The organism is Streptomyces yangpuensis (genome assembly GCF_024666385.1).
Taxonomy (GTDB): domain Bacteria; phylum Actinomycetota; class Actinomycetes; order Streptomycetales; family Streptomycetaceae; genus Streptomyces; species Streptomyces yangpuensis.
This window is the reverse complement of sequence record NZ_CP102514.1, coordinates 613,705-842,720: the sequence shown is the minus strand read 5'-3', so window position 1 is coordinate 842,720 and position 229,016 is coordinate 613,705. Positions and strand designations below refer to the sequence as shown.

187 protein-coding genes and 10 pseudogenes (1 of these 197 running past the window's edge) are annotated in these 229,016 nt (G+C 73.3%); 113 read left to right on the top strand and 84 right to left on the bottom strand.

All coding sequences use genetic code 11. The features are described from left to right. Positions 1–83: 83 nt before the first annotated feature. From NRK68_RS03955 to NRK68_RS03930, 6 genes are all read left to right on the top strand, one after another. Positions 84–1,103 carry an FAD-dependent oxidoreductase gene (locus tag NRK68_RS03955; protein ID WP_257854946.1) on the top strand — a complete coding sequence of 340 codons (1,020 nt, stop codon included), beginning with the start codon at positions 84–86 and terminating at the stop codon, positions 1,101–1,103. 90 nt (positions 1,104–1,193) lie between these two features. Beyond that, positions 1,194–1,763: a dihydrofolate reductase family protein gene (locus NRK68_RS03950; RefSeq protein WP_183065726.1), complete on the top strand. Its 570-nt coding sequence runs from the start codon at positions 1,194–1,196 to the stop codon at positions 1,761–1,763. Positions 1,764–1,830: 67 nt separating this feature from the next. Then, entirely contained in the window at positions 1,831–2,346 is a 516-nt protein-coding gene (locus NRK68_RS03945; protein ID WP_257854945.1) for a hypothetical protein, read from the top strand. A 73-nt stretch (positions 2,347–2,419) separates the two neighbouring features. Continuing rightward, positions 2,420–4,063 carry an apolipoprotein N-acyltransferase gene (gene lnt / locus NRK68_RS03940; RefSeq protein WP_183065728.1) on the top strand — a complete coding sequence of 548 codons (1,644 nt, stop codon included), beginning with the start codon at positions 2,420–2,422 and terminating at the stop codon, positions 4,061–4,063. Between the two features lie 34 nt (positions 4,064–4,097). Next, complete coding sequence (locus tag NRK68_RS03935; RefSeq protein ID WP_257854944.1) at positions 4,098–4,589, top strand: NUDIX hydrolase; 492 nt, start codon at positions 4,098–4,100, stop codon at positions 4,587–4,589. 145 nt (positions 4,590–4,734) lie between these two features. Beyond that, a complete protein-coding gene (locus tag NRK68_RS03930; protein ID WP_257854943.1) occupies positions 4,735–5,943 on the top strand; it encodes an acyltransferase family protein in 1,209 nt (402 codons plus the stop codon). Positions 5,944–6,055: 112 nt separating this feature from the next. On the opposite strand, the gene NRK68_RS03925 is transcribed toward NRK68_RS03930, so the two are convergent. Together NRK68_RS03925 and NRK68_RS03920 are read right to left on the bottom strand one after the other, a co-directional pair. Then, positions 6,056–6,832 (bottom strand): trypsin-like serine peptidase, encoded by a 777-nt coding sequence (locus tag NRK68_RS03925; protein WP_183065731.1) that lies wholly within the window; start codon positions 6,830–6,832, stop codon positions 6,056–6,058. A 176-nt stretch (positions 6,833–7,008) separates the two neighbouring features. Beyond that, positions 7,009–8,463 carry a glycosyltransferase family protein gene (locus NRK68_RS03920; protein WP_183066222.1) on the bottom strand — a complete coding sequence of 485 codons (1,455 nt, stop codon included), beginning with the start codon at positions 8,461–8,463 and terminating at the stop codon, positions 7,009–7,011. Between the two features lie 161 nt (positions 8,464–8,624). On the opposite strand from NRK68_RS03920, the gene NRK68_RS03915 reads away from it, so the two are divergent. Then, positions 8,625–9,914 (top strand): ATP-binding protein, encoded by a 1,290-nt coding sequence (locus tag NRK68_RS03915; RefSeq protein WP_257854941.1) that lies wholly within the window; start codon positions 8,625–8,627, stop codon positions 9,912–9,914. Between the two features lie 32 nt (positions 9,915–9,946). Here NRK68_RS03915 and NRK68_RS03910 read toward each other — a convergent pair whose 3' ends face one another. From NRK68_RS03910 to NRK68_RS03890, 5 genes are all read right to left on the bottom strand, one after another. Beyond that, the gene (locus NRK68_RS03910) at positions 9,947–10,528 is read right to left on the bottom strand and encodes a hypothetical protein (RefSeq protein ID WP_183065733.1); all 582 of its coding nucleotides are present in this window, start codon (positions 10,526–10,528) and stop codon (positions 9,947–9,949) included. Continuing rightward, a complete protein-coding gene (locus NRK68_RS03905; RefSeq protein WP_257854939.1) occupies positions 10,525–12,162 on the bottom strand; it encodes a serine/threonine-protein kinase in 1,638 nt (545 codons plus the stop codon). Before NRK68_RS03905 ends, NRK68_RS03910 begins: the two co-directional genes overlap by 4 nt. 121 nt (positions 12,163–12,283) lie before the next feature. Continuing rightward, positions 12,284–13,534: a Tm-1-like ATP-binding domain-containing protein gene (locus NRK68_RS03900; protein WP_257854938.1), complete on the bottom strand. Its 1,251-nt coding sequence runs from the start codon at positions 13,532–13,534 to the stop codon at positions 12,284–12,286. Between the two features lie 48 nt (positions 13,535–13,582). Further along, the gene (locus tag NRK68_RS03895) at positions 13,583–14,068 is read right to left on the bottom strand and encodes an NUDIX hydrolase (RefSeq protein WP_183065736.1); all 486 of its coding nucleotides are present in this window, start codon (positions 14,066–14,068) and stop codon (positions 13,583–13,585) included. An 83-nt stretch (positions 14,069–14,151) separates the two neighbouring features. Continuing rightward, complete coding sequence (locus NRK68_RS03890; protein WP_183065737.1) at positions 14,152–15,165, bottom strand: cation diffusion facilitator family transporter; 1,014 nt, start codon at positions 15,163–15,165, stop codon at positions 14,152–14,154. 179 nt (positions 15,166–15,344) lie between these two features. Here NRK68_RS03890 and NRK68_RS03885 point away from each other — a divergent pair, with 179 nt between their 5' ends. Together NRK68_RS03885 and NRK68_RS03880 are read left to right on the top strand one after the other, a co-directional pair. Beyond that, entirely contained in the window at positions 15,345–17,777 is a 2,433-nt protein-coding gene (locus tag NRK68_RS03885; RefSeq protein WP_183065738.1) for an FHA domain-containing protein, read from the top strand. A 5-nt stretch (positions 17,778–17,782) separates the two neighbouring features. Continuing rightward, entirely contained in the window at positions 17,783–18,448 is a 666-nt protein-coding gene (locus NRK68_RS03880; protein WP_257854936.1) for an SH3 domain-containing protein, read from the top strand. A gap of 90 nt (positions 18,449–18,538) precedes the next feature. Here the strand turns inward: NRK68_RS03880 and NRK68_RS03875 are convergent, their stop codons facing one another. Continuing rightward, the gene (locus NRK68_RS03875; protein ID WP_183065739.1) at positions 18,539–19,825 is read right to left on the bottom strand and encodes a streptophobe family protein; all 1,287 of its coding nucleotides are present in this window, start codon (positions 19,823–19,825) and stop codon (positions 18,539–18,541) included. A gap of 95 nt (positions 19,826–19,920) precedes the next feature. Here NRK68_RS03875 and NRK68_RS36910 point away from each other — a divergent pair. Further along, positions 19,921–21,186: pseudogene (locus NRK68_RS36910) on the top strand (DUF6777 domain-containing protein); the annotation flags it as partial. A gap of 457 nt (positions 21,187–21,643) precedes the next feature. Here the strand turns inward: NRK68_RS36910 and NRK68_RS03860 are convergent. Next, a pseudogene (locus NRK68_RS03860) lies at positions 21,644–21,835 on the bottom strand (DNA alkylation repair protein); the annotation flags it as partial. A 384-nt stretch (positions 21,836–22,219) separates the two neighbouring features. Here NRK68_RS03860 and NRK68_RS03855 point away from each other — a divergent pair. Together NRK68_RS03855 and NRK68_RS03850 are read left to right on the top strand one after the other, a co-directional pair. Next, entirely contained in the window at positions 22,220–22,447 is a 228-nt protein-coding gene (locus NRK68_RS03855; protein ID WP_183066291.1) for a hypothetical protein, read from the top strand. Between the two features lie 139 nt (positions 22,448–22,586). Then, positions 22,587–24,704, top strand: a complete 2,118-nt coding sequence (locus NRK68_RS03850) for a SpoIIE family protein phosphatase (RefSeq protein WP_257854934.1) — start codon at positions 22,587–22,589, stop codon at positions 24,702–24,704. Between the two features lie 784 nt (positions 24,705–25,488). On the opposite strand, the gene NRK68_RS03845 is transcribed toward NRK68_RS03850, so the two are convergent. From NRK68_RS03845 to NRK68_RS03835, 3 genes are all read right to left on the bottom strand, one after another. Next, positions 25,489–27,405, bottom strand: coding sequence for an ABC transporter permease (locus NRK68_RS03845; protein WP_183066224.1), 1,917 nt, complete (start codon positions 27,403–27,405; stop codon positions 25,489–25,491). A gap of 310 nt (positions 27,406–27,715) precedes the next feature. Beyond that, positions 27,716–28,540, bottom strand: a complete 825-nt coding sequence (gene modA, locus NRK68_RS03840) for a molybdate ABC transporter substrate-binding protein (RefSeq protein ID WP_257854933.1) — start codon at positions 28,538–28,540, stop codon at positions 27,716–27,718. A 221-nt stretch (positions 28,541–28,761) separates the two neighbouring features. Further along, positions 28,762–29,157: a TOBE domain-containing protein gene (locus NRK68_RS03835; protein WP_257854932.1), complete on the bottom strand. Its 396-nt coding sequence runs from the start codon at positions 29,155–29,157 to the stop codon at positions 28,762–28,764. A gap of 145 nt (positions 29,158–29,302) precedes the next feature. On the opposite strand from NRK68_RS03835, the gene NRK68_RS03830 reads away from it, so the two are divergent. Next, the gene (locus tag NRK68_RS03830) at positions 29,303–29,692 is read left to right on the top strand and encodes an RNA-binding S4 domain-containing protein (RefSeq protein ID WP_257854931.1); all 390 of its coding nucleotides are present in this window, start codon (positions 29,303–29,305) and stop codon (positions 29,690–29,692) included. Between the two features lie 754 nt (positions 29,693–30,446). Here the strand turns inward: NRK68_RS03830 and NRK68_RS03825 are convergent. Further along, entirely contained in the window at positions 30,447–30,854 is a 408-nt protein-coding gene (locus NRK68_RS03825; RefSeq protein WP_183065745.1) for a PTS-dependent dihydroxyacetone kinase phosphotransferase subunit DhaM, read from the bottom strand. Continuing rightward, positions 30,851–31,480, bottom strand: a complete 630-nt coding sequence (gene dhaL / locus NRK68_RS03820; RefSeq protein WP_183065746.1) for a dihydroxyacetone kinase subunit DhaL — start codon at positions 31,478–31,480, stop codon at positions 30,851–30,853. The genes NRK68_RS03825 and dhaL overlap by 4 nt, the downstream gene beginning before the upstream one ends. Before the next feature lie 148 nt (positions 31,481–31,628). Here dhaL and NRK68_RS03815 point away from each other — a divergent pair, with 148 nt between their 5' ends. After that, a complete protein-coding gene (locus tag NRK68_RS03815; protein ID WP_220818755.1) occupies positions 31,629–33,719 on the top strand; it encodes a PAS domain S-box protein in 2,091 nt (696 codons plus the stop codon). Between the two features lie 62 nt (positions 33,720–33,781). After that, entirely contained in the window at positions 33,782–34,939 is a 1,158-nt protein-coding gene (locus tag NRK68_RS03810; RefSeq protein ID WP_257854926.1) for a CPBP family intramembrane glutamic endopeptidase, read from the top strand. Between the two features lie 95 nt (positions 34,940–35,034). Here the strand turns inward: NRK68_RS03810 and NRK68_RS03805 are convergent, their stop codons facing one another. The 7 genes from NRK68_RS03805 to NRK68_RS03775 all read right to left on the bottom strand — a co-directional run bounded on the left by NRK68_RS03805 (position 35,035) and on the right by NRK68_RS03775 (position 42,353). Beyond that, entirely contained in the window at positions 35,035–36,336 is a 1,302-nt protein-coding gene (locus tag NRK68_RS03805) for a vWA domain-containing protein (RefSeq protein WP_373023463.1), read from the bottom strand. Next, the gene (locus NRK68_RS03800) at positions 36,333–37,562 is read right to left on the bottom strand and encodes an AAA family ATPase (protein ID WP_183066226.1); all 1,230 of its coding nucleotides are present in this window, start codon (positions 37,560–37,562) and stop codon (positions 36,333–36,335) included. Before NRK68_RS03800 ends, NRK68_RS03805 begins: the two co-directional genes overlap by 4 nt. 163 nt (positions 37,563–37,725) lie before the next feature. Continuing rightward, positions 37,726–39,165, bottom strand: coding sequence for a hypothetical protein (locus tag NRK68_RS03795; protein ID WP_257854925.1), 1,440 nt, complete (start codon positions 39,163–39,165; stop codon positions 37,726–37,728). A gap of 52 nt (positions 39,166–39,217) precedes the next feature. After that, a complete protein-coding gene (locus NRK68_RS03790; RefSeq protein WP_257854924.1) occupies positions 39,218–40,636 on the bottom strand; it encodes an MFS transporter in 1,419 nt (472 codons plus the stop codon). Between the two features lie 163 nt (positions 40,637–40,799). Beyond that, on the bottom strand, positions 40,800–41,150 hold the full coding sequence (locus tag NRK68_RS03785; protein WP_183065749.1) for an ArsR/SmtB family transcription factor: 351 nt from the start codon (positions 41,148–41,150) through the stop codon (positions 40,800–40,802). A gap of 135 nt (positions 41,151–41,285) precedes the next feature. Next, positions 41,286–42,113, bottom strand: coding sequence for a CbtA family protein (locus NRK68_RS03780; RefSeq protein ID WP_183065750.1), 828 nt, complete (start codon positions 42,111–42,113; stop codon positions 41,286–41,288). Between the two features lie 12 nt (positions 42,114–42,125). Continuing rightward, entirely contained in the window at positions 42,126–42,353 is a 228-nt protein-coding gene (locus tag NRK68_RS03775) for a CbtB domain-containing protein (protein WP_046778082.1), read from the bottom strand. A 375-nt stretch (positions 42,354–42,728) separates the two neighbouring features. Here NRK68_RS03775 and NRK68_RS03770 point away from each other — a divergent pair, with 375 nt between their 5' ends. The 3 genes from NRK68_RS03770 (at position 42,729) to NRK68_RS03760 (ending at position 45,087) form a co-directional block, all read left to right on the top strand. Continuing rightward, positions 42,729–43,937, top strand: coding sequence for an MFS transporter (locus NRK68_RS03770; protein ID WP_183065751.1), 1,209 nt, complete (start codon positions 42,729–42,731; stop codon positions 43,935–43,937). 74 nt (positions 43,938–44,011) lie between these two features. After that, a complete protein-coding gene (locus tag NRK68_RS03765) occupies positions 44,012–44,647 on the top strand; it encodes an alpha-ketoglutarate-dependent dioxygenase AlkB (protein ID WP_183065752.1) in 636 nt (211 codons plus the stop codon). Between the two features lie 68 nt (positions 44,648–44,715). Further along, positions 44,716–45,087, top strand: a complete 372-nt coding sequence (locus NRK68_RS03760) for a VOC family protein (protein ID WP_183065753.1) — start codon at positions 44,716–44,718, stop codon at positions 45,085–45,087. A 43-nt stretch (positions 45,088–45,130) separates the two neighbouring features. On the opposite strand, the gene NRK68_RS03755 is transcribed toward NRK68_RS03760, so the two are convergent. After that, positions 45,131–45,439 (bottom strand): YkvA family protein, encoded by a 309-nt coding sequence (locus NRK68_RS03755; RefSeq protein ID WP_183065754.1) that lies wholly within the window; start codon positions 45,437–45,439, stop codon positions 45,131–45,133. Between the two features lie 54 nt (positions 45,440–45,493). Continuing rightward, complete coding sequence (locus tag NRK68_RS03750) at positions 45,494–45,958, bottom strand: MarR family winged helix-turn-helix transcriptional regulator (protein WP_257854917.1); 465 nt, start codon at positions 45,956–45,958, stop codon at positions 45,494–45,496. A 119-nt stretch (positions 45,959–46,077) separates the two neighbouring features. Between NRK68_RS03750 and NRK68_RS03745 the strand changes: the two genes are divergently transcribed. The 3 genes from NRK68_RS03745 (at position 46,078) to NRK68_RS03735 (ending at position 49,427) form a co-directional block, all read left to right on the top strand. Next, positions 46,078–46,641: a DoxX family membrane protein gene (locus tag NRK68_RS03745; protein WP_257854916.1), complete on the top strand. Its 564-nt coding sequence runs from the start codon at positions 46,078–46,080 to the stop codon at positions 46,639–46,641. Positions 46,642–46,774: 133 nt separating this feature from the next. After that, positions 46,775–48,577, top strand: a complete 1,803-nt coding sequence (locus NRK68_RS03740; protein WP_183065757.1) for a glycoside hydrolase family 15 protein — start codon at positions 46,775–46,777, stop codon at positions 48,575–48,577. 4 nt (positions 48,578–48,581) lie between these two features. Next, positions 48,582–49,427, top strand: coding sequence for a hypothetical protein (locus NRK68_RS03735; protein WP_183065758.1), 846 nt, complete (start codon positions 48,582–48,584; stop codon positions 49,425–49,427). Positions 49,428–49,461: 34 nt separating this feature from the next. On the opposite strand, the gene NRK68_RS03730 is transcribed toward NRK68_RS03735, so the two are convergent. Further along, positions 49,462–51,651, bottom strand: a complete 2,190-nt coding sequence (locus NRK68_RS03730; protein ID WP_257854915.1) for a SpoIIE family protein phosphatase — start codon at positions 51,649–51,651, stop codon at positions 49,462–49,464. A gap of 319 nt (positions 51,652–51,970) precedes the next feature. Here NRK68_RS03730 and NRK68_RS03725 point away from each other — a divergent pair, with 319 nt between their 5' ends. Together NRK68_RS03725 and NRK68_RS03720 are read left to right on the top strand one after the other, a co-directional pair. After that, the gene (locus NRK68_RS03725) at positions 51,971–52,093 is read left to right on the top strand and encodes a hypothetical protein (protein ID WP_257857988.1); all 123 of its coding nucleotides are present in this window, start codon (positions 51,971–51,973) and stop codon (positions 52,091–52,093) included. 121 nt (positions 52,094–52,214) lie between these two features. Next, positions 52,215–52,952 carry a class I SAM-dependent methyltransferase gene (locus tag NRK68_RS03720; RefSeq protein WP_183065760.1) on the top strand — a complete coding sequence of 246 codons (738 nt, stop codon included), beginning with the start codon at positions 52,215–52,217 and terminating at the stop codon, positions 52,950–52,952. A gap of 189 nt (positions 52,953–53,141) precedes the next feature. Here the strand turns inward: NRK68_RS03720 and NRK68_RS03715 are convergent, their stop codons facing one another. After that, on the bottom strand, positions 53,142–54,050 hold the full coding sequence (locus NRK68_RS03715) for an alpha/beta hydrolase fold domain-containing protein (protein ID WP_257854914.1): 909 nt from the start codon (positions 54,048–54,050) through the stop codon (positions 53,142–53,144). A 198-nt stretch (positions 54,051–54,248) separates the two neighbouring features. Between NRK68_RS03715 and tdh the strand changes: the two genes are divergently transcribed. The 3 genes from tdh to NRK68_RS03700 all read left to right on the top strand — a co-directional run bounded on the left by tdh (position 54,249) and on the right by NRK68_RS03700 (position 57,548). Then, entirely contained in the window at positions 54,249–55,277 is a 1,029-nt protein-coding gene (gene tdh, locus NRK68_RS03710; protein ID WP_183065761.1) for an L-threonine 3-dehydrogenase, read from the top strand. Positions 55,278–55,394: 117 nt separating this feature from the next. After that, positions 55,395–56,603 carry a glycine C-acetyltransferase gene (locus NRK68_RS03705; protein ID WP_183065762.1) on the top strand — a complete coding sequence of 403 codons (1,209 nt, stop codon included), beginning with the start codon at positions 55,395–55,397 and terminating at the stop codon, positions 56,601–56,603. A gap of 30 nt (positions 56,604–56,633) precedes the next feature. Next, positions 56,634–57,548, top strand: coding sequence for a LysR family transcriptional regulator (locus NRK68_RS03700; protein ID WP_183065763.1), 915 nt, complete (start codon positions 56,634–56,636; stop codon positions 57,546–57,548). A gap of 111 nt (positions 57,549–57,659) precedes the next feature. On the opposite strand, the gene NRK68_RS03695 is transcribed toward NRK68_RS03700, so the two are convergent. Then, positions 57,660–58,439, bottom strand: a complete 780-nt coding sequence (locus NRK68_RS03695; RefSeq protein WP_183065764.1) for a DeoR/GlpR family DNA-binding transcription regulator — start codon at positions 58,437–58,439, stop codon at positions 57,660–57,662. A gap of 176 nt (positions 58,440–58,615) precedes the next feature. Between NRK68_RS03695 and NRK68_RS03690 the strand changes: the two genes are divergently transcribed. The 3 genes from NRK68_RS03690 to NRK68_RS03680 are packed head-to-tail and all read left to right on the top strand — an operon-like array spanning position 58,616 to position 60,985. Then, positions 58,616–59,518 (top strand): SIS domain-containing protein, encoded by a 903-nt coding sequence (locus NRK68_RS03690; protein ID WP_183065765.1) that lies wholly within the window; start codon positions 58,616–58,618, stop codon positions 59,516–59,518. Next, positions 59,515–60,351 carry a class II fructose-bisphosphate aldolase gene (locus NRK68_RS03685; RefSeq protein ID WP_183065766.1) on the top strand — a complete coding sequence of 279 codons (837 nt, stop codon included), beginning with the start codon at positions 59,515–59,517 and terminating at the stop codon, positions 60,349–60,351. Before NRK68_RS03690 ends, NRK68_RS03685 begins: the two co-directional genes overlap by 4 nt. A gap of 19 nt (positions 60,352–60,370) precedes the next feature. After that, positions 60,371–60,985, top strand: coding sequence for a hypothetical protein (locus tag NRK68_RS03680; protein ID WP_257854911.1), 615 nt, complete (start codon positions 60,371–60,373; stop codon positions 60,983–60,985). Between the two features lie 18 nt (positions 60,986–61,003). Here the strand turns inward: NRK68_RS03680 and NRK68_RS03675 are convergent, their stop codons facing one another. Beyond that, the gene (locus tag NRK68_RS03675; protein ID WP_183065768.1) at positions 61,004–61,558 is read right to left on the bottom strand and encodes a DinB family protein; all 555 of its coding nucleotides are present in this window, start codon (positions 61,556–61,558) and stop codon (positions 61,004–61,006) included. Between the two features lie 181 nt (positions 61,559–61,739). Here NRK68_RS03675 and NRK68_RS03670 point away from each other — a divergent pair, with 181 nt between their 5' ends. Together NRK68_RS03670 and NRK68_RS03665 are read left to right on the top strand one after the other, a co-directional pair. Beyond that, entirely contained in the window at positions 61,740–62,930 is a 1,191-nt protein-coding gene (locus NRK68_RS03670) for an acyl-CoA dehydrogenase family protein (RefSeq protein WP_257854909.1), read from the top strand. A gap of 166 nt (positions 62,931–63,096) precedes the next feature. Beyond that, the gene (locus tag NRK68_RS03665) at positions 63,097–63,810 is read left to right on the top strand and encodes a DUF6308 family protein (protein WP_220818758.1); all 714 of its coding nucleotides are present in this window, start codon (positions 63,097–63,099) and stop codon (positions 63,808–63,810) included. Between the two features lie 1,388 nt (positions 63,811–65,198). On the opposite strand, the gene NRK68_RS03660 is transcribed toward NRK68_RS03665, so the two are convergent. Continuing rightward, on the bottom strand, positions 65,199–66,557 hold the full coding sequence (locus tag NRK68_RS03660) for an MBL fold metallo-hydrolase RNA specificity domain-containing protein (protein ID WP_257854906.1): 1,359 nt from the start codon (positions 66,555–66,557) through the stop codon (positions 65,199–65,201). A gap of 358 nt (positions 66,558–66,915) precedes the next feature. Here NRK68_RS03660 and NRK68_RS03655 point away from each other — a divergent pair, with 358 nt between their 5' ends. Next, complete coding sequence (locus NRK68_RS03655) at positions 66,916–67,992, top strand: alcohol dehydrogenase catalytic domain-containing protein (RefSeq protein WP_257854904.1); 1,077 nt, start codon at positions 66,916–66,918, stop codon at positions 67,990–67,992. A gap of 172 nt (positions 67,993–68,164) precedes the next feature. Here NRK68_RS03655 and NRK68_RS03650 read toward each other — a convergent pair whose 3' ends face one another. Both NRK68_RS03650 and NRK68_RS03645 read right to left on the bottom strand, forming a co-directional pair. Continuing rightward, positions 68,165–69,169, bottom strand: coding sequence for an Acg family FMN-binding oxidoreductase (locus tag NRK68_RS03650; protein WP_257854903.1), 1,005 nt, complete (start codon positions 69,167–69,169; stop codon positions 68,165–68,167). Between the two features lie 52 nt (positions 69,170–69,221). Then, positions 69,222–69,887 carry a CBS domain-containing protein gene (locus NRK68_RS03645; protein WP_257854901.1) on the bottom strand — a complete coding sequence of 222 codons (666 nt, stop codon included), beginning with the start codon at positions 69,885–69,887 and terminating at the stop codon, positions 69,222–69,224. A gap of 377 nt (positions 69,888–70,264) precedes the next feature. Here NRK68_RS03645 and NRK68_RS03640 point away from each other — a divergent pair, with 377 nt between their 5' ends. Next, a complete protein-coding gene (locus NRK68_RS03640; RefSeq protein ID WP_257854897.1) occupies positions 70,265–71,191 on the top strand; it encodes a universal stress protein in 927 nt (308 codons plus the stop codon). Positions 71,192–71,281: 90 nt separating this feature from the next. Beyond that, positions 71,282–73,048 (top strand): sensor histidine kinase, encoded by a 1,767-nt coding sequence (locus NRK68_RS03635; RefSeq protein ID WP_183065775.1) that lies wholly within the window; start codon positions 71,282–71,284, stop codon positions 73,046–73,048. Between the two features lie 37 nt (positions 73,049–73,085). On the opposite strand, the gene NRK68_RS03630 is transcribed toward NRK68_RS03635, so the two are convergent. The 5 genes and pseudogenes from NRK68_RS03630 to NRK68_RS03610 form a co-directional block, all read right to left on the bottom strand. After that, positions 73,086–73,841, bottom strand: coding sequence for a response regulator (locus NRK68_RS03630; protein WP_183065776.1), 756 nt, complete (start codon positions 73,839–73,841; stop codon positions 73,086–73,088). A gap of 132 nt (positions 73,842–73,973) precedes the next feature. Continuing rightward, positions 73,974–74,879 carry an ADP-ribosylglycohydrolase family protein gene (locus tag NRK68_RS03625; RefSeq protein ID WP_183065777.1) on the bottom strand — a complete coding sequence of 302 codons (906 nt, stop codon included), beginning with the start codon at positions 74,877–74,879 and terminating at the stop codon, positions 73,974–73,976. Positions 74,880–74,955: 76 nt separating this feature from the next. After that, the gene (locus NRK68_RS03620; protein WP_183065778.1) at positions 74,956–75,702 is read right to left on the bottom strand and encodes a scabin-related ADP-ribosyltransferase; all 747 of its coding nucleotides are present in this window, start codon (positions 75,700–75,702) and stop codon (positions 74,956–74,958) included. A 199-nt stretch (positions 75,703–75,901) separates the two neighbouring features. Beyond that, a pseudogene (locus NRK68_RS03615) lies at positions 75,902–76,108 on the bottom strand (hypothetical protein); the annotation flags it as partial. Between the two features lie 7 nt (positions 76,109–76,115). Next, positions 76,116–76,865: an ABC transporter ATP-binding protein gene (locus NRK68_RS03610; protein WP_183065779.1), complete on the bottom strand. Its 750-nt coding sequence runs from the start codon at positions 76,863–76,865 to the stop codon at positions 76,116–76,118. A 202-nt stretch (positions 76,866–77,067) separates the two neighbouring features. On the opposite strand from NRK68_RS03610, the gene NRK68_RS03605 reads away from it, so the two are divergent. The 4 genes from NRK68_RS03605 to NRK68_RS03590 all read left to right on the top strand — a co-directional run bounded on the left by NRK68_RS03605 (position 77,068) and on the right by NRK68_RS03590 (position 85,980). Further along, entirely contained in the window at positions 77,068–80,391 is a 3,324-nt protein-coding gene (locus tag NRK68_RS03605) for an FtsX-like permease family protein (RefSeq protein WP_257854894.1), read from the top strand. Continuing rightward, complete coding sequence (locus NRK68_RS03600) at positions 80,388–83,363, top strand: hypothetical protein (protein ID WP_183065781.1); 2,976 nt, start codon at positions 80,388–80,390, stop codon at positions 83,361–83,363. Before NRK68_RS03605 ends, NRK68_RS03600 begins: the two co-directional genes overlap by 4 nt. Further along, on the top strand, positions 83,360–84,319 hold the full coding sequence (locus NRK68_RS03595; protein WP_257854893.1) for an ABC transporter ATP-binding protein: 960 nt from the start codon (positions 83,360–83,362) through the stop codon (positions 84,317–84,319). Before NRK68_RS03600 ends, NRK68_RS03595 begins: the two co-directional genes overlap by 4 nt. 251 nt (positions 84,320–84,570) lie before the next feature. Next, positions 84,571–85,980: a virginiamycin B lyase family protein gene (locus tag NRK68_RS03590; protein WP_257854891.1), complete on the top strand. Its 1,410-nt coding sequence runs from the start codon at positions 84,571–84,573 to the stop codon at positions 85,978–85,980. 17 nt (positions 85,981–85,997) lie between these two features. Here the strand turns inward: NRK68_RS03590 and NRK68_RS03585 are convergent, their stop codons facing one another. Continuing rightward, complete coding sequence (locus NRK68_RS03585; protein ID WP_257854890.1) at positions 85,998–86,390, bottom strand: TOBE domain-containing protein; 393 nt, start codon at positions 86,388–86,390, stop codon at positions 85,998–86,000. Between the two features lie 98 nt (positions 86,391–86,488). On the opposite strand from NRK68_RS03585, the gene NRK68_RS03580 reads away from it, so the two are divergent. From NRK68_RS03580 to NRK68_RS03565, 4 genes are all read left to right on the top strand, one after another. Then, the gene (locus NRK68_RS03580) at positions 86,489–87,466 is read left to right on the top strand and encodes an oxygenase MpaB family protein (RefSeq protein ID WP_257854889.1); all 978 of its coding nucleotides are present in this window, start codon (positions 86,489–86,491) and stop codon (positions 87,464–87,466) included. A 26-nt stretch (positions 87,467–87,492) separates the two neighbouring features. After that, entirely contained in the window at positions 87,493–89,586 is a 2,094-nt protein-coding gene (locus NRK68_RS03575; protein ID WP_257854886.1) for a serine/threonine-protein kinase, read from the top strand. Further along, positions 89,583–91,172 carry a phytoene desaturase family protein gene (locus NRK68_RS03570; RefSeq protein ID WP_257854885.1) on the top strand — a complete coding sequence of 530 codons (1,590 nt, stop codon included), beginning with the start codon at positions 89,583–89,585 and terminating at the stop codon, positions 91,170–91,172. The genes NRK68_RS03575 and NRK68_RS03570 overlap by 4 nt, the downstream gene beginning before the upstream one ends. 135 nt (positions 91,173–91,307) lie before the next feature. Beyond that, positions 91,308–92,321 (top strand): alpha/beta fold hydrolase, encoded by a 1,014-nt coding sequence (locus NRK68_RS03565; RefSeq protein WP_257854884.1) that lies wholly within the window; start codon positions 91,308–91,310, stop codon positions 92,319–92,321. A gap of 32 nt (positions 92,322–92,353) precedes the next feature. Here NRK68_RS03565 and NRK68_RS03560 read toward each other — a convergent pair whose 3' ends face one another. Together NRK68_RS03560 and NRK68_RS03555 are read right to left on the bottom strand one after the other, a co-directional pair. Beyond that, complete coding sequence (locus NRK68_RS03560; RefSeq protein WP_257854883.1) at positions 92,354–92,803, bottom strand: nitroreductase family deazaflavin-dependent oxidoreductase; 450 nt, start codon at positions 92,801–92,803, stop codon at positions 92,354–92,356. Positions 92,804–92,842: 39 nt separating this feature from the next. Continuing rightward, the gene (locus NRK68_RS03555) at positions 92,843–94,054 is read right to left on the bottom strand and encodes an FAD-dependent monooxygenase (RefSeq protein WP_183065790.1); all 1,212 of its coding nucleotides are present in this window, start codon (positions 94,052–94,054) and stop codon (positions 92,843–92,845) included. A 77-nt stretch (positions 94,055–94,131) separates the two neighbouring features. Between NRK68_RS03555 and NRK68_RS03550 the strand changes: the two genes are divergently transcribed. Further along, positions 94,132–94,782, top strand: coding sequence for a TetR/AcrR family transcriptional regulator (locus NRK68_RS03550; RefSeq protein ID WP_257854882.1), 651 nt, complete (start codon positions 94,132–94,134; stop codon positions 94,780–94,782). Between the two features lie 215 nt (positions 94,783–94,997). After that, the gene (locus tag NRK68_RS03545) at positions 94,998–95,372 is read left to right on the top strand and encodes a VOC family protein (RefSeq protein ID WP_183065792.1); all 375 of its coding nucleotides are present in this window, start codon (positions 94,998–95,000) and stop codon (positions 95,370–95,372) included. Between the two features lie 37 nt (positions 95,373–95,409). On the opposite strand, the gene NRK68_RS03540 is transcribed toward NRK68_RS03545, so the two are convergent. Beyond that, positions 95,410–97,176, bottom strand: a complete 1,767-nt coding sequence (locus NRK68_RS03540; RefSeq protein WP_183065793.1) for a serine hydrolase domain-containing protein — start codon at positions 97,174–97,176, stop codon at positions 95,410–95,412. A 671-nt stretch (positions 97,177–97,847) separates the two neighbouring features. On the opposite strand from NRK68_RS03540, the gene NRK68_RS03535 reads away from it, so the two are divergent. From NRK68_RS03535 to NRK68_RS03505, 7 genes and pseudogenes are all read left to right on the top strand, one after another. Further along, on the top strand, positions 97,848–98,963 hold the full coding sequence (locus NRK68_RS03535; RefSeq protein ID WP_183065794.1) for an NAD(P)H-dependent flavin oxidoreductase: 1,116 nt from the start codon (positions 97,848–97,850) through the stop codon (positions 98,961–98,963). Positions 98,964–98,968: 5 nt separating this feature from the next. Then, positions 98,969–100,555, top strand: a complete 1,587-nt coding sequence (locus NRK68_RS03530) for an acyl-CoA synthetase (protein WP_257854880.1) — start codon at positions 98,969–98,971, stop codon at positions 100,553–100,555. Positions 100,556–100,737: 182 nt separating this feature from the next. Continuing rightward, positions 100,738–101,865: a calcium:cation antiporter gene (locus tag NRK68_RS03525; RefSeq protein ID WP_257854879.1), complete on the top strand. Its 1,128-nt coding sequence runs from the start codon at positions 100,738–100,740 to the stop codon at positions 101,863–101,865. Between the two features lie 265 nt (positions 101,866–102,130). Next, a complete protein-coding gene (locus NRK68_RS36905) occupies positions 102,131–102,556 on the top strand; it encodes a hypothetical protein (RefSeq protein WP_373023459.1) in 426 nt (141 codons plus the stop codon). An 84-nt stretch (positions 102,557–102,640) separates the two neighbouring features. After that, positions 102,641–103,165: a hypothetical protein gene (locus NRK68_RS03515; RefSeq protein ID WP_183065798.1), complete on the top strand. Its 525-nt coding sequence runs from the start codon at positions 102,641–102,643 to the stop codon at positions 103,163–103,165. Next, the gene (locus tag NRK68_RS03510; protein ID WP_308296043.1) at positions 103,162–108,372 is read left to right on the top strand and encodes a tetratricopeptide repeat protein; all 5,211 of its coding nucleotides are present in this window, start codon (positions 103,162–103,164) and stop codon (positions 108,370–108,372) included. Before NRK68_RS03515 ends, NRK68_RS03510 begins: the two co-directional genes overlap by 4 nt. A gap of 98 nt (positions 108,373–108,470) precedes the next feature. Next, positions 108,471–108,736 (top strand): annotated as a pseudogene (locus tag NRK68_RS03505) (DDE-type integrase/transposase/recombinase); the annotation flags it as partial. Positions 108,737–108,920: 184 nt separating this feature from the next. Here NRK68_RS03505 and NRK68_RS03500 read toward each other — a convergent pair. The 4 genes and pseudogenes from NRK68_RS03500 to NRK68_RS03485 form a co-directional block, all read right to left on the bottom strand. Next, positions 108,921–109,652, bottom strand: coding sequence for a DUF4839 domain-containing protein (locus tag NRK68_RS03500; protein ID WP_257854878.1), 732 nt, complete (start codon positions 109,650–109,652; stop codon positions 108,921–108,923). Between the two features lie 142 nt (positions 109,653–109,794). Further along, a complete protein-coding gene (locus NRK68_RS03495; protein ID WP_257854877.1) occupies positions 109,795–112,623 on the bottom strand; it encodes a hypothetical protein in 2,829 nt (942 codons plus the stop codon). Between the two features lie 401 nt (positions 112,624–113,024). Continuing rightward, positions 113,025–113,219: pseudogene (locus NRK68_RS03490) on the bottom strand (IS5/IS1182 family transposase); the annotation flags it as partial. A gap of 3 nt (positions 113,220–113,222) precedes the next feature. Beyond that, positions 113,223–113,560, bottom strand: a pseudogene (locus NRK68_RS03485) (penicillin acylase family protein); the annotation flags it as partial. Between the two features lie 220 nt (positions 113,561–113,780). On the opposite strand from NRK68_RS03485, the gene NRK68_RS03480 reads away from it, so the two are divergent. Further along, complete coding sequence (locus NRK68_RS03480; protein WP_257854876.1) at positions 113,781–115,334, top strand: fatty acyl-CoA synthetase; 1,554 nt, start codon at positions 113,781–113,783, stop codon at positions 115,332–115,334. A gap of 65 nt (positions 115,335–115,399) precedes the next feature. Here NRK68_RS03480 and NRK68_RS03475 read toward each other — a convergent pair whose 3' ends face one another. Next, positions 115,400–116,254: a YhjD/YihY/BrkB family envelope integrity protein gene (locus tag NRK68_RS03475; protein WP_183065803.1), complete on the bottom strand. Its 855-nt coding sequence runs from the start codon at positions 116,252–116,254 to the stop codon at positions 115,400–115,402. A 187-nt stretch (positions 116,255–116,441) separates the two neighbouring features. Here NRK68_RS03475 and NRK68_RS03470 point away from each other — a divergent pair, with 187 nt between their 5' ends. Then, positions 116,442–116,999, top strand: coding sequence for a flavoprotein (locus NRK68_RS03470; protein ID WP_257854875.1), 558 nt, complete (start codon positions 116,442–116,444; stop codon positions 116,997–116,999). Positions 117,000–117,194: 195 nt separating this feature from the next. On the opposite strand, the gene NRK68_RS03465 is transcribed toward NRK68_RS03470, so the two are convergent. Both NRK68_RS03465 and NRK68_RS03460 read right to left on the bottom strand, forming a co-directional pair. Next, complete coding sequence (locus tag NRK68_RS03465) at positions 117,195–117,620, bottom strand: hypothetical protein (protein ID WP_183065805.1); 426 nt, start codon at positions 117,618–117,620, stop codon at positions 117,195–117,197. Positions 117,621–117,938: 318 nt separating this feature from the next. Continuing rightward, on the bottom strand, positions 117,939–118,067 hold the full coding sequence (locus NRK68_RS03460; RefSeq protein WP_257854874.1) for a hypothetical protein: 129 nt from the start codon (positions 118,065–118,067) through the stop codon (positions 117,939–117,941). Between the two features lie 469 nt (positions 118,068–118,536). On the opposite strand from NRK68_RS03460, the gene NRK68_RS03455 reads away from it, so the two are divergent. Continuing rightward, on the top strand, positions 118,537–122,151 hold the full coding sequence (locus NRK68_RS03455; RefSeq protein ID WP_257854873.1) for a glycosyl hydrolase family 28-related protein: 3,615 nt from the start codon (positions 118,537–118,539) through the stop codon (positions 122,149–122,151). A gap of 21 nt (positions 122,152–122,172) precedes the next feature. Here the strand turns inward: NRK68_RS03455 and NRK68_RS03450 are convergent. The 3 genes and pseudogenes from NRK68_RS03450 to paaK form a co-directional block, all read right to left on the bottom strand. Then, positions 122,173–122,967: pseudogene (locus tag NRK68_RS03450) on the bottom strand (IS5 family transposase). Positions 122,968–123,066: 99 nt separating this feature from the next. Next, a protein-coding gene (locus NRK68_RS37045) for an IS630 family transposase (RefSeq protein ID WP_444465696.1) occupies positions 123,067–124,148 on the bottom strand; the annotation gives its coding sequence in 2 pieces (ribosomal slippage) (positions 123,067–123,623 and positions 123,623–124,148; 1,083 coding nt in all). A gap of 147 nt (positions 124,149–124,295) precedes the next feature. Further along, positions 124,296–125,612 (bottom strand): phenylacetate--CoA ligase PaaK, encoded by a 1,317-nt coding sequence (gene paaK / locus NRK68_RS03435; RefSeq protein ID WP_183065806.1) that lies wholly within the window; start codon positions 125,610–125,612, stop codon positions 124,296–124,298. 118 nt (positions 125,613–125,730) lie between these two features. Here paaK and NRK68_RS03430 point away from each other — a divergent pair, with 118 nt between their 5' ends. Continuing rightward, positions 125,731–126,579 (top strand): alpha/beta fold hydrolase, encoded by an 849-nt coding sequence (locus NRK68_RS03430; RefSeq protein WP_257854871.1) that lies wholly within the window; start codon positions 125,731–125,733, stop codon positions 126,577–126,579. A 162-nt stretch (positions 126,580–126,741) separates the two neighbouring features. Here NRK68_RS03430 and NRK68_RS03425 read toward each other — a convergent pair whose 3' ends face one another. Beyond that, entirely contained in the window at positions 126,742–128,379 is a 1,638-nt protein-coding gene (locus NRK68_RS03425) for an acyl-CoA synthetase (RefSeq protein WP_183065808.1), read from the bottom strand. Positions 128,380–128,567: 188 nt separating this feature from the next. Between NRK68_RS03425 and NRK68_RS03420 the strand changes: the two genes are divergently transcribed. The 8 genes from NRK68_RS03420 (at position 128,568) to NRK68_RS03385 (ending at position 137,877) form a co-directional block, all read left to right on the top strand. Further along, the gene (locus NRK68_RS03420) at positions 128,568–129,368 is read left to right on the top strand and encodes a crotonase/enoyl-CoA hydratase family protein (RefSeq protein ID WP_183065809.1); all 801 of its coding nucleotides are present in this window, start codon (positions 128,568–128,570) and stop codon (positions 129,366–129,368) included. A gap of 336 nt (positions 129,369–129,704) precedes the next feature. Next, positions 129,705–130,667 (top strand): Zn-ribbon domain-containing OB-fold protein, encoded by a 963-nt coding sequence (locus NRK68_RS03415; protein WP_183065810.1) that lies wholly within the window; start codon positions 129,705–129,707, stop codon positions 130,665–130,667. Continuing rightward, complete coding sequence (locus NRK68_RS03410; RefSeq protein WP_183065811.1) at positions 130,667–131,824, top strand: thiolase family protein; 1,158 nt, start codon at positions 130,667–130,669, stop codon at positions 131,822–131,824. The genes NRK68_RS03415 and NRK68_RS03410 overlap by 1 nt, the downstream gene beginning before the upstream one ends. Then, on the top strand, positions 131,821–132,987 hold the full coding sequence (locus NRK68_RS03405; RefSeq protein ID WP_183065812.1) for a thiolase family protein: 1,167 nt from the start codon (positions 131,821–131,823) through the stop codon (positions 132,985–132,987). Before NRK68_RS03410 ends, NRK68_RS03405 begins: the two co-directional genes overlap by 4 nt. Before the next feature lie 132 nt (positions 132,988–133,119). Then, positions 133,120–133,347, top strand: a complete 228-nt coding sequence (locus NRK68_RS03400; protein ID WP_373024377.1) for a DUF397 domain-containing protein — start codon at positions 133,120–133,122, stop codon at positions 133,345–133,347. Positions 133,348–133,454: 107 nt separating this feature from the next. After that, on the top strand, positions 133,455–133,871 hold the full coding sequence (locus NRK68_RS03395; protein WP_257854870.1) for an ACT domain-containing protein: 417 nt from the start codon (positions 133,455–133,457) through the stop codon (positions 133,869–133,871). A gap of 215 nt (positions 133,872–134,086) precedes the next feature. Then, a complete protein-coding gene (locus NRK68_RS03390; protein ID WP_308296041.1) occupies positions 134,087–136,909 on the top strand; it encodes an ATP-binding protein in 2,823 nt (940 codons plus the stop codon). A 467-nt stretch (positions 136,910–137,376) separates the two neighbouring features. Further along, entirely contained in the window at positions 137,377–137,877 is a 501-nt protein-coding gene (locus NRK68_RS03385; protein WP_030960903.1) for a hypothetical protein, read from the top strand. A 65-nt stretch (positions 137,878–137,942) separates the two neighbouring features. Here NRK68_RS03385 and kstD read toward each other — a convergent pair whose 3' ends face one another. The 3 genes from kstD to NRK68_RS03370 all read right to left on the bottom strand — a co-directional run bounded on the left by kstD (position 137,943) and on the right by NRK68_RS03370 (position 141,569). Then, positions 137,943–139,736, bottom strand: coding sequence for a 3-oxosteroid 1-dehydrogenase (gene kstD / locus NRK68_RS03380; protein WP_183065815.1), 1,794 nt, complete (start codon positions 139,734–139,736; stop codon positions 137,943–137,945). 160 nt (positions 139,737–139,896) lie between these two features. Next, positions 139,897–140,289, bottom strand: coding sequence for an MmcQ/YjbR family DNA-binding protein (locus NRK68_RS03375; RefSeq protein WP_257854868.1), 393 nt, complete (start codon positions 140,287–140,289; stop codon positions 139,897–139,899). A 155-nt stretch (positions 140,290–140,444) separates the two neighbouring features. Beyond that, positions 140,445–141,569, bottom strand: a complete 1,125-nt coding sequence (locus NRK68_RS03370) for an aminoglycoside phosphotransferase family protein (RefSeq protein WP_046778129.1) — start codon at positions 141,567–141,569, stop codon at positions 140,445–140,447. A 229-nt stretch (positions 141,570–141,798) separates the two neighbouring features. On the opposite strand from NRK68_RS03370, the gene NRK68_RS03365 reads away from it, so the two are divergent. Then, positions 141,799–143,298, top strand: coding sequence for a DNA-binding protein NsdB (locus tag NRK68_RS03365; protein ID WP_183065817.1), 1,500 nt, complete (start codon positions 141,799–141,801; stop codon positions 143,296–143,298). Between the two features lie 218 nt (positions 143,299–143,516). Here NRK68_RS03365 and NRK68_RS03360 read toward each other — a convergent pair whose 3' ends face one another. Further along, positions 143,517–144,938 (bottom strand): PP2C family protein-serine/threonine phosphatase, encoded by a 1,422-nt coding sequence (locus tag NRK68_RS03360; RefSeq protein ID WP_257854867.1) that lies wholly within the window; start codon positions 144,936–144,938, stop codon positions 143,517–143,519. Positions 144,939–145,425: 487 nt separating this feature from the next. On the opposite strand from NRK68_RS03360, the gene NRK68_RS03355 reads away from it, so the two are divergent. The 13 genes from NRK68_RS03355 to NRK68_RS03295 all read left to right on the top strand — a co-directional run bounded on the left by NRK68_RS03355 (position 145,426) and on the right by NRK68_RS03295 (position 160,342). Further along, entirely contained in the window at positions 145,426–147,654 is a 2,229-nt protein-coding gene (locus tag NRK68_RS03355; RefSeq protein ID WP_257854866.1) for a xanthine dehydrogenase family protein molybdopterin-binding subunit, read from the top strand. 21 nt (positions 147,655–147,675) lie between these two features. Continuing rightward, a complete protein-coding gene (locus tag NRK68_RS03350) occupies positions 147,676–148,131 on the top strand; it encodes a (2Fe-2S)-binding protein (RefSeq protein ID WP_183065820.1) in 456 nt (151 codons plus the stop codon). Between the two features lie 169 nt (positions 148,132–148,300). After that, on the top strand, positions 148,301–149,767 hold the full coding sequence (locus NRK68_RS03345) for a helix-turn-helix domain-containing protein (protein ID WP_257854865.1): 1,467 nt from the start codon (positions 148,301–148,303) through the stop codon (positions 149,765–149,767). Positions 149,768–149,818: 51 nt separating this feature from the next. Further along, positions 149,819–151,774: an APC family permease gene (locus tag NRK68_RS03340; protein ID WP_257854864.1), complete on the top strand. Its 1,956-nt coding sequence runs from the start codon at positions 149,819–149,821 to the stop codon at positions 151,772–151,774. Positions 151,775–151,961: 187 nt separating this feature from the next. Continuing rightward, complete coding sequence (locus tag NRK68_RS03335; RefSeq protein ID WP_183065822.1) at positions 151,962–152,525, top strand: TetR/AcrR family transcriptional regulator; 564 nt, start codon at positions 151,962–151,964, stop codon at positions 152,523–152,525. Positions 152,526–152,582: 57 nt separating this feature from the next. Then, complete coding sequence (locus tag NRK68_RS03330) at positions 152,583–153,203, top strand: DUF6461 domain-containing protein (RefSeq protein WP_220818762.1); 621 nt, start codon at positions 152,583–152,585, stop codon at positions 153,201–153,203. Between the two features lie 127 nt (positions 153,204–153,330). After that, positions 153,331–153,573 carry a helix-turn-helix domain-containing protein gene (locus NRK68_RS03325; protein ID WP_030960886.1) on the top strand — a complete coding sequence of 81 codons (243 nt, stop codon included), beginning with the start codon at positions 153,331–153,333 and terminating at the stop codon, positions 153,571–153,573. Positions 153,574–153,733: 160 nt separating this feature from the next. Continuing rightward, entirely contained in the window at positions 153,734–154,147 is a 414-nt protein-coding gene (locus NRK68_RS03320) for a hypothetical protein (protein ID WP_183065823.1), read from the top strand. Continuing rightward, entirely contained in the window at positions 154,144–154,935 is a 792-nt protein-coding gene (locus NRK68_RS03315) for a transcriptional regulator (RefSeq protein ID WP_183065824.1), read from the top strand. Before NRK68_RS03320 ends, NRK68_RS03315 begins: the two co-directional genes overlap by 4 nt. A 71-nt stretch (positions 154,936–155,006) precedes the next feature. Further along, the gene (locus NRK68_RS03310) at positions 155,007–155,426 is read left to right on the top strand and encodes a roadblock/LC7 domain-containing protein (protein WP_183065825.1); all 420 of its coding nucleotides are present in this window, start codon (positions 155,007–155,009) and stop codon (positions 155,424–155,426) included. Between the two features lie 166 nt (positions 155,427–155,592). Next, a complete protein-coding gene (locus NRK68_RS03305) occupies positions 155,593–155,967 on the top strand; it encodes a hypothetical protein (RefSeq protein ID WP_030654066.1) in 375 nt (124 codons plus the stop codon). Positions 155,968–156,157: 190 nt separating this feature from the next. Then, positions 156,158–159,733, top strand: coding sequence for a bifunctional glycosyltransferase/CDP-glycerol:glycerophosphate glycerophosphotransferase (locus NRK68_RS03300; RefSeq protein WP_257854854.1), 3,576 nt, complete (start codon positions 156,158–156,160; stop codon positions 159,731–159,733). A gap of 126 nt (positions 159,734–159,859) precedes the next feature. Beyond that, the gene (locus NRK68_RS03295; protein ID WP_183065827.1) at positions 159,860–160,342 is read left to right on the top strand and encodes a VOC family protein; all 483 of its coding nucleotides are present in this window, start codon (positions 159,860–159,862) and stop codon (positions 160,340–160,342) included. Positions 160,343–160,391: 49 nt separating this feature from the next. Here the strand turns inward: NRK68_RS03295 and NRK68_RS03290 are convergent, their stop codons facing one another. Beyond that, a complete protein-coding gene (locus NRK68_RS03290) occupies positions 160,392–161,126 on the bottom strand; it encodes an SIR2 family NAD-dependent protein deacylase (protein WP_257854853.1) in 735 nt (244 codons plus the stop codon). 162 nt (positions 161,127–161,288) lie between these two features. Between NRK68_RS03290 and NRK68_RS03285 the strand changes: the two genes are divergently transcribed. The 3 genes from NRK68_RS03285 to NRK68_RS03275 are packed head-to-tail and all read left to right on the top strand — an operon-like array spanning position 161,289 to position 163,601. After that, on the top strand, positions 161,289–161,744 hold the full coding sequence (locus tag NRK68_RS03285) for a hypothetical protein (RefSeq protein WP_257854852.1): 456 nt from the start codon (positions 161,289–161,291) through the stop codon (positions 161,742–161,744). Between the two features lie 43 nt (positions 161,745–161,787). Further along, entirely contained in the window at positions 161,788–162,750 is a 963-nt protein-coding gene (locus NRK68_RS03280; protein WP_257854850.1) for an ATP-grasp domain-containing protein, read from the top strand. Continuing rightward, positions 162,747–163,601: a GNAT family N-acetyltransferase gene (locus NRK68_RS03275; protein ID WP_257854848.1), complete on the top strand. Its 855-nt coding sequence runs from the start codon at positions 162,747–162,749 to the stop codon at positions 163,599–163,601. Before NRK68_RS03280 ends, NRK68_RS03275 begins: the two co-directional genes overlap by 4 nt. Before the next feature lie 79 nt (positions 163,602–163,680). Here NRK68_RS03275 and NRK68_RS03270 read toward each other — a convergent pair whose 3' ends face one another. From NRK68_RS03270 to NRK68_RS03260, 3 genes are all read right to left on the bottom strand, one after another. Beyond that, the gene (locus NRK68_RS03270; protein WP_257854847.1) at positions 163,681–164,124 is read right to left on the bottom strand and encodes a subtilase-type protease inhibitor; all 444 of its coding nucleotides are present in this window, start codon (positions 164,122–164,124) and stop codon (positions 163,681–163,683) included. Between the two features lie 350 nt (positions 164,125–164,474). Beyond that, a complete protein-coding gene (locus NRK68_RS03265) occupies positions 164,475–164,936 on the bottom strand; it encodes a Crp/Fnr family transcriptional regulator (RefSeq protein ID WP_183065833.1) in 462 nt (153 codons plus the stop codon). A gap of 144 nt (positions 164,937–165,080) precedes the next feature. Beyond that, positions 165,081–165,389, bottom strand: a complete 309-nt coding sequence (locus tag NRK68_RS03260) for a hypothetical protein (protein WP_046778149.1) — start codon at positions 165,387–165,389, stop codon at positions 165,081–165,083. A 259-nt stretch (positions 165,390–165,648) separates the two neighbouring features. Between NRK68_RS03260 and NRK68_RS03255 the strand changes: the two genes are divergently transcribed. Further along, positions 165,649–167,583: a glycoside hydrolase family 5 protein gene (locus NRK68_RS03255; protein WP_257854845.1), complete on the top strand. Its 1,935-nt coding sequence runs from the start codon at positions 165,649–165,651 to the stop codon at positions 167,581–167,583. On the opposite strand, the gene NRK68_RS03250 is transcribed toward NRK68_RS03255, so the two are convergent. Beyond that, the gene (locus tag NRK68_RS03250; RefSeq protein ID WP_257854844.1) at positions 167,507–169,051 is read right to left on the bottom strand and encodes an MFS transporter; all 1,545 of its coding nucleotides are present in this window, start codon (positions 169,049–169,051) and stop codon (positions 167,507–167,509) included. The genes NRK68_RS03255 and NRK68_RS03250 overlap by 77 nt on opposite strands. Before the next feature lie 77 nt (positions 169,052–169,128). Between NRK68_RS03250 and NRK68_RS03245 the strand changes: the two genes are divergently transcribed. Both NRK68_RS03245 and NRK68_RS03240 read left to right on the top strand, forming a co-directional pair. Beyond that, positions 169,129–169,719: a helix-turn-helix domain-containing protein gene (locus NRK68_RS03245; protein ID WP_257854843.1), complete on the top strand. Its 591-nt coding sequence runs from the start codon at positions 169,129–169,131 to the stop codon at positions 169,717–169,719. A 190-nt stretch (positions 169,720–169,909) separates the two neighbouring features. Then, complete coding sequence (locus NRK68_RS03240) at positions 169,910–172,642, top strand: DNRLRE domain-containing protein (protein WP_257854842.1); 2,733 nt, start codon at positions 169,910–169,912, stop codon at positions 172,640–172,642. A gap of 111 nt (positions 172,643–172,753) precedes the next feature. Here NRK68_RS03240 and NRK68_RS03235 read toward each other — a convergent pair whose 3' ends face one another. Continuing rightward, on the bottom strand, positions 172,754–173,164 hold the full coding sequence (locus NRK68_RS03235; RefSeq protein WP_183065838.1) for a DUF3224 domain-containing protein: 411 nt from the start codon (positions 173,162–173,164) through the stop codon (positions 172,754–172,756). A 101-nt stretch (positions 173,165–173,265) separates the two neighbouring features. Between NRK68_RS03235 and NRK68_RS03230 the strand changes: the two are divergent. Next, a pseudogene (locus tag NRK68_RS03230) lies at positions 173,266–174,230 on the top strand (helix-turn-helix transcriptional regulator). Here the strand turns inward: NRK68_RS03230 and NRK68_RS36710 are convergent. Next, on the bottom strand, positions 174,221–175,087 hold the full coding sequence (locus NRK68_RS36710) for a GNAT family N-acetyltransferase (protein WP_308296037.1): 867 nt from the start codon (positions 175,085–175,087) through the stop codon (positions 174,221–174,223). The pseudogene NRK68_RS03230 and the gene NRK68_RS36710 sit on opposite strands and share 10 nt — an antisense overlap. A gap of 61 nt (positions 175,088–175,148) precedes the next feature. Next, a complete protein-coding gene (locus tag NRK68_RS03220) occupies positions 175,149–175,601 on the bottom strand; it encodes a hypothetical protein (protein WP_257857754.1) in 453 nt (150 codons plus the stop codon). Positions 175,602–175,703: 102 nt separating this feature from the next. On the opposite strand from NRK68_RS03220, the gene NRK68_RS03215 reads away from it, so the two are divergent. Beyond that, positions 175,704–176,000 carry a hypothetical protein gene (locus tag NRK68_RS03215; protein WP_257854840.1) on the top strand — a complete coding sequence of 99 codons (297 nt, stop codon included), beginning with the start codon at positions 175,704–175,706 and terminating at the stop codon, positions 175,998–176,000. A gap of 7 nt (positions 176,001–176,007) precedes the next feature. Here the strand turns inward: NRK68_RS03215 and NRK68_RS03210 are convergent, their stop codons facing one another. Beyond that, complete coding sequence (locus tag NRK68_RS03210; protein ID WP_257854839.1) at positions 176,008–176,451, bottom strand: hypothetical protein; 444 nt, start codon at positions 176,449–176,451, stop codon at positions 176,008–176,010. 194 nt (positions 176,452–176,645) lie between these two features. On the opposite strand from NRK68_RS03210, the gene NRK68_RS03205 reads away from it, so the two are divergent. Further along, on the top strand, positions 176,646–177,983 hold the full coding sequence (locus tag NRK68_RS03205; protein ID WP_308296036.1) for an MFS transporter: 1,338 nt from the start codon (positions 176,646–176,648) through the stop codon (positions 177,981–177,983). A 318-nt stretch (positions 177,984–178,301) separates the two neighbouring features. Further along, positions 178,302–179,108 (top strand): peptidoglycan-binding domain-containing protein, encoded by an 807-nt coding sequence (locus NRK68_RS03200; protein ID WP_257854838.1) that lies wholly within the window; start codon positions 178,302–178,304, stop codon positions 179,106–179,108. A 35-nt stretch (positions 179,109–179,143) separates the two neighbouring features. On the opposite strand, the gene NRK68_RS03195 is transcribed toward NRK68_RS03200, so the two are convergent. Then, positions 179,144–179,887 (bottom strand): SDR family NAD(P)-dependent oxidoreductase, encoded by a 744-nt coding sequence (locus NRK68_RS03195; protein WP_183065844.1) that lies wholly within the window; start codon positions 179,885–179,887, stop codon positions 179,144–179,146. A 203-nt stretch (positions 179,888–180,090) separates the two neighbouring features. Between NRK68_RS03195 and NRK68_RS03190 the strand changes: the two genes are divergently transcribed. The 3 genes from NRK68_RS03190 to NRK68_RS03180 all read left to right on the top strand — a co-directional run bounded on the left by NRK68_RS03190 (position 180,091) and on the right by NRK68_RS03180 (position 182,837). After that, positions 180,091–181,167, top strand: coding sequence for an RNA ligase (ATP) (locus NRK68_RS03190; RefSeq protein ID WP_257854836.1), 1,077 nt, complete (start codon positions 180,091–180,093; stop codon positions 181,165–181,167). A gap of 32 nt (positions 181,168–181,199) precedes the next feature. Then, complete coding sequence (locus NRK68_RS03185) at positions 181,200–181,796, top strand: HD domain-containing protein (RefSeq protein ID WP_257854835.1); 597 nt, start codon at positions 181,200–181,202, stop codon at positions 181,794–181,796. A gap of 123 nt (positions 181,797–181,919) precedes the next feature. Next, positions 181,920–182,837, top strand: a complete 918-nt coding sequence (locus NRK68_RS03180) for an NADP-dependent oxidoreductase (protein ID WP_183066237.1) — start codon at positions 181,920–181,922, stop codon at positions 182,835–182,837. A 24-nt stretch (positions 182,838–182,861) separates the two neighbouring features. On the opposite strand, the gene NRK68_RS03175 is transcribed toward NRK68_RS03180, so the two are convergent. From NRK68_RS03175 to NRK68_RS03165, 3 genes are all read right to left on the bottom strand, one after another. Then, the gene (locus tag NRK68_RS03175) at positions 182,862–185,741 is read right to left on the bottom strand and encodes a poly(A) polymerase (protein WP_257854834.1); all 2,880 of its coding nucleotides are present in this window, start codon (positions 185,739–185,741) and stop codon (positions 182,862–182,864) included. Next, on the bottom strand, positions 185,728–187,539 hold the full coding sequence (locus tag NRK68_RS03170) for an RNA ligase family protein (protein ID WP_257854832.1): 1,812 nt from the start codon (positions 187,537–187,539) through the stop codon (positions 185,728–185,730). The genes NRK68_RS03175 and NRK68_RS03170 overlap by 14 nt, the downstream gene beginning before the upstream one ends. 69 nt (positions 187,540–187,608) lie before the next feature. Continuing rightward, a complete protein-coding gene (locus NRK68_RS03165; RefSeq protein ID WP_257854830.1) occupies positions 187,609–188,133 on the bottom strand; it encodes a hypothetical protein in 525 nt (174 codons plus the stop codon). A gap of 238 nt (positions 188,134–188,371) precedes the next feature. On the opposite strand from NRK68_RS03165, the gene NRK68_RS03160 reads away from it, so the two are divergent. The 3 genes and pseudogenes from NRK68_RS03160 (at position 188,372) to NRK68_RS03150 (ending at position 192,003) form a co-directional block, all read left to right on the top strand. Then, positions 188,372–190,048, top strand: a complete 1,677-nt coding sequence (locus NRK68_RS03160) for an NAD(P)/FAD-dependent oxidoreductase (protein ID WP_257854829.1) — start codon at positions 188,372–188,374, stop codon at positions 190,046–190,048. Continuing rightward, positions 190,045–191,490 (top strand): annotated as a pseudogene (locus NRK68_RS03155) (ATP-binding protein); the annotation flags it as partial. The gene NRK68_RS03160 and the pseudogene NRK68_RS03155, both read left to right, overlap by 4 nt. A gap of 159 nt (positions 191,491–191,649) precedes the next feature. Further along, on the top strand, positions 191,650–192,003 hold the full coding sequence (locus NRK68_RS03150; protein ID WP_183065850.1) for a UBP-type zinc finger domain-containing protein: 354 nt from the start codon (positions 191,650–191,652) through the stop codon (positions 192,001–192,003). Positions 192,004–192,029: 26 nt separating this feature from the next. Here the strand turns inward: NRK68_RS03150 and NRK68_RS03145 are convergent, their stop codons facing one another. Both NRK68_RS03145 and NRK68_RS03140 read right to left on the bottom strand, forming a co-directional pair. Then, the gene (locus tag NRK68_RS03145) at positions 192,030–193,082 is read right to left on the bottom strand and encodes an AraC family transcriptional regulator (protein WP_257854827.1); all 1,053 of its coding nucleotides are present in this window, start codon (positions 193,080–193,082) and stop codon (positions 192,030–192,032) included. Between the two features lie 342 nt (positions 193,083–193,424). Next, the gene (locus NRK68_RS03140; protein ID WP_183065852.1) at positions 193,425–194,672 is read right to left on the bottom strand and encodes a DUF418 domain-containing protein; all 1,248 of its coding nucleotides are present in this window, start codon (positions 194,670–194,672) and stop codon (positions 193,425–193,427) included. A 238-nt stretch (positions 194,673–194,910) separates the two neighbouring features. On the opposite strand from NRK68_RS03140, the gene NRK68_RS03135 reads away from it, so the two are divergent. The 5 genes from NRK68_RS03135 to NRK68_RS03115 all read left to right on the top strand — a co-directional run bounded on the left by NRK68_RS03135 (position 194,911) and on the right by NRK68_RS03115 (position 199,079). Beyond that, positions 194,911–195,966, top strand: coding sequence for an NUDIX domain-containing protein (locus tag NRK68_RS03135; protein ID WP_257854826.1), 1,056 nt, complete (start codon positions 194,911–194,913; stop codon positions 195,964–195,966). 78 nt (positions 195,967–196,044) lie between these two features. Next, positions 196,045–196,530: an SRPBCC domain-containing protein gene (locus tag NRK68_RS03130; RefSeq protein WP_183065853.1), complete on the top strand. Its 486-nt coding sequence runs from the start codon at positions 196,045–196,047 to the stop codon at positions 196,528–196,530. 79 nt (positions 196,531–196,609) lie between these two features. Next, positions 196,610–197,344 carry an SDR family oxidoreductase gene (locus NRK68_RS03125; protein ID WP_183065854.1) on the top strand — a complete coding sequence of 245 codons (735 nt, stop codon included), beginning with the start codon at positions 196,610–196,612 and terminating at the stop codon, positions 197,342–197,344. Positions 197,345–197,571: 227 nt separating this feature from the next. Then, positions 197,572–198,060, top strand: a complete 489-nt coding sequence (locus NRK68_RS03120; RefSeq protein ID WP_183065855.1) for a hypothetical protein — start codon at positions 197,572–197,574, stop codon at positions 198,058–198,060. Positions 198,061–198,350: 290 nt separating this feature from the next. Further along, positions 198,351–199,079, top strand: coding sequence for a GNAT family N-acetyltransferase (locus NRK68_RS03115; RefSeq protein WP_183066239.1), 729 nt, complete (start codon positions 198,351–198,353; stop codon positions 199,077–199,079). Positions 199,080–199,124: 45 nt separating this feature from the next. Here the strand turns inward: NRK68_RS03115 and NRK68_RS03110 are convergent, their stop codons facing one another. Beyond that, complete coding sequence (locus NRK68_RS03110) at positions 199,125–200,612, bottom strand: DEAD/DEAH box helicase (protein ID WP_183065856.1); 1,488 nt, start codon at positions 200,610–200,612, stop codon at positions 199,125–199,127. 43 nt (positions 200,613–200,655) lie between these two features. Continuing rightward, complete coding sequence (locus NRK68_RS03105; RefSeq protein WP_257854823.1) at positions 200,656–201,177, bottom strand: MarR family winged helix-turn-helix transcriptional regulator; 522 nt, start codon at positions 201,175–201,177, stop codon at positions 200,656–200,658. 107 nt (positions 201,178–201,284) lie between these two features. On the opposite strand from NRK68_RS03105, the gene NRK68_RS03100 reads away from it, so the two are divergent. Both NRK68_RS03100 and NRK68_RS03095 read left to right on the top strand, forming a co-directional pair. Further along, positions 201,285–201,653, top strand: coding sequence for an HGxxPAAW family protein (locus NRK68_RS03100; protein WP_183065858.1), 369 nt, complete (start codon positions 201,285–201,287; stop codon positions 201,651–201,653). Positions 201,654–201,823: 170 nt separating this feature from the next. Continuing rightward, the gene (locus NRK68_RS03095) at positions 201,824–202,030 is read left to right on the top strand and encodes a cold-shock protein (RefSeq protein WP_030848526.1); all 207 of its coding nucleotides are present in this window, start codon (positions 201,824–201,826) and stop codon (positions 202,028–202,030) included. Positions 202,031–202,192: 162 nt separating this feature from the next. On the opposite strand, the gene NRK68_RS03090 is transcribed toward NRK68_RS03095, so the two are convergent. Both NRK68_RS03090 and NRK68_RS03085 read right to left on the bottom strand, forming a co-directional pair. After that, positions 202,193–202,795, bottom strand: a complete 603-nt coding sequence (locus tag NRK68_RS03090) for a TetR/AcrR family transcriptional regulator (protein ID WP_257854822.1) — start codon at positions 202,793–202,795, stop codon at positions 202,193–202,195. Then, positions 202,792–203,145, bottom strand: coding sequence for a DUF1304 domain-containing protein (locus NRK68_RS03085; protein ID WP_257854821.1), 354 nt, complete (start codon positions 203,143–203,145; stop codon positions 202,792–202,794). The genes NRK68_RS03090 and NRK68_RS03085 overlap by 4 nt, the downstream gene beginning before the upstream one ends. A 99-nt stretch (positions 203,146–203,244) precedes the next feature. Between NRK68_RS03085 and NRK68_RS03080 the strand changes: the two genes are divergently transcribed. Then, complete coding sequence (locus tag NRK68_RS03080; protein ID WP_183065861.1) at positions 203,245–204,270, top strand: BtrH N-terminal domain-containing protein; 1,026 nt, start codon at positions 203,245–203,247, stop codon at positions 204,268–204,270. 20 nt (positions 204,271–204,290) lie between these two features. Here NRK68_RS03080 and NRK68_RS03075 read toward each other — a convergent pair whose 3' ends face one another. Then, positions 204,291–204,629: a thioredoxin family protein gene (locus NRK68_RS03075; protein ID WP_183065862.1), complete on the bottom strand. Its 339-nt coding sequence runs from the start codon at positions 204,627–204,629 to the stop codon at positions 204,291–204,293. A 115-nt stretch (positions 204,630–204,744) separates the two neighbouring features. Here NRK68_RS03075 and NRK68_RS03070 point away from each other — a divergent pair, with 115 nt between their 5' ends. Beyond that, entirely contained in the window at positions 204,745–205,014 is a 270-nt protein-coding gene (locus NRK68_RS03070; RefSeq protein WP_183065863.1) for a hypothetical protein, read from the top strand. Positions 205,015–205,050: 36 nt separating this feature from the next. Here the strand turns inward: NRK68_RS03070 and NRK68_RS03065 are convergent, their stop codons facing one another. Continuing rightward, complete coding sequence (locus NRK68_RS03065) at positions 205,051–205,710, bottom strand: hypothetical protein (RefSeq protein ID WP_183065864.1); 660 nt, start codon at positions 205,708–205,710, stop codon at positions 205,051–205,053. A gap of 198 nt (positions 205,711–205,908) precedes the next feature. On the opposite strand from NRK68_RS03065, the gene NRK68_RS03060 reads away from it, so the two are divergent. Together NRK68_RS03060 and NRK68_RS03055 are read left to right on the top strand one after the other, a co-directional pair. After that, entirely contained in the window at positions 205,909–206,265 is a 357-nt protein-coding gene (locus tag NRK68_RS03060; RefSeq protein WP_257854817.1) for a YciI family protein, read from the top strand. Positions 206,266–206,362: 97 nt separating this feature from the next. After that, a pseudogene (locus NRK68_RS03055) lies at positions 206,363–207,582 on the top strand (RNA polymerase sigma factor). A 20-nt stretch (positions 207,583–207,602) separates the two neighbouring features. Here the strand turns inward: NRK68_RS03055 and NRK68_RS03050 are convergent. The 3 genes from NRK68_RS03050 to NRK68_RS03040 form a co-directional block, all read right to left on the bottom strand. After that, positions 207,603–209,084 carry a condensation domain-containing protein gene (locus tag NRK68_RS03050; RefSeq protein ID WP_257854816.1) on the bottom strand — a complete coding sequence of 494 codons (1,482 nt, stop codon included), beginning with the start codon at positions 209,082–209,084 and terminating at the stop codon, positions 207,603–207,605. A 258-nt stretch (positions 209,085–209,342) separates the two neighbouring features. After that, positions 209,343–211,652, bottom strand: coding sequence for an ABC transporter permease (locus NRK68_RS03045; protein ID WP_257854814.1), 2,310 nt, complete (start codon positions 211,650–211,652; stop codon positions 209,343–209,345). Continuing rightward, positions 211,649–212,359 carry an ABC transporter ATP-binding protein gene (locus tag NRK68_RS03040; RefSeq protein ID WP_183065867.1) on the bottom strand — a complete coding sequence of 237 codons (711 nt, stop codon included), beginning with the start codon at positions 212,357–212,359 and terminating at the stop codon, positions 211,649–211,651. Before NRK68_RS03040 ends, NRK68_RS03045 begins: the two co-directional genes overlap by 4 nt. Positions 212,360–212,490: 131 nt before the next feature. Here NRK68_RS03040 and NRK68_RS03035 point away from each other — a divergent pair, with 131 nt between their 5' ends. Continuing rightward, positions 212,491–213,351 (top strand): sensor histidine kinase, encoded by an 861-nt coding sequence (locus tag NRK68_RS03035; protein WP_257854812.1) that lies wholly within the window; start codon positions 212,491–212,493, stop codon positions 213,349–213,351. Further along, entirely contained in the window at positions 213,348–214,061 is a 714-nt protein-coding gene (locus NRK68_RS03030; RefSeq protein ID WP_183065868.1) for a response regulator, read from the top strand. The genes NRK68_RS03035 and NRK68_RS03030 overlap by 4 nt, the downstream gene beginning before the upstream one ends. On the opposite strand, the gene NRK68_RS03025 is transcribed toward NRK68_RS03030, so the two are convergent. Beyond that, the gene (locus NRK68_RS03025; RefSeq protein ID WP_257854811.1) at positions 214,022–215,053 is read right to left on the bottom strand and encodes a LysR family transcriptional regulator; all 1,032 of its coding nucleotides are present in this window, start codon (positions 215,051–215,053) and stop codon (positions 214,022–214,024) included. The genes NRK68_RS03030 and NRK68_RS03025 overlap by 40 nt on opposite strands. A gap of 71 nt (positions 215,054–215,124) precedes the next feature. On the opposite strand from NRK68_RS03025, the gene NRK68_RS03020 reads away from it, so the two are divergent. Continuing rightward, positions 215,125–216,156, top strand: a complete 1,032-nt coding sequence (locus NRK68_RS03020) for a Rossmann-fold NAD(P)-binding domain-containing protein (protein ID WP_257854810.1) — start codon at positions 215,125–215,127, stop codon at positions 216,154–216,156. 75 nt (positions 216,157–216,231) lie between these two features. Here NRK68_RS03020 and NRK68_RS03015 read toward each other — a convergent pair whose 3' ends face one another. Further along, on the bottom strand, positions 216,232–216,723 hold the full coding sequence (locus NRK68_RS03015) for a hypothetical protein (RefSeq protein ID WP_183065871.1): 492 nt from the start codon (positions 216,721–216,723) through the stop codon (positions 216,232–216,234). An 85-nt stretch (positions 216,724–216,808) separates the two neighbouring features. On the opposite strand from NRK68_RS03015, the gene NRK68_RS03010 reads away from it, so the two are divergent. Together NRK68_RS03010 and NRK68_RS03005 are read left to right on the top strand one after the other, a co-directional pair. Continuing rightward, complete coding sequence (locus NRK68_RS03010) at positions 216,809–217,894, top strand: DUF2330 domain-containing protein (protein WP_257854809.1); 1,086 nt, start codon at positions 216,809–216,811, stop codon at positions 217,892–217,894. A gap of 159 nt (positions 217,895–218,053) precedes the next feature. Then, positions 218,054–218,377: a hypothetical protein gene (locus tag NRK68_RS03005; RefSeq protein WP_257854808.1), complete on the top strand. Its 324-nt coding sequence runs from the start codon at positions 218,054–218,056 to the stop codon at positions 218,375–218,377. 125 nt (positions 218,378–218,502) lie between these two features. Here NRK68_RS03005 and NRK68_RS03000 read toward each other — a convergent pair whose 3' ends face one another. After that, complete coding sequence (locus NRK68_RS03000) at positions 218,503–220,461, bottom strand: APC family permease (protein ID WP_373024373.1); 1,959 nt, start codon at positions 220,459–220,461, stop codon at positions 218,503–218,505. Positions 220,462–221,118: 657 nt separating this feature from the next. On the opposite strand from NRK68_RS03000, the gene NRK68_RS36705 reads away from it, so the two are divergent. Beyond that, a complete protein-coding gene (locus NRK68_RS36705; RefSeq protein ID WP_308296034.1) occupies positions 221,119–221,661 on the top strand; it encodes a hypothetical protein in 543 nt (180 codons plus the stop codon). A gap of 59 nt (positions 221,662–221,720) precedes the next feature. Beyond that, the gene (locus tag NRK68_RS02990) at positions 221,721–224,180 is read left to right on the top strand and encodes a bifunctional polysaccharide deacetylase/glycosyltransferase family 2 protein (RefSeq protein WP_373023456.1); all 2,460 of its coding nucleotides are present in this window, start codon (positions 221,721–221,723) and stop codon (positions 224,178–224,180) included. Here the strand turns inward: NRK68_RS02990 and NRK68_RS02985 are convergent, their stop codons facing one another. The 3 genes from NRK68_RS02985 to NRK68_RS02975 all read right to left on the bottom strand — a co-directional run bounded on the left by NRK68_RS02985 (position 224,181) and on the right by NRK68_RS02975 (position 226,925). Continuing rightward, on the bottom strand, positions 224,181–225,035 hold the full coding sequence (locus NRK68_RS02985; protein WP_257854804.1) for a DMT family transporter: 855 nt from the start codon (positions 225,033–225,035) through the stop codon (positions 224,181–224,183). A 103-nt stretch (positions 225,036–225,138) separates the two neighbouring features. Next, a complete protein-coding gene (locus NRK68_RS02980) occupies positions 225,139–225,948 on the bottom strand; it encodes an ATP-grasp domain-containing protein (RefSeq protein WP_257854802.1) in 810 nt (269 codons plus the stop codon). Further along, positions 225,945–226,925, bottom strand: a complete 981-nt coding sequence (locus tag NRK68_RS02975; protein WP_257854801.1) for an ATP-grasp domain-containing protein — start codon at positions 226,923–226,925, stop codon at positions 225,945–225,947. Before NRK68_RS02975 ends, NRK68_RS02980 begins: the two co-directional genes overlap by 4 nt. 170 nt (positions 226,926–227,095) lie before the next feature. Between NRK68_RS02975 and NRK68_RS02970 the strand changes: the two genes are divergently transcribed. After that, positions 227,096–228,517: a hypothetical protein gene (locus tag NRK68_RS02970; protein WP_257854800.1), complete on the top strand. Its 1,422-nt coding sequence runs from the start codon at positions 227,096–227,098 to the stop codon at positions 228,515–228,517. 12 nt (positions 228,518–228,529) lie between these two features. Then, positions 228,530–229,016 carry the 5' portion of a DUF7873 family protein gene (locus NRK68_RS02965; RefSeq protein ID WP_030848455.1) on the top strand. Its footprint extends 245 nt past the window's final position, so the window shows 487 of its 732 coding nt (coding positions 1–487); it begins with the start codon at positions 228,530–228,532; its stop codon lies beyond the right edge, outside the window.

Below are 229,016 nucleotides of genomic sequence, written 5' to 3'. Positions count from 1 at the left end.
CCGGGGCCAGGACCGGGAGCGAGACCGGCACCAGGACCGGTGCTCCGCCCGGGCCCGCCCGGCCCGGCGTGGGCGCGGCCCTCGTGGCCGGAGCCGGGGTCGGCGGGCTCGCCACCGCCATCGGCCTGCGCCGTGCGGGCTGGACGGTGACCGTCCTGGAGCGGCGGGCCGCCCTCGAACGCTACGGAACCGCCTTCGGCCTCCACCCCACCGCCCAGACCGCACTCGACCGCCTCGGCCTCGGCGACGCCCTGCGGGCCCGCGCGGTCCCGTACCGCGACGCCCGCATCCGCCGCCCCGACGGCACGGTCCTGGCCGCCCTGCCGCTCGAACGGATCGAACGCAGGGCGGGCCGGCCGGAGCTGCTCATCTCCCGTCCGTATCTGATCGACGCCCTGCTCGCCGAGCTCGACCGCCTCGGCGGCGTGCGGATCGGGTACGGGCGGCCCCTGACCGACTCCCGTGCACTCGACGCAGACCTGGTCGTCGGCGCGGACGGCATCAACAGCGTGGTGCGGACGGCGTACTTCGGCACGCGCAGCGGGCCCCGCCCGGTCGGTACGGTCGCCTGGATCGGCACCGCCGGATTCGAGACCGCGGTCCACGGCGAGACCTGGGGCGACGGCCGCTTCTTCGGCATGACCCCCGTCGAGCCCGGCCGCACCAACTGGTACGCCACCGTGCCCGCGGCCACCACCGTACGAGAAGTACGGGAGGCCTTCGCCGGCTGGCACGACCCCGTCCCGCGGATCCTGGCCGAAACCGACCCCGCGACCTGGATCCGCTACGAGATCCGCCACCTCCACCCCGCACTCCCCTCCTTCGTCGCCGACGGCCGCGTCGCCCTCGTCGGTGACGCCGCCCACGCCATGACGCCCAACCTCGGCCAGGGCGCCTGCACCGCCCTGCTCGACGCCGAGGCCCTGACCCGCGCCGTCGCCGCCGCCGGGCCGGGCGGGCTGCCCGGCGCCCTGCGCGCGTACGACGCGGAGCGCCGCCGCAGCGCCCAGCGCGTCGCCCTCTGTTCCCGGACCCTGCACCGGTTCATGACCGGTCGCCGCCCCGCCCTGCGCGACGCGCTCGTGGCCCTCCTCCCGGGCTGAAACGCCCGGCGCGGAGGCTCGCGCGCGTCGCGACGAGTTCCGCCCCGTCCGGCAGCCGTACTGTCGGATCCTGACCGAGGAGGACTTCTTATGCGAAGCGTGACCTATGCGATGGGTGTCTCACTCGACGGCTACATCGTCGGGCCGGACGGCGACTTCGAGTGGACGGAACCCGACGACGAGATCTTCCGCTTCTGGATCGACGGGACCCGTGAACTCGGCGTCCACCTGTTGGGGCGGCGACTGTACGAGACGATGCTCTACTGGGAGACCGTCGACAAGGAGACACTCGACCCCGCATCACTCGAATGGGTCGAGGTCTGGAACCCGCTTCCGAAGGTGGTGTTCTCCAGCACCCTGTCGACGGTGCAGGGCAACGCCCGCCTGGCCTCGGCCGGCCTCGCCGAGGAGATCGAGCGGTTGCGGGCCGAGCCGGGGGACGGCGACATCGCCCTCGGCGGCGCGACGCTCGCCGCCGAGGCGGCCGAGATGGACCTGATCGACGAGTACCGGGTCATGGTCTACCCGGTGCTGGTCGGCGGCGGCATCCCCTTCTTCCCCCAGCACGGCCGCCGGGTGGATCTCCAACTCGTCGAGACCCGCACCTTCGGCTCGAAGGTCGTGCACCTCCGCTACCGCGTGGCCCGCCAGGCCACCTAGGAACGTCCACCGGGCGGCCGGACGCGCGACGGTGGTGTCCTTCCGGAACGTGGGTACGCTGCTACGTATGACGGGTCACCCCCCTGGTCCGCTCTGGACGGGCAGGGCCAACAACCCCCTGCAGTGGCTGCTCGCGGCGGCCGGTGCGGCCTGCGTGGCGCTCGGCATCGAGCTGGCCGTCGACAACGCGTGGACCTCCGGCTTCGTCCCGCTCCTCATGGCGGTGACCGGCTGCCTCGCCGCCGGGCTGCTCATGGTCTACGGCACGGTCGCCTTCGTGTACGTCGCCGTCACCATCGACACGCAGGCCCTCGTGGTGCGCTGCGGCCACATCGGCTTCCCGCGCCGCAGGATCGAGCTGGCCGACGTGGCCTCGGCCGAGTTCCTCCCCCGGATCACCCCGCAGCACTGGGGCGGCTGGGGCTGCCGCTGGCGCCCCGAGAAGGGCACCGCGGTGATCGTCCGGCGCGGCGAGGGCTTCGAGCTGACACTGGTCGACGGCAAACTCTTCACGGTGACCGTCGACGACGCCGAGAACGCCGTCCGCGTCATCCGCGCCCACCTGCGCAGCCTCGCCGGCTGAGGTCCCGCCGCGCACGCCGCACGCACCGAGGCGCTTACCGGATCCGACAGCCCGGGGACGTACACTCCGCCAGATGAGCAGCAGTGTGACGCGCGAGGCCGCCTCGAACGAGCCCTCGCGGCCCGCCGACGGACCGGCCGAGCCCAGGACGCCCTCCGTGACGCCCCCCGCCACCCCGGCCACCCCGGCCGGGCCGGTCCGCAGGGGGGCCCGGCTGGTCCGGCCCGTGCTCGCCGCACTGTCCGGCGTACTGCTCTACCTCAGCTTCCCGCCCCGCCCCCTGTGGTGGCTCGCCCCGCTGGCCCTCGCCCTGCTCGCCGGCTGCCTGTACCACCGCCGTCCACGGGCCGGCTTCGGGCTCGCCACCCTGGCCGGGCTCGGCTACCTGCTGCCGCTCCTCGTGTGGACCGGGGAGGAGGTCGGCCCCGTGCCCTGGCTGGCGCTGGCCACCCTCGAAGCCCTCTTCATCGGTCTCACCGGCCTCGGCATCGCCCTCGTCAGCCGGCTCCCGGCCTGGCCGCTGTTCGCCGCCGCCGTGTGGGTCGCGGGCGAGGCCCTGCGCGCCCGGGCACCCTTCGGCGGCTTCCCCTGGGGCAAGCTCGCCTTCGGACAGGCCGACGGCGTCTTCACCCCGCTCGTCGCGCTCGGCGGCACACCCCTGCTCTCCTTCGGCGTGGCCCTCTGCGGATTCGGCCTGTACGAGGCCCTGCGCATCGCCCGCCGCCACCCCGGCCGCACCACCGCCGCGCTGACCGCCCTCACCGTCGCCGCCCCGATCGGCGCCGGACTCGCCGCCCGCCCGCTGGTCTCCGACGCCGCCGAGGACGGCACCGTCGTGGCCGCCGTCATCCAGGGCAACGTGCCCCGCCTCGGCCTCGACTTCAACGCCCAGCGCCGGGCCGTCCTCGACAACCACGTCAAGCGGACCATCCAGCTCGCCGAGGAGGTCAAGGCCGGCCGGACCCCCAGGCCCGACTTCGTCGTCTGGCCCGAGAACTCCTCCGACCTCGACCCGTACGCCGAACCCGACGCCCACGCCGTCATCGACGAGGCGGTCAAGGCCATCGGCGTACCCGTGGCGATCGGCGCGGTCGTCGCCCCGGAGACGGGCCCGCTGCGCAACACGATGATCCTCTGGGACCCCGTCACCGGCCCCACCGAGACCTACGACAAGCGCAAGATCCAGCCCTTCGGCGAGCGCATCCCGATGCGCTCCTTCGTCCGGCTCTTCAGCTCCGACGTGGACCGGGTGCGCCGCGACTTCGGCCCCGGCAAGGACCCCGGCGTCTTCGACATGGCCGGCAGCGGTGTCGGCATGGTCACCTGCTTCGAGGCCGCCTTCGACGACGCCGTCCGCTCGACCGTCCAGGACGGCGCCCAGGTGATCGCCGTACCGAGCAACAACGCCACCTTCGGCCGCACACAGATGACCTACCAGCAGCTCGCCATGGACCGGATCCGCGCGGTCGAGCACAGCCGCACCGTCCTCGTCCCCGTCACCAGCGGCGTCAGCGCCGTCATCCGGCCCGACGGGCGGATCGTCGCCGAGACGAAGATGTTCACCGCGGACGCGCTCGTCGCCGAGATCCCGCTCCGCTCCGGCCGCACCCCGGCCACCGTCCTCGGACCGCTCCCCGAGTACGCCCTGCTGCTGCTCGCCGCCGGTGGCCTCGGCGTACTCGCCGCCCGCCGGATCCGCTCCCGCCGCGACGCCTGAGCCGGCAGCGGCTCCGGCCTCGTAGGGTCGGGGGATGACCACACCTGATTTCATCCGGCGGATCCGTGAGTCCGCCGGGCACCAACTGCTCCTGCTGCCCGGGGTCACGGCCATCGTCCTCGACGACCGGGGCAGGGTGCTGCTCGGCCGGCGCTCCGACACCGGGCGGTGGTCCGTGGTCGGCGGCATCGCCGAGCCGGGCGAGCAGCCCGCCGAGACCGTCGTGCGCGAGGTGTACGAGGAGACGGCCGTGCACTGCGTACCCGAACGCGTGGTCCTGGTCCAGATGCTGGAGCCGATCACCTACCCCAACGGCGACGTCTGCCAGTTCCAGGACATCACCTTCCGCTGCCGCGCCACCGGCGGCGAGGCCCGGGTCAACGACCACGAGTCCCTCGACGTGGACTGGTTCGACGTGGACGCGCTGCCGCCGCTGGAGTCCTTCGCCCTGGACCGGATCCACCGGGCCCTGCGGGACGAGCCCACCTGGTTCGAGATCCCGGCCCCGGTCGCGGACGCACCGTAGCGGGCCTCGCACCGGTCGTGCCGGGCCCGGGTACGCGCCGTCGGTCCTGGTGGGCGGCCGTCCGGACCTGCCGCGGGTGCGCTGTAGGGTTCCGCAGATCCGACCGGTCCGACGGGGACCGTCACCGACGCACGGGGGTCAGGCAATGAGCGCAGGCGGAACCGCCGGCATACCGAGGACGGGCGGGTGCCCGAGGGGCGGCGCGCCGGGCGGCGGGGCACCGGGCCCGCGCCTCGCGGCCCTCGACGGTGTCCGGGTCCTCGCCGCGTTCTCCGTGCTCTTCTACCACTACACGGCCCTCGACAGCGCCTGGGGCGAGCCGGCCGCGGGCGTCTTCCCGGCCGCGCACGCGCTGGCCGCCTACGGCTGGCTCGGCGTCGAGATCTTCTTCCTGGTCAGTGGTTTCGTCATCTGCATGAGCGCCTGGGGGCGCACCGTGGGTGACTTCGCGGTCTCCCGGATCTCCCGGCTCTTCCCCGCCTACTGGGCGGCCGTTGCCTTCACCTCGCTCGTGCTGTTCACCTGGCCCGAGGTGCGCAAGGTCGAGTCGTTCAGCGATGTCGTGGTGAACCTCTCGATGCTCCAGGCCGGGATCGGCGTCCCCCACGTGGACGACGCGTACTGGACGCTCTTCGTGGAGCTCAAGTTCTACGTACTGTTCGCGCTCGTCGTGATGCGCGGCCTGACCTACCGCAACTGTGTCCTCTTCTGCGGGATCTGGACCCTGGCCGGCGTCGTCGCCCCGACCGTGGACAACGACCTGCTGTCCTTCTTCGCGGTGTCGTCCGCCTCCCCGTACTTCATCGCGGGCATCGCCTTCCACCTGATGCGCCGCTTCCGGCCGAACGCCGTCCTGTGGGGCGTGGTCGGCGTGCAGTTCCTGCTCGCGCAGCACCACGTGCACGCCCGCATGATCTCCAGCCTTGGCCGGCGGGCGACCGAGCAGACACCGGCCTGGCCGGCGCATGCCGTCATCGTGCTCGGGTTCGCCGTCATGGCGGCCATAGCGCTCGGCGCCCTCGACCGCGTCCGGTGGCGCTGGCTCCCGCAGGCCGGAGCGGTCACCTACCCGCTCTATCTGATCCACATGATGGCCGGGCTGACCCTGATCCACCACTTCCGCGACGACGTCCCGCCCGTCCCGCTGGCCCTCGGCGTGACCGCGCTCATGGTGGCCCTGGCCTGGCTGATCCACCGGTTCGTCGAGCGCCCGCTGGGCCGTGTCCTGCGGGACGGCCTGCGGCGCGGGGTGCAGGACATCCGCTCGGGCACCCCGCGGCCGGCGGTGCTCGGCAGGGTTCCCGCGCAGCCCGCCGCGCCCGGCGCGGAACGGATCCCGGCCGCCCGCTCCTGAGAGCGTGCCCGCGCTGCCCGCTCCTGCCCGGCCTGTCGGCGCTGCCCGCGCCGCCCGCTCCCTCCCGTACCGCCGGTAGCGCCCGGCGGGCCGGTACCGCGCCTGCCGCCGGTCAGCCGTCGACCGCGGCCTCCCGGTACAGCTCGACCGCCTGATCACCCATCACCGCGCTGTACGAGATCTCCGGCACGGTCCCGCCGCCCTCGTGGCCCCCGAGCACCCCCGCCAGCGCCCCGTTCACCAGCCAGGGGCTGCCGCTGGTGCCGCCGCTGAGGTCCGGGCAGCCGATCCGGCGCTGGGTCGGGGAGAACAGGCCGGCGGTGTTGGCGCAGCGCAGCGGCGCCTCCAGCGTCCGCGGATAGCCGATGACCGTCACCCTGGCTCCGGCGGGCTGCTCGGCCGCGACCGGGAAGCCGCCCACGACGTCCTCGACGCGGCGGGTCTGTCCGCCGTCCACCGGCGCCACCGTCGCGAAGGCGATGTCGGCGTCCGGGTCCTGCCCGGCGGTCCACTCCGGCGCCACGTGCACGCCGGTGATCTTCCACAGACCGTACGGAGCCTCCCCGTCCCGGTATCCGGGCGCGAAGACGATGGTGCCGGTGGTCGCCAGGCAGTGCGCCGCGGTGGCGATCACGTCGCGGTCGTCGCTGCGCACCACCGCGGCGGTGCAGAAGTGCCCGCCTTCGAGGCCGTCTGCGAAGAGGGCGCCCACGCGGTCGGCGTCGGCGCCCGGCCGGGCCCACGCCGTGACGCCCAGCGGCGGTCCGGACGCCGCATCGGGCAGGTCCACGCCGATCAGCGCGGCCATCGCCGTCAGCGCGAGCAGGATCCGTGACGCCCGCCGCGCACGGGAGCGCCGGGCCGATCGGGGGAGCGTGTCCTGGATCATGTTTTCCACCCTGCCCCCCGAACCTATGACCGGAGGACGGTGTTCCGTATGAATCCCCTGTGAATCCTGTGAACACGACGTGAAGGCCGGGCCATGACCGGACGAGACGGTTCCGACCGGCACAGCCCCGGACGAGACACCCCGCCGGCGCCTCGCCCGGTCCGCCCCGCCACCGGTCAGTCGCGGCGCTCGTACACCGTCACCCGGCGCCCCCGCACCTGCCGGTCCGCCACCACCGTGAACCGCTCCCGCAGCACCGCGGTCTTCACCTTGTCCCGCTCCGCCGACGGTGCCTTCGCGACCTTCGCCGAGTCCGTCACCAGCAGCACCCGCCGCCGCTCCAGCAGGGCCTCCCGGATCCGCGCCGGCTGCGCCTCCTCACCCTTGAGGGTGGCCGACGCCACCGGGCTCTCGGCCAGCGCCAGGTCGGTCAGGCCCGTGAAGGCGCCGGGGGAGACCAGCGCGGTGTCCCGCCGCGCCGCCGGTACGAACAGCACCCCGTCCCCGTCCCGCTTCAGCAGGGCCACCTCGCCGGCCACCGCCAGCACATCGTCGACCCGGCTGGCCGGGACCCGCTTGCCCAGCTCCACCGGCAGCAGCGCCAGCACCGAGACCCCCACCACCCCCGGCACCAGCAGGGCCGACGCCCTCGGGAACCGGGGCGCGCAGGCCCGTACGGCAGCACCCAGGGCCGCGCCGATCAGCAGCGCCAGCCCCACCATGCTGAACAGCACGTACCGGTCCAGGAACAGCGGCTGGACCAGCGACAGCCCGATCAGCCCCAGCTGAGGCACCGCCAGCAGCGGCAGCCCCACCGCCGCCACCGACAGCCGAGACCGGTCCGGCCGGTCCGCCCACGCCCCCAGCGCGCCGATCGCCAGCAGGATCCCCGGGCCGATCAGCATGTGCCAGGTCAGCGGCGGTATCCAGGACACCTGATCGGACTGTCCGCGGCTGAACAGGACCAGCGGCAGCGCCCCCGCCACCGCCCCGGCGCCGTACGCCGCCCAGCGCAGCCACACGCCGCGTCCCGCCCGCACCCACCACAAGGTCGCCGCGTGCGCGGGAAGGACCAGCAGCGACAGCCAGTTCAGCAGCGCGCACACCAGCACGGCCGCCCCGTACGCCGTCCAGCGCGGCCATGTCCGCAGCCCGGGCCGGTCCTCCAGCAGCGACACCAGCAGCAGCGTCGACCACCCCGCCCCCGCCGCGACCAACGCGTACGGCCGGCCCTCCTGGAGGTAGAACTGCACGGCCGGGAGCAGCCCGAGCGCCAGCCCGCCTCCCAGCCCCGCCCGGAAACCGGCCAGGCGCCCGCCGATCGCGGCCACGCACGCGGCGGCACACGCGACCGCCAGCACGGACGGCAGCCGCAGGGTCGTCGTACTCGCCCCGAACACCTCGAAGAGGCCGTGCATCAGCAGGTAGTAGAGACCGTGCACGGCGTCGACGTTCCCGAGCATCCGCCAGATCTCGGCCGCCGGCCGCCCGGCCACCTGCCAGGTCGCTGCCTCGTCGCGCCACACGCTGTCCTGCCGGGAGAGCCCCCACAGGCCGAGGGCCAGGGTCCAGAGGAAGGGGACGAGGCAGAGGAGGCGCCCGCGCCGGGCCGCGGGTATGTGGCAAAGCATGAAGTCGGTGGGATCCTCGCTCTGGCGTTCGGGCGGAAGCCACCAGTCTATGGACGCCACGGACGGTTTCCCGACCGCCTGTTGTGCACCGCGGAGCGAGATCGCCGGGCCCACTCGCCCCTAGCCTCGCCGCAACGAGCACGAACGAGGGGCGGTACCCGGTGAACTGGCTCATCCACGACTACCGCGAGAGCGATCTCGCAGCGGTGGTCCACCTGATCGACACCACGGCCGAACTCGGCCAGGAGTCCGTCTTCTCACTCGCCGAGTGCATCAGCGCACTGACCGGCCGACAGCCCTGCGTCGTCGCCGTCCATCAGGGCGTCCCCATCGGCGCGGCCCTCGCCTGCGTCACCGGGGAGCGCGCCTGGGTCATGCGCATCGCGATCGCCGCCGGCTGGCGCGGCCGGGGCCTCGCCAGCGCCCTTCTCGTCGAGCTGGAACGACGGCTCATCGCCGCCCGCGTCGGCCGCATCGCCTACGTCCTGCCCGAGGAGGACCTGCTCGGCGAAGGCCTTCTCAACGCCGGCTACACCCGGCAGCCCGCCGTCGCCTACTTCGAGAAGACCGAGCCGCTCCACGGACCGGCCGCCGGCCTCCTCGACGACCTCGGCGGCCGGTTCCTGCCGAACGACCTGTGGTCCAAGGTCGCCGGCATGGAGAAGGAGAAGGACCTCATCGAGCGGCGCGTGGTGCTGCCGCTCGCCGAGCCCGAACGGGCCGCCGCGCACGGAGTGCGGCCACCGCGCGCCATCACCCTCTTCGGCCCGCCCGGCACCGGGAAGACCACCTTCGCGCGGGCCATCGCCTCCCGGCTCGGCTGGCCCTTCGTGGAACTGCTGCCCTCACGCCTCGCCGACGAGGGCAACCTGGCCGCGGCCCTGCGCGACGCCTTCGCCCGGATCGCGGAACTGGAGCGCGTACTCGTCTTCATCGACGAGGTGGAGGAGATCGCCCCGGTGCGCACCGAGCCCGCCCAGCCCGGCGGCATCCACGGCGTCACGAACGAACTGCTGAAGCTGATACCGGGCTTCCGGGAGGGCGACGAACGCCTCCTGGTGTGCGCCACCAACTCCATCCGCTCCCTCGACCCGGCCTTCCTGCGGCCCGGGCGCTTCGACTACCTGATCCCGATCGGCACTCCGGACGCCGGCGCCCGCGCCGCGATCTGGGGCCGCTACACCGCGGGGCGCGCCGATGTCGACGTCAGTGCCCTCGTGGAGGCGTCCGAACTCTTCACACCCGCCGACATCGAGCACGCGGCGCGGATCGCGGCACAGGTGTCCTTCGAACGGGACCTGGAGGCGGTGGGCGCGCGCGGTGCGGCGGCCGCGCAGCTCGGCGCGACCACGCGGGACTACCTGGAGGCCGTCCGGCAGTGCCGGCCGACGGTGACCCCGGCGATGACGGGCGAGTTCGAGGCGGACATCACCGCGCACGCGCGGTTCTGAACCTCGGCCGGGCGCCGCCATCCGGATGCCCGCTACGGGTTGCAGCGGTACGTGAAGTTCACCGCGGCCGTGCGCTGTCCGGGCGACAGCAGCTGGAGTTCGGCCTTCGCCTGGTAGCTGCCGGTGCCCTGGAACGTCCACAGCAGGTGCAGCCGGGCCTCGCGCTGGCCGCGCGGCACCCGTTCGGTCAGCGCCTCGGACGTGGTGCCGTCACTGCGGACCCAGCGGTAGGTGAGCGTCCCCGGCCGGCCGTTGGTGCCCACGACGGCCACCACGTCCGCGGCCGCGTCGCAGGCCGGGCCGGCCGGATCGGTGGTCACGGCCACGTCGCGGACCTCGATCCCGGGCCCGAACCGCTGCCATCCCAGGTACGCGAGGACCGCCGCCAGCACGACCGCGGCGAGCGTGTACCGGCGCAGCCCGGCGCCCCGCCGCCGCGGCGGCACGACCACGGGGACGACCACCGGGAACGGCGCGGGCATGGCGGCCGTCACGCCGGGCCCGAACCGCATGACCGACCCCTCGACACGGTCGGGCACGGCCTCCTGCGGCTGCGGTGGGCCACTGAACCAATGGCTGCCGAGGACGGTCGCGCTGTACTCTTCGTCGCTCATCGGATCATGCACCTCGTCAGCCAGACCTGGTCGGTCTGGGAACCGTTGCCCGCGGCGGGCTTCGTGGTGACCCGCACGCCCCAGTAGCAGCCCTGCCCGGAGAAGACGTGTCGCCGGACGACCGCGCCGCTGCCCGGCTGGTACGTCAGCGTCTCCGCCCGGCCGTCGGCGGTACCGAGGACACCGGACTGGTTGCTGTTGAACCACTCCACCGTGACGCTCACCGGGGCCGTGCCCTTCGCGTCGACGGAGATGGCGGCCTCACCCGTCGTGAAGTCCACCTGCCGCAGATCCACCCGGATCGCCCCGACCACCACCGTCGGCGGCGGCGGCGGCGGCGACGGCGGCCGGCTGGTCGTCGGTGCGGTGGTCGGCGTGGTCGTCGTCGTGGTGGGCGTCGCGGTCGGGCTCGCCGAGGCTCCGGGGCTCGCGGACGGCGACAGCGACGGCGACGCGGACGCGGACGGCGACGCGGACGCCGATGCCGACGCGGACGTGGACGCCGAGGCCGACGGCGAAGCCGACGCGGTGACCACCGGGGAGGGGAAGCCGCCGCCCGGCGCCGCGCTGGTCGTCGCGAACGCGCTCAGCGCCGATGCGCCGCCCCGCTGTTCACCCACCGCCTGCGCCGAGAACACGATCATCGCGCCGAGCACCAGGGCCACACCGGCCGCCACCGCTCCGCGCCGGTCGGGCAGCCAGCTGCGGGGCGGCGGTGCCAGGGTGGTCGTCGCCACCGCGGTGGTCCCGGCCGCCGACGCGCCCGCCGAGGGGAACAGCAGCGGCAGCAGCGCGGCCAACGCCGCCAGCTTGCGCTGTCCGCGCTCCTCCCACTCGGGCCCGTACGCGGCCAGTGCCACGTCCTCCAGTTCGGCCACGAACGCCTCGGCGTTCTCCGGCCGCTGTTCGGGCGCCTTGGCGAGGCCGCGCCGGATCAGCGGCCGTACGGTCTCGGGGGCCTCGGTCTCCGGAACCGGAGCCTCGATGTGCTGGACCGCGAGCTCCGCGAAGTTCTCCCCGGCGTACGGCTTGCGCCCGGTGAGGCACTCGAAGAAGGTCGCCGTCGCCGCGTACACGTCGGCGGCGGGTGACGCCGGCCGGCCCTGCCACTGCTCCGGCGCCATGTAGGCGGGGGTGCCGGCGACACCGGGGGTGGTGCCGCGGCGGGCGGCGATCCCGAAGTCCACCAGTCGCGAGGAGCCGTCCGCCGCCACCAGCACGTTCGCCGGCTTGTAGTCACGGTGGACGACACCCGCGCGGTGCGCGTGCGCCAGACCCAGCAGCGAGCCCTTCAGCACCACCAGCGCGGCCTCGGGGTCGGTCTGTCCGGCCTCCTTGAGCAGGGCCTGCAGGGAGATCCCGTCGATCAGCTCCATCACGATGGCGGCGCCGCCCGGGGCCTCCACGTACTCGTAGAGCCGCACGACGTAGGGGGACTCCAGCCCGCCGAGGAGCCGGGCCTCGGCCCGGAACTCCCCGATGAAGGCCGGGTCCTCGCGCAGCCGGTCGCTCAGGTACTTCACGGCGACCGCCGTGCCCGTCGCCTCGTGCACGGCGAGCACCACGCGTCCGCTGGCCCCCGAGCCCAGCTCGCGCACCTCCGCGTAGCCGGGCACCGCCCACGCGTTCTTCATCGTCTTCCCCCGTCCATGACGTCACCGTGCCCCTGGCTGTGCGGACCGGTCCTCCTGTCGGCCGGCCACCCTCAGGGACACGGTTTGCGCCGTGGCCGGTTCCCGGCGGTCCGGTTGTGTGTCAGGCGGCGGCGCGCTGCGCGCAGATCATCGCATGAAGCCGGTCCGCGGCCGAACGCCCGAAGGCCGGGTCGTTGATGTGCGTGTCGTAGTCGTAGAGCCGCGCGGCACTGCCCCGCAAGCCCTCGCGCAGCGCCGAGAACAGCGCCCGGTCCGCGCGGGGGTCATGGTACGGCCCGCCGGGCGCGCCGAGCGTGGACAGTCCGCGGAGCGGGACGCAGACGGCCGTGGGCCCGTTCGCCGCACGGAGTTTGGCGGCGACCCGCCGGCCGAGCTCCGCGCACTCCGCCTCGCTCGTGCGGATCACCGTGATCGACGGGTTGTGGACATGGACGCCCCGCTCCAGCACCCGCCGGGGCAGGGACTCCAGCGGCCCGAACTTCACCATGTCCAGCGCGCCCAGGCTCACCACCTGCGGGACGCCGGCCCGCCCGGCCGCGCTGAGCCGGTCGGGACCCGCGGTCAGGATCCCCCCGCACAGGTCGTCGGCGAGCTCGCTGAGGGTCAGGTCGAGGACCCCGGCGAAGACCCCCTGCCCGGCCAGGGTCTCCAGCGTGCGGCCGCCGGTGCCGCTGACGTGGAAGACCAGCACCTCGTAACCGAGCTCGGTCAGCCGTTCGCGCGCCGCGTCCACCCCGGACGTGGTCACGCCCGCCATGCTCGCCGCGACCAGCGGCCGGGGGCCCGCCCCCAGCCGGGGCGCGCGCTCACCCGAGGCGCGGGCGAAGGCCCCGGCCATCCCGGCGATCGCCGCCACCGCGTTCGACAGGATCGGCGCGGAGACGCTGTTGATCCCCGCGATGTCCACCACGCTGTACATCATCGTGATGTCAGAGGAGCCCACATACGGGGCGGTGTCCCCGGACGCCATGGACGAGACCATCAGCTTCGGCACGCCCAGCGGCAGGGCGCGCATCGCCCGGGTGGCCATCGAGGTGCCGCCGCTGCCGCCGATCGCGAGGACTCCGTGCAGCCGGCCCTCGGCGTGCAGGCGCAGCAGGGTCGCCTCGGCGCCCCGGGCCATCGTGGTCACGGCCGCGCCCCGGTCGGCGGCCGATCGAAGGAGGGACAGTTCGGTTCCGGCGGCCCGGGCCACCGCGGCGCGCGGCACGTCCGCGGCCACCCGGGGCTCACCCATGATTCCTGTGTCGACCAGTACCACTTCGACGCCGGTGCGCAGCAGCTTCTCGCGCAGCCAGCCGTACTCCACACCCTTGGTGTCCAGGGTTCCCACCAGCACGACGTTCGTCATGTGTGCAATGTCCAGGCAGGTGGGGAGGTTGGCAAGTACGCGCTCTGGTCAAGCCTTCAGGAGCCCCAACAGCCTCTCCACAAAAGGTAGTTGCCCGGGGATGAGCATGTTCTGGGCCATCTCGGGCGTGCACCAGGCCACCCGGTCCAGCTCCGGGAACTCCTGTACGTTCCCCGAGCGCGGGGGCCACTCCATGGTGAAGGTCCCCGGCACCATGAGCGCCGGATCGAGGTCCGCCTCCACCGCCCAGATGGTCACGAGCTTCCCGCTGGAGAGCCGTACCTCGCCCAGCGGCAGGTACTCGCCGTCCGGCGGGGGCAGCCCGATCTCCTCGGTGAACTCCCGCCGGGCGGCGTCGCGCGGAGTCTCCTCCGGCCCGTACTCGCCCTTGGGGATGGCCCAGTCCCCGGAGGTCCGCCCCGACCACAGGGGGCCGCCCATGTGCCCGAGCAGGATCTCGACCCCGGGCTCCGGACCCGTACCGGTGTCCGTCCGCCGGAAGAGGAGCAGTCCGGCGCTGCGCTTGTACGTCATGGGCCCATACATGCCCCGCACCGGCACCGGTCAGTGGTCCCGGCCGGTGGTCCGGTCAGGAGCCGGCGGTCAGGAGCCGGCGGTCAGTGGTCGTGCGGGCCCTCGCGGTGGACCGGTCCGTGCGCGTCCGCGCAGTGCGGGTCGTACGCGGCCTCGCCGCGCCGGCCGACCGAGAGGAGGGAGTCCTGGGCGTGGTCCACCTGGAGGGTGGTGTGGGTGATCCCGTACTCCTTCTCCAGCAGCCGCTCCAGCTCCCGCCGTACGGCGTGGCAGTCGCCCGCCGGCTCCACCAGCACGTGCGCGGAGAGCGCGGCCTGCCCCGAGGTGATCGTCCAGATGTGCAGGTCGTGCACCTCGGTGACCGGCGGGTGCCCCACGAGCCGGTCGCCGACCGCGTCCGGGTCCAGGTGCGCGGGGGCGGCCTCCAGGAAGATCCGTCCGGAGTCGCGGACCAGTCCGTAGCCCGCCTTGACCATCAGGACCACGACCACGAGCGTGGCGATCGCGTCGGCCTGCCGGAAGCCGGTCGTCATCACGACCAGGCCGGCGACGGCCGTCCCGATGAAGGCGTACAGGTCGTTCAGGACGTGCTGGTAGGCACCCTCGACCGCCAGCGAGGACCGGTTCGCCCGCGAGATGCACCAGGCCGCGGCCACATTGACGACGATGCCCGCGAGCGCCGTCACCAGGACCAGCCCGCCCTCCACCGGCGGCGGGTCCATCAGCCGGCGCACCGCCTCGTACGCCAGCCACGCGCCAAGCAGCAGCAGCGTCAGGCCGTTGGCCTGGGCGGACAGTATCTCCGCCCGCTTGAGGCCGTACGTGAAACCGCCACGGGCGGGGCGGGCCGCCAGCCGCATCGCGATCAGCGCGAGGACGATCGAGACGGCGTCCGTCAGCATGTGGGCCGCGTCGGAGATCAGGGCCAGGGAGTGGGCCATGATGCCGATGACCACTTCGACGGCCATGAACCCGCCGATCAGGGCGAGCGCGATGGCCAGCCAGCGGCGGTCCGCGTCGGCGGCCACGCCGTGGCTGTGGCCCCCGGGCCCGTGGTCGTGGCCGTGGTCGTCGTGCCCGTGGTCGTGCCCGCTCATGGCATCCCCCGTCTGGTCGCGGCAGCCGTTTGTTCGGTTCCGTCGCGTGAAGTGAAGCGCACCCCGGCGAGATCGGCAAAGGCTGCAACGGGGACCGTTGTCATTACCCATAAGAGGCCTCTGACCTGCGGTTTTGCCGGACCGCTGGCAGGCCGGTGTGATCGTGGGAAAATCTGTTCATGGTCCAGCGCCCCGGTGTGCCGACCGCGCCCGAGCTCGTCCTGGAGACCGACACGGGCTCCACACCGATGAGCCCGGGCCGGACGTACCACGTCGGCCGGGACCCGCTCTGCGAGATCTGCTTCGAGGACGCCCGCGTCTCCTGGCACCACGCGCTCCTGCGCCCCGACGGCGACCACTGGACGGTCGAGGACGAGGACAGCACCAACGGCACCTGGGCCGACGGCCACCGCGTCCACGAGTGGAGCGTCGGCGCCGGCAGCGAACTGCGCTTCGGCGACGCGCAGGACGGCCCCCGGGCCGTCCTCACCGCCCCTGCCCCCTCACCCGGTCCCGCCCCTGCCCCCTCACCCGGTCCCGCCCCGGCCCCCGCACCCGGTCCCGGGGCGGCCGCGGCCGGCCCGGCCCGGGTCTCCAACCCGTCGATGACCACCACCTTCCGCCGGCCGAGCGCCGTCCTCCCACTGCCCGCCCGCACCGCCGTGCGCATCGGCCGCGCCACCGACAACGACCTCGTCATCGACGAACTCGACGTATCGCGCCGGCACGCCGAACTGCGGGCCCTCCCCGACGGCGGCTACGAGATCGCGGACCTCGGCAGCCACAACGGCACCTACCTCAACGGCAGCCGCGTCGTCGGCGCGGCCCCCCTCGCCGAGGGCGACCTCGTCGGCATCGGCCACCTGGTCTTCTGCCTCGTCGGCGACCGGCTCCAGGAGTACGAGGACACCGGCGAGGTCACCCTCGACGTCCAGGGCCTCACCGTGGCCGTCGACCGCGGCCGCAAAATCCTCCTCGACCAGGTGTCCTTCCCCGTCGGCGCCAAATGCCTGCTCGCCGTCATCGGCCCCAGCGGAGCCGGCAAGTCCACCCTGCTCGGCGCCCTCACCGGCCTGCGCCCCGCCGACCGGGGCACCGTCCTCTACGACGGCCGCGACCTCTACCGCGACTACGCCGAACTGCGCAGCCGCATCGGACTCGTGCCCCAGGACGACATCCTGCACTCCCAGCTCACCGTCCGGCGCGCCCTCACCTATGCCGCCGAACTCCGCTTCCCCCAGGACACCGCCAGGCCCGAACGGCAGCGGCGGGTCGACGAGGTGATCGGCGAACTCGGCCTCGAAGAGCGCGCGGCCCAGCCCATCCACAGCCTCTCCGGCGGCCAGCGCAAACGCGTCTCCGTCGCCCTGGAACTGCTCACCAAACCCTCCCTGCTCTTCCTCGACGAGCCCACGTCCGGCCTCGACCCGGGGATGGACCGTTCGGTGATGCACATGCTGCGCGGCCTCGCCGACGACGGCCGCACCGTCATCGTGGTCACCCACAGCGTCCTCAGCCTCGACGTCTGCGACCGGCTGCTGGTCCTCGCCCCGGGCGGGCGCATCGCCTACTACGGGCCACCGGCCGAGACCCTCGGCTTCTTCGGCGCCTCCCAGTGGCCCGAGGCCTTCGAGGCCTTCGAGAACCAGCGCGACCGCGACTGGGCCGGGGAGTACGCCGCCTCGACGGCCCACCGCACGTACGTCCGGGGCGGGGCCCGCCAGCCGTGGCACGGCGGCCGACACGGGGCGGCCGGAGCGGCCGCCGGGGCCGACTCCGTCCCCCCGCCGCCCAAGGCGCAGAGCTGGGGCTCGCAGCTGTCCACCCTCGTCCGCCGCTACGCGGCCGCACTCGCCGCGGACCGGACCTTCCTCGCCATCATGATCGCGCTGCCCTTCGTCATGGGCGCGATGGCCCGCGCCCTGGCCGGCGGCAGGCTCACCCAGGAGACCGCGATCAACGCCCTGCTCATCCTGTCCGTCGGCGCCGTCCTCACCGGCGCCGCGAACGCCGTGCGCGAACTGGTCAAGGAACGGGTCATCTACAGGCGGGAGCGGGCGGTGGGGCTGTCACGCTCCGCCTATCTGATGTCGAAGGTCGTGGTCCTGGGCGCCGTCACCGTCGCCCAGGCGGTCGTACTGACCCTGGTCGCCCTCTACGGCGTGGACCTCAACGCCCCGGGCGGCCACGGCGTGATCATGAACCCGCTCCTCGAGATCACCATCGCGGTGGCGCTCCTGGCGTTCACCGCCATGATGCTCGGGCTGCTGGTCTCCGCGCTGGTCCGCAAGGAGGAGGTCACCATGCCGCTGCTGGTCCTCCTCGCCATCGTGCAGGTGGTGTTCTGCGGCGCGCTCCTGCAACTGGACGGTGTGCCGGTGATCGAACAGCTGGCCTGGCTGGTCCCCTCGCGCTGGGCCCTCGGCGCGATGGCGGGCACCATCGACCTCGGCGCGATCGTGCCCGGCACCCTCGCCGACGACCCGCTGTTCGCCCACACCCCCGGGGTGTGGCTGCTGAACCTGGGCATGCTGGTGGTCCTGTCCGTCCTCTTCGGGGTGCTGGTCGCGAGGCTGCTGCGCCGGCACGAGCCCGCGATCATGCGGAAGTAGGCCTCATGAGCAGCTCGATGGATCCCGGGATCGCCGTGGCGGACTTCCGGCCCACCCATGTGGTGCCGCCGCCGGGGCTGCCCGCCTGGGAGGCCCCCGACGTCTCCCGGCCGACCGCGGCCCTGGACGCCTTCCTGCCCGTACAGCTGCTGTCCCGGCGCGGGGAGTGGGGGGAGATCCTGTGCGCCAACGGATGGAGCGCCTGGGTCGACGGGCGGCTGCTCGTCGCGGTCCCGCAGCCGCCGCCGACCACGGGGGAGCGGCCGTCGGTACGCGCCGAGGACCCGAAGCCGCTCCTCGCGCACGCCGCCGAAGCCCTGGCCCGCTACCGGCACGCCGTGGACGAACTCGCCTCCGGCCGGGCCGACACCGACGGCTTCCGCCGGGCCCTGCGCGGACTGCGGGCGGGCGTCGTCGTCGACGGTGAGTCGGTCTGGATCTACGACGAGGGTTCGCAGCGGTGGATGTACGGCGACGGGACCCGCCTGGCGGCCTACGCCGTGACCGAAGGGCCGGGGACCGCCCACCGGCCCACATCGCCGCCGGCGGAGCCGGGCGGCGGGGCCGACGCGGGCCCGGACGCGCCGCCCGCAGGCCCGCAGGCGGGCAGGCGCGACCGGGAGGCCACCGCGACCCGGATCGTGGACACGCACGACCCCGGAACGGAATGAGGGTGCCCTGCGACTCCGGCGGATGCCCGGTCGGCCGGAGCAGCCCGCCCACAGCCCGGCGCGGCCGGAGCGGCGGGCCCTTTCAGACGTTCAGACGTGCGGCGCGGCGGCGGGTTCGTCGACCCGCCCGCGGCGGTGCAGCGGGCGGGCCAGGACGCCGCCGACGAAGCCGGCCACCGCACCCCACAGCAGGCCGAGGCCGACCGTCCGCCACAGCACGGGGTCCAGCAGGACCTCCCCGCCGAGGGCGTCCACCTCGCCGATGCCCAGGAGGGACAGTCCGTACACGGCGTGGACCCGGGCCAGCAGGCAGACCGCGAGGGTGGCCAGGGCCAGCGCCGCGCCCAGGTGGAGCGCGTGCTGCCAGGGCCGGACGTGCGCGGGGGACCGTACGGCCGCCAGTACGCCCGTACCGAGCAGCAGGACGGCGGCCACCGCCACCAGCCACCACGCCCGCCCATCCCGCGCGGCGAACGACGCCACGTCGACCGGGGCCCCGTCGGCGTCGCGCAGCACCTCGTCCAGCAGGGGCGGCATCGGCAGCCCGAAGGCTCCTTCGACCCGGGCCTCCCAGGCTCCGCCGAAGCCCAGGGTGAGCGCGACCCACACGAGGTTCGGCAGCCCGAGCAGGACGACCGCGAGGGTCCGGTCGGCGTGTCCCTGGGTCGCGGCCACCACCACGCCGACGACGACGCCGATCGCGACGTAGACGAGGAGCAGCACGGCCGTGGCGGAGGCGGCCGGACGCACCGCCGTGTGGAAGCGGACCAGCCCGGCCGGGAGCGGGGCTCGGCGCGACACCAGCAGGGCGATCAGCAACAGGCCCAGGATCCACACCAGTGCGAACAGGAGCGTGGCGGGCAGGTCGGCACGGAAGCCGACCTTCGGCGAGGAGTCGAGGAGTTCGCCGATCTCCCCGAGGGGCGAGTCGCCCACGGAGATGCCGAACTCCTGCCGGGCCACGAGCGCGGCACCGGCCAGGGCGAGCAGCCACAGTACGACCAACGGCACGATCCGGCCCAGGAGTTCACGGGGCCCGGCCACGGCCCGGTTGCGCAGCGGGCGCAGGAAACAGAAACCGGCCGCGAGGGCACCCGCCAGGCTCACCGAGAGCGGGAGCACGGACAGGTTCGCGTGCGCGCCGGCCAGGAGACCGGCGTCGCCGGACACCTCCACCGTGCCGCCGGCCGCCATCACGACAACCGCCGCGAGCACGTGCGGGAACGCCCCCTCCGGGAGGGCGCCCGCGCCCGCGCACGCCAGGCCGGCCGCGGCCACCGCGGTCATCGCCGCGAAGCCCGCGACGACGGTGACGAGGGCGTCGCGCCAGGCCCTCGCGGAGCCCCCGGACGATGACGATCTCGGTGTCTGGCTCACCCTGCAACGGTGGCACTCCCGGCTTGCGGCCACCACCCGGACGGCGCACACAATGGTCCGATGGGGTAACTCCCTCCTCCTGGGAAGAAGAGCCCGTGAGCACACATCCCTCCGGCGGGCAGCCGTCGTCAGAGCGGCCCACAGGGCCGCCTTCCGGGCCGCTGTCGGGCGGACAGCAGGTGCCGCCGCCCCCGCCGCCGACCGGGCCGCCCTCGGGGCCGCCGGGCGGGCCCGCCGGTCCCGGCGGTCCGGGGCCGGGGCCGGGCAAGGATCATTGGTGGCGGTCCGTTCCACGGCTCGCCACCGCGCTCGTCGCGGTGGTGGCGGTCGTGGCCCTGGCGGTGGTGCTCACCCGGCCCACGGGTACTCCCAGCGCCGGGGCCGAGGTGTTCCTCCAGCCGGCCGCCGCGGCCGGCCCCGACCCCTTCACCGAGTCCACCGTGGTGAAGGAGGACGCGCCGCCGCCGGAGAGCCCGGCGCCGTCCCCCACCGCGACCGGCGCCGCCCCCACCACCCAGGGCACCGCCACCGGCACCAGGAGCGTCAGCGGCTCCGCCCCGGGCGTGTACGGCGGCACCCAGGACGTGGCGAGCTGCGACGTCGAGAAGCAGATCAAGGTGCTGGCCGCGGAGCCGGCCAAGAACGAGGCCTTCGCCACCACGCTCGGCATCCGGCCGGCGGCCGTCCCCACCTACCTGCGCTCGCTCACCCCGGTACAGCTGCGGCTGGACACCCGGGTGACGAACCACGGCTTCCAGGACGGCAAGGTCACCAGCTACCAGGCCGTGCTGCAGGCCGGAACGGCCGTGCTCGTGGACGACCGGGGCGTGCCGCGGGTGCGCTGCGCCTGTGGGAACCCGCTCGGTCCGCCGGTTCCGCTCAAGGCTGCCCCGAAGCGCTACGGACAGACGTGGCCCTCCTACCAGCCGGCGAAGGTGGTCGTCATCGCACCGGCCGTGCAGCCGGTGAAGAAGATCGTGATCTACGACCACCAGAACCGGCACTGGTTCGAGCGGGACAAGGGACACCACCGGGACCCCAGGCCCGACCGCCCCATCCCGCCGCCCGTGATTCCGACGCCGCCGGCCACGCCGACGTCCCTGCCGACACAGACCGGGCCGAAGCCGCCCGGACCGCCGACGAAATCGCCGACGAAATCGCCGACGAAATCGCCGTCCACGTCGCCGTCGGGTTCGCCCACGCCCTCGAAGTCTCCCTCGAAGTCGCCCTCGAAGTCGCCGTCGAAGGCGCCTTCGAAGTCGCCCTCGGGGTCCCCGACGCCATCCGGTTCGCCGTCCCCGTCTCCGTCCCCTTCGCCGTCTCCGTCGAAGTCGCCCTCGGGGAGCCCGTCGGTCTCGCCGACGCCCTCGCCGACGCTCTCACACCCGACCTCGCCGACGGCGTCCCCCTCGGGTTCGCCGACGCGGTCGGCTTCGCCGTCCCCGCTCACGTCGCCCTCGGTGTCCCCGTCGGAACCTCCGTCGCCGTCGGGCTCCCCCTCGTGGTCCCCGGCGGCATCGCTCTCGCCCAGGCCGTCCCTGTCGCCCTCTGAGCTGCGTTCGCTGCCGCCGACCGACCGTACGCCCCCGCTGCCGACGCGGACGCGGCCGACGGACCGCCTGCCTTCGCTGCCGACCAGGTCCGCGGCTCCGCCGTCACCGGTCGCGCCGCAGCAGCGGCCGGAGCCGGAACCGGCCCGTACGGCCGAACAGCCCCGTGAGTACGAGGGCGGCAACGACAACGGCGGGAACCGGTAGCCGGGTGACCGATCGGCGGCGGACCAGTTCCGCCGGCAGGTCGAGACCCTCCGGCCGGCGCCCTGGGCGCCCGGGCCTCGCGCAGCATGACGTCCAACTCTCCCCGCCCGAACGCCTTCGGACGGCAGGTCAGGAGCGACGGCGGTCTCGCCGCCGTGTCACCGGTGGCCCAGCGCCCACGCGCCAGTTCCTGCTGCGTCTTCAGCCGCTCCGCGAGCGCGTGCGGCTTGCCGAGGTTCACACCGTGGTCGTCGCGCCTGATCGGCAAGACACCCGCTGGTCCGTCCGAGTGAGGCGGCGGGCTCCCCGAATGGTTGGGTGATGCAACGGAATTGTGCGGAACGTGAGGGGAATCCCGGCCGGTGCCCGAGATGCCGATCGACGGGGCGGTGACTAATATCATCCGTAGGCAACTGTGGCCATCGCGGGACTGAAACCCTTTGCCCGCGGTGCAAACGCCAGAGCGCGAGGCGTGCGACATATCGCACCGGCCCACGAGGTCCGCGGCCCGATGAGGCCGCGTTGACGGGGGATGTGCGCACACACATCTGTACTGCCACAGGTGCAGCCTTGTGCGTCCTTTGCTGAGGAGGAAGAACAAATTTTCCTGCAATAGCAACGAGAAGGGTTCTCAACCATGCGAGCAACGAGAGTCAAGCGTCTCTTCGCGGTGTCCGCCATCGGCGTTCTGATGGCCGGCGGTGCCCTGGGAGCCGCAGGTACCGCCTCGGCGGCCACCCCCTCCCAGTCCGTCACGTACGTGAGCGGCGGCGGCTGGGACCATGACAAGGGCGGCCACCACCACGGCTGGTACGACGATGACGACGACGACTACCGTGGCGGAGGCAAGGGTCACGGCTGCTGACACGAGCACCACTGATACGAGCACCACACGCTGTGCGGCCCGCGCGACGGGCCGCACAGTGCCGTGTCCCCGCCCGCGGCACCCCCGCCGCCGGCCGTCCCGCAGGGACACCGGCCGGGGACAGTGAGACGCTGGCAGCATGGCCCGTAGGGGAGACGTTCCCGAGGTCGGCTGGCCCGCGCGGCCGGACACGAGCCTTGCGCTCAACCGCATGGGCACGTTCGACTGGGACCTCGACAGCGGGCGGATGCACCTGGATCCCACCGCCCTCGAGGTCCTCGACCTGCGCCCGGAGGAGTACAGCGGCACCCCCGCCGGGCTCCGCTCGCGCATCGCGCCCGCCGAGGAGGCCCGGCTCGACTCCCGGGTCGCCCAGGCCATCAAGGACGGCCGCAGCCACTACGGGGCCTACGTCCGCAGCCGCCGCCGCGACGGGTCGCCCGCCTGGACCCACATCCAGGGCCACATCCTGCGGGACCCGGCCGGCCGCCCGTACCGCGTCATCGGCATCCTCCGCGACGCCGCCCACGACCCGGGCGAGCCCGGAGCCGGCGGGGAACAGGACGAGGGGCGCCGCCGGATGACCGGCGTCGTCGAGCGGACCACCGCCATCCTCGCCCACGCCCGAACCGTCAACGACGTGACCGACATCCTCAAGGACCCGCAGGCCCTCGGGCACCTCGGTGCCGTCAGCGTGATGCTGGGCGTCGTCGACGGAGGCCGCATCCACCTCGTCGCGGAGGGCCAGCTCGGTACGTACGTCCCCGAGATCGAATACACCCGGATCGACGCGCAGTTCCCGATGAGCGTCGCCGTACGCACCATGCAGCCGGTCTTCATCCTCTCGCGCCAGGAGTTCCAGCAGACCTACCCGGAACTGTGGCCCTACATCGAGCCGCTGCCCGTCCACAGCGGGGTCTACCTGCCGCTGATCGCCCAGGGCCGGCCCGTCGGCGCCCTCGGGCTGCTCTACAAGCGGGAGGGCGACTTCACCGCCGAGGAACGCAACCTCCTGATGGCACTCGGCAGCGGAGTCGCCCAGAGCCTCCAGCGCGCCATCCTCTTCGAGCAGGAGCACGACCTCGCCGAGGGCCTCCAGCGGGCCATGCTGCCGCGCCGGATCCCCACGGTGCCGGGCGCGCTGATCGCCGTACGGTACCGCTCCGCCCGGATGGGCAGGGACATCGGCGGCGACTGGTACGACGTGGTCCCGCTCGGCGGCGGCCGGGTCGGCGTGATGATCGGCGACGTCGAGGGCCACGACACGGACGCGGCCGCCGTCATGGGACAGCTGCGCATCGTGATGCGCGCCTACGTCGTCGAGGGGCACACGCCCGGCGCGGCGATGTCCCGGGCCTCCGCGTTCCTGCGGGAACTGGAGACGGAACGCTTCGCCACCTGTACGTACGCCGAGGTCGACCTGACCAGCGGGATGCTCCAGCTGGTCCGCGCCGGCCATCTCGACCCGGTCGTGCGGCGCGGCGACGGCAGCTGCCACCGGATCCAGGTCGCGGGCGGCCTGCCGCTCGGACTGCCGCCCCGCGAACCGTCCTCGGCGCCGGACTCCGGCTACCCCGTCACCAGCGTGGAACTCCACCCCGGCGACACCCTGGTGCTGTGCACGGACGGGCTGGTCGAACGACCCGGTGAGGACCCCGACGCAGGCATGCGCGACCTCATGGCGACGATCCAGACCGGCCCCGCGGACGTCGAGGAACTCGCCGACGTCCTGTGCGACCTGGTCGGGGATTCGGGCGGCGGGGACGACATGGCCCTGCTCGTCCTGCGCCGCCGCGGTACGCCGACCGGGCGCGGCGGCGGGCCGCTGCACCAGCGCCTGGCGCCGGGGGACGCCGACGCCCCGGCCCTGGCCCGGCACCTCATCCGGGCGGCGGTGGCCGCCTGGGGTGCGAGGGAGCGGGCCGACGAGATCGAACTGGCGGCGGACGAACTGATGACGAACGCCCTGGTCCACACGGAGGGCGGCGGCCACATCAGCATGCGGATCACGCCGCAGGGGCGGATCCGCGTCGAGGTGGAGGACTCCAGCAGCGCCCTGCCGCGGCGGCGCGAGGCGGGGGACTGGGCGGTGTCGGGGCGCGGCCTGATGCTGGTGGATCAGCTCGCGGACGCATGGGGCGTGGAACCGCGGGGCGGCGGCAAGTGCGTCTGGTGCGAATTCGAGGTGAACGCCCCACCGGGTGCGGGTGCGGGTGCGGGTGCGGGTGCGGGCGCGGGTGCGGACGGGGCGGGCTGAGCGGTATCGGCGCCGGCTGCCCGGAGGGGGCGGGCTGCGCGGCGTCCGGTGCCATGGGTGCTCCCAGGCCGGCAGGGCGGAGGAGCGCCCCGGTCCGTGGACGCAGGCGGGCGCTCCGCCACGCGGCGCGGCGTCTCGCCGGGCATCCCGGGCGGCGCGGGGCAGGCCGGACTCGGCCCACACGCCCCTGGAGCGTCTATGCGGGTTTCGACCGGGGCGGTACGAGGCGGGCCGTGGGGCGTCTGGGCGGGCATACCGGGCGTGGCGGGGCGGGTGGAAGTTCGCTGACACGCTCCCGGGGTGCCTGTGCGGGTTTCGACCGGGGCGCTACGGGGCGGGCCGTGGGGAGTCGGGCCGGTCATTCCGGGCGCCGCGGGGCGGGCGGGACTCCGGCAGACACGCCCCCGGGCCCAGCGGCGCCTCGCCGGACATCCCGGCGGCCGCGGGGTGGGTGGGGCCGCCGACATGCCCCGGGGTGTCTGCGCCGGTCGGGGCCGGGCTCGCGGGGCCTGGCGTCGTGCCTCATCCCTCGTGCTCTGTCCGGAGACCGCGCTGGACACCCCCGCGCGGCTCAGCATGTCGTCGCGGATCGGCGGCTGACCGGGCGCCCTCGCTCGGGCGGGGCGAGAGCGCGGCAGCCCCGGTCGCGCGGCTCGGACAGGTCATGCCATCACCGCTGCGGCAGGACTACGGAGAGGCTCGGCCGGACCGGCCGTGCCGCCCGTCATGGGCTCGGTGGGGGTCATCGTCGGGGGCCGGGGCGGCGTGGCCGCCGCCCTGTGGCCTACAGGCCCACCAGGGTGACCTCGGTGGCCTTCACGCTCGTCCACACCTCGGAACCGTCGGCCAGGCCCAGTTCGGCCGCCGCGTCCGGGGTGATCTCGGCGACCAGGTCGGGCGCCTCGGCCGACCCGATCAGCACGCGCAGCCGGCTGCCCACCGCCGTGATCTCCCGTACCGTGCCGGGCCACACGTTCCGGGGGCTGCCGCCCGGGCGGTCCCGGTGCACCGACACCGCCTCCGGGGCGATGATCGCCAGGGCCTGGGCCCCCTCGGGCAGGGCCTCGGCGACCACCAGGCGGCCGCCCTCAGCGAGCGCGAGGCCGTCCGCCGAGGCGATGCCCGGCCAGGCGTTGCGCCCCAGCATGCGGGCCACCCAGGGGGAGCGCGGGTGCCGTGAGACCTCGGCCGGCGGCGCGTCCTGCAGGGCCCGGCCGTCGGCCAGTACGAGGACCCGGTCGGCCAGCGACACGGCCTCGACGGGATCGTGGGTCACGATGAGGCAGACCCCGCCGAAGCCGGCCAGGTGCGTGCGCAGGGTGTGCCGGACGCGGGCCCGCGTGGTCTGGTCGAGGGCCGCGAGCGGCTCGTCGAGCAGCAGGAGCCGCGGGCGGGCGGCCAGGGCGCGGGCGAGGGCGACTCGCTGGGCCTGGCCGCCGGAGAGCTGGGACGGCTTGCGGTGCGCGAGGTGACCGACGCCCAGCCGGTCCAGCCAGGCCTGCGCCTCGCGACGGGCGTCGGAGCGCGGCACGCGGCGGGCGCGCAGCCCGTACGCGGTGTTCGCCAGGGCGTTCAGGTGCGGGAACAGCGCTCCGTCCTGTGGGACCCAGGCCACCTGCCGCTTGTGCGGGGGCAGGGCGGTGACATCGGCATCGCCGAGCCGCAGCTCGGCGTGGGCCCGCGGGGTCAGGCCGAGGAGGGCGCGCAGCAGGGTGGTCTTACCGGCCCCGTTCTCGCCGACGACGGCGATGGTGGTGCCGGGTTCGGCCCGGAGGGTGAGGCGGTTGAAACCGGTGACGGTGGCGTGCAGAGGCCAGTGCTCCGTCCCCGTCCCCGTCCCCGTCTCCGTCTCCGTCCCCGTCCGCATCTCCGTCTCCGTATCCGTCTTCGCGTCCGGGTACGTTTCCGCGCCCGGTCCCGTGGCGGCGGGTGCGGGGGCTTCCTCCGCGGCCGGCCGGGGCGCGGTGACCGCCCCGCGCTCGATCGGGGTGCCCGTCCAGCGGCCGCGCAGTGCGATCAGTACGGCCATGGCGATCGCCAGCAGCAGCAGCGAGACCGAGGTGGCCGCCGCGGGCTGGTCCTGGAGCAGCAGATACACCTGGAGCGGCAGCGTCTGGGTGGTGCCGGGCAGGTTCCCGGCGAAGGTGATGGTCGCGCCGAACTCGCCCAGCGCCCGGGCCCAGGTGAGGGCGGCGCCGGCGACCAGACCGGGCGCCACCATCGGCAGGGTCACTGTGAAGAACACCCGGACCGGCGACGCGCCGAGGGAGGCCGCGGTCTCCTCGTAGCTCTGCCTGAGACCGCCGAGGGCGCCCTCCAGGCTGATGACCAGGAACGGCATGGCGACGAAGGTCGCCGCGACGACGGCCCCCGAGGTGTGGAAGGGCAGGGTGATCCCGAAGGAGTCCTCCAGCCACGGCCCGAGCAGTCCGCGCCGCCCGAATCCGAGGAGCAGGGCCACGCCGCCCACGGTCGGCGGCAGCACCATGGGGAGCAGCACCAGCGAGCGCACCAGGGCCTTGCCCTTGAACTCCACGCGGGCCAGCAGCCAGGCCAGCGGCACACCGAGGAGGAGCGAGAGGGCCAGCGCCCACAGGGACACCACGAGCGAGAGCTTCAGGGCCTCGACCACGCCGGGACTGCCGAGGTGTTCCCCGAGGTCGCGCCACGGAGTGCGGACGAGGATGCCGATCAGCGGCATCAGCAGGAAGGCGACGGCGAGCAGCGCGGGGAGCGCCAGGGCCACCGGGGGCCGGGTGGTGCGGGAACGGAGTCTGCTCACGGGACTTCCTGGCTGGGACGGCGTGGGGCGGGGCGGGGCAAGGGGCGGGCGGCTCAGGGGTGCAGCGTATGCCGGTCCGAGAGGCGGACGCGGGCATGTGCGGGCAAGGCGGCCACGGGCGGGCAAGGCGGGCACGGGCGGCCCGGGGCACGGGCGGGGACGCCAAGAGGGGCTGCCCGTCCCCCCGGACCGGACAGCCCCCGTGCCCCGGGCGAGAGCGCGGCGCCGCCTACGGCTGCTGGAAGCCCGCGTCCTGGAGGATCTTCTGCGCCTCAGGGGTGCTCAGCCAGGCCACGAACGCGACCGCGGCCTCGCTGTTCTTGGACTGCTTCAGCGTGGCGGCCGGGTAGGAGGCCAGGGCGTTCTGGGCGTCGGGGATGTCCACGGTGACGACCTTGTCGCCCGACTTGGCGGAGTCCGTCTTGTAGACGAGGCCGGCGTCGGCCTCACCCATCTCGACCTTGCCCAGGACGGCGCGGACGTTGGGCTCCTGGGAGACCGGCTTCACCTCGACCTTCTGGGCGTCGAGGATCTGCCTGCTGTAGCGGCCGACCGGCACCTCGGGCGCGGCGAGCACGACCTTGAGCTGGGTGTCGCCGAGGTCCTTGAGCTCGTCGATCTTGAACGGGTTGCCCTTGCCTGCCGCGATGACCAGGCGGTTCTTCGCGATGATCTTGGCTTCGCCGGTCTCGGCCTTCAGCCCGTCCATGGTCTTGGTGTCGGCGGTGACCAGTGCGTCGGCCGGGGCGCCCTGCTTGACCTGCGCCGCGAGTTCCTGCGAACCGGCGAAGGAGAAGGTGACCTTCGTACCGGGGTGGGACTTCTCGTACGCCTCGCCCGCGGCCTTGAAGACGTAGGTGAGGGAGGAGGCGGCCAGGACGGTGAGGTTCGCCTGCGGTGCGGCGGCCGACGGCGCGGCGGAGCCGGTGTTGGAGGCGGCGGGCTTGTCCTCACCGCTGCCGCAGGCGGTGAGCCCGGTGAGCAGGGCGGCGGACAGGACGGCAGCGGCGGCGGTGGTGGTGCGGCGACGGGTCGAGGCGGGGGTCGGGGACATGGGCGCAGGCTCCTCGGTCGGGTCGGCGGCCGGCCGGGTGCCGGGTCCGCGCGGTGGTGACCCGCGCCGGTGACGGGCGGAGCGGGTGGGAACGGTTAGGTGTGGTGCGAGCGGTGCGAGCATGCTGAGCGGTGGTGCGGGACCGGGAGGGGGGCCGGGAGGGGGGGCCGGGACTGGGCCGTGGGTGGGCGTGCGGCCCCCGGGAAGACGCGCCGAGGGGTTCAGGCGCGGTCGATGTGCACGCTCGTGGACTTCACACGGGCGGTGGCTCGCATGCCGACCTCCAGCCCGAGCTCCTCGACGGCCTCGCGGGTGAGCAGGGAGACCAGGCGGTGCGGACCCGCCTGGATGTCGACCTGGGCGGACACATCCCCGAGCCGGACGGCGGTGACGATGCCGGGAAAGGCGTTGCGTGCCGAGGTGTACGGCTCCCCGTCCTCGGCGTGGGCGCCCTGGCCCACCTCCACGGAGAAGGCGGCCAGATCGCGGCCGTTGATCAGCCGCCGGCCGACCTCGTCGCGATGGGTCACGACCCGGCCGGCGTCGGCCCAGCGCCGCGCGGTGTCCGGGCTGACGCCCAGCAGTCGCGCGGCCTGTCCGATGGTGTAGGACTGCATGTGCGACAAGGTAGGCGCACTTATGGCGCATTTGCAATTCTCTTGGTGGCATTGCCATGGTAGGTGCCAGGGGTATTGGTGCATCTGCCAAAAGTCGCGGAAAAGTCGTTCCGTCCTGGTGGGCCCGGATGGCTAGAGTCGGGGCATGGCTGATGAGGTTTCGGGAACGGAAACGGGCACGGTACGGGTCGACGCGTGGATCTGGTCCGTGCGGCTGACGAAGACCCGCTCGATCGCGGCGACGGCCTGCCGGGCGGGCCATGTGAAGGTCAACGGGGAGCGTGCGAAGCCGGCGCAGCCGATCCGTGCGGGCGACGAGGTCCGGCTCTTCCACGCGGGGCGCGAGCGGATCGTCGTGGTCAAGCGGCCGGTGTCCAAGCGGGTCGGCGCGCCCGTGGCCGCCCAGTGCCTGATCGACAAGAGCCCGCCGCCGCCGACCCCGGTGGAGGCCGCGGTCGTCGGCATCCGCGACCGCGGCACGGGCCGCCCGACGAAGCGCGACCGCCGCGAGATCCAAACCCTTCGCGGCCGCTGACACCGCGCCCGTGCGATCGGGGCCACTCGCGGCGGCGGTAGCCCCTGCCGCCACCGCGGCGCCGCGTACGCCTGGGCATTCACACCGTGCCCGTGCGATCGAGCGCCCGCGGCGGCGACCCCTTGGACCCGCGCGCGGCACCCGGACCGCCCCGTCGGCCGGGCGCGAGTGCGCGCCCACGCCACCGCGCTTCGGGCGAACGGCGGGTCCGCCGCCCCCAGCCGCCTGCGGCGGGCCGCCGCGTCCGCGTCGCGGCGTACTGCGGCGGCGCGTGCGCCGGGGTGTTCACCGTGCCCGCGTCATTGGGGCACCTGCCGAAGCGCACCCCTCCTGCCACCCAGTACCCCGACCTGCCCTTCGGCCGGGTGCCCCTGTCGCGCACCCAAGCCCCCCGGTGCGGCGCCCCTCCGGGAAGCCGGCCGAACCCGGACGCCCGCGCGGGGCCCGTGCCGGGCAGGCGGGCCGCCGTGCCGGGCAGGTCGGCGAGGGCCGGGGTGCGCGGCCCGGGCCGGGGCGGGCTACGGGCGGGCCGCGTGGCGCTCTGCGGCTTCGCCGGGTCCGGGCGGTGCGTGGTCGTCGGGGTGCGGGCTGCCCCAGGCGGGCCGAGACAGGTGGGTGGGCCCGGGCGTTCGCGGCGCCTCCGTGCGGGCTGGCACCCCGCGGAACCCGTGGGCGCTGTCGTCGCCGCGCCGCCGGGGCAGCCGTCCGCGGCGGGAGCCGAGTGGCTGAGCGCTCCGCCCGCGGGGGGAGCGGTTCAGGCTTTGCGGTAGGCGTAGGCCTCCGTGGCGGCCTCGGCCACCTGGGTGAGGGGGGCGCCGGCGGAGGCGGCGACCAGGGCCGCCACCGCGCCCTCGACGAAGGGGGCGTCCACCAGCCGTGAGTCCGGCGGCAGTTCGCCCTCCAGCAGCAGCGTTTTCACCGTCAGGACCGAGCTGCCGAGGTCCACCAGCAGGGCCACCCCGGCGCCCCGGTCCACCTCCCGCGCGGCCGCCACGATCAGGTCCGCGCTCGTGCCGAGCCCGCCGGCGGACGTGCCGCCCGCCGTGGCCACCGGGGCCACCGCCCCGCCAGCCGCCAGGCCCCGCGCCAGCTCCGCCACCGACTCGGCGACCGCCGCGCTGTGCGAGACGAGCACGACCCCGACCAGGGCCTCGTCCGTCATCGCCCGTCCTCCGTCCGCTCGGCCGCTTCCCGCTCGGCCACGTCCGCGAGCGCGCCCAGCAGCAGCGCCGACGAGGTCGCTCCCGGATCCTGGTGGCCGATGCTCCGCTCGCCCAGGTAGCTGGCCCGCCCCTTGCGCGCCTGCATCGGTACGGTGGCCAGCGCCCCGTTCTCCGCCGCGTCCGCCGCCGCGCGGTACGACGTGCCCAGTGCGGCCACGCCCGGCAGCAGCGCGTCCAGCATCGTCTTGTCGCCCGCCGCCGCGCCGCCCAGCTGCGCCACCGCGCCGACCCCCTTGTCCAGGGCCGCGGCCAGCTCCGCGTCCGACACCTCGGGCGCCTCCCCGAGCTCCTTGCCCGTCCGCCGCAGCAGCATCCCGTACAGCGGTCCCGACGCGCCGCCGACCGTCGAGATCAGCGTCCGCCCGGCGAGCTGGAGCACCGCGCCCGGCGCCGCGGGGGGCTCCGCCTCCAGGGCCGTGCGCACCGCCGTGAAGCCCCGCAGCAGATTGCTCCCGTGGTCGGCGTCGCCGATGGGGGAGTCGAGCTCGGTGAGCCGGTCCGCCTCACGCTCCACGGCGGCCGCCGCGGCCGTCATCCAGCTCCGGAAGAACTCTGCGTCACGCACCGGATCTCCTCGCCTCGCGTCCGCCCGGCCAGTCCTCCCGCCACCATAGATCAGCGACCCCGCCGCGGCGCCGCCGTCCGGCGGGCGCGTCAACCCGCGTTGACCCCGATCCCGTCGCCGGTGCGCAGAATCGGTCAATTGGCGCCGCATGCGGTCAACCGGAAGCGCGAGATTCGGCCACGTGGTCGTATGTCAGCTTCTGCGGGATTCGACGAGTGCGAGGCGCAGCGTGGCAGCGACGACTGAAGAGCCGTTCAGGGCTCTGTTGGAAGCGGCACCGGACGCGATGGTGATCGTGGACGACGCCGGTGTGATCCGGCTGGTGAACGCGCAGACCGAGGCCCTTTTCGGCCACCCCCGCCGGGAACTCCTGGGCCGTCACATCGAGGTCCTGGTGCCCGAGCGGTTCCGCGGACAGCACCCGGGCCACCGGCTCGGCTACGCGGCCAGCCGCCAGGTCCGCCCGATGGGCGCGGGCTTGGAGCTGTACGGCCTGCGCCGCGACGGCCGTGAGTTCCCGGTGGAGATCAGCCTGAGCCCGCTGGAGACCCCGGAGGGCCTGCTGATCTCGGCGGCCGTACGCGACGTGAGCGACCGCAGGGCCGCCGAGGAACGCTTCCGGGCCCTGCTGGAGGCGGCCCCCGACGCGATGGTGATCGTCGACGAGCGGGGCGCGATCCAGCTCGTCAACGCGCAGACCGAGGCCCTCTTCGGCTACGCCCGGGAGGATCTGCTGGGAAGACCGGTCGAGGTGCTCGTCCCGGAACGATTCCGCGGGCACCACTCCGGCTTCCGGCACGGCTACTTCGTCAACCGCAAGACCCGCCCGATGGGCGCGGGCCTGGAGCTGTACGGACTGCGCCGCGACGGCGGCGAGTTCCCGGTGGAGATCAGCCTGAGCCCGCTGGAGACCCCCGACGGCACCCTGGTCTCCGCCGCCATCCGCGACGTCACCGAACGCAAGTCGGCCGAGGAGATGCTCGCGAAGCTCTACGAGCAGCAGCGCCACGTCGCGCTCACCCTCCAGCGCAGCCTCATGGGCTCCCCGCCGGACGTACCGGGGATGCCCACGGCGAGCCGCTACTTCCCGGCCCGGCAGGGCGCCGGGGTCGGCGGCGACTGGTTCGACCTGATCCCGCTGGGCGGCGGCCGGGTCGGTGTGATGGTCGGCGACGTGATGGGGCGCGGCCTGGACGCCGCCGCCGTCATGGGCCAGCTCAGATCCGCCTCCCACGCGCTCGCCAAGACCGGCATGCCGCCCTGGCAGCTCATGCGCGCCCTCGACGCGGTCGTCAGTGAACTGCCGGACCAGTTCGTCACCTGCTGCTATCTGGTCGTCGACGCCGATTCCGCCGAGATCACCATGTGCTCGGCCGGACACCTCCCGGTCCTGCTCGTCGCCCCGGGCGGCGAGGTCACCCGGCTGCCCGTGGAGGTGAGCGTGCCGCTGGGGGTGGGGGAGGTGCCCCACCACGAGACCCGGCACACCGTCGAGCCCGGTTCGGTGCTCGCGCTGTACACGGACGGCCTGGTCGAGACGCCGGACAGCGACATCGAGGGCCAGGTCGACGGGCTCGCGGCCGCGCTGGAGAAGGCCGTCGCGACAACGGACAGCCTGGAGGCGGCCGCCGACCGGCTCCTGACCGAACTGCTGCCGGAGGCTGACGACAACCCCGACGACGTGACCCTCCTGCTCGTCCGCATTCCCGACACACCGGTGACCTCGCAGAGCATGCTGCTCGCCGCGGACCCGAGCAGCGTCGGCGCCGGGCGCCGCTTCCTGCGCTCCACCCTCGCCCTGTGGGGCAAGGACGACGAGCACCTCCGCGACACCGCCTGCCTGCTCACCTCCGAGCTGCTCTCCAACGCCGTGAACCACAGCCGCGGCCCGGTCCGGCTCCGCCTGCGCCAGGCCGGCCGGGAACTCAGCGTCGAGGTCTGCGACGGCAGCCCCGTCCTGCCGCAGGCCCGGTTCGCCGCCCCCGACGCGGAATCCGGCCGGGGCCTGCTCCTCGTCGACTCCCTCGCCTCCTCCTGGGGCACCCTCCCGACGGCCGAGGGCAAAGCCGTCTGGTTCTCGCTGCCGCTGCCGGCCCCGCGTGCCGCTCCGCCCTCGGCTACTCCCTCGGTTCCGCCCTCGGCTCCTCCCGCCGACCCGCCGTCAGCCCCGACGTACGACCCGCCCGCCGGGTGCGTGCCGGGCAGGGCTCCGGCGGACTCCCGTACGACGGCGGGCTGAGCCCCGGGGCGGCGGCGTGATCGAATGGGCGTGTGAACGGCCGTGACGGAAAGGGTCCCGCTGTGTCAGATACGCCCCCGCCGAACGTCTGGGCCCCGCCGCCCGCAGGCGCTCCGCAATGGCCGGCCCCGGCCCAGGGGTGGCCGTCCCCCGGTCACGGCGGCCCGCCCTTCGGCGTCCCGCCCCTCCCCCCGCAACCGCCGACCCAAACCGCGCCGGACGGCAGCGCCTACCACGAACAGGCCCGCAACGGCCGTCAGCAGGTCCCGCAGCGCATCGGGGAGTTCCTCCTGGTCGCCGTCGGGAACCTGGCCGTACCACTGGTGGTGATCGCGTTCGGCGCCCTCGCCTGGTACGTACTGGGGCTGGACTTCGCACCCGGGGACGGCGACCGGATCCTGGGGGATCCGCTCGCCGACGAGGCACTCGCCCTGCTCTCCATAGCCACCGGCATACCCGTGGTGCTGCTCGCCGTGCGCTGGTGCGGCAGGCGCCCCGCGGGCACCGTGGTCTCCGTCATGGGCCGGCTGCGCTGGGGCTGGCTGGCCCGGTGCGCGGCGGTGGCCTTCCCCCTGATCGTGCTCCAGATGGGCGGGCTGGCGCTGTGGAGCTACCTCGGCGACGGCGAGGAGGCCGTCGCGGGCGACTTCCCCGGCTGGTCCGGGTTCGTGCTCGGGCTGGTCGTGCTGTGGGCGCTGATCCCCTGTCAGGCCGCCGCCGAGGAGTTCGTGTTCCGGGGCTGGCTCGCCCAGTTCTTCGGCGGGTTCCTCAAGTCCCCCTGGCCCGGCATCGTCATCGCGTCCGCCCTGTTCGCCCTCGCGCACGGCATCGGCGAGTGGTCGGGATTCGCCCTGCTCTTCTACTCCGCCCTGTGGTGGGGGTGGCTGACCGTCCGCACCGGCGGCCTCGAAGCCGTCATCGCCGTGCACGTGGCGAACAACATGACCGCCTACGCCGTCACCGTCGCCCTGGGGCAGCTGGCCGAATCGGGGAACGCGGCCGACGCCCCGTGGCAGGCGCTCGTCCTCGAACTCGTCGCCGCCCCGGCGTACTGCCTGCTGATCGCGCGGCTCGCGGGCACCCATGGGGTACGACGCGTCAGCGGGAAGGCCCCGGCGGACCCCGCCGACTCGGCCAACCCCACGGACCCTACGAGTCCCACGGTCCCCCCCGGTCCCGCCAACCCCACCGACCCCGCGGGCCGGCCGACGTCGGCCTGACCCGCTGCCGCCTCCCCCGCAAGCCTGCCGGGCTGCGGGGAGGCGGTGATGCGGCTCGTCGGCAGCGGCGCCGGGCAGCGGCGCACGGCGGCGGCTCACCGCGCGGCGGCGGCCGATCCGATGCTCACCACCCGGGCCCAGGACGGTGTCGGGTCCGGTACGTAGTCCGGATCGTTCTCGTCCCACCGCGCTCTCTCCGGGCGGGAGAACAGGCCCACCACCGTCCGGCACGCCGGCCGGACGGCGGGCCAAGCGGTCTGCCCGTCCGTCAGGACCACGATGACGTCGGGCCGGGGCCCCGACCGCAGAGCCCTGGCGAAACCCGCGCGCAGGTCCGTGCCGCCACCGCCCAGCAGCGGAATCCCCTCGCCCTCGCACAGCGGGTGCACGATCCGCGCCGCCGCGTCGCACGGCACCACGGTGACCAGGTCGCGGCGGCCGCCCACGGCCTGCGAGATCGCGGCGACCTCCAGGAGCGCAGTGCCCAGTTCGGCGTCGCTGACCGAACCGGAGGTGTCGATCACCACGGAGACCCGCGGCGGCCTGCGCCGCAGGCTCGGCAGGACGACACCCGGCAGCCCGGCCGAGCGCCGCGAGGGCCGGCCGTAGCTGTAGTCCTCGCCGGCGCCCGCGCCGGAGGCCGCCGACCGGACCGCCGCCCCCAGCAGCTCCCGCCACGGCTGCGGCGGGTGGAAGGCATCCTCCGCCCACCGCTTCCACCCCTTCGGGGCGTCGCCCGGGCGCCCGTTGATGCCCTGCGCCACCCGGAACCGGACCGCGTCCTGCTCCTGCTCGCTGAGGCCGTGCGCGCCGTCCGGCCCGAGGTCCCACTCGCGGTCCATCCCGTCGGCGCCGCTGCCGCAGTCCAGCCAGACCAGGCCCTGGGTCCGCGGCCCGAGCCCGAACCAGCGCAGGTAGTCCTCCATCAACTCGCCGCCGGACAGGCCCAGTAGCTCCGGGGTGACGGCGCCCGCGGGCGCGACCAGTCCGTCGCCGAACACGTCGTCGTTGATCTCACAGTCCGCGGCGATGTTCATGCGCAGCCGCGCCCCCGGCCCTTCCAACCCCTGGAGCCGCGCGGCCCGGTCACCGCGCCCGTGGTGGTCGCGCAACAGGTGCGACACCTCGTGGACCCAGACCCCGGCGAGTTCCTCCACCGGAGTCCGGTCCACGAAGCCCGGTGAGACATAGCAGCGCCAGTGCTTGTCGACGGCCATCGTGGGCACCCGGTGCGACTCCACGGTGTGCAGGGCGAACAGCGCCGTCGCGAGGTACGGCCGGACCCGCGCGGCATGCAGCCGTGCGGCGTAGAGCTTGTCGAGGTCCAGCGCCCCCGGTGCCCCCGGTGCTCTCTGTGCCGCCCGTGCTCCCGGCGCTCCCTGTGCCCCCGCGCTCACCGGCGGGCACCCGCGGGGACCGCCGTACGGCCCGCGCTCCGCTCCGCGGCCTCGTCCGCGCGCCGGGAGAGGGACACCGCCCCGGCGAGCCGCTCGATCTCGGCGGGTACGTCCCACTCCTCGCGGCGCAGGGCGGCGAGCGAGGTCGCGGGGACGACCACCAGGTCCGGAGCACCCGTCTCCAGAGCCCGCACCATGATGGCCCACGCCGCGTCCCAGCGGGCCTTCTCCGGGCGCCGGCACACCGCGGACACGATCCCCTCCAGGACGGCCTGGCGCTGGTCGCCGCGTTCGGGCAGGTCGGCGGTGGCCGGGTCGGCGAGCAGCACCTCGGGGTCGGGGAGCTCCATCCGGTCCAGGGCGGCCAGCAGTTCCAGCGCCGGTCCGTCCCCCACGGTCCCCCTGACGAGCATGGACAGCACCTCCCGGGAGGAGCCCGCCGCGGTGGCGAAGGCGATCAGACGCAGCGTCATGTCCCAGCTGCGGGGCGACGGCCAGGCGCCGCCGCGCCGCGTCTCACCGGAAGGCAGGCGGTGTACGAGCGGGGGGCGGGTGGTGAGGAACCCGCACACCGCGCGGCGGGCGAAGTCCACGGCGGCGGGCAGCGCCTGCGCGTCGAGGCGCGGCAGGGTGGCCCGCGGCCAGGTCCCGCCGAGACCGCGTACGACGACTTCGTGGTCGTGGGTCCACTGGAGGTGGACGAACCGGTTCGCCAACGGCGGGCTCAGTTCCCAGCCGTCGGCCGCCGACGACCGCGGGTTGGCGGCCGCCACGATCCGTACCCCGGGGGGCAGTTGCAGGGCGCCGACCCTCCGTTCCAGTACGAGGCGGAGCAGCGCGGCCTGGACGGCCGGCGGCGCGGTGGACAGCTCGTCCAGGAAGAGCAGGCCGCGGCCGGCGCGTACCAGGCGCACCGCCCAGTCCGGCGGGGCCATGGGGACGCCCTGCTGCGCGGGGTCGTCGCCGACCACGGGGAGCCCGGAGAAGTCGGACGGTTCGTGCACGCTGGCGATCACGGTGGTGAGCGGCAGGTCCAGGGAGGCGGCGAGCTGGGTCAGGGCGGCGGTCTTGCCGATCCCCGGCTCGCCCCACAGGAGGACGGGCAGGTCGGCGGCGACGGCCAGGGTGAGGGCTTCGAGCTGGTTGTCGGGGCGCGGCTCGGTGGTGGTCTCGCCGAGCAGGGCCAGCAGGTCGCCGGCGACGTCGAGCTGCGAGGCGGCGGGCATGTTCACGGGGACGTCCACGGGCACGTCCACGCGGACGTTCACGGGCACGTTCACGGGCACATTTACGGGCATGTTCAGGGGCATGGGTGATCACCTGTGTGGTTTCGGAGGTGTGCGGGTACGCAGGGGGCGGGCCCCGGGCGGAGCCGGGGTCCCGAAGGACTCAGGCGGCCCGGCGGCCGCGGCGGGGGTTGCGTGAGCGGTGTACCGGTGCGGGGAGGCGTCCGGGTCCCGGTCCGGCGAGGCCCGCGCGGAACAGCCCGTAGGTGATCCGCCGTCGGGCGGCCGCCTCCAGTTCGTCCCGCAGTGGGCCGGGGCGCAGCAGTGCGCCGGGCCCCAGGAGATCCTCGACGACGGCCAGTGCCCCGGTGATGTCGCCGTGGTCCAGGCGTTCGCGGACGCCGGTGAGGCAGTCAGGGCGGCGGTGGGCCGTGTCGATGGCCCGGAGGCAGGGCAGGGGAGTCCCGGACAGGGCCACCAGCAGTTCCTCGCGCCGGAGTTCGGCCGCATCGTGGTCCAGCGCGGTCAGCACCCCGTCGACGAGGCCGATGCGGTGCCGGGAGCCGCGGCAGTCGACGTAGCGCGGGCCGTCCGGGTCCGCGGTCCGCGACGGCCGGGCCGGCGCGCACCCCGGGGCCAGGGCGTCGGCGACGAGCGGGTGCAGCCGTCCCGCGTCGATGGAGCCGGCGCGGAGCAGTTCCAGGTCGGGCAGCAGCCGGACCGCAGCCTCGGGCAGGACCGGCAGCGCGTGGGCGCTGCCGTCCGCCGGTGCGGCGCCGATCCGGAGCGCGGGCGGTCCGAGGCCGTCCCCGTCCGGCTCCCCGCCCGGGTCCAGGGCGAGGACCAGGCGCCGGCCGGCCCCGAGCCGGACGGTGACACTGCCGGTGGTCCGTCCCTCGGCCCGGAGCACGATCGCGGTCTCATCGCCCCATCGGCCGACGGCGCAGGCGTGTCCGGCCGGCAGCATGGCGGCGAGGCCCGGGTCCGGCCCGGGCGGGCCGTCGCAGGGCGGCCGGTCGGCGCCGGAGCGGGCGCGCAGTTCGTCCGTCCTGCGGGCGTCCCACAGGTGGCGGTGCAGGTCGAGGCGGAACCGCCGGTCGGGGCGGGTCCGTCGGCGCGGGTCACCGGCGGCCACCCCGGTCTCGGATCGGGAGCCGTCCCACAGCGCGAGGCTGATCCGCTGACCGCCGTCCGCCCAGGCGGGCGGGGTACGGGCCACGAGGTGCACCGGGGGCGCGCTCCCGTGCGGCGCGGTGGCGGACCGGGCCGGAGGCGCGGCGGCGGGGTACCGTGCCAGAGTGAGGGTCAGCCCCGGGCGAAGCAGCCCGTCGGGAGCCACGCGCGGCATGTGCCAGCGGAGCAGGTCGGGAGCCAGGTGGCGCAGATCGGCCCGGATCCGGTCCGCGAGGTCGCGGCCGTGGGAGCGGGCGAGAGAACGCAGGTTGAAGTCGACGTCGATGCCTGCGGCGGCGCACGCCCCGGCCCAGTCGCCGGCGTGCCGGCGGGCGGTCGCAGTCTCGATCATGGAAGCCGGCACGGCGTACTCGCGTACGCGGAGCCAGAGGGCGAGGCGGGAGTCCCTGTTCGCGGTCGGAGTGAGCATCAGCGCTCACCTTGCGCGGTGGGGACCTCCGATCCGTGAGTGGATTGAGTGGTCATCGCGGTGATCGTAGCGACCCCGGTCGCGACCGGCCACGGGTTTTCAGGCGGGTGCCGTCCCGCCCGGGCCAGCGGTGGTGGTGCCGGTCGATGACGTAGTGGTGGCCGTGCAGCCAGCCGTGCCCGGAGGGACGGGCGTCGGCGAGGTGCGGGTGCCCGGGCGGCAGGTCCGGGTGCAGGTGTTCCAGCCGGTACGGGTCATGGGCCGGCCAGCTCGCGGCCGCGGCGGCGGTGGCGGCCAGGGCGAGCGCTCCCAGGGCCGCGACCGTCAGCGGCAGCCCCGCCCACGGGGCGAGCCACCCGGCCAGCGGGTAGGTGATCAGCCAGCATCCGTGCGAGAGGGAGAACCGGGCGGCGAAGGCGGCGGGCAGGTCCGCGTCCGCGGTGGAGCGGCGGACCACGCGGCCCCCGGGGGTCAGGACGGCGGAGCAGGCGGCCCCGATCGCCGCCCACGCCCCCAGGAGTACGGGCCAGGACCAGGCGGCCGGGGCGGCCGAGGTGAGCACGGCCACGGCGGCGAGGACCACGGGGAGCACGGAGGCGGCCGAGAGCAACACGGTGCGGTCGGTGGCGTGCCGCAGGAGCCGCGGCAGGGCGAGCGCGGCGAGTACGGACCCGGCGCCGTACGCGCCGAGGGCGACCGGGACGGCTCCGGCCGGGCGGTCCAGGCCGCGGACGACGGCGACGGTGTCCACGAGGACGACGGAACCGGCGGCGGCGACCGCCAGGTCGAGGGCGAGCAGCGCCCGCAGCCGTGGAGTGGCGGCGAACAGGCGGGCGCCGAGGGCCGCCCTGGTGCGGACGCCGCCGGTCCGCTCGACGGGAGCGGGCGCGGGCAGCGCCGTCGCGGTCACGAGCGCGGCCGAGGCGAGGAAGCCGACGACGGTGCCGGTGAACAGCCGGTCGTAGGAGACGACGGTGAGCAGCGCCGCGGCCAGCATCGGGCTCAGCAGGCTCTCCAGGTCGTAGGCGAGCCGGCTCATCGACAGGGCCCGCGTGTAGTCCTGTTCGTCGGGCAGGACCTGGGGGATCGTCGCCTGGAAGGCCGGGGTGAAGGCTGCCGAGGCCGCCTGGAGCAGGAAGATCAGGACGTGGACCTGCCACACCTCGGTGACGAGGGGGAGGGTCAGCGCCGCGCCGGCCCGGGTGAGGTCCGCCGCCGCCATGAGGATCCGCCGGGGGACCCGGTCGGCGACTGCCGTGACCAGCGGCGCGACCGTCACGTAGGCGATCATCTTGATCGCGAGGGCGGTACCGAGGACCGCCGGGGCGTCGTCGCCGGCGATATCGTACGCGAGCAGACTGAGGGCGACGGTCGCGAGCCCGGTGCCGGTCAGGGCGACGACCTGGGCGGTGAACAGGCGGCGGTAGGTGCCGTTGCGCAGCACGGGCGGCCGGGAGGGCCGCGGCGGCACGGACGCAGAGGAGGGCAAGGTCGGCCCCGTTCCGGTCGGCGGATCGACGACCCGTCCAGCGTAGCCAACATGTGCGCACCTGTGCACGTATTGGTGGGCGGCGCGTGGTGAGTGGTGTGGGGTGTGGCGGTCCGGCCGGCGCCGCCTCGCCAGGGCCGGCGGCTCAGTCGTGAGGCGGGAGGGAGCCGATCTGGTGGTCGGCGACGTTCATGGCCTCGTCCACCAGCCTGCGCAGATGCCCGTGGCGCAGGGCGTAGACGACGCGGCGCCCGTCCTTGCGGGTGGTGACCAGCCCGGCGAGACGGAGCTTGGCCAGGTGCTGGCTGACGGAGGGACGGGCCGCCCCGCACGCCTCGGTGAGCGTGGTGACGTCCGCCTCGCCCCGTCCGAGCCGCTCCATCAGTGCCAGGCGGGTGCGGTCCGCGAGGAGGGCCAGTACGGACGCGGCGACCTCCAGCCGGTCGGTCCGCTCCTGCGCATCCTGTGCACGTGCCGTTCGTGTGCCTGTGCTCATACGGACATCGTAGGGCGGCCGGGGCGCGAAGTGTGCGCTGCTGCGCACGCATGCCCACGTCCACGGTCGCCTACGCACACGGGCCCCGCACCCCTGGGGGTGCGGGGCCCGTGCAGGCGGGCATGGCGGGTCGGATCAGCCCACGGCGGGTGCCTGCTGCCGGGCCGTCACTTCCGCCCCGTCGGTGCGTGCGTCCAGGAGTCGCTGGGCGAGGATGCCGAAGACGATGGCGAATGCGGCCCACAGGACGAGCTGGACGGCCAGTGAGGCGATCCGGAATTCCCAGAGCAGGGCTGCGGGGAAGCCGGGCTGGACGGCGTCGCTGTTGTCCGGCAGGAACACGAAGGCCAGGGTGGTGGCGGCGATGAAGCCGCCGGCCGCGGCCAGGGTGGCGTTCCAGTTGCCCAGGCGGGGTGCGAGCCGGCGTCCGAGGATGATCGCGCCGACGCCGAGGAGCACGCTGAGCAGGATCATCAGGAAGAACAGCGTGGTGCGCTGTCCGATGGTGTCGGGGTTGCCGACCGCGGGCGGGGTGGCCGGGTACTTGAGGAACGGCACCAGGTAGACGAGGGCGAACGCGCCCGCCCCGGTGAGCGCGGCCGTGGCCCGGGGGCTGAACCCGCCGATGCGGCCGAGCGCGAAGGAGAACGCGAGGGAGGCGATACCGCCGAGCGCGACCCCGTAGACCAGGACACCGGTGGCGAGGCCGACGGTGGACTGGACGGGCCGGCTGACGAGCTCCTCCTCTTCCTCGGCGGCTCCGCCCGACGCGGCGTCACCGCCGTGTCCGGCGTGGCCGGAAGCCGCGCCGGCTTCCTGGGCGGCGGCGGCTTCCTCGACGGCGATGGAGCCCCGTACCGGGGGCTCACCGACGACGTAGGCGACGGCGAAGGCGAAGAGTCCGGCGATCAGGCCCGCGAGCATCCCGCGGACCAGCAGACCTCTGACAGTGGAGGCGTACATGTGCGCGGCCTCTCAGTGGCAGGGGAAGCCGAGCAGGTGACGGCCGTCGTGCACCCACTCGTGCACACCCTCACCGGCGAACACGGCGGTGGCACCCTGCTCCGCACCGACGAAGTACAGCGCGACGAGCATCAGAAGACCGACGAACAGCGCCCAGGGCAGAACGGCCTTGACGGGCAGCGGAGCCGACGGCGAGACGGCGGGGGCGGAAACGGCAGCGGAAGCGACGGCCTCGGCCATGATGGAACCTCCTCGGGGAACACGCGTCCCATACGGTGGTGCAGACGACGGTCCTCGGGTCTGACTCGCCGCGACAACCCCCCCAAGGGGCGGTCACCGCAGCACACAGTGGCGCGACCATGCCGGATTCACACCGGACTTCCGTCTCGCCGTCGTCGCTATTTCTTTATGTCGCGTTGACGCTACCGCGTAGCAGGCTTCCGGCCAAGACCGTGAGTTCCTGATCACACGCCTACCCTGCGGTAATGCCGTCCGTGAGGCGGGCCGGAGGGTGCGGATCCCGCGATTCCCGGCGAACCAGCCCCGAGTACGGCTAGAATGCCCGGCGTTGGCCTTCGGCGTGCGTGCCCGTGCATGCGTCCGGAGGCTTTTTTCATGCCTTCACACCTGACCACCAGCACCAACAACCAAGCCGCCCCGCCCGCCGCCGGCTACCGGGACCTGCTTCGCATCAGGGAGTTCAGCGGCCTCTGCGTCAGTTTCACCCTCACCGCGGCCGCCGGTGCGCTGTCCGGCATCGCGCTCGGCACCCTCGTCGACCGGCAGACCGGTTCGCCGTTCCTGACCGCCGTCAGCATGTACGGCGCCACCTTCGCGACCGTCCTCGGCGCCCTGACGCTCATGTCGGTCGCGGACGGGAAGCGGCCCCGCCGGACCCTGCTCCTGCTGCAACTCGCCTCCCTCGCGGGCGTCTGCGCCCAGGCGGTCCCCGGACTGCCGCTCGCGGCCCGGTTCGCCCTCCTGCTGTTCCTCGGCCTTTTCCAGTCCCTCGGGACCGGCGCCCGGCTCGGCCTGCTCGCCGAGGTCGTGCCGGTCTCCGCCTACGCGCCGGCCCGTTCCCTGATGAACATCACCTCGGGCGGCACGGCGATCCTCGGCTACGCCGCCGGCGCCGTACTGCTGCGCGACACGGGCCCCCAGGGGGTCTTCGCCGCCGCCGCCTCCCTCACCGCCCTCGGGGCCGCCGTGGTGGCGGCCACCGTCCGGGAGCACTCGGTCCGGCCCACGCGCCGTCCGGGCCTGCGGCAGACCTGGCGGACCAACGCCGAACTGTTCTCCCACCCGGGCCGGCGCGCCCTGCTGCTGGCCCTGTGGGTCCCGGGCGGTCTGGTCGTCGGCTGCGAGGCCCTCTTCATCTCCTACGACCCCGGTCACGCCGGGACCTACCTGGCCGCCGGATCCGCGGGCATGCTCCTCGGCGACCTGATCGTCGGCAGGCTGCTCACCGCCGGACAGCGCCGCCGCCACGCCTTCGCCCTGCGGCTGCTGCTCGCCGCCCCCTTCCTGCTCTTCGCGGTCCACCCGCCCGCTCCGGTCCTGGCGGTCGCGGTGTTCGTCGCGGGCGCCGGGTTCGCGGCCACCCTGCCGCTCCAGGAGCAGCTTCTCGAACTCACGCCGGAGGCCGTCCGCGGGCAGGTCCAGGGGGTCGAATCGGCGGGCCGGATGACTTGGCAGGGCCTGGGCGCCATGATCGCCGGCGGCCTGGCGCAGGGCCTCGGCCCCGGCCCGGCGATCGCCCTCGCCGCGGCGGCCTCGCTCGCCGTCACCCTCCTCGCCCGGTGGTCCCGTCGGGCACGGGGGTGACCCGCTGTGCGGCCGGGGCCGGCCGCACAGCAAGTATTCGTGCGCATGTTCGGTTATGGGTCTAGGCTGAGGTCATGCACGCGGTCCAAGGTCTTCAAGGTTCCCTCTTCGACCAGGGCGACGAGATCCGCCTCGGCCCCCTCGACGGGCTGCGCCGGACGGAGCTGGGCGCCGGGGCCTGGGTCGACCACCTGCCCGGCTGGCTGAGCGGCGCCGACGCGCTCTTCGAGCGGCTGGCCGCCGACGTGCCCTGGCGCGCCGAGCGGCGGCAGATGTACGAGCGGGAGGTCGAGGTGCCCCGGCTGCTCGCCTTCTACGCGGAGGACGAGGCCCTGCCGCACCCTTCGCTCGTCGAGGCCCGCGATGTGCTGAGCCGCCACTACGCCGCCGAGCTGGGTGAGCCGTTCACCACCGCCGGACTGTGTCTGTACCGCGACGGGCGCGACAGCGTGGCCTGGCACGGCGACCGCACCGGCCGCTCCTCCACCGAGGACACCATGGTCGCCATCGTCAGCGTCGGAGACCCGCGCGACCTGGCCCTCCGCCCGCGTGACGGCGGGCCCACCCTGCTGCGGCTGCCGCTGGGCCACGGCGACCTGGTGGTGATGGGCGGCTCCTGTCAGCGCACGATGGAGCACGCCGTTCCGAAGTCCGCCCGGGCCGTCGGGCCCCGCATCAGCATCCAGTTCCGGACCCGCGGCGTGCGCTGACCCTGCGGCCGGGGCGCGCGCCGGCCCCGCGGTTGCGGCCCCGTCGCGGGGCGTACAGGCTGGTGCGCATGGATCTGGGCGCGTTCTCCGTGAGTCTGTCCGTGCGGGACATCGAGGCCTCCAGGGCGTTCTACGAGAAGCTCGGCTTCACCGCCTTCGGCGGGGACCCCGCGCAGAACTGGCTGATCCTCAAGAACGGCCAGCACGTGATCGGGCTGTTCCAGGGCGTGTTCGAGAAGAACATGCTGACCTTCAACCCGGGCTGGGACCAGAACGCGGACCCCGTCGAGGCGTTCACGGACGTCCGCGAGATCCAGCGGGAGCTGAGAGCGCTCGGCCTGGCGTTCCTGATGGAGGCCGACGAGTCGGCGTCGGGGCCGGGCAGCTTCCTCGTCGTCGACCCGGACGGCAATCCGGTCCTGGTCGACCAGCACGTCTGACCGGCCCGCGCCTGGCCGGCCCCCGTCCGCCGGCCCCGTCCGATCAGACGCGGGTGCGGACGTCGACGCCGGTCTCCTTCGGCGTGCGCGCCGCCGAGGCCGCCGCGTGCAGGGAACGCAGCGCCAGCATCAGGATCCCGATGTCGTCGAGGTACACCGGGTCCGGGACGAGGTCCACGGGCGAGACGGTGTAGATCAGGGCGGCCCAGAACAGGGCCTTGTCGTGCAGCGGGACACCCGCGTCGACCAGCAGCTTCCGCGCCCTGAGCACGCGTACGAACATCACCGCCGCCACCACGGCGAGGCCCGCCATGACGACGGCGGTCACGATGAGCCAGACCGTTCCGTCCATGGCGCCCATATACCCCGTTCGGGGCTTTGGTACCCGCACGGCCGCCCGAGCGGCTCAGGCACCCGGTCCGCGCAGGCGGCGCCCGACCTCGCCCAGGCCGTCGGCGAGCGCGTCGAGCTGCTCCGGGGTGAGCACGTCCACCAGGACCTCCCGGACCGTGGCCACGTGCCCCGGTGCGGCCTCCTCCAGCTTGGCGAAGCCGGCGTCGGTGAGCACGGCGAAGACCCCGCGCACGTCCGAGGGGCAGCTGCGGCGGCGGACCAGTCCGGCCTTCTCCATCTGGGTGACCTGGTACGTCAGCCCGCTCTTGGAGTTGATGAGGCCGTTGGCGAGCTCGGTCATCCGCAGCTCCCGGCCGGGCGCGGCGGCGAGCCGCACGAGGATCTCGTACTGCGGGTGCGACAGCCCGGAGTCGTCCTTGAGCTGCTGGTCGAGGCGCCGGTTCACCAGGGCCGAGGCGGCCAGGAAGCCGCTCCAGGCCCGCATCTCGCGGTCGTCCAGCCATCTCGGTTCAGCCATGGCCCCACCCTACACGGGTTGTTCGAATTTGAATCACCCGCTAGGGTCCGGACTGCGGTTCGAATTTGAACAACTCTTCACCTGCCTCCCCGGGCCGCACGACCGGAAGGACCCCCACGATGACCAGCCCCTCCGTCACCACGACGAAGCCGCAGGCCACCGCACCGGCCGCACAGCCCCGGCCCGCCGCCCTCCCCACCGCCGGCCAGGACACCGGCCTGCTGCTCCTGCGTATCGTCCTCGGCCTGACCATGGCCGCACACGGCGCACAGAAGCTCTTCGGCTGGTTCGGCGGCGGGGGCATCGGCGGCACCGGCACGTTCTTCACCGCCAGCGGCTACCCCGCCGGCGACGCCATGGCCGTCCTCGCCGGCCTCACCGAGACCCTCGGCGGCCTCGGTCTCGCCGCCGGCCTGCTCACCCCGCTCGCCGGCGCCGCCGTCGTCGGCACCATGATCAACGCGATCGCCGTGCACGGCGCCGGCTCCTTCTTCGCCCCCGCCGGCATCGAGTACGAACTGCTCCTGACCGCGGGCGCGGCGGCCCTCACCCTCACCGGCCCCGGCGCGTACGCCGCCGACCGCTTCCTCCCCGTCCTGCGCGCCCACCGCCTGACCCACGGAGCCCTGGCCCTCACCCTCGGCATCGTCCTCGCGGCGGCGACCCTCCTCGTGCGCAACTAGTTCTAGGTGACCCTCCTCGTGCGCAACTGAGGGGGTGTCCTGCCGGTCGGGCAAGACACCCCCTGGTGCCGCGCTCGGGGGTGTCCGGGGCCTCGGCTGATTGGCCCCGGACATTCAGGGGAAGAGCGCACAAATGACACAACCCATCGAAGACTACGCACTCATCGGCGACCTCATGACCAGCGGGCTCGTCGGCCGCGACGGGTCCATCGACTGGCTGTGCCTGCCGCGCTTCGACTCGGCGGCCTGCTTCGCCAAGCTCCTCGGCGACGAGGAGAACGGCCACTGGCGCATCGCCCCCCTCGGCGCCGCCGACGGCGAACGCTGCACCCGCCGCGCCTACATCGACGGCTCGCTGGTCCTGGAGTCGTACTGGGAGACCGAGACCGGCACCGTCAAGGTCATCGACTTCATGCCCCAGCGCGACGTCGCCCCCGACGTCGTCCGCATCGTCGAGGGCATCAGCGGCACCGTCAGAATGCTCAGCACCCTGCGCCTGCGCTTCGACTACGGCCACGTCGTGCCCTGGGTGCGGCGCAGCGACGGCGACCGGGTCGCCGTGGCCGGGCCCGACTCCGCCTGGTTCCGCAGCGAACCCCCCGTCCGCACCTGGGGCGAGGACAACAGCACCCGCTCCCAGTTCCCCGTCACCGCCGGCCGCCGCGTCGCCTTCGTCCTGACCTGGCACCCCTCGCACGAACCGCGCCCCGAACCCACCGACCCCTTCGAGGCCCTGGAGAGCAGCCTCTCCGACTGGCGCGAGTGGAGCGCCCCCTGCCGCTACGAGGGCCCCTACCGGGAAGCGGTCACCCGCTCCCTGATCACCCTCAAAGCCCTCACCTACGCCCCGACCGGCGGCATCGTCGCCGCCGCGACCACCTCGCTGCCCGAGGAACTCGGCGGCGTCCGCAACTGGGACTACCGCTACTGCTGGCTGCGCGACGCCACCCTCACCCTCGGCTCCCTCCTCACCACCGGATTCCTCGACGAGGCCCGCGCCTGGCGCGAGTGGCTCCTGCGCGCCGTCGCCGGCGCCCCCGCCGACCTCCAGATCATGTACGGGATCGCGGGCGAACGCCGGATCCCCGAGAGCGAACTGCCCTGGCTGCGCGGCTACGCCTCCTCCGCGCCCGTCCGCGTCGGCAACGCCGCCGTCGACCAGCTCCAGCTCGACGTGTACGGGGAGGTCATGGACTCCCTGCACCTGGCCAGGTCCGCCGGACTGCCCGCCGAGGCCCATTCCTGGCGGATCCAGCTCGCGCTCCTCGACTTCCTGGAGCAGAACTGGAACCGGCCCGACGAGGGCCTGTGGGAGGTCCGCGGCCCCCGCCGGCACTTCGTGCACTCCAAGGTGATGGCCTGGGTGGCCGCGGACCGGGCCGTGCGGACCCTGGAGGACGACCCCTCGCTGCCCGGCGAGCCGGACCGCTGGCGCGCCATGCGGGACGCCGTCCACCGCGACGTCTGCGCCAACGGCTTCGACCCCGAGCGGGGCACCTTCACCCAGTACTACGGCTCCCGCGAACTCGACGCGGCGACCCTGCTCATCCCCAGAGTCGGATTCCTGCCGCCCGACGACCCCCGGGTCATCGGCACCGTCGACGCGGTGCGCGCCGAACTCGGCCGCAGCGGACTCGTCCGCCGCTACAGCACCGCCGACACCGACGACGGACTGCCCGGCGACGAAGGCGCCTTCCTCGCCTGCTCGTTCTGGCTGGCCGACGCCCTGTACCTGACCGGCCGCGAGGACGAGGCCCGCGCCCTCTTCGAACGGCTGCTGAGCGTACGCAACGACGTGGGACTGCTCGCCGAGGAGTACGACCCCGTCTCCGGGCGCCAACTCGGCAACTTCCCCCAGGCGTTCAGCCACGTCGGCCTGGTCAACACCGCGCTCACCCTGGCCGGCATGGAAAAGCGGACGACAGAGGCGGGCTGACACCGTGGACCTGCCCCAGCAGCGCGCCGAGGGCGCGGGCCCCTTCACCACCCGACTCACCTGGCAGCGCCCCGCAGGGGAGACGGTCGTGTGGGAGTCGCGGCCCGCGCGCCGGCGAGGAACGCTCGCGGTCCGCAGCCCCGGCGGGCCCGCCGTCAGGACCGCCACCGCGGACACCGCAGCCCTGCGCAGACTGCGCCTCCTGGGCGGCATCGCCTCCGCCGCGTTCGTCGTCGGCGGTGCGCTCTTCGCCCTCGGCGCCGCGGTCTCGCAGTTCGGCTGGGGGGACACCGCCGAGAGCGCCGTCATCTACTTCGCGGGAGGCCTGTTCTTCAACACGGGCGGCTACGTCTCCCTCCTCCAGGTACTGAACGGGCCCCGCCACACCCCGGAAGGCGGCGGCCGGCTGGTCACGGGTGCGTGGAAGTGGTGGGGGTACGAACCGATGCGCCTGGACTGGCTGAGCACGTTCGTGCTGTTCGTCGGGACGCTCGTCTTCGGCATCAACCTCCTGGACTCCTTCATCCAGGGTCTCACCGTCCAGCAGACCAACCGGCTGATCTGGACGCCCGACGTGATCGGATGCCTGCTCTTCCTGCTCTCCGGCCACCTGGCGTTCCTCGAGATCTGCCACCGCCCCTGGCCCTGCCTGCGCTCGCGCAGCCTCGGCTGGTGGGTCGTCGCGGTGAACCAGTTCGGATCGGTGCTGTTCATGATCTCCGCCCTGGCGGCCTTCACCCTGCCCGCCACCGGAAACCTGGTCAGCACGGCCGTCGCCAACTGGGGGACGCTGTGCGGAGCCCTCTGCTTCTGCGTCGGCGGCGTGCTCCAGGCCTTCGAACGACCCTGAGCCTCTTGGCCTCCTGGCCTCTAGGCCTCGTCCTCTAGGCCTCGGGTGTGGCCCGCTCGCGGCCGTTCGTCAGGGACGCCAGGAGGAGGGCGATGTCGTCCGGCCGGTCGGCGGTGCTGCCGATCAGCCGGTCGGCGGTCTCGGTCAGCGGAACCGGCAACGCCGAGGCCAGGGCCAGCCGCAGCCGCTCCACCCCCTCGTCGATGTCCACGCCGGGCCGCTCCACCAGCCCGTCCGTGTACAGGGCGAGGACCGCGCCCGGCTCCAGCCGCAGTTCCGTGACCGGGTACGAGGCCTCCGGGTCCACGCCGAGCACCACCCCGCCCGCCAGGTCCAGCACCTCCGTCCGGCCGTCGGGATGGCGCAGCAGCGGCTGCGGGTGCCCCGCCCTGACGGCCAGGGCGGAACCCGACGCCGGGTCGAGCACCACGTAGCAGCAGCTGGCGAACTGACCCGGATCGAGGTCGATGAGCAGCCGGTTGGTGCCGCGCACCACCTGCTCCGGCGTGCTGCCGGCCAGCGCGAAGGCCCGTACCGCGCTCCGGAGCTGGCCCATGGTCGCGGCGGCCGCCACCCCGTGGCCCTGGACGTCGCCGATGACCAGGGCCAGCCGGCCCGAGCCGGTCTCCACGACGTCGTACCAGTCGCCGCCCACGTCCATGCCCGCGGAGCCGGGCAGATAGCGCCCGACCGTGTCCACGTGCTCCCGTACCGGCAGCCGGTGCGGCAGCAGCGCCGCCTGGAGCCCGTGGGCCAGCGCCGCCTCGCTGTCGTAGCGCCGTGCCCGCGCCAGGGCCTGCGCGATCAGCCCGGCCAGCGCGGTCAGCACCGTACGCTCCTCGGGGCTGAACCCGCGGGGTGCGTCGAAGCCGAGGATGCAGGAGCCGACCGGCCGCCCGGACGCGATCAGCGGGAGGAAGGCCCGGGCGCCGACGTCGGCGTCCAGGGGGATCCCCGGATACGCGGCGGCCAGGCGCTGCATCGACTCGAAGAACAACGGCCGGCCCGTGGTCAGCGTCTCCACGCCCGGCAGCCGGACATCGAGAGCGACCCCGTCGAACCGGTTGAGGAAGCCCTGCGGGAAACCGGTCTCCCAGGCCAGGTGCAGATGCCGCTGGTCGAGCAGGTAGATCGCGAGCTGGCGGCCGCCGAAAGCGGGCAGCAGCTCCTCGGTGACCACCGCCGACACCTGCCGTGCCGTGTCCGCCTCCGTCAGCGCGATGGCGAGGGCCACCGGCCGGTACAGCGCGGACGCCTGGTCGGCCGGCGAACCCAGGCCCGTGGCGGGGTCCGCCGGCGACGCGGGCGCGTAGGCGGGCGGGTCGGCCGTGCCGATCGTGACGGTCACGCCGTCGGACGCCGGGTAGAGGCCCACCGACAGCCATGCGCCCGGCGGATGCCGCCCGCGCCGGGCGGAGAAGTGCACCGGCTCCGAGGACATGAAGACGGCCCGGAAGTGGTCGTCGTGCGAGGGATGACCCAGCCACGGCAGCGCCTCCCACAGCAGCCGCCCGTGCAGGTGCCCGGCGCCGACACCCACCAGGTGCTCCGCCGCGGAGTTGACGAAGCCGATCCGGCCCTGCCGGTCCAGGGAGAGCACCGCCTGCGTGAGCCGCTCCACGGCGCCCCGGGCCCCCGAGGCCCCGGCCTCGGGCGCCTCGGCCGGCACGCTGACCGGATCCCCCTCCCACTCCACCGGCACCCCGGCCGCGGCCAGGGCGGACAGCTCGCGCGCCAGCTCCTCCGCGGCCTCCCGGAGCCGTTTGCGGTCCCCGGCACCGACCGGGACACCGGGGGTGGGCGGGCGCAGCACCAGCAGGACGCCGAACCGCTCCGGCCCGGCGGCCACCGGCTCGTACAGCGAGGCGAACGGGAAGGGCAGTCCGGCGACCAGCTGCGGGAAGCGGCTCATGGCCGACGCGGCGTCAGGGAGGTGCACGGCCTGCCCCGAGCGGTAGGCCTCGGCCACCGGAAAGGGCCGGTTGACCTGCATCCGCCACCAGGGCCGGAACAGCGGCAGCGGCAGCCCCGTGAACAGGGCCAGCAGCAGGAGCTCGCCGGAGCGCGAGCGCAGGTAGACCCCGCCCGCGTACCCGCCCACGGCCTCCACGGCGCTCACGGCGGCCCGCGCGAGCGCCTGGACCACGGCGTCGGTGGCGGCGCCGACGCTGTCCGCTCTCGCCCTCACACAGTCAGGATGCGCCATCGGCGACGCCATCGGCATCCCGGCACCGAGGCCGCACGGACCGGGTTCCAGGCCGTGCGGACCGCGGCGCCGCAGCCGCACGGACCGGCGCCGAGGCTGTGCGGGCCCCGGCCCGCCGCAGCCGCGCGGACCCGGTCCGCAGCCGTCGGTGCCGGGGCCTCATCCGGCCCCGGACAGGCCGCGTCGGCGATCAGCACGGCCGGGGCCGCGGCGAGCGCGCCGACGGCCGCGCCCGCCGCGAACAGACCGAGCCCGGCGAGCAGGGCGCCGTTGCGGCCACGCTCGGACTGGAGAGACCTTCGAAATCCCCCTCGACCTGCCGAACCTGCCCTTCGGCATGGCCCGGCACCCGCGCCACGACGCCGACCCGGCGCACGGCTGGCTCCGCGCCCGCGCCCGCGCCCGCGAGCCGATGACCGGGGGCGGGGAGGGGCGGGCGGAGGCGGAGGCGCAGCGATAGGCCGACCGCTTCCCTCGTCCGGGGGACGCACGGGTGTGCGGGCGGCCACCCGCGCGCGCCGCGGGGCACGATACGCACGCGTCCCACCCCCACCCCGCGGCAGGTCACCGGAAGGCAGAGCATGCGGTTCCAGTACGACACCATCGGCGAGCGCTACGCGGAGTCCACGACCACGGCGGCCTTCTCCGCGGCCGACACCTACACCCTGCACGGGGCCCTCGACGCGCTGGGCGGCCTGCGCGGCCTCGACGCCCTCGACCTGGCCTGCGGATACGGCTACAACACCCGGCTGCTGGCCCGCGGCGGGGCCCGGCGGACCGTCGGCGTGGACGTCTCGGAGGAGATGATCCGGCAGGCCCGCGCGCACGAGGCGACCAAGGACCGCACCGACGTCGAGTACCTCGTCGCCGATGCCGCCGGCCTGCCCGACCTCGGCCCCTTCGACGTCGCCACCGCCGCCTACGTCTTCAGCTACGCACCCGACCGCCGCGCCCTCCACGCGATGTTCCGTTCCGTTCGCGCCAACCTGCGTGCGGGCGGCCGGCTGCTCGCCATCGTGCCCAATGCCGGGGCGTTCCCGCGGGTGGACTGGTCGCCGTACGGGGTCCGGATCCTCGACCGGGTCCCCGACGGCGACGCACCGCTGCTGAAGGCCCACTTCCTGACCGAGCCGCCGGTGCCCTTCGAGTTCCGCGAATGGGCCCACGCGGACCTCGCCGAAGCGGCCGTCGAGGCGGGCTTCGTCACCGTCGGCTGGCAGCCGAACCGGACCCCGCCCGCCGACGCCGTGCGCGACGAGGCCTACTGGACGGCCTACCGCGCCTGGCCGATCAGCTCGCTGATGACCTGCACGGCCTGAGGCATGTACCGCGGGCGCCCTCCGGAACAGGGCCGACCCGGCCCGGGCCGGGGCCCGGTCCGCAACGCCAGGCCGGCACGGGAACGCCGCGCCCGCCTCCGGTCGGCTGGGGAACGCGGCGTCCGGCCCCGGCCGGCACAGGAACGCCCCGCCCGGTCGGCTGGGGAACGCCCCGCCCGGCCCCGGCCGTCACAGGTCCGCAGCCGACCGGACCAGCTCGACGATCCGGTCGCGCGCCGCCCGCCCCTCGGGCACCGGCAGCAGCGGGTACCCGTGTGGCAGCCCCGCCGCCTCATGGAACTCCACCACGACGCCCTCCGCGCGGGCCCGGCGCACCAGCTCCCGGCTGTCCGTCGCCAGCACGTCCCGGGTGCCGCTGAACACCGTCAGCGGGGCCAGCCCCCCGAACGTCCCGCGCAGCGGGCTGACCAGCGGATCCTCGACGGCCAGCGTCCCCGCGTACAGCCGCCCGGCCTCCATCAGCCCCGCACGGGACAGCACCGGATCGGCCGCCTCGATCACCGCCTGGTCCGGATGGCTCATCGTCACGTCCAGCCAGGGCGAGAGCAGCACGATCCGCGAGGGCTGCTCGCCGTCACGGTCACGCAGCCGCTGCGCGGCCGCCAGTGCGAGCCCCGCCCCGGCCGAATCGCCGATGAGCACCGTCCCGCCGTCACCGCCGCCCGCGATCAGCCCGCTCAGCAGATCGGTGGCGACCGGGACGGTCCGGTCCGCGGTCCCGCGCGGAGCCAGGACGTACGCCGGTACGACGACCCGCGCCCGCGCCCGCGTCACCAGGGTCCGCACCAGCTCCCAGTCCCGGCGCTCCAGTTCGCCCACGTAGTCCCCGCCGTGCACGTACAGCACCTGCACCGACGGCTCCACCCCGAGCGGGGACACGTCGTACACCGGCCAGGCACCCACGAACGTCCGGGAGATGTCGGCGACCCGGCCCAGCCGCCGCGGCGGCAGATGCGACGCGGGCCGGCGGGCGGCCGAGGCCACCCGGTCGCGCACCGCCTCGGCGCTCGCGGACCGTCTTCGCCGCCCCACCACGGCCATGGCGACCGAAAGCGCCCTGCTGCGCAGACTCGGCACGCCCCTCACCTCCCCTTTTCCCTGCCCCGTCAAGGGAGGAGCATAGGCGTGAAGACACGCTCGTGAAGCTGCGCTGTCGGCCTGTTTAAGAAAGTCTCGATGGACTGATCACCACGGTGATCGGCAGATTGGTGCCCGTCACCGACGCCGGAGCCCCGCACGCTCCCGGCGCCCCCTTCCGCATGCCTGGAGCCACCCATGAAGGCACTCGTCAAGCACAAAGCCGAACCCGGCCTGTGGCTCATGGACGTTCCGGAGCCCGAGTACGGCCCCGGCGACGTGCTGATCAAGGTGCTGCGCACCGGCATCTGCGGAACCGACCTGCACATCCGCTCCTGGGACGGCTGGGCGCAGGGCGCGGTCAGGACCCCGCTCGTCCTCGGCCACGAGTTCGTCGGCGAGGTCGCGGCGGTCGGCGCGGACGTGCGCGACATCGAGCTCGGCGCGCTGGTCAGCGGCGAGGGCCACCTGGTGTGCGGCAAGTGCCGCAACTGTCTCGCCGGCCGCCGCCACCTGTGCCGCAGCACGGTCGGGCTCGGCGTGGGCCGCGACGGCGCCTTCGCCGAGTACGTGGTCCTGCCCGCGCAGAACGTCTGGGTGCACCGCACCGCCGTGGACCTCGACGTCGCCGCGATCTTCGACCCCTTCGGCAACGCCGTGCACACGGCGCTCTCCTTCCCGCTGGTCGGCGAGGACGTACTGATCACCGGCGCCGGCCCGATCGGCATCATGGCGGCCGCCGTCGCCAAGCACGCCGGCGCGCGCAACGTCGTCATCACCGACGTCAGCCCCGAGCGGCTCGAGATCGCCCGCAAGGCGGGCGCCACCCTCGCCGTGAACGTCGCCGAGTCCTCGATCGCCGACGCCCAGACGCAGCTCGGCCTGCGCGAGGGCTTCGACATCGGCCTGGAGATGTCCGGGCGCGCCGAGGCGATGCGCGACATGATCGACAACATGACGCACGGCGGCCGGATCGCCATGCTGGGCCTGCCGGCGACGGAGTTCCCCGTCGACTGGGCGAAGGTCGTCACCTCGATGATCACGATCAAGGGCATCTACGGCCGGGAGATGTTCGAGACCTGGTACGCGATGACGGTGCTCCTGGAGGGCGGGCTCGACCTCAGCCCCGTCATCACCGGCCGCTACTCGCACCGCGACTTCGAGGCCGCCTTCGACGAGGCGTCGACCGCCCGCAGCGGCAAGATCATCCTGGACTGGACGGCGTAGGGGCTCGCCGCCCGAACGCCCCCTTCCACCCACGAACCATCTCCCCGAGGCCGGGCCCCGCAACCCTCCCCCCTCCGCGGGGCCCGGCCCCACTCCGCCGCACAAGGAGAACGCAGCATGTTCGAGACCGTCCGAGACGACCTCCGCACCACCCTCGACGAGATCCGCTCCGCCGGTCTGCACAAGCCCGAGCGCGTCATCGGCACCCCGCAGAGCGCGGCCGTCGCCGTCACCTCGGGCGGCACCGCGGGCGAGGTCCTCAACTTCTGCGCCAACAACTACCTGGGCCTGGCCGACCACCCCGAGGTCGTCGCCGCAGCCAAGGACGCGCTGGACCGCTGGGGCTACGGCATGGCCTCCGTCCGCTTCATCTGCGGCACCCAGGAGGTGCACAAGGAGCTGGAGGCACGCCTCTCGGCCTTCCTCGGCCAGGAGGACACGATCCTCTACTCCTCCTGCTTCGACGCCAACGGCGGCGTCTTCGAGACCCTCCTCGGCGCCGAGGACGCGGTCATCTCCGACGCCCTGAACCACGCCTCCATCATCGACGGCATCCGGCTGTCCAAGGCCCGCCGCTTCCGCTACGCCAACCGCGACATGGCCGAGCTGGAGACGCGCCTGAAGGAGGCGACCGAGGGCGGCGCCCGCCGCAAGCTGATCGTCACCGACGGCGTTTTCTCCATGGACGGCTACGTCGCCCCCCTCCAGGAGATCTGCGACCTCGCCGAGCGCTACGACGCCATGGTCATGGTCGACGACTCCCACGCCGTCGGCTTCGTCGGCCCCGGCGGCCGCGGCACCCCCGAGCTGCACGGCGTCATGGACCGCGTCGACATCATCACCGGCACCCTCGGCAAGGCCCTCGGCGGCGCCTCCGGCGGCTACGTCGCCGCGCGCGCCGAGATCGTCGAGCTGCTGCGCCAGCGCTCGCGCCCGTACCTCTTCTCCAACTCCCTCGCCCCGGTCATCGCGGCGGCCTCCCTCAAGGTCCTCGACCTGCTGGAGTCGGCGGGCGACCTGCGCGAGCGCCTCGCCGCCAACACCGCGCTCTTCCGCACCAAGATGACGGAGGCCGGCTTCGAGATCCTGCCCGGCGACCACGCCATCGCCCCCGTGATGATCGGCGACGCGGCGGAGGCCGGCCGGATGGCCGAGCTGCTCCTGGAGCGCGGGGTCTACGTGATCGGCTTCTCCTACCCGGTGGTGCCCATGGGCGCGGCCCGCATCCGGGTCCAGCTGTCGGCGGCCCACTCCACGGCCGACGTCGAGCGCGCGGTGGCAGCGTTCGTCGACGCCCGTGCGGCGCTGGAGACCGCCGGGGCCTGAGTGACCTCCGCATCCTGAGACAATGGTGGGGTGATCGACCCCCGCCGGCTGCGCATCCTGCGGGCCGTGGCGGACCACCGTACGGTGACCGCCGCGGCCGCAGCCCTCTACCTCACCCCCTCCGCCGTCTCCCAGCAGCTCGCGGCGCTGGAACAGGAGACCGGACACGCGCTCCTCACCCGCAGCGGCCGGGGCGTACGGCTGACCGCGGCGGGGGAGATCCTGCTCGGCCACGCCCATGAGGTGCTGGCGCAGCTGGAGCGGGCGGAGGCCGAGCTCGCGGCGTACGCGGGCGGCTCGGCCGGCGAGGTCACCGTGGCCGCCTTCGCCACGGGGATCGCCGAGGTGCTCGCCCCGGCCATCGCCCGGCTCGCCCTGGAGCGGCCGGGTATCAGGCTGCGGGTGCGTGACGCCGAGGGCGACCAGAGCCTGCCGCTGCTGCTGGACGGCGAGGCGGACCTCGCGCTCGCGGTCGAGTACCGGGGCGCGCCGGGCGCCGACGACGGCCGGCTCTCCGTCCTCCCGCTCTACGCGGAACCCTTCGACGCGGTGCTGCCTTCGGGGCACCCGCTGGCCGACCTGCCCGCGGTGTCGCTGGCGGACCTGTCCGACTCGGACTGGGTGGGCCAGTACCCGGGCAACCCGTGCCACGACGTGACGCTGCTCGCCTGCGAACTGGCCGGCTTCCAGCCGCGGTTCGCGCACTCCTCCGACGACTTCCGCGCCGTGACGGCGCTGGTCGGGGCCGGGGCCGGGGTGGCCCTCGTACCGCGCTCCGCGCTGCGGGGCATGGACCTCAAGGAGGTCCAGGTACGCCCGGTCGCCGGCCCGGCCGCCACCCGCCGGGTCTTCGCCGCCACCCGCCGCGGAGCCGAGACCCACCCGCTGATCGCCCCCGTCCTGGCGGCCCTGGTCCGCGAATCCGAGCGCCTGCCGGCCCACTGAGGGGGTGGTGGCGAGGCGGTGAGGCCGGCACCCGCCCCTGGCCGCCTGGGTGCCGTGCCCGCCTGCGCTCGCCTCCGCCTGCCCCACCCCGCCCCGTCTCCGCCCCGCCCCTCACACCGTGACCACCTCGACGCCCGCCGCGGTGAAGGCCCCGGCCACCGCCGGGGCGAGGCCGGTGTCCGTCACCAGGACGTCCACGGCCGAGGTGGCGCAGATGCGGGCGAAGGCGCGGACGCCCAGTTTGCTGGAGTCGGCCGCGACGACCACCCGGCGGGCGCGTTCGCACAGCAGGCGGTTGACCGAGGCCTCGTCCTCGTGCCGGGTCGCCGCACCGTCGCGCGGATCGAAGCCGTCCACGCCGAGGACCGCCGTGTCCACGGCGAGCTGCCCGAGGACCTGCTCGGCGAGCGGCCCCGTCAGTTCGTACGACTGGGGCCGCGCCACGCCGCCCGTCAGCACGATCTTGAACTGCGGCCGGATCACCAGCTCGCCCGCGATGTTGAGCGCGTTCGTGACCACGGTCAGCGCGGGCGAGCCCTGTGCCAGGTCCGGCCGTCCGGCCAGGGCACGCGCCACCTCCGTGGTCGTGGTGCCGCCCGTCAGGCCGATCACCTCGCCCGGAGAGACCAGCGCCGCGACGGCCTCGCTGATGCGGCCCTTCTCCGCCGCGCGCCGTGACGTCCGGTAGCGCAGGGGGAGTTCGTACGACACGCCGTGGAGCACCGCGCCGCCGCGCGTGCGGACCAGCAGCTGCTGCTCGGCGAGCTGGTCGAGGTCACGGCGGATCGTCGCGGCGGACACCCCGAGGGCCTCGGCCGCCGGTTCCACTTCCACCTCGCCCCGTTCCACCAGCAGGTCCAGCAGTGTCTGCCAGCGCTCCTTGCGGGTCATCGGCCGCCCCCTCCCGTGCTCGCTCCGTGCTCGTCCCGTGGCCTCCGTCGGGCTCCCGGCGACACTAACCCGGCAGAACACCCCGTGGTTGCTTGAAGTTGCGCGAAATGGCCCGCTACCTTGCAGGAAAACGCATTCAGCGCATTCAGATCCGTCTGTCGCACGAGGGAGCCTGTATGAGTCACGTCGCGTACGAGTTGGGCACGCAGCCCGCATGCTGGGAGCGGGCCGCCGAACTGGCCCCGGCCCGGCGGGCGGTACTCCCGCAGCCGGGGGAGCGCACCGCGATCGTCGGGTGCGGCACCTCGTACTACATGGCACAGGCTGCCGCCGTACTGCGCGAGGAGGCGGGGGAGGGGGAGACCGACGCCTTCCCCGCATCGGAGTTCCCGCGCCACCGCCGCTACGACAGGGTCGTGGCGCTCACCCGCTCCGGCACCACCACCGAGGTGCTGGACCTGCTGGCCGCGCTGCGGGACACGGGCGTGCCCACGACCGCCGTCATCGGCGATCCGGCGACCCCGGTGATGACGCTCGCGGACGAGCTCGTCGTCCTCGACTTCGCCGACGAACGGTCCGTCGTACAGACCCGCTTCGCGACCACCGCCCTCACCCTGCTGCGCGCCCACCTCGGGCTGCACGGCCCCGCGGCCGTCGCCGACGCCCGCACCGCCCTCGAGGAACCGCTCCCCGCGGGACTGGCGGGCCGGGGCCAGTTCACCTTCCTCGGCCGCGGCTGGAGCGTAGGACTCGCCCACGAGGCGGCCCTGAAAATGCGTGAGGCCTCGCTGTCGTGGGCCGAGTCCTATCCGGCGATGGAGTACCGGCACGGGCCGGTCAGCATCTCCGGACCCGGCACCGTCACCTGGTCGCTCGACGAAGCCCCCGACGGGCTCGCCGATCAGGTCCGCCGGACCGGCGGCCACTGGGTCGCCGGCCGGCTCGACCCGCTCGCCGAACTGGTCCGCGTACACCGCCTCGCCCTGGCCGTGGCCGCCGAACGCGGGCTGGACCCCGACGCGCCGCGCAATCTGACCCGCTCGGTCATCCTCAGCACCGGCGAGGAGGCGGTCCGATGAGCCTCGTCTGCGCGGGCACCCTGGTCAGGGAGGCGGCCGGCGCGGGCCGCGCCGTCGCCGCCTTCAACATCATCACGCTGGAGCACGCCGAAGCCGTCGTGGCCGGCGCGGAGGCGGCCGGACTGCCGGTCATCCTCCAACTGAGCGAGAACGCCGTGAAGTTCCGCGGCGGGCAGCTGCTGCCCATCTCCCGTGCCGCGGCCGCCTGCGCGGAGGCCGCCGGGGTCCCCGTCGGGCTGCACCTCGACCACGTCAAGAGCCCCGAGCTGCTGCGGCGGGCCTGCGACGCGGGGTACAGCTCGGTGATGTACGACGCGGCGCAGCTCCCGTACGCCGAGAACCTGGAGGCCACCCGCTCGGCCGCCGACTGGGCGCACGCCAACGGGCTGTGGATCGAGGCCGAACTCGGCGAGGTCGGCGGCAAGGACGGCGCCGCCCCGCCGGACCCGCACGCGCCCGGCGCCCGTACGGACCCGGACGAGGCGCGGCGGTTCGTCGCCGACTCCGGGGTCGACGCCCTGGCCGTCGCCATCGGCAGCAGCCACGCGATGACCAGCCGGACCGCCGCCCTCGACCATGCGCTGCTGGCCAGGCTGGCCAAGACGGTGGAGGTGCCGCTCGTCCTGCACGGCTCGTCCGGGCTGCCGGACTCCGAACTCGCGGCGGCCGTCGCGGGCGGCATCCGCAAGGTCAACATCGGCACCGCGCTGAACCTCGCCATGACGGATGCCATCCGCACCCACCTCACCCCGGCGGACCCCAGGCCGTACCTGACGGCGGCCCGCACGGCGATGACGGCGACGGCCAGAGCTATGATCGGCGCCCTGAACTGAGCCGGCATCGGGGGCGGGCGTGGACGTACGGCGGGGACAGCTGGGGCAGCTGGGGCAGCCGCGACAGCCCGGGCAGCGGGGCGAGCGGGGAGAGCAGGTACGGCGGGGACGGGTCGACCGCAGGCGCTTCCTGCTGATCGCAGGGGTGCCGCTGCTGGCGGTGGGCGCGGGTACGGCCTACGCCGTGCGGCCCGGACCGGCCCGGCCCGGGCCACAGGTCCGCACCGACCTGAAACCCCTGAACGCGCGCTTCGGCCCGTACATGGGGACCCTCGTCGAGGCGCACTGGCTCGGCTACGACATCGACGAGCCGCCCGGTGGCAGCCGCACCATCCCGGGCCCCGACTCGAGGATCCGGCTGGTCGGCGTCGCCCGTCTGACGGCCGGTGGCGCGGCGGCGGTCACGGGCCGGGCGGAGTACGCCTTCACGCCCACACCCACGGCCGCTGCCGCGCCCTCCGAACCGCCCGCCCCGCTGGCCCCGTACCTCCCCGCCGGTGCGGCCTGGCAGCACAGCCCGCAGTTCGACGCCCACGCCAACCAGGGGGGCGCCGACGGGAACCGGTCGGGCGAGTACCTCTTCGACACGGCCCGGGACCTCGTCCGCTTCGACCTCCTGTACGTCTACACCTGACGGGCCGATGCCCGGGGGTCAGATGCCCACGGCCCCGTCGATCCGCTCCCGGAGCAGGTCGGCGTGGCCGTTGTGCCGGGCGTACTCCTCGACCATGTGGATCAGCACCCAGCGCAGGGACACCCGGCCGCGCCACACGTCGTCGGCCTCGACGTCGAGGTCCGGGGCCTCGGCCACGAAGCGTGTCGCGAAGGCCACTTCGTCACGCCAGGCCTCCCATGCCTCCTCGACGGCGGCGGGATCGTCGGGCCGCGCCCCGTTGAAGTCGCCGTCGGGATCGCCCTGCGAGGAGAAGCGGGGCGGGGCGTCCTGACCGGCCAGGACCTGCCGGAACCAGCGGCGCTCCACGTCCGCCATGTGCCGGACCAGTCCGAGCAGCGAAAGCGTGGACGGCTCCACCGAGCGGCGCGCCAATTCGGGCCCAAGTCCTGCGCACTTCAGCTCCAGGGTCGCCCGGTGGTCCGTCAGGAAGGCGGCCAGCATGGGCCGTTCGCCGCCGGTCGCGGGCCCGGTGAAGCGGCTGTCGCGTTCGGGTTCGACGAAGAATTCCGCTCTGCTCCGTGGGATCGTCATGGTGGCGAGTATGGCCGCCGGAGTCGAACGGCGGGCACGCGGGTCCTTCCCAATTCTTGTAACAGGTTCTAATCTGACCGCCGCCACAGGCCGCATGCCACACGCCACATGCCATCACGCCACTACGCCACCACGGCGAACCGGCTGGACCGGCTTGGACCGCGAGATTCCCGGAGGAGCCGTGCACCTCGAATACACGCCTGAGCAGCAGCGGTTGCGCACCGAGCTGCGTGCCTACTTCGCCGAGCTGGTCCCCGAGGACGTCTACGCCCGCTACGAGGACCCGGCCGCCCAGAAGCGGTTCTACCGGGAGACCATCCGCAGGCTCGGAGCCGACGGCTGGCTCGGCGTCGGCTGGCCGAAGGAGTACGGCGGCCGCGGGATGACCCCGATGGACCAGTTCATCTTCTTCGACGAGGCCGCGCAGGCCGTCGTACCGCTTCCCCTGATGGCGCTCAACACGGTCGGGCCGACCATCATGCAGTTCGGCACCGACGAGCAGAAGGCCTACTTCCTGCCCAGGATCCTCTCCGGGGAGATCGACTTCGCCATCGGCTACAGCGAGCCCGACGCGGGCACCGACCTCGCCGCACTCACGTGCAAGGCCGTGCGCAAGGGCGACGAGGAGACCGGCACCTACGTCGTCAACGGGCAGAAGATCTGGACCACCAACGGCGACACCGCCGACTGGGTCTGGCTCGCCGTACGCACCGACCCGGACGCCCCCGCCCACAAGGGCATCACCATGCTCCTCGTCCCGACCTCGGACCCCGGCTACTCCTGCACCCTCATCAACACCCTCGCCTCCCACGACACCACGGCCAGCTACTACGAGGACATCCGTGTCCCCGCGGCCCGCCGCGTCGGCCAGGAGAACAAGGGGTGGCGGCTGATCACCAACCAGCTCAACCACGAGCGCGTCACCCTGGCCGCGCACGGCACGATGGCGATCCGGGCGCTCCACGACGTGCAGCGCTGGGCCGCCTCGACGAAGCTCGCGGACGGCCGCCGGGTCATCGACCTGTCCTGGGTCCGCGGCCGCCTCGCCCGCACCCACGCCCGCCTCGACGCGATGAAGCTGCTCAACTGGCAGATGGTCAACGCGGTCGAGTCCGGCACCCTCACCCCGCAGGACGCCTCAGCGGTCAAGGTGTACGGCTCCGAGGCACGCCGCGACGCGTACGCCTGGCTGATGGAGATCGTGGGCGCGGCCGGCCCGCTCAAGGACGGCTCGGCCGGTGCGGTCCTCCACGGCGAACTAGAACGCGGCTACCGCAGCGCGGTCATCTTCACCTTCGGCGGCGGCAACAACGAGATCCAGCGCGAGATCATCTCCTGGATAGGCCTGGGCATGCCCCGAGTCCGCCGCTGACCTGTCTGGGCCCACGGTCGCCGCGGCGAGGGTGCAAGCGGGGTCGTTGCGTAAAAGGGGAGAACGTCGGGCTGACGCCGACGACGGTCGTACTGGCGGTTTTCGGCTCACGACGGCACGGTGCCTGTGGTCTTCTCCCTGACGGGAACCCTTCCTGAAGGGAATCATGCTGGACAACTACCGAGGGCCTCGCCGACTGGTTGCGGCGTTGAGTCAAGCGTCGTTCAGTCACCGACTCGCCGGCCTCGTCGCCTCTGATCAGGCCAAACCGGATCTCCGACGCTACTTCGGCACCGGCCTGCCCGATGTGACAGCGCCGTTCACGGGTAGCCGTTTCGAGCATCTGGCTGGCGGCGGGGACCGTCCGGCGGTTGCGAACACAGTGACCGCGGAGGACCTGATCGCTGTGCAGACGCTGTCGGTCAGGATTCCCGCGCAGGTCGCCCTCGACCTCCTTGAAGGCTCCCTTGGAGCCCGGTTGTCCGAGTTGTTGCGCAGCGTTCGCTTCGACATCGACATGGTCGAGGCCGAGGCTGCCGACTTGGCCGAAGGGTCGTCGGCACATACGGCTTGGTGCCTTCTCCGTGACCAGCCCGGAGTCGGGTGGGTGACGGCGGGCAAGCTCCTGGCCCGGAAGCGGCCGCGGCTGCTGCCCGTCTACGACCAGGTCGTTCGCTGCGTTCTTGGTCGGCCGAAGTCACTCTGGCTTGCCCTGCACGGAGCGCTGCGCGCCGACGAGCATGAGCTGCACCGCGCCCTGATATCCCTGCGGCAGTCCGCCGGCCTCCCCGAGACCGTCAGCGCGTTGCGGGTCTGCGATGTGGTGCTCTGGATGCATCACCGTACGGATCACCGCCGGAGAGGCTGCATCGGGACCTGACGTCCGGCGGTCTCAGCCCGGACGGCCTGGTGCGCGCACGGCTGTGAGGTCCGTGGTGCGTGGTGGGATGGCCGGACTTGCCGTCGATCTCCTGGAGCCTTCGTGATGTCCTCGTACCCGTCGCTGACTCGTGCCTTGGCCGAGGCGTTGATCGATGTCCTGCGGTTCATCGAGGGCAGCGCGGACCGAGCATATTGCAATCTTATACTCGGTCAATTATCCTGGATTGAGTAGCCCATTATTATCTTCTCTCTTTCCTAGGTCGCAATACCTTATCAGTAACTCTATGTACTTTGAGTTTTCCTCCTCCGTATCCTCTAACCTTACTCCTCTCTTACCATCGATTTGTTCTTCTTTCAACTGCATCGTTCTTGCCGGATCTACTTTGCAGTTCGGTATACTCCTGCACCTTGGCATGGATTGCTCTTTCTTTATATTTTTACTCCTCTACTTCCCTTTTACCTAAGTATAACTCCTCTCCGACTTCATACTATACATTCCCCATTCTACTAATCCTCCTTCTTCCTACATCTTCCTTTTCCTACAAATACTCCATCCTTATTCCTTATTCCTACCTCATCAACTCTTCTCTTTATCTTCCTAACCTTCCCCCCTTTCACCTTACCTTACCACATACTACCTTTAATTCTCCACTATTTCTCCATTCTCATATCCTTCCCTATTCTCTCTTTCCCCCTTATTTATCCTCCTCACCTTCTTCAACATTCTTACCATACCACTACTCATCCTTCTTCCTCCCAAATCTTCTACTCCCTTATTACCCCCCCCACTCCCCCCCAATGTGTCAGTAACTCCTACTTCTCCTTTCTTTAAAATTCAACTCCTTACTTCCCATCTTTTTCTTCCTTTTTCTTTATTCTACTTTTTCCTTCATATCCCTCTTTATTACAATCTTACCCACCTTTTCTTATTCTCCTTAAATTATTAATACCTCCTCCTCCTTTCCACCATAACTCTCCATCTTTCCCCTATCCACTATTCCCACCACAATTTCTCCTTACCTTCACTTATCCCCCTCCTCCCTTACCTTCCACTCCACCTCATCCTTTTCTCTCTACCCAAACCATCTCACCCACTCTTCTTCGCATACATCCCCCCCTTTACTCCTTTTATCCATCTCCTCCCCTTTTATTACCATTCCTACCTTTCTACTTATTCTTTTATTCTTCTTCCATATTAACCCACCATATTTATTCTTTTTTCCCCCCCCCCCCCCCCCCCCCCCCCCCCCCCCCCCCCCCCCCCCCCCCCCCCCACCCCGCCCCCCCCCCCCCCCCCCCCCCCCCCCCCCCCCCCCCCCCCCCCCCCCCCCCCCCCCCCCTCCCCCCCCCCCCCCCCCTCCCCCCCCCCCCCGCGGGTAGCGAGCTTCAGCGGACCAGGACTGCTTCGCCGGACTTGGGGACGACGGCCGTCCAGCCCAGCTCGGCCTCGATGCGCTCCCGCAGGGTCTCGGAGGCGGTCTCCTCGCCGTGCACGAGGTAGGTGGTGTGCGGGGGAGGGGCGGTGCGCAGCCAGTCGATGATCTGTCCGGCGTCGGCGTGGGCGGAGAAGTGCGGTACGTCGGCGACCTCGGCGCGTACGGGGACGTACTCGCCGAACATCTTGAGCGCGCGGGCACCGTCCACCAGGTCACGGGCACGGGTGCCCGCCGCGGCGAAGCCGACGATGACGACGGCGTTGCGCGGGTCGGGCAGGACCCGGTGGAGGTGGTGCAGGACGCGGCCGCCGGTGGCCATCCCGGCGGAGGAGACGATGACCGCCGGGCCGGTGGTGTTGTTGATGTCGATCGACTCCTGCACCGTCCGGGCCGCCAGGAAGGGCTCCGGGCTGATCGCGGCCTCGCCGGCGGCGACGATCCCCGGCCGGAGCTCGGGGGAGTGCGACCGGACGGCGTTGCGGTAGACGTCGAGGGCCGCCAGCGCCATGGGGCTGTCGACGTAGACGGGGGCGTGGCGGGGCAGCGTGCCGTCGGCGCGCAGGGCGGCCAGTTCGTGCAGAACGACTTCGGTGCGGTCGATGGCGAAGGCCGGGATGACGACCGTGCCGCCACGGGACAGCGTCCGGGTGATCACCGAGGCGAATTCGCGTCGCGCGGTTTCGTGGTCGTGGTGCCGGTCGCCGTACGTCGACTCCATGAGCAGGACGTCGGCGCCGGTGAACGGTTCGGGCGGCAGGAGGAGCGGGTGCCCAGGGCGGCCGAGGTCCCCACTGACGGCGAGGGTGTGGCCGTCCTCCAGGGTCAGATGGGCCCAGGCGGAGCCGAGGATGTGGCCTCCGTGGTGGAGCGTGAGTCGCGTCCCGGCCATGATCTCCACTTCGCTGCCCACGGGGACCGGGTCGAAGAACTTCACCGTGTGGTCGACGTCGTCATCGTCGTAGAGCGGCCTGGCGGGCCGGTGCTTGGACCAGCCGTGCCGGTTGGCGTGCTCGGCGGCCTCCATCTGCAGGCGCGCGCTGTCCCGGAGCACGATCTCGGCCAGCCGGGCGGTGGCGGCGCTGGTCAGGATGGGCCCGCGGAAGCCGTGCCGGACCAGGCGCGGCAGGTAGCCGCAGTGGTCCAGGTGGGCGTGGGTGACGACGACGGCGTGGATGTCGGACGCGTCGCACGGAAGCGTGCGCCAGTTCCGGCGGCGCAGGTCCGCGACACCCTGGAAGAGCCCGCAGTCGACGAGGATCCGGGCGTGGTCGCTCTCGACGAGGAACTTGCTCCCGGTGACCGTACGCACGCCGCCGAGGAAGGACAGCAGGGCCGGGCGCGGGGCCGCCGCGCGGGCGTGGGCCGAGGGGGACGCCGATGGCCGGGTCGCCGATGGCCGGGGCAAAGACGGCCGGGACAGGGGTGACTGCGGCGTGGGTGACGTGGGTGACTGGGGCGTGGGTGACTGGGACATGGGTGACTGGGACACGGCAGCGGCCCTCCTTTCGGGACGGGTGCCGCTGTCCAGCGTGGCACCGGCCCGGCTCCGCGGGAGGGGTCCGACCGGGCCAGGCAAAGGGCCGACCGGCCCAAGCGGGGCGGGGGCGCACGGGAACAGCCTGGCCGTGAACCCCTTTTCGTACCGCACACAGAGAGAAGGCCGCGCCATGAAGGCACTCGTCTTCCACGGGCCCGGACAGACCTCCTGGCAGGACGTCCCGGACCCCGCGATCAAGGACGCCGCCGACGCGATCGTCCGCGTCGACGCCGTCACGATCTGCGGCACCGACCTGCACATCGTCAAGGGCGACGTCCCCGAGGTCAGCCCGGGCCGCGTCCTCGGCCACGAGGCCGTGGGCACCGTCGTCGAGACGGGCGGCGACGTCCGCACCGTACGCCCGGGCGACCGGGTGCTGATCTCCTGCATCTCGGCATGCGGCCGCTGCCGCTTCTGCCGCGAGGCCCGCTACGGACAGTGCCGCGAGGGCGGCGGCTGGGTCCTGGGCCACACCATGGACGGCACCCAGGCCGAGTACGTACGCGTCCCCTTCGCCGACCTGTCCGTGCACCCCCTGCCCAGCACCCTGCCGAGCGACGAGGCGGTGCTGCTCGCGGACATCTTCCCGACCGCCTACGAGGTGGGCGTCCTCAACGGCAACGTACGCCCCGGCGACACCGTCGTCGTGGTGGGCGCGGGCCCCATCGGCCTCGCGGTCATCGCCACCGCCTCGCTCTGCAGCCCGTACCGGGTCATCGCCGTCGACCTGGCCGCCTCCCGGCTCGCCGCCGCCCGCGACCTCGGTGCCGACGCCACCGTCGGCGCCGAGGAGGGGCCCGAGAAGCTGGTGGAGGACCTGACCGACGGGCTCGGCGCGGACGTGGTCGTCGAGGCCGTCGGCGTGCCGGAGGCCTTCGAGATGTGCACCCGCATGGTCCGGCCCGGCGGCCGCGTCGCCAACATCGGCGTCCACGGCAAGCCCGCGACCCTCCACCTCGAAGACCTGTGGATCAAGGACGTCACCATCACCACCGGCCTCGTCGACACCCACTCGACGCCCGTCCTGCTCCGCATGATGGCCGCGGGCCGGCTGCCGGGGGCGGCGATGGTCACCCACCGGTTCGAGCTGGACAAGATGGCGGAGGCGTACGACGTCTTCTCCCGGGCCGGTGACACCGGCGCCCTCAAGGTCGTCCTCGGCGCAGCACGGCACGACACGGTCGCCGTACCGCCCCAAGAACAGTGATCACCATCAGGAGCACTGATCACCTTCCCGAGCACTGATCGGGCTCAGGACCGCTGATCGCCCTCAGGAGCACTGATCGTGCTCAGGAGCAGGCTCACCGTAGAACCCCCGCCCCGCCCCGCCCGGCTCACCGCTCGTCGCACGACGGCCGATGAGCCGGGTGCCCGGTGCGTCACCGGATCTCCAGGACCTCCTTCACCGGGCGACGCGGCGTGGCCGCTCCCGACGGGCCGTAGCCGAGCCGCACCACCATCTGGACGTGGCCCACGGAGGCCAGCGGATCGCGGACCGTCCAGCGGAGTTCCGGCCATTCGAGGGGCTGCGAGGTCATCGACGTGGCGAGGCCGTCGGCGGTGGCCCGCAGGAGTACGCGCTCGAGTGCCTGGCCGGCCCGCAGCCAGTCGGCCGGGGTGTCGCCCGGCGTGCCGAGCAGGGCGAGCTGCGGGTGCTTCTCGAAGACGGCCCAGCCGCGGTCCGGGACCGGGTGGGCCCGGCCGAAGTCGCGTACGGGCGCCGTCGCCGCACCGGAGCTCCGGGGACCGAACGCCGCGGCGGGAATCCCGTCGTCCCGCGTCGTCGGGGTCGTGGGAGACGCGTCCGGCGCCCCGGTGGTCCACGAGGCCGTCTCCGCCCGGGCGAGCGGGTCCATCTCCTCGTGGTGCTCCGCGTCCCGTACGAGTGCCAGCACGGTCTCGGTGTGCCAGCTGTCGGGGACGGTCAGCCGGCAGCCCTCCAGACGGGCGGCTGCCCGCAAGCCGTCCAGCAGCGCGGGCGCAACGCGCTCGTCGCCGAACGGATGGCGGCTGGTGTGCCGGCGCCGGAGCACGTCGTGCAGCGCGGCGAGCTCGTGGTTCTCCTCCGTGGGCGGCCCGAGGGCGACGGTGGCCAGCAGCCACGGGTCGGCGGGGTCGGGCAGCAGGGCCACGTGGGCACCGAGCCCGTTCCACGCCGCCGACACGCGCAGGTTGAACAGGGCCGCGGCGCAGCCCAGGTGGAGGGCGCGGTGATCGGGGTCCGTCCGTGTCATGGCACGCTCCGGATCGCCGCGCAGTTCGAGGGTGCCGGCCGCCGAGTGCAGGAGGAACCGCCAGGGCTGCGCGTTGTGCATCGAGGGGGCCGTGACGGCGTCCGCCACGAGCCGGGCGGCGGTGTCCGCGTCGACGTGGGATGCGCTCATGGGAATCGTCCTGTCCGTGCGTTCCTTCGGGTGTCCGGCCGGCGGCCGGAGGTCACCACGGCATCGCGTGGCGGACGTTGCCGACGCCGGTGCTCTCCTCGTCGTCGGTGCGGGCCGTCAGGCGTGACGCCACGGCCACGACGCCGTCGATCCGTTCGACGAGAGAGAGGATCACGGGCAGCCGGCTGCGGCGCGGAACGGTGCCGTCGAGGGTGACGATGCCGTCCACCACGTGCACTTCGACGTCGGCGGTCGGTACGTCCGCCACGTCCCTCAGGACCTCCTGGACCCGTCGGCGTATCTCGGAGTCCGGGCGCAGGAACATGCGGAGCAGGTCCCGGCGGGTGATGATGCCGACCAGCCGGTCCTCCTCGTCCACGACGGGCAGCCGCTCGATGCCGCGGCGGGTCATCAGCCGGGCCGCGTCGGCCGCCGTCCCGTCGGCGAGGACGGTGATCGCCGGGGCGGACATGATCTCGCCCGCCGTGGTCGGCCGGGCCGCGGGCCTCTCGTCCGGCGACGCGTACGGATCGGGTCCGGCGTGGGCCAGTACGTCGGTCTGCGAGACGACACCCACCACACGGTCCTCGTCGTCCAGGACGGGGACACCGCTGATGTCGTACTGGGCGAGCAGCTTCGCGACGTCCTTGAAGGCGGTTCCCGGAACGACGGAGACGACCTCGTCGCTCATCAGGTCCGTCACCTTGAGGCTTTGCATGGGGCTCTCCTGCTCTGCCGTGTCGTGTCGTGTGGTGTCGTGTCGTGCGTGCCGGGTCTTGCGTGCCGTTCGGCCGCGAGCGGCTGTGCGGGGTGCATGCGTCACCCAGCATCCGCCGGAGCCGACGGGGGAGCGAGGGGCCGAACGGTCCCGTCCGGGGACCGGAAGGGCCCCCGGGACCGGCCCCGGCCCCGGTCCCGGCCCCGGCCCCGGTGGTACGGGGCCGGGGCGCGGGCGGGAGAGGGGGAGGGGAGGGGAGGGGAGGGAAGGAGGGGGAACCTTCGGTCCCGGAAGGGTCCCGGGAGGCCCTCCTCCCCACCCGCTTCCGGTGCCAGCGTGAGAGGTGTCATCCATCGGCCCCTCGGTTGGGAGTCATCGTGGAAAGCACCATCCGCACCCCGGACACCAGCTCGGTCGTCGTCGGCGTGGACGGCTCGGAGCAGGCGCGCGCTGCCGCCCTGTGGGCCGCCGGTGAGGCAGTACGCCGCGACCGCCCCCTGCACATCGTCTTCGGCGCCGCCACCGACGGCAGGGCGCTGTACCTGCCGGCGGAGACCGTCGAAGAGGTTCGTGCCGAGGGCCGTGAACTGCTGGACGCGACGGCGAAGGCCGTGACCGCCGAGTACCCCGGCCTCGACGTGTCCACCGAGTTCAGCCGCACGGACGCCGTCACCACCCTGCACCGGGCCGGCGGCGCGCACGGCACCGTCGTCGTCGGCAACCGCGGCCTGGGCGGCTTCACCTCACTCCTGCTCGGCTCCGTCGGCCTCGGCATCGCGGCCGTCGCCGAGACCCCCGTCGTCGTGGTCCGCGACATCGGCACGGGCGAGGAGCGCGGTACCGTTCTCGCCGCCGTCCGTGACGAGCAGGACCTGGTGTGCGCCCGCTACGCGGCGCGGGAGGCCGAGCTGCGCAAGGCGTCCCTGCGCCTGCTGCACGTGTGGAACATCCTCCGGTCCGTCGGCGACGTGGTGACCATGCTCGACGGCGTCGACGAGATCGCCGGCGGACACGAGCAGACCCTGCGCCTGGTCACCGACACGATCCACGAGGAGTTCCCCGAACTGACCGTCGAGGGCGACGCCGAGAAGAACCGTTCGGTCGCCGGGGCCCTGGTCGAGGCCTCCCGCCACGCCGACCTGCTGGTCATGGGCGGCCGCCGCGCCCCCACCCCGCTCGGACTCGGCCGCAACCTGGGCCGGGCCACCCACGGCGTGCTGCACCACGCCCACTGCCCGGTCCTCCTCATCCCCCGCTCCGACACCCCCTCCCACAACCCCTCCGCCGGCCGGACCGGGGGGTGACACGTCCGCACTGGACGGGAAACCGCCTCCGGCCGGGACTACTGTGGACAACGTGGTCCTCTCACCGCTGTCCCCGGCCGGAGGTGGGGCATGAGCGAAGGCGGCAGGCCCACCGGCGGCGGGGTGCCGCGACTGCGGCTGGACGAGCTGCTCGACGAACTCCAGGACGAGCTCCAGGTACGTATAGACGAGGTCAGAGGCGCCCGTGACCGGCTGAACGGCCTCCTGGAAGCCGTCATGTCGGTCGGCCGGAAGCTGGATCTGCCGCAGGTGCTGCGCGGCATCGTCGAGGCCGCCGTCGTCCTCGTGGACGCCGAGTACGGGGCTCTGGGAGTCGTCGGCGACGGCAAGAAGCTCGCCGAGTTCCTCCCCGTCGGCATCAGCGACGAACTCCGCGCGCGTATCGGTGACCTGCCCTCCGGCCACGGCATCCTCGGCGAACTGATCCGCCACCCCGCACCCCTGCGCCTCGCGGAGCTGTCCGAGCACCCCGCCTCGTACGGGTTCCCGCCCCACCACCCCCCGATGCACTCCTTCCTCGGCGTCCCCATCCGCGTCGGCGAGGCGGTCTTCGGCAACCTCTACCTGACCGAGAAGCGCGGAGGCGCCCACTTCGACGCCGAGGACGAGTCCGTCCTGTCCACCCTCGCGGTCGCCGCCGGCATCGCCATCGAGAACGCCCGCCTCTACGAGGAGGCCCGCCTGCGCGAACGCTGGCTGACGGCGAGCGCCGACATCACCAGCGCGCTGCTCTCCGGAACGCCCCGCGACGAGGTCCTCGACGGCATGCTGGACCGGGCCAGGGACATCACCGGCGCCGACCTGGGCGTCTTCTACCTCCTCGGCCCCGCCGGCGACCTGCGCGGCTCCCTCGCCCGCGGGGAGGGAGCGGCAGCACACCGTGGGCTCGTGCTGCCCGGTACGCGGGGCACCTTGGCCGGGGCCGCCCTGGACCGGGACGGCCCGCTCACCGTCGCGGACGTCGAGAACGACCGGCAGATCACCGTGCAGCCCGGACGCTGGAAGGGCATCGGCCCGGCCGTCGCCGTCACCGTCGGCACGAAGGAGAAACTCAGCGGGGTGCTGGTGCTCGCCCGCCGCCGCGGGCGGGCGGGGTTCGCCACCGCGGAGGTCGCCGCGCTGCCCGGCTTCGCGGGCCAGGCGGCTCTGGCCCTGGAGCTGGCGGACCGGCGCAGGGACGCCGAGCAGATGAGCATGCTGGAGGATCACGACCGTATCGCCCGGGACCTCCACGATCTGGCCATCCAGCGACTCTTCGCCACCGGCATGACCCTGCAGAGCGCCCGGCGTTTCGTCGACCACCCCGAGGCTTCCGAACGGCTCGCCCGGGCGGTCGACGACCTCGACGCCACCATCAAAATCATCCGGTCCACCATTTTCGGGCTCCGCGCGCACGACTCCCCGGCCGTGGGCTCCAAGCTGCGTGCGCGCGCCGTGCAGGCTCTGGACGAGGCCGCCGCATGCCTCGGCTTCGCCCCGGCCCTGCGTATGGAGGGGCTGATCGACACCGACGTACCGCCGCTCGTGGCCGACGAGGTCCTCGCCGTCATCGGCGAAGCCCTCAGCAACGTCGCCCGGCACGCCCGCGCCACCCGCGTCGACGTGTCGATCGCCGCGAGCGACGGGATCCTGACCCTGGAGGTGGTGGACGACGGCGTCGGCCTGCCCGAAGGCGGCGGCCGGCGCAGTGGGCTGCGCAACATCGCCGAGCGCGCCGAGGGTCTCGGGGGCCGGATGACGGTCGCCCCGCGGGGCCGGGGCGAGCACGGCACCCGCCTGCGCTGGCTGGTGCCGCTGGCCCCAGCGGGGACCGGACCGACGCCGCCGCCCGGGTGAGCGACGGCCGGACGGGCCGCAGGGAGCGATGCCGTGGCTAGGGACCGTACGGGCCGCCGTGCCCGGGGTTGTGGCCGAGGCCGTGGCTGTCGCCGTGATCACGGTCGTGACCGTGATCGTGATCGTGGACCTGTGCGGCGATCACGGCCGCCTGCACCCGGCGTTCGACGCCGAGCTTGCCCAGCAGCCGCGAGATGTGGTTCTTGACGGTCTTCTCCGACAGGTAGAGCCGCTTGGCGATCTGCCGGTTGGTGAGTCCCTCGCCGATGAGTTCCAGCACGGCCCGTTCCCGTTCCGTCAGAGCCGCCAGGCGGGCGTCCTCCGGCTCCTTCGGAGCCTCCGGGGCCCGCAGGGAGTGCATCAGCCGGGCGGTGGTGGCCGGATCGAGCATGGACTGACCGGTGGCGACGGTGCGTACGGCGGAGACCAGGTCGGAGCCCTTGATCTGCTTCAGTACGTATCCGGCCGCGCCCGCCATGATCGAGTCCAGCAGGGCGTCCTCGTCGTCGAAGGACGTCAGCATCAGGCAGGCCAGGGCGGGCATGTGGGAGCGCAACTCCCGGCAGACGGTGATGCCGTCGCCGTCGGGCAGCCGGACGTCGAGCACGGCCACGTCCGGACGCAGCGCCGGGCCGCGGGCGAGGGCCTGCTCGGCCGTACCCGCCTCACCCACGACGCTGATGTCCGGTTCGGCGTCGAGGAGGTCCCGCAGCCCTCGCCGGACCACCTCGTGATCGTCGAGGAGGAACACCTTGATCGGTGTCCGGGGAGAGACGTTCGGATCGTCGGACATGGTCGCCCCTGATTCGGACCCTGCTGTGACCTTCCGTCCGTATTGTCTCAGGGAGGCGTGCGCCGCACCCGTGGGGCCGGCCCACGCGGGTGCGGCGCAACGCGCGATCCGGCCACCGCGGTGGCCGCAGTGTCAGCCGTGCCCGGGCAGCGGTTCGCGGGCCGCGTGCCAGGCGGGCGGGAGCGCGGCGACCCCCGTCCGAGCGGCGATCACCCCGCCCGCGATGGCGCAGGTGGTGTCGATGTCCCCGCGCCCGGCGACGGTGGACCACAGGCCCTCGTGCAGGTCGTCGAGGTGTCCCGCCGCGCACCAGAGGGCGTAGGGGACGGTGTCGGGCCCGGACATCCGGTATCCGGAGCCCAGGACCTCCGCGGCGTGCCGGACCGAGGCGCGCGGCGACATCCGGGCCGCGATCCGTATCCCCGAGCGGACGTCGCCGTCGGGCAGCCGTGCGGCGACCTCGTGGAGGAAGTCCGGCCGGGCCGGCGCGGGCCCGCCCCGGCTGCGCGCCGCCAGCGCTGCGGCGACGGCCACGGCCACCGCTCCGGCCACCGCCTCCGGATGGTGGTGCGAGACGACGCTCTGCTCGGCGGCCAGCCCGGCGGCGGCGTCGAGGTCCGCGCAGTGCCAGGCGCCGAGCGGGGCCACGCGCATGGCCGCGCCGTTGCCCCAGGAGCCCTGGCCTTCGAACTGCCCGGCCACCACCTCCCGCCAGGGCTCGCCCTCGCCGATCCGGCGGAGCACATCGTGCATCGAGGCTCCGTAGCCGCGGTGCGTGTCGTCGGCGTAGGCCTCGGCGAGGCGGCGGGCCAGGCGGTCCTGGTCGATCGCGCCCCCGCCCTCGGTGAGTTCCCGTACCAGGACGAGGGCCTGGGTGGTGTCGTCGGTCCACTCCCACAGCGGCTCCGGGGGCACGGTCCGTGCCTCCAGGGCCGCTTCACCCTCGCGACGCAGGATGCCGAACCAGCGCTCACCGAAGGCATCGCCGAAGGCGAGCCCGGAGAGCGAGTCGAGTGCGGGGACGGGCAAGTTGATCACCGGACCAGTATCACAAGGCGGCGGCGCCCCCGGCACCGCGTTTTCGGTGCGGCCCCGGTGTCACCGCCGGAACCGGTCAGTGTGCGGCGGCGCCGGCGACTGCGGCGGCGGTCGGAGCGGCCTGGTAGGGGGCGAAGCCGGCGTTGTCCTTGCAGCCGAGCTGCTCCCAGGTCTTGTCGTTGGTGACCGGGTCGGTACCCGTCAGCCGGTACTTGCACGCACCCTTGATGAAGTTGCCCTGCACACCCCCGGGGAAGTCGATCTCCTTGTTCCACAGGTACGGCGACTGGTAGTTGTTCACGCGGGCCGTCGCGTTGACGTCGATGCCGCCGGGCGCGTAGATCTCGTACACCCAGCCGGTCTTCTCCGTGCCGTAGGTCGCGAACCTCTTGGCCACCGACTGGTCGCAACTCGTGCTGAGGTGGGCGCTGAGCTGGCCGCCACCCTTGACGATGTACTCGGCGAGCGGGATCAGCTGGTCGCCGCGCGGGGTGAAGCCGGTCCGGAAGATCTCCTCGACGTTCTCCCTCGTGTCGCCGCGCCACAGGGTGTTGACGTCCTCCCGCCACTGCCAGCGCTCGCTGGAGGCGGTGGCGGCGACGGTGGGGGCGATGTGCGTGACCGTCGTGGTGCGCCACCAGTCCGCGGCCCGGTACTCGACGACCGGGCCGCAGGGCGCGGTGGTGTCGTCCTCCGCCACCGGTGCCGTAGGTGCCGTCGGTGCCACGGGTGCCGCCGTGGCGGCCGGGGTGACGACGACGGAGAGCAGGAAGGTGGCGGCGAGGACCCGCAGAGCGGCCTTCAGCATGATGTGGCGACCCATCAGTCGAGGTGGTGAGGGAGGGAGCACCCCGTTTATAGGGGTGTTGTCCCGCTGCCGGGCCGCGGGCCGCAGGTCGGACCACTCGTGCGGGGGGATCAGTCGTACTGGGGAAAGGATTCACCGGACCGGAACCGGAACCAGAACCGGAACCAGAACCGGAGCCGGGAGCGGGATCAAGGCCGCGGCCCGCAGCCGCGGTTCAGGCCGGCCGGCACAGGTCCCGTACATCCGGGCACGGCCGGAACCCGGCCGACCGGTAGGCGGCGACGGCGGCGGCGTGGGAGCCCGGGGTGCAGTCGATCGCGCTCGACGAGCCCGGTTTCCGGTGTTCCCGGTGGACGCCCATCGGTTCGAGCAACCCGGGCCTGCCGGCCCGGCCGCCCGGAGGGCGGGCGGGGCCCGCGGACACCCCCCTACGGCGTCGGCGTCGGCGTGGACGCGTCGACGATGCGGCCGTCGCGGAGTTCCACGACCCGGTCGGCGAGTTCGATGAGATTGGGGTCGTGGGTGGCGACCAGGATGGTGACCGCCTCGCTGCGCACCACCGCGCGCAGCAGCTCCATGATCGACCGGCCGGTCTCCGAGTCGAGCTGGCCCGTCGGCTCGTCGGCGATGATCAGATCGGGGTCGTTGGCGAGGGCGCGGGCCACCGCCACGCGCTGCTGCTGACCGCCGGAGAGTTCGCCCGGGCGCTGCTCGGCGTGGTCCGCGAGGCCGACCAGGGCGAGCAGGGTCCGGGCGCGTTCCTCGCGCTCCTGGGCCGGGACGCGGCGCAGCCGCATCGGTACCCCGACGTTCTCGGCGGCGGTGAGGACGGGAATCAGGCCGAAGGACTGGAAGACGAAGCCGATGCGGTCGCGGCGCAGGGCGAGCAGGTCCGGCTCGCCCAGGGTCGCCAGGTCGGTGCCGTCGACGCTGATCCGGCCACCGGTCGGGGTGTCGAGGCCGCCGACGAGGTTCAGCAGGGTGGTCTTGCCGGAGCCCGACCGGCCCTTGAGCGCGGTGAGTTCGCCCCGGCGCACCTCGAAGGACACGCCGCGCAGGGCGTGGACGGCCTGCGCACCGCTGCCGAAGCTGTGGCGTACGTCGTCCACGACCACGATGGGCGTGCCGTCGTCCTTCCGTGCCGCCGGGACCGTGGCCGTTTCCTGGTGGTCCGTCATCGCCTGTACCCCCCGTTGGGTCGTCCGGGCGGAGCGTCCGGCTCCGTATCTCCCGCCCCGGTCCCGCTGCCGCTGCAACATTCTGCTCGCATTTGCGCATCTGTTGCACCAATCACGCAAGCCCCTTCCGTCCCTGGCTCGAATCTGACAGCATCGTCCGCTATCCGGTACCAGGGGTCCGGATGGGGGAGGAATTCACCACGTGCTCGGCTTCGTCGTGCGCCGGCTGCGCGGGCGTTGGCCGCTCGCCGTCGCCGTGCTGCTCACCGTACTGATCACCGCGACCGCTCTGACCGCGCTGACGGCTTTCACCCGTGGCGTGGGGGAGGAGGGACTGCGGCGGGCCCTGACCGGCCCGGAACAGCCGCGGACCACCGTCGTGATCACCAGCGGCCATCCCGCCGCCGACCGCGCCAAGGACGACGAGTCCGTCCGGTCCTACGCGGACGAAGTGTTCGGACGGCTTCCCGTCACCGCCGAGAGCGTCGCCCGCAGCCGCTCGTACGGACTCCCGGGCGCCGCCGCCTCGGGTCAGGACGCCGACCTCACCCTGCTCGCCGCCCTCGCCCGGGACCGCGTACAACTGCTCGCCGGCCGGTGGCCCGAGCCGGTCACCGCTGCCGCCCCGGCCTCCACTGCCGCCGCCACCGCCGCCCCGGCCTCCACTGCCGGAGCCGCCACCGCCCCGGCGCCGACCCAGGTCGCCGTGCCGCGCGCCGCCCTGGCCCGCCTCGGCCTCACCGAGGCCGCGCTGCCCGCACCCGTCCGGCTCGACGACCGGTTCGGCGGCCCCCAGCTGACCGTGCTGGTCACCGGCGTGTACCGGGCCGCCGACCCGGACGCCGGATACTGGAAACTCGACCCGCTCGGCGGCCGCGAGGTCCACTCCAGCACCCTGGCCACCTACGGTCCGCTCCTGGTGGACGACAGCGCCTTCACCACGGGCACGCTCCTCCAGAACTACCGCCTCACGCTGCTCACTCCGGACCTGCGCACCCTCCGCACGGCCGAGGCCGCGACCGTCCGCACCGCGGCGGACCCCGCCGCGGCGGCCCTGGAGGGCGCCACCTCCCTGCGCGCCGCCACCGAGCTGCCGAAGGTCCTCACCGAGCTCGACTCCGGGATGCGCGTCGCCCGTTCGACCCTGATGATGGGCGCCCTCCAGCTCGCCGTCCTCGCCACCGCCGCCCTGCTCCTCGTCTCCCACATCGTCGCGGTCCGCCAGGAACCGGAGCGCGTCCTGCTCACCGCGCGCGGCGCCTCCCGCCGACGCCTCGGCGCCCTGAGCGCGGCCGAGTCCCTGCTGCTGGCCCTGCCCGCAGCCGTCCTGGCACCGCTGCTGACCCCGCCCCTGCTGGGCCTGTTCAGCCGGTTCGGACCACTGGAGCGGGTCCACCTGCGGATCCCGGACACCTGGCTGGTCTGGCCCGTCGCCGCCGGCTGCGCCCTGGCCTGCGTCCTGCTGACGACCCTGCCCGCCGTCCTGCGCGGCGCCTCGGCCGCCGTCCTGCGACGCGCCGGCAGCCGGCAGGCCATGGTGACCGGGGCGGCCCGCTCCGGCCTGGACCTGGCCGTCGTGGTTCTCGCCGTTCTCGGCTACCAGCAGCTCTCGAAGTCCGGCGACACCGACACCCCGCCGGCCACCACCGGCTTCGGCGAGGGACTCGGCGTGGACCCCGTCCTCGTCGCCGCGCCCGCCCTCGCCCTGTGCGGAGGCACACTGCTCGTCCTGCGGCTGCTGCCGTACGCGGCGCGCGCCGGGGGACGGCTGGCCGCCCGCGGCCGCAGCCTCGCCCCGGCCCTCTTCGGCTGGCAGCTCGCCCGCCGCCCCGGCCGGGCCACCGGCCCCGTACTGCTCCTCGTACTCGCCGTCTCCAGCGGCATCCTGGCCCTCGGCCAGGACTCCGCCTGGTCCGCGTCCCAGCGCGACCAGGCCGACTTCGCGACCGCGGGCGGCCTGCGGATCTCGGCGAGCAGCATGCCCGCGATGGGACAGGGCGGCCGCTACGGGGCACTGCCGGGCGGCGACCGCCTGAGCCCGGTGGTCCGCCGGGAGCAGCAACTGCCCGGCGGCATCGTCGCCGACGTCATGGCGCTGGACGCCGCCAAAACGGCCGCGCACATACCGCTGCGCGCCGACCTGCGCGGCGGCCGCGACATGCGCGAGCTCTTCGCCCCGCTCGCCGACACCGCCGCGCAGGCCCCCGGCATCGCCCTGCCCGGCACCCCCCGCCGGATCGACCTCGACATGTCCGTACGGTCCGCCGGCACCGGCTGGGCCGCCGTCAGCATGCTGCTGCGCGACCGGTTCGGGGCCCTCCACGGCACACAGTCGGTCACCCTGCCCGCCGGGGGCGACACCACCCTCGCCTTCCCGCTGGACACCCTCACCGGCGCCCCGGTCGGGACCGCCGCCACCCCGCTGACCCTTGCCGGCCTGCGACTCTCGTACGCCGGCGACGGCAGCCCACCCGGCGACGGCAGCGAACTGACCCTGCGCCGGATCGCCGTCTCCGACACCGCCGACGGCTCCGCGACGGCGGTCCCCGCACCCGCCGCCACCGGTCAGGCCGGCTGGCGCACCTCGTCCTCGCCGGAGCAGCGCGTCCAGCGGGCCCCCGAACTCTCCCCGCTCCCGGCCGGATCCACGGACCTGGCACGCCTGCGCTACTGGGGCGGCTTCGGCACCGACAGCGGCGTCACCGCCGTACTGTTCCCGGCGCCCGCCGCGCCGCCCGCCGACGCCGTCCCGGCCGTCGCCACCACCCGCTACCTGCGGACCGTGGGCGCCTCCGTCGGAGACACCGTCCGCGTCCCGATGGACGGAGCGGCCGTCCCCCTGCGGATCACCGCCGCCGTGGACTCCCTCCCCGTGGCCGGCCGGACGGCCCTCGCCGCGGACCTCCGCGTGCTCGGCCGCTTCCTCGTGGAATCCGCCGGCCGGCAGCCGGCCCCGCCCACCGAGTGGTGGCTGCCCGCCACCTCGGCGGCCGACCCCGTCCCGGCCCGCGCCGCCGCCGAACTGCGCGCGGGAGTCAGGACCGAGCGCGTCCAGCTCCGCGAGGAGATCACGGACCGTCTGCTGGACGACCCGCTGAGCGCCGGCCCGCAGAGCGCGCTCGCCGCCCTCGCCGTCGCCTGCGCGGTGCTCGCGGCCATCGGCTTCGCGACCTCCACGGCCGCCGAACGACGGGTGCGCGGCCGGGAGTTCTCCGTCCTGCTCGCACTCGGCACCCCGCGCCGGGCCCTCGCCAGGGCGGCCGCCGCCGAGGGCGGAGTGCTGATCCTCATCGGGACCGCCGTCGGCACCGGCCTGGGCGTCGCCCTCGTCCATCTGATGGCGCCCCTGATCGTGCTGACCCCGTCGGCCGGGCGGCCGTTCCCGCCCGTACAGGTGGACATGCCGCTCTGGCAGATCCTGCTGACGGCCGCCGCCATCGCCGCCGTTCCCCTGCTGTCGGCCGTCTTCAGCGGCCCCCGGGGCCGCGACATCGCCGCCCGGCTGCGCCCCGTGGAGGAGATGTGACCACCCCGCCGCCGTCCGCCACCCCGCCGTCGCCGGCCCCGCCGCGGAGGTCCGCCCCCCGGCCGCCCGCCGCCCCGCGGGCCGGGACGCGGCCCGCGCCGTGGGTCCGGACCCGGCTGCGCGCGGCTCCGCTCGGCACGCTGCTCGCCGCCGCGCTGGCGTTCGTCGCCGTCCTCTTCGCCGCCGCACTGCCACGGGCCCAGGACCGGGGCGCCGACCAGGCACTGCGGTCCTTCCTGACCGACAGCGGGTCGACCCGCACCAGCCTGCAGGCGACCGCGCCGGCCCCCGGGACCGGGCAGAGCGCCGAGGCCCTGGACCGGACGCTGAAGAGCCTGCTCGCCCAGACCGGGAACACCTTCCACGTCGACACCGACCGGGTCGTCCACGGCACACGGACCGTGAAGCGGCAGCCGCTGCTCAATCCGGAACTGTCCCGACCGCACGGCATACCGCCCATGATGTCCCTGCTGTACATCCAGCAGGCGCGGGACCACATGAAGCTGGTGGAGGGGCACTGGCCGGATGACACCCCCCGGTCCGCCGGGGCCGCCGGGGCCACGGAGGCCGCCGCGTACGAGCCGCCGCTGCAGGTCGCCATGTCGCAGCAGGCCGCCCGGACCATCGGCGCCCGCGTGGGATCCGTCCTGCGGAGCGCGCCCCTGGTCGACGGCACCCCGTCCGTGGAGGTCGTGGGCCTCTACTCGGTCCCGGACGAGACCGAGGACTTCTGGGTGGACCTGGACTGCCTCCCGCGGGCCTGCAAGACCTTCGCCGGGGACAGCTACCTGTGGGAGGCCGACGCCCTGATCGGCGCCGGCGACCTCGAACGGATGGACCTCTGGGGCCACGACGCCGAGGACTTCTGGCGCCTCCCGGTGGACGTCGGCCGCCTGCGGGCCGACCGGCTCGACGCCACGAAGAAGGAGATCGCCTCCTACGTGGCCGGACCCACCGCCGCCCGCCTCGCGTTCGAGACCCGCCGCGAGGGGCTGCGGACCACCTCCTGGCTGCCCGAGCTGTTCGAGCAGGCCCACGAACGCAGGCAGGCGGCGGAACCCCTCGCGCTGATCGGACCCGCCGGGGTCGGCGGGGTCGCCTTCGTCGTCCTGTGCCTCGCCGGCGCGCTCGCCGCGGACCGGCGGGACGCCGAACTGCGGCTGCTGCTGGCACGCGGCGGCTCGCGCTCCGCCATCGTCGGCCGCCTCCTCCGGGAGGGCGCCGTCACCGTCCTCCCGGCGGCCGCGGCCGCCACCGCACTGGCCGTACTCCTGCTGCCCACACCCCGGCTCGCCCCCGCGGTGCTCTCCGCCGCGGCCGTCGCGCTGCTCGCACTGCTGACCTTCCCGGTACGGGCGGCCGTGCTGCTGAGTCCGCCGCGCCCGGCCGGGCGCTGGCGCCGGCCCGTGGCCGAACTGCTCGTCCTCGCCGCCACGGCCGCCGCCGTGCTGGAGGTCCGCCGCCGCGGGGTCGCCCCGGCCGGCAGCGACCCGGACCCGCTGCTCGTCGCGTCCCCGCTGCTGCTCGCCCTGTGCGGCGCGCTGCTGCTGGCCCGGGTCCAGCCGGTGGTGACGGGGTGGTTCGCCCGGCTGGCCGGCCGCCGCTCCGGACTGGTCGGCTTCCTCGGACTGGCCCGGGCCGCCCGCGGCACCGGAGCCCGCGGCGCGGGCCGCTCCGGCCCCTCCGTGCTGCCGATGGTCGCCTTGCTCCTCGCCATCACCACCGGGGGGTTCGGGGCCACCGTCCTGCAGTCCGTCGAGTCGAACCGTCTCGGGGTCGCCCGGCTGACGGTCGGGGGCGACGCGTCCATCTCCGCCTTCGGCAAGGGGAACCTCCCGGACGGCCTCGCGCAGGCCGCCGGTGAACTGCCGGGCGTACGGACCTCCGTACCGCTGTGGGTCGACCACGACTCGTCCCTCGTGGGCACCGTCCGGCGCTCCAGCCAGGTCAACCTGATCGTCGTCGACCCGGCCGCCTACGCCGAACTGTCCCGCGTCCTGGACTGCGGCCGCTTCGACCCCGCCCTGCTCGCCACGGGCGGCGGGGAGCCCGCGGACGCGCCGGTGCCCGCGCTGTTCACCTCCGGCGTGGCACGCCTGGGCGGCTCGGGCACCTTCACCGTCCAGCCCGGCAACGGCGGAGAGGTGCGGGTCCGGGGCGCCGCCGTGATCGACTGCACCCCGGCGGTCCCGGCCGCCGACGCCGCGACCGTCGTCCTGCCCGCGGGCCGCGCGACGGCCCTGATCGGCGGCTCCGACCGCCCGAACCGGTGGATCGGCCTCGGCCCCGTCGACGGGGACCGGCTGCGCGCGCTGGTCCGGTCCGCGCTGCCGGCGGAGTCCGCGTCCCCGTCGGCACCCGGGCCGGCGTCCCCGTCGGCGCCCGGGTCCGCGTCCCCGTCGGCGCCCGGGTCCGCGTCCCCGACGCCCACGACCCCCGTCGCGGGGCGGGCCCCGGCCCCGGGGACACCGCCGGACGACGAGGCATATCCCGTACGCACCAGCGCCGACGCCGTCGCCGCGCTGGGCGCCGATCCGCTGCAGCGGTCGGCCGAGCGCCTCTTCTGGGCGTCCGTCGCCGGAGCGGCCGGCTTCGCCCTGCTGGCCGTACTGCTGACGCTGATGCGGACCGTCCCCGAACGCGCGGCCCTGCTCGCCCGGCTGCGCACGATGGGCCTGCGCCGCCGGCAGGGCGTCGCACTGATCCTCGCCGAGACCCTGCCGCAGACCCTGGCGGCGGCCCTGGGCGGGGCCCTGGTGGCGGCCGCCGCGGTGGCGCTGCTGGGCCCGGCGATGGACCTGTCCACCCTGGTCGGCGCGAGCGTGCCGACCGGCGTTCGGCTCACGGCGGCGCCCGTCCTGACCCTGGCCCTGGGCCTGGCCGCCCTGGTCGCCGCGGCCGTACTGGTCGAGGCGGCGACATCCGGGCGACGACAGATCACCACCGAGTTGAGAGCGGGAGACCAGCGTTGAACAGCGACCAGCCGACGTACGAGGAACTGCGCCGCCGGGCGACGGCAGCCGCGGAGCCCCGCGCCCGGGCGGTGGACGCCGCGATCGCCTGCGACCGCCTGGTACGGATCTTCAGCACGGACGGCATCGAGGTACAGGCCCTCCAGGGGCTGGAGCTGACGGTCGAACAGGGCGACCTGGTGGCCCTCGTCGGCGCCTCGGGCAGCGGCAAGTCCACCCTCCTGAACATCCTGGCGGGACTGGACGTCCCGACGGCGGGCAGCGCCGCCGTCGCCGGCTACGACCTGCTGGAACTGACGGCGCGGGACCGGCTGCGCTACCGGCGCGAAGCGGTCGGGTTCGTCTTCCAGCAGACGGCCCGCAATCTGCTGCCGTTCCTGACGGCCGCCCAGAACGTGGCGCTGCCGATGCAGTTGAAGGGCGGCGGCTCCCGTCGCGGCGGGAGCGCCCGCCGCTCGGCCCGGGTGGCGGAGATCCTGGACGCCCTCGGGATCGGCGACCTGGCGCACCGGCTCCCGGCGGAACTGTCCGGCGGCCAGCAGCAGCGCGTCGCGATCGCGGTGGCGATGGCCAACGACCCCAAGGTGCTGCTGGCCGACGAACCCACCGGCGAACTCGACTCCGAGACCGCCGCGGCCGTCTTCGAGGCCTTCCGCACGGTCAACAAGGAACTGGGCGTGACGGTGGTCATCGTGACGCACGACCCCATGGTGGCGGGCGAGGTCCGCCGCACCGTCGCGATCCGCGACGGCCGCACCAGCAGCGAGGTCCTGCGCCGCCTGGTCACCGACGAGCACGGCGAGGAGTCGATCAGCGAACGGGAGTACGTCGTCCTGGACCGTTCGGGACGCGTCCAGCTCCCCGCGAAGTTCCTGGAGGCCCTCGGCATGGAACACCGGGTGGCGGTCGACCTGGCGGCGGACCACATCGAACTCCGCCCGGACCGCGCTTCCTAGACCGGTACCCGGCGGGCGTTCGCCGGAGCGGCGGCGTGACGGGAGCACTCGGCCGGGCGTCAGCCTGTTGGCCCACCGTGGACTGACAGGTCGTCATGCGGACCCCTACGCTGCAGTGCGCACGCCTCCGGCAGGCCGGAGGGCGCCGCTGTCGCGACCTCACGCGCCGCCCGACAGCGCCCGGACCCGCCGGCGAGGGCTCGCCCGATGACGGGCCCGCCCCCGCACCCCGGCCGAAAGGTCTGCCGCCGATGACCCCCCGCACCGCCCGACGCCGCCGCGCGCGCTGGGCCCTCCCACTGGCCGCCGCGTTCCTCCTCGGCCTCGCCGGCCCGCCCACCGCCGCCGCCCCGGCCCCCGTACCCGCCGCCGCCCCGGCCCCCGTACCCGCTCCCGTACGTGCCGCGGTCGGGGACATCGCCGAGTACCCGCTGGCCGCCGGCAGCGCGCCGGGCGGCATCACCACCGGATCCGACGGCAACCTCTGGTTCACCGAGACCGGCACCAGGAAGATCGGCCGGCTCACCCCCGCCGGGAAGCTGACCGAGTTCCCGCTGCCCGGCACCGCCAACGACGCGCTCGGGATCACCGCGGGCCCCGACGGCAATCTGTGGTTCACCGACATCACCGGCCGGATCGGGAAGATCACCACGGCCGGCGTCGTCACCGAGTACACCCTGCCGCCGGGCAGCGGACAGCCGTTCGCCATCACCACCGGCCCGGACGGGAACCTGTGGTTCACCGAGGACCCCGGAGACAGCATCGGCAGGATCACCACGGCGGGCGTCATCACCCGCTACGCCCTGCCCCACCCGGGCAGCGGGCCGGAGAGCATCGTGACCGGCCCCGACGGGAACCTGTGGTTCACCGAGATCCTCGGCAACCGGATCGGCAGGATCACCACGGGCGGAGTCGTCACCGAGTACGACCTGCCCCACCCCGACAGCGGACCCGACGTCATCACCGCCGGTCCCGACGGCCGGCTCTGGTTCACGGAACTCTTCGGCAACCGGATCGGGAGGATCACCACCGACGGGACGGTCACCGAGTACGACGTGCCCGCGGCCGACAGCGGCCCGGACGGGATCGCCGCCGGCCCCGACGGCAATCTGTGGTTCACCGCGCAGCTCGGTAACGGCATCGGCCGGATCACCCCGGCAGGGCGGTTCACGCACTACCCGCTGCCCGCCGCGGACTCCTTCCCGACACGCATCACCGCGGGGCCCGACGGCGCCATGTGGTTCACCGAGATCGTCGGCGACCGCGTCGGCCGCATCGACACCGGCGCCGGCCGGCCCAGCGCCGACCTGGCGGTCCGCCTGAGCGCGCCGGCCACCGTACGGGAGGGCTATCAGTACACCTACACCGTCACGGTGACCAACAACGGGCCCTTCGCCGCGGCCGGCACGGTGGTCACCCTGAACCTGCCGCGCGGGGCGCGGGTCACGGGTACGGATCCGGCCACCGTCCGGGGCGGCGCCCACCGGGTGAGCCGGCGGATCGAGGCCCTCGGGGCCGGACAGCTGCGGGTCCTCCACGTCACGGTGCGGGCCGACCGGCGTCCCGTCGTCATCGCGACGGCCGAGGTGCACTCCCGTACACCGGACCCGAAGCGGAACAACAACACCGACAGGGCGGTGACCCGGGTGACCCGCCCCTGACCGCCTCGCGGTACGGCTCAGTCCACGTCGATGTGGACGCTGGTGGACTTCACGCGGGCGACGGCCCGGACGCCGACCGCGAGCCCGAGCTCCTCGACCGCCTCGCGCGTCAGCAGGGAGACCACCCGGTGCGGACCCGCCTGGATCTCGACCTGGGCGGCGACCTCGCCGAGCGTCACCGCGGTCACGATGCCGGGCAGCGCGTTGCGGGCGGACGTCGAGGCCTCGCCCGCGTCCTCGGCGGCCTCCCGGGCGAGCTCCGCGCAGAAGGCGGCCAGATGGACGCCTTCCACCATCCGCCTGGTGCCGTCCCGCCGGGTCGGGAAGCGGCCGGCATCGGCCCAGCGGCGAGCGGTGTCGGGGCTGACGCGGAGGAGTTGGGCGGCCTCGCCGATGGTGTAGAGCTGCACCCGGCAACTCTATGCGTCCGGCCGGTCCGGCCGCTGCCCCGAGGACGCCTCCCTCGGTAGGCTGGAGCCGCCGGGCGCCTGCGACGGGGAGGTACGGGATGGGGAACACCGCGACCGGACCCGAACCGGGACCCCGCCCCGGACCCGGCCCCGAACCCCGCCCGGGACCCGGGGCGGGAGCCGCGCCCGGGGCGGGATACGGCGCCGATCCGGGGCTCTACGGCCCCGGCTCCGTCACCTGGCAGTGCCACGGCGACCCGATGATGTGGATCGCCGGGGTCCGCGCCCTCTACCTCCAGGCCCTCCACCCCCGCGCCGTACGGGGCGTCATGGAGAACTCCGACTTCCGGCGCGACGCCTGGGGCCGGCTGCTGCGCACCGCCGACTTCGTCGGCACGCTCACCTACGGCACCACCGAGGCCGCCGAGGACGCCGGCCGCCGCGTCCGGGCCATCCACCGCAGGCTCTCCGCCACCGACCCGGCCACCGGGCGTACCTTCCCCGTCGACGATCCCGACCTGCTGCTGTGGATCCACTGCGCGCAGATCGACAGCTTCCTGCACGTCCTGCGCCGATCGGGCATCACGCTCACCGCCGCCCAGGCCGACCGATACGTGGACGAGAACCGCGTCAACGCACGGCTCGTCGGACTCGACCCGGCGGACGTACCCGCCGACACCGCAGGCCTCGCCGCCTACTTCGACAAGGTCCGCCCGGAGCTCGCCGCCGGCCCCGACGCCCTCGCCGTGGACGACTTCCTGCGCGGCCCGCCCGTCCCTGCCCTTCTGGTGCCTGGCCGAAACCTGCTGTGGCGCCCGCTCGCCGGTCTCGCGTACGGTTCCCTCCCCGGCTGGGCGCACCAGCTGTACGGCCGGCCCGCCCCGGCCCCGCGCAGCGTCACCCGGCGCCTGCGTCTCACCGGACGCGTCCTGCGCAGCATTCCCGCAGGTCTGCGCTGGAAGCTGCCGCCAGGTCACATCTTGAAAGCGATGCGTCGCATGGGCCCCGGGAGCCGCCCCTCTCCGTACACACTGCGTACATCAGCGGCCATACTGGACCGGCCGGGGAGGGCGTAGCGCGACGACGGGGGCGATTTCAAGACATGGCGGAGTCCAGACTGATCCAGGGCCGGTACCGGTCGCTCGATCTGATCGGGCGCGGCGGCATGGGCGAGGTATGGCGCGCCCGGGACGAATCGCTGGGCCGGCACGTCGCCGTGAAGTGCCTCAAGCCGATCGGCGCCGACCAGGACGCCCACTTCACGCAGGTGCTGCGCGAGCGCTTCCGGCGCGAGGCGCGCGTGGCGGCCTCCCTCCAGCACCGCGGTGTCACCGTCGTCCACGACTTCGGCGACGACAGTGCCGCCGGCGGCCCCCTCTACCTCGTCATGGAGCTGCTCGAAGGGCGCAACCTCAGCCAGCTCATGGAGGACAACGAGACCCGCCCGCTCCCCGTGGACGTGGTCGTAGACATCGCCGAGCAGATGGCCGCCGCCCTCGGCTACACCCACGACCAGGGCGTCGTCCACCGCGACCTGAAACCGGCCAACATCATGCGGCTCGTCGACGGCACCGTGAAGATCTGCGACTTCGGCATCGCCCGGCTCGCGCACGACATCGGCTTCACCGCCAAGCTCACCGGCGGCGCCATGGCCATGGGCACCCCGCACTACATGTCGCCCGAGCAGATCGCGGGCGGCGAGGTCGACCACCGCAGCGACCTCTACTCCCTCGGCTGCGTCCTGTACGAGATCGCCACCGGCGCCCCGCCCTTCGACCTCGGCGACTCCTGGTCGGTGCTCATCGGCCACCGCGACGCCGCGCCCGTGCCGCTGCGCAGGCACCGCCCCGAGCTGCCCGACTACTTCGAGCAGGTGGTTCTCGACCTGCTCGCCAAATGCCCCGACGACCGTCCGCAGGACGCCCGCCACGTGCACCGCAGGCTCGTGGAGTCCCGGCTCGGCCACGGCGGGCCGTCCGGCGCCCTCGCCCCGCTCCCGGCCTGGGCCCGCGGGATGACCGCCGGTCGTAAGGCGGGCATCGAGGCGCGGCCCGCGAGCGGCGCATGGGCCGTGCTCACCGGGTCCTGGACGGCCGTGCGTCCCAGCGGCGAACAGCCCGTCCCGCGCCCCGCCGGCGACCGGTACGCCACGATCGGGCGCCCCGCCCCCGCCGAGGACCCGCGCCTCACCGTGGCCTACGGCTTCCCCCGTCCCGTCGGCCCGCGCGAGACCGGCCCGGACGCCCTCGCGGCCGGCCACGCCCGCGCCTACACCCTCAGCCGCGCCGGCCGGCCCGAGGAGGCGCTCTCCGTGTACACGGCCGTCGCCGACGGGCGCGCCCGGGTCCTCGGCCCGGACCACGCCGACACCCTTGCGGCCCGCCAGGAGGCGGCGTACGAGATGGGCCGGCTCGGCCGCCACCAGGAGGCGTACGACGTCTACCGCGCGGTGCTCGTCGCCCGTGAGCGCAGCATGGGACAGCTCCACCCCGACACGCTGCGCTGCCGCCACAACCTGGCCTGCGCCCTGCGTGCGCTGGGCCGGTACGCGGACGCCCACACCACGGCCGTCGCGGTCGCCGCGGACCGGGCGGCCGTCCTGGGCGCCGACCACCCGGACACCCTGCTGACCCGGTACGAGGCGGCCTACGTGCTCGGCCGCCTCGACCGCTGGCACGAGGCGCTGGCCGGCTTCCGTGACGTCGCCGCCGCGCGGGAACGGGTCCTCGGCCGCGACCACCCCGACACCCTGGCCGCCCGCTACGAGGTCGGCATCGCGCTCGGCCGCACCGGCGGCAGCGCCCGGGCCCTCGACGTCTTCCGGGCCCTGGTCCGCGACCGCACCCGCGCCTACGGGGCCACCGACCCCGAGACGCTGCGCGCCCGGCACGTCCTCGGGGTCAACCTGGGCCGCCTGGACCGCTGGGAGGAGGCGGTGGCCGAGGCCCGCCAGGTGGCCGCCGCCCGGGCCCGGGTGCTCGGCGCCGAACACGCGGACACCCTGGTCAGCCGTCGGGAACTGGCCGTCGGCCTGGGCCGGCTGGGCCGCTGGGACGAGGCCCTCCCGATCTACCGGGACCTGTCCGGCATCCGCGAACGGTCCCTGGGCGACGAGCATCCCGAGACGGTGCTGGCCCACGCCGACGAGGCCCACTGTCTGGAGCGGCTCGGCCAGGTGTGCTACCAAGAGCCATGACGACCTTCGGGCGGGACGTGTACGACGACGTGATCGTGGGCGGCGGGCACAACGGGCTGGTGGCCGCCGCGTACCTGGCCCGGGCGGGCCGCTCGGTGCTGGTCCTGGAACGGCTCGGGAACACCGGCGGCGCGGCGATCTCCAGCAGACCCTTCGTGGGCGTCGACGCCCGCCTCTCGCGCTACTCGTACCTCGTCTCCCTGCTGCCCGACAAGATCGTGCGCGACCTGGAGCTGAGCTTCGCCGTACGCCGGCGCACGGTCTCCTCGTACACCCCGGCCGAGCGCGACGGGCGGCCGGGCGGACTGCTCGTCGGCGGCGGCGAGGAGCGCACCCGGGAGTCCTTCGCCCGGCTCACCGGCTCGGACCGGGAGTACGAGAGCTGGCGCGCCTTCTACGAGACCACCGGACGGGTGGCCCGCACGGTGTTCCCGACCCTGACCGAGCCGCTGCCCACCCGGGCCGAGCTGCGCCGGCGGATCGACGACGAGGCCGCCTGGCGGATGCTGTTCGAGGAGCCGCTGGGCGTCGCGGTGGAGCGGCACTTCACCGACGACCTGGTCCGCGGGGTGGTCCTGACGGACGGCCTCATCGGCACGTTCGCCGACGCGCACGACCCCTCGCTGGCCCAGAACCGGTGCTTCCTCTACCACGTCATCGGCGGCGAGACCGGGAACTGGGACGTGCCGGTCGGCGGCATGGGCGCCCTGACGGACGCCCTCGCGGCCGCCGCGGTCAAGGCCGGAGCGGAGATCGTCACCGGCCACGAGGTGCTGCGGATCGACACGGACGGCGCCGCTCCGGCCGAGGTGGTGTTCCGTACGGCGACCGGCGAGGGCCGGGTCGTGGGCCGTACGGTGCTGGTGAACGCCTCCCCGCGGGCCCTGGCCGAACTCCTCGGCCAGACACCGGCCCAGGACCCGGCGACAGCCCCCGAGGGCGCCCAGCTCAAGGTCAACATGCTGCTGCGCCGGCTGCCCCGGCTCCGCGACACCACCGTGGACCCCCGCGAGGCCTTCGGCGGGACCTTCCACATCGCCGAGGGATACACCCAGCTCGCCCGGGCCTACGCGGAGGCGGCGGCGGGGGAGCTGCCGTCCGTTCCGCCCTCGGAGATCTACTGCCACTCGCTGGCCGATCCGACGATCCTCGGGCCGGAACTGGTCGAGCAGGGTTACCAGACGCTCACCCTCTTCGGCCTGCACACCCCGGCCCGGCTGTTCGGGCACGACAACCAGCAGGCCCGGGAGGTGCTGCTGACCGCCACCCTCGCGCAGCTCGACGCGCACCTGGCCGAGCCGCTCACCGACTGCCTCGCCTTCGACGCGGACAGCCGCCCCTGCATCGAGGCGAAGACGCCTTTGGACCTGGAGCGCGAACTGCGGCTGCCCGGCGGCCACATCTTCCACCGCGACCTGTCCTGGCCGTTCGCGGACGAGGGCGAGGAAGAGGGTGCGGGCGTCGGCCGGTGGGGCGTGGAGACGGCACACCGCAACGTCCTGCTGTGCGGCGCGGGCGCGGTGCGCGGCGGCGGCGTCAGCGGGGTCCCCGGCCACAACGCGGCGATGGCGGTGCTGGGGCGGTAGGAGCCGTCGGGCGGCCCGGCCCGGGTGCCCGCCGGGCCCGGGTGCCGGCCCGGCCTGGGTCCCCGCCGGGCCCGGCCCCAGGCGGCCTGGCCGAAATCCTTCGGTCAACTGAGCCCCTGAACTAGGGTGTTACTCATGAGTAACCTGAATGGCGCGAACGGTACGAGTGGCAGCGGCGGCGCGGGGCGCCCCGGCGGGCGGACCCGGCGCGGGCTCCTGAAGGCGGCCGCTGCCGGGGCCGGGACGGTCGCGGCGGTGGGCGCGGGGGCCACCGCCGCACACGCGGACACCCGGAGGCGGGGCGCCCCCGTCTTCGTGCTCGTCCACGGCTCCGGAAGCAACTCCTACGGCTGGGGCCCGGTCCTGCGGGAGCTGGGCCTGCGCGGCCACCGGTCGATCGCGGTGGACCTGCCCGGCCACGGGCCCGGTGCCTACTTCCCCGTCTCCTACCAGACCCCGCAGGACCTGGAACGGCTGGCCGCGGAACCGTCGCCGATCTCGGCGGTGACACTGGCGGACTTCGCGGCCCACGTGGTCGAGACGGTGCGCACCGCGCATCGGTCCGGTCCGGTCGTCCTGGTCGGCCAGAGCCTCGGCGGGGTGACGCTGAACGCGGTCGCCAACCAAGTGCCGCAGCTGATCTCCCACTTGGTGTACGCGTCCGCCTTCTGCCCGACGCGGCACGGCTCGGTGATGGAGCTGATGACGACTCCGGAGGCCGCCTCCAGCGCCCTGTTCCGGATCCCCGCCTTCAAGACCCCGCCGGAGCTGGGCGTCAACCGGGTCAACTGGCGTTCCGGCGACCCCGCTTTCTTCGCGGCGGCGAAGGAGGCACTGGCGGCGGACTGGCCGGACGCGGAGGTGCGGGCGCTCCTGAACATCCTCGAACCGGACGAGTCGGCGGCGATCGGCGCCGCCGACGCCCGGGGGTTGCCCGGCCGGTGGGGGCGGGTGCCGCGCACGTACCTGCGGTTCGGCGCGGACCGGGCGATCCCGCCCGCCCTCCAGGACCTGATGATCCGCGAGGCGGACGCGACCACGCCGCACAACCGCTTCCGCGTGCGGTCGCTGGACGCCCCGCACGTCGGTCCGAGGGACGCGGCCGTGTGGGCGGACGAGCTGGAGCGCGTGGCGCGCACCTGCCGCTGAGGCGGCTCCTGGTGCGGGGCCCGCCGACGTGCCTACGCGGCGGGCTCGATCACCACGATCGGGATCTCCCGGTCCGTCCTGGCCTGGTACTCGTCGTAGGCGGGCCAGTGCTTCACCATCACCGGCCAGTAGGCGGCGCGCTCCTCGGCGTTCGCGGTGCGCGCCGTGCCCTGGAGGATCCGGGTACCGACCTGGATGCGGACCTCGGGGTGCGCGCTCAGGTTGCGGAACCACAGGGGGTGCTCGTCGGCGCCGCCCTTGGAGGCGACGAGCAGATAACGGCCGTCGGCCTCGCCGTAGATGAGGGGGGTGCGTACGGGGTGGCCGGAGATCCGGCCGACGGTGGTGAGCAGGAGGGTCTGGGTGCCGTTCCAGTACTGCCCCTCGGTGCCGCCGGAGCCCACGTACTGCTTGACGTGCTCCAGCTGCCAGCTCCCGTCCCGCGGGTCGGTCGGGTGGTCCCAGTCGATTCCGGTCGTCATGCGGTTTCGCCTGCCTTCGTGTCGAGCGGTCAACGAACCTCACCAACGAGTGCCAACGCCCCCGGAGGCGGTGGTGATTCCGGCCGGAAGGGTGAATCCGTCGAAGAGGCCGTCCATCGCCCGGTGCGCGGCCCGGTCCGGCGTGACGCGGACGGCGAGGTCGCGCAGGGCCGCGGCGAGGGGGTGGCTCAGGGCGGCGATCCGGCCCGCGCGGCGGGCCCGGACGCGGATGGCGTCGGTGCGGGCGCAGCGGGCCGCGCTGTAGGCGGCGAGGGCCGCCGGGACACCCCCGGCCCCGGCCCCGTCCAGCAGGTGGGCAAGGACCACGGCGTCCTCGACGGCCTGGCAGCCGCCCTGGCCGAGGTTGGGCGTCATGGCGTGGGCGGCGTCGCCGAGCCAGGCCAGGCGCCCGTGGTGGAAGCGGGGGAGCGGGGCCGCAAGGTCGTACAGGTCGTGCTGGAGCACGGCCGCCGGGTCGATCCGCTGCAGCAGGGCCGGGATCGGGTCGTGCCAGGCCCCGTAGCGGTGCAGGAGTTCGGCGCGGACATCGGCGGGCCGGTACCCCTCGGGGACGACGGCGGTGGCGTAGACGTACGTCCTTCCGTCGGCGAGCGGCACCACACCGAAGCGCTCGCCGCGGCCCCAGGTCTCCGCGGTCGCCGCCCCTTTCGGGCCGGCGGAGGCGGGCAGGACGGTGCGCCAGGCGGTCTCCCCGCTGTGGCGCAGGCCCGGGTGGTCCGGGAAGTACCGGCGGCGCAGCGGGCTGTGGATGCCGTCCGCGGCGACCACGAGATCGGCGGAGCCGTCGAGGTCGCCGGCCGAGGTGCGGACCACGGGGAAGCCGTCGGCGCCGTCCACGGAGGTGACCGTGACGCCGTAGCGGACCGTCCCCCCGGGGAGCGCGCCGGCCAGGGCGTCGGCGAGCGCCGAGCGGTGCAGGGCGAGCGGCGGCCCGCCGTAGCGGGCGGCCAGGGCCGCGGTGTCGGCGCGGCTCAGCCAGCGGCCGTCGGGGCGGCGCAGGCCCATCGCGGCCGGGAGGGTACGGCCCGCCGTGCGGGTGAGGTCGAAGCCGATGGCGTCGAGGGCGCGCAGGGCGTTGGGCGCGAGGACGATCCCGGCGCCTGCGGCGGCCGGGCCGGGCGCCCGCTCGCAGACGGTCACCCGCCAGCCCTTGCGGTGCAGGGCCAGGGCCGCGGTGAGCCCGCCGATCCCGGCGCCGGCGACGACCGCGTGACGCTGAACTGCGGACATGACGGATCCCTGCCTTCTCCCGGCCCTCTACAAATGTAGAGGATGATGGTGTCACTCTACAGCTGTAGAGTGACCTGATGTCCACCTCTCCTCCTGCTGATCGCAGAACACTGATCGCCGACACCGCGATCGGGCTCGTGGCCGCCGCCGGGCTCCGGGGCCTGACCCACCGTGCGGTCGACGCAGCCGCGGGGCTGCCCGCGGGCAGCACCTCGTACTACCTCCGCACGAGGACGGCGCTGATCGGGGCCTGCTACCAGCGGCTGGCCGAACTGGACCTCGCGGACGTGGACGGCGGCAGCCCCTTCGGGACCGCCCCGCCGGCCCTCCCCGGGACGTCCGGCCGGGGTCCGGCCGACCGGGGTCCGGTCGACCGGGAGGCGGCCGCGGCGGCGCTGGCGGGGCTGCTGTACCACTGGCTGACGGTGGGACGCGAGCGCCAGCTGGCCCGCTTCGAACTGAGCCTGGAGGCCGCGCGCAATCCGGAGCTGGAGGCGGACCTCCGGCGGGCGGGGCGGGAGCCGCGGGTCCGGGCCGCGGGCATCGTCGCCGCCCTTGGCGCCGACCGGCCCGAAGAGGCCGCGGAACTGCTCGTCGCCTGGACCGAAGGGCTCCTCTACGACCGGCTGGCCGGTGCCCTGGCCCGCTCCCGGCCGGCCCCGGACCTCGCCGAACTGACCGCGGTGGCGCGCCGGATGCTCGCCGCGGCCCTGGCGGACCCGGCCTGAACACGGAAGAGCCCCGCCGCACCGGGGGATGTGGCGGCGGGGCTCTTCCATCGGTACGCGCCGGCGGGATCAAGGCGGGAGGGCCGGTGCGTTCCTCCTGGTGGAGTGCGCTTACGCTACGCCCGGCGTGGCTGAAAATACACCCCTTCGCATGGCTTGATTCGTAAGCCCCGGAGGGTCAGGATTTTCTGTTCGGGCGCCTCTAGGATCCGGTCATGATCGCTGAACTGCAGTGCGTGGTCCTCGACTGTCCCGAGCCGCAGACGCTCGCCGATTTCTACCGGGCGCTGCTGGGCGGCAACGTCAACCAGCAGGACCGGCGTTGGTCCCTCGACGAGACCTGGGCGACGCTCCACACCCCGTCGGGCCTGGTACTCGCCTTCCAGCGGGCGACGGACCATCAGCCGCCGCGCTGGCCCGACCCCAGCCGGCCGCAGCAGTTCCACCTGGACCTCGGCGTCGCGGACCTGGACCAGGCGCAGGAGGAGGTGCTCGCGGCCGGCGGGACCCTGCTCGACGGCGCGGACGGGCGCGGCTGGCGCGTGTACGCGGACCCGGCGGGGCACCCCTTCTGCCTGGTCCGCGAGTGACCCGCCCCGCCGCTCGGTCCGCGGACCCTTCCGCCGGTCAGTCCGCGGACCGGCTCCAGCCGACGGCCTCGACGCGGGCCGCGTCGTCGGGCCGGTCCTCCGCGAACAGCAGCCGGGCCGGTTCGGCCACGCGTACGACGTCCACGTACACCCCACGCCCGACATAGCGGCCCGTGGCGGTGTGGCGGAACCGCAGCCGCACCTCACGGCCCGCCCAGGCGGCCGTGAGGGGGGCCTCCAGCCGGTGCCAGATGCGCCCGGACCAGCCGCCGACGGAGCCCAGCGGCCACTCCTCGGCGACGCCGCCGGTGGAGCGCAGGGTGGTGAACGGCAGCGGCGCCCAGTCCACCCCGTCCGGCGAGACCTCCAGGTGCAGGGCGCCCTCCCCGGGCACCGTGTCCCACCACACGGCGCAGCGCAGCCGGGCGGCGGCCGTGGCCGGGGTGAGCGGGGGCAGGGTGAGGGTGCCCGAGCCGCCGGGGACGTTCCCGGAGAACCAGGCGGCGCCGCCGTGCCGGGTACGGACCGGGACGGCGCGGGCGAAGCGGTTGCCGACGGCGACCCGTGGGGCGCTGCCGGCCCGCCAGGTGCGCACGGGGTGGACGGAGTTGCCCAGCAGGATCAGGAACGAGTCGGTGGAGGGATCGAGGACGAGGGAGGTGCCGGTGAACCCGGTGTGGCCGGCCGAGTGCGGGGTGGCCATGGCGCCCATGTACCAGTGCTGGTAGAGCTCGAAGCCGAGGCCGTGGTCGTCGCCGGGGAAGGCGGTGTTGTAGTCGGTGAAGAGCAGTTCGACGGAGGCCGGGCGCAGGATCCGCCGGCCCGCGTAGGCCCCGCCGTCGAGCAGGGTGCGGGCCAGGACGGCCAGGTCCCAGGCGGTGCCGAAGACCCCGGCGTGGCCCGCGACCCCGCCGAGGGCGTACGCGTTCTCGTCGTGGACCTCGCCCCACACCAGGCCGCGGTCCAGGCCGGACCAGGGCGGTCGCTGCACCTCGGTGGCGGCGGTGATCCGGCGCCAGGAGAGCGGCGGGTTGTATCGCGTGCGGTGCATACCGAGCGGAGCGGTGATCTCGTCGTGGAGCAGGACATCCAGAGTGCGACCGGTGATCCGTTCCAGGAGCAGTTGCAGCGCGATGAGGTTGAGGTCGGAGTAGCGGTAGACGCTCCCCGGGGTCTCCTGCGGCCTGACCGACCACAGCAGCCGCAGTCGTCCCTCGCGCGTCGGCTCCTGGTAGAAGGGCGCCCACGAGCGCAGTCCCGAGGTGTGCGTGAGCAGCTGACGGACCGTGATGATCTCCTTGCCGCCGCCGGTGAACTCCGGCAGGTAGCGGCGCACCGGGGCCTCCAGCTCCAGTCGCCCGCGCTCCATCTGCTGCACGGCCAGGATCGAGGTGAACAGCTTGGTCAGCGAGGCCAGGTCGAAGACGGTGTCCTCGGCCATCGCGATCCGCTCGGCCGCGGGGAACTCCCTTACCCGGTCGGTCCGTCCGTCGTAGTCCGCGTACCGGACGGCATGGCCCATGGCCCGGTGCAGGGCGACGGTACGGCCCCGCCCGGCGAGCACCACCGCCCCCGCGTAGTACGGGTGCTCGGGGGAGGGGCCCAGGAACCGCCGGGCCTCGTCCGCCACCGCCTCCAGGTGCCGCTCCAGCAGTCCGGCCTGGCGTGCGGACCCGTACCGCAGGCGCAGCCCCTGCAGGGCGCGCCGTTCGGCCGCACCCGCCGGGCCCGGGAGCGCCGCGTGCAGCACGAGCACCCCGCCGAGCGCGAGCAGCCGGGCCCCGAGCCGCCGCCGACTCAGCACACGCCGGGCCCCGGAGGCGCCGTCGCGGCCCCGCTCCCCGTCCCGCCCCGGTTCCGGCCCGAGCCCCGGTTCCGGCCGCGGTCCGGGATGCTGCTCCCCCTCCCGCCCCGGTTCCGGGCGCGCCCCATGGCCCCGCGCCCGCTCCGGCCACCGCTCCGGCTCCCGCCTTTGCGCCGGCTCCGGCTCCTGCCGTCGCGTCCGCCGCCGGTCCCGCTCCCGCCCCGACGGCGGTCCGGGGTCCTGCCGGGGTGCGGCCACCGGGGCCTTCCCGCGCTCGGGCGGTTGCTCGCGGCCTGTGCCGCCCGTCCGTTCCGTACCGGCCTCCGCGACCGCCTCGGCCCCCGTGTCCACTGCCATCTCCGGCCCTCCTCGTTCGCCCGCAACCCGCAACCCGCAACCCGCAACCCGCAACCCGCAACCCGCAGCCCGCACTTCGCGACCGCAGTGCCCGCCGGATGCCCGGACCTCCCGGCCCGCGCCGGCGGGGGAGGAGCCCGCCGCAGGCGAGCAGGCCCGGACCTCCCGGCTCCCGGATCCGCCGAGCGAGCCGCAGGCTAATGGGTATCTGCCCGCCCCTCGGTCACCCTCCCCACCGACCGGGCCGTAAAGAATCTGACACTGCATCAGAAAATCTCTTCCCTCGGCCGCCGGGCTGCGGCATCCTGCCGCCCATGGAGACGGAGCTGAGCAGGAAACTGGGAGTCGAGCACGCCATCTTCGGCTTCACGCCCTTCCCCGCGGTCGCCGCCGCGATCACCCGGGCGGGCGGTTTCGGCGTACTCGGCGCGGTCCGCTACACCGCGCCCGACGACCTCGAACGCGACCTCGACTGGATGCAGGCGCACACCGACGGCAAGCCCTACGGCCTGGACGTCGTCATGCCCGCCAAGAAGGCCGTCGACGGCATCGGCGAAGCCGAGATCGAGGCGATGATCCCGGCCGCGCACCGCGCCTTCGTCCGCGACACCCTGGCCAAACACCACGTGCCCGAGCTCGCCGAGGGAGAGGCCTCCGGATGGCGCATCACCGGCTGGATGGAGCAGGTCGCCCGGGGCCAGCTCGACGTCGCCTTCGACTATCCCGTCAAACTCCTGGCGAACGCCCTCGGTTCCCCGCCCGCCGACGTCATCGCCCGCGCCCACGACCACGGCATCCTCGTCGCCGCCCTCGCCGGCAGCGCCAAGCACGCCCGCCGCCACGCCGAAGCCGGCATCGACGTCGTCGTCGCCCAGGGCTACGAGGCCGGCGGCCACACCGGCGACATAGCCACCATGGTCCTGGTCCCGGAGATCGTCGAGGCTGTCGCACCGCTCCCGGTCCTCGCAGCCGGAGGCATCGGCAGCGGCGAGCAGATCGCCGCCGGCCTCGCCCTCGGCGCCCAGGGCGCCTGGCTCGGCTCCCTCTGGCTCACCACCACCGAGGCCGACCTCCACTCCCGCGCCCTCACCGAGAAGCTCCTCGCCGCAGGCTCCGGCGACACCGTCCGCTCCCGCGCCCTCACCGGCAAACCCGCCCGCCAGCTGCGCACCGAGTGGACCGACGCCTGGGACGACCCGGAGGGGCCGGGCGCGCTCCCCATGCCGCTCCAGGGCCTCCTCGTCGCCGAGGCCGTCTCCCGCATCCAGAAGTACGAGGTCCAGCCCCTGCTGGGCACCCCCGTCGGCCAGATCGTCGGCCGGATGAACAGCGAACGCAGCGTCCAGGCCGTCTTCGACGAGCTCACCAGCGGCTTCGAGAAGGCGATCGACCGCATCAACCGCATCGCCGGCCGAGTCCGAGAGGCGTGACCGCCATGACCGCCAGCACGTCCACCACGGCTCCCGCCGCCGACCGGCAGCCACCCAACGGCTTCTGGGCCCAGGCCACCGCCGACCCCGGCCGCACCGTCCTGACCGCCCCCGACGGCGAGGAGTGGAGCGCGGGCCGGCTGCACGCCGACGTCAACCGGCTCGTCCACGGGCTGCGCGCCGCCGGGCTGGAGCGGGGCGACGTCTTCGCCGTCGTCCTCCCCAACGGCGTCGAGTTCCTCACCGCCTACCTCGCCGCCTCCCAGGCCGGCCTCTACCTCGTGCCCGTCAACCACCACCTGGTGGGCCCCGAGATCGCCTGGATCGTCTCCGACTCCGGCGCCAAGGTCCTCATCGCCCACGAGCGTTTCGCCGAGGCCGCCACCGCCGCGGCCGACGAGGCGGCCCTGCCCGGAAGCCACCGCTACGCCGTCGGAACGGTCCCCGGCTTCCGCCCGTACGGCGAACTCCTCGACGGCCGGCCCGCCACACCCCCCGCGGACCGCACCCTCGGCTGGGTCATGAACTACACCTCCGGCACCACCGGCCGCCCGCGCGGCATCCGCCGCCCCCTGCCCGGCAAGCTCCCGGAGGAGACCTACCTCGGCGGCTTCCTCGGCATCTTCGGGATCCGGCCCTTCGACGGCAACGTCCACCTGGTCTGCTCGCCGCTCTACCACACGGCCGTCCTCCAGTTCGCGGGCGCCGCCCTGCACATCGGGCACCCGCTCGTCCTCATGGACAAGTGGACCCCGCAGGAGATGCTGCGCCTGATCGACGGCCACGCCTGCACCCACACCCACATGGTGCCGACCCAGTTCCACCGGCTCCTCGCCCTCCCGCAGGAGACGAAGGACGCCTACGACGTCTCCTCGATGCGGCACGCCATCCACGGCGCCGCGCCCTGCCCGGACCACGTCAAGCGGGCGATGATCGACTGGTGGGGCGGCTGCGTGGAGGAGTACTACGCGGCGAGCGAGGGCGGCGGCGCCTTCGCGACGGCCGAGGACTGGCTGAAGAAGCCGGGCACGGTGGGCAAGGCCTGGCCGATCAGCGAGCTGGCAGTCTTCGACGACGACGGCAACCGGCTGCCCCCGGGCGAACTGGGCACCGTCTACATGAAGATGAACACCGGCGGCTTCAGCTACCACAAGGACGAGGGCAAGACGAGGAAGAACCGCATCGGCGACTTCTTCACCGTCGGTGACCTCGGGCTGATGGACGAGGACGGCTACCTCTTCCTCCGCGACCGCAAGATCGACATGATCATCTCCGGCGGGGTCAACATCTACCCGGCCGAGATCGAGTCCGCCCTGCTCACCCACCCGGCCGTCGCGGACGCCGCCGCCTTCGGCATCCCGCACGCCGACTGGGGCGAGGAGGTCAAGGCGGTCATCGAACCGGCCGAAGGCTTCGCGGCCGGCGACGCCCTGGCCGCGGAGATCCTGCACCACTGTGAGCGCCGGCTCGCCGGGTACAAGCGGCCCAGGACCGTCGACTTCATCGAGACGATGCCGCGCGACCCGAACGGCAAGCTCTACAAGCGGCGGCTGCGGGACCCGTACTGGGAGGGTCGCGAACGCGCCATGTGAGCGCGGGTTCCGTCCGTCGTCCCGTCCGTCGTCCCGTCCGGACGGGCGGCCGCGACGGATTGCGGAGGCCGGTGGGGGACCGGGGGCGGGCACGCCGGGAGAACCGTGAGAAATGCCACGTCAGGGCCAGGGGAGCGTGCCGTGCGACGCGCCGGAGGGACACTTCTGGCAAGTTGGCTTATATGGGTACGACGAAGCGCAGATCCCCCCTGACCGACTGGACCGTCCTGGTCCCCGTGGTGGCGCTGGTCGCGCTGGTGTTCAGCTGGGGGCGGGAGCTACCCGGCTTCGCCGTGGTGTTGGTCGCCCTGTGCCTGGCCGGTGCGGTCCTGGCAGCCGTCCACCATGCCGAGGTCGTGGCCCACCGGGTCGGCGAACCCTTCGGATCCCTGATCCTCGCCGTCGCCGTCACGGTCATCGAAGTGGCGCTCATCGTCACCCTGATGGCCGACGGCGGGGACAAGTCCGCCTCGCTCGCCCGGGACACCGTCTTCGCCGCCGTCATGATCACCTGCAACGGGATCGTCGGCGTGTCCCTGCTCGTCGGGGCCCTGCGCAACCGGGTCGCCGTCTTCAACCCCGAGGGCTCGGGCGCGGCCCTGGCCACCGTCGCCACCCTGGCAACCCTCAGCCTGGTCCTGCCGACCTTCACCACGAGCAAGCCCGGTCCGGAGTTCTCCACGGGGCAGCTGACCTTCGCCGCGGTCGCCTCGCTCGCCCTGTACGGGCTGTTCATCGCCGTCCAGACGGTCCGCCACCGCAATTACTTCCTGCCCGTGGACACCGGCGGGGACGCGGACACCGGCCGGGACGCCGACACGTACCAGGTGGACGACCACGCGGCGCCGCCCACCGCGGCCGCCGCCCGGCTCAGCCTCGGGCTGCTGCTGGTCGCGCTCGTCGCGGTGGTCGGCGACGCCAAGGCCGTCTCCCCGACCATCGAGGCGGCGGTGGCCAAGGCCGGTCTGCCTCAGGCCGTCGTCGGTGTGATCATCGCCCTGCTCGTCCTGCTGCCGGAGACCCTGGCCGCCGTCCGAGCCGCCCGCCGCGACCGCGTGCAGACCAGCCTCAACCTCGCCTACGGATCCGCCATCGCCAGCATCGGACTGACCATCCCGGCGATCGCGCTGGCCTCGGTCTGGCTGTCCGGCCCGCTCCTGCTCGGCCTCGGCCCGGTCCACATGGTGCTGCTCGCGCTGACCGTGGTGGTCAGCACGCTCACCCTCGCCCCCGGCCGCGCCACGCTGCTGCAGGGCGGGGTACACATCGTGGTGCTGGCCGCGTACCTCTTCCTGGCCGTCAGCCCGTGAGGACCGGCGCCGGACCGGCACAGCGGCGTGCGGGCCACCGGGCAGGAACTGCCGCCCCGGGCCGACCGCCTGGATGTGGCTGGACCCGTGCGCGACGTCCGGATGGCCACCGGCCGCCGCGTTCCACCGCGCCTCGGTCCGGTTCCGGACTCCGAGCACCTCCGTACCGCCCCCGACCGGCAGTTTCCGGCCGTCCCGGAACACGAACCGATGCTCGCCCAGTGGGGCGTCCAGCGCGATCCCGGCCGCCCGCAGCCCCGCCACGGTGTCCGCGAGCGCACGCCCGATGCCGGGCGCCGCCCGGTTGACCGTCCGCGGCGTACGTACGGGGTCGGCGGCCGAGAACGGCACCAGCCACAGGTCCGCGGCCGGGTTCGAGGCCGTCAGCCTGCGCCGGAACCGGTCGAGGAGCAGCGCTCCACGGCTGCCGGTGTCGGTCGTACGGTCCCGGCGTCCCGGCGCGCCGCACGCCGCCGAGACGTCCACCACCGAGCCGTCGCCCGCCGTGGCCGTGCCACCGGGCAGCGCGGAGCAGGCCTTCGCCACGTCCGCCCCCGCCAGGTCACCGGCCGGAGCCCGGTTCGCGAACTGCGGCCGCTCCGGACCGGCCACCGTCAGTCCGCCCTTCGCGGCGGTTTCGCGGACCCGGGGGCTCTCCGCTCCGCCCTGCGACAAGAACGGCTTGAAGTGATCCAGGTCAACCAGGTTGCTGCGGTGCAGACTTGCCACTGAGGATGGAGAAGTGTTTCGACTGCCTTCGGAGGGGAACAGCGTCGTGGACCCTGCTGTCGCAGCTGTCGCGGCCACCGCCGCGACCACGCTCGTCACCGCGATGACGACGGACGCGTGGGACCACACCCGGCGCGGCTTCGGCCGACTGCTCGGGCTCGGCGGGCGGGCCGGGGAAGGCGGCGCCGTCGGGGTGGATGCCGAGGCGGAGCTGGAGCAGGCGCGCGAGACCGTGCTCACCGCGTACGAGCGCGGCGACGCGGCGGCCCTGGGCGAGGCCCATGAGAACTGGGCGGCGCGGCTCGGGGCGGCGCTGGAGGCGAATGCCCACCGCTCGGCCGAGTGCGAGCGGCTGCTGCGCGAACTGATCGCCGGGCAGCCCGGCGCCGACGGCGAGATCCGCGCCCTCGGGGCGGCCCTGCGCAGGTCGGGGGCGCACGCGGTCTACAGCCAAGTGATCCAGAGCGGCGGCGCGGGCGCTCAGGGCCCGGGGGCCAGCGTGACCGTGAACAACCACCACCACAACGGGCCCGGCGCGGCCCAGGCCGGGACTCCCCGCGGAGAGTCTTGACCGAGCCACGCTACGAGCAGTACCTCGCCCCCGGTTCGGCCGCAGCGCAGGGCCCGGGCGCAAGGGCCACCGTCAACCACTACCACGGGTCTCCCGGGCCCGGCATCGAGGCGCTGCCGGTGCCGTCGGCCCCGGCCACCGACTGGCTGATGGCGCAACCCAGCAGGCTTCTCGACGCGCGCAGCCGTGTGGTGCCCTTCATCGGCCGGGAGGCCGAACTGGAGCGGCTGCGGCGCTGGCGTGACACCCGGAATGCCCGCCTGTCGGTACTGCTGCTCCACGCTCCCGGTGGGGAGGGCAAGACCCGCCTCGCCATGGAGTTCGCCGAGCGGTCCCGAGACCCCGGCCGACCGGCGGCGGAACGCTGGCAGGTGCTGCACGCCGTGGTCCGCGACGGCGGCCCCGCCCAGGACCCCGGCACCCGACCGGCCGAGGACGGCGCCGGCGTCCTGCTCGTCGTGGACTACGCGGACCGCTGGGCGTACAGCCAGCTGGAGCGGCTGCTGTCCGATCCTGTCCTGCACCGGCAGCGGCCCACCCGTGTCCTCCTGATCGGCCGTACGGTGCGCTGGTTCGCGGCCCTGCGCGGTGAACTCCACGACCGGCGCGCCGAGATCGACGACATGCTGCTGCCCTCCTTGGACGCGGACCGGCTGCGGATGTTCACCGCCGCCCGCGACCGCTACGGTGCGAGCGACCTCTACGACCTGCCGAACACCTCCGAGGTCGCACCGCCCGCCCTTCTGGACCGGCCCGACTTCGGACTGACGCTGACCCTGCAGATGGCGGCCCTGGTCGCCGTCGATGCCCACGCGCGCGGGCGCCGGCCGTCCCTGACCGAACCGCACGAGCTGTCGGCGTACCTCCTGGACCGTGAATACCGGGCGTGGCAGCGGCTGTTCGAGGCCGGCGGGTCCGGACTGGACTACAAGACCCGGCCCGCCGTCATGGCCAGGACGGTGTTCACCGCCGCCCTGACCGGGGCGGTCAGCCACGGCACCGGCGCCCGGGCGCTGCGCGCCCTCGACCTGCCGGGCCATCCGCAGGACCTCCTCCTCGACCACCGGTTCTGCTATCCGCCCGTCGAGCGCGACCTGTTCCTGGAGCCCCTGTACCCCGACCGGCTCGCCGAGGACTTCCTCGGGCTGTTCACCCCGGGACACGACATCACCGCGTATGACCCGGACCCCTGGGCGGGCGATGTCCCGGCGGCCCTGATGGGCGGGGACCTGGGGCCGGCGGTGGCCCCGCGGGCCGTGACGTTCCTGGCGTCCGCGGCTGCCCGCTGGGCACACGTCGGCCGTCGGGTGCTGTACCCGCTGCTGCGGTCCTCGCCCCACCTCGCGGTCACCGCGGGCAGCCCCGCCCTGACCACGCTCGCCGCCCTCGCCGCGCCGGGCGACGCCGGCGGCGAGGGTGATGCGGGCGGCGCGGGCACCGGAAGCGAAGCCGCGCCGCCACTCGACGCCGATCTGGTGGCGGTACTGGAGGCCGTGGAAGCCGTGCTGCCCCCGGGCCGCCACGTGGACCTGGACAACGGAATCCTCGCCGTCGCCGAGGCGCTGACCGCGCACCGGCTGGCCACCACCGAGGACCCCGCCCGGCGGGCCGTGCTGTACGGGACGCTGGCGTGGCGCCGGGCCAACGCCGGCCGCCGCGAGCAGGCCGTCCTCCCCGCACAGGAGGCCGTACGGCTGCACCGGGGGCTCGCCTCCGAAAACCCCGAGCACCTCCCCTTCCTCGCGAACTCCCTCGGTGTGCTCGGCGAGCGGCTCTCCGCCGCCGGCCGCTGGGAGGAGGCGCTGTTCACCGCCGAGGAGTCCGTCGCGATCGGCCGGCGCCTGACCGCCCTTGACCCCGCCGCCCACCAGGACCGCCTGGCGGGCGCGCTGACCGGACTCGGCAGCAGTCTGTCGCGGCACGGCAGGCGGGCGGAGGCCCTGGCCGTCACCGAGGAGGCCGCCGAGCTGTACCGGAGGCTGTCCGAAACCGACCCCGTGTACGGTCCCGACCGGGCCGCGCTCCTCACCCACCTGGGCCTGCGGCTCCTCGACGCCGGCCGCACCGAGGAGGGCCTGGCCGCCAGTGAGGAGGCTGCCGGCCTGTACCGGCGGCTGTCCGCAGCCGACCCCGGCGGCGAGCGGCACCACTTCGCGCGCTCCCTCATCAACCTGGGGGCCGCGCTGCGCGCCGTCGGCAGGCTGGAGGAGGGCCTGGAGGTCACGGAGGTGGCCGGCGACCTGTACCGTCGGCTCGCGGCGGCCAACCCCGCCGCCCACCAGCCCGATCTGACGGCCGCGCTGGTCAGCCTCGGGGGGTTCCTCGCGGAGATGGACCGGGGCGAGGAGGCCCTGGCCCCGGTCGAGGAGGCCGTGGCGATCCAGCGCCGGCTCGCGGAGTCCGACCCCGCCGCCCACAGCCTCGATCTGGCCCGGGTGTTGAACGACCTCGGGACCCGGCTGCTGGCCCTGGGGCACGAGGAGCGGGCATTGGCGGTGACGAGGGAGGCCGACGACCTGTACCGGCGGCTGGCTCGCGCACATCCCACCGTCGACCTCCCCGAACACGCCGCCGTACAGGACCGGTTGGCCCGGGAGCCGGACCGGATCCGGGAGGAGGCGCTGGCGGCCACGCGCGAGGCGACCGAGCTGTACCGGCTGCTCGCCGACCCGCCGACCGGCGCCGACCTCACCGACCTCAGCACGCAGGCGGCGCGTTTGGGCAGGGTCGGTGAGACGCTGATCGGGCTCGGGCGTTTCGAGGAGGCCCTCACGGCCGTGGAGCGGGCCGCGGCCGTCCACCTCGACATCGGCGACCGGCGCCGGGCGGCCGAGCTGCTCCTCCAGTCGGGCAGCGCCCTGGCAGGCATACGGCGGCAGACGGAGGCGATCGGCCTGTTCGAACAGGCCGTTCAGCACTTCGACCGGCTGGGTGAACGGGCTCTGCTGGGAGCCACCCTCACCAACCTCGGCACCTCCCTGGCAGCCGACGGCCGCACCGACGAAGCCGTCACCGCCTGCGAACGGGCCGCGGCCATCTTCCGGAGCGGCGGTCCGGGCGGCGGTAGCGCCGGTGGTGACGCGGCCGGTGACCCGGGCCCTCTGGAGATCGCCGCGCTCACCAACCTGAGCAATGCCCTCACAGCCGCCAAGCGGTACACCGAAGCCGCCGAAGTCAGCCGGCGGGCCGCAGCCCTGAGCGCCGGCGGCGGCCGTGACCGCTTCGGCGGCGCGCCGCTCCACAACCTGGGCAACGCCCTGATCAACGAGGGCCGGTTCGAGGAAGCCATCCCGCCCGTCCGGCAGGCCGCCGCCCTCTACCGGCAGGACGGCGATCGAGGCCGTGAAGCCGATTCCCTCGCCAACCTCGCCGTCGCCCTGCACCGTACGGGTCGACTCGACGAGGCGATCGCCACCTACCAGCGCTCGGCCGAGCTCTTCGGAGAAACCGGCGAACGCGGCAAGGAGTGCTGGGTGCTCGACGGTCTCATCCCGGCCCTGATCGAAGCGGAACGCTACGAAGCGGCCGTCGACGCCGCGCAGCGGTCCGCCACCCTCTACCGTGACCTGGGCGACCGTACGGGTGAGGCGTCCGCCCTCATCAACCTCGGCAACGCCGCCGGCCAGGGGGGCCGTTACGCTGAGGCGGCCACCGCTTGCGGGAAGGCGGCCGCCCTGCTGCGGGAGACCGGCGACCACGAGCGCGAGGGCAATGCGCTGTCCAACCGCAGCGAGGCACTTGCCCGGGCGGGACGCCACGACGAGGCTGCCGCCGCCTGCGAAGAGGCCGTGGCCGCGTACCGCCGGGCCGGCAATCGGGCGCGGGAGGCCGTGATGCTGCGCAACCTCGCCATCCGCCTCGCCCAGGCCCATCGCTCCGACGAAGCCATCGCCGCCTACCGGCAGGAGCTCGCGGTCCACCGGGACACCGGCGACCGCCGGGGCGAGCTGACCGCCCTGCGCAGCCTCTCCCTCGTCCTGGTTTACGAGGGACGGTACGAGGAGGCCGTGCCCGCCTGTCAGCAGGGACTCGTCTGCTGCCGCGCGGCCGGCGACCGCGAGCACGAGGGGGAACTCCTGGACCGGCTCGGCGAAGCTCTGGGAGCACTGGGCCGCGTGGAGGAGTCGGCCGCCGCCCGGGAAGGTGCCGTCGCCGTGCACCGGGCCGCCGACGACCGGGCGGGCGAGGCCGCGGCCTCAGCCGAACTCGGCGTCGCGCTCAACCGATTGGGACGCTACGAGCAGGCCGCCGACGCGGGCCGGCACGCCGCCGAGCTGCACCGGCGGGCCGGTGACCGCGCCCGCGAGGCCCATGCCCTCGTCGTCGTCGGCCATGGCCTGGAGCATCAGGGGAAACCGAAGAAGGCCATCCCCGCCTACACCCGGGCGGCGGAGCTGTCCCGCGAGATCGGCGACGCCCCCGCCGAGGCCACGGCTCTGCGCCGACTCGGCGGCGCCCTCGATGCGGCGGGCCGGGACACGCAGGCCATGACCGTCCTGCAACAGGCCGTGGCCGTCTCCCGGGGCGCCGGCGACCAGGAGGGCGAGGCCATGGCCCTCTACCACCTGGGTGAGAAACTGACCAACGCCGGCCGGCTCGAAGAGGCCGTCGTGGTCCATCGGCGCGCCGCCACCGTGTTCCGTGAACTGGACCGCCCGGACACCGAAGGGTCCGCACTCCTCAACCTGGCCCGCGATCTGCGGGTGCTGGGCCGAGACGAGGAGGCCGTCGCCGTTTACCGGCGGGCCGTGGCCGTCTACCCCCGGACCGAGGACCGGGCGCGGGAGAACCAGCTCCACCTCCACCTCGGCATGACGCTGGAGAAGCTGGGCCGGCGCGCCGACGCCCTCCTCTCATACGGACGTGCCGCGGAGCTGTTCCGCGCCGCACAGGACCGCACCAACGAAGGCCGGACCCTGTACCGCTACAGCGTCCTGGCCGTGGAGCTCCGGCAGTACGGGGACGCCGTCCCCGCCCTCGAGCGGTACCTGGCGCTCTGCCGGGAAACCGCCGACGGGCAGGGCGAGGGTACCGCCCTGCTCATCCTCGGCGGCCTCCTCGTGGACGTGGGACGGTATGAGGAAGCCGTGACCGTCAACGACCAGGCAGCCAGTCACTTCCGCGCCGAGGGCAGGACCCGGGCGATGGACCTGGCCCTGACCCACCGCAGCAAGGCACTCCACGCACTGGGCCGCCGCGACGCCTGACCGGAGCCGCGACCGCGCCGGGGCTGCGGGTCGGGCGCGGGATGCGGTCGGCGCGGTGGCGCCGTTCGGCCGCCAGCGACCCGCACGCGGCCACCTGTCCCGACCTCGTCCTCCGCTACTTCCAGCCCGACGCGGAAGCGGTCGCCACCCGCTGGTGCGGCGATATCACCTACATCGCCACCGACGAGGGCTGGCTCTACCTGGCCATCGTCATCGACATCGCCTCCCGCCGCGTCGTGGGCCGGTCCATCACCGACCACCTGCGAACCGAGCTGGTCGCGGACGCCCTGCGAGCCGCCCGCGCACCCGTCGCCCGGCCGGTCCGGTGATCTTCCACTCGGATCGCGGCTGCCAGTACACCAGCGTGAATTCGCCATCCTGGCAGCCAAGTTCGACATCCGGCTCTCGGTCGGTCGCCCCACGCCTCCATGCACCTCGGCAGGCCAGACATCCGTAGCAGTGTTGGTCGCATACTCCGTAGCCATGACAGGTACGGCCGCGCAAGCCGGGCCTGCTGATCCGTGATGTGACGCAGCTGCCCCTCTTGACTACCGGATTTCCGTCACGACCGGGTCAAGGAAGAAGAGGCACTGCTTCGCGTTGAATTCGCCCACCTCGGCGACGAAGCGGAACCTATCGCCCGCGCGGACGGTGGTGGGGATCTCCGTGCCGGTCAGTTTCAGGTCGAGGATGTTGACGTCCTCGTACTTGAAGGCCGGGCCGATCCCCGTGTTCGGTCCCTTGTCGCCTGGGCCGAGGAGGAAGTCGTAGCGGGCGTCGTAGTCACCGTGGTGCGCCATGTGCACGATCGAGCCGTCGAAGGCGACCGTCTTGCCCTTGTACTTGGTGGCGAAGTCCGGGTTCGCGCTGTCGCAGGAGTCCGACGTCTTCAGCAGCGCCGCGAACTCTCGGTTGTTCTGAGGCGTGATCACCTCAGCGGCAGCCGACCCGGGCGTGGTCGGAATCGACGTGGCGGAGGGCTCTGCGCTCGCAGTGGCCGCCGTTGGCTTGTTCGACTCGTCCTTCTTCTCACCTTCGTCCTCGAGTGCTGCGGCTACGCCGATGACGATGGCCAGGATCACGAGGCCGCCGAACGCAGTTCCGATCAAGAGCCGTGGCAGGGGCCTCTTCGGCCGGCGAAAGCCGAGGGTGGAGCGCAGCATGTCGTGGGCCTGTTCCACGAGCTCCCAGCCGTCCTTCTGCATCTTCGAGATCACCAAACCGTCCGTGCCGCGAACTGTCTGCACGGTCTTGTACTCGTACCTGATCTCGTCGGCCATGCGGCTCCGCGCCCCCTAAAATGGACTGTTCATACCAACTGCCGTGCGAGCATAGGGGAATTCGCGAGGAACCAGGGACGGCCCGGCGAGGTTCGCCCCAAAGCCCGTTGCACGGACATACCACGCCCAGCTGACACCGTGGTCAGAGGCCCCAAGCGTCGCGGAAGGATGTGAGGCAGCCGACTGAGGACCAGGGGCTGAGGGAGAGTGCATGGCGGGCGTCCGCGAGCTTGGCGAGAGACTTGCCGCCCGCCTCTGGCTTTGCTGCCTGCTGGAGACGATCCGCAGTCAATGTGCTCCCGAAAAACTCCATCACTGTCGCGGCGAAGAGCATGAAAGCGGCGAGTTCGCACCCCATCCGCGTGGTTGCCGGCATTGACGACCCGTCCGGATCGGGGCGTCCTGCGAATTGCCGCAGGCACCACTCAGCCAGCTCCTTGTACCACTCTCGGAACTGGTCCGCGGAGGCGTCCGTGGGGTCGATGAGTTCGATGCGGCTGACGAGGGCGAGGCCAGCCGGTCCGCATGCTTCCCGGAGCAGACCGTGGCGGACGGCTCCGAGTCGAGCGGCGGCCTCGTGCTGCATCAGCTCCGGCACGGCTTGCAACAGGTCGATGGTGCTCTTCTCGCCGTGCTTGCCTACCAGTTTGCGCGCGCTGCGCTGCAGTTCCCGAGGGAGGCCGCCGGAAAGTACGTAGCACAGGGCGACGAAGGGCTCCCTCCACCCGAGCAGCAGGCCGTAGAGGATCTTCCGCCCGGTCTCGAGCCCCAGGCGCTGGAGGGTGAGGACATCGTCGAAGCAACTGTCGAATACGTCGCGGAAGGGTATGCCGCGCCGTTCGAAGCTAGCGGCGGCCTCCTCCGAGACGGAGACGAGGAAGAAGCAGCGGCTGGCACCGAACACGCCCTTGATGTCGTTGAGGAAGTTCTCTACGTCCTCCGCACTTCGCAGCTTGTCCAGCTCGTCGACGGCGATGATGAGCTGGTGGTTCTGGCTGACGGTCTCCAGGAAGACCCGGAGACCGGAAACGATCTCGGGGTAGGTCTTCGTCCGTTCCGCCAGCGTCGTACCTTGCTTGGACCCGACGTCGACGCCGACGGGAAGTTGCCGCGCGCCACCGAGCCTGAGCGTCATGGAGTGCTCGTTGCTGAGGGTCTGCTGGTAGCGGATCTGCCGGAGCTGGTCGAGCGCGAGTTCGTGGAGCCCGGCCTTTCTGGAGTACGTCGTGGTTTCAGTAGCCCTCGCAGGAGAAAGGTGCCAGAGGTTCCGCAAGACCCGTGCGTAGTGCTTTCTTCCCGGGGAGAGCAGAGCCGCACCAAGAACGACCGCAGCCGCGCCGCCCAACAGCACCCAGGTGCCTCGCCCCAACCCGCCGGACACCGTAAGCAGAGACAAGCCGATCGCTGTGGTGAGTGCGAGGATTGGCCAACCCCAGCTGACTTTCCGCACGATTTTGTAATAGCGCCAATCCTCGACTGTCGTCGCATCAATCGGATCCCTCGTGATGAATCTGGTCCGGCGGCCGGGCACTGCCAGCCAAACGGTACAGAGGAGGAGGAGCAACAGCAGTCCGACCGCAATGGCGGTCATCACCAAGCCCGCATAGGTCCATGCGTCATCGGGTGCGCTGAGGCGCCGGGCGGCCACGGCGACAAGAATGGCGCCCCCGGCGAGGCACACGACACCGGTCGATGCGACGCCCACTGCCGTGAGGACACTGGCAGCGCGTCTCGGAGTCTTCTCCACCTCGACCTCGAGCATCCGGTCCGCGTTGGGGCCGAGCAGCGCCCGGCAGACCTCCGCGTGCAGGTGCAGGACGAACTCACGCGAGTCGTAGGCGACTGGGGCCGCCACCGAAGCACCAAGTCGCGATCGTTCCGGTGGCTGCGGCGTAGACTCCCCAAGAGCCACCGAGTGGTCAGATGTCGTGAAGAACTTGATGAGCGCCGACTTGCCGACACCACGCGGGCCCGCGATGCCGAAGCTTCCCTCGCCATGCCGGTCGATCATCGACTCCAGCCGCTCGAAGGACGGGGTGATTACCACCTTCTCGTTCGTGATAGTCTCACGCAGCCCTTTGAGGGAGCGGATCTGCATACTCAGGGCAAAGTGCGCTGCGACGGCACTGTTGAGCACGGTGAGAACCAGCCCATGAATGGTTGATTCCGCCATAGACCCTAGATCGGCCCGGGCCGCCTTCCATTCTGTTTCCAGGTTCCGGAAATCCGGCCGCTCAATCGCCTGGTCAATCTGCTCGGTCATTTGGCGCTCCAGGCTTGCCTGGATTTGTAGAAGTTCATGCGTCACGTTGACGATCTCGTCCATTACGGCAACTTGGGGAGGGTCCGGCCACTTCGGTGGTCCGGCCCTGTTCCCTTCTTGGGCTTGCCGCCCCCAGCCGACAGCCGGACCGGTTCGGGCCGACAGGAGATGAGCGGCCGCTGTGCGTCGCTCCCACGCTGCGGTCAGAAGGACGCGCACATCCGTGCCGTGATCGACTCCTCCTGGCGGCTCCAGACTCACGTCGAACAGCGCCTGCGATACGTCGCGAAGACCGTCCGCCGCCTCGGAGAGCTCCAGGAACGCGGCATAGCGACCCGGGTCCGACGCTATCTCCGATACCAGCAGCTCATGGAGGCGGACTCCCAACTGGCTTGTTCGCTCGAGCTGTTCCGCCAGGCTCATCTTGATGACGCCACGCTGCTCGTCCAGCAGAGGTTCGAGCTGCGGTGGTTCCTGAAGTACCGACAGCTGTTCGTCTATCTCCGGCCGGGCACGGACAGCGGTCAGCGCTTCCTTCAGCAACTCGCTCTCGTTGACGGCATACGGCCCCGCAATACTGCTTTGGAGGACGGATGGCCACACCTTGGGCTGCCCCGTGAGGGGGTCCTGCGAACGAATGCCGTTGGGAAACGCCACGGAGATCACCCCAATGTCGACGGTCAGCCAATTCCCCATCTCGAGCGCCAAGTAATGGCCAGTGGGACGTCGGCGTTACGCCCCCTGTGGACATGGGGACGGTGCCGGTGTGTCGAGATACACTTGGCGCCACAGGTTTCCGGGCCGCCCGATAGCAAGACCGTCTCGTTCAGGCTGGTCAGGAACTATCCGGTGGCCGTAAGGCCAGCGCAGAACGCCGACGAAGGCGCCCTTGACTGACCGAACCGGCCGCATATTCAGCGGTCGGGAGGCCCGTCACGGCCCCAGCTCAGGCGGGGAGAAGCGTGGAGCTGATCATGCAGTTCGTGGAGGATTGCGACCGCTGACACCCAGCGCGTAGGACTCTCCTCTAGGATCATCTGAGCCCCCAGAAATGGTCAAATCGACGTCTGCCCTGCTCGGCGTACGGGAACTCAGACGTCATCTCATTTGGCCAGACAGGCCGGGGTCCGTTCGATGGTCCAGCGGTGGCGGCCCAGTCGCTGCGAGGACTCGATGCCCCTACGGGCTATTCGGTGCTTGATGCCGCATCACCGTAACCATCGCCGCAGGTGAGCGTAGTCGCAGCCCTCGTCCGCGTGGGGCTTGGCGGACTTGCGGCGTCGCCGCCCGCGGCGCGAGCGGATGGGCGCCGGTGCGGGCGTCGCCAGCAGCCTGTTCACCGTGCCGGACTCGCGGAGGCCCTTGAGGTACAGGTCGCTGGAGAGGTTTCGGGTCACAGAAGAGAGGGACCCGTCGGTCGTGGCCTCCTGGCCGAACCAGCGCGAACGCTCGCCCGCGACCGTCACGAACCCGTCCGCGAGGACGCAGACCTTGTCCGCCGCCTGCGCCCAGCCGGTACCGAAGCCGACCTGCGCGTAGTCGCGGCCGCGTTTTCTGTGTAGCGGATGGCGGCGGGCAGGCCGCCGCCGGCCGGTATCCGCTCGCCGGACGCCGGCGGGCCCTGTGCGTGGGCCGGGGGGACCACGGCCGTCGAGGCGAGCGGGGCCGCGCCGGCGAGGGCGACGCGGCGGTGCGTCGAACGCGTGCTGCGGTGCTGCGTACCTCCCGAGTGGCCTGGCCGTTGTTACCCGATGGACCGGCGGTGTCTCGTGCCCCGCACTCGTTCAGTCGCGCCGACGGCCTGTCAACATTTCGTTCGGTATGCGGTCATTGACCTCGGCCTGCGCGGCGACGAGGATCGCGTCATGACGTCAGCGCGAGCGGGGCAGTCACGGCGGGCGGCAGGTGCCGTGCGGGACAACACGGTCGACGGCCTGGTGCGCGACAGTGCACGGCGGGTCCCCGACCGACCCGCCGTCCGCTACGCCGGGCGGAGCTGGTCGTACGCGGAACTCGACGCGGCCGTCACCACCGGGGCCGCCCTCCTGCGGGGCCGGTACGGGCTGGCCGCCGGCGACCGGGTCGCCACCTACGCCCACAACTCCGACGCGTACCTGCTGGCCTTCCTCGCCTGCGCCCGGGCCGGGCTCACCCATGTGCCGGTCAACCAGAACCTCACCGGCGAGGACCTCGCGTACATCCTGGACGACTCCGGGAGCACCCTCGTTCTCGCCGATCCCGCTCTCGCCGGGCGGATTCCCGACCGGTATCCCGTACGGGCCCTGCGTGACGCCCCCGACTCCTTCCTCGACGGGCTCGCCGAGCCGCTCCCCTTCGAACCCGAGCCCGAGCCCTGCGGCGACCCGGGCGGTTTGGTGCAGCTCCTCTACACCTCGGGGACCACCGCCCTGCCGAAGGGCGCGATGATGACCCACCGGGCCCTCGCCCACGAGTACGAGAGCGCGATCGAGGCGCTGGACCTGGCCGAGGAGGACCGGCCGGTCCACTCGCTGCCGCTGTACCACTCGGCGCAGATGCACGTCTTCCTGCTGCCCTACCTCGCGGTGGGCGCCGTGAACATCATCCTGGACGCGCCGGTCGCCGAGCAGCTCTTCGACCTCGTCGAGGTGGGCGAGGCGGACAGCCTCTTCGCCCCGCCGACCGTGTGGATCGGCCTGGCCGGTCACCCGCAGTTCGGCGAGCGCGAGCTGGGCGCGCTGCGGAAGGCGTACTACGGGGCCTCGATCATGCCGGTGCCGGTCCTGGAGCGGCTGCGCCGGCGGCTGCCCGGGCTCGCCTTCTACAACTGCTTCGGACAGAGCGAGATCGGCCCGCTGGCCACGGTGCTCGGCCCCCGGAAGCACGAGGGACGGATGGAATCCTGCGGACGCCCGGTGCGCCACGTGGAGGCCAGGGTCGTCGATGAGGAGGGCAAGGACGTACCGGACGGCACCGCGGGCGAGGTGGTCTACCGTTCGCCGCAGCTCTGCCTGGGCTACTGGAACGACCCCGGGGCGACGGAGAAGGCCTTCCGTGACGGCTGGTTCCGCTCGGGCGACCTCGCGGTGCGGGACGCCGAGGGCTACTTCACGGTCGTGGACCGGGTGAAGGACGTCATCAACTCGGGCGGGGTCCTGGTCGCCTCGCGGCAGGTGGAGGACGTGCTCTACGCCCACCCGGACGTGGCCGAGGCGGCGGTGGTCGGACTGCCCGACGAGCGGTGGATCGAGGCCGTCACGGCGGTGGTGGTGCCGCGCGGCGCGGTGACGGAGGCAGAGCTGCTGGACTACGCCCGCGACAGGCTCGCCCACTTCAAGGCCCCGAAGCGGGTGCTGTTCGTGGACGCGCTCCCGCGCAACGCCAGCGGCAAGATCCTCAAGCGGGAGCTGCGGGACCGGCTCCGGGGGCAGGGCGGCTGACACCCGCACCGCTGCCCCCGCACCGCTGACTCCCGTACGGCTGACTCCCGTACGGGCGCGCGGGGTCAGCCCGGGCCCAGATGGTGGTGCCGGGCCCCGTCCCCGGGCAGGACGCCGCTGCGCCGCAGCCGCCGCAGGGTGAGGTGCTCGTGCACGAGGCGGCCGACGAGCGCTCCGCCGTAGACCACGAAACCGACACCGACGAGCCAGGACTGGACGACCAGCAGCGTGCCGAACGGGCCGTACGTCACGGCGTTGGAGGCGATGAGCGGGGAGAACACCAGCTGCGAGAAGATCCGCAGTCCCAGCAGTCCGATACTGGTCGCCACCGCTCCCGGGACCAGGGCCCGCCAGCGGACCCGTCCGCCGAGCAGCAGACGCTGCGAGGCGATGAAGAACAGGCAGGTGCCGAAGAGGTCGCCCAGTGCGCCGAGGATCGTGCCGAAGACGTCGTCCGACGGCGCGGGGATCACCACGAGCAGCCCGAGGTAGCAGACCAGCAGGGCGAGCCAGACGACGTGCCGCCACATGGTGTGCCAGCGGGCGGTCGGCAGGTCCCACACCTTCTCGTAGCCGGTCTGCACGGCCGAGCCGAAGGTCAGGCCGAACGCGGCGAGGGCGGCCAGCCCGAAGGCGGTGGTCCGCTCCAGCGCCAGGTCCGCGGCGCCGAAGACCATCTCGATCCTGGTACGCGAGTACGCCGTCACCCCGAGGGCCTGGCCGAGCCACCGGCCGAACCCGGATCCGCTGCCGGGCGCCGCGGCCGCCACGACCACCAGCAGCGGCACCAGGGTGAGGAATCCGAGGGCCGCGAAGCCCATCGCCCGATGCATCAGCTCCATCTCCCGGCCGCGGCTCCAGGCCAGCCCGACGTAGGAGCCCTGGAGCCGGTCGTGGAGCTGCCGGAGGGTCGAGATCACGCCTCATGCACTACCCGGACGTGTCCGTCGGCTCCCGGGAGCCGGACCGAAATGGGCCCGAAGGGGTGGTTTCGTTCGCTCCGATCCCTCCGGCGTCGGCCTCACGCCCGGTGCGCGGGTGTGTTCGCCCCGTGGCTCCAGGGCCCCCGCTGACGTGCCGTATCCGCCGTCTGGTCAACTGTGGCGCATGACGCGCACCCTGTACCTGCTCTGTTCGGCCGCCCCGCCGGTCTTCGACGTCGCCCGCGTGATCGAGGACGCCCAGGCACGCGGCTGGGACGTGTGTCTCGGTCTGACCCCGACGGCGGCCCACTGGCTGGCGGAGGGCACCGACGGCCTGGCCGCACTCACCGGGCACCCGGTCCGCAGCCGGTACAAGATGCCGGCGGACCCGGACGTGTGGCCGGAGGCGGACGCGATCCTCGTCGCCCCGGCGACGTTCAACACGGTCAACGGCTGGGCGCTCGGGCTCACGGACCGGTTCGTCGTCGGCGTGGCCGCCGAGGCCATCGGGAAGGGCACCCCGCTGGCGGTCATGCCGTGCGTGAACACGGCGTACGAACGGCACCCGCAGTTCGAGCAGAGCATCGCCGTCCTGCGCGACGCGGGTGTGCGGGTGCTGTACGGCGAAGGCGGCTTCATCCCCCACCCGCCGGGCCTGGGCGGTATGGAGCCGTACCCGTGGGAACTGGCCCTGGACGCCATGGACGACCTCGTCCGGCAGGACTTCTGGCCGGCCGGCTGAACCGCAGCCGAAACCGCCGGGTGGCGTGGTCCCCGAGCAGGGAGGGCCGCGTGACCCCGGACGCTCCTGCGCACCGCGGACGGTCACGGCGACCGTGCGCGGCATCGGCGCTCGGCAGCTGCCGCCCGGCCGGCTTCGCAGGGTCTCCGGCCCGGCGGACACCGTCGCCGGTGCGCGACGCGACCGGCGACCGGATCAGCAGCTGATGCCTGAACCGTCGGGCATCGCCTCGGTGGACCAGGAGAACCAGGTGCGGGCGTCCACGCCGAGCAGGGACGCCGGGTGCGGTTCCGTGCCGTAGTACTCGCGGAGCTGCTCGGGGGAGGCGAAGTCGAGGGTGATGCTCGGACGGTCGGCGGATTGGAAGCAGAAGACGACGAAGCCGGCGCCGAACGCCGTGTCCAGGTTGCCGGCCGGGTGCCATCCTGCCGCGGCCGCCTCCCGCCGGTAGTACTCCAGGACTTCCTTCCTGGTCCCGCCGTACGCGTAGAACCGCGTCGCGGTGAGCCAGGCGCCCCCGGTGTCGTCCACGCAGCGGGCCCCGGCCCACGGGTCGCCGGCGATGGACACGGCGCCCTTCGGGCGCAGTTCCAGGGCGGGCAGCTGGTCGAGCTCGGCCACGGCCGCCTCCGTTCCCCCACAGTCTTCGAACGGGGGGAGGAGGGAACATCCGCTCAGGCCGGTTCCCACGAGCACGGCCGCCAACAACGCCCGCGCGGCAAGCATGTTCATGGCGAGATTATGACCCTTCCCGGGAGCCTTCCGGTCCGCCGGCCTCGCGCAGGACCCGCCTGGCCACACTCCACCACGCGCCATCGCCGCCGACAGAGGCTGTTCGGCGTCGAGTTGGTGGTCCGCCCAGACGTAGCCTTCGGGGAGCGGTTACTGAGCTTGTACTCGTGGTGTCGCGACCGGACACCGGTGGTGCACGGTGAAGACCTACTCCCAGGTGCCGTCGGTGACCCAGACTGGCAGCCGGTCGTGGAGGCGCTGACACGAGCTGAACCGCTCGGACAGGTCCATCCACGGTGTGCCGATCCGGCACTTGAACGCGATCACGTCGATCACCTGACGGCGGTCACTTCATCGCCCATCCCGCTTGGGCATCCGGCCCAGCAGCAAGGGCTCAATGGGTGCCCGCTCGGCGTGATTAAACGGCGCATATCCAACCAACCATCAGATGATCCTCAGGAAACGGCCTAACCGCACCTGGCTGAGAGACGACCGTGTCCGCGTCCTGCTCGACTCGTACGCTCGCCCCCGACCTTGGCTTCATGTCATGCGGCTTCCTTGAAGCCCCACGACCACGACACAGACACCCACGACAAGCCTTCCCCGCTTGGCCGATGCCGCCTTGACGAGACGCCGTTTCACACAAGGGCCATAATTAATCCCACAGGCATGAAGCCCTCAGACCGATCTTGCGCGTCCACCCCGAGTTACACGATCACAGACGCCGATCACCCCCTGCATGGATGCAAAGTGCGACTCTGCGTAGTCTCAAAACGAATTATGGCAGAGAAACGGAATTACGGTCATGAAGCAGACACTGAATCTCGAATGGGCTCCAGCGACTGGTATGGCGGCTGGGACTGCGCTTGGGTGGTCGGTGATAGCGGATGGCACGGTCTCGCATCCGGCCCTGACGTCGACCAATCTGCAAACGCAGATGCGAAGGACACGCTTCGCGAGCAAGTCCGGCGCGAACGCGAGCGCCGGGCTCATCAGCAGCGATGCGCTCTGCTGGCGAGGAAATGCTGCCAGTCTGGGCGGTTTTGTCTTCGCGGCGCGCTTCAGCATGTCGAGCAACGTGGAGAAGAGCCGGGCCTTCGTTGGGCTGTCTTCGAGTTCGTCCTCACTCATGAGTACCGAACCGAGCGTAGCCTCGGTGGATGCGTTCGGCATCGGGTTCGATTCGACTGATCCTTCCGGTGGAAACTGGATCCTCATTCGCAAAAATGCTTCGATGCGCGTCAAAGAGGCACTCGGTGCTACTACGATCGCCAGCGCCTCGAGTGGCCTCTCGCTTCCGCAGGAGACCATTAACGTCGTGTCGACCTCGGGATTTCCGCCGGTGGGCACCATTTCCGTCACGACCAGTGCTGGCGTGGAAACTGTGTATTACGCGGGTGTCACCGCTACCTCTTTCACCAAGTGCACCGGCGGTACGGGAGCGATGTCGGCGGGTGGCGCGGTTGCCCTTGCCAGCACGCAGATTGCCGCAGGCTCGGCCGGACAGTCCCTACCCTTGGCGACGACGATCAACGTCGCCTCGACCGCCGGCTTCGCCTCTTCGGGAATCGTCTACGTCACGACGAGCAACGGCAACCAGGTCGTCACCTACACGGGCACGACGGGAACGTCGTTCATGGGATGCGCGGGGGGTACGGGCACAATGTCGGCGGGCGGAATGGTCACCGCTTCGGCGGCCTGGAGGAATATCAGCGATGTCTACGATCTCACGATCAGCGCCGCGCCCTACGGAACGCAGATAGTGGTTTCGTTGATGAACCTCTCGACGGGCACGGTAGTCCTCAACAACGTCGCCTACTCGAGCAGCCTGCCGGCGAACACAGCCTTCCTCTACGCCCACGCCGAGATCGGCGCCGCCGCGGCGGGCGCCTCCACGCGGCTTGAGCTCGCCGGGATGTCGCTCGTTGAGAAACGAGGATCGTCCCTAGGAACCCTAGAGCCGCTCGGCGGATGGTACGACGTCACGGACTATGGTGCGACGGGCGACGGGCAATGGGACGACACCGCCGCGATCAACGCTGCCATCCGAGCGGCCAAGAACCTCGTAACGTGGAATGGAGACCATACCGCTGGTGGCAGAGTCTATTTTCCCCCCGGTAGGTACCGGTGCGCCGGCCAGATCCTGATCGACGGATCCGTATCGCTTCAGGGGGCAAAGGGGGAGGGGGCATATCCAGCCGTCACCTTGCTCTTTGATGAGAACCTCACCGTTCCTCAAAACGGACTCGTCCGCGTCAAGATGGGCACCTCGAGGACTGGTGGTAAGACTGGCGGGTTTCTAACGATTTCAGACATTGCGGTCGTGCAGGGACGGACCGCTGCGCGAGACAAGCTGATGACGGTTGCCGGGATCTTGATCAATGCCCCGTTCGTGCAGTTGCACAACGTCATGGTGTCCCAGATCCAGGGGCACGGGATCGAGATTACGAGTTCCGTAACCGATGTCCCCCGCATCGACAGGAATGCGGACTCGTGGCTGCTTTCTGGTCAAATTCGGCTTTCATCTAACGTCGGCCACGGCCTCTATACACATGGCGAAGACTCCAGCGCGGGCGCGAGCGTCGGCCTCATCGATGCGCGTGGCAATGGCGGGTACGGCGTCTACGAGGATAGCTTCCTCGGCAACTACTACGCGGCGATCCACACGATCGGCAACGGGATATGGCATGCGGACGCAGTTGTGACCCCGCACGGGGACAAGTGGCTATGTGACGCTGCGGCTCTCATCTATATGGACGACGTCCCAAACGGACATAATGGACCCATCCCTTCCAGCTCGAAGCCGATCTGGCAGCCGAATAGTGAGATCACGCGTGGGGAGCTCTGCATCCCGACGTGGTCGAGGAACACTTGGTTTCTCTACCGCGCAACGCATGTCGATCCGACCAATAACAGAACACATCCGACGCTAGAACCTACCTGGCCTAAAACGATCGGCGCTGTCGTTCCCGACGGTGGCATCGAGTGGACTTGTTGGCGCGAGCTCGGTGGTGCTGTCAGCAATGGCGCGAGAAGTACGTCTCCGGGGACCCTGCTCTCCAATAACCTGACCGAGTACGGAAGCATCTACACTGAGGGTGACCAAAACCAGGTGTATCTCGCTACACCCGCGCGAGTCCCTGAGTCGAGTCCGTATCGACTCGACGCGCGAAGCGCGCCGCCGAAGCGAGCTTCGGCAACGAATATGCCGATCGAGATTCAGAACCCGTACGCGGTCGGCAACCATCTAGACGCCACTAAAAGTCACACGTTCGTCGGCCTGGGGAGGTGGGCCTTCGGCAATCGTACGCCAGTCGGTATCGATCCTGACGTCATCTTCCGATGGGGCGCTAACAAACTTCCGTCGACTCCGAACGACGATGCCGGGGTATGGCTCGGAGATTTCTTGGAACACGAGTTCAGGTATCGCGGCAAGGTCGCCGACGGCATCTATCGATATGAGCAGCGATGGCGAACAGAATTGGACAAGGCCCCGGGCTTCCAAACATGGCACTCATACCAGATTAACGGTACACGGGGAGCGCAGCTTCAGCCCGCGGCATTCATTGTCCCATCTCTTTGGATCGGCAACCAGATGGGGCCGACACACGAGACGCGGATCGGCGCGGTGCACTCGCAAGCAGGGAAACCATACTTCGCCAACGCGAGCCTAGCAGGCCGCGGATACTTCCCGTCCGGCTCGATCCTCTTCAACAAGGACTATCCGACGAACGGCCCCATTGGGTGGATTGCCAAAGAGGATTGCGGCGTCCGCATGGCGGGAGCGCAAGGCCTGTTTCAGGCCTCCAGACACTTCTGGGCCGGCCTTGTCTGCGGGGTAACTGACGGTGGTGTATGGGTCGCACTCAACCAAGGGCGCGACCCCAATGCATCCCAAACCACCTTCCTTGCGCTGACGTCGACACCAGGTGCTACGTACAGCACCGGCGCAATCAATTGGAAGTGCGTTGGCACGAGTAGTGGCAACCCGAACTCGTGGGAAGACTTGGGCCCCACTACGTCGGCGACCAGCTGGTCGCATGTTGGCAACGCCCGTCGAAAAGAATACGAGAACATCGCCAACATCCAGACGTCGGCCGCGACAGTCACGAGTCTGTTCACATGGGCGATTCCAGATGAAGCCGTGTCCACGATCACGGCCGAGGTAGAGGCCATCAAGACCGACGGGAGCGCGACCGCGTCCTATATCCGTCGAGTGCGCGTCAAACGAGACGGTGGCGCGGTTACCGTTGGCACCGTCGACACGACGTGGACCGACGAGGAGGCTGCTTTCGCCGGTTGCGACGTGACAATCGACAACATCGGGAGCACGGGGCGTGTGCGCGTTACCGGCATCGCGGCGACGCCGATCGACTGGTCGTGCAAGGTCAGACGCTCAGAGACCACGCACACTACGTGACCCGTAGAGCTCGTAACACGATCACGAGTCGGGCTTGTTGAGGCGTCGCCAGCAGATGAGGCTGCAGTCGCGGGAGACGAACGCGTCGTGGAGTTCGGTGCGGCGTTCCCATCGGACGGCGAGTCGTTTGAACTGGTGGAGCAGGGCGAAGGTCTGTTCCACGACGTAGCGGAGCTTGCCCATGCCCTTGATGTTCGGGGATCCCTTGCGGGAGATGACGGGCAGCATCCGGCGTTTGCGCAGCTCGTCGCGGTTCGGGCTGGAGTCGTAACCCTTGTCTCCGAACAGGGCCTTGGGACGACGGCGGGGGGCGGCCTGTCACCGGTGGGATGCCGTCGACCAGGGCAAGGGTCTGGGTGACGTCGTTGACATTCGCCGCAGTCGTGATGACCTTGAGCGGTGTGCCGCGTCCGTCGCAGATCAGGTGGTTTTTGCTGCCCGTCTTCCGCCGGTCGACCAGCGACGGACCGGTTTCGGTGCTCTTTCGCGCGGATGTGGGAGCCGTCCACGCATGCCCTGGACCAGTGGAGCCGGCCGGCCGTTCAGCTCGGCGAGGAGAATCCGGTGCAGCTGGTCGAAGACCCCGGCTTGCTGCCAACGCTCAAGGCGCCGCCAGCAGGTCTGTTCGGACCCGAATCCCAGCTCAGGCGGCAGGAGTTGCCAGGCGATATCGTTGCAGAGCACGTACAAGACGCCTTGCAGGCACAGTCGGTCACCTACCGGTCGAGGCCCCGGCGACCTCGTCGGCCGGGGCGGCAACAGCGGCTCGATACGTGCCCACAAGTCGTCGTCCACGATCCATGGTCGAGTACTCACACCATCCCGAACGGCGGAATCGTCACACCGGTCACGCCCGATCAGGACATCTCACCGAGATCCTGCTACGAGCTCGTAGCGGAAAACCAAAAGTGACCGTTACTGAGTCTGTAGCCGTGTCGGCCGGGTGAGCCCTGTTCCGGTGAGGCATCCGTCGATGATGGCGCCGCGGTATTGGAGCTGGCGGAGGCCGCGTCGGAGCCGGCGTATGAGGTGGCTCGGGTCAGTGAAGGCCGCGTTGGCCTGGGTGGTCCGGCGGAGGATCGACCAGATGCCTTCCACGGGGTTGAGGTCGGGCGCGTAAGACGGCAAGTGATAGGCGGTGAGCCAGTCCTGCGCGTCAATGAAAGCCCTCATGCGGCGGTCTTTGTGGGTGTTCAAGTTGTCCCAGACCAGGACGATGGGTGCGCCGAGCTGCTGGTGGGCGGCGATGAGGAGGTCGCAGTATTCGGTCCAGGCGAAGCTCTTGCGACCGCCGCTTTTGTGATCGTCATGCTGTCTGGGCCGGTAGATCAGGCGGGAGCGTTCGCCGGGTTTGTAGCAGCACAGGGCGGCGATGGAGAAGCGGCGCTGGGAACGGCCGCGGACCCGGATGACGGGTGTGGTGCCGCGTTTGCTCCAGGTGCGGGCGGTCGGCGGCGTCATCGAGAATCCGGCTTCGTCCTCGAAGACGATCCAGGCCCCGAGCGCCGCCGCGGTGTTTCCACGTGCGGCCACACGTCCTTCATCCAGCCGGCCACCGCCGCCTCGTCGCGTTCGACCGCGCGGCGGGCCGGAACCTGATGGCTCCAGCCGTGTCTGCGCAGCATCTGCGAGATCCCCGACAGCGTCATGGACTTGTGGAACCTGCGGCCGATCAGGGTTTTGATCCTGGCCAGCGTCCATCGCTGGTCCGACCAGCCGTGCGCGACCGGGCCCCGGGCCAGCTCCTCCTCGAGCACGGCGAACAGTGCGTCGCTCAGTTTCGGCCTGGACGCCGGTCCGCGGGATCGAACCCCGTTCCGACCGGCCGGCTTCCAGGCCCGCCGCCATCGCTGGACCGAGCGGATGCTGACCCGTAACTCCTTCGCGATGTCCGTACTGCCCCACCCGGCGGCGAACATCGCCGCTGCTTCCATCCGGATCCGCTCACGAAACGCTTGCCTCTCCGCGGTCAGACCCCCACCCTGCGGATACCTCATACACCCGGCAGACCGCGACGATCGCCGATCGTCAGCCCCTACGACAACCCGCCTTCAAGATCAGTAGTGGGCGCATCGCGCCATGTGGGCCGGAGCCGGGAGCCTGCGGGGCCGTGGTGACAGCCCTGTGACCTGCGGAAGTCCGCGTCAGGAGGCCGGAGGCCGGCCGGCGGTGCGCAGGTCGACGAGTCTCTTGATCTTGCCCACCGAGCGTTCCAGCGTCTCCGGGTCGACCACCTCGACCCGGACGGACACCCCGATCCCCGCCTTGACCGCCTGGACCACGGCCGTCGCCGCGCTCTCCCGCAGGGCGGTGTCCGATTCCCGGCGCGCCTCCACCCGGACCGTCAGGGTGTCCATCCGGCCCTCCCGGGCCAGTCTCAGCTGGAAGTGGGGCGCGAGCCCCGGCGTCCGCAGCAGGATTTCCTCGATCTGGGTCGGGTACAGATTCACCCCCCGCAGGATGATCATGTCGTCGCTGCGGCCCGTGACCTTCTCCATCCGGCGGAAGGCCGGACGGGCCGTGCCGGGGAGCAGTCGCGTCAGGTCCCGGGTGCGGTAGCGGATGACCGGCATGGCCTCCTTGGTGAGGGAGGTGAACACCAGCTCCCCGAGCTCACCCTCCGGCAGCACCGCACCCGTCAGCGGATCCACCACCTCCGGATAGAAGTGGTCCTCCCAGATGTGCAACCCGTCCTTGGTCTCGACGCACTCCTGCGCCACGCCCGGCCCGATGACCTCGGACAGGCCGTAGATGTCCACCGCGTTCATGTCGAGGCGCTCTTCGATCTCGCGGCGCATCTCCTCGGTCCACGGCTCCGCACCGAAGATCCCCGTCCGCAGCGAGGTGGCGCGCGGGTCGATGCCCTGACGCTCCATCTCGTCCAGCAGGGTCAGCATGTAGGACGGGGTCACCATGATGACCTCCGGCCGGAAGTCCTCGATGAGCCGGACCTGGCGGTCCGTCATCCCGCCCGAGGCGGGCACGACCGTACAGCCGAGGCGTTCGGCGCCGTAGTGCGCGCCCAGCCCGCCCGTGAACAGGCCGTAGCCGTAGGCGATGTGGACGATCTGGCCCGGCCGCCCGCCCGCCGCCCGTATCGAACGGGCCACGACATCGGCCCAGGTGGAGAGGTCCCGCTCGGTGTAGCCCACGACGGTCGGCCGGCCTGTGGTGCCGCTGGAGGCGTGGATGCGGCGCACCTCGGAACGCGGCACCGCGAACATCCCGAAGGGGTACTGGTCGCGCAGATCGGCCTTGGTGGTCAGGGGGAACAGGGCGAGATCGGCCAGGGAGCGGCAGTCGTCGGGATGCACCCCCGCCTTGTCGAACGCCTGCCGGTAGAACGGCACCCGCTCGTACGCGCGGTGCAGGGTCTCCCGCAGTCGTCTGAGCTGGAGGGCGGCCAGCTCGTCGTGGTCCAGCCGCTCACCCTCGTCGTGGAATCCCGCCCGCACCGCCATGTCGTCACCTCATCGTGAGTGGGCCCCCGAGAACCCGACCGATCATTCGGTAGATTGCCAGGACTCCGCAGGGTAAATCAATGACTCGAACGAGTGATCGTCTGGTCTGATGGCCTCCATGCCGATTTTCACCACGTACGACGGAACCGAACTGGTCTACCGCACCCTGGGCGAAGGGCCGCCCCTGGTCTGCCTCCCGGGCGGCGCCATGCGCGCCTCGCGCTACCTGGGCGACCTCGGTGGACTGGCCGCCGGGCGCACGCTGATCCTCCTCGACCTGCGCGGCACCGGCGACTCCGCGATGCCGGCCGACGAGTCGACGTACCGCGTGGACCACGAGGTCGCCGACGTCGAGGCGCTCCGCGTCCACCTGGGCCTGGAACGCATGGACGTGCTGGCCCACTCGGCGGCCGGCAACCTCGCGATGCTGTACGCGGCCGCGCACCCGCAGCGGCTGGGCCGGACCGTCCTGGTCACCCCCACCGCATGGGTGCTGGACCTCGTGAGCACCGCGGAGGACCGGCTGGCGGCGGCCCGCCTCAGGGCCGGGACCGAGCTGTACGACACGGCCGTCGAGGCGTACGGCCGCATCCTCGGCGGCGCCGACACGGCCGAGGAGTGGGACCGCGCGGCGCCCCTCTTCTACGGCCGCTGGGACGACGTCGCTCAGGCGCACGATGCCGCGGGCGAGCACGAGCAGAACGAGAAGGCGGCCGCGGCCTACGTCGGCCCCGGCGCCTGCGACCCGGCGGCGGTCCGGGAGGCCCTGCGACAGCTCGCGGGGGAGGTGCTGGTGCTGGCGGGCGCACTGGACGGCAACCCGCCGCCCGGCCTCGCCGAGCGGATCGCGGCGGCGTTCCCCGCCGGGATCCTCGACGTCCGGCCGGGCGCCGCGCACTTCCCGTGGCTGGACGACCCCGACGGCTTCGCGGAGCGCGTCGAGCGTTTCCTGGCCACCGGGGCCTGACCCGGGCGACAGGCGCTGCGACGGGCGCGGTCGGCCGGTGCGTTCGGGCGAGGCGGTCGGCCGGCGCGGTCGGGCGGCGTGTTCGGGTGGCACGGTCAGGCTGGCGCGGTCGGGGGCACCGCACGTGGTGGGGCGCCCTCCGGCCCGTACCCGCCGGTTCCCTCAGCTCGCGCTGCCGGTGTCCGCCTCCGTCGCGACCGCCTTCGCCCAGCGGTAGTCCGCCTTGCCGCTCGGGGAACGCTGTATGGCCGGCGCGATGACCAGCTGCCGCGGAATCTTGTAGCCCGCGAGCCTGGTGCGGCAGTGGCTCTGGATCTCGTCCAGCGTCGGCGCCGCGGCTCCCGGCCGTACCTGGACCACCGCGGCCACATGGCTGCCCCAGGTCGCGTCGGAGACCCCCGCCACCAGGGCGTCGTACACGTCGGGGTGCGACTTCAGCGCCTGCTCGACCTCTTCCGGATAGACCTTCTCACCGCCCGTGTTGATGCACTGCGAGCCGCGCCCGAGGACCGTCACGATGCCCTGCTCGTCGACGGTCGCCATGTCACCGAGCAGCACCCACCGCTCCCCGCCCTTCTGGAAGAAGGTGTCGGCGGTTTTCTCCGGGTCGTTGTAGTAGCCGAGCGGTACGTGGCCGCGCTGCGCCAGGCGCCCCGGCTCGCCGACCGCCACCGGCTCGTGCGTCACCGGATCCACCACCTGCGTACGGTCGTTGACCTCCAGGCGGAAGCCCTTCTCCGGGCCGGAGTCGTCCGTCGCGCGGCCGTTGGAACCGGACTCGGAGGACCCGAAGTTGTTCAGGAGCAGGACGTTCGGCACCAGGCTCTGGAATTCGGCGCGCACCGTCTCGGACATGATCGCCCCGGACGAGGAGACGCTGAACAGCGAGGACAGGTCCGTGCCCCGCAGCGGACCGTTCAGGGCGTCGATGAGCGGCCTGAGCATCGCGTCGCCGACCAGCGACACGCTCGACACCTTCTCCTTCTCGATCGTGCGCAGCACCTCCTCGGGGACGTACTTGCGGTGGATGACCACCCGCTGGCCGTAGTTGAAGGCGATGAACGAGGTCAGTGTCGACGTCCCGTGCATCAGCGGGGGAGCGGGGAAGAAGGTGAGCCCGGCGCCGCGCGCCGCCACCCGCTCGGCCAGCTCCTCCGGCCGTTTCACCGGTTCGCCCGAGGGCTCACCGCCGAAGAGCCCCGCGAAGAACAGGTCCTCCGCCCGCCACATCACGCCCTTGGGCATGCCCGTGGTGCCGCCGGTGTAGATGATGAACAGGTCGTCGGCGCTGCGCGGCGGGAACCCGCGCGCGGGCGAGCCGGCCGCCTCCGCGTCCGGGAAAGCGACCGGTGCGATCGACGGCTCCGGAGCCCCCTCGGGAGTCTCGCCGACCCGGATCAGGTGCCGCAGCCGCGGCGTCTTCGGCAGCGCGGCCGCCACCCGCCCGGTGAACTCGCCCTCGAAGACGAGCGCGGCGAGGTCGGCGTCGTTGTAGAGGTAGACCAGTTCCTCCTCCACGTACCGGTAGTTGACGTTCACCGGGACCAGCCGGGCCTTCAGGCAGGCCAGGACGGTCTGGAGGTACTCGATCCCGTTGTAGAGGTGCAGCCCCAGGTGCTCGCCGGCCACCAGACCGCTGTCCAGCAGGTGGTGTGCGATCCGGTTCGCCGCCGCGTCCAGTTCCGCGTACGTGAGGCGGCGCTCGGCGCCGGTCCCGGGGTGGTCCACGTACACGAGGGCCTCGCGGTCCGGGACCACGTCCACGACCGACTCGAACAGGTCGGCAAGGTTGTACTCCACCGTTCCTCCTGACCCCGTTGCTCCCGATGACTGGCCCCCGTGGCCGGCTGCTCAGGCGGTCATTAGAGCGCCGTGGCCGGCAACTGGGAAGGGAACCGCCCAAGAAATCTGACTGAGTGTCAGAAAACTATTGAACTGCACCCTCCCCTACTGCAACCTGTTCTAGGTCTTGAGATGGGAGGACGGCAATGGGTGGGACGGAACACCTGACCGTGGAACGCCGTGGCGCCACGCTGGTGCTCACCATGAACAGGCCCGAGGCGAAGAACGCGCTCTCGCTGCCGCTGCTGGTGGGGCTGTACGACGGCTGGCTGGAGGCGGACGCCGACCACGAGATCCGCTCGGTGGTCCTGACCGGTGCGGGCGGGGACTTCTGCGCCGGCATGGACCTCAAGGCACTGGCCGGCAAGGGCATGGCCGGCGACCAGTACCGGGACCGCCTCAAGGCCGATCCCGACCTGCACTGGAAGGCGATGCTCCGGCACCATCGGCCGCGCAAGCCGGTGATCGCGGCGGTGGAGGGCTACTGCGTGGCCGGCGGCACCGAGATCCTCCAGGGCACCGACATCCGGGTGGCGGCCGAGGGCGCCACCTTCGGCCTCTTCGAGGTCAAACGGGGACTCTTCCCGATCGGCGGCTCCACGGTGCGGCTGCCCCGGCAGATCCCGCGCACGCACGCGCTGGAGATGCTGCTGACCGGGCGCCCGTACTCGGCCGAGGAGGCCGCGCGGATCGGGCTCGTCGGGCGGGTCGTCCCCGACGGTACGGCGCTCGAGGCGGCCCTGGAGATCGCCGAGCGGATCAACGCGTGCGGGCCGCTGGCGGTCGAGGCGGTCAAGGCGTCGGTCTACGAGACCGCCGGGCTGACGGAGGCGGAGGGGCTGGCCTCCGAACTCCTGCGAGGCTGGCCGGTCTTCGACACGGCGGACGCGAAGGAGGGGGCGCGGGCCTTTGCCGAGAAACGGGCCCCGGTGTACCGGCGGGAGTAGCTCGGGCCTGGCCGGGCCCGTGCCCGTGTTTGTGCCCGTGGCCACCCGTGGCCGTGGCCGTGTCCGTGCCCGGGTGCGGCGCCGCTGCCGGGGGCTCCGCGCTGGACCCCCGCGCCTCAAACGCCGGCGGGGCTGGAAAGTCGGGGCTCCGCCCCTACACCGGTCCTCGGACGCTGGCGGGGCGGGAAGGTCGGGTTCCGCCCCCGGACCCCCGCGCCTCGAAGTCGGCGGGGCTGGAAGGTCGGGCTCCGCCCCCGAACCCCCGCACGTCGGACGCCGGCGGGGCCGGCTTTTGCCGTACGCCGTACCCGGAATCAATCGCATCGGAGACTCACCATGACAGCAGCCTCCCCACCGGAGGTGCTCCGCGCGCCTCTCGTCGTCGAGTTCCCCTTCACCCGGTCCCTCGGGCCGGTTCAGGGCGCGTTCCTCACCGGCCTGCGCGAGCGGGTCGTGCTCGGCGTGAAGACCTCCGACGGCAAGGTGGTGGTCCCGCCCGTCGAGTACGACCCCGTCACCTCCGAGGAGGTCCGCGAACTCGTCGAGGTCGCCGCCACCGGCACTGTCACCACCTGGGCCTGGAACGACCGGCCCCGCCCGAACCAGCCCCTCGGCACCCCCTTCGCCTGGGCCCTGGTCAAGCTCGACGGCGCCGACACCGCGCTCCTGCACGCCCTCGACGCCCCCGGCCCCGACGCCGTGCACACCGGCATGCGCGTCCGCGTCCGCTGGGCCGCCGAACGCACCGGCGCCATCACCGACATCGCCTGCTTCGAACCGGACGAAACCCCCGCCGCCGCGACCGGGGCCACCCCCCACGACGGCGTCTTCCAGGACGCCGTCACCGGCATCGTCGCCGAGGCCCGCCTCGACTACGTCTACAGCCCCGGCCGCGCCCAGACCGCCTACATCAACGCCCTCTCCGAGCGGCGGACCGTCGGCGAGCGCTGCCCCTCCTGCCGCAAGGTGTACGTCCCGCCGCGCGGCGCCTGCCCCACCTGCGGGGTCGCCACCACCGACCGGGTCGAGGTCGGTCCGGCCGGCACGGTCACCACCTTCTGCATCGTCAACATAAAGGCCAAGAACCTCGACATCGACGTTCCCTACGTCTACGCCCACATCGCCCTCGACGGCGCCGGCCTCGCCCTCCACGGCCGGATCGGCGGCATTCCGTACGACCAGGTCCGCATGGGCCTGCGCGTCGAGCCCGTCTGGACGGAGGGCGGCCGCTACCCCGACCACTACCGCCCCACCGGCGAGCCGGACGCGGACTACGAGGCGTACAAGGAGCTCATCTGATGACCGCGCCCAGGACGAGCAGGTACGCGCGCGACGTGGCCGTCGTCGCCTTCGCGCAGAGCGACCACCTGCGCCGCACCGACGAGCTCAGCGAAGTCGAGATGGTCATGCCGGTCCTCCACGAGGTGCTGGCCGCCACCGGACTGAAGGCCGGGGAGATCGGCTTCACCTGTTCCGGATCCAGCGACTACCTGGCCGGCCGTGCGTTCTCCTTCACCATGACCCTCGACGGGGTCGGCGCCTGGCCGCCGATCTCCGAGTCCCACGTCGAGATGGACGGCGCCTGGGCCCTCTACGAGGCCTGGGTCAAGATCCAGACCGGCGAGGCGGACACCGCGCTCGTCTACTCGTACGGGAAGTCCTCGCCCGGCTCCCTGCGCGACGTCCTCACCCGCCAGCTCGACCCGTACTACCTCGCCCCGCTCTGGCCCGACGCGGTGGCCCTGGCCGCCCTCCAGGCCCAGGCCCTCATCGACGCGGGTGAGACCGACGAGTCCGCCCTGGCCGCCATCGCGGCGCGCAGCCGGGCCGACGCCGCGGCCAACCCGCACGCCCAGCTGCGCGGCGCCGTCCCGCAGGGCGACTACCAGGTGCGGCCGCTGCGGACCGGGGACTGCCCGCCCGTCGGCGACGGCGCGGCCGCCGTGGTCCTCGCCGCCGGCGACCTCGCGCGGCAGCTGTGCGAGCGCCCCGCCTGGATCACCGGCATCGACCACCGCATCGAGGCGCACGGCCCGGGCCTGCGCGACCTCACCGACTCGCCGTCCACCCGGATCGCCGCGCGGCACGCGGGCGTCTTCGACGCGCCGGTGGACACGGCGGAACTGCACGCGCCGTTCTCCTCCCAGGAGGTGGTGCTCCGCAAGGCCCTCGGGCTCGGCGGCATCGGCACAGACACCGGTGCAGACACCGGCACAGATACCGGCACGGACCCCGGCACCGGCCCCGGCACCGAAACCGGCCCCGGCACGGTGGCCGTCAATCCGTCCGGCGGGGCGCTCGCCGCCAATCCGATGATGGCCGCCGGCCTGATCCGCATCGGCGAGGCGGCCGCGCGCATCCACCGGGGCGCATCCGACCGGGCCGTCGCCCACGCCACCTCCGGCCCCTGCCTCCAGCAGAACCTGGTCGCCGTCCTGGAAGGGGACCCAAGGTGAACAAGGAGCCCGTCGCCGTCGTCGGCATCGGCCAGACCAAGCACGTCGCGGCCCGCCACGACGTCTCCATCGCCGGACTGGTCCGCGAGGCCGCCGTGCGCGCCCTCGCCGACGCCGAGCTGACCTGGGCCGACATCGACGCGGTCGTCATCGGCAAGGCCCCCGACTTCTTCGAGGGGGTGATGATGCCGGAGCTGTACCTGGCGGACGCGCTCGGCGCGGTCGGCAAGCCGATGCTGCGCGTGCACACGGCCGGTTCGGTCGGCGGGTCCACCGCGCTCGTCGCCGCCAACCTCGTCGCCGCCCGCGTCCACCGCACGGTCCTCACCCTCGCCTTCGAGAAACAGTCCGAATCGAACGCCATGTGGGGGCTCTCCCTCCCCGTCCCCTTCCAGCAGCCCCTGCTCGCCGGCGCCGGCGGCTTCTTCGCCCCGCACGTGCGCGCGTACATGCGGCGCACCGGCGCGCCGGACGCGGTCGGCTCACTCGTGGCGTACAAGGACCGGCGCAACGCGCTGAAGAATCCCTACGCCCATCTGCACGAGCACGACATCACCCTGGAGAAGGTCCAGGCATCGCCGATGCTGTGGGACCCGATCCGGTACTCCGAGACCTGCCCGTCCTCCGACGGCGCGTGCGCCATGGTCCTCACCGACCGGGCGGGCGCGGCCCGTTCGCCGAAGCCGCCCGCCTGGGTGCACGGCGGGGCGATGCGCAGCGAACCCACCCTCTTCGCCGGCAAGGACTTCGTCTCGCCGCAGGCCGGCAAGGACTGCGCGGCCGACGTCTACCGGCAGGCCGGGATCACCGACCCGCGCCGGGAGATCGACGCGGTCGAGATGTATGTGCCGTTCTCCTGGTACGAGCCGATGTGGCTGGAGAATCTGGGCTTCGCCGAGGAGGGCGAGGGCTGGAAGCTCACCGAGGCCGGCGTCACCGAGCTCGACGGCGACCTTCCGGTCAACCCGTCCGGCGGGGTGCTGTCCACCAACCCGATCGGCGCGTCCGGCATGATCCGCTTCGCCGAGGCCGCCCTGCAGGTACGCGGCCAGGCCGGGGAACACCAGGTCCCCGGCGCCCGCCGGGCCATGGGGCACGCGTACGGCGGCGGCGCGCAGTTCTTCGCGATGTGGCTGGTGGGGGCGCAGGAACCGACCGGCTGAACGCAGTCGTCCGTCCCGCCCGGGTGCCGGACCGGTCACGAGTGACTCACCGTGGCCTGTGCGGCACCCGCCGCGATGGCTAACCTGGCCCCCGGACGACGTACCGGGAGGAGCACGCACGTGGCCGAGAGCATGACTTCACAACCCCTCGCCGGCTGGGGGAAGCCGGACCTCGATCTCACCGGGGCGGACTGGCAGTCGAGCAGCCGGGGAGCGGGTGACGTCCAGATCGCCTTCGTCGAGGGCTTCATCGCGATGCGCAACAGCGAGCGCCCCGAGAGCCCCTCCCTGATCTTCTCGCCGGACGAGTGGCACACGTTCGTACGCAACGCCCGGGGCGGGGAGTTCGACCTCACCTGACCGACACCACCGCCCCGCCCCCGCCGGGGCGGTGGACCCGGCAGGACGGGGCCGGCGTACGTGCTGCGTACCCTGGACCGACCCGGCCGGTCGGTAGGGTGGCGGGCATGAGCGGCGAGAGCGACCTGCGGAAACTGCTGAGCGGTATGCGCCCCGAGCTGAACGAGGGTGTGTACGTCTTCTGCACCGTCCCCGGCACGGCCGTCCCCGCCGGAACCGCGCCCGTCGCCACCGTCCTGGAGCCCGAGGGCCTCACCCTCGTCCTGCGCCAGGAGGAGGCCGACGCCGCCGGACTCGCCTACGACTACCCGGCCGGCTGGATCACCCTGCGCGTCCATTCCGCCCTCGACGCCGTCGGCCTCACCGCCGCCTTCGCCACCGAACTCGGCGCCCACGGCCTGAGCTGCAACGTCATCGCCGGACACCACCACGACCACCTCTTCGTGGCCGCGGACAGGGCCGCCGAGGCCGTGGCCCTCCTGGAAGACCTGGCGGTACGTTCCGGACAGGAACGATCGGCTTGAGAGCCCTCTCGAACACTCTTCGAAACCCGCTCGGAACCCTGCCGGATCCCCACCGGATCCCCGCCGGATCCCCGCCGTAGCCCCGTCGGAAAAGAAGATCGGATTCTTTCCGACAGTGGGATCCCCCGCGATGTGCGCGGGCGTACGCTGATCTCCCAGAACAGGCCTGGGGGGTACCAGCCATGACGGACCACCGGACGCGCACACGGCGCACCATGGTCGAACGCGAAGCCGAACTCGCCATCGTCGAAGAGGCCCTGGACCAGCTCACCGGTCCCGGGCCGGCCGCCGGCGGCGCGCTGCTGGCCTTCTCCGGGCCCGCCGGACTCGGCAAGACCACGCTGCTCGCCGAGCTGCGCCGCCGCGCACACGCCCGCTCCTGCACCGTCCTCGCCGCCCGCGGCGGCGAACAGGAGCAGAGCCAGCCCTTCCACGTCGCCCGCCAGCTCATCCAGCCGCAACTGGCCGGCCACTCCGAGCAGGAACTGCGCGCGGCCCTCGGCGGCTGGTACTCCATCGTCGGCCCCGCCCTCGGACTCTGCGCCCCCGAACAGGGCGCCCCGCCCGACCCGCAGGGCCTGCGCGACGGCCTCGACTGGGTCCTCACCCACCTCGTCGTCAAACGCGCCCCCGTCACCCTCGTCCTCGACGACGCCCACTGGGCCGACCCCGAATCCCTGAGCTGGCTCGCCGCCTTCGCCCCCCGCGCCGAACACCTCCCGCTGCTCCTCGTCGTCGCCTACCGCCCCGACGAACTGCCCGCGCACGCCGACGCCTTCCGTACGCTGCCGGGCCGGGCGGGACAGCGCCCGCTGCCCCTCGCCCCGCTCACCCCGGCCGCCGTCGCGGCCCTCGTCCGCGAGGCCCTCGGGGACCACGCCGACGACGCCTTCTGCCAGGAGGCGTGGGCCGTCACCACCGGCAACCCCTTCGAAGCGGTCGAACTCACCGCCAAGGTCCGGGGCAGGGGACTGCGGCCCGTCGAGGAGAACGCCGCCCAGCTGGCCGACCTCGCCGCCGCACAGCGCGGCAGCGGCCTCGTCGCCCGCCTCGAACGCCTCGGCCCCTCCACCGTCCGCTTCGCCTGGGCCTGCGCCGTCCTCGGCACCGCCATCCCGCAGGACATAGCCGCCCGGGTCGCCGCCCTCGGCAGCGAGGAGGCCGTCAGCGCCACCACCCGCCTGCGCGACGCGCGCATCCTGTCCGCCGCCGGATCCACGGCGAACCAGGAGGGCGAGGCCGGACTGGAGTTCGTCCACCCCCTCATCGCCACCGCCATCTACCGCGCCATCCCCGACGCGCTGCGCGTCGCCCTGCACGGGAAGGCCGCGGCCGCAGTCGTCGACGCGGGCCTCGGCTCCTCCGCCGCGGCCCGCCACCTGCTGGAGACCCATCCCGAGAACGACCCCTGGGTGGTGCGCACCCTGCGCGAGGCCGCCGCGGAGAACCTCCGCGCCGGAGCCCCCGACGCCGCCCGCCGCCAGCTCGCCCGCGCCCTGCGCGAGCCACCCGACTTCGACGAACGCGCCGCCGTACTGTACGAACTGGGCTGCGCCTCCCTGCTGACCGAGCCCGCCAACACCGTCAACCACCTCCGGGCGGCGCTCGCCGAGCCCTTCGACGACCCGGCCCTGCGCCAGGGCATCGTCATCCGGCTCGCCCAGGTCCTCGCGCACAGCGACCGCCTCGCCGAGGCCTCGGAATCACTCGCCCGCGAGATCGCGCGGACCCCGGACGTACGGGCCCGGCTGCGCCTGCAGTCCGAACAGTTCATGTGGGACGCCTTCAACGCCGCCGAGACCGACTCCCCGGCCCGCTCCCGGCGCCTCACCCGGCTCGCCGACCGCCTCACGGGCCGCGACCTCACCGAGCGGTACGTCATCGCCCTGCGCGCCTGGGACGCCTGCCTGCGGGGCGAACCGGTGGACGTGGTGCTGCACCACGCCGCCCGGGTACTGGAACGGCCCTTCAGCTGGGCCCACGAGGACCGCGGCTTCGAGGTCCCGGTACTGGCCGCCATGGTCCACATGTACGCCGACCGGCCCGGCCGGGCGGAGGAACTGTTCGAGGAGGGCACCGCCGAGTTCGAGCGCCAGGGCTGGCGCGGCGCCCACCTGTCCTTCGCCTACAGCCTGCGCGCCTACATCCGCTACCGGCGCGGACGGCTCGTGGAGGCCGAGGAACTGGCCCGGTCCGGCCTCCGGCTCGCCGAACGCGTCGGCCGGCGCACCCCTGTGCACTGGTACGCCATCGCGATCCTCCTCACGACACTGCTCGCCCGGGGCCGGGTCGACGAGGCCTGGGAGCTGGCACAGGAGCACGAGTTCGGCGCCCCCTTCCCGGCCGCCGTGGTCTTCCCCGACTCCCAGACCGTCTACGCCGAACTGCTGCTCGCCCGGGGCGAGGTGCGGGAGGCCGTCGCCGAACTGGAGGCCGTGGACCGGCGGCTGACCCCGCGCGGCATCCAGAACCCGGCCTGGTGCCCGTGGCAGCTGCACCTCGCGCGGGCCGTCGCCCCGGACGATCCGCAGCGCGCCCGAGCCCTCGCCGCCGACGCGGTCCGGCGCGCCAGGGCCTTCGGCGCCCCCTCCGCCGTCGGCCAGGCCCTCCGGGTGGCGGCGGAGGTCGCCGCGCCACAGGACCGGACCGAGCTCCTCCGGGAGGCGGTCACCCTGCTCTCGGCCTCACCCGCCGGCTACGAACTGGCCCGCGCCCTGGCCGCGCTCGGCTACGGGCTGCGCGACGCGGACCTGCTGACGACAGCGGTGGTCACGGCCCGGGAGTGCGGCGCCGACTGGCTGGTGGAGGCGGCGACCGAGACCCTGACGGGCCTGGGCGGCGCCCTGCCGCCCGCGCCGCCCCGGGCGGACTGGGTCACCGAGGAGGAGATCCGGGCCGCCGACCTCGCCGTGCGCACCGAGAAGGAGCCCGAGCCGGCGTCCCCGGACTGGGTGCTGTCCGCCGCCTGCCGCAAACTCGGCACCGACAGGTCCGGGCTGCGCGCCGCCCTGGAAGCCTTCGCCCGTAGCTCAGCGTGATCGCCGGCCGCCGCCGGGCGGTCAGGAGCGCCCCCATGGACCACATCGACAGAACCCTCCGCCCCGCGACCCGTCCGTCGCCGTCGTCGCCGCCACCCGGAGCGTCGAGGTCGGGGCACCGGCCCGCCGCACCTGGCAGCAGGCACCGCCGGGTACGGGGGAGAGGTACCGCTTCCGGCGTACGGGCGGCCCGGAATCCTGGACCGTCCTCTTCTCGGGTGACCAGGTGCTGCTGGAGCCGGGTTCCCCCGCGCCGGTGACCGGCGGGGCCGCCGGCTCCACCTGGGGCCCGGCCCGCTCCCTCCGGCGCCGCGTCCCGCCCACAGCCCCGCACGTCACGGGCGGCACAGCCCTGCCGGCGCACCGGTTCACCCCGGTCCCACCCGTCTGACGGGCCCGGTCGCGCGCGGGGGCGGGATGAAGGGCCCCCGGGCCGTGAAACTCCCGCGGCCACGTACCATGGCCGCATGTCCTTCCTCCGCCGCCACCGCGCCGCCACACCCGCCGGCCCGGACTTCGATGTCCTGGCCATGGACCCGGGGGACTGGCCGGGCAATCTCGGGGCCGGGCTGCTGCCCGCGCCCGACGGCAGCTGCCAGGGGGTCTTCCTCCGCTACGACCTGTTCGGCGGACGCGGCCCCGCGATGATCATCGGAAACCTCCCCGAGGGCTCCCCGGCCCGGGACCTCGCCGACGGCCAGGTCCCCTTCGAGGTGGCCCAGCTCCTCGACGCGCTGGAGAACGACGAGGACGTCGAGGTCACGGGCGTCGAGGACTGCCCCGTCATGCAGGGCGACAACCTCCTCATCGTCCGGAAGATCAAGCTTTCGGAGTCCCGCATCTCCTGCGTCCAGTTCGACCGCAGCGACAATGTCCTGGTCACCATCGCCAGCTGGGACCGCCCGATCACAGACGACCTCTACGCCCTCCTGAAGCCGCTCCCCGCCGAGCTCTTCCAGCAGGGCTGACCCCTCCCGGTCACCGGGACCGACCCGCGGGGCCCGTACCACCCCGCGCGGCCGGTCCCGCCCGATCACGCGTCCGCGATGTCGTTCGCCGCCACGTAGCCGAACGTCATCGCGGGACCGATCGTCGACCCGGCCCCCGCGTAGCTGTGGCCCATCACGGCGGCACTGGCGTTGCCCGCCGCGTACAGGCCGCGGATCACCGAGCCGTCCGCCCGCAGCGCCCGGGCCCGTGCGTCCGTGACGATGCCGCCCTTCGTCCCGAGATCCCCCGGCACGATCTTGAACGCGTAGAACGGCGGCACCCAGATCGGCGCCAGGCACGAGTTCGGCAGCACGTTCGGGTCCGTGTAGTAGTGGTCGTACGCAGTGGCGCCCCGGTGGAAGTCGGAGTCGGTACCGCTCCACGCCTGCGCGTTGAACCGGCTCAGCGACGACCGCAGCGCGCCCGCCGGTACGCCGATCTGCCCCGCCAGCGCGTCCCACGTCCACGCCTTCTTCGCCGCGCCCGCCTCGTACCACGCGTCCGGGAAGGGCAGCGTCGGCAGGATGTCCTTGAACAGGTACTTGTTGCGGTAGTTCTGATCGACGATCAGCCACGCCGGAATGTGCGTACCGGCCGCGCCGCGGTCCTTCTCGTACATCACGTGCACCACATCGCTGTACGGCGCCGCCTCGTTGACGAACCGGGTGCCGTTCGCGTTCACGATCAGCCCGCCCGGCAGGGTGCGTTCGGCCAGGCAGAAGTACGGCTCCCCGGGCAGCGGGATCGACGGCCCCCACCACGCGTCGTCCATCAGGGCCAGCGCGGCCCCGGCTCGCTGACCGGCCAGGATGCCGTCACCGGTGTTCTCCTTGGCGCCCACCGACCACTGGGTGCCGATGGGCTGCTGCTGGTACTGCACCCGCATTGCCGCGTTGTGCTCGAAACCGCCCGAGCCGACGATCACCCCCTTGCGGGCCCGTACGACGCCTCGTGCACCCTCCTTGTCCACCACCACACCGGTGACGGCGCCGCCTTCCCGGACCAGGTCCACCAGGGGACTGTTCAGCCACAACGGCACCCCGGCCCGCTGGAGCCCCGCCCGCAGTCCGGCCGCCAGGGCCTGACCCATCGTCAGCGGCTTCTCGCCGCGCAGCGCCGCCTTGGTGCCGCGCGCCAGGCATTCGGTGGACACGGCCAGGCCCCTGGCGCTCACCGCCGCCAGGTTCAGCCACTTGTAGTCCTGGCTGAAGACCACCATCCCGGCCGGCACCGGCATGTACGCCGGGTTCAGGCGGGCCAGTTCGGTACCCAGGATGTTCCCGTCGATCTGGTCCGGTTCGATGGACCGGCCGTTCGGCAGACCGCCCGGAAGGTTGGGGTAGTAGTCGCTGTACCCCTCCATGAAGCGGAACCGCAGCGGGCTGTGGGCCATCACGAAGTCCAGCATGCGGGGGCCGTTCGCGAGGAACGCGGCCTGGCGGTCGGCCGGAACCTCGGGCCCGACGACGGCGGACAGGTACGTCGCCGCCTTCTGCGGGGTGTCGGGCACCCCGGCGGCCAGGATCACCGAATTGTTCGGCAGCCAGATGCCGGCCCCGGAACGTGCGGCCGACCCACCGAAGGTGGGGGCCTTCTCGATCACCAGGACGCTCAGCCCGCGTTTCGCGGCGGTGAGCGCGGCCGTCATCCCGGCAGCCCCCGAACCGACCACGACCACGTCGTACTCACCGAGCGGCGGCCCCGCCTGGACCCCGTCGGCCCGGGCCGCGCCGGACGGCAGCACGGCGGCGGCGAGCACCCCGGCCCCCGTGCCGGCGAGGACGGCGCGTCTGGACGGGAGGGGGGCGGGGGACGTGCGTGAAGCGCTTGCGGACATGGGCAGGCTCCAGCGGAGTGGGGAGGAGAGAGTGACTCCAGCATGTCTGATGCTGAGTCAGAAAAGGTGTTCGGGGGATCATGTGATGTCAAGCCATCCGGCGCCCCGGGACCCGGCCCTCCGCTCGGTCCTCAACCCGGTCCTCCGCCGTGCCCTCCGCTCAGTCCTCCGTCCGGATCCGGGCGTCCAGCTCCCGCACGTGACGCTTGAGGGCCACGGTGCGGTAGCTCTCCTCCACCCACTCGCACAGCACCTGCACGGACGGCGCACCCTTGTCCGCCAGCGGTACGGACACCCAGCCGGACCGGCCCAGCCCGTACCCGGTGGGCTCCGCCCCCGGCGCGGACATCGCGTGCCCGTGCAGCGCCTCGTCCTTGAGCTTGACCGACAGCCCGGGCCGGCCCGGGCCGTCGGTGTTGCCCAGGAAGACGAAGATCTTCTTGTTCACCTTCACCACGCAGTCCTCGGGACCCCAGGGATGGTCCTCGAAGGCCTCCGGGAGGCCGAGGGCGAACTCCCGTACCGCCTCCCACTTGCGCACTCCGGACGTCATCAGCGCCTCCCGTCGATCGTCCGTTCCCCCAGAGCTCCCACGCTAGCGGAGTCCTGTGACAGCGCCGGACTTCCGCACCGCGCTTCCGGAGTGCGAACGAGCGAAGTCCCGTGGCGGTGGGAGCCACGGGACTTCGCGTCAGGGGGGAGGAAGGGTCAGCGGGTGCCCACCGCCGCGCGGACCGCCCTGCGGGCCATCCCCGCGTCGTCGTGCAGGCGACGGAGCAGCAGCCGCTGCTCCTCCCCGGAGGACAGGGCGCCCGCCGGCAGCGGCTGCGTCGGGGCGGTCGCCAGCATGGAGCGCTGCACCGCCGTCTCGGACATCCGGATCTCCCGGGTCAGGACCAGCATCAGGTTGATCAGGAAGGCGTCCCGGGCCGCCGGACCGGCCGACTGGGCCAGCCGGCTGATCTGCGCCCGGGCGGCGGGGGCGTCCCCGAGCACCGTCCACAGGGTGGCGAGGTCGTAGCCCGGCAGGTACCAGCCCGCGTGCTCCCAGTCGAGCAGCACCGGACCGGCGGGGGACAGCAGCAGGTTCGACAGCAGTGCGTCGCCGTGGTTGAACTGCAGCGCCGTCCCCGACATCTTGACCCCGTGCAGCAGCTTCTGCAGGTCCCCGAGATCCCGGTCGGTGAGGAGCCCCAACTCGTAGTCGCGGGCGATCCGCCGTGCGTAGTTCATCGGGGTCCCGAACAGCTCGGCCGGCGGCTGCCACTGGTTGACCCGGCAGACCGCACCCAGGGCCGCCCGGAGGTCCACCCGCGGCGGCGGCTCCACCGGGTGCCGCTGGAGCGCCGCGACCCGGCCCGCCATCCGTTCCACCACCAGCGTGCAGTTCTCCGGGTCGGCGGCGATCAGCCGCGGCACCCGGACCGGCGGGCGGTGCCGGACGAACGCCCGGTACGCCGCTATTTCGTGGCGGTAGCGCTCACGCCATTCCGGCGAGTGGTCCAGTAAAACCTTCGCCACGGCCGTCATGCGTCCGGTGGTGCCCACCAGCAGGACCGAGCGGCCGCTGCGCCGCAGCACCTGCACCGGCGCGAACTCCGGACAGATCCGCTGCACCGAGGCCAGCGCGGTGCGCAGTTGCGCCCCTTGCGGCCCCGAGAGGTCGATTCTTCCGCTGACGGGCTGCGATCCCGTACCCGGCATGCGCCGCGCGCGGACGGCGCCCTGCACCGGTACCGACGGGCGGCCGGGTTCGAGGTAGGAGCCGCCGCCCGCCGGGAGCGTGCGGTGCGACCGGACCGGTGCGGACACGGAGGACGTTGCTGCGTACATGGTGATACGGATCCCTTCGTGCGCCGACGAGTTGCGTACGCCACCCCGCCGATCCCGTGCTTCACCCTGGGGAGTTCCGCCGGTGACCGGGGCGGGGAGGCGCATTCCTACCTGACACCCGGCGCAAGGTGGCGAACCATCGGGCGCGCCCTGGCGAAGCCTGGCGAATAGTCGCTGGGCATCTGACGGCGGGCTACTGTCAACTCAGCCGAGAACCTGGGGGCTTGACGTGAGCAAAGGTCCAAACACCCGCTTGAACGACCTGTTCGGCCTGGCCGGCTGGTCGAAGGGCGAACTGGCGAGGATGGTGAACCGGCAGGCGGCGGCCATGGGCCACCCGCAGCTGGCCACCGACACCTCGCGGGTGCGGCGCTGGATCGACATGGGGGAGAGCCCCCGCGAACCGGTGCCCACGGTACTGGCAGCACTGTTCACCGAGCGGCTCGGTCGTGTCGTGACCATCGAGGACCTCGGGTTCGTACGGCAGCGGCGCACCTCCAGACGGCAGCCGGACGGGGTTCGCGAGAACCCGGACGGTATGCCCTGGGCGCCCGAACGCACAGCCGCGGTCCTCACCGAATTCACGGGAATGGACCTCATGCTCAACCGTCGCGGTCTGATGGGCGCGGGCGCCGTGCTCACCGCCGGCTCCGCCCTCACCAACGCCATGTACGACTGGCTGCACACCGACCCCGCCCGGGCGAAGCAGACCCCCGGGCGATTCGGCGACTCCTTCCAGGCCGACCCAGCGGGATACGACCGCTACGAGGCCGCCCCGATCGGCTCCCAGGAGATCGAGGCGCTGGAGCGCTCCGTCGAGGTGTTCCGCGCCTGGGACGCGTCCAGAGGCGGCGGGCTGCAGCGGAAGGCCGTCGTCGGCCAGCTCAACGAGGTGGGCGGGATGCTCGCCTACCACCACCCCGACCACCTCCAGCGGCGGCTCTGGGGGGTGGCGGCCAACCTGGCGGTCCTCGCGGGCTGGATGTCGCACGACGTGGGCCTCGAACCCACCGCGCAGAAGTACTTCGTCATCGCCGCGCACGCGGCCCGCGAGGGCGGCGACCGCCCCCGCGCGGGTGAGGCGCTGTCCCGCGCCGCCCGCCAGATGGTCCACCTGGGCAAGCCGAACGAGGCCCTGGACCTGATGAAGCTCGCCCAGTCCGGTTCCGGTGAGCAGACCCTCCCGCGCACCCGCGCCATGCTGCACACCATCGAGGCCTGGGCGCAGGCCGCCATGGGCAAGGGCCAGGCCATGCGCCGCACCCTGGGCGAGGCGGAGGAACTCTTCGTCTCCGACAAGGGCGATGTACCGCCGCCGAGTTGGATGCAGCACTTCGACGAGGCGGACCTGCACGGCATGCAGGCCCTCGCCTACCGGACCCTCGCCGACCACGACGCCACGGCGGCGCCGATCGCCGCGCGCCACGCCAGGGAAGCCCTTCGGCTGCGCGGTGAGGGTTACCAGCGCTCGCAGATCTTCGACTACATCTCCATGGCCTCCGCCTGCTTCATCGCCGACGAGCCGGAACAGGCCGACCGCTACGCGCGCCTGGCCCTCGTCTCGATGAACGAGACCTCCTCGCACCGGACATGGGACCGGCTGCGCGAGATGTACCGGCTCACCGCGCAGTACGCCGGGTACGGGCGCATCGAGGACCTGCGCCAGGAGATCCAGCTGGCCCTCCCCGACTCGCCGGCGCCGAGCGGCCGGCCGGCCGCCGGGGTGTAGGCCGGGCACCAGCGCATCTCAAGGCTCAGGCGTACGACACCCCACGCCCCCCGCGCCACCGCGTGCCCCGGTTTCCGTGCGCCCTCCAGGCCCCCCACGGCCGCTACGTCGACGACAGGTTCGCAGGCGGCAGGTGCGCGGACGAGAAAGGCCGCGCCCTCCGGCGCGGCCCTGATGGTCCGTACGGCCGACCCCGCGGCCGGCCGGTCACTGTGCGACTAGCCGCCGACCCGGGCGACCAGCACGCAGGCGTCGTCCTCCCGCTCGCTCTCCCCGAACTCCTCGATCACGAGCCGCACGCAGTCCTGGGCCGACCGTGCCGCCGAGAGCCGCGGGGCGAGGGCCAGCAGCCGCTCGGTCCCGTCCGCCCGGCTGAACTCGATGCTGCGCGGCGTCAGACCGTCCGTGTGCAGGACGAGTACGTCGCCCGCTTCGAGGTGCTCCTCGGCCTGCCCGTACGCCGCCCCGGAGGTCGCGCCCAGCAGGACGCCGTCCGGCGGGGTCAGGGCACGGCCCGACCCGCGGCGGAACAGCAGGGGGGCGGGGTGGCCCGCCTGGGCCCAGGACAGGACCCGGCGTGCGGGGTCGTAGCGGCAGCACACGGCCGAACCGAGGGCCGGCTGGACGGAGGTCTCCAGGAGCTGGTTGAGCCAGCCCATCAGCGGGCCCGGCGCGATCCCGGCCATGGCCATGCCGCGCAGGGCGCCCAGCATCATCGCCATGCCGGAGGTGGCGGTCACACCGTGACCGGTCAGGTCGCCGACCGTCAGCATCGAGCAGCCGTCGGGGAGTTCGAGTGCGTCGTACCAGTCCCCGCCGATCAGTGCGCTGCTCGCGGACGGCAGGTAGTGCGCGGCCACGTCCAGCGTGCCGGTACCGCTGTGCGGGAACCGCAGGGAGCCGCGCCACGGGGGGAGCACGGCTTCCTGCAGCTCGACCGCCAGCCGGTGCTCGGTCTGCGCGATCTCCCGCTGGCGCTGCAGCGAGTCACGGGACTCGCGCACCGCCCGCTGGCTCCGGCGCAGTTCACTCACGTCCCGCAGCACGGCCCACATGGACGCCGTGCAGCCGTCGGAGTCGAGGACCGGCTCGCCCCTCATGTGCAGCGTCCGGACCCGGCCGTCGGCCCGGACGATGCGGAACTCGCCGTCGATCGGCCTGCCGTCCACCAGGCAGGCGGTGACCCACGCGGTGAGCAGCGGCTGATCCTCGGAGAACAGGGTGGAGCCCAGCTCGTCGAGGGGGAGGGCGCCCGACTCGGGGGACCGGCCGAAGATCTGGAACAGTTCGTCGGACCAGCTGACCTCGTCGGTCAGCAGGTTCCACTCGGCGCTGCCGACCCGCGTCTGGGCCTCGGGCGCCGTCTCGGGGGCCGTCTGCGGGAACACGCTGGTCTCGGGAACCGGCGGCAGGCCCTCCTTGAGCTGGCCGAGGTGCTCGCGGAGGTCGTCGAGGTGGTGCACGGCGAGGTCGCACAGCGCGCGCTGCCAGCGGCCCTGGGCGTCGTCGTCGTCCACAACCGTGTCGCGGCGGACCGCGTCCACGTCTCCCCGGAGGCGCCGGGTCTGAGAGATCAGTGCGTCCACCGACCCCGGCTCGGGCGGCTGCGCGGGACGGTCCGCGAACAGGTGGGACGGCATGAGAACTCCGATACAGGCGCGGCACGGCCAAGTCTGAAGGAAGGACCGGTAACGACTGTTGCACAGGCGGCGACACTGTGTAAGGCGTTTGGCAACATCCGCTACGTTCTTGCTTCTGGTATATGCCGCAGGCCTGCGGGGCCGTGCGTGACGTGCGAATGAATCCGGTCAGCAGCGGTTCGCGGGCGTGGAACGCATGCCGACTGGTGGGGCGCGGGGTGTGGCGGGGGCCGACGGCCGGAATCCGGCCATCCACCCCTCGTGACTCGATCAAACGCCCGATGTGTACGAGGCGTTGCGGCGGACGGACGCACGCGGTTCCCGGTTCACTGCGCACGCCGTGATACCCCCGAACGGATGACACCCGTGCCGGAACGTCGGCGGAATCGAGGCTTCCCACCACAGCGCCGGGTCGCTACCCTACGTGGCGGTAATAAACCGGGGGAGGTCCGCGCGGGCGGGCCCGCGCAGCGCTGGGGACACGACCATGAGCGGGCAGCACCACGCCACCGGCGGGAGCCGGCGTTCCTTCCTCACCTACCTCGTGGCGGCGCCCACCCTCGCCCTGGTCACCCGCGCCGGCGCCGACGCGCTGGCCCCGCAGACCGCCCGCGCCATGGTGCCGTCCCTGCCGGCCGTCGCCGACGTGATCGACCTCGGCGACCTCTTCATCCTGGCCGGAGCGCCCACCTCGGCCCTGCTCGCCCTCGCGGTGGAGCCGGACGGGACCATCCGCTTCCGGCTGCCGCGCGAGGAGGTCGGCCAGGGACTGACCACCGCGGTGGCCATGCTGGTCGCCGAGGAACTCGACGCGCCCCTGGCCGACGTACGCGTGGAATTGGACGACGCACGGCCCGAGCTGCTGTTCAACCAGCTCACCGGCTCCTCCAACTCCATCCGCTCCCTCTACGGGCCGGTCCGCCAGTGTGCGGCGACCGCGCGGGCCCGCCTCGTCGCGGCCGCCGCCCACCGCTGGAGCCTCTCCCCGGCGTCGCTGACCACCGCGGACGGGACCGTCCGCGCCCCCGACGGACGCACCGCCCGCTACGGCGACCTCGCCGCGGCCGCCGCCGACCCGGGCCTCGTCGTCCTCGGCGCCACCCCCAAGAAGACCGCGCAGCACACCCTCGTCGGCCGGCCGACGAGCCGGGTCGACGCCCGCGCCATGGTCACCGGAGCCCAGCGGTACACCCTCGACCTCGACGTCCCCGGCGCCAGGCCCTGCGTGGTGCGCCGCCCGCCCACCTTCGGCGGCACCGTCCGCACCGTCGCCAACCTCGCCGAGGTCCGGGCCATGCCCGGCGTCCTGCACGTGGTCACCGTCCCCACCGGGGTCGCCGTCGTCGCCGAGACCTTCGGGCAGGCCATCACCGCCAAGTCGGCCCTCCGGGTCACCTGGGGCCCCGGCCCCGCCGACGAGCTCTCCGATCCGGAGATCCGCACCAGGCTGCGCGCCGCCACCCCGCCGCTGCTGGTGCCGCCGCTGCTCACCCCGTACGTGGACGCCGAGTTCGACTTCGCCTTCGTCAGCCACGCCCCGATGGAGACCAACTGCGCCGTCGCCGACGTACGGGACGACCGGGCCGAGATCTGGTCCGGCCTCAAGTCCCCCATCGTGGCCCGCCAGACCATCGCCGCCGAACTCGGCCTGCCCCTGGACAAGGTGACGGTGCACGTGGTCCAGGCCGGCGGCTCCTTCGGCCGGCGGCTCTTCTTCGACGCCGCCCTGGAGGCCGCCCGGATCTCCCGGGCCTGCCGCCGCCCGGTCAAGCTCATGTGGACCCGGGTGGACGACACGCGCCACGGCCGGATGCGCCCCGCCACCCATCACAGGATCCGCGCGACGCACCTGCTGGGCGAGGTCCTCAGCTTCGAGCACCGCGTCGCCGCCGCCGAGACCGACTTCCGGCACGGGCTCGGCGAGATCATCACCGCGACCGCGGCGCACCTGCCGCTCGGCATCGGCAACGCCACCCTCGCCCAGACCCTGTTCCACACCACCGTGAAGTCCCCGTACCACTTCGGTCTCACCACCCAGGCCCTCACCGAGGTGTCGACCGGGATCCCCACCGCCTCGTGGCGCTCGGTGTACTCCGCCAACACACGCGGGGCCGAGGAGATCATGGTGGACGAACTGGCCGCGGCCACCGGCAAGGACCCGTACCGCTTCCGGCGCACCTTCCTGAAGACCGACGCCCAGCGTGCCGTCCTGGACAAGGCCGCCACGGCAGGGAACTGGGGGCGGGCGATGGAGCCCGGCTGCGCGCAGGGCATCGCCTTCCACGAGGAGTACAAGTCCCGTACCGCGTGCCTGGTGGAGATCGACACCCGCGATCCGCGGCGCGTCCGGGTCACCAAGGCCGTCATCGCCGTGGACGTGGGCCTGCCGGTCAACCCGCGCGGGCTGGAGGCCCAGATGATCGGCGGCCTCACCGACGCGATCTCCACCACCCTGCGGGCCGGGCTGCACATCGACAAGGGGCTTCCGCTGGAAGGCAGTTACAGCCAGTTCCACTGGGCGCAGCAGCGCGACACCCCCCGCGAGGTACGGGTCCTCGTGCTGCCGGCCACCGGTACGGAACCCGGCGGCGCGGGCGAGCTCGGCGTGCCCGCCGCGGTCGGCGCCATCGCCAACGCCTGGGCCCGGGCCACCGGTTCGAAGCCACGCAGCTTCCCCCTCGACTTCGACGTCGACTTCACCCCCTACCCGCGCTGACCGCCGAGCCAGGAGTACGCCGTGCCCTCGCACACCTTCACCGTCAACGGGCGGAGCGTCACCGTGGACGCGCCCGACGACCTGCCCCTGCTGTGGGTGCTCCGCGACATGCTGGGCGTCCACGGCCCCAAGTACGGCTGCGGGGTGGACGTCTGCAAGGCCTGCACCAGCCACCTCGACGGCGTGGACGTCCGCCCGTGCGTGGTACCCGTGTCGGCGTGCGCGGGCCGGGCCGTGACCACCATCGAGGGTCTCGCGGACGGTGACGATCTCCACCCCGTGCAGGAGGCCTGGCTCGAACAGGACGTCGCCCAGTGCGGTTTCTGCCAGCCCGGTCAGATCATGGCGGCCGTCGCGCTGCTGAAGCGCACCCGCGAGCCCACGGACGAGGACATCGACGCCATCGCCAACATCTGCCGGTGCGGCACCTACTTCCGTATCCGGGAGGCGATCCGCAGCGCGGCCGCGAGGATGTGAGCGGCGGATCCCGGGGCCTCCCCCGAGTCCGTACGCACGCCCCCGGGATCCGGCCGCTCGTGGGCAAACCTATGCGCGTGAGCGGCCGTTCGCAGGGTTCGTCCTGCCCAGTCACCGGGCGAGACCGGTATCACAGCGCACAGTGTGCGGCGGGTGGTTGAATGCGCCGGTGTCACGGTCCGACGACGTACTGAAGCTCCACCGGCTCGCCCACGGCGGGGGGTCGGCCGCGCTGCTGGGATGGCTCGCCACCCGCCTCGGCGGATGGACCGGTCTGGTCCGGCACGCCGGTGCCGGTGACCCGGCTGACCCGGGCGGTCCGGGTGGTCCGGAGCAGGGGGAGCGGCCGCCCGGGGCCGCCGTCCGCGGAGCCGCCGAGATGAGCGCCCGGGGCGTGCGGTCGGCCGTGCTGCACGACGCCGGATCCGCCACCCTGCTGTTCGCGCTGGACGACCGGCGTGCGCTGGCCGCCGTCCTGCCGCTGCCCCACCCTGCCGAGGCACCCGCGCTGCTGGCGGACGCCGTCGCGCCGCTGGCCCTCGTGCTGCGCGCCGAGGAGGCCGAGCGGCGGGAGGCGCGGGCCGCGGTCGCCGAGGCGCGCTCCCGTGAGGCCGTGCTCCGCCTGCTGATGGGTGGCCAGCTCCCCATCGCCCACCAGATCGCCGAGGCGCTGCGGCCCTCACTGCCCGACCCGATGCGGATCCACGTCGCCGAGTGCCGTTCCGGGCGCCTCGCCGAAGTGGCGCGACTGTGCCAGGAGTTGACCGGCGGCCGAGCGTGGGTCGTGCGCTGCCCGGTCTACGTGCGCCACCTCATCATGCTGGTCCCGGCCGACGAGCCGGCGGTGTCCGCCGGTCACGACACCCTGGCCGGAGCGCTGACGGCGGTGGCCCCCGACTGCGCGGTCGGGGTCAGCGGGGAACTGCCCCTCAGCCAGGCCCCGGCCGCCTACACCCAGGCCTTCCACGCCCTGGCCGTCGCCCGCGGCCGGGGCGAACGGCACGCCCGGTTCGGCCCCGGCCCGGAGCCGGAGCTCGCCGCCCGCGAGGCCGGGGCGGACTGGGCGGGCACCCTGCTCGCGCCCCTGCACGCGTACGAACCCCGGCGCCCGCAGGACCCCGACGGGCAGGAACTGCGCGCCACCGCCCACGCCTGGCTGAACTTCGGCTCGCACGCCACCCGGCTGCTGAAGGTCCACCGCAACACCCTGGCCGCCCGGCTCCGGCTGATCGAGACGCTGCTCGGACTGGACCTCACCCGCCTCGGTGACCAGGCGGCACTCTCGCTGGCGCTGCGGCTGACCCCGGGCGCGGGGCGGGGGAGCGGCGCGGCCCCGGCGGGCGCCCCCGGCCTCGACGCGGTCCTGCGCGATCCGCAGGTGACCGACTGGGCCCGGGCCCACCTGAGCCGGCTGACCGGCCCGGACGCCCCGGCCGGCGCGCGGGACACCGTCCGCACCTGGCTGGCCCACGACGCACGGCTCGTTCCGGCCGCCGCCGCGCTCGGGGTGTCCGTCCCCGGGGCCCGCAAGCGACTGGCCCGGATCGAGGCCCTGCTGGAGCGCTCGCTGCTGCAGTCCCCCAGCGGCCGGTACGACCTGTGGCTGGCCCACAGGGCCGAAGAGCTCGCCGAGTGACACAAGCCCCAAAGGGGATGCTCACCGGAAAAAATGCACGATCATGCCCGAATGAGGCGTATCAATGCGAAGCGCGTGCTGGTCGGTGAACCCCTCGACACCGCGCGGCTCGGCGAGACCCTGCTTCCCAAACGGCTCGCCCTGCCGATCTTCTGCAGCGACCCTCTCTCCTCCGTGGCCTACGCCACCGAGGAGATCCTGCTGATCCTGGCCCTCGGCGGCGTCGCCCTGCTCCACCTCACCTGGTACGCGGCCGCCGCCATCGTCTTCCTGCTCGTCGTCGTCATCGCCTCCTACCGCCAGACCTGCCACGCCTATCCCGGCGGGGGCGGCGCGTACGTCGTCAGCGCCGAGAACCTCGGACAGACCGCCGCGCTCACCGCCGCCAGCGCCCTCCTCGTGGACTACGTGATGACCGTCGCGGTCTCCGTCGTCTCCGGGGTCTCCGCCATCACCTCGGCCGTTCCCGCGCTCAGCGACCACGAAGTGGTCATGTCGGTCGGCTTCGTGGCACTGCTGACCCTGATGAACCTGCGCGGCGTAAGGGAGTCGGGCCGGGTCTTCGCCATCCCCACCTACGGCTTCGTCCTCGTCATCTACCTGATGTTCGCCGTCGCCGCCGTACGCATCGGCACCGGCCAGACCATCCGCGCCGAATCCGCCGACCTGCCGATCACCGCGGAGGGCACGTACACCGGACTCGCCCTGGTGCTCCTCGCGATGCGCGCCTTCGCCTCGGGCTGCACCGCGCTCACCGGCGTCGAGGCGATCAGCAACGGAGTCCCCGCCTTCCGCAAACCCAAGGCCAGGAACGCCGCGACCACGCTCGCCGCGATGGGCTTCCTCTCGGTGACGATGTTCGCCGGCATCACCGCCCTCGCCATGAGCTACGAGGTGCACGTCGCCGCCGACCCCACCGAACTGGGCCTGCCCCCGGGAACCCCGACCTCCACCGCCCTCGCCCAGATCGGCCGGGCCACCTTCGGCAGCTGGCACTTCCTCTTCTACCTGCTCCAGGCCGTCACCGCCGGGGTGCTGATCCTGGCCGCGAACACCGCCTTCAACGGCTTCCCGATGCTCGCCTCGATCCTGGCCAGGGACCGGTACGCGCCCCGCCAGCTCTACAACCGCGGTGACCGGCTCGTCTACTCCAACGGCGTCGTTCTCCTCGCACTCGCCGCCGTCGCCCTCATCGTGGCCTTCGACGCGGAGCTGACCCGCCTCATCCAGCTCTACATCATCGGTGTGTTCGTCTCCTTCACCCTCTCCCAGTCGGGCATGGTCCGGCACTGGCGCAAGGCGCTCGCCTCGCCCGCCACCCCGCGCGAGGAGCGGGTCCACGTCCACCGCAGGCTCGCCATCAACGCCGTCGGCGCCGCTCTGACCGCCCTGGTCCTCGTCATCGTCCTCGTCACCAAGTTCACCCACGGGGCCTGGCTGGTCGTCATCGCCATGCCCCTGCTGTTCCTCGGTATGAAGGGCGTGCGCCGCCACTACGACCAGGTCGCCCGGCAGGTCGGCGTCACCCCCGACGCCAGACCGCGCCGGCCCGCCCGCCACCACGTCCTCGTCCTGGTCGCCGCCGTGCACGCCCCGACCCTCAAGGCCATCGGCTACGCGCAGGGGCTGCGCCCGGACACGCTGACGGCGGTGACCGTCGCCGCCGACGAGGCGGAGGCGGCCCGGCTGCGCGCGGCGTGGGAGGAGCACGATCCGGGCCTGCCGCTGAAGATCCTCCACTCGCCCTACCGCGAGGTGGTGGGCCCGGTCCTGGCGCACGTCGAGGAACTGGCCGCCGAACCGGCGACGGACATGCTGTCCGTGGTGATCCCCGAGTACGTCGTCGGCCACTGGTGGGAACAGCCCCTGCACAACCAGAACGCCCTGCGGCTCAAGGCCCGCCTGCTGTTCACGCCGGGGGTCGCGGTGATCGACGTGCCGTACCTGCTGGAGTCGGCCAAGGCCGCCAAGGCGGCCGGGCGGGACGGTCAGGCCGTCTCTTCCTGATCTGGCCCGACCCGCGCCGCCCGGCATCTGGCCAGGACGACCGGAGGGGACGCGGGAGGCGGCGGGGACCGGATCGCAGGCTTCCGCTACCGTGGGCAAAGCACTGCGCCTGCAGTGCTCCGCCGGGCCGGGAGTCCGCCGGCCACCCGCCGGGCAGCCGGCCCCGACCGACCCAGGGACCCGCCCCATGCGCCAGAACCCGCAGCGCCGTGCCGCGCTGCTCGACGCCGCCATCGAAGTCCTGGCGCGCGAGGGCTCGCGCGGCCTCACGCTGCGCGCGGTGGACGCGGAGGCGGCGGTGCCCACCGGTACCGCCTCCAACTACTTCGCCAACCGGGCCCAGCTGCTCGTACAGATCCTCCACCGCACCCGGGAGCGGCTGGTCCCGGACCCGGCCGACCTGACCGGACCGCTCGACACCAAGGTGCTGCTCGGCCGGCTCCTGGAACGCATGCGGCGCGAGCGCAGCGTCCACATCGCGATGCTGGAGCTGCGGCTGGAGGGCCTGCGGCGCCCGGAACTCCAGGCCGAGCTGGCCGCCTTCCAGGGCGCCGAGCTGGAGGCGAACATCGACTGGCACCTCCGGGCCGGCCTGCCCGGCGACCGGCAGGGCGTGGTCCTGCTCTACCTGGCGATGCTGGGGCTGATCGTGGACGACCTGACCGTGCCGGGGCTGCTGGAGGCCCACCCGGTGGAGGGGCTCATCGAGACGATGGTCGAGCGACTCCTCCCCCAGCGGTCCGCGGACTGACTATCGTGCCGGTGGGGGAAGCACCGGCATCGCGGGACGGACCGTGGGGAGTGCAGGATGGCCGACATCACCGAGGGCAGGACCTGCGGGATCCAGTGGCTGGCGGACTGGGGCGAATGGTTCGCCGGCCTCACCTTCGCCCGGGGCATAGGTCCCGAAGAGCTCGCCGCACGGCTCGGCGCGGTCCCGGGCGTCCGCCCCGGACCCCTGGGCGCCCCCGCCGCCTGGAGCATGGTCACCGAGACCGCGGACGGCGACGGTGTGGCCCGGGTCGGCAGCTGGGGCGGCTGGTCCTTCGCCGTCGAGCACGGCCTGCCGGCCGGGGCGGAACGCCTCGCCGAGGTCTCCCGGGCCGGCGTCGAGGCCGTCCACCTCGACCCGCAGCCCGACCACCCGCCCAAGCAGTTCGCGTACGCCCGGGACGGCGAGCTGGTGTGCTGTTTCGGGCTCGGCGAGGAATGCTGGCGCGGCGGCCACCGGCCGGACTTCCTGCTTCCCGAGCTGGTCGCGGCGGGCCTCCTCGGCCCGGACGGCTCGAACCCGGGCCCGGACGACGAGCCGGACGAGGGCCGCGAGCGCCGCACCCTCGCCGTCCTGGAGGACCGCTTCGGACTGGCCCTGCCGCGCCACCTGATCGCGGACACCCCGCTCCCGGCGTACGTCACATGCACCCGTTAGGCGGTGCGGCCCGCGAGCCCGGGTCCGGTGATCTTATGCTCGGGTTTACGCGAGTCCGCTGGTTTTGGAGCCGGGGAGCGACTTTGATGGGTCTGCCAGGCCTCGTACCGGAGCAGGGGGACCATTCATGGGAACCGACCGCATCCAGAAGGACAGCACACCCACCCTGATCGGTTCCGTGCAGCGGGCCCTGCGGCTGCTGGAAGCGATGTCCGCGGAAGGCGGCGTGACCGCCAAACGGCTGGCACGGGTCACCGGGATCCCGCTGCCGACCGTCTACCACCTGCTCCGCACCCTCACCCACGAGGGCTACGTGGAACGGGAGGGCGGCTCGTTCCGTCTCGCAGACGATCTTCCGCTGGCTTCGTGATCAGATTCCGACGCGTTCCGGCCAAGCTCTTACACGCTGAATGGCATGTTCCAGCGGAAAATGCCAGAACGCCCTTTCGCCCTGCGGAACTTGAGTAAGTTCCCTCCTGTCGCGCCGCACTACCGTGCACACCGCACGTCCGGCCGGGAGGGGAGCCCGCGTGCCCGGGATCGACGAATGCCTGCTCGAAGCCATGGCCCTGCCTGGTGCGCGGGGGGCCGCGCTGGTCGACTGGAGCAGCGGACTGGCTCTCGGCACCATCGGGGAATCACCCGTCGGAGACCACGAGACCACCGCCGCCGAGACCGCCGAGCTGGCCCGCGCGGCCGCGGAGTACGAATCCTTCGCCCGCGCGGAGCCGGGACCGGCCCACGGAGGCGAGACGGGGCCCGTCGACCCCGCGGTCGAGGACCTGATCGTCACGACCCGCAGCGGCTTCCACGTCCTGCGTTTCGTCGAGACGAGCTTCGACAGCAGCGTCTTCCTGCACGTCTGGCTCGACCGGGCCGACGGCAACCTTGCCCTCGCACGGCTCAAACTCAGGTCCCTGGCCGAGGGGCTGGTGCTCAGATGACCACCCCGGCCACGGCCCCGAACGCCCTCGCGGCCGTCTCCCCCCTCCTCACCCGGCTCGCCGAGGAGCGGGCCACCGGAGCCCTGCTCCGCGACCGCGGCACCCTCTTCCTGGAGGACGGCCGAATAGTCCACGCGGAGAGCCCCGCCACTCCCGGCCTCGACGTCCTCCTCACCACCGGCGGCGGCCTCGCCCCCGAACGCTGGCGCGAGGCGGTGGACCGGGCCGGCGCCCGGCGCCAGGTCGCCCGCTTCCTCGTGGACAGCGGCGGGCTCGCCGGGGGAGAGCTCGAGATATGCCACCTCGCCGCCATCTTCGACGCCGCCTTCTTCGCACTGTCCCCGGGCAGCGGCCCCTCCCGGTTCCGCCGCGGAGCCACCCACTGGATCGGCTCCGTCCGCTCCGTCCCGGCAGCCGCCGTCGAACGCGAGACCCGGCGCCGCCGGGAACTGCTCGACGCGGTCTGGCCGTATCCGTTGCTCGACACCGCCCCGGTGGTGCCCCGGGCGGCCGCGCCGGGCCAGACCGTCACCGCCCGGCAGCGGACCCTGCTGGACCGGGCCGACGGTTTACGCACCCCCGCGGACCTGGCCTGGCTCCTGGGCCGGCCCGCCTTCCACACGCTGCTCGACGTACGCCGCCTCGCGGCCGCAGGACTGGTCGAGACGCCGCACAGCCCGGCCCCCCCGCCGGTCGAGGTACCCCTGCCCGACTGGATGACCCAGGCCCAATCCCCGGACGTGGCGCTGCTCCGCCGGTTACGCGACGCACTGGAGGCAAGTCTGTGAGGCTCCCGCTGCGACCGGCCCTGCGTGCCGACCGCTCCGAGCGTAGGCAGCCCGAAAGGAGAAAGGCCGACATGAGTACGGTGCCCCCCGAGGCGGAGGCCGAGATACTCGCCGAGCTCCGCAGGCTGCGTGCCCGCGTACCCCAGCTCACCGGAGCCCTCGCCGCGAGCGCCGACGGCTTCGTCCTCGCCCAGGACAGCGCCGCCGCCGAGGCCGAGGCCGTCGCGGCACTGACCGCGGCCGCCCTCGGCGTGGCCCAGCGGCTCAGTGACAGCACCGGCCAGGGAGCGTTCCGCGAACTGCTCGTGCGCGGGGCCGACGGGTACGTGGCCACGTACGCGGCGGGTGTGGCGGCCGTCCTCACCCTGACCGCCGAGCCGCGTGTCAACGTCGGGCGCCTCCATCTGGAGGCCCGGCGTTCCAGCCTGCGGATCGCCGAACTGATCGAGCACACGCTCGCGCGCCGGGGCTCCGGCGGCGGAACCGCCTGACGCACCGACGGGGCCCGCACCGACGGGGCCGCCCCCAGGGTGGTCCCGTCGCATTCAGGACAACTACAGCCAGTCATATCGATTCACAACCAGCTACGCCACAACACGTACGACACAACACGTACGACACAACTCGTACGACACAACGAAGAAAGAGGTACCTCCCATGGTCAACGTGGAGACCGCGCTCAAGGAAGCCACCACCCTCATCGAGGGCGCCATCGGCGCGGCCCTGGTGGACTACGGCAGCGGCATGGCGCTCGGCACCATCGGCGGCGGCAAGGACCTGGACCTGGCGGTCGCCGCGGCCGGCAACACGGACGTCGTGCGCGCCAAGGTCCGCACCATGGAGCTGCTCGGCCTCAAGGACGAGATCGAGGACATCCTGATCACCCTCGGCAGCCAGTACCACCTGATCCGGCTGATGAAGGGGAGGGGCTCCGTGGGCTTCTTCCTCTATCTGGCCCTCGACAAGAAGCGGGCCAACCTCGCCATGGCACGCCATCAGCTGAAGAAGATCGAAGCAGAACTGGAGATCTGAACGGGTCACCGTCCGGGACGGACCGCGTCCCACCACGGCGTCGAAGTGGCGGACGGCTGAATTCTTTGCCGTCCGCCCCGGCGATCAGTTCCCTATGTCCCATTCGGGTGGAGTTTATAGCTCTGTTACAGAGTAAGATGCTGTGAGCTGATCATCGAAAAAGCAAAAAACGCTGGAGAAACCGCCACCCATGCCCCCGCGCCTGAGTATCGTCGTCCCTGTTTACAACGTCGAGCTCTACCTCGACGAGTGCCTGGAATCCATCGCCGCTCAGACCTTCGGCGACTTCGAGGCCATCCTCGTGGACGACGGTTCCACGGACACCAGCGCCGTCATAGCCAAGGCCTTCGCGGCGCGTGACAAGCGCTTCCGGGTCGTCATGCAGGAGAACGCCGGCCTCGGCGCGGCCCGCAACGCCGGCGCCCGCCACATCCACCCGGACAGCGAGTACCTGGCCTTCGTCGACAGCGACGACACCATGCCGGACTACGCCTACCAGCGGCTGATCGAAGCCCTCGACGAGACGGGCTCGGACTTCGCCGGCGGCAACGTCAAGCGCTTCCGCTCGGTCGGCATGAACCAGTCCTGGGGCCACCGCGCCGCCTTCGCCAAGACGCAGCTGAAGACCCACATCTCCAAGTTCCCGGCGCTGGTCACCGACCGCACCGCGTGGAACAAGGTCTACCGGCGCACCTTCTGGGACGAGCACGGCTTCCAGTACCCCGAGGGCATCCTCTACGAGGACGCCCCGGTCAGCATCCCCGCGCACTACTTCGCCTCCAGCGTCGACATCCTCAGCGACTGCGTCTACCACTGGCGCGTCCGCGAGACCGGCGAGCGCTCCATCACCCAGCGCTCCACCGACCCGATCTCCCTCATCGACCGCGTGAAGTCCGTCCGCCTGGTCCGTGAGTCCCTCAAGGCCAAGCAGGGCGCCAAGTACGTCCGCTACCTGCGCGACTACGACTACAACGTGCTGAGCGAGGAACTCCCGCTCATCTACAAGTACGTCGCCGAGGGCGGCCCCGACTTCCGCGCCGCGTTCGTCAAGGAGGTCGGCGGCCTCGTCCGCGAGATCGGCACCGGCCCCTGGCCCGACCTGACCGTCGCGGACCGCCTCAAGGCCTACCTCGCGGGCGAAGGCCGGGTCGAGGACTTCATCGCGCTCCTGAACCACCAGCGCGACTACCACTACAGCGTCCCGGTCAAGGGCCTCGCCCGCCCGCAGGCCGACTACCCCTTCCTGCAGGGCCGCCCCCCGGTCCCCGCCAAGATCCTCACCCTCGGCACGCGCGAGCGCCGCGTCGTCAGCCGTCTGGAGCAGGCCGCCTGGGTCGACGGCAAGCTGATGCTGCGCGGCTACGCCCTGCCCGGCCACCTCGGCGCGGAGAGCCGCCTCGGCTCCCGCAAGATGCTGATCTTCCGCGAGGGTGGCAAGCGCCGCCGCTCCGTCGTCAGCACCCGTACGGTCGCGTCCCCGATGGCCACCGTGAAGTCGCCGCACCTCGCACTGCGGCACGCCGACTGGGCCGGCTTCACCGCCGCGGTCGACCCCTCGATCTTCCAGTCGGGCGGCAAGTGGAACGACGGCATATGGACCACGTCCATCGCCGTCACCGGCGCCGGCGGCCTGCACCGCGCCCGCCTGCGCGGCGGTGAGCACGACACCGGTCAGAACCCGCCTCCGTTCTGGGTCGCCCCCGACGTCCGGATCGTCCCGGCCGTCTCCGGCGCCCTCACCATCCAGGTCGAGGTCACCCGTGCCCGCGGCCTGGACGCCCGGCCCGCCGGCGACGACGCCGTCGAGATCATCGGCGAGCTCTCCGCCGGGGCCGACGCCACCGCCCTGAAGGCCGTCCACGTCACCACCGGCACCACCCTCGAATTCCCGCTGGAGACGGGCGCCGTCACCGCCGGCCGCACCCCGTTCACCGCCCGGGTCGCCCTGGCCGACCTGGCCGCCGTACCGGACGCCGAGTGCGAGCCCGGCGAGTGGGCCCCCGAGCCGTGGAGTCTCTCCGTGGTCGGCGCCGACGGCACCGAGCACCGCCTGGCCCACGACGAGCGCGGCGGCTTCAACGGCCTGGTCCTGCCGCTGCCCGGCGGGAGCGCGGGGCGCGCCCTGTTCGTCAAGCGCGGCAACACCGGCCACCTCACCCTCTCCGTCCAGCCCTCGCCGCCGCTCGTCGACGCGGTCGAGGCCGCGGACGGCACCGTGACCCTGCGGGGCCGGTTCGTCGCGCCCACCGACGAGCCGTACGAGCTCGTCCTGCACAACGCGCACGGTATGGAGTTCAGCTACCCCGTCACCCGCGACGGCGACGGCTTCGAGACCACCTTCCAGCCGGTGCTCCCGGAGCCGTTCGCGGGCCGCACCACGCTCCCCGAGGGCCGCTGGTGGCCCACGCTGCGCCCGGCCGCCCAGGGCGGGACCACCGCCGGCCTGCTCGGCGTGGACCGCGGCGCCCCCGTGCAGATGTCCCCCCGCCTCCTCTTCGGCGGCCCGCACCCCCTCACCGCGCTCGGCCGCCGGATGCGGATCGAAACCCGCTTCCACGACCGTATGGCGCTCGTCGCCGACCCGCTGCTGAGCCCGCACGACCGCTCCCGTTACGCCCAGCGCGTCGCCCGCTTCGAGACCTACCCGGCGCAGCGCGCGCTGCCGGTCAAGGACATCGTCGTCTACGACACCTTCCAGGGGCAGGGTGCCGGTGACGCGCCCCGCGCCATCCACGAGGAGCTGCTGCGCCGCGGCGAGAAGCTGGAGCACATCTGGCTCGTCCGCGACGGCCGCGCCGAGGTCCCCGCGACCGCCCGCGCCGTGCAGTACGACAGCGTGGAGTCCTGGGAGGTCATGGCCCGCGCCCGCTACTTCGTGACCAACGACAGCGTGCCGACGCTGTTCCAGCGCCGGGCCGGCCAGGTCGTCGTCCAGACCTGGCACGGCACGCCGATCAAGCAGATCGGCCACGACTTCGTGCACGACTACTACACGAGCCCGGAGATCCTGGAGGGCCTCGCGCACGACAGTGCGCAGTGGACCCTGCTCGCCTCCCCGAGCTCCTACGCGACGCCGCTCCTCAAGCGCGCCCTCGGTTACGAGGGCGAGGTCATCGAGGCCGGCAGCCCGCGCACCGATGCGCTGGTGAAGCCCGACGCGGAGCGCATCGCCGAGGTCCGGCGCCGGCTCGGCCTGCCCGAGGGCAAGAAGGTCGTCCTCTACATGCCGACCTGGCGCGAGAACTGCGAGGGCTGGTCCGGTGGTTACAAGCTCGACCTGCGGATCGACCTGGAGCAGGCGCGCCGCGAGCTGGGCGAGGACCACGTCCTGCTGATCCGTGGCCACCACCACGTGACCGAGCAGGTCCGCGAGGGCGTCCGCGACGGTTTCGTCGTCGATGTGTCCCGCTGGCCCGACGCCGCCGACCTGCTGCTGGTCGCCGACGTGCTGATCTCGGACTACTCCTCCGCGATCTTCGACTTCGCGCTCACCGACCGGCCGATCCTGCTCTTCACGTACGACCTGGAGCACTACCGCGGCACGCTGCGCGGCTTCAACTTCGACCTGGAGGAGAAGGCGCCCGGACCGCTGCTGTCCGACTCGGCGAGCCTGATCGAGGCCGTGCGCAACGCGGACGCGGTCGGAGCCGAGTACGCCGGGGCACGTGCGGCGTTCCGCGAGGAGTTCTGCGACCTGGACAACGGCGACGCCGCCGAGCGTGTCGTCGACCGGATGCTCGCCATGGGTGCCGAGCCCGCGAAGTAGGCCGTACGGTCGAATTCCCGGCCTCATGAGGACCGGCCCCGGGCCCACCGATGAATTTCGGGCCCGGGGCCGGTCTGTATGTGCGGAGGCGGTAGCCACCGTCCACGCACCGGCCTGGAGGCAGAGATGAGCGGCAACGGATTCACCACGTGTCTGTGGTTCGACGGCGACGCGGAAGCGGCGGCCGATTACTACCTGTCCGTGTTCAAGGACGGCAGGCTCGGCCGGATCGGCCGCTACACGGACGCGGGACCCGGCGAGGCGGGCTCGGTGATGGTCGTCGAGTTCGAGATCAACGGGCAGAGGTTCATCGGGCTCAACGGCGGACCGCAGTTCCCCTTCACCGAGGCGATCTCCTTCCAGATCCACTGCGCCGACGAGGCCGAGGCGGACTACTACTACGACGCGCTGACCCGCGACGGCGGCCACGAGTCGGCCTGCGGCTGGGTCAAGGACAGGTTCGGGGTGTCCTGGCAGGTCACCCCGCCCGGTGCCATCGAACTGATCAGCGACCCGGACCCGGGCCGCGCCTCCCGGGCCACCGCGGCGATGATGAAGATGAAGAAGCTGGATGTGGCGGAGATGCGCCGGGCAGCCGACGCGGGCTAGGGGGTGTCCGGCGGACCCGCCCGCGTGGACGCACCGGGCGGGCGACCCCTCAGTGCGTGTCCGCGGCGATCCGGGTGAGCAGGGCCGGCAGGGCGGTTCCGATCGGCTCGCGGATCACCTCGTCGGCGAGGGCGTCGTACGGGGTCTCCTCCGCGTTCACGATGATCAGCCGGGCGCCCGCCTCCGAGGCCATGCCCGCCAGCGAGGCGGCCGGCTGCACCTGCAGTGTCGAGCCGACGGCGACGAACACCTGGCACCCCTTGGCCACGGCCATCGCCTGCCCCAGTACCACGGGGTCGAGCCGCTCGCCGAACATCACGGTGGCCGCCTTGAGGATCCCGCCGCACGCCAGGCAGGCGGGATCCGGTTCCCCGGCGGCCACCCGGGCCAGCGCCTCGTCCATCCCCGAGCGCACGTGACACGCCGTGCACACCACCGCCCGCGCGGTGCCGTGCAGCTCGAACACCTTCCGCTCGGGCATCCCGGCGAGCTGGTGCAGCCCGTCGACGTTCTGGGTGACGACCCGGACCGGGGTGCCGCCGCGTTCCAGTTCGGCGACGGCCAGGTGAGCGGCGTTGGGCCGCGCTCCGAGCGCGCCGATCTCGGCCCGCATCAGCCAGGACCGCCGCCGGATCTCCGGATCGGCCATGTAGTACTCGTAGGTCACGAGTTTCTCGGCGTCCGGCTCCCTGCGCCACAGGCCCTGTGGCCCCCGATAGTCCGGAATACCGGAGTCGGTGGACATCCCGGCCCCACTGAACACTGCGACGAGCGGCTTCCCCATGCGCCGACCCTACGTAGGACCGCCGCCCGCCCGCGACCCCTTTACCGCGCGCCGACCGCACGGGGGAGGCAGGGGCGTTTCTGCGGTGAATCCCGGCCCCCACAGGAGTGAGATCCGCGCCGGGCGCTCCCGGTGCACCGGCCGGGCGGGTACAAACCGGACATGATGCTGAAGTCCTACGGCCTTGGTGCCCTGCTCCTGGCTCTGCCGGCGCTGCCGTTCATGCCGCCGGCCCCCGCCCCCGCCCCCGTCCCCGCCGTGCCGGTGCCCGTGACCACGCCCGCGGCCACCTCCGAGGGGCATACCGCCGACCAGATCGGCCGCTTCCTCACCCGTTTCTACGGCGCGCACGGCCCGTCCGACCACGACCGGCGGCACCACATCTCGCAGGTGCTCCAGGACAGACAGCTGAGGACCGCGGAATCGGACGTCCTGCTCTGCGCCCGGAACGAGCCGCGGGACATCGGCGTCGGCCCGGTCACCGTCGCCCAGGCGGCCGGGGTCGGCTGGGCCACCGTCACCACCCACTGGGACTCGGGCAAGACCGACACCTTCACCGTGTACGTCCGCCTCGACTCCAAGCCGATCCGGATCGACGACGTGATCTGCGCGGGCTGAGCCGGAGTTCGGCGATCCGCACGCCCGTCCGTAGGGTGGGTGCATGCCCACGACGCCGGCCGAGGACGCCACCGCCACCGTCCTGTACTGTCACGACCCGCTGAACGAGCGCCGGGCCGACGCCCACTTCGCCGCGGAGGCACGCCGGTTGCGCGCCGCCGGCGGCACGGCCCTGCTCGTCGACCATGACGCGCTGCTCGCCGGGGACGCCGACCGGTCCGTCGCCCGGGTGCCCGTCGGCGCGGGAGCGCTGTGGTACCGGGGCTGGATGGTTCCGGCGGACCGGTACGGCGCACTGGACGCCGCCCTGCGCCGGCGCGGCTGCCGGCTCGTCATCACCCCGGAGGAGTACCGCCGGGCGCATGAACTTCCCGGCTGGTACGGGGTGTTCGCCGCTCTCACCCCGGCCAGCGCCTGGCTGCCGGCGGATCCGGGGCGGATGCCGGACCCGGACCGGCTGACGGCCCTCGCCGCAGGGCTGCCGCCCGGTGCCGCAGTGGTCAAGGACTACGTGAAGTCCCGCAAGCACGAGTGGGACGAGGCCTGTTACGTACCCGACCTCGGTGACGCGGCCGCCCTGCACCGGGTGGTCGGCCGATTCGTCGCACTCCAGGAGGAGTTCCTCGCGGGCGGCGTGGTCCTGAGGGCCTTCGAGGACTTCGTCGCGCCGCTGACACCGGCGGGCACGGCGGCCGCCGCCGAGGTGCGGGTATGGTGGCGCGACGGGGTGCCACGGCTGGTGACCGCCCACCCGGACAGTCCGGTCGACGCAGTCGCGGCGCCCGACCTCGAACCCGTCCGCGCGGCCGTCGAAGCGCTCGGCTGCCCCTTCGTGACCACCGACATGGCCCTGCGCGAGGACGGCGTCTGGCGCGTCGTCGAAGTGGGCGACGGGCAGGTCAGCGACCTCCGAAGCGGGGTCGATCTGGATGTCTTCGTCCGGATTCTGGCGGCCGGTCAGGCGCCCCTGCGCGCGCCGTCGGCATCTGGTACAACACCGCTATGACGGGATTCGAGATCACCGGGGCGAGTGCCGCCGACATGGAGATGATCCGGGGCTGGGCCGATGAGGAGGGCTGGAATCCGGGGGACTCGGACCGTTTCGCCTTCGCCGTGGCCGATCCTGAGGGGTTCCTCGTCGGACGCCTCGACGGGGAGCCGGTGGCCTGCATCTCCGCCGTCCGTTACGGAGCCGGCTTCGGATTCATCGGCTTCTACATCGCCCGCCCCGCCCAACGGGGTCGCGGCTACGGCATCCGGCTCTGGCGGGCCGGGATGGAACGGCTCGACGGCCGGCTCGTCGGCCTGGACGGTGTGGTCGAGCAGCAGGACAACTACCGCAAGTCCGGGTTCCGTTCGGCCTGGAACAACGTCCGTCTCGAAGGCGTGCCCGAGGGTGGCCGAGCGGATGGTGACACGGGTGGTGTCGAGATCGTGGACGCCGCCACGCTGCCCTTCGGCCGGCTCGCCGCCTACGACCGGCGGTTCTTCCCCGCGCCGCGGGACGCCTTCCTGTCCGCCTGGACCGCCCTGCCCGGACGGACCGCCCTGGCCGCCGTTCGCGACGGCCGGATCGAGGGCCTGGGTGTGATCCGCCCGTGCAGCGCCGCCCACCGGATCGGACCCCTGTACGCGGCCACTCCCGCGGTGGCGGAGGTCCTGCTGCTGCGGCTGGCGCGGCACGCGTCCGGCGGACCGGTGGCCGTGGACGTCCCCGACGCGAATCCCGAGGCGATGGACCTGTTCAAGGGCCTCGGTCTGGTCCCGACCTTCGAGGCGGCCCGGATGTACACCGGCCCGGCACCGGAACTCCCCATGGCCGAGCTGTTCGGCGTGACCAGCCTCGAACTGGGCTGAGCCGACGGGGACTCGAGGCCTTGCGTGGTGGCCGGGCGGCGGTCGCACGGCGCCGCCCGGCCGGTTCCGTCACGCGGGATCAGAAGCCGAAAAGGGCGCCCGCGGTGTTCCGCAGACCGCACGGATTGGCGAAGGTGTACGTGTAGTTGAGCCGGCGGCCCTCCCAGACACCGTCGGCCGTCACCGTCATCGGGTCCCACTCCCGGGTACAGACGGCGTCGGCGACCGGTGCCGCGAGCGGGTCGAGCTGAGCGCCGGCCGCACGTAACTCGCGGCACGCGGCGACCGGGTTCGGGTGGGTCCCGCCGGGCCCGGGCGCGCAGACGAGCGTCACCGCCCGCAGCACCGTGCCGGTGTCGGCGTCCGGGCCGGCCGTCACGCTGAGCACCAGCGCGGACGGCGCGTACAGACTCTGCGCACCGGCCGGCGCGGCACCGGCCGCGCCCGGCCAGACCAGCGCGGTGAGCGCGGTGAGCGCCATGGCGGCGGAACCGAGTCCGAGACCCCTTGCGATGGACCGCATTGCGAACACTCCCTTGGGTTGGTGTTTCGGATAGCGGACGCAGTCTTGCCGACGGGAGCCGCGAACGCCCGTTCGGACCCTCATTTTTCGTCACCGATCGTGTACGAATGACAGCAGACCGCAGCCATGTCGAGGGGTTGACCTGTGGAGGAGCGGGACGACGAATCGGCCGAACACCGACCGGGAGACCTCCCCGAAACACCTCTCGTCGTCGCCTTCGCGCTCCTGGCCCCGGTGTACCGCGGGAGTCCGCCGCACGGCCGCCGTCGCCGCGCCCGTGCTCGTACGGTGTACGGGGCTGAGCCGCGGCCACGGCCGGTCGCGCCCGGGCGGCCACGGCCGGCCGCGCGTCAGCCGGCCGCGCCCAGGCGTGGGGCGTACAGGTCCAGCAGGCGGGTGCGGGTCTGCTGGAGCCGCATCGCGAGCACGCGACCGACCCAGTGCCCGACCGCGGACCCGAAGGCGGGATCGGCGTCCATCAGCATCCGCACGGCCGCCGCGTCGAACTCGTACGCCCGCACCGGGGTCATCGCCTCCGCGCCCAGCTGCCACACGTACGGAGGGAACAGCCAGGACCAGCCGACCAGCTCGCCGGGGCCGAGGTTCTCCACCTGCGCGGGCCGGCGGCCGGCCACCGGCACCTCCAGGGTCACGGTTCCGGAGCGCACGATCCAGAAGGAGTCCGCCCGGTGGCCTTCGTCGAAGATCCGCGCGTTCTCCGGGAAATTGACCTCACGGGCCTGCGCCATCAGCCGTCCACGGTGCTCCGTGGACAGCACGGCGGCGATTCGGATGGGGGAAGGTGTGCTCACGACGGCCTCCGATCGGACCCCCCGCGACGCTCCTGCTGCTCCCAGTGTCGCCGACCCGGCCCCGAACGGGACCGGCCCGTGCCGCGCCTTTCTTCCGCCGCGTTCCTCCACGGGGTGTCTCGCCGATCGCCGACAGGACACCCCCTAAGGGGTGTCCTCCGCGTTCGCCTCCATGCACGCCAGTTCCATCGCGTCCAGCACCGCCTCGTGACTGCGCCCGCTCAGCTCGGCCACGTTCTCGATCTGGGCCGTGGCCCAGGCGGCGAGCGTCATCACCAGGACCCGGAGCCCGTCGGTGCCGAACTCGGCCAGGACCGCGTCGGCCACGACCATGGCCTCCTCGGGCACCTGCTCGGGCGGCTCCAGGCCGGCGAGGCCGCGCAGCATGACGAGGGTGCGGCGCGATATCTCCGGCGTCATCCCCGCCAGCCGCATGTCCTCTTCCTCGTTCATCCGCCCCGCCCTCCGCTGCCGAGCCCCGTCCCTCAGGGCACCGTAGAGGGGCGCGGCCGCACGCGGGGCCGTTTCCGCGGGGTGACCCTGCGTGAGGGGGTACGGGCGGCCGGAACCGGACGGGTCCGGCCGGTCCGCGGCCGCGGCGGAGCGCCGCGGAAAGCGTGCGGGCGTTCGACTTCCCCCGACGGCGACCCGCCGGTAACTTGACCCGCGGCAACCGCCCGACCGGGTGGCCGACCCTCCTGGCAGGAGCACGATGAAGAGCCTGTTACGCGCCGCCCTGTGCGCCCTCCTGCTGGCGTCCGGCGCCGTCCCCGCGCAGGCCGCGCAGGCCGCGCAAGCGGTACAGAGCGCCGCCCCGGCGCCCGTCGCGAACGCCGCCGAGGCCTGGACCCCGCCGCTCTCCACACGTGGCCGGTACATCGTCGACGCGCAGGGCAACCGGTTCCGCCTGCGCTCCGGCAACTGGGACGGCGCCCAGGGCTCCTGGAACGGCTCCGGCGACCGCAACGACCCCGCCACGCACCACAGCGGCCAGAACGCAAGCGGCATCCCCCTCGGCCTGGACCGCGTCCCGCTGCCCACCCTCCTCGCCGACTTCCGCGCGCTCGGCCTCAACAGCATCCGGCTGCCCTTCTCCAACGAGATGCTGCGCACCACCACCCCGGTCCCGGACGCGGCCGTCGCGGCCAACCCGGCCCTGCGCGGACGAACCCCGCTGCAGGTCTTCGACGCCGTGGTCGCCGCCCTCACCGACGGCGGCTTCGCCGTCATCCTCAACAACCACACCGTCACCACCCGCTGGTGCTGCGGCCTCGACGGCAACGAGCGCTGGAACAGCGGGCGTTCCACGGCCCAGTGGGCCGACGACTGGGTCTTCCTCGCCCGCCGCTACCGCGACAACCCGCGCGTGGCAGGCGCCGACCTCTACAACGAGGTCCGCCGCGATGTCCTCCACGACCCCAACTGGGGACTCGGCGACGACCGCGACTGGCACGCCGCCGCCCAGGAGGCCGCCGACCGCATCCTCACCGAGGCCAATCCGAACCTGCTGATCGTGGTCGAGGGCATCAACTGGTTCGGCCTGCCCGTGGACGGCTTCCCGCACGGCCGCCCCACCCTCACCCCCGTACGGACCCTCTCGCACACCCTGGCCGTCTCCAACAAGCTGGTCTACTCCGCCCACTTCTACGGCTACACCGGCCCCCACCACAGCGGAGCCACCGGCATCGGCGAGACCAGCGACCTGCGCTACCAGGACATGAGCGCCGCGCAGCTCGAACAGACCCTCCACGACCAGGCCTTCTTCGTCTCCGCGGAGACCGGCGCGCACTTCACCGCCCCCGTCTGGATCAGCGAGTTCGGCATCGGGGCGGACGAGACCGGCGCCGCCCCGCGCACCTGGTTCGACCGCCTCACCGGACAACTGGCCGCCAAGGACGCCGACTTCGCGTACTGGCCGCTCGTCGGCTGGAGCACCGACGCCCAGGGCGCCCCCGGCGGCGACACCTGGGCGATGCTCCGCTACGACGCGGCCGGCCGCCGCACCGGCGTCCTGGACGCGGGGGACTGGCGCACCGCACGCTGGTCCGGGCTCCTCGCCGCCCCCGCCCGCACCGGGCCCGTCCCCGCCACCACCGCCTGGTACCAGCTGACCACCGACCACCGCGACCACAACGCCTCGCTGCTCACCCGGGCCGGCGGGGACTGGGACAGCGGGGCCCGCAAGGCGGTCTGCCCCGACGGCTCCCGCCTCAGCGGCCTCTCCCACACCGGCGGCCGCGCCCTGTGCACCGGCTCCGGCCTGCGCGCCCCGGCCGGCGGGCACACCGTGGTCCGGGACGAGAGGTACGTCCCGGCCGGCGGCGACTGGGCCACCGGGTACACGAAGTTCCAGTGCCCGGCCGGTCAGTTCATGATCGGCCACAGCCTGCGCGGCGACCGGGTCTCGGCCGCGCTGTGCGCCCCGGCCCGCACCACCCTCCCGGCGGGCGGCCGGACGCTCTGGTTCGACCGCGGCGACAACCGGCCGCCCGGCAGCCCCGGCGGCGAATACGCCCTCGGGCACTACAAGGGCCAGTGCCTGCCCACCGAGTACCCGGCGGGCATCGCCTTCACGACCCGGTTCGCCTCGCGTCCGGCCCCGGCCGCACTGCTGTGCCGACCCCTGCCGGGCCCCGAGGGGAGCTGAGCCCCGTCCCGCCGGCCGCGGCGGACCGGGCGCGCCCGGCCGCCGCGACCGCGAGTGCGAGGAGGACCAGGGCCGCCGCCACAGCGAAGGTGATCCGGGTGCCGGTGGCCACCGCTGCGGGGGACGCCGTCGCGACATCGGTGGCCGCCGCGAGCGCGAACACCGCGCCCATGACGCAGGCGCCGGTGACGAGCCCGAGATTGCGCGCGAGGCCCAGTGCACCGGAGACGACTCCCCGCCGGTCCGGGGGCACGTCGGCCATGACGGCCGTGTTGTTCGCCGTCTGGAACACCGCGTAGCCGGCGGTCAGCACGGCGAGCGGGGCCACGTAGCCGACGGCACCGAGCCCCGTCGGCACCACCGACAGGGCCAGCGCACCGGCCGCCATGGCCGCGAGGCCGAGGACGGTCGTGCGGTGTGCGCCGAAACGGTCGGAGAGCTGCCCGGCGGGCATCCCGGTCACGGCCGCCACCAGCGGCCCGACCGCCAGGAGGAGGCCGGTGAGCGCCGGTCCGAGCCCGAGCGCACGGGAGAGCTGGAAGGGTCCCACCACCAGCGTTGTCATCATCACCGTGGAGACCAGCGCGCTCGTGGCCAGCCCCGCGCGCAGGCCCGGGGTCCTCAGGACCGTGCGCGGGACCAGCGGTGACGCCGCCCGCGCCTGGGCCCGTACGAAGAGGCCGGCGACCAGGGCGGCGGCACACAGCAGCGCCGCGCGCAGGCGGCCGGATCCGTCGCCCCCGCCGAGGGTCATGGCGAGGGCGTAGGCGGTCAGCGCCAGGGCGAGCAGCAGTGTGCCCGCGGTGTCGAACCGGGCCCGGCCGGTCCCGGCGGCCTGCCGGTCCGCGGGCAGATGACGCCGGACGAGCAGCAGTGCGGCGATGCCCAGCGGGACGGGAGCCAGGAAGACCGCCCGCCAGCCGAACGCGGCGGTCAGCGCACCGCCCAGGGAGGGTCCGAGGGCGGTGCCGACCGCGGACATCGTGCCGAGCAGCCCCATGGCACGGCCGACGCCCTCCCGGGGGACCGTCTCGCCGACGAACGCCATGGTGAGGGCCAGCATGAAGGCCGTGCCGACACCCTGGACCGCCCGGGCGGCGATCAGCAGCCCCACCGTGGGCGCGGCCGCGCACCCCATCGAGGCGACGGTGAACAGCGAGAGGCCGGCCAGGAGCAGCCGGCGGCGGCCGAAGAGGTCGCCGAGCCGTCCCGCACCGAGCACCAGGGCGGTGACGGCGAGGAGATGGGCGAGGACGATCCACTGGACCGATCGGAAGGGGGCCGAGAACACGTCCGCCAGGGTGGGCAGGACGGCGGGAGCGAGGCCGGTGCCCAACGCGGACAGCAGCATGGACAGGGACAGCCCGGCGAGCGCGGGGCGGACCGCAGCCGGGCGCACGGCACTCGGGTGGTCGCCGGCCGGCCGGGCCGCGCCGGCGCCGGGGCCGGAGGCTCTGGGTGAACTCATGCGGGGAGGGTCGGGCCGGACGGGCTCGAACGGCAAACGTTGTTGCCGATACCGGGACAGCGGGATGGAATGGCCGCATGGACGCACCACCGAACCACCGAGCGGTCCTCGACCAGGTCGCCCCCCGCCTGCGGCGGCTGCGCGCCCGGAGCGGTCTCACCCTCGCCGCGCTCTCCGAGGAGACCGGCATCTCGAAGAGCACCCTGTCCCGGCTGGAGTCCGGCGGGCGCCGGCCCAGCCTGGAACTGCTGCTTCCGCTCGCCGCCGCCTACCGCGTCCCCCTCGACGAACTCGTCGGCGCTCCCGAGGTGGGCGACCCCCGGGTGCGGCTGACCCCCCGCACCCTGCCGGGCGGCGGCACCGCCGTCCCCCTCACCCGGGGTCCGGGGCCGCTCCAGGCGTTCAAGATGCTGATCCCCTACCGCGGCGCCGAGCCGGATCCGCGGACGCACGAGGGCTACGAGTGGCTGTACGTACTGGACGGGCGGCTGCGCCTCGTCCTCGCGGAGCACGACCTGGTCCTCGGGCCCGGCGAAGCGGCCGAGTTCGACACCCGGCTGCCCCACTGGTTCACCGGCGCGGACGCGGGGAGGCCTGTGGAGATCCTCAGCCTGTTCGGACGTCAGGGGGAGCGCATGCACGTCCGTGCCAGACCCCGAGGCCAGTAGGCGGTCTCCTGCCGACCGCCGCTGCCCTGGCGCGATGTCGTCGTCGAAATGCGCCAAGTGGGGTGAACCGAGCGCCGAACCGATCTAAGGTGCGCCCGTAAGCATCGTCGCGGACACCTGTTCGGCGGTTTCCGGCCATGCCTCGCCAGTGGCGCCTTCCGGCCGCACCGCACACTCAACTGGGGGGTTCATGCGCAGATCCCGAGGGGCGGCGGCCCTGCTCGCCCTGTCCCTGACCGCAACCGGAGCAGGGCTGGGTCTCGCCCTCGCCCCGCAGGCGGCGGCCATCACCCCGCCCGTCGCGTTCACCGCCGACGCGCTGTCGACGTGGCAGCCCAACGGCGTCGTCTGGGCCCTCGCCGAGGCAGGCGGCCAGGTCTTCGCCGGCGGCACCTTCTCCACCGTCCGCCCGCCCGCGGGCGGCAGCGGCAGCGAGCGGCAGGCCGTGAACTTCGTTGCGCTGGACGCCGCGACGGGTGCGCCCACCTCCTGCGAACTGTCCTTCACCGTGGCCTCCGGCACCGCGACGGTCCGGGCGCTCGCCCTGTCCCCGGACAAGTCGACCCTCTACGCCGGCGGGTACTTCGGCGCGGTCAACGGCACGGCCGTCTCCAGCCTCGTCGCCGTCGACGTGGCGAGCTGCACGGTGAAGACCGCCTTCCGCCCGGCCTTCGCGGCCACCGTCCGCGCCCTCGCCGTCACCGGCGACACCGTCTACGCGGGCGGCGACTTCCTCACCGTCGCCGGCCAGCCGCGCGGGCGCTTCGCCGCCGTCGGCGCCACCGACGGGGCGCTCAAGCCCTTCACCGCCGATGCCGACGAGCCGGGACGCGCCGTCGAGGTCACCCCCGACGGGCAGAACGTCGTCCTCGGCGGGGACTTCTTCACCGTCAACGGTGCGAACACCCACGCTCTGGCCGTCGTCGACGCGTCGAGCGGCGCGCTCACCAAGGCGTATCCCGGCTTCATCGAGACCAACTCCGTCGTCAAGGACGTCGCGACCGACGACACCGGCTTCTACACCGCCAACGAGGGCACCGGCGGCGGCGTCTTCGACGGCCGGATCGCGCTCGACCTCCCCGGCTTCGGCCAGCGCTGGCGCGACACCTGCCTCGGCGCCACCCAGGCCGTGCTGCCGTACCGGCAGGTCCTCTACAGCGCCTCGCACGCCCACGACTGCTCCAGCGTGGGGGAGTTCCCCGACGGCCAGCGCCACCACCTGCTCGCCCAGCCCACCACGGGCACCGGCAAGCTCGGCTGGGCCCCCGACACCAACGACGGCATCGGCGAGGGCATCGGCCCGCGCGTGATGACGGTCGGGTCGAAGAACGGGGTGGAGTACCTGTGGGTCGGCGGTGAGTTCACCACCGTCAACGGCGCCGCGCAGCAGAGCCTCACCCGGTTCGCCTCCACCGGGGACACCGGCGCGCCCACCGTGCCCGTGGCGAGCGCGGTCAGCTTCAGGCCGGGTGAGGTCCAGGTGCGCTGGCGCACCAGCCTCGACCTCGACGACAGCGCGCTGACCTACAAGGTCTACCGCAACGGCGCGGCCACGCCGATCGCCACGGTCACGGCCGACTCGCTCTTCTTCAAGCGCCCGCAGGCCTCCTGGACCGACACCACCGTCGCGGCGGGCCAGTCGTACACCTACCGGGTGACGGCCACCGACGCGGCAGGCAACACCAGCGCCCTGTCCGCCACGGCGAGCGTGACCGTCCCGACCACGGTGGACGGATACCCGAACCAGGTCCGGGCCGACGGAGCCACCCAGTACTGGCGCTACGACGAGTCGGCCCTGCCCTTCGTCGCGGACTCCTCGGCCGGCGGCAACCGGGCCGGCGTGCACCTGAACGCCCCCGCCCTGCGGCAGACGCCCGGCGCGGTCTCCGGCACCGGCACGGCCATCGGTTTCAACGGCACCGACACCCAGGTGTACGGGGACCACCGGCAGAGCGTGGGCAGCACCTACAGCATCGAGACCTGGTTCCGCACGAACACCACCCGCGGCGGCAAGCTCTTCGGTTTCGGGAACAACCAGAGCCGCGGCAGCAATCAGTACGACAAGCACATCTACATGACCAACAACGGGCGGCTGGTCTACGGCGTCTACACCGGCGCCACCCGCACCGTCACCACCGCCACCGCGTACAACGACAACGCGTGGCACCACGTCGTCGCGACCCAGGGCCCCGGCGGCATGACCCTCTACGTCGACGGCGTCCAGAAGGGCACCCTCGCCGTCACCACGCACGAGAACTTCTCCGGCTACTGGCACGCCGGCGGCGACAGCCTCGGCGGCTGGCCCGACCGCCCGACGAGCGAGTACTGGGCGGGACAGCTCGACGAGAGCGCCGTCTACCCGACCGTTCTGAGCGCCGCGCAGGTGCAGAACCACTACGCCCTCGCCACCGCCCCGGCCGACTCGGTGGTCCAGGTCACCGCCGCCGAGGACACCTACGCCAACGCCGGAGCGCCCGGGACCAACTACGGCACCTCGTCCTCGCTCGCCGTCCGCGGCACCTCGTTCTACACGAGCTACCTGCGCTTCGACCTGCCGGCGGCGCCCGCGGGCACGGTGCTGAAGGCGGCCACGCTCGGGGTGAGGACGAGCACGATGAGCGGCGCCGGTACCACGGACACCGTCTCGGTCGTCCCGGTCACCGGAGCGTGGAGCGAGAGTGGGACGACGTACACCAACCGGCCCTCCCTGGGCGCTCCGGCCCTCGGCGCCTACCCGGGGATCCCCGACGGCTCGGCGGCGCACACCGCCACGCTGACCACGGGATCCGTCGCGGCAGCACTCGGGGGCAGCCTCGGCCTGGCGCTGACCAGCCCGGGCACGGACGCCCTGTGGCTGTGGTCCTCCGAGGCGCAGGCGGCCGAGGGCACTCCGCGGCTGACGCTCACCTTCGGCGCGCCGTGACCTGACGGCCGGCCGGACAGGAGGGGCGCGGACCGCACCGGTCCCGTGCCCCTCTGGCACGTCCGGGCTCCTCCGGTACGTCCGCGCCCCTCGGCGCCTCCGGGCCCGAGGTCAGGACAGTGTGTAGGTGAAGGCGTACCCGACGGAGGTGTCGCCGTGGCGGTAGGTGAAGCCGCCGGAGCCCGTCAGGCCCACGAGGTCCCCGGTGCCGGAGCCGGGGACCACCTCGAAGCGGCAGACGGTGCCGCCCGCGTCGAAGGTGCCCCGCTCCTCCAGCACGAAACTGCCCTTGCGACCGTCGACACTGCCCGCCACCAGCTCCATCCCGCTGTAACTCCCGGTGTTCTCACCGTCGTAGGCGATCGTGTACGCACAGCTGGTGCCGGCCGCCTCGACACCGCCGGTGAAGGCGTTGGTGACACGGGCGTGGGCGAGCCGAGGGGTGGCCCCCTGCGGCCCGACCGGAGTCTCCTCCCAGTCGGCGAACGTGAAGCGGCCACCGGTTTCTACGGGCGTGGGCATGACGGTCCTCCCGGCCGGCCGGACGGTCCCTCCGCCCGGCGTGCACCCAGGCTGGCAGCCGTACCTGACACCCTCTGTCAGGTACGGCGAGAATGGGTGCCATGCGCGCCGACCGGCTCCTCCCCCTGCTCCTGCTGCTCCAGAACCGCGGCCGGATGACCGCACCCGAACTCGCGGCCGCGCTGGAGGTGTCCGTGCGCACCGTCTACCGCGACATCGACGCGCTCGGCGCCTCGGGCGTCCCCGTCCTCGCCGACCGGGGCCCGGCCGGCGGCTACCGGCTGGCCGACGGTTACCGCACCCGCCTCACCGGGCTCACCGACACCCAGGCCGGCTCGCTCTTCCTGGCCGGCGCCCCGGACCCGCACAGGACCTCGGACTCGGCGCCGACCTGGCCGCCGCCCAGCTGAAGCTCCAGGCCGCGCTCCCCGCCGCGCTCGCCGGACGGGCCCGGCGGATCCAGGACCGCTTCCACCTCGACGCGACCGCCTGGTTCCGGGACGCCGATCCCGTCCCGCACCTCGCCCGGATCGCCCAGGCCGTCTGGGACCAGCGGGTCCTGCACGCCCATTACCGCCGCTGGCGCGGCGAGGTACGGCGCGCGCTCCACCCGCTGGGCCTCGTCCTCAAGAGCGGCATCTGGTACCTGGTCGCCGGGGTCGACGACGGCGCCGTACGGACCTACCGCGTCGCCCGGTTCCTCGCCGTGGACACCGCCGAGGAGGGCTTCGAACGGCCCGCCGGATTCGAACTCGCCACATACTGGCAGGAGTCCACCAGCAGACTCGGCGCCGCCCTTCACCGGCAGACCGCCGAGCTGCGCCTCTCCCCGCGCGGCCGGCAGCTGCTGCCCATGCAGTTCGGGGCGGCGGGCACCCGGGCCCTGGCCGACGCGGGCCCGCCCGACGCGGACGGCTGGGTCCGGCTCAGCCTCGCCGTCGAGTCCGAGGCCGTCGCCGTCGGCGACCTCCTGCGCCTGGGCACGGAGGCCGAGGTGCTCGGACCGCCCGAACTGCGCCGCGCCCTCGCCGAGACGGTGACCGCCCTCGCCGGCCGCTACGCCTGAGCGCCGGCCCGGACGGCGGGGGACTGCCAGCGGATCTCGCCGTCCTGGCGGTGACCGGCCGGGCGGAGGCCGCAGGCCCTCGCGACCGCCGCCGACGCGGCGTGGTCCGGATGGACGTGGGCGACCAGACGGTCGACGGGGAGCCGCTCCAGCCAGGCCGTGAGCGCGCGGGCGGCCTCCGAGGCGAAACCGAGGCCCTGCCAGGGGACACCGACGACCCAGGCCACTTCGGCGAGGCCCTGCGACGGGGTGATGGTGGCCTGGACGGTGCCCACCAGCCTCCCCGGCCCCCGCAGGCGCAGCACCCAGTTCGCCCAGACCACCACCGGGTCGGGGGAGCCGGCGGTGAGCCGCTCGTAGCGAGCCCGCAGCGCCTCCCGAGACAGGGGCGCGCCCCCGGTGAAGGCGTGCAGCGCGGGATCGGCGAGGACGAGACTCATCTCGTCGGCGTGCTCCGGCAGCAGCGGGAGCAGGTCCAGGCGTGCGGTGGCGAGGGCGACCGGCCGGACCGGGGGCCGGCGCACCTTCGCGGCCGCCCCCGGCCGGGGTACGCCGTCCACGGCCAGACAGATGCCCAGCACCCGGTCGTACCCGGTCCAGCCGTTGACACGGCCGCGGTTGTTGCTGATCTGCACGCGCCGGCGCGACGCGTCCACCGCGGACACGAGGTGCAGGTACACCGTGCCCGCCACTCGGGCCAGCACGATGTCACCGACCTCGACCAGGGCCGGGTCCGCCGGAGCGACCCGGACCTGCTGCCGGCTGTGCACCAGCGGCACCATCGACCCACCGGTCGGCCGGAATTCCACGGTCTCGCCCCGGCCGACACGGTCCGCCTGCGTATCGAGCATGCCCATCGCGCCAGTCTCGCCGCCGCCAAGGGTTCCCGGCCACCGGATTACGCCCCGGCCGGCACGGTCAGCGCGGGGGTTCCACCTCCAGGAAGCGGCGCCCGCGGGGCCCGCGGTACAGCAGGCACACCCAGCCCCGTTCCCCCAGCACGGCCGCGCAGGCCGTCAGACGCTCCTGCTCCTCACCGGCCGCACCACCGCCCGGCGGGCCGACCCAGGTCACCTCCACCCGTCCCGCCCCGGACACGGCGGCCACCCGGTAGCCCGTCCGCGTACGGCGCCCCTCCCCGTCCACCGCCGACGGCGTGATCCCCGACGCCTCCAGCACGAGGGCCACCGCGCGCGCCGGTCGCGCCACCTCCCACGGCGCGGGAACCCCCGCGCCCGCCGGGCCGTTGACCAGACGCCTGATCTGCAACAGCCCCTCGTAGGCCGTGCGCAGCTCCGCCTCCCGCCGCCCGGCCGGCACCTCCGCACCGTCCCCGGTCGCCGGATCGAAGCCCCGCCCCGGATCCGTCACCTCCGTCACCACCCCACCACTGGCCCTTCTGAGTACCTCACGCCCGACGGACTGAGTATCCGCCCCGATTCCCCCGAACGCCGCCGCTGGTCGAATGGGGCCATGACCTACGACGCCCCGAGCAGCGCGACCGCCCGCCCGCGCATGCAGCACGTGACCACCGCCGGCTCGGCCCTCGCCGTGGCCCTGGTCCCGCTCGTGATCGGCGTCCTGTTCGCCAAGGCCATCGCCGCCGACCCGATGACCCCGGTCAACGCCCTCATCGCGGGCGGCGGCCAGCGGGCCGCCCTGCCGCGGGGCGAGTGGAAGCGCCGCGGCCACACCACCCTGCACCGGCTGCGCACCGCCCGCCGCGACACGGCCCGGCGCTGCGCCCGCGCCTGCGGCCGCCGTCCCTGAGGGGTTCTCAGCGGCCGTACTGCCGCAGGCACAGGTCGACGACGGACGGCGGCACGACGCCGTCGGCGGCCGCGCACAGCTCGTCCATGCGGGGCGGCGGCGCCGGCCGGCGGTGCGGGTGCGCGGTCGCGGACCCGGGCAGCCGGTTCCGCCGGGGCGAGGCCGCCTGCTTCGCGCGCGGCCGCTCGCGGGGTGCGGTCGCGGCGGACGCCCGTCCCTGTTCCGCGACCGGCTCCCGGGCGGTGCCCGGGGCGGGCCCGGGCGGGACGGCCGGGGGCAGTTCCCCCAGGGGCAGGGCCGGCGGCGCGGACCGCTCGGGCGTGTCGGCCGACGGCACGGACCCGCGTACGGGAGCCGGTGCCGGAGCCGGGTCGTGCGGGCCGACGGAGACACAGCCGGCGCTCGCCAGGAGCGCGACGAGGGAGAGGGGCAGGGCCCGGCGTAACTGCATCCGACCACCTTGCCGCACGGCCCGTCGCTCCTGGCTCCCCGCCTCACGCATCCGGGTGACACCGGGCGGCGACGGCTGCGGCTGCGGCGTGTGCGAGATTGGCACGGACGTACGGGCGGCGGGGGAGGCGCGACCTCCGACGCCCCGTGCGGCCGAATCCTGCCCGCAGATCGACCCGTACGGAGCACCGGTCCATGACAGCAGCCGCCGCGCCCGGCAGTCCCGCACCGTCCCCCGAGCCCGGGGAGCCCGCCGCGTCCGCGCCGCACCCCGCCCCCGCGTCCGCACCGAAGGCCGCCCTCGCCTCCGCACCGAAGCCCGACCCCGGGGCCGTACCCGGCTCGCAGGGACCCGCTCCCGCCCCACCCGCTCCCGCCCCGGCCCCCTGGAAGGGGTGGGCGGCCGTCTGCGCGGTCGCCCTCGGCATCTTCTGCCTGATCACCTCCGAGCTGATGCCCGTCGGGCTGCTCACCCCCGTCGGGGCCGACCTCGGGGTGTCCGACGGCGCCGCAGGGCTGATGGTCACCGTGCCCGGGCTGGTCGCCGCGTTCTGCGCGCCGCTGGTCACCGTCGGAGCCGGCCGTCTCGACCGGCGGCTCGTCCTGTGCGTGCTCATCGCGCTGACGGCGGCCGCCAACCTCGCCGCCTCCGTCGCCCCGGGCTTCGCGGTCGTACTGGCGGCGCGACTGCTCGTCGGGGTCAGCGTCGGCGGGTTCTGGGCCATAGCCGGGGGAATCGCCGTCCGGCTCGTCCCCGAGCGACACATCGGACGGGCCACCGCCCTCGTCTTCGGGGGCGTGCCCACCGCCTCCGTGCTCGGCGTCCGCGCCGGCACCCTGCTCGGCGAACTCGGGGGCTGGCGCACCGCGTTCGCCGCGGTCGGGGTCCTCGGCCTCATCACGCTGACCGCCCTGGTCGTCCTGCTGCCCCCGCTCCCGCCCACCCGGCGCTTCACCTTCCCCGAACTCCTCACCCTGTTCCGCGGGAACCGCGCCGTCCGCGCCGGAGTCGCCGTCACCTTCCTCGTGGTCACCGGGCAGTTCGCCGCCTACACCTTCGTCCGGCCGATCCTGCGGGACGTCTCCGGCATCGACGCCGGGTTCGTCAGCACCCTGCTGCTCGGCTACGGCGTCGCCGGCGTCGCGGGCAACTTCCTGGCCGGGTCGCGCGACGCCTACCGGAGCCTGTTCGTGATCAGCGGCGCCCTCGCCGTGATTCTCGTGCTCATCGCGGTCCTGCCGGGAGCTGTCGCCGGAACCGCGCTGCTGCTCGCCTGGGGCCTGGCCTACGGAGGCGTCTCGGTGAGCGTGCAGGGCTGGATGACCAAGGCCGCGCCGGCGGCCACGGAAGCGGCCTCCTCGCTGATGGTGGCCATGTTCAACCTCGCCATAGCGGCAGGAGCGCTCTTCGGCGGCCTCGCGGTCGACGGGATCTCCGCCCCCGCCGCTCCGCTCGGCGGGGCCGCCCTGATGCTCATGGCCGCCGTCACCGTCCGGGCCTCGGCACTGCGCCGCCCCGAGCGCAACGGCTGACGGATCGGACCCGACAGAACGGGTGGACCGGATCAGATCGGACATGGGGCTTGACCCGGCCGGTGCCGGAGGGCAAGAGTGCGCCCGATCACGAACGTCAGTTCTGGCCGCACCCCGGAGATACCTCAGATGTCCATACCGGTTCGCCCGCCGCTCGCCCCGCCCGCGATCGGCGGTTCTCCGGCACCCGGCACGCCCGGCGCCCACGGCGGCGGCGCGGCCCAGGCTCCCGCCGCCCGGCGGCGCAGAGCCTGACCGGCCGGACGGGGGCCGGCGCCGCACCGCCGCGCCGGCCCCCGACCCTGCCGGGAGACAGCCATGTCCCAGGATCCTGAAGAGAACGGGCTCGCCCCCGACGACGCCCTGTTCGTACGCCCGTACGTCGCCCCCTCGGGCCCGCCGGCCCGAGCGGAGGCTCCCGCCTGGCCGCAGTCCGGGCCGTTCGCCTTCCCCGACCCCGCGGACGACCCCGCAGGCGACCCCGCGGACGGTTTCGCGGGCGGTTTCGCGGGCGGCCGGGGGCACCGCCCGGACGACGGAGTTCCGGCACCGGTGACCGGGCCCACCAGGCCTCCGGCGGCCGCCGCCCGCCATGCCAGGCCTGCTGCGGGCCCGGCCCGCCGCAGCCGCCTCCCGCTGGCCGTGGGCACCGTGCTCGGGCTCGCGGCCGTGGGCGGCCTCGTGCTCCTGCTGACCGGCCCCGACCCGCAGCCGCCCCGGGCCGAGGCGCCGGCCGACCTGACCGTGCCCGCGCTTCCGGGCGGCCCGGGCGGCGGCGCCGAATCCCCCGACCCCACGGTGTCCGCCCGGTCCGCGGCACCGTCCGCCTCGGCCACCGGGGCGTCGGCCACGACGACGGGCCCGGCGGCCAAGCCGTCCACCGCGGCCGGCGCGGCCGTACGGCCGTCGAGCGGGTACGCGACCCTGCGCATGGGCGACAGCGGGCCCGAGGTGCGGGCCCTGCAGGAGCTGCTCCAGGGGCAGGGCTTCACCTATGTCTCCGTCACCGGCGTCTACGACGGCCAGACCAAGCGCGGCGTCGGTCAGCTCCAGCGCGACCGGTCCATCAAGGGCGACCCTCAGGGCGTCTACGGCCCGAACACCCAGGCGGCCATGGGGGGGTAGGGGTGAGCGGGGGTGCCGGCGCCGGACGCGCCCGGTCAGCGGCCGCCCGCGACCCGCAGCACCGTGCCCGTCGTGTACGAGGCGTCCGGGGACAGCAGCCAGGCGATCGCCCCGGCGATGTCCTCGGGCCGGCCGGGCCGCCCGAGCGGGGTCGCGGCCCCGATGCGGGCCGCCCGGCCGGGGTCGCCCATCGCGGCGTGCATGCCGGTCTCGACGGTGCCGGGCGCGACGGCGTTGACCCGGATCCCGTCCGGGCCCAGCTCCTTGGAGAGTCCCACGGTCAGCGCGTCGGTCGCCGCCTTGGTCGCCGCGTAGTGCACGTACTCCCCGGGGCTGCCCAGGGTCGCCGCCGCCGAGGAGACGTTCACGATCGCCCCGCCCCCGGACTCCGCCATGTCACGGGCGGCCCGGCGGCAGCACAGCAGGTACCCGAGGAGGTTGACCTCGACCACCCGGCGCAGGTCCTCGGTGCGGGCGTCGGCGAGCCGGCCCAGCGGCCCCGTCACCCCCGCGTTGTTGACCAGGCCCGTCACCGTGCCCAGCTCGGCGCCGGCGATGTCGAAGAGCCGCTCGACCGCGCATTCCTCGGACGTGTCGGCCTGAACGGTCACGCAGCGGACCCCGGCGGCCCGTACGCGCGCGGCGACCGCCTCGGCCGCCGCCACGTCGCGGACGTAACCCAGCACCAGGTCGTGCCCGTCCGCGGCCAGCCGCCGACAGGTCGCCGCGCCGATGCCCCTGCTGCCGCCGGTGACGACGGTGACCGGACGAGGTGACATGTGAGCCTCCAGCGGGACGCGGATCGTGGGGCGGGCGCGTGCGGGCGCCCGTCGCGTCGCACCGGGCGGCAGGCTAACACCGTGATAATCGCTGGACCAGCGAAAATGCCGGGACGGAGAGTGGCGTCACCGATGTGCCGCACCACCTGCCGTCCGCAAGTGCGGCCGCCGGTACCGTCCATGACGACCCGTTGGAGCCACCCATGTCGACCTTGCGCGTCACAGCCGAAGAGCTGACCGTCCACGACCATCCGAACGCCGACGCGTTGGAACTGGCCCAGGTGGGCCTCTACCGCGCGGTGATCGCCAAGGGCGCCTACCGCACCGGTGACTTCGCCCTCTACATACCCGAACAGGCCGTCCTGCCTGCCGGGTTGATCGAGGAACTGGGCCTCACCGGGCGGCTCGCCGGCGGCAACGCCGACCGGGTCAAGGCCGTCCGGCTGCGCGGCGAACTCTCCCAGGGCCTGGTGTGCCGGCCCCGCGCCCTCGCCGACGTCGACCTCGTCCAGGCGGCCAAGGAGGGCACCGACTTCGCCGAACTGCTCGGCATCACCAAATGGGCCCCGCCCATCCCCACCACCATGAGCGGCGACGTCGAGGCCGCCGCCGACCTGATGCCGTGGGTGGACATCGAGAACCTCCAGCGCTACCCGCACATCTTCGAGCCCGGCGAGAGCGTCGTCCTCACCGAGAAGCTGCACGGAACGGCGAGCCTGTTCACGTACGTCGTCGAGGGCGGACGCTCGATCGTCTCCTCCAAGGGCTTCGGCGCCAAGGGACTCGCCCTCAAGGAGGACGAGCGCAACCTCTACTGGCGCGCCGTACGCGGCCACGGGGTGTCCGCCGTCGCCGAAGCGCTGGCCGAACGCCTCGGCGCGACCCGCATCGGGATCTTCGGCGAGGTGTACGGCGCGGGCGTCCAGGACCTGGCGTACGGGACCGACGCGCGCACCGCCGACACGCCGCCCGGATACGCCGTCTTCGACGTGTCCGCCGAGATCGACGGACAGATCCGCTGGCTGGACCCGGCCGCCGTCCTCGCGGGCGGCGAACTCCCGCTGGTGCCAAGGCTGTACGAGGGCCCGTACGACCTGGACACGGTGCTGGAGCACGCCGACGGCCGCGAGACGGTGTCCGGGCGGGCCGTGCACCTGCGGGAGGGCGTGGTCATCCGCCCGGCGGCCGAACGGTACAGCCCGGTCGTGGGCGGCCGCGCCATCGCCAAGGCGGTCAGCCCGGCCTACCTGACCCGCAAGGGCGGCACGGAGTACGAGTGATCACCACCCGGGACAGCCCTTAGGGTGACCGGATGCCTGCCACCGACGTACTGAGCCGGGCACTCGACGCCCCCGGGGACCCCTACGTGCGGCTTCTGCCGCCCGCCGTGTCCGAACTGCTGCGCACGCTCGCCGCCCCGCCCCGGCTGGCCGCGCACCTGCGGCTCGTCCACGACGTCGCCCACGACCTGGCCGACCGGCTGGCCGGCTACTGCCCGGGCCTGGAGTTCGACCGGGAGGCCGTGCTGTTCGGGGCGGCCACGCACGACATCGGCAAGGCGGTGCACACCGCGGAGCTGAGCGGCCCGGGCTCCGCGCACGAGCCGACGGGCCGGGAACTCCTGCTCGCGCACGGGTTCCCGGCCCACCTGGCCCGCTTCGCCGCCACCCACGCGACTTGGCACGGGGGCTCCGTGAGCATCGAGGAGCTGTTGGTCAGCACCGCCGACAAGGTGTGGAAGGGCAAGCGGGTCCAGGACCTGGAGGACCTCCTGGTGGACCGTCTCGCCGAGGCCACGGGCGCCGAGCGCTGGGCCGCGTACCTGGACCTCGACGGGGTGCTCGGCCGGATCGCCGAGGAGGCGGACGGGCGGCTCGCCTTCCAGGCCGCCTTCCCGGTGTACGCCTGACCGGCCGGTCGTGTCCGACCGGCCGGGCCGTGGCGTGCGTGGTGGGATGGGCCGGGGCGGGGTCCACCAGCACACGGAGAGGTCGGGTACATGTCCGAGTCGGGCCGGAGCGGCCAGGAAACCATGCGGGCGATGGCGTACGAGACGTACGGCGGGACGGAGGTGCTCGCCGAGACCCGGCTGCCGCTGCCCAAGGTCGGCCCCGGCGAGGTCCTTGTCCGGGTGAAGTGCGCCGCCGTCAACCCCGTCGACTGGAAGATCATGGCGGGTGGGCTGGACCCCCTCATGGACGTCGTCTACCCGGTGGTCCCCGGCTGGGACGTCGCCGGCACGGTCGAGAAGGTCGGCATCGACGTTCCCGAGTACGCCGAGGGCGACGAGGTCATCGCCTACGCCCGCAAGGACTACGTGCACGGCGGGACCTTCGCCGAGTTCGTCACCGTGCCCGTACGCGCCCTCGCGCACAAGCCCGCCTCGCTGAGCTGGGCCGAGGCCGCCGGGCTACCGCTCGCCGGACTCACCGCCTACCAGCTGCTCACCCGCCTCGGCACCGGCCAGGACGACACCGTCCTCATCCACGGCGCCGCGGGCGGCGTCGGTTCCTTCGGCGTGCAGATCGCCCGCTCGCTGGGCGCCCGCGTCATCGGTACCGCCTCCCCCCGCAATCACGACCGGGTGCGCGCACTCGGCGCCGAGCCCGTCGCATACGGTGAGGGGCTCGCCGAACGCGTCCGTGCCCTCGTGCCCGACGGGCCCACCGTCGTCGCGGACTTCGTCGGCGGCGTCGGCGGCGTCACCCGCGAGGTCCTCCACGACGACGGCCGGCACGCCTCCATCGCCGACCCCAGCGTGCTCGGCTCCGGCGGCGAATGGATCTGGGTCCGCCCCGTCGGCAGCGATCTGGCCGAACTGGGCCGGCTCGCCGACAGCGGACAGCTGAAGGTGCCGGTCGCGAGGACCTTCCCCCTGGCCGAGCTGGCGGCGGCCTTCGAGCTCAGCCAGGGCGGCCACACACCAGGAAAGATCATCATCGAGGTCTGATCCCGCCCGCCGAGGGCCCGCGGTTCAGGTACCCAGATCCGGCACCTCACCGCCCGTCGCCCAGGCCACCTCGACCCCGCGCAGGCCGGCCCGCCACCGGTCGGCCGGACCGGCCAGGTGCGCCGCGTCCGGCGGCGCGGCGCCCAGGCCGATCGCGTACCGGGCGAGGCCCGGCCCGGACTCGAAGGGGCGCGGCCAGGCGTGCGCACCGGTGGCGCCGGCCTCCTCGAGGGCGCCGAGGAGCGCCCGCAACCGCCCGCGCACCCGGCCCCGTACCTCCTCGAACTCCGCCTCGGCCGCCCGTACGGTCACCACCGCCCAGGCGGCGTGCCGGCGGTGCGGCGGCGGCGCGGCCACGGCCAGGGCATCCGCCCCGACCCCCGACTCCAGCAGTTCCCACGCCGCGTACAGCTCCTGCACCAGGAGGTCCCGCAGCCCCGGTGTCACCTGGGCGGTGCAACTGCGCACCGGCGCCGACGGGGTGAGGACCGTGACCGGATCCGGGCCCGGCACGGCCGAGGTGACCGGCAGCGGCCCGGCGACCGGACCCGCCGACGCGACCGGCTCGCGCCAGTCCCAGGCCGCCCACCGCCCGAAGAACTCCCGCAGCAGGACGTCCGGCGGCAGGGCCCCCGCCTCCCGGACCGTGTGCGCCGCGAGGACCGACCAGGCCAGTCCCGGCAGCCCCCCGAACGGCGCCGAGTCCAGGCCCCTGGCCCGCGCCCACGCCTTCACCCGCCGCGCGAGCCCGGCGAACGCGGTATGTTCCGCCCCCACCGCCTCCCGTACGGCGTCGGCGTCGCTCACCGCGCTCAGCGCGACAGCGGCCGCCTCGCCCAGCTCGGACCGCCGCTCCACCGCACGCGCCGGATCCAGGCCGCCGGTGGAGACCACCACCAGGTCCACGGACAGCGACCCGACACGGAAGCGCAGCCCCGGCACCCGGGCCCCCGTCACCTCGCGCAGCCCCCGGGCCTGCGGCAGCGCGGCCGCCACCTGCTCGCGCACCCGGGCGACGTCAGCCGTCCCCGGCAGCGCCGCCACCAGGTCCAGGTCGGCGCCCGGCAGGGCGCAGCCCATCCGGCGGGAGCCGGCCACGTGCACCCGCGCACCGGGCAGCGCGGCCCCGATGCGCGCGGTGACCGCCTCGGCCCGATCGTTCCCGGGCTCCGGCCGGGCTTCGGGAAGAGGCGCCGGAAGGGGCTCCGGTGCCCAGCGCACCTCGCCCGTGCCCAGCGCCACCGTCGCCCGGACCCGCATCGGTCCCTCCCCGCGCCGCGAGAGCACGGCCAGTTCCCCGACCCGCGCGGACAGACCCCCGCCGAGGCGCGCCGCGAACTCCGCGACGGCCCGCTGCGGGTCAGGGCTGCGCCCGAGCGTCAGATGCGGGGTGTAGCCCCCGTGCCCGCCGGAACGCCCCCGGCAGCCGGGGAACCGGTCCGTCAGCGCCCGCCGCAGCTCCTGCCACGGCGCCTCGCCGCCGGCCGCCGGATCCAGCCAGACGGTGGCCTCCTCACGGTGCCCAAAACTGTGCACACCCTCCAGCCGGGCCTCGAACGCAGCGGTCCCCGCGGCCACTTCGGCCAGCAGCGGGACGGCCTCGGCGAAGGAGGACTCCGGTACGAAGCCGAAGAGCAGGTTCACGTGCGCGGGCCAGCGGCCGGCCGCCGGGTCGTGCTCCCGGCGCACCTCACCCACCGCGTCCGGAAGGCCCGGCGGCAGCCACGCCACCGCGGTCCGCACCGTCGCCGGCACGTCGAGCCGCGCCGGCGCCTCGCCGTGCGCCCCGAACTCCACCGTGGCCTCCACCCCGAAATGGTCGGACACGAACAGTCCGTCGGGGGCGGGGGAGTCGCCGCGCAACGCCGCCCGGGTCACCCGGGCCGGGGCGGAGCCCAGCAGGATCCGGTCCAGCCGGCCGGCCCGGCCCGTCAGCGAACCGACCGCCGCCAGCGGATTGGCCGCCGGGTCGAAGGTCGGCGTCGCGTCGGCCGCCCCGTGCACCTCACTCCAGGCGTCGCGCATGCCGAGCGAGGGCGCCGGCCCCTCGGTCCCGTGGCGGCCGTCGTTGAAGTCGCCCAGCAGGACCACGCCGGCCTCGACGCCGCCCAGGCCCTCCGCCAGGCGGGCCAGTTCGGCCTCCCGCCGCTCGTGCCCGTTCTCGGTGTGGTCGCTGGTCAGGTGGGTGCCGGCGACCACCAGCGGCCCGGCCGCGGTGTCCACCGTCACGGCGGTCACCGCCTTGTGCGGGCGGAACATGTGCAGGCCCGCCTCCCGCACCGGCAGCCGGCTCAGGAGCAGCAGCCCGCACGCGGAGACGTCCCGGCCGCCGGGGTCCGTGCCGAGGGTGTACCCGGCCCGCACCCACGGCGCCGCCAGCAGCATGCCGAGCAGTTCCGGCTCCACCTCCTGGAGCGCGATGACGTCGGCGTCCGCGACGGCCAGATCGTCCAGCAGGAGCGGTCTGCGCCGCGCGGTGGCGATCCGCGGGGCGTCGTAGCGGTCCCAGAGCGTGTTCCAGGTCAGCAGCCGCACCGAGGACGGTGCCGCCGCGGCGTCCGCCGGAGCCACCCGCGCGGGACGCCACGCGCCGCCGCCCGAGGGATCCCACGCGTACGGGGTGCGGGCGGTGAAGAAGGGGGCCCGCAGCAGGCGCGGATCGTGGACCCGGCCCGCCGCGGTCACGTCGATCAGGTCCACACCGGTCGCCCGGTCCCACACCAGTTCGCCGTCTGCCTCGACGAACAGCACCCGGTGCCAGGGGATGTCCCCGCCGGGCACGAAGGAGGGCAGCGGGACCCGCTTGGGAGCCGCACCGCGCTGGAGCAGGCCGAGCACGAACCGCGCCGGATCGAACCGGGGGTCCCAGCGGACCTGGTGGTAGAGCTGCTCACTGGTGCGCATCGCTGCCTCCGCCCGCTGTGAACGTGAACGTGGACGGGCCGGGCGCGAGCGTGCCCGCCGTGTCCTCCACCCGACCGCCGGCGCCGACGTACCACGTACGGTGCGCCCGGCCCGCGTACGGCGGGCTGAACCGGTGCAGCTGCGAGGTCAGCACCTGCGGCGGCACCGGATGCGGGCGCACCCCGTTGCGGCGCACCAGCTCCGCCTCCTCGACCAGCACCACGGCATGGGTGACCAGCGCGTCGCGCCGGCGCGCCACCGAACCGGCCAGCCCGCGCTGCTGGTCGGTGAGTGACGTGGCGTCCCACACCACCGTCCCGCCGCGCGCCAGGGCGGCGTCGAGCCGGTCCAGGCCCGCGCTCAGCACCTCGGCGTTGGCCCGCTGGTCCGTGCGCGAACCCCGGGCGCCGCGCAGGTCGTCGAGCGAGACGTACGCGTCCACGCCGGGCAGGCCGCGGCCGAAGGTGCTCTTCCCGCTGCCCGAGGGGCCGCACAGCTGCACCAGCCGGGGAAACGATCCGTCACGCCACTGCCACGTCGCCGCCACCGCCTCCTCCACCACGGAACCGGAGATCCTGCCGTCCGCGAACGCCCGCCGGGCCTCCGCCCAGCAGCGGTCGGCCGCGGCCGCGCCCAGCCCGGCGAGGGGCTCCCGCAGCGCGGTCCGCAGGGCCTCCAGCGGATCCGGGCCTCCCAGCAGCCCCGCCTCCTCGGCCCACAGCGCGGACCACTCCACGCACTCCCGCGCCTGCGGCCCGTCGGCCAGCGCCCCGGCGAGCGCGTGCAGCACCCCGAGATCGGCCGCCGCGGCCATCCGTACGAGTCCGGCCCGCCGGTCCGCGTCGGAGAACGGCCGCTGGAGGTACGGGTACAGGCCCAGCAGGTCGCCGACCCGCCGTGCGAGCGGCATCCCGGCCGGACCGGCCGCGAGCCGCGCGGCCGTCCGGGCACGCGGTGCGCGGCGCAGCACGGCGGCGAGCACTCCGGCCAGCCGGTCGTCGCCGGTCCGCCCCGAGGCGTCGATCCGGGCGGTGACCTCGGCGACCACGTCGGTGCCGGTGCCGGTTTCGGCGGTGGCGGTGGCGGTCGTGCCCGTGGCTGTCGATCCGTCCGTGCCGACGGCGGCGGACAGGGCCGCCACATCGGGCTCGGCACCCGAGCGCACCGCCCACAACGGGGCCGCCGGACCGAGCCCGTTGGGCACGACCTCCGCGTACATCCAGTGCGTGTCGGTCTGCACGTGCCCGACCCGCACCCACTTGGCCACGCACCGGCCGAAGTCCGCCCGGGAGAAACCGGCGGCCGTCCGCACGACGTAACCCTCCTGCCGGGCGGTGTCGAGCCTGAGCCTGCGCAACGCCCGCTCGTCGAAGGTGCCGCGCCACAGCACCCGCGGAACGGGCACCCCGAGACCCCGCAGGAACCGTACGGTCCGGTCCCAGTCCAGGCACTGCTCCCCGTCCCACACCGAGAAGCCGTAGAACCAGCTGTCCAGGTCCTCGTACGGGATCGAGTGCCGGGCGTAGAGGTTCTCCCCGCACACCCGCCACCCGGCGGGGATATGGGGGCCGATCCGCCCCTGCAGGCCCTTGACCCAGGCCCGGGAGGGATGGTGCCCGGAGTCGAGCGAGCGGGCGTGCAGCCCGTCCGCGTACAGGGTGGTGTTCTCCCCGTCGAGCTTCTCGGTGACCACGACCTCGCGTCCGGTCAGCCCCGCCAGTCCGAGCGACCGGACGTCGTCCGCCGAAGCCCCGGGTGACCAGGGCAGATGAGGCGTTCGGGGATAGTGGGTGCGCATGATCCGCTCCGGCTCGACGACAGGTCCGCCGTCACTGTAGGTATCCGGCGGCGGGCGGATCCACCCAATTCAGCGGCAGAGGGCCACGATGGCCGGTGACACCGTGCCCTCGGCCGCCCGGCACAGGGGAGCCATGTCGTACGAACGCACGGGAGCGGGGCGGGACCGGACCGGGGCCGCCGACTGCCGGCGGGCCTTCTTCCGGGGTGCGGGCCGCGCCGGTTCCACCGGTTTCCAGGCCCTGGGGTGCTTGGCCCTGCGGGGCGGGCGCTGCGGCTCCCGGGCGGCGGCCCGGGGCCGGCGCGGCGCGGACGCCGGCCCGGACACCGGCCCGGCCGCGGGCACGGACGCCGGTACGGGCGCCCGCGCGTCCGGCACGGCGGCGGGCTCCGCGGCCTCCGACGGAGGCAACCGGACCAACGGCCGGGCGGCAGCCGTGGGTTCCGGTGGCAGTCCGCGGTCCCCGGCCGTCGCCGGAGCCGCACCCGGAGCCGCGCGCGGTGCGTCCGGTACGGGGGAGGGGTGCACCGTCACGCATCCGGAGGCCATGACGAGCGCGGCAAGTGTCAGGGGCAGAGCCCGGCGCAGCTGCATCCGACCACCCTGCCGCACCGGCGCCGCCCGGACCGGCACCCGTCACACGGTCGGGTGACTGCTCCCCTCCGACCCGGAACCATCCGGCGGCCGGACCGGCGGGCGGAAGCGAGCCGTGCACCGGGGACGCACGCTCCGTGGCCGCCCGGAGCGGATCCGGACGATCGAACATACGATGGGCGGGAACCGGCGCGGTCGGCTCGCCGCGCCGCCGGACCGGGCCGCTCGTGGGAGACCTATGACGCAGGCTGCCGAACCAGCGCGGACCGTCATCCTGACCGTGGACGACGATCCCGGGGTCTCCCGTGCCGTCGCCCGTGACCTGCGGCGCCACTACGGGGCCGGCTACCGGATCGTGCGGGCCGAGTCCGGTGAGTCCGCGCTGGAGGCACTGCGGGAGCTGAAACTGCGTGGTGATTTGGTCGCGGTCATCCTCGCCGACTACCGCATGCCGCAGATGAACGGCATCGAGTTCCTCGAACAGGCCCTGAACGTGTACCCGGGCGCGCGGCGCGTCCTGCTGACCGCCTACGCCGACACCGACGCGGCGATCGACGCGATCAACGTCGTCGACCTCGACCACTACCTCCTCAAGCCCTGGGACCCGCCGGAGGAGAAGCTCTACCCGGTCGTCGACGACCTGCTCAGCGCCTGGCGGTCCAGCGACTACCGCCCCGTCCCCGCCACCAAGGTCGTCGGGCACCGCTGGTCGGCGCGCTCCTCGCAGGTGCGGGAGTTCCTGGCCCGCAACCAGGTGCCGTACCGCTGGTACTCCTCCGACGAGCCCGAGGGCCGTCGGCTGCTGGAGGCGGCCGGCGCCGACGGGCAGCGGCTGCCCCTGGTCGTCACCCCCGAGTGCACCGTGCTGATCGAGCCCGAGGCGGCCGACCTCGCCGCCCACGTGGGCCTCGCGACGACACCGGCCGCCGACTTCTACGACCTCGTCGTCATCGGCGGCGGCCCGGCCGGACTCGGCGCTGCCGTGTACGGGGCCTCCGAGGGCCTGCGTACCGTGCTGGTCGAGCGGTCGGCGACCGGCGGGCAGGCCGGGCAGAGCTCCCGCATCGAGAACTACCTGGGCTTCCCCGACGGCGTGTCGGGCGCCCAGCTCACCGAACGCGCCCGCCGCCAGGCCGGCCGGTTCGGCGCCGAGATCCTCACCGCGCGGGAGGTCACCGGCCTGGAGGTCAACGGCCCCGCACGCGTCGTCCGCTTCTCCGACGGCTCGTCCGTCGCCGCGCACAGCGTCATCCTGGCGACCGGCGTCTCCTACCGGCAGCTCATGGCGCCGGGCTGCGACGACCTGACCGGCCGCGGCGTGTACTACGGCTCATCGCTCACGGAGGCCGCCTCCTGCCAGGGGCACGACGTGTACATCGTGGGCGGCGCCAACTCCGCCGGCCAGGCGGCGATGTACCTGTCACGGGGCGCGAAGTCGGTGACCCTGCTGGTACGCGGCGAGTCCCTGACGGTGTCGATGTCGTACTACCTGATCCAGCAGATCGAGGAGGCGCCGAACATCTCCGTGCGGACCCGGACCGTCGTCGAGTCGGCGCAGGGCGAGGAGCACCTGGAGCGGCTGGCCCTGCGCGACGTCGACACCGGCGCGACGGAACTCGTCGACGCGCAATGGATGTTCGTCTTCATCGGCGCGGCCCCGCTGACCGACTGGCTGGACGGCACGGTGCTGCGCGACGACCGCGGCTTCATCCTGGCCGGCCCCGACCTCACCCCCGACGGGCGACCGCCCGCCGAGTGGCCGCTGGACCGGCCGCCCTACCACCTGGAGACCAACATTCCCGGCGTGTTCGTCGCGGGCGACGCGCGGGCCCAGTCCGCCAAGCGCGTCGCGTCCGCGGTCGGAGAGGGAGCCATGGCCGTGATGCTCGTCCACCGCTACCTGGAGCAGTCATGAGCGGGCAGTACGTGCACTGCGACCCGCAGGAGATCGCCTCGCTGTTCCTGTTCGAGAAGCTCACCCCGCAGCAACTCGGCCAGTTGTGCGCCGAGGGACGGGTGGAACGCTTCGACGCGGGGCCCGTCTACACCGAGGGCGACCCCGCCTCCTGTTTCTACGTGATGATCGAGGGCACCGTCGTCCTGTCCCGCCGGGTCGGCGGCGACGACATCGAGGTCAGCCGCACCTCGCAGCGCGGCGTGTACGCGGGGGCCATGCAGGCCTACCTGGGCGACCGGGTGCCCCAGACCTACACCAACTCGATGCGAGTGACCGAGCCGACCCGGTTCTTCGTGCTCCCGGCCCTGGCGTTCTCCGACTTCATGCAGGAGTGGTTCCCGATGGCCGCACACCTGCTGGAGGGGCTGTTCTTCGGCGCGAAGAACACCCAGCGGGCCATCGGCCAGCGGGAACGGCTGCTGGCCCTCGGGTCGTTGTCCGCCGGTCTGACCCACGAGCTCAACAACCCGGCAGCGGCCGCCGTCCGGGCCACCGCCACCTTGCGCGAACGCGTCGCAAAGATGCGGCACAAGCTGGCCGTCATCGCCCAGGGCCACTACTCGCGCGAGGCGATCGCCGACCTCATCGAGGTCCAGGAACGCACCGTGGAACGCGTCGCGAAGGCGAAGGCGACGGCGCTCAGCCCGCTGGAGGCCTCCGACCGGGAGGACGAACTCGCCGACTGGCTCGACGACCACGGCTTCACGGAGGGCTGGCGGATCGCGCCGACCTTCGTGCAGGCCGGACTGGACGTGGACTGGCTGGAGCAGGTCGCCGCGGCCGTGGACGCCGACATCCTTCCCGGGGCCATCGGCTGGCTCAACTACTCCGTCGAGACCGAACTGCTGATGGACGAGATCGCCGACTCCACCACCCGTATCTCCCACCTCGTCGACGCCGCGAAGCAGTACTCGCAGCTCGACCGGGCACCGACCCGGGTCGTCGACATCCACGAACTCCTCGACAGCACCCTGCTGATGCTGTCCGGCAAGATCGGCCCCCGGGTGCGGGTGGTCAAGGACTACGACCACTCCCTGCCGGAGGTGCCCGCCTACCCGGCGGAGCTCAACCAGGTGTGGACCAACCTCGTCGACAACGCCGTCTTCGCCATCGGCAGCACCGGGGGCGACGGCACCCTGACGGTCCGCACGGCACGGGAGGGCGACCGGCTGCTGGTGGAGTTCCGCGACACCGGTCCCGGCATCCCGGCCGATATCCGCGGCCGCATCTTCGATCCCTTCTTCACCACCAAGCCGGTCGGCGAGGGGACCGGGCTCGGCCTGGACATCTCCTGGCGGATCGTGGTCAACAAGCACCACGGCAGCCTCCAGGTCGAGTCCGTCCCCGGCGACACCCGCTTCCAGGTGCTGCTGCCCCTGACCGCGCCGGAACCCGGGACCGGAACCCGGGACCGGAACCGAGACCGGGACCGGGACCGGAACCGGAACCGAGACCGGAACCGAGACCGGGACCGGGACCGGAACCGGAACCGAGACCGGAACCGAGACCGCGCCCGGAACCGGGACCGCGCCCGGAACCGAGACAGCCGAGGAGCCAGCATGACCGACATCAAGGGGATCGACCCGAGCGTCCCGCCGACCGGCACCGGCTGCGCCGACTGCGACGCGGTGGGCGGCTGGTGGTTCCACCTGCGGCGCTGCGCCCAGTGCGGCCACGTCGGCTGCTGCGACTCGTCACCCGCCCAGCACGCCACCGCCCACTGGAGGTCCACCGGACACCCGCTGGTGCAGAGCTTCGAACCGGGCGAGGAGTGGTTCTGGGACTACGACGGCGGCGAGATGTACGCGTCCGGGCCCGCGCTGGCCCCGCCGGGCGACCACCCCGCGGACCAGCCGGCCCCCGGACCAGCCGGCCGGGTGCCGCAGGACTGGACCCGCCGGCTCCACCGCTGACCCGTGCGCCTCGATTCCCAGCGGCGCTACTTCGGAAGGCCGCCGTGCGGGGGGCCGGTGCGGCGCAGGGCGGCGGGCGTGGTTCCGTACCAGCGCTGGACGGCCCGGCGCAGGGCCCGGGCGTCGGCGTAGCCACTGCGCACGGCGATCGCGTCGATGCTCAGCCCGGTGGTGTGGAGCAGCCGCGCGACACGGTCCCGGCGTACCGCCTCGACCTCGCCGCTCCATGTGGTGCCGTGCTCGTCGAGGCGCCGCTGGAGGGTCCGCGGGCTGACGGCCATGCGGTGCGCGACGGTGGCCAGGGACGGCATGCCTTCGTCGTGGACGGAGGCCAGGGCGCTGCGGAAGAGGTCCAGCCAGTCGCGCAGCGGGACCGCCGTGGCGAGGGTCTGGTCGGCGTGTCTTCGGAGCACGGCCGACAGCCCGGGCTGGGCGTGCGGTGCCGGCTCCGTCAGGTCTGCGGTACGCAGGGTGATCGAGCTGACCGGGGCCCCGAACGTGATGTCGCGGGTGCCGTAGAGCTCGGCCAGCGCCTCGTACCGGCGGGGCGCCTCGGCGGCCAGGGCCACGCGGAGCGGGACGAGGGGCCGCCGGGCGGCCTCGCTCAGCCGGCGCAGATATATGCCGAGCGCGCAGGCGCGGACGGCGCAGGCCGCCTCGTGGTCCAGATCGCCCCGGTTGACGTGGCTGAGGGTGACGCGGTCCCCGTCCTCGGTGATCCGGAGCTGGTCCGTGCCGGTGTCGACCACGGCGCCGAGATAGGCCGCGGCGTCCCGGATCCCTTCGAGGGGGGTGGGGGCGGAGGTGATCAGGTAGTCCCAGACCCCGAGGCTCCCGACGCCGGACCGCTGTGTCATCAGCAGGGCCACCTCGGTCCAGGGAGCATGGACGGTGGCCAGCTCCGTGATGCGGATGCTCGTGATGGCGGGGGGCCGGCACAGGTCGTCGTTGAGGTGCTCGGGAGCCATGCCCAGCAGGTGCACGTACCCGGTCGGGGGGATCCCGAGCAGACGTGCGGCATCGACGTTCAGGCGGGTGAGGGCGGAGGACGTTGTCCCCAGGTGCGCTTGCGAGACCACAGGGGGTGAGCATAGTCCAGCGTGAAATGCCAGCTCATTGCCGCAGTTTGGGGTCTGATGTCCTCAATACGGCGTGCCGGGTCCCCTCGTGGCGCGTTCGGTCCCCTTGCTGACGCCTGCTGCCATGGGGCAAGTCGGCTGCCCGGCCCTAGCGTTGTGATCGTTCTCGCGGGGTGCTCCGGCGCCCGGCGACGTACGGGAGGTCCCTTCCGGATCGGAGTCCCCCCACGGGGGTGGGGGGCTCGGAATCCGAAGGCGCGGGGCCACCCCCCGCTTCCTGCCTCCCGCTTCCCGCCCCCTGTCCGCCCGGCGGACCGGCGCGGGAGGACGGCCGGGCGGGGACTACGTCCGGGCCCCCATCCGGGTGGCCAGGCGCAGGGCGTGCTCCACCGGGCCGCGGCGCAGCGGGCTGTCGGCCCAGATCCGCTGCCAGGCCCAGGTCAGGGCCAGCGCCGCGCCGCTGAAGGCGATCCACGCGGACCAGGACGCGGCGCCGTGGGCCGGGCCGGCCAGGACCAGTGCGTGGACGACGTACGCACTCAGCGCCATCGCCCCCAGCACCGCGAGCGGCCGCAGCAGGCGGGCACCGACCCCGTGCCGCGCGGCCAGCGCGCACAGGCCGATGAGGGCGCAGCCGACGCCCGCGTTGCCCAGCGTCTCCAGCGGGGTCTGGCTGTAAGGATCGGCCAGCAGCAGCCAGTCCCAGGAGGTGCTCGGCACGGCGCCGAACTGGCTGCTCAGCACCTCACGGACGGGGTCGGCCGCGGCCATGGCCTCCGGGTGGTGGACCGCTATCGCCTCCAGCAGCCGCTGCCGGGTACCGAACGCATGGGTGGCCAGCCACGCGGAGCCGTACCCGGCGACCGCGGCCGCCGTGCCCCACACCGCCATCCGCCGGGCCATGACCCGCTCCCGTACGTCGCACAGCCGGGCCAGGGCCATTCCGGCCAGGACGTACGGGAAGTACGTGGCCAGCGGATACGCCCCGGTCAGCAGCAGCTCGCACACCGCCGCGCCCAGCCCCGGCCAGCTGGTCAGGTCCGCGGCCTCGGGAACCAGGCCGCGCCCGGAAGAGCCGTACCCGAACAGCGGGCCCAGCAGGAACGACAGCAGCGGACCCACCACGACCGACGCGCCCGCGACGGCGGTGAGCACCGGGGTGGAGAGCCGGGTGAACGGCTCGGCCGCCAGGAAGTACACGGCGAAGAAGGCGAGGATGACCAGGATTCCGGGCCACAGCGAGGCCAGGTACAGGCCGAGCACGGCCAGGACCGCGCAGCGGATCAGCAGCGGACGCCACCGCGACGCCCAGCCCTCGGGACGCCGCGCCGGATCCGTGCCGCGCTGCGCGAGGACCAGGGAGAAGCCCGCGAGGAGCGTGAAGAGGGCGGGGGCACGCCCGTCGGCCGCGACGAGCAGGTAGCCGGCGCCCTCGGGCTGCGGGCTGGGGCCCACGTGCACGGCGAACATGCCGAGGACGGCTATGCCGCGCACGGCGTCGACCCCGGCCAGCCGGCCGGCTCCGCCGCCCCGCCCGCCGGCCGCTCCCGCTCCGGCCCCGGTCCCCGCTCCCACCGCTGTCCCCGCCACTGCCGTTCCCGCTCCCGCCCCGGCCGGACCTGTCCCGCCCTCTGAAGTTGGTCGGACCGGCGGTGTTCATGCCGCCAGTCCGCTCCCGCACCGTACCAACGGCCACATAACCCGGTAATAAGGAGGTATAGGAGCGGCAAAGTGAATCGCCGGGTTCCGCCCCCGCGGCGCGCCGTAACCCGCGGGCCGTGCCCGCTGTTGCACAGGCGGCGGGTCCACCCAGGTGAACGGAGTCCCGATGCCGCAGCTGACCGACCGCAGTGCGAGCGACCGCAGTGCGAGCGACGATCGTGAGCGCGACGATCGTGAGCGCGCCCCGGGGACCTGGATGACCCCGGAGGAGTACGGTGCCTCGCGCGCCGTGGTCTGGACCGCGGCCGTGGTCCTCGTCACCGACACCGACGGCCGGATCCTCGTCCAGAGCGTCGACTACCGCGCCGACCGGATGCTCCCCGGCGGGGCGGTCGACGCAGGCGAGGCGCCGTCCGCGGCGGCCGCCCGGGAGCTGCGCGAGGAGCTCGGCGTGGACGGCCGCTACCCGCGCGGCCTGGCCGTCGACTGGATCCCCGCCGACACTCCAGGCTTCCCGCCCGAGATGCGCTTCCCCGGCGAGATCCTGCACGTCTACGACGGCGGGACCTGGACGCCGGACCGGATCGACGCCGTCCGCCTACCGGCGCAGGAGATCACCGGTATCCACTTCGCCGAGCCGGCCGACCTGCCCGCCCTGATGGACCCCGGCGACGCCCGCCGGGCCCTGGCAGCCCTGCGCGCCCGCATCAACGGCTCCGGCGCCGCCCTGCTGGAGGACGGCCGCCCCACCGCGCCGACCGCCCTCGACCGGCTCGGGGTGCTCCGCGCCCGCCGGGTCCCCCAGCGCGGTGCCTGGCACTGCGGCCCGGTCCCCGCGCAGCTGCCCGTACGGGACCGTTCCGCCTGGCTGTTCGCCCCCGACGGCCGGGTCCTGCTCCGGATCGCCCGGGCCACCGGCGCCGCCCAGCTCCCGCCCCCGACCGCCGCACCCGCCACCGCGTCCGCCCCGCTCGGCTACCGCTGCGGCGAGGAGGGCCTCCACGCCCGTGTCGCCGCCCGCCTCGCCGGCCTCCCGCCGGCGGCGGACCCGGCGTACGCCCGGCTGCTGGCCACCCCCGAACAGGTCCGGGAACTGAGCGACTGGGGACCGGCCGGCGAGGACGAACTGGCCGCGGTCCACGCGGCCCGCGTCCGCCTGGGCCTCCCCGCCCCCGCCCGGACGCCGCTCACCGAGGTCCCCGAGGAGGGCGTGCACTGGTGACCCGCGCCCGGGGGCTCCCGCCACCGCCGGGACCGTGAAATCCGCCGTCCACGGTCCGCGGTCCCGCAGCATGGGGCCATGAGCGACAGCGCGATCACCTACACCCTCTACATCCAGGCCGATCCGTCGCGGGTCTGGCAGGCCCTCACCGACCCCGCCCTCACCCGCCGGTACTGGGGGCTGAGCTTCGAGACCGACTGGGCGGTGGGTTCGGCGATGGACTGGGTCGAACGGGGGAGCCGCACCAGCGACCCCGGCCAGCTGGTCCTCGGCTGTGTCCCGGACCGCCTGCTGTCCTACACCTGGCACACCTTCAGCCCGCAGTGGGCGGCCGCGGCCGGGATCGACGAGGAGCTGCGGGCCGAGCTGGCCGAGGCGCCTCGCACGAAGGTGACGTACGAGATCGAGCCGGTCGGCGACACCCTCGCCCGGCTGACGATCCGCCACGAGGGGTTCGAGCCGGGCGGCCGCCTGATCGGCATGTGCGGGCAGGCCTGGCCGATGCTCGCGTCGAGCCTCAAGACGCTGCTGGAGACCGGGGCGCCGCTGCCCGGCCGGATCTGACCCGTCCCCGGACCGCACCCGAACCGCCCCGCCCCGCACCTGAGATCATATGTATCGACCACGAATCAGGAGCGCAGGCATGCCACTTGAACACCATCGCGTCGTCATCACCGCCGCCGGACGAGACTTCGGGCGCACCCTCGCCCTCCGTTTCGCGAGCCGGGGAGCCGAGGTCCACCTCTCCGCCCGCACCCTGGAAGCGGCCACACGCGTCCGGGACGAGATCCTTTCCCAGGGCCACGACGCCGACCGCGTCCACGCCTACGCCTGCGACCTCACCGACCCCGCATCCGTACGGGAGTTCGCCGCCGCAGTGGCCGCCCGCACGGACCACATAGACGTACTGCTCAACAACGGCTCCCGCTACCAGCACGGCACCGACCTGCTGTCCGCCTCCGACGAGGACGTCGTCGACACCCTCGCCTCCGGAGCCACCGGCACCGTACTGGCCACCAAGGCGTTCCTCCCGCTGCTGCTGCAGTCGGCCAAGCCGGACATCGTCACCATGGTGTCCGGCTGCGGAGAGGCCGGCCACCACCGGTCCGACGCCCACGACGCCTTCTACGCCGCCAAGAGCGCCCAGGCCGGTTTCACCGAGATCCTCTCCCGCCGGCTCCGCGACCGGGGCGTCCGCGTGATCTCGCTCTACCCGCCGGACTTCGACAACCACGACCCGCTCTCGGAATCCTGGGAGGGGGCCCCGCGCACGGCGAAGGACCCGCTCACCGCCCAGTCCCTTGTCGACTGCGTCTTCTTCGCGATCGGCCAGCCCCGCGACTGCTTCATCAAATCGTTCCACTTCGAGCAGGTCTGACCGCCGGGCCGGGTGGACGAGCGCCCCGGCAGACGTCCTGACGGCACCCTGGCCACCGCCCGTTCGCGGCTGTCGTGTGGAATGGGTGCCATGCGGACAGGCGAGAAGCAGCGGGAACCGGCCATGGTCATACCGGCGGGAGCGCCCCTGACAGCGGTGTCCGGCGTCCGCGCGACGCCGGCCACCGGCGTCGGCCGGGCCGGTCACGTCCGCGGGGGTGCCGCCCGATGAGCCTTCCCGACGCCGACACGCCCCCCGAGCACTGGCGCTACTTCCGCCACCTCGACTCCCTGGCCGCGATACCGGGCGAGGACACCGCGGCCGAGGCCGAGGCGGTGACCGCCGTACTGCGCGATCCCGACCGGGCGATGGCCGAGAGCGCGGTGGTCACCCATCTCAACCGGCGGGCGGCGGGTCTGCTCGCCGACGACGCGTTCACCGCCTGGGCGCGGGCCATGTCCGGCGTGCTCACCGGCCGGGCCTTCCCCGAGCGCAGGCTGCGGGAGTGGAGCCTGCTCACGGCCGTCACCCGCGGCCAGCCCTGGTCACCGGCCGAGCTGACCGGAGCCTCCGACTGGTGCCAGCGCACCGCGGTCCGGCTGCTCACCTCCCACGAGGCCCTGGAACTCCTCGCCGCCGACGCCCGCACCCGCCGCGTCCGCAACGCCGCCGCCGAGCGACTGCGCAGGCGCCCCGTCGCCTCGGACACCCCGTGACGCGTCGGACCCCGTAATCCGAGTGACCGCCCGCCGCCCCGCGGCCCAGGGGGTGTCCGGCGGATCAGGGCCGGGCCCGGGCCGCCCGGCACCGCGGCCTGCCGCGTTGTCGTCGGTCGCCGACGCTCCGCGTGGGCTCCCTCCTCCGCCTTGCATCCCTTCCCCTCGGCCCTGCGGGCCTGGGGAGACCCCATGGCACCGGACGACCCGGGCCGTCCGACCCTGATCCGCCGGACACCCCCTAGGCTGCCCGGGTGACCCGCACGCACCTCTCCAGGATCAACGGCTTCATGGCGGACTTCGCCCGCCGCCAGGCCACCCGTACCGTCGCTCTGCCCGGCGGGTTCGCCGCCTACGACGACGACTTCGCGCACTCCCGTGCGAACAACCAGGTCGTCATCGACTCGGCCGTCGACCCCGAGGCGCTGCCCGCCATCGTGGAGGAGGCCCTCGGCCACCTGCCGCACCGGCTGGTCTCCGTCCTCGACGAGGGGACGGCGCGGGCCTGCGCCGGCCCCCTGGTCCGGGCCGGCTACACGCACTCCGCCTATCTGGTCATGCTGCACACCGGACCGGTCCCGGCGACGCGCGCGGCGGCGGAGGAGGTCGGCCTGGCCGCCCTGCGCGGCCCGCTCACCGTCCGCTGGCGCGGCATCCTCCCCGACGTCGAGGACGAGGTCGTGCGCCACCTCGTCGACCGGCGCGAGGCGCGCCTGCGCGGGGCCGACGACGTCCGCTTCATCGGCTCCCGCACGGCCGGTGGGGAGGTCGCCTCCTGGGCCGACCTGTATCTCGACCCCGGGGCCGGCCTGGCCCAGATCGAGGACCTGATGACGGCGGAGGCCCACTTCCGGCGCGGCCACGCCGACGCCGTCGTGGCCACCGCCCTGCGCCTGGCCGCCGACGCGGGCTGCGACACCCGCTTCCTGACCGCCGACGCCACGGACTGGCCGCGCCACTGGTACGAGCGGCGCGGTTTCCGCGTCATCGGCCACTCGCACGTCTTCGAACGCGCCTGACCAGGGCCCAGGGACCAGGGCCTGCGCGGCGGGGCCCGGGTGCGGTCAGATGCCCCGGCGGACCCTGGCGGCGCGGCGTGCCTCGGCCTGCTGGCGGGCCTCCAGCGTCTTGCGGGACTCCTTGCCCTTCCCGGGCCGGCCCGGCCGCGTACCGATGCCGCGGAAGCCGAGCTCCGTCCCCGACGGCCTGCCCTTGGCGTCCGTCGGCGCGGCGCCGGACAGCGGCACGCCGGAAGGGGCCTTCGCGCCGGTGATCCGGCTGAGTGCCGCCTCACCGGACCGCACCTGCGTGATGGTCGGCCGGATCCGGGCGTCGGACAGCAGCCGGACCATGTCCCGGCGCTGGTTCGGGGTGACGAGGGTGACGACCCGGCCGGACTCGCCGGCCCGGGCGGTGCGGCCGCCGCGGTGCAGGTAGTCCTTGTGGTCGGCCGGCGGGTCGACGTTGACGACGAGGTCGAGGTCGTCGATGTGGATGCCGCGCGCGGCGACGTTCGTCGCGACCAGCACGGTGACGGCTCCGGACTTGAACTGGGCCAGGGTGCGGGTCCGCTGCGGCTGCGACTTGCCGCTGTGCAGTCCCTCGGCCCGTACGCCCATCGCGCGCAGGTGCTTCACGAACTGGTCGACGCCGTGCTTGGTGTCGAGGAACATCAGCACGCGCTTGTCGCGGGCCGCGATCTCGGTCGCCGCCGAGATCTTGTCGGCCGCGTGGATGTGCAGGACGTGGTGGTCCATCGTCGTCACGGCGCCCGCCTGCGGGTCGACGGACGACGAGACCGGGTCCTTGAGGTACCGGCGCACCAGCTGGTCGACATTGCGGTCCAGGGTCGCCGAGAACAGCATCCGCTGACCCGCGTGGTGCACCTGGTCCAGGATCTCCGTGACCTGCGGCATGAACCCCATGTCGCACATCTGGTCGGCCTCGTCGAGCACCGTGATCGCCACCCGCTCCAGGTGCACGTCGCGCCGCCCGACCAGGTCGCTGAGCCGTCCCGGGGTGGCCACGACGACCTCCGCGCCGGTCCGCAGTGCGCTCACCTGACGGCCGATGGACAGCCCGCCGACCACCGTGGCCATCCGCAGCCGCAGGGCCTTCGCGTACGGCTCCAGGGCCTCGGTCACCTGCTGGGCCAGCTCGCGCGTCGGTACGAGGACCAGTGCGAGCGGCCGCTTCGGATCGGCCTGCCGTCCCGCGGTGCGTGCCAGGAGGGCGAGGCCGAAGGCGAGGGTCTTGCCGGAGCCGGTCCGGCCGCGCCCGAGGACGTCACGCCCGGCGAGGGCGTTCGGAAGGGTGGCCGCCTGGATCGGGAACGGCTGCGTCACCGACAGGGAGGCCATGGTCTCCACCAGCTCAACGGGCAGGTCGAGCTCGGAGAACGACTCCACCGGCGCCAGCGCCGGCGACTTCGGCTCGGGCATCGCGAACTCACCCTGCGGCCCGATGCTGCGGGGGGCCTTGGCGGCGGACTTGGCGCCGCCCTTCGCACCGCCCTTCACACCGAAGCGGCCATGAGCTGACGGGTTCCTCATGCAGGACCTTTCGAAGCGGGGGAAGAAGAAGGAAAGAAGATGGTCAACCGCCCATGGTACCAGCGGGGGGCAGGCCCTCCGGGGCGTCCAGTTCGCCCGCGCGGACCTGGGCGCAGTGGGCGCGGACCTCGGCCGCGGCGCGCTCGAAGAAGTCGGCGATCACGGCGGTCTCGTCGGGGGTGTAGTCGGCGAACAGCGCGCCCAGCCGGTCGTAGAACGGCTGGTAGACGGCGAAGACGCGGGCCGCCGCGGCCGGCTCCGCCACGACCCGCACCCGGCGCCGGTCGGCGGGGTCGGGGCGGCGGCGGGCGTAGCCGGCCTTCTCCAGACGGTTGAGTACGCCGGTCACGGCGCCGGTGGTGAGGTCCACCAGCTCGGCCAGGTCGCCGGCGGCGAGCGGGTGCTCGTCGGCGCCCAGGATGTGCCCGAGGCAGGTCAGGTCGGTGACGTTGAGCCCGAGCCGCTGCGCCACCTCCTGCTGGCCGACGATGCCCAGGGCGACGAACTGGTCCATGCGCGAAAGCGCCTCCGCGGCCGTGGCCGCGGGGCGGGGCTTGCCCTGCACGCACATTCTCCTTAGTATCTAAGCTACTTAGTTGCTGAGATACTTACCTTGCGAAATAAGCATCTCCTTGTCCGAGCCTACTGCCGCCCCTTCGACCAGGGAGAACCATGAGCGCGCACGGTCACGTCGATCTCGGCCACACGGTGGCCGGCTGGACCGGAACCACGGTGGCCCTGCTGGGCTTCGCGGGGGCGGGGGTCGCCGTGTGCGCGGCCTGGCCGCCCGGGATCCTGATCGGCCTCGGCGTCGTCGTCCTGGCCGGGGCCGTCACCTGGCTGCTGCACCTCGCGGGCTGGGGCAAGCCGAGCGGCCCCCGCCCGGAGGCGGAATGGGACTGGCGCGTGCGGGACGCGGCGGCCCGCACCGGGCACGCCGACTGTCTGGGCTGCCGGATGGCCGGCCCCCGAAGGGCCGTCGCGGCGGACGCCGGACCCCGGGCCGGGGTACCGCTTCCGGCGGCCGACGAGGGCGCCTGAGTCCGTACGGACAGGCCGGGTCCCTCGTATCACCGACAGGGCGACCGCAAGTTCGAATGTGCGACGCGCCCCGGTTGGCCGCGTCCGGCGTGTGCTCTGAGGGACCGTTGGGCAGGATCGAGACGGCCGCGTGTGCGGCCCGCAGTGGACCGTTGTGAAGGATCAGCAAGATGGCAACAGGTGTCGTGAAGTGGTTCAACTCGGAGAAGGGGTTCGGCTTCATCCAGCAGGACGACGGCGGTCCTGATGTGTTCGTGCACTTCTCCGCGATCCAGACCCAGGGGTTCAAGTCGCTGGAGGAGAACGCACGGGTCGACTACACCGTCACCCAGGGACCCAAGGGCCCCCAGGCCGAGAACGTGGTCCCCATCGGGTAGCCACGCACGAGCCGTGCCGTGAACGGAACCCCGCCGGTCCTCCGGCGGGGTTTTCTGCGCCCTGGCCGCGGCGCGGACCCGTAGGGGGGTGTCTTGCCGCTCTTGCCGCTCATACCGCTCATGCCGGGCTCGCGGGGCCTGGCCCGATCGACAGGACACCCCCTACGGGACGGCCCGGTGCAAGGCGAGGAGCAGAGGCCAGAGGTGATCCGCCAGATCGCCCGGATCCGCCGGGATCTCCCCGTGCAGCCAGTCCGCGAGGACCCCGGTGAAGGTCGCGGCGACCGCCGAGGCGACGAGTTCGGGCCGGGGCGCGCCGACCGCCGCGCGTTCGGCACGGGCCCGGGCGCGCAGCTCCCGGTGCAGCCGGTCGCCGAGGGGGCCGCCGCCGCCCGGGAGGAGCAGGGTGCGGTAGAGCGGTGCCCGGCCGGTCGTCCCCGTCAGGAACTCGGCGAGCGCGGCCGGGGGGCGTACCGGAGGGAGCGGCGAGGGACCGGCCTGCCAGGCGTGCAGGGCGTCGACCGCCGCGTGCACGACGTCCGCGCACGCGTCGAGGGCGAGCGCGGTGAGGTCCTCGTAGTGCAGGTAGAAGGTGGCCCGCCCGACACCCGCCCGGCGGACCACTGCCGAGACGCTCACCTCCGCGAGCGGCCGGTCGGCGCACTCGGTCAGCAGGCCCTCGCGCAGCCGCGCCTTCGTACGGGCCGTGCGGGGGTCCTCCGCCCGGGCCTGCGGACGGGCCTGCGGACGGTCCTGCGGGCTCATGCGGCCAACAGTGCGGCACCGAGCGCGAGAGCGCCCGGGAGGGCCTGGACGAAGAGGATCCGACGGTTGGCGGTGGCCGCCCCGAACACGCCGGCCACGATCACGCAGACGAGGAAGAAGACCTGCGTGGCGAGCGAGCCGGTGACCAGCCCCCAGACCAGACCGGCGGCGAGGAAGCCGTTGTACAGCCCCTGGTTGGCGGCGAGCGGCGCGGTCAGGCGGGCGGTGTCCGGGTCGAAGCCGTGCAGGGCCCGGCCCGGCGGCCGCTGCCACAGGAACATCTCCAGCACCAGGAAGTACGTGTGCAGCGCGGCCACGAGGCCGATGAGGATCTGAGCGACCGTCTGCATGGCCGCCTCCACTTCTTGGACGGTGATGAGGGACGAGGGCAATTTCCTGGACAACTGTACAGGAAGTCTGTTGTCCGACCCCGTGGCTACCCTGAGTGCATGCTGCTGTACGACGACTTCGGCGCCGGGCGCCACCGCGAGAGCTCCCTCGTCCGGCACGCCCTCGGCAGCACGCACGACGAGGCACTCGTCGCCGGCCTGGCGGGCGGCATCGGCTTCATGTACTTCGTGTTCGAGTACGGCGGCCGCCCGCCCCTGCTCACGATCGTCGCCCAGGCCCACCCCGACCCCTGGGTCCGTTCCGCCCTCGACCGGCTCCGCGTCCCCCACGAGGTGTTCCACAGTGCCGGGCCGCGCTGGGACCGCGTCCACGCCGCCCTCGACGCCGGACGCCCGGTGTTCTGCACCGTCGACCGGTCCGGGCTCCCATGGCACGGGCCGCAGGACGAGATGGCCGGAGCCGATCCGTACACCGTGGTCGTCGCCGGATACGAGGGCGACACCCTGTACGTCGAGGACGGGGCCCGGACGCCGTACCGGATCCCCGTGGAGGTGTTCGGCGCCGCCTGGTCCGGGCACCGCAAGGGCCGCCACGAGATGATCGTGCCCACCGGTCCCGCCGCCGGGCCCCCCGACGTCGAGGGAGCCCTCGCCGCCACCGCCGCACGCCTCACCGGGCCGGTGCTCGGCAACAGGTTCGACGTCAACTTCGGCTTCTCCGGCATGGAGAAGCTCGCCGCGCAGCTGCGTGACACGCGGACCAAAGCCGGCTGGGAGCGCCGCTTCTCCGCTCCGGACGCCTTCCTCGCGGGGACCCGTCGGCTGTACGCCTGCCTGGAGGAGGAGTGGACGGCACCCGGCGCCACCCGGCCGCTCTACGCGGACTTCCTCGACCTCGACCTCGTCGCACGGCCCGAGGCGGCCGGCCTCTTCCGCGAATCGGCCGGGCACTGGTCCCGGCTCGCGGAACTCGCCCGCGCCGCCGCCCGGGACGCCGGCCCCGACGGGGACACGGACCCCACGACGCGGCGCGCGCTCTTCGACGAGTTCGCCACCCTGGTGGGGCACGCACTGGCCCTGGAACGCCGGGCCGTCACCCTCCTCGGAGCAGGTCGCACCCCCTGAACCGGAGGCGGGCGTGAGAGTCAGAGGTGGGCGTCCAGGAACGCCCGGAACTCCTCGCGGCTCATCGGGCCCGCCTGGCTCGCGACCGCCTCGCCCTCCTCGATGAGCACGACGGTCGGCGCCCCGGCCACGCCGTACCGCTTCGTCGGCCCGGGGCAGCGGGTCATGTCCGTGCGGACGGCGGTGAACCGCGTCCCGTACTCGCGCACCAGCTCACCGACGACGGCGTCCATCGCGCGGCAGGCCTCCACCGCCTTGGGCCAGGTGCCGCAGAAATAGGCGAGGACGGGACCCTTCGTCATCGACAGGACGAAGTCGAACTCCGCGTCCTCCTGTGGCCGGTGCACCCCGTGTGCCATGCGTGTCGCTCCTCGCTCGTGCGCCCCTCCACAGGGTGCGCGGCCCCCATCATCGCCGCCGCCCGCACCGGCGGTCGCCGGGCCGTTGTCAGTAGTGCCTGTGAAGCTGATCAGCATGGACGACAGGATGCTCCGGCGCCGGGTCTACGGCGCCGACCACGAGGACCCCGACCCCGGCCCGCGCCCCGGCCACGACTACGGCGAACTGGTCGGCGGCCCACTCGACGGCCTCCTCCTGGACATCACGGGCTGGAGCCCGCCCCAGCTCGACGAGGAGGCCCGCCTCCCCACCGAGATAGGACGCTACGGGGCGGGCGGCCGCGCCCACTACCGCCGCCGCGCGGGCGACCCGGGCCACTGGGACTGGACCGGCGACAGCCGCTGACCAGGCCCCGAATGGGCGGGGAGCCGCCGCGGCGCGTCAGAAGGCGTAACAGGCGCCCGGCGTGCCCGGTACGTCGTCGCGCAGTTCGAAGAACGTACGTTCGGGAGCTGCGGTGAAGGCCCGCACGGCCGCGGCGGACACCGTGAGGCAGAACGGCTTCTCGATCGGGCTGCCGGTACTGGCGCGGTGCAGCACGAGCATGCCCTCGTACCTGCCCGGACCGACCGTCCACGCGTGCGCGTTGAACAGGAGCGTCGGTTGCTGGGGGCTGTCCTGGGCGACCACGAGCGGGGTGGGGTCGGCGGTGCGCTGGTAGCTCAGCCGGTTGGACGCGTGGTCGTAGCTGTAGGTGCCCGATTCGTCCCAGTAGAACGCCGGGCGCGCGAGTTTCGGATCGCCCGGCAGCAGCCGCAGCTCCGCGTCGGTGATGATCTCGACGTCCTCGGCGCGGACCCGGCTGGAAATCGTCGGCTGCAGGAACAGGTGCACGTTCCCTTCCGGCCCCCTCGGTTCGAGACGCACCACGTGCGGCAGCGCCACGTCCACATCGGGTTGCCGGTGCAGGACCACGAGGTTGTAGAGGGAGACGGCCAGCGCGATCAGGCTCGCCCCCGTGGTGATCCACAGGTGCACCGCGTCGAAACGCCGCCGCTCCGGCGGATGGGCCCGCGCCGGATCCGGGCCTTCAGGGCTCATGCTCCCGATTCTGCTCACGCCGGAGGGCCGGTACCGGACGGGACACGCGGGCGGTTCCCCGCCTGCGGCTCGGGTCGCTCCCGGGCCCCGCGAAAATTCTCCGGAGAATTTTCCGCAGGTCTGTCGATCCGGGTGCCGCCCGTTCGACGCAAGGGTGAGAGGCGGGGAACGACCCCGCCGTACGACCGAGGAGCCACCATGCCGCGCTTCCTGACGATGATCCGCATCAACGAGAAGGACCTGCCCCCCAACGAGTTCCCGCCCGAGTTCGAGCAGCGCATGGGCGCCCTGCTGGAGGAGATCACCAGGGCCGGCGTCATGCTCGACACCGCCGGGCTGCTCCCCTCCTCCGAGGGGACCCGCCTCAGCTGGTCCGGCGGGAAGATCAGCTACACCGACGGACCCTTCACCGAGACCAAGGAGGTCGTCGGCGGCTACTCCCTCTGCCAGTGCAAGGACAAGGCCGAGGCGATCGAGTGGACGCGACGGTTCCTGGAGATCCACCCGGCGGAATGGAACGTCAGCGCCGAGGTCCGCGAGATCCAGGAGATGTAGCTCCGGCCGATGAGGACCGCACCGAGGTGATCCCGCCCGCTCGTGCCGCGTTTGCCCTGCCGCGTCACGGCTGCTCTCATGAGTGGCCGTGACGGCAGTGGACGCGGCCCAGGCGGTCGAAGCGGTGTTCAGGATCGAGTCGGCGAGGATCATCGCCGGCGTCACCCGCATCGTGCGGGACGTCGGCATCGCCGAGGAGATCGCCCAGGACGCCCTCGTCACGGCACTGGAGCAATGGCCCGAGTCGGGCGTCCCGGACCGTCCGGGCGCCTGGCTCATGGCGACCGCCAAGCACCGCGCGATCGACCTGGTCCGCCGCAAGGAGACCTACGCCCGCAAGCTCGCCGAGGTCGGCCGGACCCTGGAGGACGAGCCGCCGCCGGCCGAACCGGCCGAACCCGACGACATCGACGACGACCTGCTGCGCCTGATCTTCACCGCCTGCCACCCCGTCCTCGCCACCGAGGCCCGTATCGCCCTCACCCTGCGCCTCGTCGGAGGACTGACGACCCAGGAGATCGCCCGCGCCTTCCTCGCCTCCGAGAGCACCGTCGCCCAGCGCATCGTGCGCGCGAAGCGGACCCTGGCCAAGGCCGGGGTGCCCTTCGAGGTCCCGTACGGGGCCGACGCGACGCCCGGCTCTCCTCGGTCCTGGAGGTCATCTACCTGGTCTTCAACGAGGGCTACTCGGCGACCTCCGGCGACGACCTCGTCCGGCCCGCCCTCTGCGAGGACGCCCTGCGGCTGGCCCGTGTGCTGGCGGCCCTCATGCCCGAGGAGGGAGAGGTGCACGGTCTCGCCGCCCTGCTGGAGTTCCAGGCGTCGCGGACGGCCGCCCGCACCGGCCCCGACGGCGAACCGGTGCTGCTCGCCGACCAGAACCGGGCCCGATGGAACCGCCTCCTCATCGCCAGGGGCGTCCGGGCGATGAGCCGCGCCGGCAGCGGCCCGTACTCCCTCCAGGCCGCGATCGCCGGCTGCCACGCGGCCGCCGTCCGCTACGAGGACACCGACTGGGCCAGGATCGCCACCCTCTACAGCCGGCTGGCCCAGCTGGCCCCCTCGCCGGTCGTGGAACTCAACCGGGCGGTCGCGGTCTCGATGGCCCACGGGCCGGCGGCCGCCCTGCCGCTCGTCGACGCCCTGGCGGAGGAACCGGCCCTGAGCGGCTACCACTTGCTGCCGAGCGTACGGGGCGACCTGCTGGAGCGCCTCGGCCGGCCGCGCGAGGCCCGCGCCGAGTTCGAACGCGCGGCCTCACTCACCCGCAACGAGCAGGAACGCACCCTGCTCCTGCGGCGCGCGGCCCGCCTCTGATCCGCGCTCCCGGGCCCGGCTCAGCCGCGGCGCGCGAACGCGGCCACGTCCAGCGGGGTCATCCGTACCGGCCGGCGCTGCGGGGTCAGGGCGACGGGCCGGCGGAACCCACCGGACCGGGCGACGTCCTGGACCGTGCGGCGCAGCGCCTCCTGGAAGTCGCCCATGGTCCGGCGGGCCGCCGGCGTGTCGACGTAGATGGAGTTCATGTGCAGGCCGTCCGTGTCGCGCTGGAACCACGAGCAGGCCCCGTTGGCCCGCGCCGACCACACATGGGTGGTGGGCCGCCAGTCGTCGTGGCGCTCGGCACCCGGGCACTTGCGCATGTCGATGTAGGAGAAGAAGTTCACCGGGTACGGCCAGGAGCGGGCGGCGAACTCCTCGGGCGCCAGCAGCTCCCACGCCCGCACGAACGGAACGTCGAGATGCGTCATCATCTCGCCGAACCCGGTCCGCACGGAGGCCATCACCTGCGCGAAGTCCCGCCCGGGTGAGGCGTCGAACTCGATCGGCAGGGTGTTGACGAACCAGCCCACCGAGTTCGTCCAGGTGCTCCGGCCGCGCTCGCTGACCGGCATGAACCCCCGGTAGACGCCCGGCCCGCCGGCCTCCCGCAGACACACGGCCACCGAGCCCAGCACCCCCATGAACGGCTTCCCGCCGACCGCCAGGCAGTTCTTCTCGAAGACCTCCGCCTCACCGGCGTCCAGCAGCATCGACGCCTCGTTGACGATGGGGTACATCCGCCCCGGCTCCACGCCGAGGTCGAGGGGGAAACGCGGGAAGAACTCGCCGGACGGCCCCATGAAGGCCTTCCAGTAGTCCAGCCGTGCGTCGCGGGCGTCGATGGACAGGTAGCGGCGGCGCTGCTCCTCGGCGAAGTCGAGATAGCTGGGCGCGGGCGGCAGTTCGGCCTCCTCGCCGCGGCACAGGCCCTCGTACGCCGTCAGCACCTCGCGGGCGACGATGGGCATCGACATGCCGTCGCAGACGATGTGGTCGAAGGCGAGGTAGACGGTCGTCGAATCCTCGCGGACCACCGCGCCCATGATGAACAGGGGCCAGGACAGTGTGTCGATGCTCCGCTTGAACCGTTCGACGAGGAAGTCGCTCAGCACTCCGGCGTCCTCGAACGTGCCCACGTGCTCGGGGTCGAGGGTGAGCGAGGCCGGGGCGAAGGGCTCGCAGGCCACCTCCCCGGCCAGCCGCCGGAACGCGCAGCGCAGCACCTCGTGCCGCTGGACGAAGGACAGCAGCGACTGGGCCAGGGCCCGTTCGTCCAGTGGGCCGGTCACCTCGAAGGTGACCGCGACCCAGGACGCGACCGGGTCGTCCGCGGCCCGGCTCTCCTCGGCGACGGTGAAGTGCTTGTCCTGGTTGAAGGACGCTTTCCGGCTCGCCGGGTCGTCCGGCCCGTGAGCCTCCGCCGCCGTGGACCTGAGCCGCCACTCGACCACCCTGCCGGGTGCCACGTGGTGCGTCTCCAGAGGAAACTGCCGCATACCGCCATCCCTTCGCCCCCCGAGTCAACCCCCAGGCCCTAACGACCCCCGGGCCGGGGAGGTGACGCAATCACGCCTGCGGGGCGGGCGGCTCGCCGGCACATCAGCGCCCGGACGGTGCCCGGTTCGTGCAGGAGCAGCGACTCGCTCCGGGCGAGGGAGGCACCCGGGGCGCAGGGACAGCGGGGGTGCCGGGGAAGCAGCCTGTGAAGTCCCGGACACCGGCCGCATCCGCGATTCGCCGGCCCCGAAGGTGGCTCATTCGGTGTGCAGGGCCGCGGCGATCGTCATTCGGGCCGCGGACCGGGCCGGGACCAGTGCCCCCACTACGGCGATCGCGACCCCGGCGAGCAGCAGGCCCGACAGCTGCGGTACGTCCCACACGTCCTTCATCGACTCCGGGAAGGCGACCACTCCGACGTTGTCCACCACCAGCCGGTGCGCGAGGATCCCGAGCGGGATGCCCAGCAGCCCGCCGACCGCGCCCACCCCCGCCACCGAGGTCACGGTCATCGCCACCACCTGCCGCGGCGTCATCCCGATGGACTTGAGCATGCCGAGGTCCCGGCGGCGCTCCCGGGTGTCCAGGAGGACGGTGTTGAAGACGCCGAGCGACGCGACGGCGCTCAACAGGACGGTGAACACCGTGGAGAAGGCGACGACGGTGGTGGTGGCGGTGTTCCCCGTGTCCGAGACCGATGCGCGCAGCCCGGGGTCGGCCGCCTCGGCGGCCTCGGCGTAGGCCCGGGCGTCGGCTCCGCGGGCCAGCCGCACGTCGTACTCGATGGCGCGCGCGTCCGGCGTCAGCGGCAGCAGGGTCTCCCAGGAGGCCTCCAGCGCTCGTGCGTTGCCCTCGACGAGCTTGCCGACGACGGTCGCGGTGGTCTGCCTGCCGTTCAGCGCCAGGGTGACCCGGTCGCCGAGCCGCAGGCCGCGTTGGGTGAGGAAGGCCGGTCCGGCGACGACCTCGCCGGCGGCCCGGGGCATCCGGCCGTCGGCGATCCGGCCCGCGTACGAGGTGTCGTCCCCGCGGTAGAAGTCGGCGAACGCGGGGCGGCTCTGCCCGACGAGTGTCACCTGGGCCAGCGCCCGGGCCCGTACCCGCACCGCGCCGGGCAGGGACCGCAGACGTTCCTCGATCCGGGCGTCGCCGAGCAGGGGAGCGGTCCGGCCGTTGGCCGGCCCTCCGGCCTCCACCCGGACCAGGGGTCCGCCGCCTCCCCGTCCGGCCTCGCTGTACGCGAGCATCGTGCTGGTCAGTCCGGTCGCCAGGGTGACGGTGGTGACGCCGAGGATGATGGCGGCCAGGGTCAGCAGCGTGCGGCCGGGACGGGCGAGAGGCCGGCCCAGTCCCATGCTGACCGCGCGCGGCAGCGGGGTGCCGGCGAGGACGCGCTGGACGCGCAGCCCACGGCCGGTGAGGGAGGCGCTGCCCGCGCTGATCGCCCGGGCTGTCGGCAGCCGGTGCGCCCGCAGCGCGGGGACCAGCGCGGCCAGCAGCACGAGGACGGGCATGCCCAGCAGGCAGACGGCCGACACCCACGGGGCGGCGCCGCCGACGGCGGCGCCGCCGGTTTCGATGCCGGAGAACGCGACCCTCAGGATGGGCTCGGCCAGGACGTTGCCGAGCAGGGTGCCGAGGGCGGAGCCGACGAGGGCCGGCACGGCCGTCATCGTCAGGTAGACGGCGACCACCTGGTTCGGGGTGAAGCCCAGGGCCTTGAGCACTCCGATGTGCCGGTACCCGGAGACGACCGCCCCGCTGACGACGTTTGCGACGATGAGGACGGAGACCAGCAGGCCGAGGACGCCGAAGAGCGTCATGAAGGGGAGGTAGGCGTCTGCCAGCGACGAGAACGCCTTCCTCAGGTCGAGGTGGGTGTGCGCACCGGTCAGCGACCCTTCGGGCAGTCCGTCGGTGGCCCGGGTCAGGGCTGAGGCCAGGTGCGCGTCCGTCGCCGGGCCGGTGAAGCGGTAGAGCATCTGGAGGCCGGACGGACGCAGCGCGGTCATCTGTTCGGGTGAGACCCAGGCGCCGGCGGACTTGCTCATGCTCGTCCCGAAGCCGACGACCGTCAGCGGCGCGGATCCCGGGACCGCCAGAGACGTTCCCAGCAGCTCCGGCTTGGGGGAGCCGCCGGAGGGCGAGGCGACGACGATCTCGCCGGGCGCGGTCGCCCAGCGGCCCCGCAGCAGCTCCACCCGGTCCACCGGGCCCCCCGGATCGGCTCGGCCGACCACCGTGAGCGAGCCGCCCGCCATCCAGAGCCAGCCCTTGGGTACCTCCAGAACGCTCTGCCCGAAGGGCCCCGCCGCGGCGGTCACGCCGGGCCGCCGGGCGGTCCGCGCCAGCTGCTCCGGCGTGACCTTCGCCGCGTCGAAGGCCGCCACGGTGTGCGGGCCGCGCTGGGCCGCGTACGCCTTGTCGAAGGGGCTGGTGGCGGCGTCGAGCAGGGCCAGCGCGAGCAGGACGGTCGTGGTCGAGCAGAGCACGACCATTCCGATGACGAAGGTCTGGAGCCTGCGGCGCTTCACGGCCGCCCGCGAGGCCCGCCACACGGCGCTCATGAGGTCGCCTCCAGCACGCTCTGCCGGGCGACCCGGCCGTCGGCGACCTCGACCAGGCGGCTGGCACAGCGGGTGGCCAGCTCGGGGTCGTGCGTGACGATCAGCAGGGTCTGGCCGATCTGGTTGAGGTCGATGAGCAGGTCCATCACCTGTTCGCCCGAACGGCTGTCGAGGGCGCCGGTCGGCTCGTCCGCGAGCAGCAGTGCCGGACGGTTCATCAGCGCACGTGCCACGGCGACCCGTTGGCGCTCACCACCGCTCAGCGTCGCCGGGTAGTTGTTCCGGCGGTCGGCCACTCCGAGCTCGTCGAGGAGCTCGAGGGCCCGGCGGCGCGCCTGCCGGGCCGAGGTGCCGGTCAACTGGGCCGCCAGCGCCACGTTGTCTAGAGCGGGCAGATCGTCGATGAGGTTGAAGAACTGGAAGACCATGCCGATGTGCCGGCGCCGGAACAGCGCCAGCCCCGTCTCGTTGAGCTTCCCCAGGTCATGGCCCTGCACCTCGACGGTGCCCGACGTCGGCCGGTCCAGCCCGGCCACCATGTTGAGCAGGGTGGACTTGCCGCAGCCGGAGGGCCCCATCACGGCCACCGCGTCCCCCGCCCGGATCTCCAGCGAAAGGCCGTCCAGGGCCTTCGCGTCGCCGTACTCCTTGTGCACGTCCTCCAGTCGTACGACGACCTGCCGTCCGGTGTCATGATCGGTTGTCATGCCCCGAACCTAGGTCGGGACCCGTGGGCGGGGCGTCCGCCCCCGGATGTAAAGGCCGGTGCAGGTCATCCCGGAGATGTACGCGCCGTCCGGCACAATGGCATCCGGGCCTGCGGGGTGGGGAGTTGAGGGTGGGACAGATCATCGCCACGGCCGTCGCCTGCGTCGCGGCGGCCGCGGCCGCCGCACTGGGCTTGGCCCTGCTGCGCGCCCGGCGCGGCCACCGGGCGGCGATCGAGGAGCGCGGCTGGCTGCTGGAACGGGAACGGGAGAGCGCGGCCCGCGGCGCGGTCGACGCCGAACGGGCCAGGATCGCGGCCGAACTCCACGACATCGTCAGCCACAACGTCAGCCTGATGGTGGTCCAGGCCGGAGCCGCCCGCGAGGTGCTCGCCACCATGCCGGAGGAGGCCGCGGCGGCCATGGGCGCCGTGGAACGGGCCGGGCGGAACACGATGACCGAACTGCGGCACCTGCTGGGGCTGCTCGCGCCCGCGCAGGACGGCGCGGACGCCCCGTACGAGGCGCAGGTGGCCGCGGCCACCAGGCTGTCGCCGCAGCCCAGCCTGACCCGGCTGAGCGCACTCGTCGACCGCTTCGCCTTCGCGGGCCTGCCGGTGGAGGTCCGTGTGTCCGGCGAGCCGCGGCCCCTCCCCGCCGGGATCGACGTCACCGCGTACCGGATCATCCAGGAGGCGCTCACGAACGCGCTCAAACACGGAGAGGGAGGCCGGACCCAGGTGACGGTACGGTACGCCGAACACGCGCTGCGCGTGGAGGTGCTGAGCAGCGGGACGAGCGTGCTCGCGGGCGGTGCGCCCGGACCCCGGCCGCGGTCCGCGGGCCGGGCCGCGCCGAAGGCCGAAGGGACCGGGCGTGGCCTGCTGGGCCTGCGCGAACGGGCCGCCGTCTACGGCGGAGACCTCGACGCCCGCCGCCGCCTCGGCGGTGGCTACCGGGTGCGCGCCCGTCTCCCCCTGGACCGGCCGTGACCGCGCCCGGGACCCCCACCGCCGCCGGCGGGCCGGCGCCCCGCGTGGTGATCGCCGACGACCAGGACCTGGTCCGCACCGGCTTCCGGCTGATCCTGACGGCCCGCGGGATCGACGTGGTCGGCGTCGCCGCCGACGGCACCGAGGCCGTCGCCCAGGTGCGCCGACTGCGCCCCGACGTCGTCCTGCTCGACATCCGCATGCCCGTCATGGACGGCTTGGAGGCCGCCCGGCGCATCCTCGCCGAGACCCCCGGCTGCCGGGTGATCATGCTGACCACCTTCGACCTCGACCAGTACGTGTATGCCGCGCTCGCCGCCGGGGCCAGCGGCTTCCTGCTGAAGGACGTCACCCCCGAGCATCTCGCCGCGGCCGTCCGCCTGGTCGGCACCGGTGACGCGCTGCTCGCCCCGTCGATCACCCGCCGTCTGGTGGAGCGCTGCGCCCCCGGCGCGGCCGCCCGCGACCGGGTCACGGCGGCCGGCACCCACCGGGAGCTGGCCGCGCTGACCCCGCGCGAACGCGAAGTGCTGACCCTGATGGGCCACGGCCGCTCCAACTCCGAACTGGCGGCGGAGCTGACGCTCAGCGAAGCCACCGTGAAGACCCACGTGGCCCGCATCTTCGCGAAGCTGTCGCTGCGCGACCGGGCCCAGGCCGTGGTCCTCGCCTACGAGACGGGCCTGGTGACACCCGGTTCGGGGGCCTGAGCGCCACCTCGGAGGCCACCCCGGGGCAGGAGGCGAGCCGCCGGCGCGGGGCCGGATCGGGGACGGGCTCCGGACTGCTCCGCGGTCGCGATGGCGGTCGCGGTGGCGGTGGCGGCGAGGGCCTCGGCCAGGGCTTCGGCGGAGGGGTTGGTACGGCGCCCGCGCGGCAGGACCAGGCCGATGTGCCGGGCGGGGCGCGGGGGTTCGACACGTACCACGGCCGTGTGGGCGGCCCCGGCCAGTGCGACCTGCGGGACGAGGGAGACACCGACGCCCGCCGCGACCAGTGTCTGCGCGAAGAAGTAGTCGGTGGTGGAGGCCGCCACGCGCAGGTCGAAGCCGGCGAGCTCCGCGTACCGGCACAGGAAGGCCTCCGTCTTGAGGCAGCCCAGGACCCACCGGTCGCCGGACAGCTCACCGAGGTCCACCGAGGTCCGGCCGGCCAGGCGGTGCCCGCCCGGCAGCACCAGCCGCAGCGGATCCTCCAGCAGTGGCCGCCAGGCCAGGCCCGGGCGCCCACCCGGACGTACCGGCGGGGGCCCGTCGAAGTGGTAGGCGAGCGCGAGATCCGCCGCGCCGCCGCGCACCATCGGCACGGCGTCCTCCGGTTCGCTCTCCAGCACCGTCAGCTCCACCTCCGGATGCGTCCGCACGAACCGGGCAAGGGCCGCGGGCAGCAGGTGCCGGCCCCCGCTGGTGAACGTGGCCACGGTCAGCCGCGGCCGTTCCTGCGACAGACGGTCGATCGCACGGCGCACCTGGTCCAGTTCGGCGGAGATCGTCTCCGCCGCCTCCACGAGGAGCCGTCCCGGTTCGGTGAGCGTGACACCACGTGTGCTGCGCACCGCCACCGGGTGGCCCAGCGTGCGCTCCAGCGCCGCGATGTGCTGGGAGACGGCCGAGGGGGTCAGCAGCAGGGCGCCGGCCGCCTTGTTGAAGCTGCCGTGCTCGGCCACCGCCCGCAGGACACGCAACCGCTGCACATCGATCATCAGTTTTCCTTACGACCCGTTCAGCGGGTGGTCGGTTCCGCTGGGGACGATACCGCGCGAGAGTCTGACCCATGAAGCGGATTCTTGTCATCGGCGGCAGCCGGTACTTCGGGAAGTCCCTGGTCACGCGGTTGCGTGACGCGGGGGACGACGTCATGGTCCTCAACCGGGGCTCCAGCGCCCCGCCCCCCGGCGTCGGCCGGCTCCTCGCCGACCGCGACGACGAGGCGGGGCTGCGGACGGCCCTGGGCCGGCGGGACTTCGACGTGGTCGTCGACCAGGTCTGCTACACGCCGCTCCAGGCGGCCGTCGCCCGGCGGGTGTTCGCCGACAGGACCGGGCGCTATGTGATGACCTCGACGATGGAGGTGTACGACCCGGCCACGCTGCCCGCCGGCTCCGGGCCGCGCTCCGCGCCCGGCCTGCCCGCCGCCCCCGTCGTACCCGTCGTCGAGGGGGACCTGGACCTCACGCGGCCGCCGTTGCGGTACCGGCAGGAGCCCGCCGCCCCCGCACCCGGTGACACCCGGGCGCAGGCCCGGGCCTACGCGGAGGGGAAGCGACGGGCCGAGGCCGTCTTCCTGCACGGGCCGCACGGGCCGCTCGGGCCGACCGGGCCGCACGAGTCGAACGAGCCGCTCGAACCGACCGGGCCGCCGTTCCCGTTCGTCAGCGTCCGGACCGCGCACGTCCTCGGGGGCGGCCGGGCGGAGTTCACCGGGCGTCTCGCGCACTACGTGCGGCGGATCGCCGCCGGGATCCCGGTCGACGTCCACGCAGCCCCGTACGGCACCTCGTTCATCCACCACCTGGAGATGGCCGACTTCCTCGACTGGACGGCACGGCAGACCTTCACCGGTCCCGTCAACGCCGCCTCGCACGGCGCCCCGGACGTCCTCGACCTCTGCGCCACGGTCGCGGAACGGCTCGGACGGCGGCCCCACCACCGGGTCGTCGAGGCGGGCGCCGACGCGTCGCCCTTCTCCTTCGACCGGGCCTACGCCATGGACAACGGCCGGGCCACGGCCCTGGGCTTCGCCTTCGGCCGGGTCGCCGACTGGCTGCCCGGCGCGGTCACCGAGACGGCGCGCGCCACCGGGTGAGCAAGCCGGCCGCCGCCGCCCGTCCGCAAGCTGCCACCCAGCCGCACACCCGTGCCTTCACACGCGCCTGCGGCCTCAGGACGACGGCAGTCCGAGGATCTCCAGGATGCCCTCCGCGTACGCCGCCGTCCCGGATCCCGGCACGGCGGCCAGCTCCCGGCGGAACCCGTCCACACCGGTGCGGATGAAGGCGGCGCACTGCCCGTGCAGGCCGGCCTCGTGGGTCCCGCCGTCGTCCACGGTGCACAGCAGGGCCAGCAGCGTCCACAGCAGCGCCTCGCGCGTCGCGCGCCGGGGCGGCTGAACCGACCACACCGCCATCAGCACGGCGCACACCGCCGGAGCCGGCGGCTTCAGGTGCTGCGCGAAGAAGGCATGGCCCTCCAACGCGTGGAACGCCGCGGGATGCCCCTCGGCGGCGTCGCGTACGGCGTCCACCAGATGGCCCGCGGAACGGCCGCAGCCGCACTCGATGCGCTCCCAGTCGTGCCGCGCGATCTCCGCCACCACGGAGTCCGGAACCATCGGGCTGCGCAGAACCTGCGCCTGCTTCTCACTCCCCCTCATGCGCCACAGTATGGGCCAGGTCGGATCGTGCAGCGACGGGGGGCGGAACCGGAACACACGGTCGGCCGTCTGAAGCCCCGTGTGGATGAAACGAAGGATCATATTTCTACTGTTTGCCCTGTTCGCGACCCAGGTGGGCTCCCTCATCAGCCCCGCCTACGCCTGCGGCTGCGGGGCGATGATCCCCGACGGCCAGTCCCGTATCGGCGTCGACCGCGAGACCTCCGTCGTGCGCTGGGACGGGCGCACGGAACAGATCGTCATGCGCTTCACCGTCGGCGGGAACGCGCAGCGGGCGGCCTGGATCATGCCGGTGCCGGGGCGCGCCACGGTGGAGCTGGGCGACGGCGACCTGTTCGACGAACTGCGCGAGCTGACCCGGCCCGAGCGGAAGACCCGCAGCCACTTCTGGCCGCGCAGCGGCGACTGGCCCTTCTCGTCCGGTATGAGCGACGGCGCGGGCGCCCCGGCAGCCGGCGCCGCGCCGTCCGTCGGTGTGGTCGGCCGGGAGCAGCTCGGCGACTTCGACGTCGCCCGGCTGACCGCCTCCGACCCGGACGCGCTGAAGAACTGGCTGGAGAGCAACGGCTTCCAGCTCCCCGACCGCCTCGCGACCGAGGTCAAGCCGTACGTCGACCAGCAGTGGGAGTACGTGGCGGTACGCCTCGCCCCGCGCGGCGGACAGGGCAAGGTGCTCCGCGGCGACCTCGACCCGCTGAAGATCCGCTTCGACAGCGACCGGCTGGTCTACCCGATGCGGCTCTCCCGCATGGCCAGGACACCGCAGTCGCTCGGCCTGTACGTCCTCGCGGACCACCGGATGGAGCCCGCCACCCGGATCGGCGGCTCCGCACCGAAGGTGACCTTCGCGGGCACCATCGAGCCGAAGGCCGGCCCGCTCGCCGACCTCGCCGACGGCAAGCCGGTGTTCCTCACGGCGATCGACCAGGAGTTCCCCGAGCCGGGCCGCATCGACGCCGACCACGAACTGCGCGCGACCCCGAAGGACACCCCGTACCGCCGGACCGTCTACCGCAACGAGCTGCTCACGGTCGGCGACGGCATCCCGGTCTGGCTCCTGACGGTCGGGGCGGCCGTCGCCGCGATCGCGGCGACCGCCTACGCGCTGACCCTCCGCCGTCTGCGCCGGGCCGCCGGGCCCACCGCCTGAGCAGCGCACCGGACCGGCCGTGTGCCGGTCCGGGAGGCTGCGCCGTACGGATGGACTCGGGCCGTACGGCGGCGGGTACGGACTCCTGCCGCGCGAAGCGCCCTACGTTCGCACTGCTTTCTGCGTCCTTTCCTGCATCCTCCACGAAAGGCAGTACTCGTGCGATCGATCCGTTGCGCCCTGACCGCTCTCGCCGCCGGCGGCATCCTCCTGGCGGGCGCGTCCGCCGCCTCCGCCGACGACACCTTCGCCGTCTACGCACCGATCAGCAACACGTACTCGATCGTCTTCGGCGACCAGACCCAGGTCGCGGGCGACGACATCTTCAACGTCGGCCGCGACAACACGGTCGGCTCCTACAACGGCACCGCGCCGACCGGTGACATCGGCATGGCAGCCCTCCCGGGCACCCAGATCATGGGCAACGAGGCCCTGATGCAGGGTGCGGCCGGCCAGGCGACGGGCGGCATGCTCGGCAAGTGAGCCCCGTGACGGGCGGCGTGCCGCCGCTCGGCCGCACCTGACCGCGGTCTGTGCCCGTCCCGGGCGTCGGTGTCCGGGACGGGCCCCGCGTTTCCTGCGCTCGGGGCCGGCCCCGGCTGGCGTCGTCAGCCTCCGACGTGGATGCCGGGGCGGCGTGCCGGGTCGGGTTCGTGGCTGCGGATGATCTCGCGGGTGACCGGGGCGGTGTCGCCGCGTCCCAGGAGGAAGTAGCGGACCATGTGCACGAGTGGGCTGCCCTCGGCCCAGGCGAAGTGGCAGTGCGGCTGGACTCCGGTGGCGTCCCGCAGGGCCAGCAGGATGGCGGCGATGGCGTTCGGTGCGGCCGGGGCGGCCGCGCGCAGGATCCGGTGGCTGCCGACCTCGGCTCCGTGGACGGTCAGGGTGTCGCTGAAGTCGGAGGGGTCGACCACGTCGATCTCCAGGAAGATGACGTCGGCTCGGCCGGGCACCGGATTGACGCCGCGCTGTTCGCGTTCCTTGTCGCGGTACTCGGCGACGTCGCCGGCCTGACGGCGGTTGGCGATGAGGTTGATCGCGTTGTCGTGGGCGAGGGTGTCGTCGATGAACCGGCGGGCATCGGCGTCGAAGACGATGCGGTCGGCGCGCAGTTCGGTGGTGCGCGAGACGCGGGAGATCAGCGACACGACGATGATGCCGGCGATGAAGAAGGCGGAGATGACGATGCCGTCGGGCTTGTCGACGATGTTGGCGATCAGGGCGTACAGCAGGACGGCGGTGAGCAGCGCGAAACCGACGGTCGCGGTCCGGCGGCGGTGGCGCGCGACGGAGACGGTGACGGCGAAGGCGCCGGAGACCATCATGGCGAGGATGCCGGTGGCGTAGGCGCCGGCCTGCTCGTCGACGTCGGCGTCGAAGGCGATGGTGATGAGGATGCACAGGAGCGTGTAGACGATGACGACCGGCCGGACGGCGCGTCCCCACTCGGGGGCCATGCCGTAGTCCGGCAGGTAGCGGGGCACGATGTTGACCAGTCCCGCCATGGCGGAGGCTCCGGCGAACCACAGGATCAGGATGGTGCTGATGTCGTAGACGGTGCCGAACGCCTCGCCCACGTGCTCGTGGGCCACCCACGCCAGGGCACGGCCGTTCGCGGCGCCACCCGGTTCGAACAACTCGTGGGGGATGAGGAGGGTGGTGACGAAGCTCGCGGACAGCAGGTAGACGCTCATGATGAGCGCGGCGGTGGTCAGCAGCCTGCGGGTGTTGCGGATCCGCGAGCGCAGCCGCTGCTCGGCGTCGGCGCCCTCGGCGGCGACGAGCGGCATCATGCTCACGCCGGTCTCGAAGCCCGACAGGCCGAGCACCAGCAGCGGGAAGGCGAGCAGGGCCGGGCCCAGGAGGTCGCCGAAGCCGCCTCCGCCCGCGGCGAGGGCGTCGGTCCACGCCGACCAGGCCCCGGGGGTGGTGAACACGTGGACCAGCCCGACGCCGATGACGACCGCGTTCAGCGCGAGGAAGACCGCGACCAGGGGGATGGCCACGCTGACCGCCTCGCTGAACCCCAGCAGGAACACCCCGCCGAGCACGAGCAGCAGCGCCACCGTCAGGGCGACCTCGTGGCCGTGCAGAACTTCGGGGAAGAAGGGGTTCTCCACCACGTGGACGGAGGCGTCGGCGGTGGACAGGGTGATGGTGATGATCCACGAGGTGGCGACGAAGCCGAGCAGGACGAGGACGAACAGCTTGCCCCACCAGAACGGCAGCAGGTCCTCCAGCATCGCCACCGACCCGGCGCCGTGCGGGCTCTCCTTCGCCACCCGCCGGTACATCGGCAGCATGCCCAGCAGCGTCAACGCCACGATCAGCAGCGTCGCCAGCGGAGAGACCGCCCCTGCGGCGAGAGCGGCGATGGCGGGTACGTAGGCCAGGCTGGAGAAGTAGTCGACACCGGTCAGGCACATCACCTTCCACCACGGGTGCGGCTTGGCGTGGCCCTCGTCGGCCGCCGGTCCCACCGGCTGCACCTGGTGCCGCAGCATCCACCGCCCGAGCCCGCCCGACGGCTGGGGCCGAAGGGCAGGGCTGTCCACCACCTCGGGCATACCCGTGTGATCCGCGTCCCTCATATCCCCCATCAACCCTTTCCGGCCTGCTCACATCACGTCACGGCCACACCGTGTGGCCTCACAGCGATCATCGAGTATGGGCCCGCCACCGACGCGGCCCCGCACCGCACGGGCCAGTCCTCTCACCCGCCCTGCCCTCGTGCTCACCGGATCATCCACCGTCCCGCCCGCCCCACCCGGCCCGAACAGGCCGCGTAGTAACGGGAAAAGCCCCGTTCAGCGCGACGCCGTGACCCCCAGTGCCCTGCCTGCCTTGAAGCGACCACAGCGCCTCATGCAGCGTCCTGCCCCGCGAAATCCATACGGATCCCTAACGCCGCTCCGGGCCGCGCGGAACTCCTTCCGGCAGCCTGCCGCCGAATGACGCTCCCCCCGCCGGCTGTCGCCGCCGTCACCGGTCGCGCGGACCCCCTGGCCCGGAGCGTCCCGGGACCAGAGGGGCGCGCCGGACCCGGCCGCGCGCCCCCTGCCGTACCCGCAACGTGGGGAAAGGCCCCGATTCGCACTGCCGGAAGTGACACCAGCGGCGGCTTCAGCGCTGAAGGGCACGGGTCGCCTCCTCCGGACGACCGCCATTCCGTTCGACTGTTCGACCGCCGACACCCGTCGCCCGATCCCCAGAGGCCCCGACCCATGCACCCATCACCCGGCGCCGCGGACGAAGACACGATGGAGCTCTTCCTCGGTGACACCGGAGCGGCCCAGGGGTCGCAGGCCGCGTCCCCGGCTGCCGCGGCCCCCGTGTTCGTGGACGGCTCGGGGCGCAGGCAGCGGCGTGTGCGGCGATGGGGCTACCTGCTGGTGATACCGGCCGCCGCCTACGTCATCCTGCTCCTGAGCACACTGATGGGCGGCCCCACCTTCCGATCGCCCCTCCTCCCCGCGTCCCAGGCCCCGCAGACCCCGGCGCCGGGGGAGCCGGCCAGGGGTGCGACGGCCGGCCCGTCCCCCCGCGGTACGGCGGGCGCGGGCCCCCGGGCCACTCCGGCCGCCGCGCGCCCCACCGCCCCCGCACCGGCCGCCACATCCGGGACCGCCGCACCCGTCACGGGACCGGCTCCGACGAAGGCCACCACCGGCCCGGCGGATCCGGGCCAGCGGTCCCCCGGAGGCGGCCGGGGCCGCTTCACGGCGCCGCCCGGCCAGGGTGGCGGAAAGCCCACCGGCCGCCCCTGACCCCGGCGGACCGACCGACGCCGTCCGCACCTCACGCCCACGCTTCGCGTACGTCACGCATGCACGGCACGCCCGCACCGCACGCCCGCACCGCACCACCCGACGCAGCAGGCAGGAATACCCACCCCGTGTCGAAGAACCGCCGTCGCCGCTCGTACGGCAGGCACACCTCCGTACGCAACGTCCCCCTGCGTACCCACTGGCTGCTGCTCACCACCCTGGTGCTCACGCTCTCGGCGGCGCTGCTCCTCGAGGGCTACACCCAGCACCTGTTCGACGAGCGCCCCGACGGGGCTCCCCGCGGGCAGGCCTCCGGGGCGTCCGTACAGGCCGCGATCAGCTCCGGCGGCCCGGTGATCGAGGGGGTGGCCGGCCGCACCGCCACCCCGGCGCCCCGCACGATCGCCCTGACCTTCGACGACGGCCCCGACCCGGTCTGGACCCCGAAGATCCTCGACGTGCTGCGCCGCAACGACGTGCACGCGACCTTCTTCACGGTCGGCACCCGCGTCGCCGAGAACCCGGACCTGGCCCGTCGCATCGTCGACGAGGGCCACCAGATCGGCCTGCACAGCTTCACCCACACCGACCTCGGCACCGCGTCCGCCTGGCGCCGGTCGCTGGAGCTGCGCGAGACCCAGCTCGTCATCGCCGGCGCCACCGGGGTCACCACGCCCCTGCTGCGCCCGCCCTACTCCTCCACCAACAAGGCCCTCGGCGACGCCGACTGGAACGCGGTCGTCCAAGCCGGGCAGGAGGGATACCTGACCGTCCTGACGACCCTGGACAGCCAGGACTGGCGGCGCCCCGGCGTCGAAGCGATCGTCGCCGCCGCCACCCCCTCGGACTCCGCCGGGCACATCGTGCTGCTGCACGACGCGGGCGGCGACCGCACGCAGACCATCGCCGCGCTCGAACAGCTCGTGCCACGGCTGAAGGCGTCCGGCTGGAAGTTCGCCACCGTGGGCGACGCGGTCTCCCTCCCCGCCCCCATGCAGAACGCCGGCACCGCGGACCGGTGGCAGGGCCTGGCGCTGATCACCGCGATCGGCACCAGCAGCCGGCTCCTCGACCTGCTGACGTGGCTGCTGTGGGCGGCGGGCGCGATCAGCCTGTTCCGTGCGGTCGCCGTGTTCGTCGCCGCCCGGCGGCACGTGCGGATGCGGCGCAGGCCCTGGGGCGCGCCGGTCACCGAGCCGGTGAGCGTGATCGTCCCCGCGTACAACGAGAGCGCCGGGATCGAGGCGGCGGTCCGCTCCCTGCTCGCGTCCGACCACCCGGTCGAGGTCATCGTGGTCGACGACGGCTCCACGGACGGCACGGCCGACATCGTCGAGGCGCTCCGGCTGCCCGGCGTACGGGTCATCCGGCAGCAGAACGCCGGCAAGCCCGCCGCCCTCAACACCGGGATCGCCGCGGCCTCGTGCAACCTCCTCGTCATGGTCGACGGTGACACCGTCTTCGAACCCGACGCGGTCCGCATGATCGTCCAGCCTTTCGCCCACCGCCGCGTGGGTGCGGTCTCCGGCAACGCCAAAGTGGTCAACCGGGGTGGCCTGCTCGGCCGCTGGCAGCACATCGAATACGTCGTCGGGTTCAACCTCGACCGCCGGCTGTTCGACCTCGCCGAGTGCATGCCCACCGTCCCCGGCGCGGTCGGCGCGTTCCGCCGCGAGGCCCTGCTGCGGGTCGGCGGCGTCAGCGACACCACCCTGGCCGAGGACACCGATCTCACCATGGCCCTGTGCCGGGACGGCTGGCGCGTGGTCTACGAGGAACGAGCCAAGGCCTGGACCGAAGCTCCCGCCTCGCTCGGCGCGCTGTGGAAGCAGCGCTACCGGTGGTGCTACGGCACCCTCCAGGCCATGTGGAAGCACCGCGGCGCCCTCGCCCAGCGGGGACAGGCCGGCAAGCTCGGCCGGCGGGGCCTGGTCTATCTCCTGATGTTCCAGGTCCTGCTGCCGCTGCTCGCACCCGTCGTGGACGTCTTCGCCGTCTACGGCCTGGTCTTCCTCGACCCCTTGCGCATCGTCGGCCTGTGGACGGCTTTCCTGCTGCTCCAGGTACTGATGGGGTTGTACGCCTTCCGCCTGGACGGTGAGCGCCCCGGGCCGCTGTGGAGTCTGCCGCTCCAGCAGTTCGTCTACCGCCAGCTGATGTACCTGGTCGTGATCCAGTCCGTCTTCACCGCCGTCGCAGGCTCCCGGCTGCGCTGGCAGCGGATGGAGCGTTACGGAAGTCTCCAGGTGCCGGTCGCTCCTTCCGAACCCCTCGCGGAGGCCCCCGCCGAACCCCTCGCCGGGGCTTCCGCCACGCCCCGCGCCGAGCCGCTGTACGGGTACGCGGCCCCTCCGGCCCCGGCCCCGCCGGCCGCCGAGCCGTGGGCCCCGGACCCGTGGGCCGATCCGGCCGCCCCGTACGGGGGCCACGCCACGGACCCCTCCTGGGGCCCCCACCCCGCGGCGCCGGGCCCGCAGAACCACATCTGGCCCTCGCAGCAGGGGCATCCGGGCCCGTAGTCACGGCGCGTCCTCGCCCGCCCGGGCCAGGGCGAACACGCCGGCGCACACGAGGGCCACGCCCAGGAGCTGGGGGAGCAACCACCAGCCCGACCGCAGGTGTTCCTCGTACAGGACCACCCCCAGCGCGATGCTGATGCTCGCGTCCCCGAGGGTGAGCGCGGGCTGCGAGGCCACCAGCGGCCCGCCCTGCATGGCGTGTTCGAGCAGCAGCAGGGCGCAGATGCCGCTCGCGCCGAAGGCGTACGTCTCCCACGCGGTGAAGAACGCGCCCATGCCGTGGTCGTCGAGGGCGTGTACGGAGGTCTTCATCAGGGCGGCGGTGAGCGCGTAGCAGACGGCGGTGGCGGCGCCCAGGCAGGCGGCCCGGGAGCGGCCGGGAGGCCGTCGCATGCCGGCGACGGCGAGCAGCGCGACGATCACCGCACAGGCCGGCAGCGCCACCACCCACCGTTCGGCCGGCACATCGGTACGGTTGCCCCCCGGCGAGGCGGCCACCAGCGCGACCCCGAGCCCCGCCACCACCCCCGCCACGGCCAGCCACAGCGCCCCCCGCAGCCGCTGCCGGGACAGCAGCGAGGCGATCAGCAGCGCGAGCGGCAGCTCCAGCACGAACAACGGCTGTACGAGGGCCAGCGCGCCCGTGGCCAGCGCCGCTGCCTGCCCGGCCCCGGCGGCGATCACGGCCAGGATGCCCGCGACCCATACGGGCCGGCGCAGCAGGTCCAGGATCAGACCGGGGCGGAAGCCCTCGCTCTGCGGCACGGTGAGCGCGGCCCGCCGCTGGAGCACGGTGGCCAGCGCGTTGCTGAAGGCCGCGAACAGCGCGAAGAGGACCGGCAGGACGAAGCCCATGCCCCGATCCTCACCGCGCCCGCCGCCCGGCCGCGCCGCGACACCGGGCCGCGGGCGCCGCGGTGCCCGCATTCCCCCGTCCGGACCTGCCGGGGGAGCCGTGTCAGGTGCGGCCGGCCGCCGCCCGCCGCAGGGCCAGGGCGGCGAGGGCCTCCGGGGCACCGGACTGGCCGCGGATGCCGGGGAAGGCGTTGACGTCCACGATCAGGGGCGTCCCGCCCCCGGTGTCGATGATGTCCACGCCGTAGACGTCCAGCGCGAACACCGCTCCGACCCGGCGCACCAGATCGGCCCAGCCGACGGGGAGTTCGCCGGGTGCGAGGGGGCGGGTGGGGCCGCGTCCGCCGGGGGAGAGCTCGGAGCGGCGCAGGGCCGAGAAGACCCGGTCTCCGATGGCCCACAGCTTGTGGTCCCACCCGTTGTTGGGCGCGTACGGCTGCACCACGACCGGCTCCTGCGGCCATTGCCGTGCCAACTCCCGCAGTCCCGCGGTGTCGTCGGCGCGGGCGACGAGGTCACCGCGCCGGCTGAGCCGGCTCTTGACCACCACGGGGGCGGACGGCCGTGCCGTGCTCGCCCACACCTCGAGGGCGCCGACGGTACGGGTCGCCGCGAACGGCAGACCGGCCCGCAGGGCGAGCCCGGCCATCTCCGTGCGGTCCTGGCACAGCGCGGTGGCCGCCGCGGTGTTGACCACCGGCGCCCCCCTCCGCTCCAGGTGCCGTGCGAGTTCCAGCGCGTGCGGCGTGCGCGACTTCAGCAGGTACACGTCGGCCAGGGGCAGGGGTGTCGGGGGTGCGCCGCCGACGGTGGCCGGGTCGAGTACCTCGACCTCGTGCTCCGGGGCGAGGAGTGCGGTCGTGCCCGCCAGCAGCGGGTGCCCGGGCTCCGGGGTGATCAGGCCGATCCTCATACGGTGTCACCTGCCGCGGCGGAGATCTGCGCCGGAGACGACTGGGCCGGGATCGACAGGGGGAGCACGTACGGGAGCGACACGGGCGCCGCCGTCGCGGGTGCCGGTGCCGGCACCGGTGCCGCGGGCGCGGCCGTGTGCACGGGCGCGGCCGTCGTGGGGCCGCCGCCGGCCCGCGCCAGCCCCAGTACGGCGCGGGCCACCCGCGCCGCCGCGTCCGGCACCTGCCGGAAGCTCGGGAAGTCGTTGACGTCGACGACCACCGGTCCGTCGGGACCCAGCAGCACGTCCACCCCGTACAGGTCGAGCCCGTAGACCGCCCCCACCTGGGCGGCGATGGCGGCGACCTCAGACGACAGCGGTACGCGGCGCTCACGGACGGAGGGGTCGGGGTGCAGCGGGGAGCACCGCTCGGTCGCGAACAGCTCCCCGCCGACCGCGTACACCTTGATGTCCGTGCCCGAGTTGGGTACGTACGGCTGGGCGATGAGCATGCCTTCGCCCGCGAGCACGGGCAGCAGTGTCTCCAGCCGCTCGGGCGAGGACACCAGGTGCACCGCCCGCCCGGAGCTGCCGTCGGCGGGCTTGACCACGAGCGGGTACTCGGCCGCCGGTATCTCCCTGAGCAACTCGGGGCGGGCGACGGCGTAGGTGGGCGGGAGCGGGAGGCCGCGGCCGCGCCCGATGGCGGCGGCCAGCGCCTTGTCCCGTACGCCGCGGATCGAGCGGGCGTCGTTGACGGTGGTCAGCCCGGTCGCGGCGGCGGCTTCGAGGAGGGTCAGCCCCGGGCCGCCCGACACCGTCTTGAGGACCCAGGCGTCGTGCGCACCCGTGTCCACCACCTCGGTCATGCGCAGCAGCGAGCCGCCGGGCCGCACGACGTCCACCCGGTGCCCCCACGCGGTCAGCTGCCCGATCACCTCGTTCGGCATACCGTCGTGGCGGTAGTGCTCCTCCACCAGGAAGCAGAGCCTCATCGACCTTCCCCAAAATTGCCGGACGTCCGCCGAATCCGCCCGGCGAGTTGTGACGTCACAGGATGTCATGGACCGCAATGTGATGATCGGTCCGCCTGTGGGCTTCGGTGCGACCCTCCGGCCTCCTTGTCAGGCTTCCCGTTTCGGTTCGACGGGGGGAAGTACGAAACATGTGCGACCAGTGGACGCGTCAGTTGTACGCGCTGGCGGTCAACAGAGCGGCACCGGCGGACGTGCTGCTGCGGCTGCTCGGCCAGGAGGACGACTGCGCGCGACGCCCGGTTCCGCAGCGCGCCGTGCTGCCGCAGGAAGTGATCGAGGCCATTCTGGTCCACCCGGACCCCCAGATCCGGAAGGCCTTCGCGGAGAACGCCCACGCCGACCCCGACCAGCGGGCCCGGCTGGTCGACGACCCGTCCAAGTCGGTCCACCTCAGCCTCGCGGTCGGTCCCATGCCCTACCGGGAGCCGGTGCCCCCGTTGCCCGACTGGGCGTACGAGCGGCTGCTGAACCACCCCGAGGCCCTGGTGCGCCAGGAGCTGTTCGGCTGGGGCGGGCGGCCGCCGGCCCACGTGCTGGTCGGCCTCGCGGACCACGAGGACCCGCTGTTCCGCCTGGCCGCCTGCCGGGACGCCTGGCACGAGCTCCCGGACGAAGCGCGGCAGCGACTCCTGCACGACGACGACCGCGAGGTACGGCTGGCGGCCGCCGAACAGGTCTGCCCCGAGGACGAGGAACGCACCACCTGGCTCATCGGCGAACTGGAGGGCTCGTGGCGGGAGGCCGACGTCCTGCGGACCGGCCGGCTCACCCGGGAACTGGCCGAACGTCTGGTCGCCGAGGGCGAACGGCTCGCGGCGATCGCGGGCAACCCCTCGCTCCCGCCCGACCTGGTGGCACGCCTCGCCGTCGACCCCGACCCGGCGGTCCGGCTGGTGGTCTCCGCCCGCCCCGAGCTGAGCGAGGCCGACCGGGCCGCCATCGACTACACCGTGGACCCCGAGGCCCGGCTGGGCACGCTCGAATGGGTGTGGGAGCGCCGTGAGGACGCCGCGCGTCTGCGGCAGTGCGCCCGGTCCGCCCACACCTGGCTGCGCCGCAGCGCCGCCGTCTGCCCGGGCCTGCCGGCCGACGCCGTCGAACTGCTCGCGGAGGACGAGGACTTCGCCGTCCGACTGCTGCTCGCGGAGTTCCACCCGGCACCGCCGCCGGAGCTGCTCCTCGACCTCTACCTGGGCGGCACCCACCGCGCCGTCGGCATGCTGACCGCCCGGCCGGGCTTCCCCTTCGCCGGGCTCGCCGCCCGCTTCGGTGACTCGCCGGATCCCGAACACCGGATGCTGGCCCTGCGCGACCCCGGCCTGGAGCCGGAACTCCTCGACCGCCTCAGCCGGGACCCCGGGACGCGGAACGCCGCCGCCCGGCACCCCCGGCTCCCCGTGGCGCGGATCCGCGAACTGCTCGCCGATCCGGACGAGCACACCGCGGCCGCCGCGGCCACCAACGCGGCTCTCCCGCCCGAGGACATGCGCCGGATCCTGGACCGGGCGGGCGTGCCGGAAATCCAGGTGAATGATCGGACAAGCGGCTGATAGGTTGCTGACGTGCCGAAGCTGAATCAGATCATCGCAGTCGAAAAGGGCGTCAAGTCCAAGTCCCTCCAGGAGCTGACCCAGGCTCACCACGACGTGCAGAAGCCCGCCCTGCTGGCCGGTATCTCGCGGACGTACCAGCCCAAGGACGAGGAGGGCGAGCAGCTGCCGCCCGAGTCCACCCGGGTGCAGGTCAAGGCGGAGGACGTGCTGCGCGCGACGGCCGGGACGCTCACGCGGCTCTTCGACGTGACCGCGACCAAGGACTGGGCGAACCGCAGCGCGGCCGCGGACGTGGTCGTCGACGGCAACGTCCTGCTGGCGCAGGTACCCGTGCCGTATCTGCTCTTCCTGGAGAAGCAGCTCACGGACCTGCACACCTTCGTGCGCAAGCTGCCGGTGCTGGACGCCTCCGAGTCCTGGAACCTGGACCCCTCCACGGACTCCTGGAAGACGGACCCGGTGCGCACGATCCGTACCAAGAAGGTGCCGCGCAACC

Coding starts and splice junctions, on each gene's coding strand:
- NRK68_RS03950 (WP_183065726.1), top strand. CDS start 1,194: ATGCGAAGCGTGACCTATGCGATGGGTGTCTCACTCGACGGCTACATC.
- NRK68_RS03945 (WP_257854945.1), top strand. CDS start 1,831: ATGACGGGTCACCCCCCTGGTCCGCTCTGGACGGGCAGGGCCAACAAC.
- lnt (WP_183065728.1), top strand. CDS start 2,420: ATGAGCAGCAGTGTGACGCGCGAGGCCGCCTCGAACGAGCCCTCGCGG.
- NRK68_RS03935 (WP_257854944.1), top strand. CDS start 4,098: ATGACCACACCTGATTTCATCCGGCGGATCCGTGAGTCCGCCGGGCAC.
- NRK68_RS03930 (WP_257854943.1), top strand. CDS start 4,735: ATGAGCGCAGGCGGAACCGCCGGCATACCGAGGACGGGCGGGTGCCCG.
- NRK68_RS03925 (WP_183065731.1), bottom strand. CDS start 6,832: ATGATCCAGGACACGCTCCCCCGATCGGCCCGGCGCTCCCGTGCGCGG.
- NRK68_RS03920 (WP_183066222.1), bottom strand. CDS start 8,463: ATGCTTTGCCACATACCCGCGGCCCGGCGCGGGCGCCTCCTCTGCCTC.
- NRK68_RS03910 (WP_183065733.1), bottom strand. CDS start 10,528: ATGAGCGACGAAGAGTACAGCGCGACCGTCCTCGGCAGCCATTGGTTC.
- NRK68_RS03905 (WP_257854939.1), bottom strand. CDS start 12,162: ATGAAGAACGCGTGGGCGGTGCCCGGCTACGCGGAGGTGCGCGAGCTG.
- NRK68_RS03900 (WP_257854938.1), bottom strand. CDS start 13,534: ATGACGAACGTCGTGCTGGTGGGAACCCTGGACACCAAGGGTGTGGAG.
- NRK68_RS03895 (WP_183065736.1), bottom strand. CDS start 14,068: ATGACGTACAAGCGCAGCGCCGGACTGCTCCTCTTCCGGCGGACGGAC.
- NRK68_RS03890 (WP_183065737.1), bottom strand. CDS start 15,165: ATGAGCGGGCACGACCACGGGCACGACGACCACGGCCACGACCACGGG.
- NRK68_RS03885 (WP_183065738.1), top strand. CDS start 15,345: ATGGTCCAGCGCCCCGGTGTGCCGACCGCGCCCGAGCTCGTCCTGGAG.
- NRK68_RS03880 (WP_257854936.1), top strand. CDS start 17,783: ATGAGCAGCTCGATGGATCCCGGGATCGCCGTGGCGGACTTCCGGCCC.
- NRK68_RS03855 (WP_183066291.1), top strand. CDS start 22,220: ATGCGAGCAACGAGAGTCAAGCGTCTCTTCGCGGTGTCCGCCATCGGC.
- NRK68_RS03850 (WP_257854934.1), top strand. CDS start 22,587: ATGGCCCGTAGGGGAGACGTTCCCGAGGTCGGCTGGCCCGCGCGGCCG.
- NRK68_RS03845 (WP_183066224.1), bottom strand. CDS start 27,405: ATGCCGCTGATCGGCATCCTCGTCCGCACTCCGTGGCGCGACCTCGGG.
- modA (WP_257854933.1), bottom strand. CDS start 28,540: ATGTCCCCGACCCCCGCCTCGACCCGTCGCCGCACCACCACCGCCGCC.
- NRK68_RS03835 (WP_257854932.1), bottom strand. CDS start 29,157: ATGCAGTCCTACACCATCGGACAGGCCGCGCGACTGCTGGGCGTCAGC.
- NRK68_RS03830 (WP_257854931.1), top strand. CDS start 29,303: ATGGCTGATGAGGTTTCGGGAACGGAAACGGGCACGGTACGGGTCGAC.
- NRK68_RS03825 (WP_183065745.1), bottom strand. CDS start 30,854: ATGACGGACGAGGCCCTGGTCGGGGTCGTGCTCGTCTCGCACAGCGCG.
- NRK68_RS03815 (WP_220818755.1), top strand. CDS start 31,629: ATGCGGTCAACCGGAAGCGCGAGATTCGGCCACGTGGTCGTATGTCAG.
- NRK68_RS03800 (WP_183066226.1), bottom strand. CDS start 37,562: ATGCCCGCCGCCTCGCAGCTCGACGTCGCCGGCGACCTGCTGGCCCTG.
- NRK68_RS03795 (WP_257854925.1), bottom strand. CDS start 39,165: ATGCTCACTCCGACCGCGAACAGGGACTCCCGCCTCGCCCTCTGGCTC.
- NRK68_RS03785 (WP_183065749.1), bottom strand. CDS start 41,150: ATGAGCACAGGCACACGAACGGCACGTGCACAGGATGCGCAGGAGCGG.
- NRK68_RS03780 (WP_183065750.1), bottom strand. CDS start 42,113: ATGTACGCCTCCACTGTCAGAGGTCTGCTGGTCCGCGGGATGCTCGCG.
- NRK68_RS03775 (WP_046778082.1), bottom strand. CDS start 42,353: ATGGCCGAGGCCGTCGCTTCCGCTGCCGTTTCCGCCCCCGCCGTCTCG.
- NRK68_RS03770 (WP_183065751.1), top strand. CDS start 42,729: ATGCCTTCACACCTGACCACCAGCACCAACAACCAAGCCGCCCCGCCC.
- NRK68_RS03765 (WP_183065752.1), top strand. CDS start 44,012: ATGCACGCGGTCCAAGGTCTTCAAGGTTCCCTCTTCGACCAGGGCGAC.
- NRK68_RS03760 (WP_183065753.1), top strand. CDS start 44,716: ATGGATCTGGGCGCGTTCTCCGTGAGTCTGTCCGTGCGGGACATCGAG.
- NRK68_RS03755 (WP_183065754.1), bottom strand. CDS start 45,439: ATGGACGGAACGGTCTGGCTCATCGTGACCGCCGTCGTCATGGCGGGC.
- NRK68_RS03750 (WP_257854917.1), bottom strand. CDS start 45,958: ATGGCTGAACCGAGATGGCTGGACGACCGCGAGATGCGGGCCTGGAGC.
- NRK68_RS03745 (WP_257854916.1), top strand. CDS start 46,078: ATGACCAGCCCCTCCGTCACCACGACGAAGCCGCAGGCCACCGCACCG.
- NRK68_RS03740 (WP_183065757.1), top strand. CDS start 46,775: ATGACACAACCCATCGAAGACTACGCACTCATCGGCGACCTCATGACC.
- NRK68_RS03730 (WP_257854915.1), bottom strand. CDS start 51,651: ATGCCGATGGCGTCGCCGATGGCGCATCCTGACTGTGTGAGGGCGAGA.
- NRK68_RS03725 (WP_257857988.1), top strand. CDS start 51,971: ATGGCCCGGCACCCGCGCCACGACGCCGACCCGGCGCACGGCTGGCTC.
- NRK68_RS03720 (WP_183065760.1), top strand. CDS start 52,215: ATGCGGTTCCAGTACGACACCATCGGCGAGCGCTACGCGGAGTCCACG.
- tdh (WP_183065761.1), top strand. CDS start 54,249: ATGAAGGCACTCGTCAAGCACAAAGCCGAACCCGGCCTGTGGCTCATG.
- NRK68_RS03705 (WP_183065762.1), top strand. CDS start 55,395: ATGTTCGAGACCGTCCGAGACGACCTCCGCACCACCCTCGACGAGATC.
- NRK68_RS03695 (WP_183065764.1), bottom strand. CDS start 58,439: ATGACCCGCAAGGAGCGCTGGCAGACACTGCTGGACCTGCTGGTGGAA.
- NRK68_RS03690 (WP_183065765.1), top strand. CDS start 58,616: ATGAGTCACGTCGCGTACGAGTTGGGCACGCAGCCCGCATGCTGGGAG.
- NRK68_RS03685 (WP_183065766.1), top strand. CDS start 59,515: ATGAGCCTCGTCTGCGCGGGCACCCTGGTCAGGGAGGCGGCCGGCGCG.
- NRK68_RS03675 (WP_183065768.1), bottom strand. CDS start 61,558: ATGACGATCCCACGGAGCAGAGCGGAATTCTTCGTCGAACCCGAACGC.
- NRK68_RS03665 (WP_220818758.1), top strand. CDS start 63,097: ATGCTGGACAACTACCGAGGGCCTCGCCGACTGGTTGCGGCGTTGAGT.
- NRK68_RS03655 (WP_257854904.1), top strand. CDS start 66,916: ATGAAGGCACTCGTCTTCCACGGGCCCGGACAGACCTCCTGGCAGGAC.
- NRK68_RS03650 (WP_257854903.1), bottom strand. CDS start 69,169: ATGAGCGCATCCCACGTCGACGCGGACACCGCCGCCCGGCTCGTGGCG.
- NRK68_RS03645 (WP_257854901.1), bottom strand. CDS start 69,887: ATGCAAAGCCTCAAGGTGACGGACCTGATGAGCGACGAGGTCGTCTCC.
- NRK68_RS03635 (WP_183065775.1), top strand. CDS start 71,282: ATGAGCGAAGGCGGCAGGCCCACCGGCGGCGGGGTGCCGCGACTGCGG.
- NRK68_RS03630 (WP_183065776.1), bottom strand. CDS start 73,841: ATGTCCGACGATCCGAACGTCTCTCCCCGGACACCGATCAAGGTGTTC.
- NRK68_RS03620 (WP_183065778.1), bottom strand. CDS start 75,702: ATGGGTCGCCACATCATGCTGAAGGCCGCTCTGCGGGTCCTCGCCGCC.
- NRK68_RS03610 (WP_183065779.1), bottom strand. CDS start 76,865: ATGACGGACCACCAGGAAACGGCCACGGTCCCGGCGGCACGGAAGGAC.
- NRK68_RS03590 (WP_257854891.1), top strand. CDS start 84,571: ATGACCCCCCGCACCGCCCGACGCCGCCGCGCGCGCTGGGCCCTCCCA.
- NRK68_RS03580 (WP_257854889.1), top strand. CDS start 86,489: ATGGGGAACACCGCGACCGGACCCGAACCGGGACCCCGCCCCGGACCC.
- NRK68_RS03575 (WP_257854886.1), top strand. CDS start 87,493: ATGGCGGAGTCCAGACTGATCCAGGGCCGGTACCGGTCGCTCGATCTG.
- NRK68_RS03570 (WP_257854885.1), top strand. CDS start 89,583: ATGACGACCTTCGGGCGGGACGTGTACGACGACGTGATCGTGGGCGGC.
- NRK68_RS03565 (WP_257854884.1), top strand. CDS start 91,308: ATGAGTAACCTGAATGGCGCGAACGGTACGAGTGGCAGCGGCGGCGCG.
- NRK68_RS03560 (WP_257854883.1), bottom strand. CDS start 92,803: ATGACGACCGGAATCGACTGGGACCACCCGACCGACCCGCGGGACGGG.
- NRK68_RS03555 (WP_183065790.1), bottom strand. CDS start 94,054: ATGTCCGCAGTTCAGCGTCACGCGGTCGTCGCCGGCGCCGGGATCGGC.
- NRK68_RS03550 (WP_257854882.1), top strand. CDS start 94,132: ATGTCCACCTCTCCTCCTGCTGATCGCAGAACACTGATCGCCGACACC.
- NRK68_RS03545 (WP_183065792.1), top strand. CDS start 94,998: ATGATCGCTGAACTGCAGTGCGTGGTCCTCGACTGTCCCGAGCCGCAG.
- NRK68_RS03535 (WP_183065794.1), top strand. CDS start 97,848: ATGGAGACGGAGCTGAGCAGGAAACTGGGAGTCGAGCACGCCATCTTC.
- NRK68_RS03530 (WP_257854880.1), top strand. CDS start 98,969: ATGACCGCCAGCACGTCCACCACGGCTCCCGCCGCCGACCGGCAGCCA.
- NRK68_RS03525 (WP_257854879.1), top strand. CDS start 100,738: ATGGGTACGACGAAGCGCAGATCCCCCCTGACCGACTGGACCGTCCTG.
- NRK68_RS03500 (WP_257854878.1), bottom strand. CDS start 109,652: ATGGCCGACGAGATCAGGTACGAGTACAAGACCGTGCAGACAGTTCGC.
- NRK68_RS03480 (WP_257854876.1), top strand. CDS start 113,781: ATGACGTCAGCGCGAGCGGGGCAGTCACGGCGGGCGGCAGGTGCCGTG.
- NRK68_RS03470 (WP_257854875.1), top strand. CDS start 116,442: ATGACGCGCACCCTGTACCTGCTCTGTTCGGCCGCCCCGCCGGTCTTC.
- NRK68_RS03455 (WP_257854873.1), top strand. CDS start 118,537: ATGAAGCAGACACTGAATCTCGAATGGGCTCCAGCGACTGGTATGGCG.
- paaK (WP_183065806.1), bottom strand. CDS start 125,612: ATGGCGGTGCGGGCGGGATTCCACGACGAGGGTGAGCGGCTGGACCAC.
- NRK68_RS03430 (WP_257854871.1), top strand. CDS start 125,731: ATGCCGATTTTCACCACGTACGACGGAACCGAACTGGTCTACCGCACC.
- NRK68_RS03420 (WP_183065809.1), top strand. CDS start 128,568: ATGGGTGGGACGGAACACCTGACCGTGGAACGCCGTGGCGCCACGCTG.
- NRK68_RS03415 (WP_183065810.1), top strand. CDS start 129,705: ATGACAGCAGCCTCCCCACCGGAGGTGCTCCGCGCGCCTCTCGTCGTC.
- NRK68_RS03410 (WP_183065811.1), top strand. CDS start 130,667: ATGACCGCGCCCAGGACGAGCAGGTACGCGCGCGACGTGGCCGTCGTC.
- NRK68_RS03400 (WP_373024377.1), top strand. CDS start 133,120: ATGACTTCACAACCCCTCGCCGGCTGGGGGAAGCCGGACCTCGATCTC.
- NRK68_RS03395 (WP_257854870.1), top strand. CDS start 133,455: ATGAGCGGCGAGAGCGACCTGCGGAAACTGCTGAGCGGTATGCGCCCC.
- NRK68_RS03390 (WP_308296041.1), top strand. CDS start 134,087: ATGGTCGAACGCGAAGCCGAACTCGCCATCGTCGAAGAGGCCCTGGAC.
- NRK68_RS03385 (WP_030960903.1), top strand. CDS start 137,377: ATGTCCTTCCTCCGCCGCCACCGCGCCGCCACACCCGCCGGCCCGGAC.
- kstD (WP_183065815.1), bottom strand. CDS start 139,736: ATGTCCGCAAGCGCTTCACGCACGTCCCCCGCCCCCCTCCCGTCCAGA.
- NRK68_RS03375 (WP_257854868.1), bottom strand. CDS start 140,289: ATGACGTCCGGAGTGCGCAAGTGGGAGGCGGTACGGGAGTTCGCCCTC.
- NRK68_RS03370 (WP_046778129.1), bottom strand. CDS start 141,569: ATGTACGCAGCAACGTCCTCCGTGTCCGCACCGGTCCGGTCGCACCGC.
- NRK68_RS03360 (WP_257854867.1), bottom strand. CDS start 144,938: ATGCCGTCCCACCTGTTCGCGGACCGTCCCGCGCAGCCGCCCGAGCCG.
- NRK68_RS03355 (WP_257854866.1), top strand. CDS start 145,426: ATGAGCGGGCAGCACCACGCCACCGGCGGGAGCCGGCGTTCCTTCCTC.
- NRK68_RS03340 (WP_257854864.1), top strand. CDS start 149,819: ATGAGGCGTATCAATGCGAAGCGCGTGCTGGTCGGTGAACCCCTCGAC.
- NRK68_RS03335 (WP_183065822.1), top strand. CDS start 151,962: ATGCGCCAGAACCCGCAGCGCCGTGCCGCGCTGCTCGACGCCGCCATC.
- NRK68_RS03330 (WP_220818762.1), top strand. CDS start 152,583: ATGGCCGACATCACCGAGGGCAGGACCTGCGGGATCCAGTGGCTGGCG.
- NRK68_RS03325 (WP_030960886.1), top strand. CDS start 153,331: ATGGGAACCGACCGCATCCAGAAGGACAGCACACCCACCCTGATCGGT.
- NRK68_RS03315 (WP_183065824.1), top strand. CDS start 154,144: ATGACCACCCCGGCCACGGCCCCGAACGCCCTCGCGGCCGTCTCCCCC.
- NRK68_RS03310 (WP_183065825.1), top strand. CDS start 155,007: ATGAGTACGGTGCCCCCCGAGGCGGAGGCCGAGATACTCGCCGAGCTC.
- NRK68_RS03305 (WP_030654066.1), top strand. CDS start 155,593: ATGGTCAACGTGGAGACCGCGCTCAAGGAAGCCACCACCCTCATCGAG.
- NRK68_RS03300 (WP_257854854.1), top strand. CDS start 156,158: ATGCCCCCGCGCCTGAGTATCGTCGTCCCTGTTTACAACGTCGAGCTC.
- NRK68_RS03295 (WP_183065827.1), top strand. CDS start 159,860: ATGAGCGGCAACGGATTCACCACGTGTCTGTGGTTCGACGGCGACGCG.
- NRK68_RS03290 (WP_257854853.1), bottom strand. CDS start 161,126: ATGGGGAAGCCGCTCGTCGCAGTGTTCAGTGGGGCCGGGATGTCCACC.
- NRK68_RS03285 (WP_257854852.1), top strand. CDS start 161,289: ATGATGCTGAAGTCCTACGGCCTTGGTGCCCTGCTCCTGGCTCTGCCG.
- NRK68_RS03280 (WP_257854850.1), top strand. CDS start 161,788: ATGCCCACGACGCCGGCCGAGGACGCCACCGCCACCGTCCTGTACTGT.
- NRK68_RS03275 (WP_257854848.1), top strand. CDS start 162,747: ATGACGGGATTCGAGATCACCGGGGCGAGTGCCGCCGACATGGAGATG.
- NRK68_RS03270 (WP_257854847.1), bottom strand. CDS start 164,124: ATGCGGTCCATCGCAAGGGGTCTCGGACTCGGTTCCGCCGCCATGGCG.
- NRK68_RS03260 (WP_046778149.1), bottom strand. CDS start 165,389: ATGAACGAGGAAGAGGACATGCGGCTGGCGGGGATGACGCCGGAGATA.
- NRK68_RS03255 (WP_257854845.1), top strand. CDS start 165,649: ATGAAGAGCCTGTTACGCGCCGCCCTGTGCGCCCTCCTGCTGGCGTCC.
- NRK68_RS03250 (WP_257854844.1), bottom strand. CDS start 169,051: ATGAGTTCACCCAGAGCCTCCGGCCCCGGCGCCGGCGCGGCCCGGCCG.
- NRK68_RS03245 (WP_257854843.1), top strand. CDS start 169,129: ATGGACGCACCACCGAACCACCGAGCGGTCCTCGACCAGGTCGCCCCC.
- NRK68_RS03240 (WP_257854842.1), top strand. CDS start 169,910: ATGCGCAGATCCCGAGGGGCGGCGGCCCTGCTCGCCCTGTCCCTGACC.
- NRK68_RS03235 (WP_183065838.1), bottom strand. CDS start 173,164: ATGCCCACGCCCGTAGAAACCGGTGGCCGCTTCACGTTCGCCGACTGG.
- NRK68_RS36710 (WP_308296037.1), bottom strand. CDS start 175,087: ATGGGCATGCTCGATACGCAGGCGGACCGTGTCGGCCGGGGCGAGACC.
- NRK68_RS03215 (WP_257854840.1), top strand. CDS start 175,704: ATGACCTACGACGCCCCGAGCAGCGCGACCGCCCGCCCGCGCATGCAG.
- NRK68_RS03210 (WP_257854839.1), bottom strand. CDS start 176,451: ATGCAGTTACGCCGGGCCCTGCCCCTCTCCCTCGTCGCGCTCCTGGCG.
- NRK68_RS03205 (WP_308296036.1), top strand. CDS start 176,646: ATGACAGCAGCCGCCGCGCCCGGCAGTCCCGCACCGTCCCCCGAGCCC.
- NRK68_RS03200 (WP_257854838.1), top strand. CDS start 178,302: ATGTCCCAGGATCCTGAAGAGAACGGGCTCGCCCCCGACGACGCCCTG.
- NRK68_RS03195 (WP_183065844.1), bottom strand. CDS start 179,887: ATGTCACCTCGTCCGGTCACCGTCGTCACCGGCGGCAGCAGGGGCATC.
- NRK68_RS03190 (WP_257854836.1), top strand. CDS start 180,091: ATGTCGACCTTGCGCGTCACAGCCGAAGAGCTGACCGTCCACGACCAT.
- NRK68_RS03185 (WP_257854835.1), top strand. CDS start 181,200: ATGCCTGCCACCGACGTACTGAGCCGGGCACTCGACGCCCCCGGGGAC.
- NRK68_RS03180 (WP_183066237.1), top strand. CDS start 181,920: ATGCGGGCGATGGCGTACGAGACGTACGGCGGGACGGAGGTGCTCGCC.
- NRK68_RS03175 (WP_257854834.1), bottom strand. CDS start 185,741: ATGCGCACCAGTGAGCAGCTCTACCACCAGGTCCGCTGGGACCCCCGG.
- NRK68_RS03170 (WP_257854832.1), bottom strand. CDS start 187,539: ATGCGCACCCACTATCCCCGAACGCCTCATCTGCCCTGGTCACCCGGG.
- NRK68_RS03165 (WP_257854830.1), bottom strand. CDS start 188,133: ATGCAGCTGCGCCGGGCTCTGCCCCTGACACTTGCCGCGCTCGTCATG.
- NRK68_RS03160 (WP_257854829.1), top strand. CDS start 188,372: ATGACGCAGGCTGCCGAACCAGCGCGGACCGTCATCCTGACCGTGGAC.
- NRK68_RS03150 (WP_183065850.1), top strand. CDS start 191,650: ATGACCGACATCAAGGGGATCGACCCGAGCGTCCCGCCGACCGGCACC.
- NRK68_RS03135 (WP_257854826.1), top strand. CDS start 194,911: ATGCCGCAGCTGACCGACCGCAGTGCGAGCGACCGCAGTGCGAGCGAC.
- NRK68_RS03130 (WP_183065853.1), top strand. CDS start 196,045: ATGAGCGACAGCGCGATCACCTACACCCTCTACATCCAGGCCGATCCG.
- NRK68_RS03125 (WP_183065854.1), top strand. CDS start 196,610: ATGCCACTTGAACACCATCGCGTCGTCATCACCGCCGCCGGACGAGAC.
- NRK68_RS03120 (WP_183065855.1), top strand. CDS start 197,572: ATGAGCCTTCCCGACGCCGACACGCCCCCCGAGCACTGGCGCTACTTC.
- NRK68_RS03115 (WP_183066239.1), top strand. CDS start 198,351: ATGGCGGACTTCGCCCGCCGCCAGGCCACCCGTACCGTCGCTCTGCCC.
- NRK68_RS03110 (WP_183065856.1), bottom strand. CDS start 200,612: ATGAGGAACCCGTCAGCTCATGGCCGCTTCGGTGTGAAGGGCGGTGCG.
- NRK68_RS03100 (WP_183065858.1), top strand. CDS start 201,285: ATGAGCGCGCACGGTCACGTCGATCTCGGCCACACGGTGGCCGGCTGG.
- NRK68_RS03095 (WP_030848526.1), top strand. CDS start 201,824: ATGGCAACAGGTGTCGTGAAGTGGTTCAACTCGGAGAAGGGGTTCGGC.
- NRK68_RS03090 (WP_257854822.1), bottom strand. CDS start 202,795: ATGAGCCCGCAGGACCGTCCGCAGGCCCGTCCGCAGGCCCGGGCGGAG.
- NRK68_RS03085 (WP_257854821.1), bottom strand. CDS start 203,145: ATGCAGACGGTCGCTCAGATCCTCATCGGCCTCGTGGCCGCGCTGCAC.
- NRK68_RS03080 (WP_183065861.1), top strand. CDS start 203,245: ATGCTGCTGTACGACGACTTCGGCGCCGGGCGCCACCGCGAGAGCTCC.
- NRK68_RS03075 (WP_183065862.1), bottom strand. CDS start 204,629: ATGGCACACGGGGTGCACCGGCCACAGGAGGACGCGGAGTTCGACTTC.
- NRK68_RS03070 (WP_183065863.1), top strand. CDS start 204,745: ATGGACGACAGGATGCTCCGGCGCCGGGTCTACGGCGCCGACCACGAG.
- NRK68_RS03065 (WP_183065864.1), bottom strand. CDS start 205,710: ATGAGCCCTGAAGGCCCGGATCCGGCGCGGGCCCATCCGCCGGAGCGG.
- NRK68_RS03060 (WP_257854817.1), top strand. CDS start 205,909: ATGCCGCGCTTCCTGACGATGATCCGCATCAACGAGAAGGACCTGCCC.
- NRK68_RS03050 (WP_257854816.1), bottom strand. CDS start 209,084: ATGCGGCAGTTTCCTCTGGAGACGCACCACGTGGCACCCGGCAGGGTG.
- NRK68_RS03045 (WP_257854814.1), bottom strand. CDS start 211,652: ATGAGCGCCGTGTGGCGGGCCTCGCGGGCGGCCGTGAAGCGCCGCAGG.
- NRK68_RS03040 (WP_183065867.1), bottom strand. CDS start 212,359: ATGACAACCGATCATGACACCGGACGGCAGGTCGTCGTACGACTGGAG.
- NRK68_RS03025 (WP_257854811.1), bottom strand. CDS start 215,053: ATGATCGATGTGCAGCGGTTGCGTGTCCTGCGGGCGGTGGCCGAGCAC.
- NRK68_RS03020 (WP_257854810.1), top strand. CDS start 215,125: ATGAAGCGGATTCTTGTCATCGGCGGCAGCCGGTACTTCGGGAAGTCC.
- NRK68_RS03015 (WP_183065871.1), bottom strand. CDS start 216,723: ATGAGGGGGAGTGAGAAGCAGGCGCAGGTTCTGCGCAGCCCGATGGTT.
- NRK68_RS03010 (WP_257854809.1), top strand. CDS start 216,809: ATGAAACGAAGGATCATATTTCTACTGTTTGCCCTGTTCGCGACCCAG.
- NRK68_RS03000 (WP_373024373.1), bottom strand. CDS start 220,461: ATGCCCGAGGTGGTGGACAGCCCTGCCCTTCGGCCCCAGCCGTCGGGC.
- NRK68_RS36705 (WP_308296034.1), top strand. CDS start 221,119: ATGCACCCATCACCCGGCGCCGCGGACGAAGACACGATGGAGCTCTTC.
- NRK68_RS02990 (WP_373023456.1), top strand. CDS start 221,721: ATGCACGGCACGCCCGCACCGCACGCCCGCACCGCACCACCCGACGCA.
- NRK68_RS02985 (WP_257854804.1), bottom strand. CDS start 225,035: ATGGGCTTCGTCCTGCCGGTCCTCTTCGCGCTGTTCGCGGCCTTCAGC.
- NRK68_RS02980 (WP_257854802.1), bottom strand. CDS start 225,948: ATGAGGATCGGCCTGATCACCCCGGAGCCCGGGCACCCGCTGCTGGCG.
- NRK68_RS02975 (WP_257854801.1), bottom strand. CDS start 226,925: ATGAGGCTCTGCTTCCTGGTGGAGGAGCACTACCGCCACGACGGTATG.
- NRK68_RS02970 (WP_257854800.1), top strand. CDS start 227,096: ATGTGCGACCAGTGGACGCGTCAGTTGTACGCGCTGGCGGTCAACAGA.